The 230,686-nt window shown below is 44.2% G+C and carries 207 protein-coding genes and 4 pseudogenes (2 of these 211 running past the window's edge); 168 read left to right on the top strand and 43 right to left on the bottom strand.

Annotated features, from left to right (window positions below; genetic code table 11):
* On the top strand, positions 1–2,086 hold the 3' portion of the coding sequence (locus tag ACH59B_RS17995; protein ID WP_031461980.1) for a carbohydrate binding domain-containing protein. It extends 155 nt beyond the left edge of the window; only the last 2,086 of its 2,241 coding nucleotides appear in the window; the start codon falls outside the window, past its left edge; it ends in the stop codon at positions 2,084–2,086.
* An 804-nt stretch (positions 2,087–2,890) separates the two neighbouring features.
* On the opposite strand, the gene ACH59B_RS17990 is transcribed toward ACH59B_RS17995, so the two are convergent.
* Complete coding sequence (locus ACH59B_RS17990; RefSeq protein WP_123797497.1) at positions 2,891–3,763, bottom strand: copper amine oxidase N-terminal domain-containing protein; 873 nt, start codon at positions 3,761–3,763, stop codon at positions 2,891–2,893.
* A 372-nt stretch (positions 3,764–4,135) separates the two neighbouring features.
* On the opposite strand from ACH59B_RS17990, the gene ACH59B_RS17985 reads away from it, so the two are divergent.
* From ACH59B_RS17985 to ACH59B_RS17950, 8 genes are all read left to right on the top strand, one after another.
* On the top strand, positions 4,136–5,008 hold the full coding sequence (locus tag ACH59B_RS17985; protein WP_031461979.1) for an AraC family transcriptional regulator: 873 nt from the start codon (positions 4,136–4,138) through the stop codon (positions 5,006–5,008).
* A 357-nt stretch (positions 5,009–5,365) separates the two neighbouring features.
* Positions 5,366–5,671 carry a hypothetical protein gene (locus ACH59B_RS17980; protein WP_230681864.1) on the top strand — a complete coding sequence of 102 codons (306 nt, stop codon included), beginning with the start codon at positions 5,366–5,368 and terminating at the stop codon, positions 5,669–5,671.
* Between the two features lie 405 nt (positions 5,672–6,076).
* Positions 6,077–7,471 (top strand): TldD/PmbA family protein, encoded by a 1,395-nt coding sequence (locus tag ACH59B_RS17975; protein ID WP_045244287.1) that lies wholly within the window; start codon positions 6,077–6,079, stop codon positions 7,469–7,471.
* Positions 7,472–7,474: 3 nt separating this feature from the next.
* Complete coding sequence (locus ACH59B_RS17970; protein ID WP_404302281.1) at positions 7,475–8,818, top strand: TldD/PmbA family protein; 1,344 nt, start codon at positions 7,475–7,477, stop codon at positions 8,816–8,818.
* 216 nt (positions 8,819–9,034) lie between these two features.
* Positions 9,035–10,426: a threonine synthase gene (gene thrC, locus ACH59B_RS17965; protein ID WP_045244289.1), complete on the top strand. Its 1,392-nt coding sequence runs from the start codon at positions 9,035–9,037 to the stop codon at positions 10,424–10,426.
* Between the two features lie 418 nt (positions 10,427–10,844).
* Positions 10,845–12,221: an NADP-specific glutamate dehydrogenase gene (gdhA, locus tag ACH59B_RS17960; RefSeq protein WP_019688217.1), complete on the top strand. Its 1,377-nt coding sequence runs from the start codon at positions 10,845–10,847 to the stop codon at positions 12,219–12,221.
* A gap of 283 nt (positions 12,222–12,504) precedes the next feature.
* Positions 12,505–12,897: a MarR family winged helix-turn-helix transcriptional regulator gene (locus ACH59B_RS17955; RefSeq protein WP_026065410.1), complete on the top strand. Its 393-nt coding sequence runs from the start codon at positions 12,505–12,507 to the stop codon at positions 12,895–12,897.
* A gap of 50 nt (positions 12,898–12,947) precedes the next feature.
* Positions 12,948–13,601: a nitroreductase family protein gene (locus tag ACH59B_RS17950; RefSeq protein ID WP_016821829.1), complete on the top strand. Its 654-nt coding sequence runs from the start codon at positions 12,948–12,950 to the stop codon at positions 13,599–13,601.
* A 119-nt stretch (positions 13,602–13,720) separates the two neighbouring features.
* Here the strand turns inward: ACH59B_RS17950 and ACH59B_RS17945 are convergent, their stop codons facing one another.
* Together ACH59B_RS17945 and ACH59B_RS17940 are read right to left on the bottom strand one after the other, a co-directional pair.
* The gene (locus ACH59B_RS17945) at positions 13,721–14,884 is read right to left on the bottom strand and encodes a VanZ family protein (RefSeq protein WP_017426835.1); all 1,164 of its coding nucleotides are present in this window, start codon (positions 14,882–14,884) and stop codon (positions 13,721–13,723) included.
* Between the two features lie 7 nt (positions 14,885–14,891).
* Positions 14,892–16,235 carry an amino acid permease gene (locus tag ACH59B_RS17940; protein ID WP_016821827.1) on the bottom strand — a complete coding sequence of 448 codons (1,344 nt, stop codon included), beginning with the start codon at positions 16,233–16,235 and terminating at the stop codon, positions 14,892–14,894.
* Positions 16,236–16,567: 332 nt separating this feature from the next.
* Between ACH59B_RS17940 and ACH59B_RS17935 the strand changes: the two genes are divergently transcribed.
* Positions 16,568–18,562, top strand: a complete 1,995-nt coding sequence (locus ACH59B_RS17935; protein ID WP_017426836.1) for an AraC family transcriptional regulator — start codon at positions 16,568–16,570, stop codon at positions 18,560–18,562.
* Between the two features lie 169 nt (positions 18,563–18,731).
* On the opposite strand, the gene ACH59B_RS17930 is transcribed toward ACH59B_RS17935, so the two are convergent.
* Complete coding sequence (locus ACH59B_RS17930) at positions 18,732–19,784, bottom strand: 2,3-butanediol dehydrogenase (protein ID WP_016821825.1); 1,053 nt, start codon at positions 19,782–19,784, stop codon at positions 18,732–18,734.
* Positions 19,785–20,125: 341 nt separating this feature from the next.
* Here ACH59B_RS17930 and ACH59B_RS17925 point away from each other — a divergent pair, with 341 nt between their 5' ends.
* Positions 20,126–21,163, top strand: a complete 1,038-nt coding sequence (locus ACH59B_RS17925) for a LacI family DNA-binding transcriptional regulator (protein WP_016821824.1) — start codon at positions 20,126–20,128, stop codon at positions 21,161–21,163.
* Positions 21,164–21,248: 85 nt separating this feature from the next.
* Positions 21,249–21,893 (top strand): hypothetical protein, encoded by a 645-nt coding sequence (locus ACH59B_RS17920; RefSeq protein ID WP_016821823.1) that lies wholly within the window; start codon positions 21,249–21,251, stop codon positions 21,891–21,893.
* A 97-nt stretch (positions 21,894–21,990) separates the two neighbouring features.
* On the opposite strand, the pseudogene ACH59B_RS17915 reads toward ACH59B_RS17920, so the two are convergent.
* A pseudogene (locus tag ACH59B_RS17915) lies at positions 21,991–22,924 on the bottom strand (AraC family transcriptional regulator N-terminal domain-containing protein).
* Positions 22,925–23,102: 178 nt separating this feature from the next.
* Between ACH59B_RS17915 and ACH59B_RS17910 the strand changes: the two are divergent.
* From ACH59B_RS17910 to ACH59B_RS17900, 3 genes are all read left to right on the top strand, one after another.
* Positions 23,103–23,840 carry an SDR family oxidoreductase gene (locus ACH59B_RS17910; protein ID WP_102998956.1) on the top strand — a complete coding sequence of 246 codons (738 nt, stop codon included), beginning with the start codon at positions 23,103–23,105 and terminating at the stop codon, positions 23,838–23,840.
* Between the two features lie 235 nt (positions 23,841–24,075).
* Positions 24,076–24,354, top strand: a complete 279-nt coding sequence (locus tag ACH59B_RS17905) for a helix-turn-helix transcriptional regulator (protein ID WP_016821820.1) — start codon at positions 24,076–24,078, stop codon at positions 24,352–24,354.
* Between the two features lie 77 nt (positions 24,355–24,431).
* A complete protein-coding gene (locus tag ACH59B_RS17900) occupies positions 24,432–25,604 on the top strand; it encodes an MFS transporter (RefSeq protein WP_045244290.1) in 1,173 nt (390 codons plus the stop codon).
* A 93-nt stretch (positions 25,605–25,697) separates the two neighbouring features.
* Here the strand turns inward: ACH59B_RS17900 and ACH59B_RS17895 are convergent, their stop codons facing one another.
* Together ACH59B_RS17895 and ACH59B_RS17890 are read right to left on the bottom strand one after the other, a co-directional pair.
* Positions 25,698–26,507, bottom strand: a complete 810-nt coding sequence (locus ACH59B_RS17895; RefSeq protein WP_016821818.1) for a GNAT family N-acetyltransferase — start codon at positions 26,505–26,507, stop codon at positions 25,698–25,700.
* 90 nt (positions 26,508–26,597) lie between these two features.
* Positions 26,598–26,777, bottom strand: coding sequence for a hypothetical protein (locus ACH59B_RS17890; RefSeq protein ID WP_013311365.1), 180 nt, complete (start codon positions 26,775–26,777; stop codon positions 26,598–26,600).
* A gap of 183 nt (positions 26,778–26,960) precedes the next feature.
* Here ACH59B_RS17890 and ACH59B_RS17885 point away from each other — a divergent pair, with 183 nt between their 5' ends.
* From ACH59B_RS17885 to ACH59B_RS17865, 5 genes are all read left to right on the top strand, one after another.
* The gene (locus ACH59B_RS17885) at positions 26,961–27,332 is read left to right on the top strand and encodes a hypothetical protein (RefSeq protein WP_016821817.1); all 372 of its coding nucleotides are present in this window, start codon (positions 26,961–26,963) and stop codon (positions 27,330–27,332) included.
* A gap of 428 nt (positions 27,333–27,760) precedes the next feature.
* Positions 27,761–28,546 carry an isocitrate lyase/phosphoenolpyruvate mutase family protein gene (locus tag ACH59B_RS17880; protein WP_017426842.1) on the top strand — a complete coding sequence of 262 codons (786 nt, stop codon included), beginning with the start codon at positions 27,761–27,763 and terminating at the stop codon, positions 28,544–28,546.
* Between the two features lie 137 nt (positions 28,547–28,683).
* Positions 28,684–29,244 carry a bifunctional transcriptional activator/DNA repair enzyme AdaA gene (locus tag ACH59B_RS17875; RefSeq protein WP_016821814.1) on the top strand — a complete coding sequence of 187 codons (561 nt, stop codon included), beginning with the start codon at positions 28,684–28,686 and terminating at the stop codon, positions 29,242–29,244.
* A gap of 22 nt (positions 29,245–29,266) precedes the next feature.
* On the top strand, positions 29,267–29,752 hold the full coding sequence (locus tag ACH59B_RS17870; RefSeq protein ID WP_016821813.1) for a methylated-DNA--[protein]-cysteine S-methyltransferase: 486 nt from the start codon (positions 29,267–29,269) through the stop codon (positions 29,750–29,752).
* Between the two features lie 13 nt (positions 29,753–29,765).
* Positions 29,766–30,053, top strand: coding sequence for an antitoxin Xre/MbcA/ParS toxin-binding domain-containing protein (locus ACH59B_RS17865; RefSeq protein WP_045244291.1), 288 nt, complete (start codon positions 29,766–29,768; stop codon positions 30,051–30,053).
* 147 nt (positions 30,054–30,200) lie between these two features.
* Here ACH59B_RS17865 and ACH59B_RS17860 read toward each other — a convergent pair whose 3' ends face one another.
* Positions 30,201–30,758 carry a YdhK family protein gene (locus ACH59B_RS17860; protein WP_045244292.1) on the bottom strand — a complete coding sequence of 186 codons (558 nt, stop codon included), beginning with the start codon at positions 30,756–30,758 and terminating at the stop codon, positions 30,201–30,203.
* Between the two features lie 289 nt (positions 30,759–31,047).
* Between ACH59B_RS17860 and ACH59B_RS17855 the strand changes: the two genes are divergently transcribed.
* Both ACH59B_RS17855 and ACH59B_RS17850 read left to right on the top strand, forming a co-directional pair.
* Entirely contained in the window at positions 31,048–31,887 is an 840-nt protein-coding gene (locus ACH59B_RS17855; RefSeq protein ID WP_031461962.1) for a MetQ/NlpA family ABC transporter substrate-binding protein, read from the top strand.
* Between the two features lie 68 nt (positions 31,888–31,955).
* On the top strand, positions 31,956–33,131 hold the full coding sequence (locus ACH59B_RS17850) for an aminotransferase class I/II-fold pyridoxal phosphate-dependent enzyme (protein WP_045244293.1): 1,176 nt from the start codon (positions 31,956–31,958) through the stop codon (positions 33,129–33,131).
* Between the two features lie 44 nt (positions 33,132–33,175).
* On the opposite strand, the gene ACH59B_RS17845 is transcribed toward ACH59B_RS17850, so the two are convergent.
* From ACH59B_RS17845 to ACH59B_RS17830, 4 genes are all read right to left on the bottom strand, one after another.
* The gene (locus tag ACH59B_RS17845; protein WP_045244294.1) at positions 33,176–33,661 is read right to left on the bottom strand and encodes a DUF5381 family protein; all 486 of its coding nucleotides are present in this window, start codon (positions 33,659–33,661) and stop codon (positions 33,176–33,178) included.
* A complete protein-coding gene (locus tag ACH59B_RS17840) occupies positions 33,654–34,490 on the bottom strand; it encodes a hypothetical protein (protein ID WP_045244295.1) in 837 nt (278 codons plus the stop codon). Before ACH59B_RS17840 ends, ACH59B_RS17845 begins: the two co-directional genes overlap by 8 nt.
* A 33-nt stretch (positions 34,491–34,523) precedes the next feature.
* Complete coding sequence (locus ACH59B_RS17835; protein WP_044787725.1) at positions 34,524–35,609, bottom strand: WXG100 family type VII secretion target; 1,086 nt, start codon at positions 35,607–35,609, stop codon at positions 34,524–34,526.
* A 275-nt stretch (positions 35,610–35,884) separates the two neighbouring features.
* Positions 35,885–36,631: a hypothetical protein gene (locus tag ACH59B_RS17830; RefSeq protein WP_151255846.1), complete on the bottom strand. Its 747-nt coding sequence runs from the start codon at positions 36,629–36,631 to the stop codon at positions 35,885–35,887.
* A 159-nt stretch (positions 36,632–36,790) separates the two neighbouring features.
* Here ACH59B_RS17830 and ACH59B_RS17825 point away from each other — a divergent pair, with 159 nt between their 5' ends.
* Positions 36,791–37,717 carry a cell division protein ZipA C-terminal FtsZ-binding domain-containing protein gene (locus ACH59B_RS17825; RefSeq protein ID WP_045244296.1) on the top strand — a complete coding sequence of 309 codons (927 nt, stop codon included), beginning with the start codon at positions 36,791–36,793 and terminating at the stop codon, positions 37,715–37,717.
* Positions 37,718–37,737: 20 nt separating this feature from the next.
* The gene (locus ACH59B_RS17820; RefSeq protein ID WP_031461955.1) at positions 37,738–38,439 is read left to right on the top strand and encodes a DUF1963 domain-containing protein; all 702 of its coding nucleotides are present in this window, start codon (positions 37,738–37,740) and stop codon (positions 38,437–38,439) included.
* 5 nt (positions 38,440–38,444) lie between these two features.
* Here the strand turns inward: ACH59B_RS17820 and ACH59B_RS17815 are convergent, their stop codons facing one another.
* A complete protein-coding gene (locus ACH59B_RS17815) occupies positions 38,445–39,176 on the bottom strand; it encodes a hypothetical protein (protein WP_045244297.1) in 732 nt (243 codons plus the stop codon).
* A gap of 132 nt (positions 39,177–39,308) precedes the next feature.
* On the opposite strand from ACH59B_RS17815, the gene ACH59B_RS17810 reads away from it, so the two are divergent.
* The 30 genes from ACH59B_RS17810 (at position 39,309) to ACH59B_RS17665 (ending at position 69,954) form a co-directional block, all read left to right on the top strand.
* Complete coding sequence (locus ACH59B_RS17810; RefSeq protein WP_016821801.1) at positions 39,309–39,785, top strand: DUF6097 family protein; 477 nt, start codon at positions 39,309–39,311, stop codon at positions 39,783–39,785.
* 46 nt (positions 39,786–39,831) lie between these two features.
* Positions 39,832–40,299, top strand: a complete 468-nt coding sequence (locus ACH59B_RS17805; protein WP_017426854.1) for a hypothetical protein — start codon at positions 39,832–39,834, stop codon at positions 40,297–40,299.
* A gap of 44 nt (positions 40,300–40,343) precedes the next feature.
* A complete protein-coding gene (locus ACH59B_RS17800) occupies positions 40,344–41,138 on the top strand; it encodes a hypothetical protein (RefSeq protein ID WP_031461951.1) in 795 nt (264 codons plus the stop codon).
* Between the two features lie 123 nt (positions 41,139–41,261).
* Positions 41,262–42,050 (top strand): YwiC-like family protein, encoded by a 789-nt coding sequence (locus tag ACH59B_RS17795; protein ID WP_045244591.1) that lies wholly within the window; start codon positions 41,262–41,264, stop codon positions 42,048–42,050.
* 15 nt (positions 42,051–42,065) lie between these two features.
* On the top strand, positions 42,066–43,172 hold the full coding sequence (locus tag ACH59B_RS17790; RefSeq protein WP_016821798.1) for a TIGR04053 family radical SAM/SPASM domain-containing protein: 1,107 nt from the start codon (positions 42,066–42,068) through the stop codon (positions 43,170–43,172).
* The gene (hemY, locus tag ACH59B_RS17785) at positions 43,165–44,586 is read left to right on the top strand and encodes a protoporphyrinogen oxidase (RefSeq protein ID WP_045244298.1); all 1,422 of its coding nucleotides are present in this window, start codon (positions 43,165–43,167) and stop codon (positions 44,584–44,586) included. The genes ACH59B_RS17790 and hemY overlap by 8 nt, the downstream gene beginning before the upstream one ends.
* 108 nt (positions 44,587–44,694) lie before the next feature.
* Complete coding sequence (locus tag ACH59B_RS17780) at positions 44,695–45,402, top strand: DUF542 domain-containing protein (RefSeq protein ID WP_016821796.1); 708 nt, start codon at positions 44,695–44,697, stop codon at positions 45,400–45,402.
* Between the two features lie 47 nt (positions 45,403–45,449).
* The gene (gene modA / locus ACH59B_RS17775; RefSeq protein ID WP_045244299.1) at positions 45,450–46,301 is read left to right on the top strand and encodes a molybdate ABC transporter substrate-binding protein; all 852 of its coding nucleotides are present in this window, start codon (positions 45,450–45,452) and stop codon (positions 46,299–46,301) included.
* On the top strand, positions 46,298–46,975 hold the full coding sequence (gene modB / locus ACH59B_RS17770) for a molybdate ABC transporter permease subunit (RefSeq protein ID WP_016821794.1): 678 nt from the start codon (positions 46,298–46,300) through the stop codon (positions 46,973–46,975). Before modA (ACH59B_RS17775) ends, modB (ACH59B_RS17770) begins: the two co-directional genes overlap by 4 nt.
* A gap of 199 nt (positions 46,976–47,174) precedes the next feature.
* Entirely contained in the window at positions 47,175–50,849 is a 3,675-nt protein-coding gene (locus tag ACH59B_RS17765; protein WP_103042544.1) for a nitrate reductase subunit alpha, read from the top strand.
* Positions 50,839–52,428, top strand: coding sequence for a nitrate reductase subunit beta (gene narH / locus ACH59B_RS17760; RefSeq protein ID WP_016821792.1), 1,590 nt, complete (start codon positions 50,839–50,841; stop codon positions 52,426–52,428). Before ACH59B_RS17765 ends, narH begins: the two co-directional genes overlap by 11 nt.
* A complete protein-coding gene (gene narJ / locus ACH59B_RS17755) occupies positions 52,421–52,987 on the top strand; it encodes a nitrate reductase molybdenum cofactor assembly chaperone (RefSeq protein WP_016821791.1) in 567 nt (188 codons plus the stop codon). Before narH ends, narJ begins: the two co-directional genes overlap by 8 nt.
* Positions 52,984–53,667, top strand: coding sequence for a respiratory nitrate reductase subunit gamma (narI, locus tag ACH59B_RS17750; protein ID WP_013372381.1), 684 nt, complete (start codon positions 52,984–52,986; stop codon positions 53,665–53,667). Before narJ ends, narI begins: the two co-directional genes overlap by 4 nt.
* Before the next feature lie 45 nt (positions 53,668–53,712).
* Positions 53,713–54,165, top strand: coding sequence for a GAF domain-containing protein (locus tag ACH59B_RS17745; RefSeq protein WP_016821790.1), 453 nt, complete (start codon positions 53,713–53,715; stop codon positions 54,163–54,165).
* A gap of 1 nt (position 54,166) precedes the next feature.
* Positions 54,167–55,231 (top strand): sensor histidine kinase, encoded by a 1,065-nt coding sequence (locus ACH59B_RS17740; RefSeq protein ID WP_017426863.1) that lies wholly within the window; start codon positions 54,167–54,169, stop codon positions 55,229–55,231.
* A 7-nt stretch (positions 55,232–55,238) separates the two neighbouring features.
* Positions 55,239–55,886 (top strand): response regulator transcription factor, encoded by a 648-nt coding sequence (locus ACH59B_RS17735; protein WP_038978085.1) that lies wholly within the window; start codon positions 55,239–55,241, stop codon positions 55,884–55,886.
* A gap of 207 nt (positions 55,887–56,093) precedes the next feature.
* Entirely contained in the window at positions 56,094–57,290 is a 1,197-nt protein-coding gene (locus ACH59B_RS17730; protein WP_017426864.1) for a NarK/NasA family nitrate transporter, read from the top strand.
* 108 nt (positions 57,291–57,398) lie between these two features.
* Complete coding sequence (locus ACH59B_RS17725) at positions 57,399–58,418, top strand: ThiF family adenylyltransferase (protein WP_017426865.1); 1,020 nt, start codon at positions 57,399–57,401, stop codon at positions 58,416–58,418.
* Positions 58,419–58,504: 86 nt separating this feature from the next.
* The gene (locus ACH59B_RS17720) at positions 58,505–58,948 is read left to right on the top strand and encodes a molybdenum cofactor biosynthesis protein MoaE (protein ID WP_026065414.1); all 444 of its coding nucleotides are present in this window, start codon (positions 58,505–58,507) and stop codon (positions 58,946–58,948) included.
* The gene (locus ACH59B_RS17715; protein ID WP_016821782.1) at positions 58,941–59,174 is read left to right on the top strand and encodes a MoaD/ThiS family protein; all 234 of its coding nucleotides are present in this window, start codon (positions 58,941–58,943) and stop codon (positions 59,172–59,174) included. The genes ACH59B_RS17720 and ACH59B_RS17715 overlap by 8 nt, the downstream gene beginning before the upstream one ends.
* A 69-nt stretch (positions 59,175–59,243) precedes the next feature.
* The gene (moaA, locus tag ACH59B_RS17710; RefSeq protein ID WP_017426866.1) at positions 59,244–60,260 is read left to right on the top strand and encodes a GTP 3',8-cyclase MoaA; all 1,017 of its coding nucleotides are present in this window, start codon (positions 59,244–59,246) and stop codon (positions 60,258–60,260) included.
* A 397-nt stretch (positions 60,261–60,657) separates the two neighbouring features.
* On the top strand, positions 60,658–61,485 hold the full coding sequence (gene licT, locus ACH59B_RS17705; RefSeq protein ID WP_016821780.1) for a BglG family transcription antiterminator LicT: 828 nt from the start codon (positions 60,658–60,660) through the stop codon (positions 61,483–61,485).
* Between the two features lie 116 nt (positions 61,486–61,601).
* Positions 61,602–63,518, top strand: a complete 1,917-nt coding sequence (locus tag ACH59B_RS17700) for a beta-glucoside-specific PTS transporter subunit IIABC (RefSeq protein WP_017426867.1) — start codon at positions 61,602–61,604, stop codon at positions 63,516–63,518.
* Positions 63,519–63,546: 28 nt separating this feature from the next.
* Complete coding sequence (locus tag ACH59B_RS17695) at positions 63,547–65,004, top strand: glycoside hydrolase family 1 protein (protein ID WP_017426868.1); 1,458 nt, start codon at positions 63,547–63,549, stop codon at positions 65,002–65,004.
* A gap of 227 nt (positions 65,005–65,231) precedes the next feature.
* Positions 65,232–66,068: a methyl-accepting chemotaxis protein gene (locus tag ACH59B_RS17690; protein ID WP_017426869.1), complete on the top strand. Its 837-nt coding sequence runs from the start codon at positions 65,232–65,234 to the stop codon at positions 66,066–66,068.
* 106 nt (positions 66,069–66,174) lie between these two features.
* Positions 66,175–66,525, top strand: coding sequence for a hypothetical protein (locus ACH59B_RS17685; RefSeq protein ID WP_206704146.1), 351 nt, complete (start codon positions 66,175–66,177; stop codon positions 66,523–66,525).
* Between the two features lie 86 nt (positions 66,526–66,611).
* Positions 66,612–67,418 (top strand): alpha/beta fold hydrolase, encoded by an 807-nt coding sequence (locus tag ACH59B_RS17680; RefSeq protein ID WP_017426871.1) that lies wholly within the window; start codon positions 66,612–66,614, stop codon positions 67,416–67,418.
* Positions 67,419–67,442: 24 nt separating this feature from the next.
* A complete protein-coding gene (locus ACH59B_RS17675) occupies positions 67,443–68,426 on the top strand; it encodes a sensor domain-containing diguanylate cyclase (RefSeq protein ID WP_017426872.1) in 984 nt (327 codons plus the stop codon).
* Positions 68,427–68,465: 39 nt separating this feature from the next.
* On the top strand, positions 68,466–68,861 hold the full coding sequence (locus ACH59B_RS17670) for a hypothetical protein (protein WP_017426873.1): 396 nt from the start codon (positions 68,466–68,468) through the stop codon (positions 68,859–68,861).
* 130 nt (positions 68,862–68,991) lie between these two features.
* Positions 68,992–69,954 carry an AraC family transcriptional regulator gene (locus ACH59B_RS17665; protein ID WP_017426874.1) on the top strand — a complete coding sequence of 321 codons (963 nt, stop codon included), beginning with the start codon at positions 68,992–68,994 and terminating at the stop codon, positions 69,952–69,954.
* Positions 69,955–70,042: 88 nt separating this feature from the next.
* On the opposite strand, the gene ACH59B_RS17660 is transcribed toward ACH59B_RS17665, so the two are convergent.
* Together ACH59B_RS17660 and ACH59B_RS17655 are read right to left on the bottom strand one after the other, a co-directional pair.
* On the bottom strand, positions 70,043–71,620 hold the full coding sequence (locus ACH59B_RS17660) for an S-layer homology domain-containing protein (protein ID WP_090889651.1): 1,578 nt from the start codon (positions 71,618–71,620) through the stop codon (positions 70,043–70,045).
* Positions 71,621–71,922: 302 nt separating this feature from the next.
* Complete coding sequence (locus ACH59B_RS17655; protein WP_017428315.1) at positions 71,923–73,683, bottom strand: methyl-accepting chemotaxis protein; 1,761 nt, start codon at positions 73,681–73,683, stop codon at positions 71,923–71,925.
* Between the two features lie 251 nt (positions 73,684–73,934).
* Here ACH59B_RS17655 and ACH59B_RS17650 point away from each other — a divergent pair, with 251 nt between their 5' ends.
* The 3 genes from ACH59B_RS17650 (at position 73,935) to ACH59B_RS17640 (ending at position 76,105) form a co-directional block, all read left to right on the top strand.
* Entirely contained in the window at positions 73,935–75,134 is a 1,200-nt protein-coding gene (locus tag ACH59B_RS17650) for an MFS transporter (protein ID WP_017428314.1), read from the top strand.
* Between the two features lie 220 nt (positions 75,135–75,354).
* Complete coding sequence (locus tag ACH59B_RS17645) at positions 75,355–75,681, top strand: hypothetical protein (protein WP_017428313.1); 327 nt, start codon at positions 75,355–75,357, stop codon at positions 75,679–75,681.
* A gap of 22 nt (positions 75,682–75,703) precedes the next feature.
* A complete protein-coding gene (locus ACH59B_RS17640; protein WP_017428312.1) occupies positions 75,704–76,105 on the top strand; it encodes a hypothetical protein in 402 nt (133 codons plus the stop codon).
* A 130-nt stretch (positions 76,106–76,235) separates the two neighbouring features.
* Here the strand turns inward: ACH59B_RS17640 and ACH59B_RS17635 are convergent, their stop codons facing one another.
* Positions 76,236–77,237 carry a hypothetical protein gene (locus tag ACH59B_RS17635; protein ID WP_017428311.1) on the bottom strand — a complete coding sequence of 334 codons (1,002 nt, stop codon included), beginning with the start codon at positions 77,235–77,237 and terminating at the stop codon, positions 76,236–76,238.
* Between the two features lie 278 nt (positions 77,238–77,515).
* Between ACH59B_RS17635 and ACH59B_RS17630 the strand changes: the two genes are divergently transcribed.
* The 9 genes from ACH59B_RS17630 to ACH59B_RS17590 all read left to right on the top strand — a co-directional run bounded on the left by ACH59B_RS17630 (position 77,516) and on the right by ACH59B_RS17590 (position 87,153).
* Positions 77,516–80,278: a family 78 glycoside hydrolase catalytic domain gene (locus ACH59B_RS17630; protein ID WP_404302257.1), complete on the top strand. Its 2,763-nt coding sequence runs from the start codon at positions 77,516–77,518 to the stop codon at positions 80,276–80,278.
* A 14-nt stretch (positions 80,279–80,292) separates the two neighbouring features.
* Entirely contained in the window at positions 80,293–81,486 is a 1,194-nt protein-coding gene (locus ACH59B_RS17625) for an MFS transporter (RefSeq protein ID WP_123797479.1), read from the top strand.
* Between the two features lie 28 nt (positions 81,487–81,514).
* Positions 81,515–82,513 (top strand): AraC family transcriptional regulator, encoded by a 999-nt coding sequence (locus tag ACH59B_RS17620; protein WP_123797478.1) that lies wholly within the window; start codon positions 81,515–81,517, stop codon positions 82,511–82,513.
* A 90-nt stretch (positions 82,514–82,603) separates the two neighbouring features.
* Complete coding sequence (locus ACH59B_RS17615) at positions 82,604–83,638, top strand: phosphotransferase (RefSeq protein WP_263560656.1); 1,035 nt, start codon at positions 82,604–82,606, stop codon at positions 83,636–83,638.
* A gap of 56 nt (positions 83,639–83,694) precedes the next feature.
* The gene (locus tag ACH59B_RS17610) at positions 83,695–84,855 is read left to right on the top strand and encodes an immunity 26/phosphotriesterase HocA family protein (RefSeq protein ID WP_263560655.1); all 1,161 of its coding nucleotides are present in this window, start codon (positions 83,695–83,697) and stop codon (positions 84,853–84,855) included.
* A gap of 30 nt (positions 84,856–84,885) precedes the next feature.
* Positions 84,886–85,404: a hypothetical protein gene (locus tag ACH59B_RS17605; RefSeq protein ID WP_193189836.1), complete on the top strand. Its 519-nt coding sequence runs from the start codon at positions 84,886–84,888 to the stop codon at positions 85,402–85,404.
* A 35-nt stretch (positions 85,405–85,439) separates the two neighbouring features.
* On the top strand, positions 85,440–86,099 hold the full coding sequence (locus ACH59B_RS17600) for a DUF2625 domain-containing protein (RefSeq protein ID WP_263560654.1): 660 nt from the start codon (positions 85,440–85,442) through the stop codon (positions 86,097–86,099).
* 29 nt (positions 86,100–86,128) lie between these two features.
* Positions 86,129–86,563 (top strand): hypothetical protein, encoded by a 435-nt coding sequence (locus ACH59B_RS17595; RefSeq protein WP_404302253.1) that lies wholly within the window; start codon positions 86,129–86,131, stop codon positions 86,561–86,563.
* A gap of 53 nt (positions 86,564–86,616) precedes the next feature.
* Positions 86,617–87,153, top strand: a complete 537-nt coding sequence (locus ACH59B_RS17590) for an SMI1/KNR4 family protein (RefSeq protein ID WP_404302251.1) — start codon at positions 86,617–86,619, stop codon at positions 87,151–87,153.
* Between the two features lie 153 nt (positions 87,154–87,306).
* Here the strand turns inward: ACH59B_RS17590 and ACH59B_RS17585 are convergent, their stop codons facing one another.
* Positions 87,307–90,054 (bottom strand): endo-beta-N-acetylglucosaminidase, encoded by a 2,748-nt coding sequence (locus ACH59B_RS17585; protein ID WP_404302249.1) that lies wholly within the window; start codon positions 90,052–90,054, stop codon positions 87,307–87,309.
* A gap of 189 nt (positions 90,055–90,243) precedes the next feature.
* On the opposite strand from ACH59B_RS17585, the gene ACH59B_RS17580 reads away from it, so the two are divergent.
* From ACH59B_RS17580 to ACH59B_RS17535, 10 genes are all read left to right on the top strand, one after another.
* Positions 90,244–92,088 (top strand): sensor histidine kinase, encoded by a 1,845-nt coding sequence (locus ACH59B_RS17580; RefSeq protein WP_404302247.1) that lies wholly within the window; start codon positions 90,244–90,246, stop codon positions 92,086–92,088.
* Complete coding sequence (locus tag ACH59B_RS17575) at positions 92,081–93,604, top strand: response regulator (RefSeq protein WP_404302245.1); 1,524 nt, start codon at positions 92,081–92,083, stop codon at positions 93,602–93,604. Before ACH59B_RS17580 ends, ACH59B_RS17575 begins: the two co-directional genes overlap by 8 nt.
* 185 nt (positions 93,605–93,789) lie before the next feature.
* The gene (locus ACH59B_RS17570) at positions 93,790–95,268 is read left to right on the top strand and encodes an ABC transporter substrate-binding protein (protein WP_404302243.1); all 1,479 of its coding nucleotides are present in this window, start codon (positions 93,790–93,792) and stop codon (positions 95,266–95,268) included.
* Between the two features lie 111 nt (positions 95,269–95,379).
* On the top strand, positions 95,380–96,309 hold the full coding sequence (locus ACH59B_RS17565) for an ABC transporter permease (protein WP_404302241.1): 930 nt from the start codon (positions 95,380–95,382) through the stop codon (positions 96,307–96,309).
* Between the two features lie 23 nt (positions 96,310–96,332).
* On the top strand, positions 96,333–97,253 hold the full coding sequence (locus tag ACH59B_RS17560) for a carbohydrate ABC transporter permease (protein WP_016821751.1): 921 nt from the start codon (positions 96,333–96,335) through the stop codon (positions 97,251–97,253).
* A 21-nt stretch (positions 97,254–97,274) separates the two neighbouring features.
* Positions 97,275–99,578: a glycoside hydrolase family 3 N-terminal domain-containing protein gene (locus tag ACH59B_RS17555; RefSeq protein ID WP_404302238.1), complete on the top strand. Its 2,304-nt coding sequence runs from the start codon at positions 97,275–97,277 to the stop codon at positions 99,576–99,578.
* Positions 99,578–102,691 carry an alpha-mannosidase gene (locus tag ACH59B_RS17550; RefSeq protein ID WP_404302236.1) on the top strand — a complete coding sequence of 1,038 codons (3,114 nt, stop codon included), beginning with the start codon at positions 99,578–99,580 and terminating at the stop codon, positions 102,689–102,691. The genes ACH59B_RS17555 and ACH59B_RS17550 overlap by 1 nt, the downstream gene beginning before the upstream one ends.
* Before the next feature lie 67 nt (positions 102,692–102,758).
* Positions 102,759–104,078 carry a glycoside hydrolase family 125 protein gene (locus ACH59B_RS17545; RefSeq protein ID WP_404302234.1) on the top strand — a complete coding sequence of 440 codons (1,320 nt, stop codon included), beginning with the start codon at positions 102,759–102,761 and terminating at the stop codon, positions 104,076–104,078.
* Positions 104,075–107,230: a beta-galactosidase gene (locus ACH59B_RS17540; protein ID WP_193189825.1), complete on the top strand. Its 3,156-nt coding sequence runs from the start codon at positions 104,075–104,077 to the stop codon at positions 107,228–107,230. Before ACH59B_RS17545 ends, ACH59B_RS17540 begins: the two co-directional genes overlap by 4 nt.
* 38 nt (positions 107,231–107,268) lie before the next feature.
* Entirely contained in the window at positions 107,269–110,061 is a 2,793-nt protein-coding gene (locus tag ACH59B_RS17535; RefSeq protein ID WP_193189823.1) for an alpha-mannosidase, read from the top strand.
* A gap of 149 nt (positions 110,062–110,210) precedes the next feature.
* Here the strand turns inward: ACH59B_RS17535 and ACH59B_RS17530 are convergent, their stop codons facing one another.
* The gene (locus tag ACH59B_RS17530) at positions 110,211–110,795 is read right to left on the bottom strand and encodes an alpha/beta hydrolase (RefSeq protein WP_017428292.1); all 585 of its coding nucleotides are present in this window, start codon (positions 110,793–110,795) and stop codon (positions 110,211–110,213) included.
* Positions 110,796–111,143: 348 nt separating this feature from the next.
* On the opposite strand from ACH59B_RS17530, the gene ACH59B_RS17525 reads away from it, so the two are divergent.
* Positions 111,144–112,889, top strand: a complete 1,746-nt coding sequence (locus tag ACH59B_RS17525) for a methyl-accepting chemotaxis protein (protein WP_193189821.1) — start codon at positions 111,144–111,146, stop codon at positions 112,887–112,889.
* Positions 112,890–113,000: 111 nt separating this feature from the next.
* On the opposite strand, the gene ACH59B_RS17520 is transcribed toward ACH59B_RS17525, so the two are convergent.
* A complete protein-coding gene (locus ACH59B_RS17520; protein WP_017428290.1) occupies positions 113,001–113,570 on the bottom strand; it encodes a DUF1697 domain-containing protein in 570 nt (189 codons plus the stop codon).
* Positions 113,571–113,604: 34 nt separating this feature from the next.
* On the bottom strand, positions 113,605–114,255 hold the full coding sequence (locus ACH59B_RS17515; RefSeq protein WP_193189819.1) for a hypothetical protein: 651 nt from the start codon (positions 114,253–114,255) through the stop codon (positions 113,605–113,607).
* A 181-nt stretch (positions 114,256–114,436) separates the two neighbouring features.
* Here ACH59B_RS17515 and ACH59B_RS17510 point away from each other — a divergent pair, with 181 nt between their 5' ends.
* The 4 genes from ACH59B_RS17510 (at position 114,437) to ACH59B_RS17495 (ending at position 118,678) form a co-directional block, all read left to right on the top strand.
* Positions 114,437–115,432: a hypothetical protein gene (locus ACH59B_RS17510; protein WP_017428288.1), complete on the top strand. Its 996-nt coding sequence runs from the start codon at positions 114,437–114,439 to the stop codon at positions 115,430–115,432.
* A complete protein-coding gene (locus tag ACH59B_RS17505; protein ID WP_404302230.1) occupies positions 115,429–116,520 on the top strand; it encodes a hypothetical protein in 1,092 nt (363 codons plus the stop codon). Before ACH59B_RS17510 ends, ACH59B_RS17505 begins: the two co-directional genes overlap by 4 nt.
* An 83-nt stretch (positions 116,521–116,603) precedes the next feature.
* The gene (locus ACH59B_RS17500; protein WP_123797461.1) at positions 116,604–117,545 is read left to right on the top strand and encodes an ADP-ribosylglycohydrolase family protein; all 942 of its coding nucleotides are present in this window, start codon (positions 116,604–116,606) and stop codon (positions 117,543–117,545) included.
* A 212-nt stretch (positions 117,546–117,757) separates the two neighbouring features.
* Positions 117,758–118,678, top strand: coding sequence for a hypothetical protein (locus tag ACH59B_RS17495; protein WP_123797460.1), 921 nt, complete (start codon positions 117,758–117,760; stop codon positions 118,676–118,678).
* A 43-nt stretch (positions 118,679–118,721) separates the two neighbouring features.
* On the opposite strand, the gene ACH59B_RS17490 is transcribed toward ACH59B_RS17495, so the two are convergent.
* Entirely contained in the window at positions 118,722–119,291 is a 570-nt protein-coding gene (locus ACH59B_RS17490) for a TerD family protein (RefSeq protein WP_123797459.1), read from the bottom strand.
* A 178-nt stretch (positions 119,292–119,469) separates the two neighbouring features.
* On the opposite strand from ACH59B_RS17490, the gene ACH59B_RS17485 reads away from it, so the two are divergent.
* The 10 genes and pseudogenes from ACH59B_RS17485 (at position 119,470) to ACH59B_RS17440 (ending at position 128,316) form a co-directional block, all read left to right on the top strand.
* Entirely contained in the window at positions 119,470–121,857 is a 2,388-nt protein-coding gene (locus ACH59B_RS17485) for a polyprenyl synthetase family protein (protein ID WP_193189815.1), read from the top strand.
* Positions 121,858–121,992: 135 nt separating this feature from the next.
* Positions 121,993–122,532 (top strand): CueP family metal-binding protein, encoded by a 540-nt coding sequence (locus ACH59B_RS17480; protein WP_013372333.1) that lies wholly within the window; start codon positions 121,993–121,995, stop codon positions 122,530–122,532.
* 353 nt (positions 122,533–122,885) lie between these two features.
* Positions 122,886–124,949: a methyl-accepting chemotaxis protein gene (locus ACH59B_RS17475; RefSeq protein ID WP_123797457.1), complete on the top strand. Its 2,064-nt coding sequence runs from the start codon at positions 122,886–122,888 to the stop codon at positions 124,947–124,949.
* A 218-nt stretch (positions 124,950–125,167) separates the two neighbouring features.
* Positions 125,168–125,323 carry a hypothetical protein gene (locus tag ACH59B_RS17470; protein WP_167440810.1) on the top strand — a complete coding sequence of 52 codons (156 nt, stop codon included), beginning with the start codon at positions 125,168–125,170 and terminating at the stop codon, positions 125,321–125,323.
* A 5-nt stretch (positions 125,324–125,328) separates the two neighbouring features.
* Positions 125,329–125,508, top strand: coding sequence for a hypothetical protein (locus ACH59B_RS17465; protein ID WP_404304023.1), 180 nt, complete (start codon positions 125,329–125,331; stop codon positions 125,506–125,508).
* Entirely contained in the window at positions 125,442–125,672 is a 231-nt protein-coding gene (locus ACH59B_RS17460) for a phage integrase N-terminal SAM-like domain-containing protein (protein WP_404303992.1), read from the top strand. The genes ACH59B_RS17465 and ACH59B_RS17460 overlap by 67 nt, the downstream gene beginning before the upstream one ends.
* Before the next feature lie 23 nt (positions 125,673–125,695).
* Positions 125,696–126,198: pseudogene (locus ACH59B_RS17455) on the top strand (tyrosine-type recombinase/integrase).
* A gap of 169 nt (positions 126,199–126,367) precedes the next feature.
* A complete protein-coding gene (locus tag ACH59B_RS17450) occupies positions 126,368–126,784 on the top strand; it encodes a DUF2569 family protein (protein ID WP_058829979.1) in 417 nt (138 codons plus the stop codon).
* A 219-nt stretch (positions 126,785–127,003) separates the two neighbouring features.
* Positions 127,004–127,570, top strand: coding sequence for a hypothetical protein (locus ACH59B_RS17445; RefSeq protein ID WP_107733216.1), 567 nt, complete (start codon positions 127,004–127,006; stop codon positions 127,568–127,570).
* A 152-nt stretch (positions 127,571–127,722) separates the two neighbouring features.
* Positions 127,723–128,316, top strand: a complete 594-nt coding sequence (locus ACH59B_RS17440) for a hypothetical protein (RefSeq protein ID WP_107733217.1) — start codon at positions 127,723–127,725, stop codon at positions 128,314–128,316.
* A 132-nt stretch (positions 128,317–128,448) separates the two neighbouring features.
* Here ACH59B_RS17440 and ACH59B_RS17435 read toward each other — a convergent pair whose 3' ends face one another.
* Positions 128,449–128,736: a hypothetical protein gene (locus ACH59B_RS17435; protein ID WP_107733218.1), complete on the bottom strand. Its 288-nt coding sequence runs from the start codon at positions 128,734–128,736 to the stop codon at positions 128,449–128,451.
* A gap of 170 nt (positions 128,737–128,906) precedes the next feature.
* Between ACH59B_RS17435 and ACH59B_RS17430 the strand changes: the two genes are divergently transcribed.
* The 8 genes from ACH59B_RS17430 to ACH59B_RS17395 all read left to right on the top strand — a co-directional run bounded on the left by ACH59B_RS17430 (position 128,907) and on the right by ACH59B_RS17395 (position 137,047).
* Positions 128,907–129,110, top strand: a complete 204-nt coding sequence (locus tag ACH59B_RS17430) for a helix-turn-helix transcriptional regulator (RefSeq protein ID WP_010345194.1) — start codon at positions 128,907–128,909, stop codon at positions 129,108–129,110.
* Positions 129,111–129,440: 330 nt separating this feature from the next.
* A complete protein-coding gene (locus ACH59B_RS17425; RefSeq protein ID WP_107733219.1) occupies positions 129,441–129,773 on the top strand; it encodes a hypothetical protein in 333 nt (110 codons plus the stop codon).
* 640 nt (positions 129,774–130,413) lie between these two features.
* The gene (locus ACH59B_RS17420; RefSeq protein ID WP_107733220.1) at positions 130,414–130,842 is read left to right on the top strand and encodes a hypothetical protein; all 429 of its coding nucleotides are present in this window, start codon (positions 130,414–130,416) and stop codon (positions 130,840–130,842) included.
* A gap of 225 nt (positions 130,843–131,067) precedes the next feature.
* The gene (locus ACH59B_RS17415) at positions 131,068–131,568 is read left to right on the top strand and encodes a hypothetical protein (RefSeq protein ID WP_016821718.1); all 501 of its coding nucleotides are present in this window, start codon (positions 131,068–131,070) and stop codon (positions 131,566–131,568) included.
* A gap of 699 nt (positions 131,569–132,267) precedes the next feature.
* Positions 132,268–133,311: an ABC transporter substrate-binding protein gene (locus ACH59B_RS17410; protein ID WP_193189813.1), complete on the top strand. Its 1,044-nt coding sequence runs from the start codon at positions 132,268–132,270 to the stop codon at positions 133,309–133,311.
* A 1-nt stretch (position 133,312) separates the two neighbouring features.
* Positions 133,313–134,089, top strand: coding sequence for a (2Fe-2S)-binding protein (locus ACH59B_RS17405; protein WP_017428270.1), 777 nt, complete (start codon positions 133,313–133,315; stop codon positions 134,087–134,089).
* 109 nt (positions 134,090–134,198) lie between these two features.
* Positions 134,199–135,920 (top strand): helix-turn-helix domain-containing protein, encoded by a 1,722-nt coding sequence (locus ACH59B_RS17400; RefSeq protein ID WP_193189811.1) that lies wholly within the window; start codon positions 134,199–134,201, stop codon positions 135,918–135,920.
* Positions 135,921–136,696: 776 nt separating this feature from the next.
* On the top strand, positions 136,697–137,047 hold the full coding sequence (locus ACH59B_RS17395) for a hypothetical protein (protein WP_123797452.1): 351 nt from the start codon (positions 136,697–136,699) through the stop codon (positions 137,045–137,047).
* Between the two features lie 378 nt (positions 137,048–137,425).
* Here the strand turns inward: ACH59B_RS17395 and ACH59B_RS17390 are convergent, their stop codons facing one another.
* Positions 137,426–138,175 (bottom strand): SDR family oxidoreductase, encoded by a 750-nt coding sequence (locus ACH59B_RS17390; protein ID WP_123797451.1) that lies wholly within the window; start codon positions 138,173–138,175, stop codon positions 137,426–137,428.
* A 241-nt stretch (positions 138,176–138,416) separates the two neighbouring features.
* Between ACH59B_RS17390 and ACH59B_RS17385 the strand changes: the two genes are divergently transcribed.
* A complete protein-coding gene (locus ACH59B_RS17385; RefSeq protein WP_113049945.1) occupies positions 138,417–138,986 on the top strand; it encodes a TetR/AcrR family transcriptional regulator in 570 nt (189 codons plus the stop codon).
* 94 nt (positions 138,987–139,080) lie between these two features.
* Here ACH59B_RS17385 and ACH59B_RS17380 read toward each other — a convergent pair whose 3' ends face one another.
* Positions 139,081–139,488, bottom strand: a complete 408-nt coding sequence (locus tag ACH59B_RS17380; protein ID WP_017428266.1) for a hypothetical protein — start codon at positions 139,486–139,488, stop codon at positions 139,081–139,083.
* Positions 139,489–139,999: 511 nt separating this feature from the next.
* Between ACH59B_RS17380 and ACH59B_RS17375 the strand changes: the two genes are divergently transcribed.
* The 15 genes and pseudogenes from ACH59B_RS17375 to ACH59B_RS17305 all read left to right on the top strand — a co-directional run bounded on the left by ACH59B_RS17375 (position 140,000) and on the right by ACH59B_RS17305 (position 149,434).
* Complete coding sequence (locus tag ACH59B_RS17375; RefSeq protein WP_113049944.1) at positions 140,000–140,449, top strand: GNAT family N-acetyltransferase; 450 nt, start codon at positions 140,000–140,002, stop codon at positions 140,447–140,449.
* Between the two features lie 89 nt (positions 140,450–140,538).
* Positions 140,539–140,991 carry an N-acetyltransferase gene (locus ACH59B_RS17370; protein ID WP_153795390.1) on the top strand — a complete coding sequence of 151 codons (453 nt, stop codon included), beginning with the start codon at positions 140,539–140,541 and terminating at the stop codon, positions 140,989–140,991.
* A 145-nt stretch (positions 140,992–141,136) separates the two neighbouring features.
* Complete coding sequence (locus ACH59B_RS17365) at positions 141,137–141,676, top strand: DUF4375 domain-containing protein (protein WP_243537404.1); 540 nt, start codon at positions 141,137–141,139, stop codon at positions 141,674–141,676.
* Between the two features lie 203 nt (positions 141,677–141,879).
* Positions 141,880–142,326, top strand: coding sequence for an oxidoreductase (locus tag ACH59B_RS17360; protein ID WP_153795406.1), 447 nt, complete (start codon positions 141,880–141,882; stop codon positions 142,324–142,326).
* 174 nt (positions 142,327–142,500) lie between these two features.
* The gene (locus ACH59B_RS17355; protein ID WP_243537414.1) at positions 142,501–143,079 is read left to right on the top strand and encodes a hypothetical protein; all 579 of its coding nucleotides are present in this window, start codon (positions 142,501–142,503) and stop codon (positions 143,077–143,079) included.
* A gap of 19 nt (positions 143,080–143,098) precedes the next feature.
* Entirely contained in the window at positions 143,099–143,722 is a 624-nt protein-coding gene (locus ACH59B_RS17350; RefSeq protein ID WP_017428253.1) for a hypothetical protein, read from the top strand.
* Between the two features lie 71 nt (positions 143,723–143,793).
* Positions 143,794–144,234, top strand: coding sequence for a hypothetical protein (locus tag ACH59B_RS17345; RefSeq protein ID WP_017428252.1), 441 nt, complete (start codon positions 143,794–143,796; stop codon positions 144,232–144,234).
* 87 nt (positions 144,235–144,321) lie between these two features.
* On the top strand, positions 144,322–144,819 hold the full coding sequence (locus ACH59B_RS17340; RefSeq protein WP_017428251.1) for a hypothetical protein: 498 nt from the start codon (positions 144,322–144,324) through the stop codon (positions 144,817–144,819).
* 48 nt (positions 144,820–144,867) lie between these two features.
* Positions 144,868–145,743, top strand: a pseudogene (locus ACH59B_RS17335) (class I SAM-dependent methyltransferase).
* 48 nt (positions 145,744–145,791) lie between these two features.
* Positions 145,792–146,010, top strand: a complete 219-nt coding sequence (locus ACH59B_RS17330; protein ID WP_017428248.1) for a GNAT family N-acetyltransferase — start codon at positions 145,792–145,794, stop codon at positions 146,008–146,010.
* A gap of 79 nt (positions 146,011–146,089) precedes the next feature.
* Entirely contained in the window at positions 146,090–146,545 is a 456-nt protein-coding gene (locus tag ACH59B_RS17325; protein ID WP_017428247.1) for a DinB family protein, read from the top strand.
* A 21-nt stretch (positions 146,546–146,566) separates the two neighbouring features.
* Positions 146,567–147,190: a bifunctional 2-polyprenyl-6-hydroxyphenol methylase/3-demethylubiquinol 3-O-methyltransferase UbiG gene (locus tag ACH59B_RS17320; protein ID WP_017428246.1), complete on the top strand. Its 624-nt coding sequence runs from the start codon at positions 146,567–146,569 to the stop codon at positions 147,188–147,190.
* A 139-nt stretch (positions 147,191–147,329) separates the two neighbouring features.
* Positions 147,330–147,590, top strand: coding sequence for a hypothetical protein (locus tag ACH59B_RS17315; protein ID WP_017428245.1), 261 nt, complete (start codon positions 147,330–147,332; stop codon positions 147,588–147,590).
* 203 nt (positions 147,591–147,793) lie between these two features.
* A complete protein-coding gene (locus ACH59B_RS17310; RefSeq protein ID WP_044788059.1) occupies positions 147,794–148,393 on the top strand; it encodes a YdeI family protein in 600 nt (199 codons plus the stop codon).
* 18 nt (positions 148,394–148,411) lie between these two features.
* The gene (locus ACH59B_RS17305) at positions 148,412–149,434 is read left to right on the top strand and encodes a phosphotransferase enzyme family protein (RefSeq protein ID WP_231124941.1); all 1,023 of its coding nucleotides are present in this window, start codon (positions 148,412–148,414) and stop codon (positions 149,432–149,434) included.
* A 142-nt stretch (positions 149,435–149,576) separates the two neighbouring features.
* On the opposite strand, the gene ACH59B_RS17300 is transcribed toward ACH59B_RS17305, so the two are convergent.
* Both ACH59B_RS17300 and ACH59B_RS17295 read right to left on the bottom strand, forming a co-directional pair.
* On the bottom strand, positions 149,577–150,440 hold the full coding sequence (locus tag ACH59B_RS17300; protein ID WP_017428242.1) for a sulfurtransferase: 864 nt from the start codon (positions 150,438–150,440) through the stop codon (positions 149,577–149,579).
* 74 nt (positions 150,441–150,514) lie between these two features.
* Positions 150,515–151,459, bottom strand: coding sequence for a DMT family transporter (locus tag ACH59B_RS17295; protein WP_017428241.1), 945 nt, complete (start codon positions 151,457–151,459; stop codon positions 150,515–150,517).
* A gap of 232 nt (positions 151,460–151,691) precedes the next feature.
* On the opposite strand from ACH59B_RS17295, the gene ACH59B_RS17290 reads away from it, so the two are divergent.
* From ACH59B_RS17290 to ACH59B_RS17260, 7 genes are all read left to right on the top strand, one after another.
* A complete protein-coding gene (locus ACH59B_RS17290; protein ID WP_404302217.1) occupies positions 151,692–152,597 on the top strand; it encodes a hypothetical protein in 906 nt (301 codons plus the stop codon).
* A gap of 212 nt (positions 152,598–152,809) precedes the next feature.
* Positions 152,810–153,523, top strand: a complete 714-nt coding sequence (gene dapD / locus ACH59B_RS17285; RefSeq protein WP_013372273.1) for a 2,3,4,5-tetrahydropyridine-2,6-dicarboxylate N-acetyltransferase — start codon at positions 152,810–152,812, stop codon at positions 153,521–153,523.
* 182 nt (positions 153,524–153,705) lie between these two features.
* Positions 153,706–154,842 carry an N-acetyldiaminopimelate deacetylase gene (locus ACH59B_RS17280; RefSeq protein ID WP_016821694.1) on the top strand — a complete coding sequence of 379 codons (1,137 nt, stop codon included), beginning with the start codon at positions 153,706–153,708 and terminating at the stop codon, positions 154,840–154,842.
* A 75-nt stretch (positions 154,843–154,917) separates the two neighbouring features.
* Positions 154,918–156,027 (top strand): ABC transporter ATP-binding protein, encoded by a 1,110-nt coding sequence (locus tag ACH59B_RS17275; RefSeq protein ID WP_016821693.1) that lies wholly within the window; start codon positions 154,918–154,920, stop codon positions 156,025–156,027.
* A complete protein-coding gene (locus ACH59B_RS17270) occupies positions 156,017–156,829 on the top strand; it encodes an ABC transporter permease (RefSeq protein WP_016821692.1) in 813 nt (270 codons plus the stop codon). The genes ACH59B_RS17275 and ACH59B_RS17270 overlap by 11 nt, the downstream gene beginning before the upstream one ends.
* A complete protein-coding gene (locus ACH59B_RS17265; RefSeq protein WP_016821691.1) occupies positions 156,819–157,640 on the top strand; it encodes an ABC transporter permease in 822 nt (273 codons plus the stop codon). The genes ACH59B_RS17270 and ACH59B_RS17265 overlap by 11 nt, the downstream gene beginning before the upstream one ends.
* Positions 157,637–158,710, top strand: coding sequence for a PotD/PotF family extracellular solute-binding protein (locus ACH59B_RS17260; RefSeq protein WP_016821690.1), 1,074 nt, complete (start codon positions 157,637–157,639; stop codon positions 158,708–158,710). The genes ACH59B_RS17265 and ACH59B_RS17260 overlap by 4 nt, the downstream gene beginning before the upstream one ends.
* 514 nt (positions 158,711–159,224) lie before the next feature.
* Here ACH59B_RS17260 and ACH59B_RS17255 read toward each other — a convergent pair.
* Entirely contained in the window at positions 159,225–160,388 is a 1,164-nt protein-coding gene (locus ACH59B_RS17255) for an aminotransferase A (RefSeq protein WP_016821689.1), read from the bottom strand.
* Between the two features lie 307 nt (positions 160,389–160,695).
* Between ACH59B_RS17255 and ACH59B_RS17250 the strand changes: the two genes are divergently transcribed.
* From ACH59B_RS17250 to ACH59B_RS17235, 4 genes are all read left to right on the top strand, one after another.
* A complete protein-coding gene (locus ACH59B_RS17250) occupies positions 160,696–161,100 on the top strand; it encodes a VOC family protein (protein ID WP_016821688.1) in 405 nt (134 codons plus the stop codon).
* A 106-nt stretch (positions 161,101–161,206) separates the two neighbouring features.
* A complete protein-coding gene (locus ACH59B_RS17245) occupies positions 161,207–161,737 on the top strand; it encodes a GNAT family N-acetyltransferase (RefSeq protein ID WP_016821687.1) in 531 nt (176 codons plus the stop codon).
* A 199-nt stretch (positions 161,738–161,936) separates the two neighbouring features.
* Positions 161,937–163,346, top strand: coding sequence for an aspartate ammonia-lyase (gene aspA, locus ACH59B_RS17240; protein WP_016821686.1), 1,410 nt, complete (start codon positions 161,937–161,939; stop codon positions 163,344–163,346).
* 167 nt (positions 163,347–163,513) lie between these two features.
* A complete protein-coding gene (locus tag ACH59B_RS17235) occupies positions 163,514–164,110 on the top strand; it encodes a restriction endonuclease (protein ID WP_016821685.1) in 597 nt (198 codons plus the stop codon).
* Positions 164,111–164,199: 89 nt separating this feature from the next.
* Here the strand turns inward: ACH59B_RS17235 and ACH59B_RS17230 are convergent, their stop codons facing one another.
* Entirely contained in the window at positions 164,200–167,376 is a 3,177-nt protein-coding gene (locus tag ACH59B_RS17230) for a bifunctional cytochrome P450/NADPH--P450 reductase (RefSeq protein ID WP_044788050.1), read from the bottom strand.
* 289 nt (positions 167,377–167,665) lie between these two features.
* Here ACH59B_RS17230 and ACH59B_RS17225 point away from each other — a divergent pair, with 289 nt between their 5' ends.
* The 6 genes from ACH59B_RS17225 (at position 167,666) to ACH59B_RS17200 (ending at position 175,719) form a co-directional block, all read left to right on the top strand.
* A complete protein-coding gene (locus tag ACH59B_RS17225; RefSeq protein ID WP_025365418.1) occupies positions 167,666–168,670 on the top strand; it encodes a BMP family protein in 1,005 nt (334 codons plus the stop codon).
* Between the two features lie 27 nt (positions 168,671–168,697).
* Positions 168,698–170,371, top strand: a complete 1,674-nt coding sequence (locus ACH59B_RS17220) for a methyl-accepting chemotaxis protein (protein ID WP_016821682.1) — start codon at positions 168,698–168,700, stop codon at positions 170,369–170,371.
* Between the two features lie 198 nt (positions 170,372–170,569).
* A complete protein-coding gene (locus tag ACH59B_RS17215) occupies positions 170,570–173,011 on the top strand; it encodes an AraC family transcriptional regulator (protein ID WP_151256074.1) in 2,442 nt (813 codons plus the stop codon).
* 126 nt (positions 173,012–173,137) lie between these two features.
* On the top strand, positions 173,138–174,145 hold the full coding sequence (locus ACH59B_RS17210) for a tripartite tricarboxylate transporter substrate binding protein (protein WP_153794767.1): 1,008 nt from the start codon (positions 173,138–173,140) through the stop codon (positions 174,143–174,145).
* 48 nt (positions 174,146–174,193) lie between these two features.
* On the top strand, positions 174,194–175,195 hold the full coding sequence (gene kdgT / locus ACH59B_RS17205) for a 2-keto-3-deoxygluconate transporter (protein ID WP_017428226.1): 1,002 nt from the start codon (positions 174,194–174,196) through the stop codon (positions 175,193–175,195).
* Between the two features lie 170 nt (positions 175,196–175,365).
* Complete coding sequence (locus tag ACH59B_RS17200; RefSeq protein ID WP_151256075.1) at positions 175,366–175,719, top strand: hypothetical protein; 354 nt, start codon at positions 175,366–175,368, stop codon at positions 175,717–175,719.
* A gap of 84 nt (positions 175,720–175,803) precedes the next feature.
* Here ACH59B_RS17200 and ACH59B_RS17195 read toward each other — a convergent pair whose 3' ends face one another.
* Both ACH59B_RS17195 and fdhF read right to left on the bottom strand, forming a co-directional pair.
* Entirely contained in the window at positions 175,804–176,286 is a 483-nt protein-coding gene (locus ACH59B_RS17195) for a DUF1641 domain-containing protein (RefSeq protein ID WP_151256076.1), read from the bottom strand.
* A gap of 12 nt (positions 176,287–176,298) precedes the next feature.
* Positions 176,299–179,241 (bottom strand): formate dehydrogenase subunit alpha, encoded by a 2,943-nt coding sequence (fdhF, locus tag ACH59B_RS17190; RefSeq protein WP_404302209.1) that lies wholly within the window; start codon positions 179,239–179,241, stop codon positions 176,299–176,301.
* A 601-nt stretch (positions 179,242–179,842) separates the two neighbouring features.
* On the opposite strand from fdhF, the gene moaA (ACH59B_RS17185) reads away from it, so the two are divergent.
* The 11 genes from moaA (ACH59B_RS17185) (at position 179,843) to ACH59B_RS17135 (ending at position 188,283) form a co-directional block, all read left to right on the top strand.
* Entirely contained in the window at positions 179,843–180,856 is a 1,014-nt protein-coding gene (gene moaA, locus ACH59B_RS17185; protein ID WP_026065494.1) for a GTP 3',8-cyclase MoaA, read from the top strand.
* Positions 180,857–180,895: 39 nt separating this feature from the next.
* Complete coding sequence (gene fdhD, locus ACH59B_RS17180) at positions 180,896–181,708, top strand: formate dehydrogenase accessory sulfurtransferase FdhD (protein ID WP_016821674.1); 813 nt, start codon at positions 180,896–180,898, stop codon at positions 181,706–181,708.
* Between the two features lie 133 nt (positions 181,709–181,841).
* Positions 181,842–182,090 (top strand): MoaD/ThiS family protein, encoded by a 249-nt coding sequence (locus ACH59B_RS17175; protein WP_016821673.1) that lies wholly within the window; start codon positions 181,842–181,844, stop codon positions 182,088–182,090.
* A gap of 59 nt (positions 182,091–182,149) precedes the next feature.
* Complete coding sequence (locus ACH59B_RS17170; protein WP_153795030.1) at positions 182,150–182,854, top strand: molybdenum cofactor biosynthesis protein MoaE; 705 nt, start codon at positions 182,150–182,152, stop codon at positions 182,852–182,854.
* 90 nt (positions 182,855–182,944) lie between these two features.
* Positions 182,945–184,024 carry a thiazole biosynthesis adenylyltransferase ThiF gene (locus ACH59B_RS17165; protein ID WP_017428221.1) on the top strand — a complete coding sequence of 360 codons (1,080 nt, stop codon included), beginning with the start codon at positions 182,945–182,947 and terminating at the stop codon, positions 184,022–184,024.
* 75 nt (positions 184,025–184,099) lie between these two features.
* Positions 184,100–184,921 (top strand): molybdate ABC transporter substrate-binding protein, encoded by an 822-nt coding sequence (modA, locus tag ACH59B_RS17160; RefSeq protein WP_017428220.1) that lies wholly within the window; start codon positions 184,100–184,102, stop codon positions 184,919–184,921.
* A 27-nt stretch (positions 184,922–184,948) separates the two neighbouring features.
* On the top strand, positions 184,949–185,614 hold the full coding sequence (modB, locus tag ACH59B_RS17155) for a molybdate ABC transporter permease subunit (RefSeq protein ID WP_016821669.1): 666 nt from the start codon (positions 184,949–184,951) through the stop codon (positions 185,612–185,614).
* Between the two features lie 185 nt (positions 185,615–185,799).
* On the top strand, positions 185,800–186,147 hold the full coding sequence (locus ACH59B_RS17150) for a DUF2294 domain-containing protein (RefSeq protein ID WP_016821668.1): 348 nt from the start codon (positions 185,800–185,802) through the stop codon (positions 186,145–186,147).
* Positions 186,148–186,247: 100 nt separating this feature from the next.
* The gene (locus ACH59B_RS17145; protein WP_017428219.1) at positions 186,248–186,985 is read left to right on the top strand and encodes a tRNA(His) guanylyltransferase Thg1 family protein; all 738 of its coding nucleotides are present in this window, start codon (positions 186,248–186,250) and stop codon (positions 186,983–186,985) included.
* Between the two features lie 3 nt (positions 186,986–186,988).
* Positions 186,989–187,426, top strand: a complete 438-nt coding sequence (locus ACH59B_RS17140; RefSeq protein ID WP_017428218.1) for an AAA family ATPase — start codon at positions 186,989–186,991, stop codon at positions 187,424–187,426.
* Between the two features lie 26 nt (positions 187,427–187,452).
* The gene (locus ACH59B_RS17135; protein WP_404302205.1) at positions 187,453–188,283 is read left to right on the top strand and encodes a siderophore biosynthesis protein; all 831 of its coding nucleotides are present in this window, start codon (positions 187,453–187,455) and stop codon (positions 188,281–188,283) included.
* A gap of 37 nt (positions 188,284–188,320) precedes the next feature.
* On the opposite strand, the gene ACH59B_RS17130 is transcribed toward ACH59B_RS17135, so the two are convergent.
* The gene (locus tag ACH59B_RS17130) at positions 188,321–188,809 is read right to left on the bottom strand and encodes a hypothetical protein (protein WP_404302203.1); all 489 of its coding nucleotides are present in this window, start codon (positions 188,807–188,809) and stop codon (positions 188,321–188,323) included.
* Between the two features lie 337 nt (positions 188,810–189,146).
* On the opposite strand from ACH59B_RS17130, the gene ACH59B_RS17125 reads away from it, so the two are divergent.
* From ACH59B_RS17125 to ACH59B_RS17115, 3 genes are all read left to right on the top strand, one after another.
* A complete protein-coding gene (locus tag ACH59B_RS17125) occupies positions 189,147–190,613 on the top strand; it encodes an Ig-like domain-containing protein (RefSeq protein WP_240753019.1) in 1,467 nt (488 codons plus the stop codon).
* 211 nt (positions 190,614–190,824) lie between these two features.
* Positions 190,825–191,703 (top strand): hypothetical protein, encoded by an 879-nt coding sequence (locus tag ACH59B_RS17120; protein ID WP_044785397.1) that lies wholly within the window; start codon positions 190,825–190,827, stop codon positions 191,701–191,703.
* 231 nt (positions 191,704–191,934) lie between these two features.
* Positions 191,935–196,524, top strand: a complete 4,590-nt coding sequence (locus ACH59B_RS17115; protein ID WP_167440807.1) for a fibronectin type III domain-containing protein — start codon at positions 191,935–191,937, stop codon at positions 196,522–196,524.
* Positions 196,525–198,012: 1,488 nt separating this feature from the next.
* Here the strand turns inward: ACH59B_RS17115 and ACH59B_RS17110 are convergent.
* The 5 genes from ACH59B_RS17110 to aiiA form a co-directional block, all read right to left on the bottom strand.
* Positions 198,013–198,624, bottom strand: coding sequence for a TetR/AcrR family transcriptional regulator (locus ACH59B_RS17110; RefSeq protein WP_013372237.1), 612 nt, complete (start codon positions 198,622–198,624; stop codon positions 198,013–198,015).
* Between the two features lie 132 nt (positions 198,625–198,756).
* Positions 198,757–198,975 carry a hypothetical protein gene (locus tag ACH59B_RS17105; protein ID WP_039276151.1) on the bottom strand — a complete coding sequence of 73 codons (219 nt, stop codon included), beginning with the start codon at positions 198,973–198,975 and terminating at the stop codon, positions 198,757–198,759.
* Positions 198,976–199,004: 29 nt separating this feature from the next.
* Positions 199,005–200,393 (bottom strand): amidase, encoded by a 1,389-nt coding sequence (locus ACH59B_RS17100; RefSeq protein ID WP_123797425.1) that lies wholly within the window; start codon positions 200,391–200,393, stop codon positions 199,005–199,007.
* Positions 200,394–200,438: 45 nt separating this feature from the next.
* A complete protein-coding gene (locus ACH59B_RS17095) occupies positions 200,439–201,761 on the bottom strand; it encodes an MFS transporter (protein WP_123797424.1) in 1,323 nt (440 codons plus the stop codon).
* Between the two features lie 14 nt (positions 201,762–201,775).
* Positions 201,776–202,534, bottom strand: a complete 759-nt coding sequence (aiiA, locus tag ACH59B_RS17090; RefSeq protein WP_123797423.1) for an N-acyl homoserine lactonase AiiA — start codon at positions 202,532–202,534, stop codon at positions 201,776–201,778.
* A 208-nt stretch (positions 202,535–202,742) separates the two neighbouring features.
* On the opposite strand from aiiA, the gene ACH59B_RS17085 reads away from it, so the two are divergent.
* The 3 genes from ACH59B_RS17085 to ACH59B_RS17075 all read left to right on the top strand — a co-directional run bounded on the left by ACH59B_RS17085 (position 202,743) and on the right by ACH59B_RS17075 (position 203,706).
* Positions 202,743–202,946 carry a hypothetical protein gene (locus ACH59B_RS17085; RefSeq protein ID WP_031461836.1) on the top strand — a complete coding sequence of 68 codons (204 nt, stop codon included), beginning with the start codon at positions 202,743–202,745 and terminating at the stop codon, positions 202,944–202,946.
* 143 nt (positions 202,947–203,089) lie between these two features.
* Positions 203,090–203,407: a hypothetical protein gene (locus ACH59B_RS17080; RefSeq protein WP_225164786.1), complete on the top strand. Its 318-nt coding sequence runs from the start codon at positions 203,090–203,092 to the stop codon at positions 203,405–203,407.
* Positions 203,408–203,463: 56 nt separating this feature from the next.
* Positions 203,464–203,706: a hypothetical protein gene (locus tag ACH59B_RS17075; RefSeq protein WP_167440709.1), complete on the top strand. Its 243-nt coding sequence runs from the start codon at positions 203,464–203,466 to the stop codon at positions 203,704–203,706.
* A gap of 881 nt (positions 203,707–204,587) precedes the next feature.
* Here ACH59B_RS17075 and ACH59B_RS17070 read toward each other — a convergent pair.
* Positions 204,588–205,055 (bottom strand): discoidin domain-containing protein, encoded by a 468-nt coding sequence (locus ACH59B_RS17070; protein WP_225164785.1) that lies wholly within the window; start codon positions 205,053–205,055, stop codon positions 204,588–204,590.
* Between the two features lie 313 nt (positions 205,056–205,368).
* Between ACH59B_RS17070 and ACH59B_RS17065 the strand changes: the two genes are divergently transcribed.
* Both ACH59B_RS17065 and sigK read left to right on the top strand, forming a co-directional pair.
* Positions 205,369–205,740, top strand: coding sequence for a hypothetical protein (locus tag ACH59B_RS17065; protein WP_123797422.1), 372 nt, complete (start codon positions 205,369–205,371; stop codon positions 205,738–205,740).
* 278 nt (positions 205,741–206,018) lie between these two features.
* Positions 206,019–206,720, top strand: coding sequence for an RNA polymerase sporulation sigma factor SigK (gene sigK, locus ACH59B_RS17060; RefSeq protein ID WP_025365394.1), 702 nt, complete (start codon positions 206,019–206,021; stop codon positions 206,718–206,720).
* 343 nt (positions 206,721–207,063) lie between these two features.
* Here sigK and ACH59B_RS17055 read toward each other — a convergent pair whose 3' ends face one another.
* Together ACH59B_RS17055 and ACH59B_RS17050 are read right to left on the bottom strand one after the other, a co-directional pair.
* A complete protein-coding gene (locus ACH59B_RS17055; RefSeq protein WP_025365393.1) occupies positions 207,064–208,038 on the bottom strand; it encodes an alpha/beta hydrolase in 975 nt (324 codons plus the stop codon).
* Positions 208,035–208,664 carry a TetR/AcrR family transcriptional regulator gene (locus tag ACH59B_RS17050; RefSeq protein WP_025365392.1) on the bottom strand — a complete coding sequence of 210 codons (630 nt, stop codon included), beginning with the start codon at positions 208,662–208,664 and terminating at the stop codon, positions 208,035–208,037. The genes ACH59B_RS17055 and ACH59B_RS17050 overlap by 4 nt, the downstream gene beginning before the upstream one ends.
* A 221-nt stretch (positions 208,665–208,885) precedes the next feature.
* Here ACH59B_RS17050 and ACH59B_RS17045 point away from each other — a divergent pair.
* Together ACH59B_RS17045 and ACH59B_RS17040 are read left to right on the top strand one after the other, a co-directional pair.
* Positions 208,886–209,112 (top strand): annotated as a pseudogene (locus tag ACH59B_RS17045) (sigma factor); the annotation flags it as partial.
* Positions 209,113–209,267: 155 nt separating this feature from the next.
* Entirely contained in the window at positions 209,268–209,738 is a 471-nt protein-coding gene (locus ACH59B_RS17040) for a DUF523 domain-containing protein (RefSeq protein ID WP_123797421.1), read from the top strand.
* Positions 209,739–209,831: 93 nt separating this feature from the next.
* Here ACH59B_RS17040 and ACH59B_RS17035 read toward each other — a convergent pair whose 3' ends face one another.
* Entirely contained in the window at positions 209,832–210,581 is a 750-nt protein-coding gene (locus tag ACH59B_RS17035) for a YdcF family protein (protein WP_277506855.1), read from the bottom strand.
* A 211-nt stretch (positions 210,582–210,792) separates the two neighbouring features.
* On the opposite strand from ACH59B_RS17035, the gene ACH59B_RS17030 reads away from it, so the two are divergent.
* The 5 genes from ACH59B_RS17030 (at position 210,793) to ACH59B_RS17010 (ending at position 216,413) form a co-directional block, all read left to right on the top strand.
* Positions 210,793–211,680, top strand: coding sequence for a DMT family transporter (locus tag ACH59B_RS17030; RefSeq protein ID WP_277506856.1), 888 nt, complete (start codon positions 210,793–210,795; stop codon positions 211,678–211,680).
* Positions 211,681–211,848: 168 nt separating this feature from the next.
* Positions 211,849–212,625: an NAD(P)-dependent oxidoreductase gene (locus ACH59B_RS17025; RefSeq protein ID WP_031461828.1), complete on the top strand. Its 777-nt coding sequence runs from the start codon at positions 211,849–211,851 to the stop codon at positions 212,623–212,625.
* Positions 212,626–212,857: 232 nt separating this feature from the next.
* Positions 212,858–213,850 carry a sugar ABC transporter permease gene (locus tag ACH59B_RS17020; RefSeq protein WP_016821653.1) on the top strand — a complete coding sequence of 331 codons (993 nt, stop codon included), beginning with the start codon at positions 212,858–212,860 and terminating at the stop codon, positions 213,848–213,850.
* Between the two features lie 18 nt (positions 213,851–213,868).
* Positions 213,869–214,762 (top strand): carbohydrate ABC transporter permease, encoded by an 894-nt coding sequence (locus ACH59B_RS17015; protein WP_016821652.1) that lies wholly within the window; start codon positions 213,869–213,871, stop codon positions 214,760–214,762.
* A gap of 109 nt (positions 214,763–214,871) precedes the next feature.
* Positions 214,872–216,413: an extracellular solute-binding protein gene (locus ACH59B_RS17010; RefSeq protein ID WP_404302194.1), complete on the top strand. Its 1,542-nt coding sequence runs from the start codon at positions 214,872–214,874 to the stop codon at positions 216,411–216,413.
* 71 nt (positions 216,414–216,484) lie between these two features.
* Here ACH59B_RS17010 and ACH59B_RS17005 read toward each other — a convergent pair whose 3' ends face one another.
* Together ACH59B_RS17005 and ACH59B_RS17000 are read right to left on the bottom strand one after the other, a co-directional pair.
* The gene (locus tag ACH59B_RS17005; protein WP_016821650.1) at positions 216,485–218,746 is read right to left on the bottom strand and encodes an AraC family transcriptional regulator; all 2,262 of its coding nucleotides are present in this window, start codon (positions 218,744–218,746) and stop codon (positions 216,485–216,487) included.
* Positions 218,747–218,975: 229 nt separating this feature from the next.
* Positions 218,976–219,689, bottom strand: a complete 714-nt coding sequence (locus ACH59B_RS17000) for an expansin EXLX1 family cellulose-binding protein (RefSeq protein WP_016821649.1) — start codon at positions 219,687–219,689, stop codon at positions 218,976–218,978.
* A 350-nt stretch (positions 219,690–220,039) separates the two neighbouring features.
* On the opposite strand from ACH59B_RS17000, the gene ACH59B_RS16995 reads away from it, so the two are divergent.
* Complete coding sequence (locus tag ACH59B_RS16995; RefSeq protein ID WP_016821648.1) at positions 220,040–220,756, top strand: metal-dependent hydrolase; 717 nt, start codon at positions 220,040–220,042, stop codon at positions 220,754–220,756.
* A 97-nt stretch (positions 220,757–220,853) separates the two neighbouring features.
* Here the strand turns inward: ACH59B_RS16995 and ACH59B_RS16990 are convergent, their stop codons facing one another.
* The gene (locus tag ACH59B_RS16990) at positions 220,854–221,933 is read right to left on the bottom strand and encodes a M42 family metallopeptidase (RefSeq protein WP_016821647.1); all 1,080 of its coding nucleotides are present in this window, start codon (positions 221,931–221,933) and stop codon (positions 220,854–220,856) included.
* A 184-nt stretch (positions 221,934–222,117) separates the two neighbouring features.
* On the opposite strand from ACH59B_RS16990, the gene spoVAC reads away from it, so the two are divergent.
* From spoVAC to aroE, 9 genes are all read left to right on the top strand, one after another.
* The gene (gene spoVAC / locus ACH59B_RS16985) at positions 222,118–222,624 is read left to right on the top strand and encodes a stage V sporulation protein AC (RefSeq protein ID WP_016821646.1); all 507 of its coding nucleotides are present in this window, start codon (positions 222,118–222,120) and stop codon (positions 222,622–222,624) included.
* Positions 222,621–223,643 carry a stage V sporulation protein AD gene (gene spoVAD, locus ACH59B_RS16980; protein ID WP_016821645.1) on the top strand — a complete coding sequence of 341 codons (1,023 nt, stop codon included), beginning with the start codon at positions 222,621–222,623 and terminating at the stop codon, positions 223,641–223,643. The genes spoVAC and spoVAD overlap by 4 nt, the downstream gene beginning before the upstream one ends.
* Complete coding sequence (gene spoVAE, locus ACH59B_RS16975) at positions 223,640–223,996, top strand: stage V sporulation protein AE (RefSeq protein WP_016821644.1); 357 nt, start codon at positions 223,640–223,642, stop codon at positions 223,994–223,996. The genes spoVAD and spoVAE overlap by 4 nt, the downstream gene beginning before the upstream one ends.
* Before the next feature lie 215 nt (positions 223,997–224,211).
* A complete protein-coding gene (locus tag ACH59B_RS16970) occupies positions 224,212–225,171 on the top strand; it encodes a MoxR family ATPase (RefSeq protein ID WP_016821643.1) in 960 nt (319 codons plus the stop codon).
* A gap of 2 nt (positions 225,172–225,173) precedes the next feature.
* The gene (locus ACH59B_RS16965; RefSeq protein WP_016821642.1) at positions 225,174–226,421 is read left to right on the top strand and encodes a DUF58 domain-containing protein; all 1,248 of its coding nucleotides are present in this window, start codon (positions 225,174–225,176) and stop codon (positions 226,419–226,421) included.
* The gene (locus ACH59B_RS16960; RefSeq protein WP_123797416.1) at positions 226,418–228,664 is read left to right on the top strand and encodes a transglutaminase domain-containing protein; all 2,247 of its coding nucleotides are present in this window, start codon (positions 226,418–226,420) and stop codon (positions 228,662–228,664) included. Before ACH59B_RS16965 ends, ACH59B_RS16960 begins: the two co-directional genes overlap by 4 nt.
* A gap of 141 nt (positions 228,665–228,805) precedes the next feature.
* Positions 228,806–229,336, top strand: a complete 531-nt coding sequence (locus ACH59B_RS16955; RefSeq protein ID WP_013372205.1) for a YqeG family HAD IIIA-type phosphatase — start codon at positions 228,806–228,808, stop codon at positions 229,334–229,336.
* The gene (gene yqeH / locus ACH59B_RS16950; RefSeq protein ID WP_019688083.1) at positions 229,329–230,456 is read left to right on the top strand and encodes a ribosome biogenesis GTPase YqeH; all 1,128 of its coding nucleotides are present in this window, start codon (positions 229,329–229,331) and stop codon (positions 230,454–230,456) included. Before ACH59B_RS16955 ends, yqeH begins: the two co-directional genes overlap by 8 nt.
* Positions 230,457–230,561: 105 nt before the next feature.
* On the top strand, positions 230,562–230,686 hold the 5' portion of the coding sequence (aroE, locus tag ACH59B_RS16945; RefSeq protein WP_016821639.1) for a shikimate dehydrogenase. Its footprint extends 745 nt past the window's final position; 125 of the gene's 870 nt are visible here — the first part of the coding sequence; its start codon is at positions 230,562–230,564; its stop codon lies beyond the right edge, outside the window.

The raw sequence follows: 230,686 nt of genomic DNA, 5'->3' as shown, positions 1-230,686 counted from the left end.
ATGGAAAACCATACAAAAGGCAGCAGATACCATGAAAGCCGGAGATACCTGCATCATACGAGGTGGTACATACCGGGAAACAGTAACACTTCATACTTCCGGAACTTCTGCAAAACCCATAAACTTTGAGGCTTATACAGGAGAGAACGTAACGGTATCCGGTGCCGATCCGGTTACTGGCTGGAAAAATTACTCCGGATCCATCTATTATGCGGAAATGAGGGGTTCCCTTGGAACAAAAAATCAGATATTTGTTAATAAGCAAATGCAATTTGAAGCTAGATGGCCCAATTCATCAACACTTGATCCCTTAAATTCAACATATGCAACAGTTGATTCCGGTTCCACTACAACCATCAAGGATGGGGACTTAACTCAGCCACCTGGATACTGGGTTGGCAAAACGGTTTGGAGTGTTCCGGGAACAGGCTACAAATCTTATAAAAGTACCATTACCAGCTCAAGTGACGGCTCCATTACCTTTGATCAAATAGATACTTCAGCGACAGGCGGTAACAGCTATTATATTACTGGTAATCTTAAAGATCTTGACAGTGCGGGAGAATGGTATTATGACAGCATTACTGGCAGACTTTATTTATGGGCACCTGGTGGAGTTGATCCGAATACTTTGACAGTAGAAGCAAAGAAGCGGACTTATGCATTTGATTTAAGTTCCCGCTCTTACATAAATATTACCGGAATTAATATCTTTGCCTCCAGCATTAAAATGTCTAATTCTAATTACTGTACAGTTTCTAATATGATTGCGGAATATGTCAGTCATGATTCGGATGTTACCAGACAATACAGTACAGGGATATTTATGTCCGGTACCAATAATGAGCTTAGAGACAGTACTTTGACCTACAGTTCCGGTAATCTGGTGAGTATAGAGGGAACAGGAAATAAGGTAATTAATAATCTTATTCATGAAGCAAATTATTCGGCAGCGGATATTCCGGCAATCTATCTATTGGGGGCAAACCATCTAATCAGTCATAATACGGTATATAACGCTGGGCGTTATCTGATATTTATGCCTACCCAAAACAGCCAGATACAATATAATAATCTGTACAATGCAGGAAAGCTGACAAAAGACTGCGGAATACTCTATGAATTTGCCTGGGATGGGCAAGGGACGGTAATTCATCATAACTACATCCATGATAATCTGGCAAAGAATTATTCCGGCACTGGTATCTATCTGGATAACGGTAGCAAGGGCTATACTGTGCATCATAATGTTGTATGGGGAAACTATACAGGGATAAGATTGAATACACCCAGTAATTTTAACCTGATTTATAACAATACCACCTACAGTAACGGAAATGTAGGATATTGGGGAAGTAATTTTCAGTCAGATATGTACGGCGACAGAATTTTCAACAATATCTTTACTACAGCCTTTACACTGCCTGGTGCTCATATAGAGGGAAATAATATTACCTCAGAAACCAATCCGTTATTTGTGAATCCCACAGCATATGATTTCAGGTTGCAGTCTACTTCTCCAGCTATTAATGCAGGGGTTGTAATATCTGGAATCACGAATGATTATGTTGGTTCGGCACCGGATATTGGAGCATATGAGTTCGGTGGAACTGACTGGACTGCCGGGCATGATTTTTCTTCACCTCCGGACCCGGTTTTTGAGAGTGTCAGCTTACTTTATGTTAATAACGTAAGTCAATCTGATTTCGAGAAAGGGATAATCTCACCATGGGCGGCAACATATTCAGATACTGCTGCAAGTGTATCGGTACCAAGAAGCGGCTCTAAGAGTGTTAGATTGGGACCCGGAGAAGATGGTATCGAGCAGGTACTTACGGGGCTAAGTCCTAATACCAGCTATATGTGTACCGCCTGGGTTAAGGCAGACATAGGAGAGCGGATTCAGATTGGCGTTAATGGCTTTGAAGGAACGGATGCATCCGCAACATCTGACAGTACATCCTGGACAATGGTAAACATTCCTTTTACAACCGGAGAAGGCGCTACCAGGGCAACAGTGTATGCTTACAAGAATCCTGGTACAGCATATGTTTATGTGGATGATTTTGGGGTAGTTGAGCAATAAATTATTTTACTGGTTTTATGTTTGAGAGGATTGTCAGAAAGTCAGAAAAACCAAGACTGCCTTGGGGCAGATGGATCAGGAGGGACACTTTCAGTAGAAAATAAAAAAGAAAGACATAAGACTCTGATCTAAAAACGATAGATTTTCCGCCAAGGGGCGACCAGGCCTTAGGGTCATCATTTTTGTACACTCAAGGCACGTGGAGTGCGTGGTAGTATTATATCGAGATGAGATGAGTGGCTAGACCATAACATTACATGTTGACATTAAGAAATAATGCTTGATAGTTTAATGGGTAATAAATCAATTGCTCTTGAAGTCTTGTTGTAGGGTTTGAGGAACATTTAATGTCTGGTAAAAAAGTTTGGAACAGAGGGGAAACTCCCCACGCCTCTATACTGAAACCCGCTCATTGAGCGGGTTTTTGTTTTTAATCACTTTTATTGTAGACCAAATGTAGACATGAAATATTTAAGACATTGAGTTAAGTGAGAGCTTTTAGTTGTAGAATTCTGCTACGTTAGTACAACTGCTGTAATCCTTCGAGAAACCAATCTGGCCAATTGGCGTGGGATTTTGCCCTTCCGCGATTTAAGTGTGTATGTTAACTCTGATAGGAGGATGGAAAGTCATAGTTATTTATAGTGTTAAAAATGGAGATACGTTTTATAATTTCTTTATAGGCATAAGAAAAGCCATGGTGCAAGACATAATCTTATCAGTTAAACGATTTTATCCAGTAGATATTAAAACAAGCTTCCTTGGTCCTGGCAAAACTAAAAGGCTCAGTCCAACGGGATATTACTATTTTCGTTCATTCTTCGATTGTAATGTTCTTCCGGCAGCTAGTAAATACTGTAAAGGGTCATTTATTTTAAGATACGACAGACTTTGAGACACGTGACCTTCCTGATTAACTTTTAGACGTTTTCGATCCGGGATATCTACAGACGCGAAATCTGCATCCATTTCTACCGTTTGATTAAAGAAGCCAATGATGTGCAAATCTTCTTTCCCTTCACTAATCGTAGAGCCTGTCCCATTTAACCCACTCACCGTGATACTCCCTCTGGTTTCGCTTGCTGAGTTTTTCTCTTCCACAAGTTTGAAATTTTGAATACTCAGTGCAGAAGGATTGTCAACAATGGATCTTCCTCGATCCAGTTCTATTACTCTTTGAAAAATCTTGCTTTGGTCAAAAGCTGGATCTTTTACAATCACTTTGTTGTTCATGTACTCAAACGGGATATTCATACTTCTCAGCAATACCCCAAGCGGAATGACAAAGGCATCCTGAATCACTTCGGGCTGAGTGTCCATCTGTGCTGAAGTATCGTTCAGTTTATATGTTTTTGCTCCCTTTTGAAACACAATTTCGTTTGATCTCCACCTGATTTTTGCTTCCTGAAGTTTACCGTTGTAATTAACTTTTGCGCCAAGAAGCTCGGTAACGGAACGAAGCGGAACCATGAGACGTTTTTCTTCATTAACGTAGGGACCAATCGGTGTGCAGTACAAAACGTCATAATCATTCACTTTGAGCAAAGAGGTTCCATTGATATGAATAGAGTGATTAATCGGTGCTACATTAGCGTTAAAAGAAGAGGTTCCAAATATAGCACTCACAAAAACCACAAGAGATAATACGGCCGTTCTATAAAAATATTTTCGTTTCATTTTTCAACCCCCGTGAATTGAGATAGGTTGTGTTAGGTCGCATGTTTGCTTCGGAGCAGTGATAGTTTGTCCTTCTTTAGTTTTAAATAAATTTTCTCCAACTTGCTCTGCATTAGACCACTGCTCCAATAATTCGGACTTGTTTGCAAGAATCTCTCCATCATCTCGAATGTATACGACTTTAAAATTCCATGACAGTCAAACGCTTGCTGGAGCTTGTACCATCTATTCCTGATAAGTACCTCAAACGCGCTCTATTATAATGTATTCGCACTAAATTTATGAATAAGAATAGACCCTACATAATTGCGCAGGAATTGTCGGATGGATACATTCAACTACTGTTATTCTATTGATGAAGGAGGTCATATAGTGGATTTGCTTAAGAGCATGAATGAAGCGATAAGGTATATTGAAGAGAACCTGATTAACGAAATTGATTTTAAAGAGGTAGCAAGGTTGGCTTACTGCTCTGAATTTCATTTTAAAAGAATGTTTTCTTTTCTTGCAGGTGTTACGTTATCAGAATACATCCGCCGCAGACGCCTCACTCTTGCAGCATTCGAGCTTAAAGACAACAAACTAAAGGTTATTGATATCGCGATTAAATACGGGTACAATTCACCAGATTCTTTTACAAGAGCTTTTCAAAATTTACATGGATTAACGCCGTCTGAAGCCAGAATTAATGGCCGTTCACTTAAAGCATATCCACGAATGACCTTCCAGTTATCCATTAAAGGGGGAAGTGAAATGAACTATCGAATTGAAGAAAAAGGGGCATTTTGCATCGTTGGTATCAAGAAAAGAGTTCCCATTATTTTCAACGGAGTCAATCCAGAGATTGCTGCGATGTGGGAAAGTTTAGAGAGTGAAACGATCAATAATCTTAAAAGTATTTCTAATGTCGAGCCTATGGGGTTGCTTAGCGCATCCACAAACTTTTCTGAAGGTAGAATGGAGGAAAAAGGGGAGCTTGATCACTATATTGGCGTTGCAACAACAAAGGAGTGTCCAGATAACCTAACACAACTTGAAGTTGCAGCCTCAACATGGGCAGTATTTGAAGCAATCGGATCATTTCCTGATACTTTACAAGATGTGTGGGGGCGTATTTATTCCGAATGGTTCCCATCCTCAAACTATGAACAAATAGAAGGTCCGGAAATCTTGTGGAATGAGAGTAAAGATATAACCTCACCGACTTTCAAAAGTGAAATATGGATACCCATCTTGAAAAAGTAAAATAATGCGTGTGATCATGAGGTATTTCTTGAGCTGTTTCGGCAGCTCTTTTTACAATTGAGCTCATTTTGTGAAGAAGGTATTTCTTTTAAGGTACAGCCATTTGGCGTGAAAGAAAGGATAATTTATTTCACGAGACTAATGATTTGAATAGAAATAATATCTACTTATTTAGTTGTACTTTTAAAACTTCTAAGTTTGATATAATCCTTATCTTGGAATGTCAAAGAGTCTTATTTTATCTTGCACACTAAATTGTCATAATAACCTTATCTATTATTCTCTCATTGTTACGTATCTACGTACCACATCCGTTATCATCCTTTGCTACACTTTGAATAAAAAGGAGATGATAACTTGGATACCCTACCTAAGATACTAAAGAGCATGGAACATACAAACTCATCTGAAAATACGGCTAAAGAATACGAGAGCTTGGTACAGCAAGAAGATGAACACATAGAGAGACTTAAAACCTGCACAAAGCTCATTTGGGATGCGCTAGCTATCATTTCTCAAAAGGCAAGCGTACTGCACATGGAAACCGTCAAAGAAGCAGCAGAGCATCTTCATATCATGGAACTAGATTTACGAAGAGAACTGTTTAAAGTTCGCTTGAAAAAAAGTATTTTGGCAAACAAAATGAAGCAAACCCAAGCATAGCAGCGGAGGGGACGGAATTGTTCTGAAGAAGCGGAGCGTTCGCCTTTGAACCCGGATTTTAACCGCTAAAATATAATCAAAAAAATCTGAGGGCAACAGCGATCGGAAGAATGATCCGTCCACGTAGCGTCCTTAGTTGCACGTACTGGCTCAATTCACCCAGTAATCAAGCAACTCAAGCTAACCCGACATGACCCTTCACGGTCTGATCGGGTTTTCTCATTTCAATCCCTTCATCCCCGCGCATAAATCTTCACTCTCCCCGCAATCACCCTACGCCCAGATAGTTACACCCACTCCCGACATCATGTATAGTAAAGTTATGGGAAATAAGCATGAACCCGCATATGTTCTTGATCGCTTAGACGTACAATATGAAACATGGCAAAAAAGAGGAGGAACGTGATGATACATCCAACACAGATTCAGGATATGCTGCAAGCCGCGCTGGAGACGGGCGGAGATTTTGCAGAGGTGTTCGTCGAGGACCGCACCAATGGACAATTGGGCATGACTGGGGGCGTCGTGGATACGGCGCTGTCGGGCCGGGATTTTGGGATTGGCATTCGGATCATGAAGGAGCATTTCTCGGTGTATGCCTACACCAGTGATATGAGCGAACAGAGCCTGATCAGACTGGCCAAATCGGCTGCCAAGGCTATTCGTGGAGGTGGAGCACCAGGTGCACACACGATTACACTCCATCCTCATGCCATCCCTAACCAACATCCGATTGCGATCATACCTGATGGTTCACAGAAACGTGCCAAGATTGACATGATGAGACGGGCGCATGAGGCGGCAAGCCAATATAATCCTTCCATCACGCAAACCTCTGTTGGGATCAGCAACTCGATCCAGAACATCTTAATCGCCAATAGCAACGGGCTGCTGGTGGAGGATACCCGTACGTATACACGCATGAGAATAAGCGCGATTGCGACTGATGGGGAGCATAGACAATCCGGGTTCCGTGGACCGGGAGCGTATGCTGGGACTGAATTCCTGGAGAACCTGAACATCGAAGAAAATGCCAGACACGCCGCTCGCATTGCGTCCACGATGGTCAAAGCAGGATATGCGCCTAGCGGCAGGCTGCCTGTTGTAATTGAGAATGGCTTCGGCGGCGTCCTTTTTCACGAGGCGTGTGGACACGGGCTGGAATCTACGGCGGTGGCGCATGGAACTTCCGTGTTTGCCAATAAAATCGGGCAGCAGGTGGCTTCACCGCTCGTCACAGCTATAGATGATGGAACGATTCCAAATGCATGGGGCTCGCTCAATATCGATGATGAAGGAGCGCCGACACAGCGCAACGTACTGATCGAGAACGGTATTTTAAAAGGATATCTAATCGACCGCATGGGCTCGCGCCAGATGGGTGTACCTGCGACGGGATCAGGACGAAGACAATCCTATAAATTCGCGCCTGCATCCCGTATGAACAATACGTTCATTGCGAATGGCGCGTCTACCCGTGAAGAGATCATTGCCAATACGGAGTACGGGATCTATGCCAAATCGCTGGGCGGTGGTTCGGTGAATACCTCGACGAGCGAGTTTAATTTTGCAGTGGAAGAGGCGTACATGATTCGCAACGGTAAAATTGGCGAGCCGGTCAAAGGCGCGACGTTGATCGGCAAAGGGATTGAAACCCTGCAAAATATTGATATGGTCGGCAACAATCTGGATCATGGTCAGGGGATGTGCGGCTCGGTCAGTGGAAGTCTTCCGGTCAACTGCGGACAACCGACGATTCGTGTATCCGAAATGACCGTCGGCGGACGAAAGGGGGAATAGGCGATGAATATTCAGCAATTTCAGGAAGCGTTGTTCGCCAAAGGTCGGGAAATGGGCTATGCGGATATGGAAATCTACTATGTAAATGGACGTTCTACCTCGGTGAAGGTACTGAAGGGAGAAATTGACCAATATACCATCGTTGAAAATGGCGGACTTTCCTTCCGTGGCGTCATTAACGGAAAAATGGGCTATGCCTCTACGGAGAAGCTGGAACCAGATGTGATCGACTTTTTATTGGAAGAAGCACGTAGCAACGCGGATATATTGGAGAGCGAGGAGCAGGATGAGCTGTTTGAAGGCTCTGAGAGCTATCCTGAGCAGCCTGCCTATGCCGTAGCGTTGGCTGACACAGTTCCTGAAATTCTGATCGAAGCGGCGCTGGAAATGGAACGTACAGCGCTTGCCGCAGATCCACGTATCGTGATGGCTCGGCATTGCTCGGTCAGCATTCGTGAAAATGAGGTCCTGATTGTGAATACTAAAGGACTGAGCTGTCATCGTCGCAAAAGTCTGGCGACCGCTTATGTGTATGTGATTGCAGCCGACCATGGCGAAACCGTTACCGGGGGCTGGCATGATTATTCGCTGCGGAGCGTGGAAGAGATCGATATTGTAGATGTGGCGCATAAAGCTGTGAAAGAGGCTGTTTCCAAGCTGGGGGCGCACACGATCCAATCGGATAACTATCCGGTCATTTTCCGTCATGATGCAGCAGCGCAATTGCTGGCTGCGTATACGTCGGTATTTTCAGCAGAATCGGTGGATAAAGGCTTTTCACGCTTGGCTGGGAAGCTGGGTCAGAAGGTGGCAAGCGAACATATCACGCTGATTGATGATCCGCTAATGAAAAACGTTCCGGCAGGCAGCACGTTTGATGCGGAAGGCAGTGCGACACGCCGCAACGAGATCATTAAGGATGGCGAACTGCGGACGTATTTCCATAACCGCAAGACGGCCCGCAAGGCTGGGGTACAGAGTACCTCTCATGCTTCCAAAGGCAGCTATAACGGTAAAATTGGGGTGTCGTATCATAATCTGTACGTGGCTCCAGGCACGTGTACATTGGAGGACATGATTCGCAAGACGGATCGTGGGCTGATGATCGTCGAGCTGCAAGGGCTGCATGCGGGTACCAATACGGCGTCCGGTAATTTTTCGCTGGCTTGTCTGGGATACTGGATTGAGCAGGGGCAGGTGGTCAGAGCGGTCAATCAGATTACCGTATCAGGCAACTTCTTTGACGTCCTACAGCAGGTAGAGGAAGTTGGCAACGATTTGCGTTTTACGGGAAGCTGCACATCTCCTTCGCTCAAGTTGGCTGCACTTTCGATTTCAGGCTCCTAATGACTGGAGTAGCCTGCTTTTTTTCACACTTACGGCCTGTTCCTGACGTTCTGATTGTCTAGCAATGACAGATGCTTGACGCATCGGGGTATGGTAAAGTAGGAGAAAGTCTTTAAAATATGAAAAAAAGGCTTGGTTACAGCACCGCGACAGGGTATTATAGACAATAATATATTCGAAAAAAGGTTCGAATTGAATTTTTATTGGGGGATGTATATGAGATATATAAGCACTAGAGGTCGCGTAGAAGCCAAGGGATTTATTGATACTGTGCTCATGGGGTTAGCTGACGATGGAGGACTAATGGTGCCGGAGCAGATTCCGACCGTGTCGGCAGCTACGCTGGAGCAGTGGGCTACATTGAGCTACAGAGAGCTGCTGCTGGAAGTTTTTGCGCTGTATATCAATGATGAGATTCCTCGTGAGGATTTGGAGCAGCTGGTGAAGCGCAGTTATGCAAGCTTCCGTCATCCGGAAGTTACGCCAGTGAAGAAGATCAACGATTCCCTGTCTATTTTGGAGCTGTTCCATGGGCCTACGTTCGCGTTCAAGGATGTGGCGCTGCAATTTATGGGTGAATTTTATTCCTACGTGTCCAAAAAGCAGAATGAGATCATTCATATTTTGGGTGCAACCTCGGGCGATACGGGAGCAGCAGCCATTCAAGGCGTGCGTGGCAAGGAAGGCATCAAAATCTGTATTTTGCATCCGCATCAAAAGGTGAGCAAGGTACAAGAGCTGCAAATGACGACAGTAGACGATGAGAACGTGCTGAATCTATCAGTAAAAGGGAACTTTGACGATTGTCAAAAAGTAATTAAGGACCTGTTTGCAGATCTGGACTTCAAAGCCAAACATCATCTGCGGGCGATTAATTCGATTAACTTTGTGCGTATTTTGGCGCAGACCGTTTATTACTTCTATGCTTATTTCCGGGCGCAGGAGTCTGCGGGTACGAAGAAGATCAATGTCAGCGTGCCATCCGGCAACTTTGGCAATATCTTTTCCGGCTTTCTTGCGAAGAAAATGGGTCTGCCCATCCACAAGCTGATCATTGCCACGAACGAAAATAACATTTTGGAGCGCTTCGTGAAGACTGGCGAATACCAGCCGGGCGATTTCAAAAGCACATACAGTCCTTCCATGGACATTCAGGTGGCAAGTAATTTCGAAAGATACCTGTACTACTTCCTCGGAGAGGATGCAGCCAAGGTATCTGAATACATGAATAACCTCAAAACAGAGGGACGGATTGTGATCGGTGCAGAGGATTTGAAACGTGTCCAGCAGGATTTTGAAGCGCTGGGTGCTTCGAATGAGCAGTGTCTGGAGCTGATCAAAAAGTACAAAGCTGAATACGATTATTTGCTTGATCCGCATACGGCTTGCGGTATTGCCGCGTATGAGGCGTATAATGGCGCGGACGAAGTCTGTGTGACCTTTGCGACAGCACATCCGGCCAAATTCGATGAGGCGATCCGTCTGGTGGACATTAAGCAAGAGTTCCCGGCGCAAATTGAACAATTGTTCTCCAAGCCGCAACACCAGCAGGTGGTAGAGCATGACGAGGCCGAAATTGTGCGTCAGCTTGAAGCCTTTTATGTGTAACAGAATATTTCCGTAATGGTGAGTTGTTACCTTCTTACGGATGGGAAAGAGGCTGCGTCCTGGGCGCTAGCCTCCTTTTTTATATCCATATTTTCCAGATATGATGTATGTTTTAGTTTCAATTTGTTCACATTATAATGCCACATAGAGTAAGGTGTTAGGGCCTTAGAAATCGTGAAAAAAGCCCGTAAATCAAGGGATTTGGCTTTAGGAATATAACAGGCAGTGGTAGGTTCATAGAGTTATTTAATGAAGGATACAAAAATCTTTTATAGGGAAATTGGATGTATTTATATAAAAAATCATGTATAGTTAACTAAATTTTATGAATACATAAAGTTCCACTCTCGAAGGTGCAGAATAAAAGTCATTCCGTCATTTAACAGAGGGGCTAATTATAAAAGGGGTGTATTAAATAATGACCATGATCCGTCCAGAGCAGAGTCAACAAGCAGCAGCCGAATATGTGCAGTCCGTTTTTGAGAAGGTTATCGCGCGCAATCCTCATGAGAATGAATTCCATCAGGCCGTCAAAGAAATTTTGGATTCGCTAATTCCGGTATTGGCTAAGCATCCTAAGTATATGCAGCAGGGGCTTTTGGAACGGCTGGTGGAGCCAGAACGTGTCATTACCTTCCGTGTACCTTGGGTAGACGATGCAGGCAATGTACAGGTCAACCGTGGCTTCCGCGTACAGTTTAACAGTGCGATTGGTCCTTATAAAGGTGGACTTCGCTTCCATCCATCTGTGTACCTGGGTATCGTCAAATTTTTGGGCTTTGAGCAAATTTTCAAAAATGCGTTGACGGGTCTTCCAATCGGTGGTGGCAAAGGCGGTTCGGATTTTGACCCCAAAGGTAAATCAGATAACGAAGTGATGCGTTTTACACAAAGCTTCATGACGGAGCTGTATAAATATATCGGCCCAGATGCCGACGTTCCGGCAGGGGATATTGGTGTAGGCGGCCGTGAGATCGGATACATGTTCGGGCAATACAAGCGTATTCGCGGAGGACATGAAGGCGGCGTCCTGACAGGTAAAGGGATTCATTACGGAGGCAGTCTCACACGAACAGAAGCGACTGGATACGGTTGTGTGTATTTTGTAAACGAGATGCTGCAAGCTCAAGGTTTGTCCTTTGAAGGACAACGTGTTGTTGTGTCGGGCTCGGGGAACGTATCCATTTATGCGATTGAAAAAGCACAGCAGCTCGGTGCTACAGTCGTGGCATGTAGTGACTCGAATGGTTATATCTATGATCCAGACGGTATTGATCTCAAGCTGGTGAAGCAGCTTAAAGAAGTGAATCGTCTGCGGATTAGCGAGTATACGAAAGAGCGTCCAGGCGCAATCTATACAGAAGGCTGCTCGGGAATCTGGTCAATCCCATGCGACATCGCACTGCCATGTGCGACACAGAATGAAATCGACGAGCAAGCAGCACAGTTGCTGGTAAGTAATGGCGTAAAAGCTATCGGTGAAGGTGCCAATATGCCGTCCTCGCTACAGGCGATTGAAGTATTTTTGGAGAACGGGGTTCTGTTTGGACCAGCCAAAGCTGCCAATGCAGGTGGAGTAGCGGTTTCGGCGCTCGAAATGTCGCAGAACAGCATGCGCCTGTCATGGACCTTTGAGGAAGTGGATGCCAAGCTGCATGATATTATGAAAAATATCTATGCTAACAGCGTGAAGGCGGCTGAGGAATACGGCGTGCCAGGCAATCTGGTGGTCGGAGCGAACATCGCCGGATTTGTGCGTGTGGCTGATGCTATGCTGTCTCACGGAATTATCTAACTCAACGTCACAATTCCTTTTCTCCATTGTACAATGATTGAATAACCTAGCTAATAAAAGCAAAATTGAAGCTGAGCGGCTCCGTGTGAGTCGCTCAGCTTTTATTTGGCATGAGGCACTTTATTTTTCTCAGGGACTTGATTTATTGCTAAAGAGGATGTATATTACTTGATAGATCAATAATTGATGGATCAAAGGTTGGATCACGAGGCCCAGCGATATGCTAAAGGGAGGAGAGATTGATATCACCCAGACACCATCCGAGGCTGATTATATTTTTGATATGCTGCTGCTACTGAACAAGCAGATTAGCTCCAAGTTCGAGCGGTGTGCAGGAGTCAGCGCATCCAGATTGCAGCTATTATGCAAGCTGTATCAAGTGGAGGAGATTAGTCAAACGCTGCTGCAAAAAGAGGTTGGCATTGACGCTGCAGCCGTTACGCGTCATTTGAAGCAACTGGAAGCGACAGGAATGGTCACACGACGCACGAAGCCAGAGGACAACAGGGTTACCTTGGTAAGCCTAACCGATTATGGGCGTGCGCGTATTGTCATCTTTAAGCAGGAGCGCTCGCAGTTTGTAGCTCAGCTGCTACAGAGCTTCGACGAGACCCAGCGGCAGCAGCTAGCTGATATGCTGCAAGTGATGAATAGTCATATATCCAGTATGGACTGACAACATTGTAATTTTACATTTACCCACAGAGGAACAAAGGAGAGATTGGAATGAGTAATACGAATACATCCAATATTGTAAAAACGAATGATTTTAAAGAAATCGCATTGGGACGCCGTTCGGTAAAAGTATACGATCCGTCCGTGAAGATCAGCCGCGAGGAAATGACTGAGATTTTGACGGAAGCTACACGTGCACCATCATCCATTAATCTGCAACCTTGGCGTTTCCTTGTGATTGACAGCCCGGAAGGTAAAGCAACCCTGGCACCATTGGCTCGTTTCAACCAACGTCAAGTGGAGACCTCTTCGGCCGTGATCGCTGTGTTTGGGGATCTGAACAACTTTGATAATTTCGAACAAATCTTCGGAGAAGCTGTAGAACTGGGCTATATGCCACAAGACATTAAAGAAATGCAACAGGAAAAAGTAACAGCCCATTTTGCTGCCCTTGATCCCGTTGTGAACAGAGAAACGGTCCTGATCGACGGTGGTTTGGTATCTATGCAGCTTATGCTGGTGGCACGCGCTCATGGCTACGATACCAACGCTATCGGTGGTTATGAAAAGGATCAAATTGCCGAGGCCTTTGGTATGGACAAAGATCGTTATGTTCCTGTTATGCTCATTTCGATGGGTAAAGGAATCAACGAGGGGCACCCGTCCACACGTTTGCCGATTGATCAAATTGCACAGTGGAAATAAGTTAAGTTATATCTATACGCGACATAAAAAAACAGGCGGAGCAAAGGACATCCTTTGCTCCGCCTGTTTTTATTTGCACGATGTAACGCTGATTCGGAAATTGATGACGTCCTTTAGTCTTAGGGTGATCCTTGACCTATATTCGCTCCCGACGTCTGTCCATAGTCAGCAGTGTCATTCTGAGGTGGATGATCGCGCTTGGGCCATATAATCTGGTGAGAAGTATGGCTAAGCTCCTCATAAAATAACGGTGCTTTCTTGAACAGGCGTATGACCAGATGGAGAAAGAACCATCCGTTCAACACCAATAGCACAAGACCGATCAGCACACTTACCCAAGGGGACACTTGAGACCGCAGCACAGGTCCACCCAGTACGTAATTCAGTCCAAAATACAACCAGTACAAGAGACTGTAGCGCTTGATGAGCTCCCACAGGGAAACTCGTTTTCCTCTCCCTGTAAGATGAATACGTACCAGCCATTTCCCTGGAGTCCGTCCATTCGTCAGGTAAGGAACCACCATAAAGTATATCCCGCTGGAAATCCAGAAAGCAGCAGATACATGCAGGGACTCCATCATGCCGAGTAACCCTGTCCAAAGGATAGAATCCACTAAGAAGGCTACTCCTCGTCTCGTATAGGACACCCGTTTGGTTGTAATGTCCACATGCTTGTCCAGATGCTCCAAGCGGGGAAGAAAGCGTGAAAACCATTCGCCGAGCAGAAAGCCCAGCATACCGCCCAAAGTATTGGCCATCAGATCGTCCACGTCAAATACACGATACGCATGGTCAAAAAATCCATACAATCCTGTCAGCTGTGTCACCTCAAAGAAGAGAGACAAGGCGAAGGACAGAATCAGACACCAGCCCCATCGTGCACGGAAGTAATAACGTAAGAACATACCGAAAGGCATGGTCATCATTACGTTAAAAACCACTTGCAGAAAAGCACGCTCCTTCAGCAGATGCAAATAACTGGAAGGATGAGCAGGTGAAACGGATGTTTCTCTTATGATGTCTTGCACGAACTGCAAGGGCATCCACTGCAAAGCTCCCCCGGCCAAAGCAGCATTATGACGCGATGCCGGAAGCGGTAGTATGACTAAAAAGAAGGTGTTCATCAAGTATAAAAGCATCAAGTAAAGCAGCCACGCTCTAGCCTTGTGAATATAGCCATGTCTGCGATATTGCACGATAAGGAACGGAAGTGTAAACAATAACGCAGCAACAGGGAAGGCCAGAAAAGCATATGAAACGGGAAACAGATAAGATTGAATCATGAGCTGTTTAAGCCTGCTTTCTCCGGAACTTCACCAAAGACCAGATGACCAAAAATGCCATGAAAGCCACGCATACGCTGATGCTAATCCGATTTTGCGGGTCAATCAAGAACAGGAAGGCAATGACCCATAGGCATCCGACCGTAACCGCCGTCACATAAGGGAATCCCCATATCTTGAAGGTAGGCTCCACTGGATAAGATTTGCGCAGTTTCAATTGGGACAGGCAGATGCAGCTCCAGACGAGCAGCACGACAAAGCCAGGTACAGCCATTAAAATACGGAACAGCCCGTCCTGAGCGACGTATGCGACCATGGAGCCAACAATCAGGATGACCGCGCACAGTTTGAGACTGTTCACCGGAACTCCATTTGAAGACAGGCGAGCGAGTGACTTGGGACCTTCTCCATTAATCGCCAGCGAATGGAGCATGCGTGTAGCCCCGTAAATTCCCGAATTGGCGGCTGACAGTACAGCAGTGATCAGAATAAAGTTCATGACATGAGCTGAGCCTTGAAGCCCTACAGAAGACAATACCTGTACAAACGGGCTGGTACTTGCATCCAGTTGGTTCCAGGGAATCAAGCCACAAATAATGAGAATAGGCAGCGTATAGAACAAAACAACGCGAAGAATAAAGCTTTTAACCACTTTAGGCAGTACCTTTTCTGGATTTTCAGTCTCCGTCAACGTCAATCCGATCAGCTCAGAACCTCCGTAAGAAAAGGTAACGACCAGCAATGCCGAAAAGATTGCCAGCCAGCCATTGGGGAAAAACCCGCCGTGCTGAGCGTAGTTGCTTAAATAAGGTGGAGTTTCAGTGGGGATAATCCCAAACAGTATACAGCCACCCAAGGCAATGAAGATAATAATCATGGCAATTTTAATGCCTGCCAGCCAAAACTCCAGCTCCCCTAAACCGCCGACACTCAGCATGTTGACGACAATAATGAAAGCCGCACTCGCTAAACTGAGGAGCCATAGAGGGACATCTGGCAGCCAATATTGCAGGAAGCTTCCCGCGGCAATGACCTCAATGACACAAACAGCCAGCCACATGAAGCAATACAACCAGCCGATAATAAAAGAAAGTCGTTCTCCAAAAGCCTTGCGAATAAAATCCTTCATATTCATGTTGGGGTAGACGGTAGCCATCTCGGCAATCGCACCCATAACGACCAAGAGCAGCAGTCCTGCGAAGACATAGGATAAAATAACTCCAGGTCCTGCCAAGCTAATCGTTTCGGTGCTACCCTTAAAAATACCCGTCCCGATGACTCCACCCATAGCCATAAAGGTAATATGCCGTGGTCGAAGCTTTTTGTGTAAAGTTGCTTCATTTGATTTCAATATGAAATCCTCCTTCATCATAGTGTACAGCTTCAGCATAGCCCAAGCAGGGTTACTTCAATTAGACTTATACTACATGAAAATATCCAATTAGGAAATGAAAGAAATAGGATCTGGTAGGGAGATTAAAATAGATAGAGGAAAAAATGTAGAAACAGAGGCAGAATGATATTGTTGACGATTGTTGTAATATCGATATCATTCTGTCTTTATGTTATATTCACCTTGTTTCGCGCGGGAATAATTGTTTCATGGTAGCCAAAGTAAAGGATGATATATAATGAGGTTGGTTTGGAAAAAAGTATGAATTTATGAAGCGGAGGCTTTGATACGTGAAGCAGGATCGGCAAAAGCAGACAGGTTCTCAATCCGGGATGAGCAAGGGGCATGAAGCTGATGAACTGAACAAGCTGCTGTCCGTATGGCTTCATTCGTCGATCCGTGTCATGGATGTCCGGCACATTCGATTGGAAGCGGAAGAGCTGGTTCAATTATATCGTCTTCCAGCGCACGCTTTTGTGTTCATGCTACAGGGTAGCGTGCACTTGGATGATGATTGGAAGGATGCATCCCATTCAGGCTATGTACTACATGGTGGCAAGGGCTTTGAACTGAATATAAAGCCTTCATCATGCGGGATCGAATATATTCTTGTACTATATAAAGCAACTTCTTTATCAGGACGCACAGTTTATCATCAACCTTCGGCAGCTTATGGTTTCATACCGCCCTATCCGGCTATACTATATCAAAAGCTGCAGCTACTGGCGAACACATGGCAGGATCAAGAGGCGTTATCCAAAGTTCAGGCGCAGGGTCGGTTCTATGATTTTGCATATGAATGTATGCGCCAATCGCAGGAACCGCAGACTCGGACTTCTACGCGAGATGTGGTGGCACAGGCGATTCGGTTTATACAGGCTCATTATGCGGAGTCCATCACGCTGGAACGTTTGGCCGGATTATTGGAATGTAGTCCGCGACACCTGACCCGGTTATTTAAAAAACAAACGGATAGTAGCCCGATTACGTACTTGATTCAATTACGGATGGACAAGGCGAAGGAGCTTTTGCGGAAGACGGATGCTACTTTGCAGGATATTGCTGCGAGTGTGGGGTATTCAGATGTCTATTTCTTTAGCCGGGCATTCAAAAAATATACTGGCGTATCCCCGGTTCATTATCGGGACAGCTTATATTCATCTGCTTTTGTTAGTGATATGCGTCTGGATAATCCATCAAGCCTGTCTGAATGTTCCATTGATTCAACAGGTGGTGCCCTGCATACTGGTATTGAGGATAATAATCATTATCAAAACCATGACGAAGGGATTTTACAAATGAATAGAAACACAAAGCATTCCATGGCATTTATTGTATTGCTTAGTTTTACCCTGCTGCTGAGCGCGTGCTCAGGCACATCCAGTCCTACGGCAACCGATGGCGCTTCGCAAGGGAACAATAATACATCAGCAGAACCAGCATCACAGGAAAGGGTACTGAAGGATGCACTTGGGCATGAGGTGAAGGTTCCGGCTCAGCCTCAGCGTGTGCTCGCTTCTTATCTGGAGGATCATCTGGTGGCGTTGGGTGTTAAACCGGTAGCCCAATGGTCGGTGGGTAAAAATTCAGTTCAAGCTTACCTGCAAAAAGAACTGAAAGATGTTCCTGCCATCGCTTCAGATCTTCCGTTCGAGGCGGTTCTGAATTTCAAGCCTGACTTGATCATGATGGACAGTGCGAGCATGGTGGAAGGCGACAAATATGATCAATACTCCAAAATTGCTCCAACCTACGTTGTGGGCAGTAATATGAATAATGATTGGCGCCAAGAGCTGCTGACCGTGGGTGAGGTGCTGAATAAGAGCAGTGAAGCGAAGCAGGCATTAAGCAATTACGACAAAAAAGCAGCAGAGGCGAAAGCCAAGCTCAGTCAGACGGTAGGACAAAAAACGGCTGCGGCATTGTGGGTAACGGATAAAAATGTATATGTGGTGAACCAGAATTTATCCAGCGGTGATGTATTGTACAAGGATTTGGGATTCAAGATTCCACAGGTCGTACAGGAAATTTCCAAAACGGCCAAGGCGAACTGGAGCAATTTATCCCTGGAAAAATTGGCTGAGCTGAACGCTGATTATATCTTTATCGTGAACAGCAAAATTGTGAGCAAGGATAAGATTATTAAAGATCCAGTCTGGGCAGGAATTCCGGCAGTCAAAGAAGGCCATGTATACGACTTTGGCAAGGATTCCAGCTGGCTGTATACAGGTACAATTGCAAACAGTCAAATGATTGATGATGTTCTGAAAAATGTAATGAAATAATGTAACTCAATCATCTAGATTATAATAAAACAGCGCTATTCTTACTTCACGGCAGAGACCATAGTAGGAGAGCGCTGTTTTGTCTTTTCATTTACATGGACGCTTGCCGTGCAACCTGGTTTTATAATAAAAGATGCCTGCACAGGGCAGACATCTGTTTTTTTCGATATTAGGCTTTCGGAGATACCAGGATTTTAACCTGATTTTTTTCTTTCAGGAGACCTTCAAAACCTTGTTCGATTACTTCTTCGAGCTTAATACGTTTGGTCACAAGCTTGTCAGCAGGGAAATACCCTTTTTCCATCAAGCTGATGACAGCCGGGAATACATCACGGTAGCCGATAATACCAGTCAGATTGCGTTCCTTCATAACGATATTGTTCGGTTTGATTGGAGCTTCTTTTTCAAAAATGCTGACGATCATGATTTGTCCGCTAATTTTAGTGGATTCAATAGCTTGAGTCAGCACAGGAGGTACTCCAGTGACTTCATAGGCTACATCTACGCCACCGTTAGTCCGTTTGTGCAGCTCTTCCACAACATCGTAAGTCTTAGGATCAAGCACAATAGCACCCAGCTCTTCAGCTTTAGCTTTACGCTCTTCGGAAAGTTCTACTGCATAAATCTCAGAGGCGCCCGAAGCTTTCAACGCTTCAATAACCAGCAATCCGATAGGACCAGCGCCAAATACGACAGCTTTGTCGCCGACTTTCAGTTGGCTTTGACGTACAGCATACAAAGCAACGGCCGAAGGCTCTACCAAAGCGCCTTGCTCGAAGGATACGCTTTCTGGAATTTTGTGAACCATGTGCTCGTCAGCTGCGACATATTCAGAAAATCCACCGCCGCCGCCTGCCAAACCGAGGAAGCCCATTTTATCGCAAAGGTTATATTTGCCTTGTCTACATGCATCACATTCTCCACATGCAAAAACCGGTTCTACGACTACACGGTCGCCAACCTGAATTTTAGTTACACCTTCACCGATTTCAACGACTTGTCCAGAAAATTCATGTCCCATCACAATCGGAGCTTTTTCGCCAGTCAGTGGATGCTGAGCGTTTTCAGGAATGAAGATCGGTCCTGCTACATATTCGTGAAGATCACTTCCGCAAATGCCACACCATTCTACTTTGATTTTTACTTTTCCTGGAAGAGCAGCGGGTTGCTCAATGTTTTCCAAACGTAAATCTTTTACTCCATGCCATCTCAATGCTTGCATGTCTTGTCATCTCCTTGATGAATATATGATCATTGCTGCTATAAAAGTGAATGAATAAGGAAACGTTTCCGAAAAATAATATGTCACAATTTTTACACATTGTCAAACCAAATTAATGCAAAAAGCACTTGATTTTTTTGTGAATATAATCACTTGTGACTATGGCGCTATATTTGACTTGTTGCTCTGTACAAAAGAGTTTTTATGAATTATTCAGGTGAGGAAGAGACTAGAAGAAAACGAATTCAATTTTTAGAGACTCATTCTGTGGTATAATATCTATATTAGAGAGTTTATGTGCATAGAGAGAAAACGATTCCGAGCGTGAAAGGATTTTGGGTGTGTCAGAGCAAAAGAAAGTAACCATAGAGGATGTAGCCAAGCGGGCAGGGGTCGGTATTGCGACTGTCTCCAGGGCTATTAACGATAGCGAGGGTATCAGCCCCAAGACGAAGGCATTTATTTTGCAAGTGATTGAAGAAATGGGCTTTACGCCTAACACTTCAGCTCAGAGTCTAAAGGTGCGGCAGACACGCCAAATTGCGCTGGCTGTACCAGATATCCGGAACGCCATCATTCCAGAGATTGCTTGGTCCGTAGAACAGGCTGCCAAGCAGCACGGTTATCGTGTCGTGCAGATCAATACGGCCGGGAATGCCAGAATGGAGCTTGAAACGGTGCGTGAGGTTAAGAAGCTGCATGTAGACGGGCTCATCATTATGCCGCTGGCGTATCCCAAAATGTTGGTTGATCTGATTAACAAAGCGAACGTTCCCGTGTCTATTATTAACTATGGCAAGAAGCTGGGTGAAGACGTCAAAGCGGATATCGTCAGTCTGGCCCGGCAAGAGGGAAGACTTGTGATGGAGCATTTGCTTAAAATCGGAAGAACGAGAATTGCTTATGCAGGTGCGGCGAAGGACAAAATCGAAGAGAGATACTTTGCTTATGAGCAGTCTCTCCAGCATGTGGACCCTTCACTGGTGTATTTTGGCGATGACTTTTCCTTCGAGACCGGGCTACGGGCAGCCGATTATTTTTACAGCTTGAAAAATATGCCGGATGCGATTTATGCAGTTAATGATATGGTGGCCATAGGAATCGTAAACCGCTTTAAGGATTTGGGTGTAAAAGTACCGCAAGAGGTTGCAGTGGTCGGTATTGATAACAATTTGTGGGCTACGGTAACGACCCCGCAGATCAGCTCAGTTTCTATCATGGGGGAAGAGGTGGCACGCCTGGCTGCGGAACTGCTGCTTAAGCGAATTCAGGAACAGACCGTGGGGGATTATGAGCGTATACAGTTTGAGCCTCGCCTGATTGTCAGGGAATCCAGCGTCTCCGTGATCCGTAAGCCTACGGTTGGACATGACGAGTAAAGTAAGTCTAGCTCTGAACCCTATTCCGTTATAACCATGGATGAATGGCTGCAGGCGTAATAGATATGGATAGGAGAGTGGATTCATGTCAAAAGGTAGCGTGTTCGTTTCTGGAGCTTGTACTACATTATTGCTGGCTGTAATCCTAGGATGTACTCCCCATGCTGACCCTGCGTCGCCGTCTGGAGCAAGCAATGAGGAGCCCAAGCAAAGTGCGGCCAGTGCAACCAGTACGCAGCATACCCAGCAAAGTAAAGAGGAACTTGTACTGTCCTTTTATAAGGATTCATCCCTCAGTGATGAAGCAAAAGTACGTCATATTACGGACCATTTGGCAGGTATCCATTGGGGGAAGATGAACGAAATTAGTGAACATCAAAGCATGGAAATCATTGATTATCTCTATAAACAGCGCGCTTTGGTTCCTTCGGAAAGTTTCCCGAATGTGATCAAGGGCACTGCTGGCTTGGATGGAGCGCTAACTGAAGAATACGATAATCTTATGGAAGATTTGTTTACAAGGGACAAAACTACGATGATCCGAGCATTGGCAGATATGGACAAAACCAACCGCGTACAAGGTATAGGGGGCATCGGGTATGCTCTCAGCTATAGAGACCCGAAGGAAGTCAAGAAAGAGATTCAACAATGGCAGGCAGGACAACAGCTTACTACGGCAGAGAAGGATGTTATTCGTGCTCTGTTCGCCAAGCTGGATAATCCGTACTGATGCTGAATGAGCGATGAGCTTTGCCTAGAAGTATATAAAATGAAAAGCTGCTTCTCTACCCGAGGCAGCTTTTTTGTGCTGTTTGTACATCCTGCGATTATGATTGGAGGTGATCCTGATCTACACGCAAGCGCTTGATGTCACGAATTGGAGGGAGGCCGAACAAGCGAGCGTATTCACGACTGAATTGAGAGGGACTTTCGTAGCCTACCTGAAAACCGACATCTGCCGCATCTGCTGATTCAGATAACAACAGGCGACGGGCCTCTTGCAGACGTAATTGTTTTTGATATTGCATTGGGCTCATAGCTGTAACCTCTTTAAAATGACGATGTAGCGACGAAGGACTCATATTAGCCAGTTGGGACAATTCCTCAATTCGCAACGGCTTATCATAATCTTGTTTAATTCGCTTTATGACTTCTGCGATCCGGTTTGAATGGCTACCAGTCATGACCAGTTGTTTTAAGGACTCTCCCTGCTTCCCCTGTAAAATCCTATACATACAATATCTCACGTATAACTAATGGAGCCAACACCGGAATATCCTGCGGTCTTTCCAAAAGACGTACGAGCCTTACCACGGCATCCAGCAGTAGGGAGTTGGTCTGGCTTACATACAAGCCTCGTCTGGAATCAGGTATTGAGGTAGTAGGAAAAGTAGACTCCTTGATGAGATCCAAAACCTGATACGGATCAAAATTGAGCCGGAAGCACAAATACGGGGCTTCTGCTGAGGCTTGTATCACCTGCCCGGAAATTGGTAAATCCACCGAAACCACAAGGTAGTCGGATGTGCCGTAATAGTAACTTTCCTCTGCGAGTATCACGACTTTTTTTCCCTGAGCCACAATGCATAAGGCGGGTTCATGGACCTGATAAATTGGAACGGTGGTAGTCGAACTTCGGACGAAGTGAAGTGAAGGGATATCTGTAGCGTGAACTCCGTCGTGACTTGTAAATTGTTCTATGAGAATGGGCAATTCGGCTTGTTTTTTCATCGTGAAATCCTCTATATTAGTTGCCTCCATCATGACACATCCCTTCTAATGAACCTCTGGAGGATTAGGCAATAATTTGCTCTGATTCTTCTACCATCTCCAATCACCATCGTCTCATAATAAAGATGTAGAAACAATGCTCAATAAACATGTGAAAAGGAAAACAGCATTCTACTTCAATAATTTCTTAACTAAAGGAGGAATAAGCATGTTAGATATTAAAGGGAAAGTTGCAGCTATTACAGGAGCAAGCAGTGGAATCGGTGAAGCTACTGCTCGTTTACTTGCTCAACATGGGGCTCATGTTGTATTAGGAGCCAGACGCACAGAACGACTGGAGGCTCTTACCTCCGAAATTCGTTCAAAAGGGGGATCGGCTGATTATATGCAACTGGATGTGACCCAAAGGGAGCAGATGGAAGCGTTCATTAAGTACGCTGAAAAACGGTTTGGACGTGTGGATGTCATTGTGAACAATGCAGGAGTGATGCCTCTTTCAAAATTGGAAGCCCTGAAAGTAGAAGAATGGGACCGCATGATTGATGTTAATATACGAGGCGTTCTGCATGGGATCGCGGCAGGGCTTCCCATCATGAAAAAACAAGGATTTGGTCAGTTTATCAATATTGCTTCTATTGGCGCGTATAGTGTAACGCCGACTGCAGCAGTATACTGCGCAACGAAGTATGCAGTTCGGGCGATTTCTGAGGGGTTGCGTATGGAGGTTGGTAGGGATATTCGTGTAACGCTGGTATCACCGGGAGTAACCGAATCTGAGCTTGCCGACAGTATTTCAGATGAAGAGGCTCGGCAGGGAATGAAAGAATACCGCCGTATTTCGATTTCGCCGGATGCCATTGCTCGTTCCATTGTGTATGCCATGGAGCAGCCTGCGGATGTAGATGTGAATGAAATCATTGTCAGACCCACGGCAAGCACAAATTAACTCCATGCAATAAAATCCGTGGTTCCATCTCTGCATTCAGATTGTTTTGTCCCCTATCCTTCTTTGCCGATGGGGGATTATTTTTATTATAAGATGAGGAAGACCATTATTCACACTATAGAGTCCAAAAAAGATGCGACTTTAACATAATCGGGTTTACTTTTACCAATGTTTGTGTTAAGTTAATTTCGACAAACATCGAAATTAAGACTGGAACCGAAGGGAGACGAACAGGGTGAAAGAGACAACAGAGATGCAGCAAGCTGTAAAAATATATAAAGCACTTGGAGAACCGACTCGTCTCAAGATAGCACTTCTGCTAAAAGAGGAAAGTGATCAATGCTGCTCTGTACTGGGCGAGAAGCTGAACAGTGTAGCGATTTCAACGCTATCACACCATTTGAAGCAAATGGCAGAATCGGGACTGCTCACATACCGCAAAGAGGGGACGTTTATTTATTACAGCTTGGATGTGGAAGCAGCACAGAAATATGCCCCGTTCCTGTTGACATAATTTTTTTTAGTCTTAATTTCGATATTTGTAAAAATACAAAAATATAAAAAAACTAAAGAAAAGAGGCGTTTTTTAAAATGCAGAGCACGTGGAAGGTGTACATTTTGGCCATTGTCAGTTTTTTGGTAGGTACATCTGAGTACATTATCTCAGGTATTTTGGATCAGATTGCGACAACCATGGGGATTACGGTGTCCGCAGCGGGCCAGTTGATTACCGTCTTTTCTCTTGCTTACGCGATAGGCACGCCGATTCTGATGGCAGTAACCGCTAAATGGGACAGACGCAACCTGCTCTTGAGTTCCTTAGGATTATTTGCAGTAGCCAATATGCTCTCCTTTGTCTTGCCAGGTTTTGGGATGTTTATTGCCGCACGTATTCTGATGGCCCTCGGGGCGGGGATGGTCGTGGTTACTGCACTGAGCATTGCTGCAAAAATAGCCCCAGTTGGCAAGCAGGCCAGTTCTATTGCTACAGTCACTATGGGTTTTACAGCCTCGCTGATTATAGGGGTGCCGCTTGGGAGAATGATCTCTTCTGCATATGGCTGGAAAACCGTATTTCTCGGCATCGCTTTATCGGGGATTATTGCCTTGATCGTTATCGCTATGACAATCCCTCGCTTGAAAGGAGATCAACCGATCCCTTTACTGCAGCAGTTTGCACTTCTGAAAAAGCCTGAAGTTGCCTTGGGATTAGGCATTACCTTTTTTTGGCTAGGAGGTTATTCACTCGCGTATACTTACATCTCACCGTACTTGCTGAATGTATCAGGTGTAGGAGAGGATATGCTAAGCTCAGTATTACTCGCCTTCGGAATTGCCAGTCTAATCGGGTCAAAAATTGGTGGATACAGTGCGGATAAAAAGGGTATACCCTTTACATTATTAGGGGGCATGATGTTGCACGGTATTTCCTTACTCTTACTTCCTTTTGCCGCTCATTCTTTGATGGCAGTATTTGCTTTATTGATTCTATGGTCGTTCGCAGCCTGGACAACCGGACCTACTCAACAATATAACTTGGTCACTCTCGTACCGGAATCTTCCGGTGTGATGCTGAGTCTCAACCAGTCTACCATGCAGCTTGCTATGGCAGCGGGAGCCGGAATTGGCGGTGTAGTTGTTGGTCAGGTTTCGCTGGCCTCCATCCCTTGGTTTGGAGCAGCTGGTGTCGCTATCGCCATGGTAGCTGTATATCTACTTTCACGAAGATCTTCGGTTCACACGGAATTGGGTGTGACAGAATAAAGAATTATAGAAAAACGAGCTCAGCGGTAGATGGCATCGCTGGGCTTGTTTGTTTTGAGTGAGCACTCATATGCTCTCTGACAGCAGGAGGGTCTATTCAAACGCAATATCAGTAATTTTGCCGCCTTCTTTAAAACCGATATTTTTATAAACTTGATTGGAAACTGAATTTTTTACATCTGCGTAAAGCATGGGGGTTAGCTGCTCATTTTTCAAAATGGAACATAACCCCGATACTATTGCGCTGGCAAAACCGTTTTTTCGCCAGGTAGGGGGAGTATAAACAGCATTAATACGGCCATGCCTCGGAGAACGATGAGCAATGTTAGCCATGGACACGGGCATACTATTTACAATCCAAAGATATAAATTCCCTGTCTCAATCGCTGCCTTCGCAGCTGATATTTGACTAGTCGGATCAACTGAACGGTCTAAAGCATCTTTTGAAAAACCAGCTAGAAGCTGGGCAACTACCTGTACGTCCTCTGAAGTGGCTTGTCGTATGATCCCCTCAACGCCAGAAGGTTTGTTGTACTCAGGACAGAAATAAGATTCCATAACCATATGAGTATGTACCTGAGCAGTATGCCGCTCGGCGTAAGCATGTGCGAAATTCTCGGCTGTTTCGACATCACCACATACACCTGATAGGTTGGTTCCTTCTAAATAATGTAAGAGTTCTTCGATATAGGTTAACTTATGGTTGCCGATGATTTGCTGCGAAATCCATAGCCAAGCCTTATGTCCGGGTGATTGAGCGAAAATCATATTTCCATCAGACGTTTTAAGGCATGTTGATTCTTCTGACTCACATATTCGATGAAGCAAATTATATCGAACCTCATCAATCAAAAATGGATTGTGATTTAATAGATCATCGAATGGGACTAGCTGCTCAATCATGGCTTTGCCTCCCTAAAAAATGAGGTTTGATCTAATGTACTTGTATATGCTATGAAAATAAACTGCTACGAAGAGCTGTTGTTATATCTACTAGGATTTAAACTTCCGCGCTATAAGCTTCTTATTCTTTTGTCGCCAAATCCATCTTTCGATAAAGTTTTTTTCTTTTCTTTCCTGAAGCGTTTCCTTCATCCCTTTAATGAGAAATTCGGATCTTCGCTTGTCGTTCCTGCTAATTTCACGTAGTTCCTCAATAAATTTATCGTCCATGTCTGCATCTCCGTTAGTTCAGGATTTTCCAAATTACTAAGATAAATTATACAGAACGTATGTTCCTTTTTCAAGTCTGCGTCTACTCTATTCAACACATAACCATTTTTAGATGAATGCTGTGAGGCCCGCGCCAATTGAATAGGGAAGCATATGCTAAAGTTGAAAGGAGGAATTTACAACATGACTAATAAAGCATACGTATCTCAAACGTATCCACGCCTTACAGTCTACAATGAAGAAAATTTTCGGGGTTCTAGCAGAGTATTCAGAGGAAACCTAGGTATCCGCAACACCGATAATATTCTCGACGGCATCGAAAGTCTGCGTTTCTTTTCTACCAGCAGCAATGCTACACTTGTACTCTTTACTGGCACGCGGTTTAGAGGTAACTTCCGTGTGTATAGAGGCAATCGCAGCATCGCCGACCTGGATGATCTGATTCGCGGGAATGATGTGGAATCTATTATCTCTACCAATCAACGTTTGACGTTGCAGCAAATCCGTAATATCCGCAGTACTGGCAGACTGCCATCCGGCTATCGGATCATCTAACGGTCTTTAGTTTATAAATACGCTATTTTACTAGACTGTTTCAGAAGCTTGCAGGTTTGGGGCTTCTGGAACGGTTTTTGTATGATGGAACTGGAAAATATGAGTAATACTTTAAAAGTAAAACAAAATCATGGACAAGTCAACGATGTACACTCATGTCGGCGATGAAAACAATCGCATTTTACTTATAATGTGAAATAATACATTTTAAGCGTATGGCATACTTCTTTAAAATGAAATTTAAATTTTAAATATAGTATGGAATGAAGGGAAGGCTTGTCTATGAATTGGTTTAAAAAGTTTCCTGTTTTTCAATAGCTTCGTTAACATAAAAAGCAATTTCACAGACCATATGTGCAAGAATGAGGACGAAACAAATACAGCCTCTTGATAGAATGAGAAACATCACCTATTAGGAGGCTATATTTATGAACAAAATCCAGCAATTTCATGCACTTCATACTTCAAAGGAACCTTTATTTTTGGGGAATGCTTGGGATTTGCTATCTGCCGTGGCTCTGGAGAAGGCAGGCTTTAAGGCGATAGGTACAACGAGTTGGGGGATTGCCAATACACTTGGGTTTGCAGATGGAGAGCTTATTGATTTTGACCAGCATATAAGCATCATTCGCACTATTGCAGAGCATGTTCAAGTTCCTGTGTCGGCAGATATTGAAGCAGGATATGGGGAGGATGCGGCAACGATTGTCGAGCATGTATTAAGGACAGCCGATGTCGGAGTGGCGGGGATTAATATTGAGGATTCATTAAAACAGCAAAAGGGACTTCGAGAAGTGAGGGCGCACAGTGACCTGCTGTCCAAAATAAGAGCTGCCTTGGATGTTCATGGGTTTAAAGAGTTTTTTATAAATGCAAGAACAGATACATTTTTGCAGATGGAGACTCCACTTTCGGAGACCATAGAAAGGGCCAAAGCGTATGTGGATAGTGGTGCGGATGGAATTTTTGTTCCAGGTTTAAAGAGTGATGAAGAGATCAGAGAGGTTGTATTTCATATACATGCTCCGCTTAATGTTTTATCTTTGCCAGGTCTGACGAATGTCCGCCAGCTTCAGCAGTTAGGAGTCAAACGGTTTAGCTTTGGAAATGCGTTTTCTGATAAGATAATAGTTGCTTTGCAAAAGAATGCGGAACAGTTGATCAACCTTCAAGATACTTCAGATTTATATGAGGATTTTGCAAAAATCCCATAAGTGACTTCCAATGAACAATATATAGATCGAAATGGTTTAGTTCGTCTATATATTGCACTTCGGAGCGACTGGAATCGAATTTTACAAAATCCTGAACTATATGAGTATGAACTAGAGAAAGGACGGATTCTTTGATCATGGCTAAACCTAGTCTTTCTTTTGAAGAAATGTGGGAGAAAATTATAGCATGTGATCGTAAATATGACGGGGTGTTTTTTACCGCTGTGAAAACAACCCGTATATATTGCCGACCTTCCTGTCGATCCCGAAAGCCGAAAAAAATCAATGTCGAGTTTTACTTTGATGTGGACACCGTGGAAAAAGCGGGTTTTCGCGCTTGCAAAAGATGCCAGCCTCATACAGATCATTCGCCGTATATCAGGCTTGTCCAGAATGTGATAGCTTTTTTAATCAATCATTATAAAGAAAAACTAGTATTGCAGGATATTGCGGATCATGTTGGAATAAGCACTTTTTATTTGGATCGGATCTTTAAACAAGAAACCTCGGAATCCCCGCGTATGTATTTGGAAAAAATAAGAGTAGATAAGGCAGCTTATCTTCTTAAAAATACAGATCTTACGAATCTTGAAATTTGCTATGAGACAGGCTTCCAAAGTCCCTCCAATTTCTATAAGTCGTTTCGCAGCTTGAACCAATGTTCTCCTAGTGAGTATAGAAATTTGAATAAGGATTAGAAAAGGAAGGTGGATATCCTTAATGAGCAAGTTATACGTATTAAATTATGTATCGCCGATTGGAAAGATAGAGATACGGGGCACCAATGAGGCTGTCTATTCCATTATGTTCTCTAATCGGAATGAGCCTTTAACGATGCTTACAGAAGAAGCTCCAATCCAAGTATTAGAGGAATGCGCCAGCCAGCTTGACGAGTATTTTAAAGGTGAGCGCTTTGAATTTTCGTTTCCTTATGCTTTTGAAGGTACGGACTTCCAGCAAAAAGTATGGAATGCGCTGGTGACCGTGGGTTACGGTACAACGACAGCTTATAAAGATATTGCTCTCGCTATTGGAAACGAAAAAGCAATCCGAGCCGTTGGCAGTGCGAACGGCAAAAATAAGCTGAGCATTGTGATTCCATGTCACCGAATTGTCGGATCAAATCAGAAACTAACTGGTTATGCAGGGGGCCTATGGAGAAAAGAATGGTTGCTCCAGCATGAGAAGCGTTGTCTGAGATCATAAGGAGGGTTCATGGATGAGAGAGACATATTTAAAAGAGTTTAAGCCGGAAAGCTGGGCTAACATGGTTCAGATCTATCAGGAGCGATATGATCAGGTAGATCCGGTGATAAGGGCAAAGGTGGCCAAAAGTAAAATTCCAAGGGAAATTCAGATCGTGCTGCTGCCCGACATGGGCGAGTATTTGCTGACTTGGATGGATCGAAAGGTTCCCGCACTTGGTCACGAAACACCGTCAGATTATTTAAAAAGCGAAGAAGGGATCAAGGCACTGAAGGCAGCCATTCTGCGTATGCCGCGTTAAACCAACTGACTCAAGGAAATACATATGACATTGAACATTGACTAGAGGTAAAGCCAACAAGGTTTGTCCAAATCCCATAAAGCCGTTCAAAGGGAGCCGTTGCCCGGCTCCCTTTGGCGATCACAAGCAACCTATGATAAAAGAGTTCTAATTGGCTGAAAGCTCACTCTCCGTCACCCATTTATGATTTTTGACAGGCTCTCCTCCAGTAGTCGGCGTATAGTCTACCATATATACGGTCGTTGGCTCAGCGGAATCTATGATAGCCTTAGCCCCATCCATCCCCTTCATATGATCTGCCGCCAGAATAACTTCTGTGCCAGCTGCATAGGGCTCGCTGCCCGCATCCTTAATCTCTTCATGAATAACCCACTTATGATTATTCACTTTTTCTCCTCCAGTGGTTGGTGTATAGGAGACTGTATAAGCAGTAGTCGTATAAGCACCTACAACCGTGGCCGTAGCGCCCTTCATGCCTGCCATATGATCGGCTTGAATGGTCGCTTGGCTGCCAATTTTGAAGGCTGGGTTTTCAGCTTCTTTTAGTCCAGCAGGAAGCTCACTGGATGTGGAATGGTTCATATCTGATGCGTCATGCTGTTGACTGCTGCTTGTCGTATGCTCCTGGGCTGGCGTGTTACTGTTCCCGCACCCACTCAAAATAATCATGACTGCACCAGCAAGTAAAGTCCATTGTATTCTCATATTCAATAGCTCCTTTAGGGTTATATTCTCACACTCAAATATACCCATAGGGGGTATGTTTGAAACGGAATTATTTTACAAACTTGTGAAGTGCTTTGTTTTCAAGTGGAGCGCCCGAAGCGACCCCCTTTTTAGTTTTGCGGAAGATACGTAATTTAAATGTTGTTGACAGTGAATAAAAAATCATTGTAATATCTACAAAACATATCAAATTACTATGTTTTAAAAGCTTTAAATATTTTAACTCACCAAAACTAGACCATATCAAGGAGCAGGGGGAGACATCAAAATGAAGAAACAATGGATTTCATTTATAGTGCTGCTGGGAGTAGTTATGCTTTTTATTTCAGGCTGTGGCAGCAAGAATACGTCGGGCAGCGCTGCGGACGAAGAAAAGAAAACACTGCATATCGGCTTTAATCCCGGTCCATATAGCGATCAGTTTAAGAATGGTGTGGCTCCATATTTGGAGAAGAAGGGATATAAGATTACATATAAAGAGTTTACAGACGGGGTTCAGCCTAATGTAGCCGTAGCTAATGGAGATATTGATGCCAATGTGTTCCAGCATTCGCTCTATCTGGACTCTATCAATAAGCGGGAGAAGATTGATCTGGTTGGTGCTGTGCAGGTCCCGACACCTCCAATGGGATTATACTCCAGCAAGCATACCAGCCTTGAGGAAGTCAGCGCTGGAGCCCAAATCAACCTGCCCAACGAGCCAGTCAATATGCTGCGGGCGCTGAACATTTTGAAGGAAGTAGGTTGGATTACGTTAAAGGACAATATTGATCCATTGCAAACCTCGGTGAACGACATCACCTCTAATCCGCATCATCTACAATTTGTTGCTACCGACCCGGCACAAGGGCCACGTGCATTGGAGGATGTTGATTTTGCGGCTATACAAGGGAATTTTGCTGTATCGAATGGAATGAAGTTAACCTCGGCATTAAAGCTTGAAAAACTGACAGATCCATTCACAAATGTGGTAGCTGTGGACAGCAAGAATAAGGACAAGCCCTTCGTCAAAGACATTATTGAGGGATATCATTCCGATGAATTCCAAAAGTACATCCAATCGAATCCTGTGTATGAAGGCTACAAGCTGCCAAGCTATTTTAAATAACTGAGGTATTATCTTATGTGGACTGACTTACCTAGTCTGTATCTTATGGATAGAAGGTGGAGATAAACGTGATTTTTTCATCCTCTGATCTCGTCAAGGCTCTGCCTGACAACTATTTTAGCGCAATTGATGACAAAGTGAATCTGTATAAAAGCAAAGGAATAGATGTAATTAATTTGGCAGCCGGCAACCCAGATCAGCCAACACCACCGCATATCATCAACGCTTTGAAGGAAGCGGTCGATCAACCGATCAATCAGGGCTACCCGCCTTTTCATGGGAAAAGAAGCACGCTGGAGGCTGTCGCTGCGTTCTATCAACGGGAGTATCAGGTGGAGCTAGACCCTGACCGGGAAGTTGCTGTATTCAATGGCTCAGCCATAGGTGTAATGGGGATTCCGCAGGCGTTGCTGAATCCCGGTGATTGGTTGTTGACCACCGATCCGGCATATCCCCAATATTATTCCGCTGCTGCGCTGGCAAGAGCTCGTATTCATACGATTCCTCTGGATGAGAAACATGGATTCTTGCCGGACTATACAACCGTACCTGAAGAAATCGCAAAGCAGGTCAAACTGCTCATGATTAATTATCCGAACAATCCGACAGGAGTGGTAGCTTCCGTAGATTTCCTGACGAACACACTGGATTATGCTGCTCGGCACCAGTTTCCGGTTATGAATGACTTTGCATATGGTGCTCTTGGATTTGGCGGGCATAAGCCAATTAGTCTATTGCAAATCCCTGGCGGCAAGGAATATGGTGTCGAGACGTATACAGCTTCCAAAACGTATAACATGGCTGGATGGCGCTTTGGCTTTGCGGTTGGAAATGCGTCCGTTATTGGTGCGCTTAAGCATTATCATACGCATGCCTACAGTACTGTTTTTGGCGCGGTACAAGATGCGGGAGCTGTCGCATTGCTGGGCACCCAGGAGCCAGTACGGAAGCTCGCGGCGTTATATGAGCGGCGACGTGATGTTCTCATTGCAGCGTTACGAAATATTGGCTGGGATGTTGCCGCTCCCCAAGGGTCTTTTTTTGCCTGGTTCAAGGTGCCGGAGGGGTATACATCGGCTTCCTTTGCAAACTTTTTATTGGACGAGGCGCATGTTGCGGTTGCCCCTGGAGAAGGGTTTGGTCGTGCAGGAGCTTCTTATGTGAGGGTCAGCCTGGTGAACAGTGAAGAAAGACTGCTAGAGGCGGTACAGCGCATCGCAGCAACGGGTGTCTTTCAAGCATAAAGAATAAGCTGGAATAAAAGAAATTCATGGAATGAGAGCGCAAATCAAAAACGTTTTTTCTTCAGCTTGCCATACTGGTTAATGAGAGTTCGCAGTTGTTTCCCGGCTTGATTCAGTTCCATATCGTTCAGCACATAATCGGTGCTGACTTCCCAGGTGCTGCGGTCATTCAGATGAAAAATAAAGGTGGGGAAACGAGGGCGCAACCATTTGCGGATGGAGGCTCCCTCGAATTCAACTTTAGTGATTGCAGACCACGGGACAGTTCGAATACCGTCGGAAATACTGTGTTCATCAAAGATGAACAGGAAGGTATCCTTACGAAGCGTTCTGTTCAAACAGACCACCAAATAACTACCAAAAAAAGGAATTCCAATCATAGCAGACGTAATAAAGAAGAAGATTTGCAGAGCAGAGATATCTTCGTCGATAAAAATGAGCAACAGTAAAAACAGACAAATCAGCACAAACATCAAGCTACCAAGGGCTTTCCAAAATGCTAGAGATCTGCGATATACAATTTTATCCACGGAATACCGCCTCGTCGGGTACAAACGCCTGAATGAACTGAGTGATCCGTTCTCTCCAGTCTGATTCAGTCACACTTTCAATGCGCAGACATGGGGTGGCCTGCATATCCAGTGCTGTATTTCTTACGATCCACACATCATTCGTTCCTTTAAGAACAAATAGCAGATTTGTAACGGAAGGCCCCTCTTCATCCGTGTCCGTGTATACCATCTGGCTCAAATTATCGAGGTTGCAGTGATTACGATTAAAATCCTCTCGCCAGTCTTGTATCATTTGCTCAGCCGACTCTTGAAGCTTCCACGTTGCCATTTGCTGCATCGTGAAGTTAGATGAGGTTAACTCATTCCACTGTTCTTCTGTCAGATCGACGTATCGGCAGTGTGCATTGAAGTTTGGGGAAAACAGGTCGAATAATTGATCAATGTCGTGATGCCAGTCTTCTGGGGAAGACCAGCGAAAGAAATGGAGTTCATTGTGGCTGGAGAGGTGATACAAAAAACGGCCATTTCCATGGTGTATCGTTAATGTATTTTGCTTGTCCTGTTGCTCCTTGTATCCACGCAGCATTTGGCGGCTTTGTACCAGATGAGCCAGCATGTCAACAATGAACGTATCAAATTCAAGCTGCTGTTGCCCGTCATCCTGCTGTTCCAACAAGCCCTTGGATACCAGGCTATGTGTTGCAGCATGAAAAAGCAGTTCCCAGCGATCCTCCGTTAGTTCCCCGTAATAGGATTGGAGCAGACCCGAAGCCATATCCTCTGCACCCAGTGCAGTCAAGGCAAAGCCTAGTTCCTCAAGCGTTAAAATTACCGTTTGTTTGTCCATAGTCAGGCTCCTTCTCTCTCTGTTAAGTGTATGTTATTTAAATAGTTTGCTGGCCCAGCGTATCCCTTTTTCGGCGAACTTGGCGACTTTTCCACCTGCCCAGCTTCCCACTGTACCGCCAACGTATGCACCGACGGCTGCACCAACCGGACCGCCGATAGCACCGCCTACGGACCCCAAAACGACAGCACCGCCATAAGTTGCGGCAGTTTTGATCGCTACGTTAGAAGCAGATACAGCCACATCCGTTCCGGTAAGCTTCCCACTTTTCCATTTTCCAGCCAGACTGATGCCCTCGCCCACAATATTCATGGTGGCATTAATAGGGTACAGCTTTTTGGCGATCATGCCGGGAATTTGGCGGGTGGCTATGCCATAACGTCCTTTTTCCACCCCGGCGATGACGTTGCGCGTCCACTGAGGAAAGCTATTGGCTTTGTTGAATCCAAGGCCGAGCTTACCCATTTGCAGCTTTCCGGCTAAACGGTCAAAGCCCTTCAAGCCTTTCATGACAATACCTGGTTTAGCGAATTGGCGGTTTATGCTTTTGCCCAAATTACGCATAAAAGCATTGTTACCTTTGCCTTTCACCCATGCCGCATTATGTATAACCGCCCGAGTGGGATTTTTCAGACTTTTTTTGAATTCTACTGTTTTGGTGAGCACAAGTGTGGAAGCCAGACCACTATAGATCGCTGTCCCGGCAAAGCCCAATTGTCCCCGCCATTTATTGGCTTCTGACAGGCTGTTAATGGCTATATCTGCTGGGTCGTTCCCTTTTTTCCCAGAAGTTGCTCCTTCATTGCTCTTAATCTGTCCGCTCTGATCTCCTTGGTTAATCCCTGTGTCTGCTTGGGTATCTGTTTCCTTGAATTTTACTGCAATGGAACGCAGCTCTGTGCTGACAGAACCGACCGTTTGAGTAAAAGCATCCATTTGTCCACGTGCTTTATGAAAATCCTGATAAAAGCGCTGCTGTGTCGTTCCTGCCCAGCTATTCTCTAGCATTTGGATTTGCTGTGACAGTTGTCCGCAAATTTGTGCTCCCAGTTCACGTGCCTGTGCGAACTGCCTGGAAACCGCCTCTAGTTTCTCAGGAGGAACCATAATTTTAGCCATGATGTCCACCTCGGATGATTAAAATAATTACTTAATATTTTAGTGATTCTAGTTGTGGTTAGCAAAAAAAGGAGGGGGTTTTTGTTAAAAATAAGTCATTTGTATGAGTTCATGAGGGGGTATAAGGGAAAATAGTAGGAGTTGTTATGATTCGAAATTCTTACATGTTACTCATAAAGAAGATGAAAAAAAGCCTCTCTGTTCAAATGGAGCTTTCCATAAGAATGAGAGGCCATCATGCATAGAAGCTACTATATAATGTGCGACACTCTAGCTTATTTTAAAGGAACCTGCTTGGACAGCTTTTCAAACTGCTGCAAGTGAGGGGTGATCTTGGCGGTAATCCCTTTGAGATATTTGATGGCCGCTTGTCTTTGACGTTCTTTGGTTGCGACCTCTTCAGGGAACATGGAGTATTCCTTTTGAACGGAGCCATTTTTATAATTTACGGAGAAAAGCTCTCCTTGCTGCCACCTTTGGATCAGATCCTGATTACTGTGCAAAATATTTAGCACTTCTTTACCATTTTTATAAGTAAAGCTGTAGTCTGGATCGGCTACAGCATGGATCACTTGGTAGCCGTTCTGTAATCCATTGTTCTGAAAAGTACCGACTTGGATTTCATTCGAACGTATCGTTCCGTCCGTTTGCGTCACTTTATCAGTCTGCGTACCCTTGCCACTTATGGTGTCATTGCTCCACGTTCCGCTATATACGACTTTATGATGTTGTCCATCTGCATCCGTGTATTGATTTATATATTTCCCAGTACCTGATCGCTTGCCATTCACAAAATCACCCGAATACTGCTTATATTCGCTCCATTTGATCGTACCGCGCCCGTGTGGCTGACCATTCTCAACCTCTCCATAGTAAGTAGCCTGCCCGGATAACTGAAGCAATTCCTTGGTTGCAGCTGCATTCGCTGCAGGTATATTTACCAACAGCGCTCCAGAAATCAGCGATGCAGACACCATAATAGGCAGGGACAAAGCCTTTCCTTTTTGCCAAAGTTTTTGCATCATGAGTTCTCCCCTTTCGAAGCTTTGAGTTTCTACGAATCATGTTCAACGACCCAGCACCGTTTTTATACTATTTTGTGCTTGGTGATTTATAGTTTAATATAGATTGAGAATTATAGGAAACTGTTAAGTGAAAACAGGTAATAAGGAGGGGAATTCTTGAATTTACCAGAACATGGGAGTGAGGATGTATCTAGCATTCTTGCCGTAGAGTTGGTACAGAAGCCTGTGAAGACCATAAAAGGAATCCATCAAGTGGAGCCAGATGCTAATATCTATTGGCTGATTGATGTGGAATTCAGTGGTTTTACGTTGTCAGATGAAGATATTTTGCAATTGCTTAAGGGGTATATTGTGTATGGGCACGTCCATGATTTGCAGATATGGACTAGTGTGGGACGCAGACCGGCAGGTGAATGCCATTATGATAAAATCTGTATTTGTATGGATATATTCGATAATGTAGAGATGCAGATTCGATTGGAAGAAGCCAAAGTTACTGACTTTATGAACACACTGCCAGCGCGATTTCAGGAGAAGGGTACCGTTCGTGTGCTTCCTCGGGAGGACGCTGCTCATGCACGTGCAAAAGCGGAAAAACTTCAAGCATTTGTAGATCAGGAAGGTGAGAGGGAACACACTGTCATGCTTAGGCTGGTAGCAGATCAAGGTCAATCTTACCGTGGAGTGGACATCTGGGATGTCATGCTCAGCCTTGGAATGGAGTGGGGAGATATGGATATTTTCCATGCACACCATCACGGTCCGGGAGGCTATGATGAACTATTTAGCGTACATACGGGAACCGATCCCGGCTTCTTTTGGTTGAGTACACTCGCAGAGGATCGCTTTGCAGATTTGATTTTCAGTATGGATGCGGTACGAACGGTGCAGCCGCAAGCTGTGTTTGAGGCGATGTGGAAAGGTGCCGAATATGCGCGCGCCAGACTCGGTGGGACATTAGTGAATGAACAGGAGCTGCCAGCTGTACAGGAAGACTATCTGCGCCAGATTCAAGAGATGGAAGACCGCTTAAGTGAGTTTGGTTGTAGAGCAGGCGAGGATGTTGTGATGTTTCTATTCTAGGTTAGAAAGGAGTGATTTCGTTGTCCAGCAACTCCATTGAGAAGCTAAGAACGATTTTAAGACGTAAAGCTACTATTTTTCATACAGGGGGACGCAGACCGTCGGGTTCCCTTGATCAGAGCTGGATCGGTAGAGTCACAGTAGCTTTACCGACAGAGGAACAGCCGATTGACGTACAGGGAAATGTTATGGCTCCGATCATGCAATTGTATCTGCCTGCTATGCCTTTTGTTCCTCAGGCTATACGTGATATCAAGCTGTTGACAGTCTTCCTGTCTCCCGATGTACTGGATCATGAGGATATGGAAGGATATATGTGTATTCGTGAGTATACGTCGGTAGAGGATTTGGTTGAAAAAGATTTTGGTCCGGCATTTATGCAAATCAAAGCATTTCCGCTGTTCCCCGAGCTCATAGAGAATGATTATCCGGTCTGGGACGGTGAAGATATTCCTGAGGAATACGGCAATGCCCTCAAAGATATGGACGAGGAGGAGCCCGACTATTTCGAGGACATCGTAGAGGACATATATGCGGTTCACAAAATGGGCGGCTATCCCAGCTTTATTCAACCAGGCATCGACTTTGGCGAAGGCTGTGAATTTGTGTTTCAGATTGCGTCAGATGCCAAAGCCGAATTGAATATTGTCGATGGGGGTAGCTTTTATTTTGCCAAGCATCAGAATGAAGGAACCTGGCGAGGTTACTTTGATTTCTATTAATAAGCTCATGTAGGGAAGAGCCTGGAAGCGATCGTTTTGTACAGCATGGTTCGAATACTTTTGAGTCTATCGAAGTTTTCCTGAAAAGTAACTCCGGCATGTTGTTGCAAGCCTTCTTCGAAATCTTTTTTATAATGGAGCATAGCTTCTGGGTAAAGGCCAATGATATGAATTTGATTCCATGTCGGAAAGGCGTCATGATGGTACCACACTTCCAATGTTTCAAGGGCAATCATCATGTAGCACCACTTTTTATGCTCAAGAATGTTTCGCATGGCAGGGCCGTTATTGTGAATCATAATGTGCCGAAATTCATCCAAATATGGGGCTTGCACATCTACATATTCAACAGCAAAAAAGGGTTTGAATGCACGTCGCTGTACATGTTGCGGTGGTGTGGGGTAATTCGATTGGGGCGTGCTGATCATCAATTCGCTGCGTACCTCTATTTCTTTTGGGAAGCCTGTCAGCTGTTGCTTTAACTTCACATATTGCTCGGCGACCGATTTGCTTTCAACTTGTAGAAGCAGCAGGAAGTTCCATGAATCGAATTCTCCGCGCTTTTCTGCCGTCAATCTGAATCTGTAGACTTCATAGCCTTGGCTCGTATGCTCAACCATACATTGTTCCAAAAATGGTTTGACATTTATATTAAAATATTGAATGTACCGTGACATGGATAATTTAGGAATACGATGGCTTTCAGCCAGATAGAGTTGGTGATCAACAGACTGCATGACCAATCTCCCTTCTGTTTTATATTAGACTATCCTATCTTATCATTTGTTTATAATTTTCCATACATTGTCATGTTCAGTGTGAAACGATATACTCGTAATTTAGAAACTATTGAAATGAGGTAAAAAGATATGAATGTTTTAGGTCAGTTAGGATCTGCTATCCAGAGCAGCCTATTTATTCAATCCGAACTGAAGAAAGCACATGCATTGATTCAAAAGCACGACCTGCCTGTAGAGCAGGTGGAAGATGATTTTCACAAGCAAATTATCTTGCTGGAGCAATATGCTGGCACTCGCATTTTTCAGCAAGGGCTTGCCAGATACAAAGTAATCAATGCAATGCTTATGATCCTATCTGTGATTATATTGCTGGCAGCAGTTATCGTTGCAGTGGTGGAATATTTGCAGCCGGAGCGGCATCTGCTGCAAGTGTTGGCGAATGCCATGTTTGACCACTGGGTTCCCTCTATTACGATACTTAGTGTTGTATTTGTGGGTGTGATCGTTCTTGCCATCGTGAGAAATGTTTATGCCAGACGATTACATACGCGTGTGCTGGATCGGTCCTGGCAGGCCATTTTCCATCATGTGGACAAACGAGGATAAAGAGTAGCTGTAGAAGATTGGCATATCAGTTTAAGGAGTGGCAGCAATGAATGACTGGGAATCGGGCATCATTCAAGTTGATAATGAGCACGCGATTTATTCTTCTTTAACAGAAGAGCAGTTGTTAGAGACCGATTTGTACACGAAATATTTTCATTCTGTAAGAAAGCTAGGGAATGATTACATTTGGTATCATTTTGATCAAGTTCCTCTGCTGCACCGGTATTTTTTTGTGTCTGTATGCTTTAAGGATACGAGTCTAGTGGTTGTGGAGATTTCGCTCCAAGGCAATGAATTTCCAACTTCATGGGATAATTGGTCTGAAGAAGGGGAAAGAAAGCGTCAAAGGGAGCATGATCGTTTGTTACAACGACATTTGTCCGTAAAGCCAAGCTATCGTCAAACCAAGCCTTACCCCTATATGGAATATGAACTTGACTGGGGGAAAATCTCTTCTTATTTTGACCCGCGGTCGGGAAATACGGCCGTTGCTTTTAAGTATAAAGGTGAATAGCGATCTTGTAGGTGAGACTGTTGGGATAAGTAAGGAGAAGTGTGATGGATAAAAAAGCAAAGAAAATACTCATGAACACTTTCTGGTCCAGCGGCTGGAAGCAGGAGCGAGGACCCTTTTCGGGTGAGGATTTTGAATATGCCAAAAGTAAGGGCTTGATGTTCGATCCGATCACCATTACACATGATGAGATGATAAAAAGGTTATATGAGCTGCATCAGCAAAAGGCTACAAAAGAGCGAGTGGCAGCGGCGTTTCTGCACAGTCTTTCCACGAAAAAGGTTCATTTGCGAAGCGCCTTATCGAGCTGGGCATTAACCGCAAAACTGCCTATGCATACCTATGGGGAGCGACCTGTCGTCCTGACCAATTACAGCAGCTGTGGGGATTGTAATTTTCATAAACTAATGTCCGATAAGGAATACGTCAATAAGGATTTGAATGTGCTGAATTTTGAACGGATCAAATGGGGCGGTATTCGGCTGAATCACCTTCTTTACTGCTGGATGGACCTTGAATTGTTTAGTCAAGAAGAGGAGTTCCAGGTTTCTGATGAGGATCTGGCTATCCTTCATAACATGCTGGAAGCGGTTCAGGACTGTGAGGCTCAGAATGGTGCGCGGCAATTGGAGAAGCGCTGGAAAGATGTGTTCCCATCCAGCAAAAATGAACGCGACGTGGTTATGGAGGTATGGGGATATGCTGGCTTGCTGGCACCACGGGACACACCTCGTAGACGCCGCGGCGGCAATGATGATTTTTATTCGGTAGCAGCCTGGCAAGGAGATGACGGATACTCCCAGGAAGCGCTGGACTATTATTTTGGTACGTTTTTATAAAGAAAGTGAAGGTTTATCTTCAGGTTAGGCTATTCCCCCAAACAAAAAAGGGAACTCCCTGATTGGTTCAATTGGACAGAATACTTAGAATTAAAGTAGGGTGAAAAATTGAATTTTGGGGGAATGGATGATGAGTCGATTAACCGAAGCTATAAAGATGTTACACATTGTGAAAAAAGGATCAAGACTTTGAAAGGGATCGATAGATACATCCCCAATCAGCATGGAGCCTGGGCAATGCTCATTCTTCCATTTTTGTTTGGCTTAGCTGCTTCTCCAAAACAATTCATTCATATACCTCTATTCGTATGCTGGTTTTTTATCTATTTATTTAGTTTTCCTGTTCTCCAATGGATCAAAACGGGAAACAGTAAAAGATACCGTAAACCTGTTGTTATATACGGAGCAATACTCCTTCCTCTTTTGGCTTCTCTAGTATGGGTTAAACCTGCGTTGATCTGGTACGGAGTTCTGCTCCTGTTCTTTTTTATGGCTAATATGTATTACGCCAAAATGAAGAATGAGCGTGCTTTGTTAAATGACATTACCGCGATTCTGCTTTTCTGTTCTTTTATATACCCTGTTGTTCATATTGGAGAAGGTGGAGATTGGACATTAACCACAGAGCTATTTTTGCTGTTGGTATGTTATTTCATAGGAACGGCTCTTTATGTTAAAACGATCATCCGTGAAAGAAAAAATCCACGTTACTATTATGCGTCTATTACCTATCATCTGATCATTGTGCTGTTGGCCGCCTGGCTCAAGGTGTTTTTGGTTATTCCATTTTTAATTTTGTTCATACGAGCTATATGGCTTCCTAAATTCGAGTTAAAGGCAAAGCATGTAGGCATGGCTGAAATTGGATTTTCATTGATGCTCTATGTATCTGTGCTGTTTTTATATTTTTAAAAAGGAGAGACATCAATGATATCTTTGCAAACGCCACGAGATTATCGCGTAGACCCGTTTATCGTCATTTGGGAGGTAACGAGAGCTTGCGCATTAAAATGCCTTCACTGTAGAGCGGAAGCCCAATATAAGCCTGACCCTCGTCAGCTGACATTTGAAGAGGGCAAAAAGCTGCTCGATCAAATCGCTGAAATGAATCAACCACTGGTGGTTTTCACAGGTGGAGATCCGTTATCGCGTCCTGATTTATTTGAGTTGGCTCAATATGCAATTGAGGAGAAAAAGCTATCGGTTTCCATGACTCCCAGTGCTACCCCAAAAGTGACAAGAGCAGCGGTCGAAAAAGCAAAGCAGGTTGGCTTATCACGATGGGCTTTTAGCCTGGACGGTTCATGCGCGGACATTCATGATCATTTTCGCGGGACTGTGGGTTCTTACAATACGACCATGCGGGGAATTGGATATTTGAAGGAATTGAACATCCCTATCCAAGTGAACACCACCGTGTCCCGATACAATCTTCACGATCTGGAGCGAATTGCAGAAAAGGTAAAGGAAATGCAGGCGGTGTTATGGAGCTTGTTTTTTCTGGTTCCAACCGGGCGTGGGATGGAAAAAGATATGATTACTCCTGATGAGCATGAGGCTGTAATGAAGTGGTTGTATCAGATACAGCAACAGATGCCCTACGGTGTAAAGGCTACCGAAGCACCTCATTATCGAAGGGTTGTCCTACAGGAAAAGCACAAAGCAGGACAGCATAACACAACGTCCGAACAAAAAAGGGCAGATGTCTTGGGACGCGCCCCGAAAGGCGTAAATGATGGAGATGGATTTGTTTTTATCAGTCATATCGGCGAAGTGTACCCGAGTGGTTTCCTACCTCTAACTTGCGGGAATGTACGAAAGGATAGTTTGGCCCATATTTATCGGCACTCTCCGATTATGAACCATCTTCGGGATAAATCTCTGCTTAAAGGCAAATGTGGAGTTTGCGAATTCAATACAGTCTGTGGAGGCTCCAGAGCAAGGGCTTTTGCCATCACAGGAGACTATTTGGAGAGTGACCCTTATTGTGCATATATGCCTGGAGTGGGGAAGGAAACGTGTGCTCATGAATAAAAATGCTAAAAGAGTTGTTATCCTTGGTGGAGGAATAAGCGGTTTAAGTGCTGCCTTTTATGTGAAAAAGCTGGCGGAGGACAGGCAGCTTGAAGTGGAGATTACACTGGTGGAGAAAAGCGACCGTCTGGGAGGAAAGCTGCAAACGGTTCGCCAAAACCATTTTATGATCGAAAAAGGACCGGATGCTTTTCTGGCCAGAAAAACAGCTATATTGGATCTGACTATGGAATTGGGGCTGGAAGCCGATTTGGTGTCAACAAACCCGAAGGCCAAGTCGGCCTCCATTTTGCATAAAGGCAAGCTACATACTATGCCAATGGGCTTTATTTTAGGCATTCCAACAAAGTTAACTCCCTTCATTCGGACAGGGCTAATCTCTCCACTGGGAAAAGCGCGCGCAGCCCTGGATCTAATCATTCCAGCCAAGCAAGGCGATACGGATGAATCTCTGGGGGATTTTATCAAGCGACGTCTAGGTAAAGAGGTGTTGGAGCAGATTACTGAGCCTTTGCTATCTGGTATTTACGCTGGCGATACGTATTCTCTTAGCCTCAAGTCAACCTTCCCTCAATTTAAGCAGATGGAACAAAAGCATCGAAGTCTGATTATAGGTATGGCTAAAGGGGCAGGGAGAAGATCGGGTGCACCTAACAAATACCCAGAAATCGCCAAGAAGAGCATGTTTCTTTCCTATCAACATGGATTATCGACCATCGTGGAGCGGTTAAAGGAAAAGCTCGACACCGTCCATTTTGTGATGGGACAGCGTGTGGCTGAGGTGAGAAAAGAGGACGGTTATCAAGTAGTACTAGACCATGGGCAAATCATAGATGCAGATGCAGTGATCTGCGCTGTTCCAGCCTTTGAAGCGGCCACATTATTTTCCGATATCGCAAGTGTGAGCTGGCTCCATAAGATTAACTACGTTTCGGTAGCGAATATTTCCCTGGCGTATAAAAATTCAGACCTTGATCTTGCCTATGAGGGAACTGGATTTTTAGTTCCCCGCAAAGAAGGAAAAATGATTACGGCCTGTACTTGGTCATCGACAAAGTGGAGCCATACCGCACCTGAAGGATATACACTCTTACGGACTTACATTGGGCATGCAGGCGCACAGGGATGGGTTCAGATGACAGACGATGAACTTGTAGCTGCGGCGCGCAAAGACCTGAAGGATTTAATGGGAATCGATGCTGAACCTGAATTAACTGAAGTCAGTCGGTGTAATCAATCCATGCCACAATATCCGATAGGACACAAAGAGCAGATGGCGAAGGTGAGACATGATTTGTCACAGGATTTTCCGCGTGTATTTTTATGTGGTGCTGGTTATGGAGGGGTTGGCATTCCGGATTGTATCGCTCAAGGCAAAGAAGCAGCTGAACAGCTGGTCTCAGTTTTTTTATAAGCAGGCGCTTTCCATGAGTGAAAAAGGGATCGCCCTAATTGGTTCAGCCTTGAGAGAGACATAAAATGAGAGTTAAGTATAAAACTGAAGTAAGATGGGGGAATGAAAATGAGCCAGTTAACGGAAGAAACATGGGTAGCGGACATTGTAAAAGAAGTACCCAAAACAAGTGACTTGTTCCGTAAACTACGGATTGACTTCTGCTGTGGCGGAAAAATATCGCTCCGTGAAGCGGCTGCCAGCCGGGGGCTGCACGCTGGTGAACTGCTGGCGCGGGTGCATGAAGTGGAGGAAAATCAGGCACAGCATAAGCAAATGCAACCCTCCTCACTAGAACCCAAAGAACTGATCGCCTATATTCAGGATGAGTATCATACAAAGTTGTGTGAAGAACTAGCGGCGCTCACACCGTATATTACCAAGCTAACACGGGTTCATGGCGAACGCTATTCGCACCTGAAGCGAGTGAATGAACTTTATACCTTGCTTAAACAGAAGTTAACGGTACATATTCAATTCAAGGAAAGTCTTCTGTTTCCGTTGATTCAGGCGTTTTTTCAGGACTCGACGTTTGAGCGTGTGGACGCACTTCTTTTTCACTTATCCGAGTTGCAAGACGAGCACCAAGCGGTTGTGGATTTACTGCAGGAGCTGCGTTTGATTACCAATGGCTTTGAGCCGTTACAGGAAGCTTGTGGCACACATCGACTTGTATTGAAGCGTTTGGAGGATCTGGAAGCGGACATTTATAATCATATTCTTCTTGAGAATTGTACACTAGTTGAACGTACCAGACAGGCACAACCCCATTCATAATGAAACCTATCACTTCATGACAGGCTAGACGTAAGGAGTCAAACAAAATGAAAAAAATTATTAAACATAGCCAGGCACTCTTTTTTGCTTTTTGTGTTGTGTTATTACTAGCAGGGTGCGGTGCGGGGCAACAATCAGCTTCAAGTGGTAGCAGCGCGGTCCAGAACGAGGTCTCCGGCCAGGATTCATCGAAAAAGACTGAAACTTTAGAACTGACCATTTCCGCGGCTGCGAGCTTAACAGATGCACTTAAAGAAATCCAGACATTGTACGAATCATCCCATAAAGGTATTCAATTGAATTTCAACTTTGGTGGTTCTGGTGCACTGGAAAAGCAGATTGAGCAAGGAGCTCCATCGGACTTGTTTTTGTCTGCTTCGAAGAAAAACATGAAGTCTCTCGTAGATCAGCATTTAATAGAGAGCAATAAACAAAAAACATGGCTGACGAACGAGTTGGTAGCGGTGATCCCTGCTGACGGGACGACGAGCATCACGAGTGTAAAGGATTTAATGCAAAAAGAAGTGAAAAAGGTAGCAATCGGTATTCCTGAGAGTGTTCCTGCAGGCAAATATGCACAGGAAGCACTGACGAACGTTAAGCTTTGGGATGTGTTACAAGACAAGCTTGTTCAGGCAAAAGATGTTAGACAAGTGCTGCAATATGTAGAAACGGGTAACGCAGATGTCGGATTTGTGTATAAGACAGATGCGTTAACTTCGCAAAAGGCGAAAATTGCTTTTGAGGTGGACTCTAAAACTTATTCAACGGTTGAGTACCCTATCGGGATCATCAAAGCTTCCAAACACATCCAAGAAGCCGAAAGCTTCTATGAATACCTTCAATCGCAAGAATCTCTGAACATTATGGCTAAGTATGGATTTACCATACCGAAGTGAGCATGCAGGCTATAGATTGGAGCGAATATTGGCCTCCGATTCGATTATCGTTACAGATTGCACTGTTATCCAGCGTTTTGGTGATCCTATTAGGCTTGTTTGCGGCATGGTCCATGTCGCGGTTAGGATTATTTAAAGGGAAAACACTCGTTGAAACCGTGCTTATGCTGCCTTTGGTGCTCCCGCCGACGGTAGTTGGATTTTTACTGCTAATCTTACTCGGACGAAAAAGTGGGTTTGGACGTTTGGTGGAGCATTGGTTTGGCGAGCCTATTGTATTCTCATGGTGGGCTGGGGTCGTGGCCGCGGTGGTTGTGGCTTTTCCCCTAGTCTATCGGACACTGAGAATGGGATTCGCTGCAGTGGATCGTGACTTGGAAAACGCGGGGCGCTCGATGGGGGCAAATGAATGGCAGGTCTTCCGATATATCACCTTTCCTTTGATTTTCCCTTCTTTTAAAGCGGCCTTTATACTTGGTTTTGCCCGTGGGCTGGGAGAATTCGGTGCTACGCTGATGATTGCCGGAAATATTCCGGGTAAAACACAAACGATCCCTACAGCCATCTATATTGCAGTGGATTCTGGCCATCTTCCTATGGCCTGGGCTTGGACATGCTCTATCATATTCATTTCCTTTATAATGCTCCTGTTAACAGGCCAAAAGAACAATTAATCTATTCATACAAGCTTCCCTCTGGTAGAGGGGGGCTTTTTTTGTATCTTTCCTTAGAACGAGGGATTTTCTATAGCGCTATAGGACATTCCCTAATGGGAACGGAGAGGAATGAATTACATAATGAGAGTAAGCGAATGAATCCTCTCCGCGGGTTTGCAACGGGCTGATTTATTCTGAAAAGGAGCGTTGATCACCGATGAAAAAAAAATATAGTCTCAACTTCTTCAAGCCAATCGAGAGCTATTCTGGAAATTGGTCAATCCTTGAAGAAAAAAATAGAGAATGGGAAAACGTGTACCGCCAGCGTTGGTCTCATGACAAAGTGATTCGCACGACGCATGGTGTTAACTGTACCGGCTCCTGTAGCTGGAAGGTTTTTGTTAAGAACGGCATCATCACTTGGGAAAATCAGCAAATCGATTATCCCTCCTGCGGTCCAGACATGCCAGAATTTGAGCCGCGTGGATGCCCGCGTGGTGCTTCATTTTCCTGGTATGAATACAGCCCGTTACGTGTGAAATATCCATATATGCGCGGTAAGCTATTGCGACTATGGCAAGCTGCCCTCAAGGAGCATAGCAATCCGGTAGACGCATGGGCCAGCATTGTGGAAGACCCAGAGAAAGCCAAGCTCTACAAATCGGCTCGCGGCAAAGGCGGGCATGTTCGTGTGGCTTGGGATGATGTTCTACACCTGATTTCGGCGCAATTAATTTATACCATTCGTAAGTACGGTCCTGACCGGATCGCAGGCTTCACACCCATTCCAGCGATGTCAATGATAAGCTACGCCTCGGGAGCGCGGTTCATTTCATTGCTTGGTGGGGAAATGTTGAGCTTTTACGACTGGTATGCTGATCTTCCGCCTGCTTCTCCCCAAATTTGGGGTGAGCAAACGGACGTACCTGAATCCTCAGATTGGTACAACGCGGGCTACCTGATCATGTGGGGCTCGAATGTGCCGCTTACCCGGACGCCGGATGCCCACTTTATGACGGAAGTACGCTATAAAGGAACCAAGGTCGTATCCGTGGCTCCGGATTTGGCGGAAAATGTGAAGTTCGCTGACAACTGGCTTGCACCCAATCCGGGTACAGACGCCGCTGTGGCACAGGCGATGACACATGTCATTCTGGATGAGTTCTACCAGGAACGTCAGGAACCCATGTTCATTAACTATGCCAAGCAATATACAGATATGCCATTCATGATTCTGCTTGACCCCCACGAAGGAGCCTGGAAAGGTGGGCGTTTTCTGCGGGCGAGTGATCTGGGGGATGCTTCACAGCATGCAGATTGGAAACCAGTCATTTTCGATGAAGTAGCAGGGGAAATGATGGTCCCGAACGGTACAATGGGACAGCGCTGGGAGCAGGATAAGAAATGGAACCTGATCCTGGAACGGGAAGATGGAACCAAGGTTGAGCCTGCGCTCACGGTGGAAGGTCATGACGAGCAATGGGAAGAAATCGTATTCCCTTATTTTGATAATACAGGTAACGGAACATTCAAACGTGTCATTCCGGCGAAAAAAGTACGTCTGGCTGATGGCTCAGAGCGCTTCGTAGCCACCGTATATGACTTGATGATGAGTCAGTATGGTGTCGCTCGCAATGATAGCCCTCATAATGCAAAGGATTATTACGATGCAGCTTCTCATTACACTCCTGCCTGGCAGGAGAAGATCACGGGAGTCAAGGCATCGGTCGTAGTGCAAGTTGCTCGCGAATTTGCTCAGAACGCCATCGACACTCAAGGACGTTCCATGATCATTATGGGGGCGGGGATCAATCACTGGTTTAACAGTGACACCATTTATCGCTCCATCTTGAACCTGGTCGTGCTGACGGCTTCCCAAGGTGTTAACGGTGGAGGCTGGGCGCATTATGTAGGTCAAGAGAAGTGCCGTCCTATTGAAGGCTGGTCAACGATTGCCTTTGCAAAAGACTGGCAGGGACCGGCTCGGTTGCAAAATGCTACTTCGTTTTTCTATTTTGCAACAGAACAGTGGCGGTATGAAGAAAGCGGCACCGACACATTGAAATCGCCGACTGGGGGAGAGGTCAGTTACCAACATCCGGCGGACTACAATGTACTTGCTGCACGGTTGGGCTGGATGCCTTCTTACCCGCAGTTTAATAAAAACAGCCTGCTATTCGCCGAAGAGGCGGCGCAATTAGGCAAGAAGTCAAACGAGGAAATCATTAACCACACTGTGGAAGAGATTAAATCGCGTAAGACCCGTTTTGCTATTGAAGATCCAGGGGCAGCGGAGAACTTCCCGCGTTCGCTCTTTATTTGGCGGTCCAACCTCATTTCCAGCTCGGCCAAGGGACAGGAATATTTCATGAAGCATTTGCTTGGAGCCTCCGACGCGCTGCTTGCCCGGCCGAACGAAGATCAGAAACCTGAGGAAATCGTCTGGCGGGAAGATGTGGAAGGAAAGCTTGATTTGATGGTCGCACTTGATTTCCGGATGACCACAACGCCATTGTACGCGGATGTCGTACTTCCGGCGGCAACCTGGTATGAGAAGACGGATTTGTCCTCGACAGACATGCATCCGTTCGTGCATCCATTTAATCCTGCGGTGAATCCGCTTTGGGAATCACGTTCGGACTGGGATATTTACCGTCAGTTGTCTGAAACCTTCTCGAACATGGCCAAAGAGCATCTACCGGGAATATATAAAGACCTTGTAACTGCACCGCTTGGGCATGACTCCATAGGCGAAATTGCGCAACCGATGGGTCTTATAAAGGACTGGACGAAAGGCGAGGCCGAAGCTGTGCCGGGTAAAACCATGCCTAATTTCAGCATCGTAGAACGCGATTATACCAAAATACATGATAAATACGTCTCGCTCGGTCCAAATTTGGCTACTGGAAAAACGGGCGCGCACGGCGTTAGCTTCTCGGTAGCGGATGAATATGAGGAATTGAAGAAGCTGAACGGGGTTTATTACGATGAGTCCATTAAAGATGGACTGCCGAAGATCCAGACAGCCCGTCAAGTGGCTGATACGATTCTTCATCTTTCGTCCGCAACGAATGGTCGTGTCTCCCAAAAAGCCTACGCAGAGGCGGAAAAGGATCACGGTGTGAAGCTAATGGACATCTCAGCCGACCGCGCCGCCGAGAAGATCACGTTCCAAAGCATTACAGCGCAGCCGCGTGAAGTTATACCGACACCGGTATTCAGTGGCTCTAACAAACAGGGACGTCGCTACTCGCCATTTACCACGAATATTGAGCGTCTCGTTCCGTTCCGGACTTTGACAGGAAGACAGCATTTCTATATCGATCATGAAATCTTCCAGCAGTTTGGGGAGTCGCTGCCTATCTATAAACCGACTTTGCCACCGATGGTATTCGGCACGCGTGATCGGGAAATCAAGGGTGGTCAGGATTCACTTGTGCTTCGTTATCTGACTCCACACGGGAAATGGAATATTCACTCCACCTACCAGGATAATCAGCATATGCTTACGCTATTCCGCGGAGGTCCTACAGTATGGATCAATAACGAAGATGCAGCAACTCATGCTATTGCCGACAATGACTGGCTGGAGGTGTACAACCGTAACGGTGTCGTAACCGCCCGAGCAGTTGTCAGTCACCGGATGCCAAGAGGAACGATGTTTATGTACCATGCACAAGATAAGCACATTCAAGTGCCAGGCTCCGAAATCACGGATACACGCGGGGGCAGTCATAATGCGCCAACAAGAATTCATCTCAAACCGACCCAGATGGTTGGTGGATACGCTCAGCTTAGCTACGGATTCAACTATTACGGTCCGATCGGCAACCAGCGCGATGTGTACGTAGCGGTACGTAAAATGAAGGAGGTTAACTGGCTTGAAGATTAAAGCTCAAATTGCCATGGTCATGAACCTGGATAAATGTATTGGCTGCCATACGTGCAGCGTGACGTGCAAAACAACTTGGACAAACCGCAAAGGTGCGGAATATATGTGGTTCAACAACGTGGAAACGAAGCCTGGTATTGGTTATCCGAAACGCTGGGAAGACCAGGAGCAGTATAAGGGCGGCTGGCAGCTTCGCAAAGGGAAGCTTGAACTGAAGTCAGGGAACAAGCTATCCAAAATAGCGCTCGGCAAGATTTTCTACAATCCCGATATGCCTGAAATGAAGGATTATTATGAGCCCTGGACCTACAATTATGAACATTTGACCAACGCCAAAGAGCAGAAGCATTCTCCGGTCGCGCGTGCACAATCTGCTGTAACAGGTGAAAAAATGGATCTGAATTGGGGACCAAACTGGGAGGATGATTTGGCAGGTACGCATGTGACAGGCCCTCTCGATCCCAATATTCAGAAAATCGAAGAAGAGATTAAATTCAATTTCGAGAAGTCGTTCATGCTGTATCTTCCTCGGCTTTGCGAACACTGTCTGAATCCAAGCTGTGTCGCATCCTGCCCTTCAGGTGCCATGTACAAACGGGACGAGGATGGCATCGTGCTTGTGGATCAGGAAGCATGTCGCGGCTGGAGATATTGCATGACGGGTTGTCCTTATAAGAAAGTGTACTTCAACTGGCAGACGAACAAAGCAGAGAAATGTACCTTCTGCTTCCCGCGCGTAGAAGCCGGGTTGCCGACCGTCTGCTCCGAGACGTGTACCGGACGAATTCGTTACCTTGGCGTTCTATTGTATGACGCGGATAAGGTGCAGGAGGCTGCTTCTAAAGAGGATGAGAAAGATCTGTATAAAGCACAGTGTGATTTGTTCTTGGACCCAAGTGATCCAGCGGTAATTGCGCAGGCAAAAAAAGATGGGATCTCGCAAGATTGGATTGAGGCTGCGCAGAACTCACCGGTCTACAAGCTTGCTATTGAGTATAAGCTGGCATTCCCGCTTCATCCGGAATACCGCACGCTGCCGATGGTCTGGTATGTACCACCACTTAGTCCGATCATGAATTACTTTGAAGGGAAAGACTCCATCGAGAATCCAGATATGATCTTTCCAGCTATCGAAGAAATGCGCACGCCTATTCAGTATCTTGCCAATATGTTGACGGCGGGCGACACCCAGACGGTGAAAGAATCGCTGCAGCGGATGGCTATGATGCGCTCCTATATGCGTGCCCAGTCCACAGGACAATCTTTCGATGAAAGCCGTCTGGAACGCACCGGCATGACAGCACGTCAGGCCGAGCAGATGTACCGGCTTCTGGCCATTGCCAAATACGAGGACCGTTTCGTTATTCCAACATCGCATAAAGAGGGTTATTCTAATCCATATCGCGCCCAAGGAGCTGCTGGTTACGGTGATACCTTAGGGAATATGGAAGGTTGTGGAGTTGGAGGAGCTGGCTGTAGCGGTTGTAGCCTGGCAAGCTCCACGGGAATGGAAGAGCCTTCGAAATCAGGCAAGCAAATGTATGAAGAAAACTTCTACGGGGGTATTTGGCGTGATTAATGTAGCGAAACTGTATGAATTCAAGCCTTCATTCGGGTTTTTCGCCCAACAACTCATGTACCCGGAAAAGCTGGATTTTCATCCGGCTTTTCTGGAAGCATCATTTGATCCGGATCATCCTGCGTATACGCATGCTCATAAGTACTGGTCTTTGATGCAAGAGTTTAGTATGGAAGAGATCCAGGAACTGTATACAGAAACCTTCGATTTTCAAAAAAATTGCGCACTATATATGACTTACTTCAAGTTCGAAGATGCAAAAGAAAGAGGACAAATGCTGGTTAAGTTAAAGGTTCTCTATGAAATGTATGGTCTTGAAATGCCAGATGGAGAGCTGCCTGATTATCTGCCGCTCATGTGTGAATTTCTGTATGCCGCCGAATGGGTGCAGGATGCAAAGACGACAGAAAACTTCCGCATGCCCATCGCGATTTTGGAAGATGGCACTTATCATTTGCTTAAAGCGCTGGAAAAAATGGAAAGCCCGTATTTTCATCTGGTCAAGGGACTGCGCGAAACGCTTAAAGCTTGCGTAGAACAGGAGGCAGCCACGTTATGATGATGGAGCAGTTTTTATGGGTCATTTTCCCTTATATGTGCGTGGTTATCTTTATCGTAGGTCATATCTTCCGCTATAGAACGGACCAGTTCAATTGGACGGCAAAATCAAGTGAATTTATTGAAAAGAAACAATTGATGATCGGAAGTCTCTTATTCCACTTGGGGATCATTCCTGTTATATTTGGTCATGTGTCTGGTCTGGGTATACCCAAAACCTGGATGCATGCACTGGGGGTAAACGATCATCTATATCACATTGGAGCGGTCTATATTGGTGGAATATTTGGAGCCATGACGTTCCTTGGGATGTTGATACTTACCTCTCGACGTTTTACAATTCGTAATGTGCGCCGTTTAAGTACAGCTTCTGATTTGATCGTAAACGTATTGCTGTTGGCGCTTGTGTGCATGGGGATGTTTGCCACACTCGTAACGAATGCGGTTCAGCCGGAATTTGATTATCGGGAGACAATCTCGATCTGGTTCCGCGGTTTGTTCATATTCCGTGTTGACCCTACACTGATGAGAGATGTACCGATTTCTTTCAAGCTTCATGTACTTATGGGTTTTGCGATTTTTGCATTCTGGCCGTTTACCCGGCTTGTACATGTGTGGAGTGTTCCGTTGAATTATGTGCGCAGAAGTTATATCCTTTACAGAAGACATAAATCAAACTAGGAAAGCGGGCTCTGCCTTCTTTCCTAGTTTTATTAGGAGAGAGTGATGAATAATAAGATGGATTATCAAAGGGAGCTTGAGCGAATACGCGAACATTTCGGTTATGATTTTATGGCACTTGCTCTGGTTGAACCGGCCGAATATCAATACGTCATTAAATGGAAAAACGCCGCTGGCAATTTGAATGATCGATTTAAGCGGATTGTACTGCAATCTGGAAAGGGTATAGCAGGAGTCGTGTTTAAAACCGGGAAATCTATCTTTATTCCATCTGTTCATCAATTTGTTGGGGCAGACAACCTGTTTAACTATCCAATCGTTCAATCCGAGAAGCTCAAGAGTCTCGGCGCTGTACCCCTGTGGAATGATGCTCGCGTCGCGGGTGTACTGCTGGGTGGATTTCGAGAAGAACAGCTGATGACCGAAGCTATGATGCGTGATTTGGAAACCTTGGCACATAGGGGAATTGGAGAGTTGAACGGGAAGGAAGTGATCTGAATTGACATTGTCTATAGGGACAGACTCTTTGAGTGCGCTAATGGTGAAGATGTTTGAGAACAGTACAGAAGCTATCTTCTTTTTTGATAGGGAAGGGAAAACCCTAGCCATGAACCCGGCGGCTGAGGAGATTGTAGACGATGACGTTCTCATTCAACTCTATGAAGGACAGGACAGGGCCTTATGTGGAACATGCAGAGGCTATACAAGCGACACAGAGCCCCGTACCTGCCTTGACTGTTATTTCAATGTGCCTGAATCCAACAATTTTGCTTCTTTTCAGGTTTATCTGGAGACGAAAAGCAACGGAATGGTTCCCTATGCAGCTTCTTTTCATACGATTGATTCTACAAATGGAATCCGGGTGCTGATGCTGAGAGATTTGACCCCGCAATTTCAGACGCAGGAGAAATTGTATCAGAACAAAATGATGAAACATGTTATTGAAGCACAGGAAAACGAGCGTAAACGGCTTTCCAGAGAGCTGCACGACAGCGTCGCCCAGGAATTGATGAGCGCGGTTGTTGAACTACGGGTATTAAAATACATGACGAATGATGAGCAGCTCATTAAAAACATGAAACAAACAGAAGCATCCATGACACGCTTGCTGGATGATATCCGCAACCTGTCTGTGGATCTTCGTCCTGCTACCCTTGATGATTTTGGACTTGAGGCGGCATTCCGTTCCCACTTTAAGCGGGTCGAGCAAAGTTTTGGTCTAGTGGTTGAGTTCGTATCTGATCTTCCCCAGAAGCGGTATGGAAGCGAAAAAGAAACAGTCATTTATCGCGTCTGTCAGGAGGCTGTGCTCAATGCGTTGAAGTATGCCCAGGTGGATACCGTTAAAGTTACTTTGTCGGAGCACGAACACGCGCTTCGTTTGACTGTAGAGGATAATGGGATTGGCTTTGATAAGGGGGGCAAGCCTATTGGGACAGGACTAGGCTTGTATGGTATGCAGGAGCGAGCAGAACTGGTAGGTGGAAGTTTTGGCGTCCTTTCGAATGTTGGCCAAGGAACCAAAGTCTTTTTACAAATTCCGATTGGACACGAGGAGGAATAGAAACTTGATCAAAATTGTATTAGCGGATGATCATGCCATTGTACGAAGCGGATTTTCCATGATTCTCAACTTCCAATCGGATATGGAGGTTGTCGGAACGGCTGCGGACGGGATTGAAGCGTATACTATGGTAGCCAAACATCAGCCGGATATTCTAATTATGGACCTCAGCATGCCTCCAGGCGAAAGTGGATTGATCGCCACAGGCAAGATTAAAGAGGACCATCCTGATACTAAAATTCTGATTTTGACCATGCATGACGACGAAGAATATCTATTTCATATTTTGAAGAATGGTGCTTCAGGGTACGTTTTGAAAAATGCACCAGATGAGGAGCTATTGCTTGCCATACGAACCATTCATGGGGGCGGGACTTATATCCATCCTAAAATGGCCACTTCTCTCGTGCGTGAGTTCATTAAGAAAGACACAACATCACAAACCGAAGATCCGTATGAGATTCTGTCCAAGCGCGAGCTGGAGATTCTCCCTCTGGTCGCGAAGGGGTACGGTAATAAGGAAGTTGCCGAAAAGCTGTTCATCTCTGTCAAAACCGTGGAAGCGAACAAAGCTAAAATCATGGAGAAATTGAATTTAAAAAGCCGGCCTGAGCTGGTCCAATATGCTTTAAAGAAAAAAATGCTGGATTTCTAGTTTATGAAGAAGATTATTTTTAATCCAATAATATATCTACAATGAATCAAGCAGCTTCTTACGAGAAGCGGCTTTTTTATTTTCAGGGACTCCCCTGACCGGGAAAGGGGAGTCCCCTATATTCGAAAGGAACGGCTAGCGGCTACAATGGGAACAGAAAAATACAAATCAAACATTCGACAGAATAAAGTTGAAAAGGTGAGTTAAATGATTAGAAAAATGCAGTTGCCGCTACAAACATTGAACCTGATTCTTGGATTCATGGTGTGGGTCATCATTTCTTCCCTCATGCCGTTCATTACGGAGGATATTGCGATTCCACCCGGAAAACTGGCCATGGTTACGGCGATTCCGGTCGTGCTTGGATCGATTCTGCGCATTCCGCTTGGTTATTATGCCAATATCTTCGGGGCAAGAATCGTTTTCCTCGTTAGCTTTGTTTTGCTTTTGTTTCCGGTCTACTATATCAGTGAAGCTTCGACGATGACGGATTTAATTATCGGTGGCTTGTTCCTTGGAATCGGGGGAGCGGTGTTCTCGGTTGGAGTGACTTCACTGCCCAAGTATTATCCGAAAGAAAGACATGGCTTTGTCAACGGGATGTATGGTGTGGGCAACCTGGGGACAGCGGTAACGACTTTCTCCGCTCCGATTGTAGCGACACAGGTAGGATGGGCACTTACAGTCAAACTGTACCTTATCCTATTGCTTGTTTTTATCGTTTTGAATTTCTTCTTTGGGGACCGTCATGAAGCTAAAGTCAAGACGCCCATTATGGAGCAAATCAAAGGGGTTTACAAAAATGAAAAGCTTTGGTTTTTCTCGCTCTTTTATTTTATTACGTTTGGCTCATTTGTAGCGTTTACGGTGTATCTACCGAATTTTCTCGTATCGAATTTCGAACTGGATAAAGTGGATGCAGGGATGCGTACAGCAGGCTTTATCGCGATTGCTACATTCTTCCGCCCGATCGGTGGCTGGCTGGCGGATCGTTTTCAGCCCTTGTTCCTGCTGGTAGGTACGTTTGCTGTATATACGGTCGCTGCGATTCTTTTGGCTTTTTCCCCAGACATCACCCTGTATACCGTAGGGTGCTTGGCTATCGCTGTGAGTGCGGGAATCGGGAACGGTGTCATTTTCAAGCTAGTTCCATTTTATTTTAATAAACAGGCAGGCATAGTGAACGGAATTGTATCCATGATGGGTGGCCTGGGTGGCTTTTTCCCTCCGATCTTGTTATCGACGATTCATGCGGCTACTGGCCAATATTCCATTGGGTTCATGTTACTCTCCCAAGTGGCACTGGCTAGCCTGATTCTCGTCATATGGCTATATTATCAAGGACGTTTCCCCGTAACTGCCGAGCAGAACCGCTTTGAGAAACAAAAGGAACTTCAGCAGTAAAGCATTAAGAGTGGAGAAATTATAAAGACACCTTTAACGTTTCTAGCGAGAGCCACAGGAAAAAGCACAAAGTTAACGATCGCTCTTCAACGTTAGGGGGACATTGTGATGAAGGAACGTTATTCAAGACAGATCTTATTTAGACCCATCGGCAGTGAAGGACAACGTAATCTGTCTGAAGCTGTTGTTACCATTATCGGCTGCGGGGCACTAGGCTCCGCCATCGCTGAAACATTAGTAAGAGCGGGCGTCGGAGAGATTCACCTGGTTGACCGTGATTATGTGGAGACGTCGAATCTGCAACGCCAGCAGTTATTCACGGAGCAGGATGCTGCACAAATGCTCCCCAAGGTAACGGCTGCTGAAAAAAGGTTAAAGGCGATACGAGAAGACGTACGCTTGTATACCTATCTCGACAGCTTGGATACCGGGCTTGCTCAAGAGCTTGCTGGTAAAAGCACATTGCTGATGGATGCAACGGATAATTTTGAAACCCGGCTGCTTATAAACGATGCTGCACGAAAGGCTGAAATTCCATGGATTTACGGCGCCTGTGTTGGAAGCACAGGCGTTGTTTTTCCGTTCGTGCCGGGCAAGTCAGCTTGTTTTCGTTGCCTACTGCCATCGCTGCCGGCAATCAATCAGACCTGCGATACGGCTGGAATCATCTCGCCCGCAGTTCAAGTGACGGCTGCTCTCCAAAGTGCAGAAGCCATGAAATGGCTGAGCGGTAAACGTGATAAAATGCGCAGCAAGGTTCATTTATTTGATCTATGGGAAAATACGCAGATGGACATAGGGATTTCCCGCATCCGCAATCAGAATTGTCCGACCTGTGGAGAACATCCTGTGTTTCCTGCACTGACCGCATCCCGTCGCTCGGCGTATGCTTCGCTGTGCGGACGGGATGTAGTGCAGGTTCTTCCAGACCCTCATCGTCCGATTACGTTGGACGATGCAGAGAAAATGGGCAGGCTTATGGCGGAACGTGTAAAAAGGACCCCTTATTTCGTTGAATTTTATGCCTTTGAGCACCGAATGATTTTATTTAAAAACGGAAGGCTCCTCATTCACGGTATTGGAAGTATTGCCAGAGGTCAAAAGCTATACCATCAGTTGTTCGGTTAAACAAGGGATATAGATCCAGGAAATATAAATAGTGAGCAGAGTTTTCATAGCAGAGTAGCTTGCCAGGTGGCTGGAAGGTGGAAAAGATGAGTGTATTTGAAATCGTGACGGAGCCCATTCTTCCGCAGATTTATGCAGATTATGTCTTAAGACCAGAAGCGGGAGCGGTGACCGTGTTTACAGGGCACGTAAGAGAGTGGACCCAAGGCGTACGGACATTATATCTTGCTTACGAGGCCTATGTGCCTATGGCTGAGAAAAAGCTTGCAGAGATTGGCCACGAAATTGAACAGAAATGGGAAGGGACAAGAGTAGCAATTGCACATCGGATTGGTGAGCTTCAGATCGGTGATATTGCCGTTGTCATCGCTGTTTCTTCACCACACCGCTCGGATGCGTATAAGGCGAATGAATACGCAATCGAACGAATCAAGGAAATCGTTCCGATCTGGAAGCGAGAGATATGGGAAAACGGAACACAATGGATCGGACAACAAAAGAAAAAGCCGGAGGAAATCAGTCATGATTAAGCTGTACTATTTTGCGGGACTCCGTGAAGTAACAGGAAAATTCGAAGAAATGGCAGATTTGGCAGGCCAAACTGTAGGGGAATTATACAGTTGGATCACAGATAAATACCCGGATATGCCGATCAATTCTACACGAATTGCAGTAAACGAGGAGTACGCGTTGCTTACAGATGTACTGCAGGATGGAGATATCGCAGCTTTTATTCCGCCTGTCAGCGGCGGCTAGTGAAAGTGCTTGTCATGTGTCCATGTCCGCAACGTCAAATACAGCTAATGAAAAAAAGAAGGTGGTCACATGAGTTCACATCCGCTGAAGGACCCATTGCGGCGTCCGATTCGTGATTTACGTATATCTGTTACGGATCGCTGCAATTTTCGCTGTTCCTACTGTATGCCAAAAGAAATTTTCGGCGACGATTTTGCCTTTCTTCCCAAAAGCGAATGCCTATCGTTTGAAGAGATTCATCGGCTTACGGAGCTCTTTGTAGGCCTTGGGGTCAAAAAAATACGACTCACAGGTGGTGAGCCGTTAATGCGACCGAACCTTCCCGACCTTGTCTCTAGTATTTTGTCTATCAGTGGAGTTGAGGATATAGGGTTGACCACAAATGGTTTGCTACTAGGGCAACAGGCGCAACGCCTCTATGACGCGGGACTGCGACGGCTTAATGTCAGTGTAGACGCTCTGAACCCCGAGCTATTTGGGCAGATGAATGGACGGGGCATTAAGCCTGCGTTTATTTTGAAGCAGATCGATTTTGCAAGAGAAATCGGTTTTGAGATTAAGGTCAATATGGTGGTTCAAAAAGGTGTAAATGATTCTGAGATTTTGCCGATGGCTGCTTATTTTAAGGACCAGAGAATAACTCTTCGTTTTATTGAATTTATGGATGTAGGTAACGATACCGGATGGAGCTTCAAAAAGGTAGTAACAAAAGAAGAAATTATGGAGCGACTTAAGAATGAGTACGAGTTGGAGCCGGTAGATCAGAATTACTTTGGAGAAGTGGCAAAACGTTACCGTTATAAAGACAGCGACGCGCAAGTTGGCTTTATTACTTCGGTTTCGGATTCGTTTTGCTCATCCTGCACGCGTGCCCGTTTATCTTCTGATGGTAAGTTTTATACGTGTTTGTTTGCTTCAGACGGATTTGATTTGCGCCAGATGCTTCGTAACGGGGCGAATGATCAGGAATTACTTGATGCGATTACTTCAGTATGGGAACAACGCATAGATCGGTATTCCGATGAACGTACAGAACAGACTGCAAACAACAGAAAAAAAATTAACATGTCCTACATTGGCGGCTGACATTTTTATACGGGTAATGTGCCGTATTCGATGTGGATATTCCCAAAAAGAAAGCGCAAACATTTTTGTTGGCAAAACTTAAATTCGATGTTATTATGATCTTGGGATTGTTACTGAAAAGGCAAAACCCGGGACATGGAACTGGACTTCCATGTGTTGGGTTTTGCCTTTTCTTTTTGTATACAGATTTGAAATAACGTAGAAAGGTGAGTGATAGTGTAGGGCTTATTCCTCTTTATGAATGCGCTTTCATTTTAATGAGTTTATAAATCTACACATTATAGTTTGGTTTACAGCGAAAGCTTGATCGGCTATTACCGTCTTGTGACCTATCTGAAATATCGCCCAGCATCTAAATCCTTTTTTAGATTATTGCGGGATCAGGGGGGCAGCCAGAATGATCATAACAAAGATATTTAATAATAACGCCATAATAGCCAAAGATTCAAAAAGGCATGAATTTGTTGTTATGGGTCGTGGAATTGCATTCAAAAAGAATGCAGGAGAACAAGTAGAAGAGCATTTAATTGAAAAGGTGTTTGTACTTAAACAAAAAGATGCTTCAGAGAAATTTAAATTACTGTTAGAGGATGTCCCTACAGAATATGTTTCGTTATGCTATGACATCATTGAATATGGAAAGAGCATATTGGAAGCACAGCTGAGCGACTATGTATATGTTTCGCTTACAGATCACATGAACAATGCATTTAAAATGTTTGATGAAGGATTTAAAAATGCAAATCCGCTCATCTGGGAAATTAAAAAATTTTATCCTAAAGAGTTTGGAGTTGGCTTAAAAGCGCTGGAGTTTATTGAAGACGAAACAGGTAAACGATTGTCTGAAGATGAAGCAGGTAATATAGCTCTTCATTTAATCAATGCTCAAGTCAACAGCTCCTACCATAAAGTAGCGGATGTCGCTCAGCAAACTCAAAAAATACAGGATATCCTAAATATTATTAAGTACTCTTACAATATTACCCTGGATGAACACTCGACCAGCTATGAACGATTTATTACACATTTAAGGTTTTTCTTTCAGCGATTAATTCAAAAAGAAAAAAAATTAGCACTGGAAGATGATTTTCTATTAAGGCAAGTAAAAGCAAAGTACAAAAAAGCTTACAACTGTATGCTAAAGATTGAGAAATACTTGGACACGGTATTGTCAGATGAAGAAAAACTGTATATAACGATTCATATTCAGCGCGTAACTCAATGACCAATTGAATAACTCCTTGGATTGTTACTGGTAATGCAGGCGAAACCAACCTAGATCGAATTTGATCTATTTTGGTTTTGCCTTTTTTTATAAATACAAATAAAGGGGCAGTTACAATGAAGTATGAGACATTAGCAAAAGACATCATCAGAAATGTCGGCGGCAAAGAAAATGTAAATAGTCTAACTCATTGTATTACACGCTTGCGCTTCAAGCTAAAGGATGAAAATAAGGCCAATACAGAGGTTCTGAAAAATATGGATGGTGTCGTCACGGTGGTAAAAAGCGGGGGACAATACCAAGTTGTGATCGGTAATCATGTGCCCGAGGTTTATGCGGATGTTGCTGCGATAGGCGGCTTCCAGGCAGGTGATTCAGAAGAAACATCAGGTGAAAAAGTCAGTTTGTTCAATAGGTTTATTGATACCATTTCAGGTGTATTTACACCCACGCTGGGTGTCTTGAGTGCCACGGGTATGATTAAGGGTTTTACGGCCTTGTTTGTAGCTATAGGCTGGCTGACTGTTACATCGGGTACCTATCAAATTCTCAATGCTTTAGGAGACTGCTTGTTCTACTTCTTCCCTATTTTCCTGGGGTATACGTCAGCTAAAAAATTCAATGCCAACATTTTTATAGGTATGGCGATCGGGGCGTCACTTGTTTATCCAACCTTTAGCACGATAACAGCCTCGGGTAAACCGCTATACACTTTATTTAGCGGCACTATATTTGAGTCACCGGTATATATCACCTTCTTAGGTATTCCGGTCATTCTGATGAGCTATGCATCAACGGTTCTTCCGATTATTGTATCCACCTATGTAGGCTCAAAAATAGAAAATTTCTTTAAAAAGGTCATCCCTAGCGTAGTGAGAACATTCTTGGTTCCGTTTTTCACTTTGTTAGTTATTGTACCCTTAGCGCTGATTGTGATTGGACCACTCTCGACTTGGGCAGGTCAACTGCTTGGCGCAGCCACCCTCTTTGTGTATAACTTAAGCCCGATGATTGAAGGTATTATCATGGGGGCTTTCTGGCAGGTATTTGTTATTTTTGGACTGCACTGGGGTCTTGTTCCTATCGCTATGAACAACTTGGCGGTGCTCAAATTCGATCCGATCCTTGCTGCAACGCTGGGAGCCTCCTTTGCTCAAACAGGTGTCGTACTGGCGATTTTGTTCAAAACCAAAAATGTAAAGCTGAGATCCCTTTCCATTCCAGCTGTCATCTCCGGGATCTTTGGTGTAACAGAACCCGCGATTTACGGGATTACATTACCACGTAAGAAACCATTCATTTTAAGCTGTATAGCGTCTGCAGTAGGTGGCGGTATTATCGGAATGATGGGAACGAAAGGCTATATCATTGGCGGCTTAGGCATTTTCGCGATTCCGAGCTATATTAATCCGTCAGGAATAGACAGCGGATTTTATGGGGCTGTTATTGGTATCCTGGTAAGTTTCGTATTAGGCTTCTTGCTTATGTTTTTTGGCGGATTTAAAGATGATGAGGTGAAAGAAACGAAAAAAGAAGTTAGTTCAACGGGAGCAGCAAAAGGAGGAGAAGTATTAATAAGACAGGAGACGGTAATTAGTCCGTTAAAGGGTGATGTAAAACCTTTATCTGAGGTAACTGATGAAGCCTTTTCGACAGGTGCTCTGGGTAAAGGGATTGCCATTGAGCCTTCCGAAGGCAAGGTCGTTTCACCTGTTGATGGTGTCTTAACATCCTTATTTTCGTCAGGTCATGCGATCGGAATTACCAGTGATCAGGGCGTGGAAATTCTCATCCATGTAGGTAAGGATACAGTCAAATTAAAAGGTAAACATTTTTATCCCAAAGTAAAACAAGGGGAAGCCGTCAAAAAGGGACAATTGCTCATGGAGTTTGATCTGGAGGCTATCCAAGAGGCTGGTTATGTTCTGACTACTCCTGTAATTGTTGCCAACACTGCTAGTTACTTGGATGTTATTGAAACGGAGAAGAAGACGATTGGTTATAAAGAGGATTTGTTGACGGTCATGGTCTAAGATACCTATATTTTAGGAGGAATAAACAATGAACAATAATATAACCAAGGAGTTTCCACAAGGATTTTTATGGGGAGGGGCCACGGCTGCTAACCAATTTGAAGGTGGGTATAACGTGGATGGTAAGGGACTAAGCACTGCTGATGTAATAACAGCCGGGACGCATACTATTTCCCGAAGAATTACGCCTGTATTGGAAGAAGGAATGAACTATCCAAGTCATGAGGCTATTGATTTCTACCATCATTATAAAGAGGATATCCGATTATTTGCTGAAATGGGTTTCAAGGTTTTTAGAATGTCCATCGCTTGGTCCAGAATATTTCCTAACGGAGATGATATCGAGCCGAATGAGCAAGGCTTGCAGTTCTATGATCGTGTGTTCGCAGAATTAAAAAAGTACAACATTGAGCCGTTGGTTACGATCTCACATTATGAAGCACCGTTTCATTTAACCCAAAAATATAACGGCTGGTCAGATCGCAGAGTGGTAGATTTTTATGTAAGATATTGTGAAGTTCTTTTTAACAGATACAAAGATGTCGTAAAATACTGGCTCACCTTTAATGAAATCAATATCTTAACCTTGTCTTTTGGGGCGTTCATGGCTGGAGCGATGATGCCAGAGGGGAATGGAGAGCTTGCCCATGCTACAGTGAAGGATGAGCAGGTCCTGTATCAAGCTTTGCATCATCAATTTGTAGCCAGTGCAAAGGCAGTAAAGCTGGGGCATGAAATCAATAAGGATTTTAAAATTGGCTGTATGATTGCTTATATGTGTTCATACCCACTTACCTGTAACCCCGATGATGTTTTGCTCGCTCAACAAAAGGATAACTTGAGTAATTTCCTATGTTCAGATGTTCAAGTAAGAGGTGCTTATCCCGGATTTGCCAAACGATATTTTAAAGAACATAATATCCAAATTACGATGCAGGACAATGATGAGGACGTCTTAAAAGAAGGATGCGTAGATTTTTATACTTTCAGTTATTATTCATCCACTTGTGTCAGTGCAGACCCCAATCAGGAGAAGGTGGGTGGGAATTTATCCATGGGATTAAAGAATCCCTATTTAAAAGCAAGCGCCTGGGACTGGCAAATCGATCCGCAGGGATTGAGATGGTCCCTCAATAACATTTATAATCGATATGAAATCCCGTTAATGGTTGTGGAAAATGGTCTGGGCGCTGTGGATATAGTGGAAGAAGACGGCTCCATTCAAGATGCTTATCGAATTGATTATCTAAAGCAGCATATTGAGCAAATGAAAGAAGCCATTGCTGATGGAGTAGATTTAATAGGTTATACACCTTGGGGATGTATTGATCTAGTAAGTGCGGGAACCGGTGAAATGAAAAAACGCTATGGATTCATATACGTCGATAAGGATAATGAAGGTAAAGGAACACTTGCCAGATCCAGAAAGAAGAGCTTCTATTGGTATAAGAGTGTGATCGAAACTAATGGGGAACAGCTGGACTAAATATTAGTGTGTGTCTTCAAAAAGTGATGCAGTCAGCGCATGCCTATTCAGTAGGTATGCGCTGTTTGGATTTAAAACCAGCTTCCCTTCAGGAAACTACGGTGAATGTATACAGATTAGGAGATCACCATAGTCAATAGTATGTTAATTTTACTAAACACATGGGTTGAAAATGTCGAAATAAAGGGTAGGGTGGATAACAAAATATAAGGAAGTGGATACATATTATGAATCAAGTAGAAGCTGTTTTGTCTGCCATGCCGTTTATTAGAGAAGCTGCACGACATGATGTTTTAATATCTGTAATGGATAAAGAAAAATTTCTATTCTTTCAGTCGGGGAAAAGTTTAGTCTATGATTTCAAGGCAGGCGACCCTCTCCCTGATGTACACAAGAACTTCAAAATGCTAGTAGACGGAGAAAAGACCCGAGTTCGCTATGATGCCGAAGTTTTCGGGTTTGCTGCTGATTCATACTTTCATCCGATAAAGAATGAACAGAATGAGATTGAGGCAGTAATGTGCATCACCTATAGTATGGATAATCAGGATCAACTGAAGAAGTTGATGAGCCAAGCAGAGGATGTTACAAGCAAGCTAGTGGAAGGGATTCAGCATGTAGCAGCCCATTCGGAGGAGCTTAGTGCGACAGCCGAGGAAATTTTAAGCAATACGAAAAAGGCGGTTGAGGACTCTGGTAATGTGACTGAGGTGGCTGGCTACATCAAGGAAATTTCAGAGCAGACAAACTTGCTTGGACTAAATGCAGCCATTGAAGCTGCTCGGGTGGGTGAGGCAGGAGCAGGATTTGGGGTTGTTGCCGCAGAAATCCGCAAGATGTCTACGGGCACCAAGGAAGCCACTGGGCGAATCGAGCAATCCTTGCAAGCTGTCAGACAATCGGTTTATAGTATGGAACAAGAGATTACGCAGATTACTGTATCTTCCCAAGAGCAGGCCAAGCTTGTGTCGGAGTTCATGAATATTATTGATCAATTAAATGATACCAACCAAGGCTTGAGAGGTTTAATAGAGAAAATCACGAATGATGTGGATGTAAAATAAAGATTGGAAGAAGTCTCGGTCTGTGAATTGTGCATTCCGTCATGGAAATGTGATCACAGGGCGAGGCTTTTTTAAGTTTATTAAATCATTTGGAGTGGATACATATATGAATTTGAATGGGTTGAATGAACAGAGTTACACAGAACTAGAGGATTATTGGGTGCGTGTATTTCTAAATTTAGTACAAGATCAGGATAAAGAGAACTGGGTGATTCCTTATTACAACACATCCTTTTCTAATGGTCAGAAAGTTATGGATATGAACCCCATTTTTTCGGCTAAATCGAAAATAAGTCATAAATCCATCAGAATCATTCATGAAACGGTTAATGAGGGGGATGACGTTCACTATTGGTTAGATACGAATGGGAAAAACGAATTAGTTATTATTTGTTCCCCATCACAGCAACATGTGCACAAGGTAAAGGGGATCATTAAACGCTGGATTTATGAATGAGATCCATTATCCATAATCAAATCTTTTCCGATATAATAGGGAAGAGAAGCCATAGAACAGATACTACCTCAGAGAGGTGATTTACAATGACCGTTGATATTCTCCGACGTAATAATGTAAAAGTGTTGGGTACAGGCAGCCAGACGATTGTATTTGCTCACGGCTTTGGATGCGATCAGGATATGTGGCGTTATATCGTCCCTAGCTTTATCGACAACTACCAAATCGTCTTATTTGATTACGTTGGTTCTGGAGATTCCCAAATAAAATACTATGATTCCCAAAAATACAGTGACTTGCAAGGATATGCCCAAGATGTGCTGGATATTATGGAAGCGTTAGAGTTACGGAATATCATATTCGTCGGACACTCCGTTAGCAGCATGATCGGAATGCTCGCATCCATCCGAAGCCCTCAATATTTTGAACGCATTGTCATGCTCGGTCCTTCTCCACGCTATGTGAATGACCTGCCTTTTTATTATGGAGGTTTCGATAAGAGTGATATTGATGAATTACTGGATATGATGCAAATGAACTTTATTGGCTGGGCTAGTTACATGGCGCCCATTGCTATGCAAAATCCCGAGCGAGGGGACTTAACCGAAGAGTTGGAAAAGGCATTTTGCTCCAGAGATCCTCATATTGCACGGCAATTCGCAGAGGTTACATTTTTTTCAGATTGCCGTGTCGATCTTCCGCATGCTTCGGTTCCTACGCTTATTCTCCAGTGCTCAGACGATAGTATTGCTCCAATTGAGGTAGGGGATTATTTGCATACCCATCTTAGAAATAGCAGACTTCAGCAGATGAGAGCAAAGGGGCATTATCCTCATTTAAGCCAACCAGGAGAAACGAGCGATTTAATCAAAGAATATTTAGCCAGTGTGTAATATCGAAAGAAAGGCAGTCATGCAATGGATATTCAATTAGATAAAGCTCCCTGTGGATACTTTTCAATTTCGGACGCTGGGATCATTCAATCGGTAAATCAAACTTTATTGGACATGCTTCTTTATGAACGTGATCAATTGCTCGGGCGGCCGATTGAAACGACAATGTCTGTTACGAACAAGCTATTTTTTCATACTTATTTTTATCCCTACATCCAGTTGTACGGGCATGTTGATGAGATGTACTTCTCGTTTCGCACAAGTGATCGACAGGATGTGCCTGTACTTCTAAACGGAGTTCGGCAGGAACGCAATGGAGAAGCTGTTATTGATTGTGTAGTGCTTATGATGCGTAAGCGGATTGAACATGAGAAAGATATACTACAGACCAAAACCAAGCTTCAGGAATTATATCAGGCGACGAATGAAGCAAACCAGAAGCTTGAACGGTTGCACGAAGAATATGAAATCAAACAGCAGGAACTAGTGCGGATTAATCACCAGCTAGAAACGATGGCGTCAACCGACCCGTTAACTGGGCTTAAAAATAGAAGATATTTTCAAGATCAATTACAAATCAGCCTAGCCTCCTTTCAAGAGACCGGAATACCTTTCTCGTTGCTGATCATTGATATTGATCGTTTCAAAAACATTAACGACACTTATGGTCATCCGGTGGGCGACCTGGTGCTCACTAATCTGGCTGAGTTACTACAATCCATGTCACAGGAGATGGATATTGTCGCTCGTTATGGTGGCGAGGAGTTTGTCATTATTCTTCCGGGCAACGACGCAGAGGAAGCCATTCGTGCAGCAGAAAGATATCGCTCCACGACGGCCTCAAGGGATTGGGGAGATTACAGCATTACTGTGAGTATTGGCGTGGCAACGGTTACGCAAGCGGATACGGAACAATCGATAGTTCATCAAGCAGATTTGGCACTGTATGCTTCCAAGAGTGGCGGGAGAAACCGGGTCACGCATGCAGCAAGTCTTATAAAGAGATAGATAGAGGCTTCATAACTATATGAAGAGCTGGAGGATAAAATGGGCGAAGCGTACAAGCTGGACTGTGATATCTGTGCTTATACTGAGAACATATTTGTGGGGTTTGGTTTATTGTATATGCGTTTGGAATCCATTGCTTCGTTTGTACAGGATGCTGCCCTTAAACGGCGTATTGAGGAATTCATAGGCAACCCTTCGGCGAGATATGATGCTTATGACGCTCTGTATGTGTGCCCGGTCTGTCAGGCCATCCGCAATGAATTGTTTATTGAGATGGAATCGGACTCATCACAGTATAAAATTTCTCATGCTTGTCCTAGATGCGCGAGTGTTATGCAGCAGGAACACATTGAAAACAATGTGCCGGTTCATTTGAGCTGCCCAGCATGTGAGAAGGGTAAATTGAAGGCAACGTTTTATATGGATTGGGATTAATAGATTCCCCGAATATCTCCACAGCATACTCCAATAAGCCTGGTCAAACCAGTCAAATTCAGCTAATATTAATGATAACGATTCTCATTTGTGGTATCAGAATGAATGAAAACCTTTGAGGTGAACGCCTGTGAATTCAAATTCGTTATCATTAATATATCAGCATTATTTAGAAAAAACTCCGTTTAGAAAACAAAACGAGCATACGTATATGATGTTACCGGAAGCGGGCGACGGACATATTTACCGAGTTACGACTTACAGCGGAATCGAGATTGTGTATTCGCATATTCAATATCACGAGCCTTATCCGACGAACTTTGCCTCCAGAGGACAAATGATTGAACTTCAATTTGCACTTTCGGGTCAACGTCATGTAAATATAGCTGGTCTGGACTATACGCTCCCGATAGGGCGGGGTGCTCTTATTTTTTTACAGGATTTCAAAGCATATTTCCATCCTCCCGTTAACGAACAATACCAATCCTTTGCGCTTGGCATTCCTGTCTCGTTGTTTAATTATGCAGCTTCACAGTTGGCAGCTCGTCGACAGGTAGCTATTGAATTTAATCAAATTCTGAAGGGTGCTGCGTTCCATCATCTTAGTTTTGAACTGGATCACAGAAGTATAGTGATGATTGAACATTTGATCAAAGACTTGAAAAGTGTGCATAAATCGCCTTTATTAATGGAAGCAGCGGCACTAGAGATTTTGAATAGGTTTATGATTCAATTATTTGATTTAACTCCCATGCCCGAAGGCTTATCTAAAGAAGATGTCAGAAAGTTGCATATGGCTCGGCAAATCCTTGAATCCAGCATGATTGATCCTCCTTCACTGATCGCATTATCAAAAAAGGTTGGATTAAATGATTTTAAATTAAAAAAAGGATTCAAAGCATGTTTTGGAACAACTGTATTTGAACATTTGCGCCAAATTCGTCTTGAATATGCGATGAAGCTGCTTCGAAGCCAGGAAAGCAATGTAACAGAAGCTGCGATGGCTGTAGGATACAGTAATGTGAGTGCATTTTCAGAGCAATTTTTCCGGGAATACGGAGTGAAGCCATCATCTTTAAAGAAAGTATTTTAAAAATTCTGTTTTGACCATGTTAAAAAATATTAAGTAAACAAAAAGCTGGAACCCGTATAGATAGGATTCCAGCCTTTTTATTTGGTGCTTATTTCACGAAAGTTTCAATGCCATCTGTATCGATGGTTGAAGTATGGGTACGAGACGCTTCTTCAATATTTTTGAATGCCCAGTAATCTGTTGGTACATCCTTCCATGTAGCCTGAATGGTTCCTTCCAGGGGTCCTCGTTTTAAGATTGTGTTCAAAATTGTAACGGTTTCTACGCGTGTTATATATTTATTGGGTTGGAAGCTTCCATCATTATAGCCGGTAATCCATCCTGCATTAGCTAACGCTACAATGGAATCTCTTGCCCAATGTTTTTCGATATCGGTATAAGGAGAAGCTGTGGTTTGTGTTCCTTTAAGCTGCTTCCAGGATGCGAGTATTGCTGCCATTTCTGCACGGGTAATGGGTTGCTCTGGTCGAAATGTTCCATCTGCATACCCATTCATGAGGTGCTGTGTCGTAAGTGCTATAATCGAATCCTTTGCCCAATACGTGCTAGGTACATCTTTGTATGTCGTTGAGCCTTCTTTTGTCTCCAACTTCATAATCCTAGCCATCATCGCAGCGGTTTCAGCCCGTGTAATCGACTGGTCCGGTCGGAAAGTACCATCCTGATAACCCGTTATATATTTTTCATGCGCAACCTCGGATTGCTCTACTGGCATGATTTCTGGAGTCGGTAAAACCGTTGAAGAAACCGATGGTGATGAAGGTGTGGTTGTTTCACTGGAAGAAGATGAATCACTGCTATCCGTGTTATCCTTCTTATCTTTTTTATTGCTACTGCTGCTGTCGTTATTGCTAGTATCACCAGTTCCGCCAGTGCTTGCATTTCCATTTACAACCTGTATATACGCTTCAGATGTACTCGGGGCAAATCGAGCATCCCCGCTGTATATAGCAGTGATCGCGTGGCTTCCCACACTTAAGTCTCTTGTAGTGTAGTACCCATTGGCATAGCCGTTCGAAATGCCCACCGGCTCCATCGTCAGCGTATCTAATACATTCGTGCCGTCCATAAGAATGACCGTTCCAGTTAAATCGCCCGAAGTTTGTGGGTTTGAAGTTGTCCTCACGCTAAACCTTACTTCTTGACCTTGACTAGACGGATTCGTCGAACTCAATACTGTAGTTACTGTAGGTCTCAGTGAAGGTGTAGGCGCAGGTGCAGATGCATTTACGACCTGAATGTATGGCTCAGATGTACTGGGAATAAAACGAGCATCCCCACTATATAAAGCCGTAATCGGGTGACTTCCCACACTTAGATTACTTGTGGTGTAAGTGGCAGTGGCATATCCATTCGCAATGCCATTTGGCCTCATCGTCAGCGTATCTAATATATCCGTACCATCCATAAGGACCACCGTGCCGGTTAAATCCTTCGTAATTTGTGGAGTTGAGATGGTTTTGATGCTAAACGTTACGGATTGACCTTGTTTAGAAGGATTTGTCCAACTCGTTACTGTGGTTTCAGTAGCATACACAGCATCCGTTACACTAGGTACTGGTGAGGAGGTTGCATACACAGCACTCTCGGAAAAACTCCATGTCCAGGTTCCAAATAAAACGATAATAGCAAGATAAGATAAACAAAAAGACTTGATTTTACGCATAAATTTCCTCCATAAAATTCCGGTGTCACGATGAACTTACTAGGATCCTCCATGATGACTAACCTACTAATATAATTTTTCTTTCTTACACTACTGATTTACTATACTAAATGCCTCTGAACCAATTCTGAACCAAATCGACAAAAACCGTGCCCAATTCACATCGCTAGAAGGGGATCACGATTTGCGAGCCTTTTCCGTAATTTCTCAGAGCAAATGCAAAAAGGGTCAACCAGAAAGAAATGGTTGACCTCATAATATGAATGACAGTTTAGCGTGATATTTTGGAAAGACTTATTCCGTTAGTATTTAAATTTGACCGTTAGATCCTGTAATTTCTGTGACATATCCGACAAGGTCGTTGCCAGGCTGGTGATCTGCTGCATCGAAGCTAGCTGTTCTTCTGCAGACGCTGCAATATTCTGCGAGTTGTCCGCCGCTTGGAGCGCCAGACTCGAAACGTTTTCTCCACTTGCTGAAATTTCCTGGACACTTGCGGTTATTTGCTCCGTGATGCTTGCAAGCTCTTCCGTTTGCTGTGCGATATGATTGGTGGACGCCACAATTTTGTTAAACTGCTGCTCCGTCTCATTGGCAATTTTAATGCCGGAGTCGACATCCTGTTTTACGCGTTCCATGGTCTGAAGCGAATGCTCCATATCTTTGCGCATATTCTGAATCAACTCAGAAATCTGCCCGGAAGACTGATTCGATTGTTCGGCCAGCTTTCTTACCTCTGAAGCAACTACGGAGAAACCGCGGCCTTCTTCGCCTGCACGGGCAGCCTCAATCGAAGCATTTAAGGCAAGCAGATTGGTCTGCTGTGCGATATCCGTAATGGCATGTAGCATCGTGTCGATCTGTTGAGTGCGTTCATCCAACATTCTCATAACCGCATCGGTTTCATTGACGGAATGGTTAATCAAGTCCATTTGCTTCACTGTATGTTGTACAGCAGTACCGCCAAGGCTCGCCATTTCCATCGCGTCTGCAGACGATTCAGCAATAGTCAAGGAGCTATCCGTGATCCGTTGCATACCTATTGAAATTTCCTCAAGCGAGCTGGTTGTCTTCTGAAGCATCAGTTGCTGCTCCTTCGCACCGGCCGCCGATTCCTGAATCGCAATGGTGATATGCTCGGTTGCCTGTCCAGTGTGCTCTGCTCCAAGGGTCAATTCTTTTGAGGAAGCAGCGACCTGCTTGGTGGACAGGTTTACCTCACCGATCAGAAATCGAATATTTTTAATCATATAATTGAAGTCCTGTGCAAGCTCACCGATCTCATCTTTTGAATTCATTTTGACTTCTTGGACTGTTAAATCACCGTCCGCAACTGAGTTAAGCCGCTTTGCAATCGTGATAATAGGTTTCGTAAAACGTCCCGAAACAAAGCTTACGATAACTGCTCCCAGAATAACCGCAACAGCCGTAATAATCAGGACAATATAAAGGACTTTGGTCGCTCCGCTGTTAAATTCGTTAAAATATGCTCCAGAACCGATGATCCACCCCCAATAAGGATCCTTTTCAACGTACGAGATTTTCGTCTCTACTTGATCTGTACCAGGTAAAGCCCATTTATAAGTGACGAATCCCCCGCCGTTTGTGCCGGCTTCTACAAACTCTTTTCCCACATGCACACCGTCTTCGGATACGGCATTTATTAAATCCTGGCCTTCATTTGAAGGGTTCATCACTGAAACCGCATCTTGGTTGACTGCCCACGGATAACCTGTTTTACCTACAGTATATTTAATCTTTACCGGTCTTTTGTTATTAGCATCTTTTACACCGAGCAGTTCGATGCGCAGTTTTTCCTGTGCTTCCTCCAATGTTAAATTACCGGCTTCGACTTGCCCATTGAGGAAACTAATCATACCAATTACCATTTGCACACTATTCTTAAGTGCCACTTTGCCTGATTCATTCATTTCATTCTTGGAAACAACATAAGAACTGCTTCCAATCACAAAAGTAGGTACAATTAAAATAATCAAGCACATTATGGTTAACTTCGCCCTTAACGATCTCACCTTCATGATTGATCCTATCTTTGTTTTCACTGTGATTTCCCCCTTAGAGATCGATATACAGACTCAACCCACAACTGCATTTTGTTACTAAAGGTAAAAAGACTGTACATCATATATCGTAAAAACTCGTCAGGAAATTAAGCCCTTTCAGCCTGGCTGCTATTTTATAGGCTAAATTAAATCCGTTTAACCGCAAATTTATCCGTCTATAGGCAGTAGCTTTTTGGTATGCTCCGTATACTTCTGCATAGAGAGAATCTATAACAGAGGAGTGTGCGAGGATGAATAGAATAAAAGGGAGCATCTTTTTCAGTGTTTTTGTGGCTATGCTAGGGCTCATGCTCATTGCTCCAATTATGCCGCCCCTTATTCGTGAATTAGGCTTAAGAGAAAGCCATTCCGGAATAATTATATCGCTTGGTTCTATAACGATGGCCTTAATGGCTCCAGTATGGGGAAATCTGAGTGATGCAAAGGGCCGCAAGCCTGTGATTTTGCTTGGGTTTATAGGGATGTGTGTAAGCTGTCTGTTGTTTACGCTTACTCTTTTTGCAGGATTAAAGGGTTGGCTCAGTGGGGGACTGCTGTTAGTCCTGCTGATTGTTACACGCGGCTTAATTGGCGGCTTTATCCCGGCGGTGTTGTCATCTTCCCAAGCTTATATGGGGGATGTAACGGAGGGTGAAGAGCGTGGAAGTGGTATGGCTATTATTAGTGCGGCGAATGGGCTTGGGCTGGTATTTGGCCCCGCGATTGCAGGTGCCTTTACTTTAATAGGACTGTTATGGCCCTTATATTTTGGAATTGTCATTGCCGCTGTTGCATTCGTGGTGTCTCTACTGGCGATTCCGGCCGCCCAGCCTGTTATTCAGCAAAAACCTGCTCGAATTAATCCCCTCCAGCCAGGTCTAAGAATGTATTTGTTTGCAGGCTTGGTTACGATGATTAGTATTGTGACTATTCAGGTTATAGGTGGTTTTTATTTTCAAGATCAGTTAGGTCTTACATCCGAAGAAACAGCAAGAGTTGTTTCCTTTGGACTTATGTTCTCCGGAGCAGCGATGCTGATCGTGCAGATCATCCAAATGAAATGGCTTAAATGGCAGCCTAAGCCGATGATTTTGCTCGGTTCTCTATTCCTGATTGCTGGAATGGCATTTTTTCTGATTTCAGCCAGCTTGGTCCTTTACTATGCAGCGTTCTTTATGTTTGGCATAGGCACGGGCTTACTGATGCCCGGATTTATGGCAGGTGCTTCGCTTTCGGTCAGTCAAGAACAGCAAGGGGGAGCAGCAGGGCTGGTAGCTGCGATACAGGGAATTTCCGCGATCATTGCTCCTATTTTGACGACCACTTTATATCGAGTAGACAAATATATTCCCTTTATTCTTATAGCGGTTCTGGTTGCTTGTATGGCTATCGTTATGCTGGGGGTAAAAAAGGGAGACGGGAATAGTAAGCCTGTGCCTGACAAGGCATGATAAATAAAAGAGTGGTTAGATGAATCCATAGGCTTCCGGAGTATACTCATCGGAAGCCTATATCTATTATAATAAGTTATAAGAAATTTCAGGAAAATCAGAAGGGAGTGAAGAGCTTATGGAAATCCGGCCAAAATGGGCGGCATTAAACAAAAAATATAGCTTGTACGCACTCAGGTCTTTAAGTCAGGTTTTTTGAAAACGTGTTGGAGGAATGCAGATGGGTTGGGAGTATGGAATTAAGGTCGCAAATGTTAAGGATATTAAAGCGCTAATGGAACGCTTAGCTGAAGCATTGCCTAGGATTGACGGATATCGGATGCAAAGGGATGAGGATGGTTTTGTCCTGCTTCAGAATAATTCTGATTGGCCTGAAGCGCTCCAGATTTCATTGGAAGAGGCAAGAAATATTGAATATTTAGAAGATGATGAACCTTATATCTATTGTCTATTTCATATCGGCGGCGGAGATGCGATGAGGTTGAGGGAAGGAATGTGCAGGGTGCTGGAAGAAGAGAAATGCGCTGCGGATTGGTTCGAGTTATAGCCGAAGAAAGGAGTGGGTGAGATTGAGTAAGAAGGACAAAAAAGAGATTCAGACACTAATCTATCGCTATAGCGGTCCACGAGCCAATATTGGATATACTTTTGAACCGTTGCGTTATGGGGATGCTGATGAACCGAAGCTGGAGGAGATGATATTCATCTACGCAGATGACTTTGATATCGTGCTGTCTGCGTTAAAGTCCAAATATCCACTTGTCGATCCTGATACGGGAGAAACGTATGAGGCTTTTGACCCCTGCTGGGATAATCCGATTCAGGCGTCGGTATGGCATGAAATATTAACACAATTGGATACTTGGCCTACCAAGGAGTCAGAATTACGCCTATTTATCGATTCCTTTACAGCATGGGTCAGAGCGCATCTGAAGCAAGCAGATGGTATTATCGTGACCGGAAATCTGTAGAGAAGGCCATGCACTGCAATCCGTATTTTTGCTGCCCCTCGCTTCGAGGGGCGACCGGACGGCGAGCCACTGAGTCGAGTGCCTGGTTCTTTGCAGTACACGCGACAGTCTCCTTGTTGCAACTGGATTATTAACGGTGCTTTTGGTTTCTGATTAACGTTTGCTCCAATTCGGTATCTGCCATAAATTTGCTGGCAGATACAGCAAGCTGATATTGATTGGTGCCCATATTGTTAGCGGCAGGTTGAAGAATCCCTTTTATTGTTTGCCATAATGAAGAGGCCTGCAGGCTTTCTGCCCCAAAATGCAAGATGATATGGATACAGGAGGTAATAATATTGCGACCAAGTCCGTACAGGAACCATTCTTTTTCCTTCGTAATAAGCGGAATAATGGTGACCATCGTTTCCCACGCTTCATCCAATCGACCTGTTTCAATGAACTTCTCTGCCAAGTTAGATGCAGTAGAACAGTAATTATGATGATTTCCTTCTGTTTTTTCCATTTCGGCCAGCTTTTTAAGGGCTTCAATTTCACCTTCTGGATGGTTGCGCCATCTCTCATGATAAACGAGTGCCTGTAAATTTTCTTTGTTCCAATCCGTCTGCTCTCTGATCCACAAATCGATAAATAATGATAGATACATATCTTCTCCGAGCTCACTCGCGATATTGATGCAATCCTCAAGATCAGCTGTATCTTTGCTGAACAAATATGTTTCCAAAATCAACTCAGGGTCAAACCCGGCATATGTATCGAAATTGGCCTTCTTGGCCTGCTGGAACAAAATTTGGTCCTGCTCACGCTCATACTTTTGCAGTAAAAAAATGGCGTAATACAGAGCATCGCCAATCCCCTGAAAACTGTTCGTTTCCCTGTCTATAATCTCATTCACGAGCAGCCTTCTCACAATCGGTTCGTAATGCGGGGCATCTCGATCCTCACGATTATACATAGCCAAAAGCACCTTCAGGCGATTGGTATAATTGGCATCACTTTTTCCATATTCCTCATTGTGTTGCTCCAAATAGTCAACCTTCGAAAAATCGGCGTGATCACTTACTAGACTCTGCAGCATTTCATCATAGGGTGCCATCATCTGATCCAGCAGCCTTTTGTAGTTCGTTTCCAATACTGTGATTCTCCTTTCTTGATCGGCTTAATACTACAATCCATATGTATATAAAACAAGCGATTTCCTTTTGAGACGGGATCGCTTAGTGTAGCAGCGATGTATACACGTACATATTTTTCTAATAGACCCATTTTAAGATTCAATATAAGGGTTGGACATTCAACACCTGTAAATCAAGCATACAACATGCAGGGATACAACATTGCGCACAACTATTGGAAGCGTTTTAATTTGAGTATAGAAACACAAAAGAAGACCTCAGGGAGGACATACGAATGCTAAAAGTGAAAGCGCTTAGATGTGAACATTTAAACAATCCGATTGGACTGGGCTGCCTAAAGCCGCGACTAAGCTGGCAAATTGAATCTGACAACATATACGTTTTCCAAAAACGCTTCCAATTGCAAGTATCCATACATCCTACTTTTGAACCGCTGTTTTGGAATCATTTTTGCTATTCGGAGCAATCCATTTTGTTTCCCTATGGAGGTCCTCCACTGGAATCCGGACAACGATACTATTACCGGGTAAAAGTATGGGCTCAGGGAGCAGGTGACATCGAACCGGAGGAATCGGAATGGAGTGAGTTTGGCTTTTGGGAAATGGGGCTGCTTTCTGAGCAGGACTGGAAGGCAGAATGGATTACAGTGAAGGAGCGAAGCCTCCATGAACAGTTTCAGACGAGAGCCCCTTTTGCCGCTTCCAAGTGTTTTTCAGTTGAGGGAAAAGTGAAAAAAGCAGTCATTTATGCCACAAGCCTTGGTTTGTATGAGTTGGAGCTAAATGGACAAAGAGTAGGCGATGCCTATTTTACCCCGGGATGGACAGATTATAACGATCGTGTCCAGGTGCAAGCCTATGATGTGACTTCTACCATTCGAGAACAACATAATCGCATCACAGCCACGGTAGGAGAAGGCTGGTACAGCGGCTATCTAGGCTGGCAAAAGCGCAAGGATACCTATGGGAACACGAATGCTTTGTTATTTCAAATGAAGATTAGCTATGAAGATGGCCGTTCAGAACTCATTTGCTCAGATTCTTCCTGGGAGGAAACGAGCTGTGCCATTTTGATGTCGGACATTTATAACGGCGAAATCTATGATGCCCGATTGGAGCAGCAGGCAGGCGAGCATCGCTCCTTGAATGAACGGAAAATGATGCAGGTCGTCCCGTTTCCGTTAAGTCATCTGGTTGCTCAGGAGAACGAGCCTGTCCGTGTAATGAACCGATTAAAGCCTGTTGAACTGATTCAAACGCCTAAAGGCGAGCTGGTCCTTAACTTGGGTCAAAATATGGTAGGCTGGCTGGAATTTAAAGTTGAAGCTCCTGAGGGTACGGTTCTGAATTTGATACATGGTGAAGTGCTGGATCAGCAAGGGAATTTTTACCGAGATAACATTCGGGATGCAGCGCAGCAGATTACGTACATTTGCAGCGGCAAGGGGACGGAGATATTTAGGCCGCATTTCACTTTTCAAGGCTTCCAATATGTGAAACTTGAGGGCTTTCCGGCTGGCGTAGACATTGAAGATTTTACGGGCGTTGTTTTGCATTCAGATATGGAGACAATTGGCTTGTTCGAGACATCCGATCCAAAGCTCAATCAACTCCAGCACAATATTGTATGGGGGCAAAAGGGGAACTTCCTGGATGTGCCGACCGATTGCCCGCAGCGTGATGAGCGATTAGGCTGGACCGGCGATGCACAGATTTTTGCCAGAACGGCCAGCTTCAATATGAATAGTGCTTCCTTCTTCCGAAAGTGGCTGAAAGATTTGGCTTACAACCAGTTGGAGAATGGGGCTGTGCCTTTTGTCGTGCCGGATGTCCTCAAAGGAACCTTTGCTGACAATATGGACAAAACGACGGCAGCATGGGGAGACGCGGCGGTCATATGTCCGTGGACGATCTATCAATGTTATGGGGATAAGCAAATTTTAGCCCAGCAGTATGACAGTATGAAAGCATGGGTCGATTATATCCGTGCACAGGGGACTGAGGAGCATCTGTGGGATAGTGGTTTGCAACTGGGAGACTGGTTGGCGCTGGACAGCGAGGAAGGAAGCTATTTTGGAGCGACCGATGGAACGCTGGTAGCGACTGCATACTTTGCGTATTCGACTCATATTTTGGCGCAGACGGCCAAACTGCTGAATCGCTATACCGATTACAACACCTATCAAAGCTTGCATGAAGGGATTAAAGCCGCTTTTGCGGACCGTTATTTTGATGACGCTGGCAAGCTGACTTCGAATACCCAAACTGCACAGGTTGTGGCTTTGCACTTCGGATTGGTACCGGAAAGGTATAAAAAGCAAGTGATCCAGGAGCTCGTACGGCTGATAGAAAAAAATGATATGCATCTGGATACCGGCTTTGTGGGCACACCCTATCTATGCCTAGTTTTATCCGACAACGGCTATACAGATGTAGCTTATAAAATTTTATTCCAGAAAGATTATCCTTCCTGGCTCTATCAGGTTGAACGTGGGGCCACGACCATGTGGGAGCATTGGGACAGCATCAAAGTGGACGGCTCCTTCTGGAGCACTGATATGAATTCGTTCAATCACTATTCGTACGGTTCAGTTGGAGACTTTATGTACCAAAATATTGCCGGTATCGATGTGCTTGAAGCGGGCTACAAAAAGTCACGGTTAGCACCCAAACCGCCTATTAATCTTACTTCGGCCCATGGCAAGCTGGAGACACCATATGGTGCGCTTGCTGTCCATTGGAAAATCGTGAATGAAGAAATGCAGATGACGGTTCACGTACCACATAATACGACGGCTGAGATTACGCTTCCAGGCGTTATGGAGCTGGATACGCTACAACAGACCATTACCACACAATACCCGTCCATTCAGTATCCGCCTGGTAATGTGCCACAAGAGCTGGCCGGGGAATTAGGTTCTACCGGAGAACAGGCGACTTTCCAAAAAAGTGGAGACCATGAATTGACGTTTACCGCCGGGTCTGGACAGTATACGTTCCAATACAAATACAACCAGAGACTAAATAACATAGACTAGAGGTGAGAAGCTTGATGAATATTAAAAACAAAATATGGTTTAAAACGGCGTTGCTGTCCATTTCCTTAGTCCTGACATCAGCGAGTGCTATTTCGGCTGTCATCCCGATGATGCTGAACCAATTACCGGGAGTCTCCAGTTCGCTGATTGAAAGCGTAGTTACGATCCCGTCCTTCTCGATGATGCTGTTTGTGCTGCTGAGTGGTCCGATCTCTTCTCGCCTGGGTAAAAAAAATACAGTCCTGCTAGGACTTTTGCTCGTGGTCATCGGCGGAATACTTCCTATGCTCACTACGAACATTACATGGATTCTCGCGTTGCGTTTGGTGCTAGGAGCAGGTCTGGGGATGTTCAATTCACTGGCTGTCAGTTTAATTAGTGATTTTTTTGAAGGGGACGAACGTGCTCAATTGGTAGGCTTTCAAAGCGCTGTACAAGGGCTCGGAAGTAGCCTGGCTACCTTTGTGGCAGGACAGCTTGCCCTAATCGACTGGCCGTTTGCCTTTTTATGCTATGCGATCACGATTCCGATCGCACTGTTATTCTTTTTTATCATCCCTGAACCAGAGCGCGAGGAGCCTACAGTGAGCTCCATAGGAACGGGTCACAGAGGTGGGGGAATATCTCTATCTGTACTTGGATTAGGAGCTGCACTTTTTCTGTTTATGACCTTTATTATGATTGTGTATACCAAAACAGGCATTATGATTGCTGAGAAGAGTATGCCTAATGCAGGATTTTTAGGGACCGCTTTGACGCTGTTCTCCTTGTCGACTATGATTGCAGGCTTCTTGTTTGGTAGAATATATAAATGGTTCAGAAATTACGCTCCTTTTATCTCCAGTTTATTAACAGCAACAGGTTTTGTCTTGCTCTGGTTTGCTCAGAGTGTGACGATGGTTACGGTTGCCATGCTGATCATTGGCTTTAGCTTTGCACTGTTTATTCCCTATATTTTTACCATACTAACTAAAATCGTACCTAAGGGCAGTGAGACGATATCTATTTCAATTGCAATGGTGGGCTCCAATTTGGGAGCGTTTGCTTCGCCTTATATCATCAAGTTAGTTGGGGTGTTGTTTGGGAATGAAACTGCCTCGTTTGCCTTTCTCGTTTCAGCGATTGTATTTATGATTGCTGCGCTCCTCTGTCTGGGAATCACTATTAGAGGAAAGGAAAGCAAAACACAGACGGCAGTTCACAGTTAATGGGAGTCTGAAGGAGGAGTCTGTGTTTATGAACCTGCATGAGTTGGATCAGTTGCTGAGAAGTAAAACTGAAATTGAGCTTCTGCAACAACAAAGCAATCAGGTGATTAATGATCTCTCCAAAGAATCGGAGAATGAGCGATTTTTTGATATGAATCTGAATATGTATCGAATGCCCGCTTTATTCTTTTTCGGAGAACATGATATTTATATTAGCAAGCACAACAGGTTTGCTCCGATGCTAGAGCACATGCATGAATTTATTGAATTAAACTATGTTTACTCAGGTAAATGCAACCAAATTATAGCGGGCAAAGAGATTCAGCTTTGTGAAGGTCAAGTGTGTGTTCTGGATAAGGATGTGCCGCACAGCATCTCTCCTTTGGGAGAAAACGATATACTGATTAATATCCTGCTGCAAAAAGAAACGATCTCGTCCCTCTTTCTACAGCGGCTATCCAAGAAAAAAAGTTTGATCGGCGAGTTTCTCGCCAACTCTGTCCTCCAGCATCAGCATCATAATCACTTTATTATTTTTGAGTCGCAGCATAATGAGAACCTTCAGTATATATTGCGTAGAATCTTAATCGAATATTTTTCCAGGCAAGAGGACTCTATGGAGTTGGTCAAGGCTTATTTGCCAATTGTATTTGGAGAATTGGTTCGTGTATTGGAAAGCGAGCATAATATTCATGTAAACCAACAGGAAAATCATATTACCTCTATTCTGAATTATATGGAAGAGCATTATCAGCATTTAAGCCTTCAGCAATTATCTAACCATTTTAATTACAATAGCACGTATTTAAGTAACAAGTTAAAAAAAGTAACGGGTCTTACTTACACTCAGCTCATTGCCAACATTAAGCTTAATGCCGCCTATTCTTTGGTTGTGAATACCAACCTGCCGTTTGAAATGATATTTAAGCAGGTTGGATATAACAGCATGAGTTTTTTCTATAAAAAATTTAAGACCGCGTATGGTGCCACCCCGCAAAATATCCGAAACAAACAAATGAGAAAATGAAGAATACACAAGGACGTCCAATTTGAATTGGGCGTCTATATGTTATAATATCGGCAAATTCATAAGCTAGTAATGTAAAGGGGGATATCCTTGGAAGCGGTACTAAGACGGAACTGGCCAGAGTGGAATGGAACATTGCAAAGACGAACCGGGGGCTGGAATAATACGACGTATTTTGTTAAGAGCGGTGGGCGAAGCGGGGTGCTGCGCGTCTACGATACACACAGGGATCGGGACAAAATTGAATTTGAGCATGCGGTTTTGCAGGCGCTGAGCAAGCAATCTCTATCCTTCAGGGTTCCAATGCCAATTCGAACGATTACAAGAGAGACACTTGCACAGGTTGACAAGGATAGTGGCAAATATGTGTGTCTATTCGAATACATAGAAGGTATATCACCCTTGGAGCAGGACCCTAGCTTTGCCCATTCTTTTGGCGAGGCTGCTGGTGAACTATCTGCTGTACTTGCAACACTTAATCTTGATATGACCCCAGTCTATCGGCCGTATTATGCTTTGCAGCAATCCTATCCATTATGTAGCCCGGAAGTAATCCAAGGCTTTTGTTTAAACCCGCCGGAGCCTCTCAAGAATTTACATGAAGAGCTGCGCCTGATAGGAAAAGTATATGAAGAGATTACAGATTCACTTCAAGCATTGGAAGAGTTGCCGCATCAGCTTGTACATGGAGATTTGAACGCTTCTAATTTATTAGTAAAGGATTCTGATCATAGCCAGGTGGCTGCACTGCTTGATTTTGAATTTTGCACGTTAGACGTTCGGGTGATGGAACCGGCGGTCATCTTATCAGGATTTTTGGGGCAACCGGAGGAGACAACGGCTGTTCGTGATTTTTGTCGGGGCTTCAGCCGCCAGATCCGTTTAAGCCAACCCGAGATCGACGCTTTGCCTGTGTTGATGCTGCTTAGAAAGGTAGACGTATTTCTTCATTTTGTGAGTCGCTTTCTGGAAGGAACAGATCAGCCACACGTATTGCAAGAACAGGCCAAACAGATCACAGCCGACTTGCTCCAACTGTCTACCAGCAGTAGCTGGATTCAGGAGGAGTTGGCCCAAGCGGAACAATGTATGAATAAACGAGCTACATGCCGTGTTATGTTATAATTTCTGGAATAACAGAAATGAAGTCTATTGAATTAAACTCGGAACAGGAGGAGCATATGAATAGTTGGTTAACCAACGCGTTACGACCCTATTTTGGGCTGGAGACGCTGGAAGAACATTGGGACGTGGTAGAAATTAAAGAAGGATATTTTATTTGTATGGATGGAGATGTTATTCGCAAGCGAATTTCTTCTAAAGAGGATGCTTATGGAGAAGCTGATGTAGAGATTTTTACCCGTGATCGGGCAGTTGTTCTGCCTAAAACGGCTCGTGGCAAAGAGAAAAAACTGAACTATACAAGTGTTTCGAGCATCTCAGCAGAAGGTGTGACCTTTTCAGCAGGCATTCGAAGAGATCGTCCTATTAGTTATGTTACTGCTGTGAATAGCAAAACTGGCGTGAGATTGCCCATCACTGGATGTGAGCATTTACATAGTAAAGAAGAGATCATGGATTGGCTTCAACGTTACCCGTCACTTGTGCCTAACGATTATGATCGAAAGCTGGATCGATTAAAGCATATGAAAAACCAGCGTTATAAAACCATCCCGGGAGACATCTTTCGTGTGGAAATAGACCTTTTTACAGATGGGTATGTATTGGTCGTCGGTGATTTGCGCCAAATGCAAAAGGATCAGTTGTTTGCAAAGGAGAGCATATGGAACAGTGTCATGACGATGCCTTTATTCGTACGTCCGTATTTGTGTACAAGTCGTGACCGTTCAATAACTTTGGAATCCATCACAGCCGCCCCGTTATCGGATACAACCTGGATTGTTATGGATGATTCCTTTATGCGAGGGTCCTACGAGTGGGTAGGGCATAAAGCATTGGTAGAAGAGGATATTGTGTTTCCGATGGGTTACGGCATTAGCACGGATAGCAGTAAAGAAAGAATATATAGGCTGTCCTGGGGAACGGGCACGATTTCCAAACCGGAAGGGGAGACAGTGTTCAAGTCTTCGCGGGAATTTTTAAATAACGGTGTGTATTCAGGTATTATTACGGACTGTTTTGGTCCTTGGGAAGAGCGGGAGTGGCACAAAACGCTGGATAATCCATTGTATCGAGAGGAGCGTCGAAAAGCACTGGCCGAATTCGGATTCCCGAAAGACATTTCGTACGATGAGTTCAACCGCCAAACGGGAGGCCTGACGCGTTCGGAATATCTCGCATACTTGACAAGAATCTATAGCGGAAAAAGAAAGAAGAAATGACACGGTTATACATCCTTTTAGGAGGGGCCAATGAAATATCTTAAAGATTGTCCGGAACCAGGCATGGGAACCTGGTATTTTGAAATAGACTCAGACGGCGTAGCCTATCGGCAAATTGTGATCCAAGATGACGGTACTTTTATTGCTTCTAATCGTAAGCACGAGCAATATCATTTCTTGTTAGCAGAGAAAGCGATTGATGATACAGAGCCCTATTATACGAAAATTACAAAAAAAGAGTTTGAAGAAATCTGGTCTAGCAATCTTCACACCTTTAACAAGGAATGGCATCAAGTCAAAACCGTACTGCCGGTTGGGACTAAGGTAAGCGGATATATTGAAGCCTTTTTTCCACACGGAATACTTATTCATATTTTCCAGCACAATGCAGTCGGATTGGCAGACACCCATTCATATGCGGAAAAGACCCCATCTGAGTGGATGTATCCGAGGCATGAGATCACGGCGATTGTCCAGGGCTACGACGAGCTGAATCAGTGGGTAATTTTAGAGCAAACGCAGGTTTTCGAAAATCAGTTCAAAGGTTGAAAGATAGATATCGGAATACAGGAAGGAGAATGGATATGCATACGTTAACGGTTGATGAGCTGGTGGATCAGGACAACCATGCATGGGAAGAGGTCAGAAACATTCTGCAAGAAGGGAATAATCCATTTCGCATTGTACCGGCAGAATCGGAATCTGCTAGGGGAGATTCGCTCTACCGTTTGCAAGTGAGCACAAAATCGTACTTGGGAACGGTTGCCTATGAAACAGGAGGGATCATATTTGACCACGGATGGATCACCTTACTGGGTGCAGGTGGGCCTGAAATTTACGGTAGTTTGGCTTCGTGGAACGGGCTGCAAGAGCCAGTGAGCGTCCCTGCACTTGGGGGAATGCTGATTGTGGCCTATGATGCAGCAGGTGGCTTCTTTGGATTGGATACAGGGAAGTTTGGACGTAGCGGCCACATCTACTATTTTGCACCGGATGCATTGGAGTGGGAATCCACTGAGATGGCTTATTCCGGTTTCTTGAGCTGGTTGGCTGAGGGAGATCTGGGCTTGTTCTACCAGACATTCCGTTGGAATGGTTGGCAGTCGGATATGGAGCAACTTCAGCCAGGAGAGGTATTTGCTTATTATCCGCCGCTATGGACTCAGGAAGGTGGCGGAGAGACCAGCCACAAATCACCTATAGCAATAACAGAAGCGTGGCAGGCGGTGACGGATCGGGAATAGCCGCGAGTGGGGAGGGGGGACATAGGATCATGAATCATTCCATTCAATCCAAACTGATGCAGCTGAATGAAATACTTTCTCAAAATAACATTTACCATTACTACATTTATGATTATACAAGTCGCCCCAAGCTGGTACTAGCAGGGAGCTTTGACTTTAGCTATTATCACAACATAGAGATCACTTTTTACGAGGTCTCATTTCTTTCCTGTCCGGGTGGTGTATTTTCAATTGAGTGCTTTAGACTGGCTACTGACAAGGAATTGGAAATGTTAAAAACCGTCTCTTACGGATTTCATGAGGGGCCTGTGATTTGTATGGAGGATAAAACGTTCGGCACTCGATTTTTTATTGCTGCTGAAAGCTTGGATTACGAGCTCAAGACCGTTTTTTACTATAAACGTGAGGACCTTCAACCTCATGAAAGTGTGGCTGAATGGGTTGAAAAAGATGGAGAAGGTTGAAAAAGGTAGCAACAACAACTTTTAGAGACGTCAAGGCAGGGAGGTTGGTTATTATGTGGAGTATTCATTTTGAGCAACAGTTTGTAAAATGCCCGGAAGCAACAGGTGAACAAATCGGGGATTTTTTGAGCACATGGAACATCAAGCTATCGGAGCACGAAATTCACGAAATCCAACAAAGACAAGTGAACCCTTTCCCGAAATCGTCTCCATTTTATGATCAATATAAACCGCTGGATCCTGTGGGCTGGCATCTGCCCCAAGAACAATTTCCTGATAGTTACATAGAATTGCTGAAATACTCTAATGGCGGGGAATTTCAAAATGGAGAACGTTATTTTCAATTTTTCAATACCGAGGATTTGAGAGAAATGAACCTCGCCTACGAGTTGCCAGAGTATATGCCGGGTGCCGTGTCGTTTGCGATGGATGGGTGCGGAAACCACTATATGTTTGATATGAGAGAGGAAAAAAGAAACAACGAATACCCCATTCTTTTTGCTCATTCTGGTAGCTTGGGGTATGACGAATGTGAACAGGTTGCCCATTCATTTATAGAGCTGTGTACAGAAAAATGGGCATTATATTGATATCTGCATGATTCTGCCCAATATATAGCAATAGCGAGAAGTCCATTGAATTGGAGACTTCTCGCTATTGTGCCGTATGGGTATGTCCCTATAGCTGAATTTGAGCTAGTTGTTTGAACAACGAATCGGCGGTCTCGGAATTCTTGCACCAAGCTATCTTACATATGTGGTGGCCTGATTGCCAGCGTAATCTTCAAGCACGATCTTTAGCGAGCTGGTACGAGAAGTAGGGGTAAAAGTGAGTTCACTTAATTTTGTTCTTCCCCGGACAATGTAAGGAAACTTTTTTGATACATAAGTTACACCAAATAGTTTGGGCACATCGTTTTCGTATACATATAAATAATGCCAGTCCTTCAAGGTGGGTAGAGCAAGCGTATAGGTTGATCCGGTGACTGTCACATTCTCTTTTGCATAAGGCTCTATCATCGTGTCTGCGAGCTGCCCAGTATAGGCTACAGGTTCATGATTGCCGATGGCGATAAGTAGTGTGTAGTGATCACCATTTGTGGGCAGATCGGTAAACGTAGCCGCCTCAGCGCCATTGTCCGCCGTAATGGTTTTCTGGAATACGGTGTCCGTATAGTCGGTGATTAAGGTCAATTTAACTGTTCCGTCTGCTTTAGATGGATTTTTCCACGTTACTGTGGCCTCCCCGTTTTCTTTCGTCTCCACCTTAATATGACTGACGGCAGCATTCAGATCGTAGCTTAATGGAGCCGGTTCGCTTTCCGTTCCATCAGCCCCAACTGCGGTAAGCATTAATTCACCGGATTTATGGTTTAGGGATTTAATATAATAGGTTGAGTCATAAATTCCGCCGATATAGGAGCCGTTCTCATACAGATTGTATTGTTTAACTTTGGAGTAATCCTCAAGGTCCCAGGCTACGAGCATTTCGTTCGTATCGGTCAGGGCCTTGGTGATTTTAAATCCTGTCGGCGCGGCTGGTTTCCGGGCAGAACCGTCTGTTATCTTGATTTGGCCGATATTCATCTGATAGTTTTTGATTGTTTTATTCGTATTTTCAAAAGATAAACCGAAAGCTGCAATTGTTTTTCCTTGATAGGGACTCAAGTCCAAATTGCGGCTAACCCAGCCCGTGGTTTGTTTACCAGAGTTAGGGATGCTGACTTTTACGACTTGGCCGGGGTTATCCTTGAACATAAGTCCGATGCTCAGTACTGAGCTGTCATCAGAGGAAGGCTTATTGTACGTGATGGACAAGTTTGAATTCTGATTAACCGACAGATCCGTTTTATACAGTCGTAAAAAGTTATCTGAATTCAGCTCTCCGTTCACGACGAGGGAACTGCCGCCCTGATAAGCACCGATAGGCTGATAGGTAAACCGAGTGCCTTTGGTATAATTCGGGCCATAGTCGTAGTCAACCGAGAGCGGTTTACCTTTGGTATCGAGCCACCATTGCCAGGTCACCGGGATATCCTGAATATTAATGTTGGACCATTCCTTGGGATTGGAAACAATTCCATTCACTACATACTGCAAGCCATGGCCGGTATTGAAGCTGGTGTTAAAATGGGAGCCACGGATGACAGAACGTTCGGCGATATATGCCGCGATACCGTCCCAGTTTGCACCTGAAGCTTTTACATCAGACAAATCTACACTTGGGTTTCTTTGTGCACGAACGGGATTCTGATTCGGACCGGACCACCAGACACAGTCGCGGATAAAGGTCATCCATTGATAGGCATTGTCAGCTCTACGATTGGTGTCCTGCCCGCCAAGCTCTTCATCCAGCGCATTATGTGTGAAATCGGCTCCCAACGTTGCGATACTGTTCATCGGCTGCCCGTTATCACCAATGTTCAGACGAAGGTCGTATTTTTGCTTCCATCTGCCAAAGTCACCATTCCCGCCCTCAATCCCGGCAAAAACAGTTTTAAGAGGGTTCAGACCCAATTGCTTGGCATGGTCGCGGGAGCTTTTCAGCTTCGATTTGTCCCACCAATAATTCAGAAAAATAGAATCGGACACCTGTCCATATTGCTTGTCTTTGACAAACGGGCTGTTCACGGTATTGAACTCATTTTGATAAGCAATTTTACCGGTTTCGTTTACAGTGGAGTCGTACCATTGCACATACATACCCTGATCCCGTAAGTATTTCATAAACTGTTTGTACCGGGGGATATCCTCTGTAGCTACGCCTTTTGAAGCTTCCTCCTGGTTGATGAAGTAGCCGTCATAGCCATAATATTTCGCCATTTCGATTAATTTTTTGGCTACCGGAAATTCTCCCTGAGCATCCTGTAGGAGCATTTGCTTATACGTTTGCGGTCCACGGTCATTATCCGAGAAAAAGATACAGGCGATGGAGAGAACGCCGTTTTTGTGCGCCGCATTCGTATAACCCGGATTTGGAATGTTCAGAATGCCGAACTCAAACCACTTTTCCGTCCAATCCTTTTGGGGATCGTATAGCTCTTCAGGGACATGGGCGGTAGGCATGCCATGCCAGTAACCGTAATAGTCGGTATACTGCCAGTAATTGAACAAATATTGGCTGAATTTATTGGTATAGGGATAGCTATCGAAGAAAGCGTTGCCATAATCGCCGCTGAGTGTAAACATTTGCGTGTCAGGGCTTAAAGCAGGCTGAGCCTGTGTGGCTGCAAAGGGGCTGTTTCGTTGTTGCAGTGGGACACGGGCTCGAAGCATATCTCCATAGACATCTTGGGTGGGAGTCCAGTCCAAAATATGTGAGCTGGCGTATCCATGCTGATAAGGCTGATTCGGCCCTTTGGCGCTTTCCCCTTTATACGGGAGGGTATCGCCTGCATACACGGATGGAGAGAGGGTTTGACTGAACAGGACAGAAGTCAAAACCAGAGCAGTCCATTTTAAAGCGAACTTGTGAACCTTGTTACGTTTCATAGCTCATCCCCCTAACGAGTATTTATCCCCCTAAAGATAATCAATAAAACGGTTTTTACATAGAGGATAAATTAAAGATATAGCGTTTAAATTAAAGAAAATCGCGTTTTTCATGAATGCGCTTACTTATCTCCTGCGAAGGACATGGTATACTTTATTTACGCATCACGATTCTGGAGGGCTTATACCATGAAAAGGGGTACTAGATACACTGCTTATTTTAAAAACAACATGTTCCTGAGGATACTAGTGTTGTTCTCCTGTATTGCGATTTTGTCCATCATTACAATTGCATATGTCACGTATGTTTCCATTTCGCAATCCATTGTTCGGCGGGAACTGGATACCCAGAAAGCAGCTATGGAAAGTGTTGACCGTTATATCCATCTCCGGCATGAATCCGTCCAGAACATGGTGCGAGATATGTACCGGAATGAGGTTCTCTCAATGAATGTTTCCTTTTTTATGGACCACGCGTATTCCGAATATGTACAGCACCGCATGGACGAAATGTACATGGAGAGTCATGATTACTCAACAGATGTACTCACCTATTTTAAAAATTGGTTGGATGAAAATAGCGATATCAGCAATTTGATTTTGTACAGTGCCGACCAGCAATATCTGTCTACTTTCAATGAGAACAAGCAATTCAAGCAATTCCCGGTGCATGCGGCGCGTTCCTTTGTACCGGATGTGATGGCTGCAGAAAGCAAAAGCGTCTCTACTCCGAATTACTGGATTCGGAAGGCGGTCGATCAGTGGAGCCCCTCGTTATATTCGTTACAAGTCCCCATTAACAATAAGCAAACACTCAAAAATACCGGTCAGCTTCTAGTATTTCTAAATTCCAAAAGTATCTCCAATGCACTTGCCAGCTACGGGAACAACCTGAAGGGAGAAATTATCGTTCTGTCCAGCAATGGAACCGTTCTGTTCGATTCAAGGAATAACTATTACGGAAAAACGTACCCTTATGTCGAAGTGACCCGATCATTATATGACGATGTGGATTCCGGTGCCGGGATCATTCAGACGAAGAAAAATATGTATATTAACAAGCTGATTTCTCCGGACGAAGGATATGTCGTGATTGGGGCAGCCCCCCATGAGGAAATGGCTCAATCGTACCGGGGCATTCGTAATACGATTTTGACCATCAGTGTCATCTGTATTCTGTTTGCTGTGCTGTTCCCTGCATTCTTCGTCATTAACTTTGCTAAACGAACGAATCGGATTATTAAATTCACTCGTCAGGTAAAAAATGGTGACCTCACAGCTCGCATCCAGGACCTTCGAGAGGATGAGCTGGGACAAATCTCTCGAAGCTTCAACGATATGCTGGACGAACTTAATCTATATATTGAACGGGTGTATAAAGCAGAGATCAAACAAAAGCAAACGGAGCTTGTGGCGTTGCAGGCACGTATTCATCCACATTTTTTGTATAACACGCTTGAAGTCATACGTATGAGGGCCATTTCCCAGGGAGCCAAGGATGTAGGAGAAATGATCTATAGCTTATCGGTGTTGTTCAAAAGCCTGGTTCAGCAGAAAAAAATATACACGCTTAAAGATGAATTGGAGGCTTGCAGATTATATCTTGAGTTGTTCAGAATACGCTACAAGGAAAGGTTCAATTACACGATTACGGTCGACCCCGAGTTGTATACCCGCTCTGTCATGAAGCTGATGCTTCAACCCATCATTGAGAATTATATTGTTCATGGTATCCAAAGCGACCGGAATGATAATGTGCTGACCATTGATGTGCGGGAAACGGGGGAAGTTCTGCTGGTTGAGATCCGTGACAATGGGAAGGGCATTAAAGAGGAGCGTTTGAAAGAGATTTTGGAGGAACTGGAACGCCAGGAGGAAAACGGACAAATGTTTGGACTACGCAGTGTGCACACCCGACTTCGGTTTCTACACGGAGCCGATTACGGGATTGAACTGGAAAGCCGCAGCGGTGAGGGAACGACGATTCGGGTACGTTGCCCCAACAGTGAAGGGATGGATGCCATATATGTATAAAGTATTTATTGTAGACGATGAGCCTTTTATCATTGAGGGATTATACGATATTGTGAATTGGACCTCTTTTGGGCTAGAAATTGTCGGACATGCGGAAAATGGATCTTTGGCGCTGGAAGCGCTGGCCTCCAGACCCGTGGACGTACTCATTACGGACATTTCCATGCCAACGATGAATGGTCTCAGGCTGATTCATGAGGCGAGAAAGCTGCATGCTGACTTGAAGGTGATTATTTTGAGCGGATTTAATGAATTTGATTACTTGAAGGAAGGCATGAAGCTGGGCATCGAAAATTATCTTCTGAAGCCGATTAATGTGGAGGAACTGGAATCCACTTTATGCAATACAACGGAGAAGCTGGACAGGTTCTGGATGGATCAACGATATGAGACGTTCGGGGTGCAGGTGCTTAAGGAAAATACGTTGTACCGTTGGCTGACAGGGCAGATTGCGCCTACCGAATTTCAGGAACGTGCTGAATTGATAGGTTTTTCGTTAAATATCCCCTTCATGGCGGTAGCCGTGTTACGGACGGAGGGGGATTCGGTAGGAATGCATCAACAGTTAAGGCAGTACATTCAGCATCAGCCCAACTTAACATTGTTTCTCGATGTTGATGCGGATAGTGTGCTCATTGCCGCACTGCCGAATTATGATGAGGGCAGACAGGACTTGATTATGCAGTTGGAGGATTTTTCTGTTCAGTGGTCAACGGACGGGGAAGAAACAGTTTATATCGGGATAGGCAGCGCCGGTTCGCTTGTTGCTACTCCACGCAGCTATAATGAAGCTAAAAAATCACTGGAATATTTTATGCTATATGATGACCGCCGGATCATTGACTATACGTTGCTGAAGGAGGGCGGGGGAAATGCTGGCGAGACTTGTTCCATCGAATGGAAGGATTATGCGAAGCTGATTATAGCAAGAGACCTAGATGCGCTTACCGCACGGATTCAGAGTGATTTTGAGCAAATCCAGCATCTTGAAAGGGTTACCCCGGATGAATTGCGGAATATGGCGCTGGAACTGGTGATCCGGTTCAAGATGGAACTGGAGAGCATCAAGCATTCCAATGAGTCGGACCGGTTTCAGCAGGGGCTCCACCAGATAAAATGCTGTACGACATGGGCAGAGCTGGTGAGCGCGCTTCAGCATGTGGCGACAGAGACGGTGAATTCACTACTGCAAGATATGAAGAACCCTATTGTAAGCCAGGTGCTGTCCTATATCCATGTTCATTATGCCAAGGAGTTATCATTAAAAATATTAGGATACCAGTACCACCTTCATCCCGTTTATCTCGGTCAGTTGTTTCATAAGGAAACGGGCGAAACCTTTGCTGAATATATCAATCAATACCGGATTAAAAAAGCCAAGGAGCAGCTTAAAAGCACAAATCTCAAGGTAAACGAAATTGCGCGGAACGTAGGGTATTGGGAGACGGGATATTTTTATAAGCAGTTCAGAAAATATGTGGGCATTTCCCCGACAGACTATAAAGGATTGGGATAAATACCAGGTGTACATGGATTTCTTTAATTTGTACCTTGGTTTATTAAGTTTATCTTCTTTATGAAAGTGCTTACATTAGTTAAGGTTAACGTAGTTGCTTCATCAATGAGGATTTCGCAAAAATCCTGAAACAGAAATGAATGAAACGACAGGGTCAGATTCCATTTCATAAGGGAGGATCATACATGGGTAAAAGCAAAAGAAGCTACTCGTTTGTTCTAGTGATGTGTATGGTTTTGACGCTCATTCTCAGTGCATGTGGAGGAAGCAGCGGTGGCGGGGAAACGACGAATGAGGGAGCGGAAAAGCCGGTAGAGCTGATCTGGTATACCATTGGTACACCTCAAAAAGATGTAGATCGGGTGATGGAAGAGGTTAGCAAGTACACCCAAAAGAAAATCAACGCCACGATCAAAATGAAAATGGTCGATTGGGGCGACTACCCGCAAAAAATGCAGGTGAATGTGGCTTCGGGAGAGCCCATGGATATTGTATTTACGGCTTCCGGTGGCTTTGATTATGTGCAAAATGCCAGAAAGGGCGCATTCATGGAGCTGGACGACTTGCTTGACAAGTACGGTCAGGATCTTAAAAAGACGATTGATCCTGCGTTTCTGGAAGGCTCCAAGGTGGATGGTCATCATTATGGCATTCCTGCCAACAAGGAGCTTCCACAGCAAGAGGTATGGCGGTTCAATAAAAAATTGCTAACCCAATACAAGCTGGACCTTTCCAATGTCCGCTCGCTGGATAGCCTGGAGCCACTGCTCAAAACGATTAAAGAAAACGAGCCCGGCGTAACGGCATTCGGTATGGACAAAAACTATGTTCCCTATGTTCCATACGACTATATCATTCAAAACCTGCCGATGGCTGTCAAACTGGATACTACGGACTATAAAATCGTAAACATCTTGGAAACACCTGAAATGAAGCAGGCGCTGACGACGATGCATAAGTATTACAAGGCCGGATATGTATCACCGGAAGCTGCAACTACAGGCTCGACTAATGATTTAACTACGTCCGGAAACTGGTTTCTGGATCGTGCGCAAACTCAACCACTAGCCGATAATCTATGGTCTGCCAGCTACGGCTATCCGGTGATATCGACCCCTGCCAGTGATCCAATTGTGACCAATACGTCTGTACAGGGCTCTATTATGGCGATCTCTGCTAACTCGGCAAACCCTGAAAAGGCGATGCAGTTCCTGAACCTGCTGAATACAGATCCAGTATTACGTAATATGGTTGACTCTGGTATTGAAGGAGTGCATTACAAAAAAACAAATGGCCAATATATCGAAAATCTGGCTGATTCCAAAAACTATGATATGCCTTCGTATTCACTCGGTAACAATATGCTGCTGTATCTGAATCCGAATGATCCTGCTGACAAATGGGAGCAATTCAAGAAGTTCAACTCGGAAGGAAAAAACTCTCCCATCCTGAGCTTCAACTTTGACAGCAGTAAAGTATCCACGGAGATGGCAGCGGTGCAGAACGTCAAAGAGCAATTTTGGGCTTCGCTGATGACAGGCACGCTGGAACCGGAAACGAATCTCCCTAAAGTAATTGAGAAATTCAAGCAGGCTGGGCTGGATAAGGTGATGGCGGAAGCGCAATCCCAGCTTGATGCCTGGAAGGCACAAAACAGCAAATAATCCTTTAGGTTGTGAAATATAAGCGAGATCGGGCGGGTGTAAGTTACGCCCGGTCTTTTTCCAATAGCTATTTTAGCTGATTTTCTCATTACAGATTGGGAGGGGATACCTATGGCCGCATTTTTCAGAAATGTGATTCGAAACAAAGTTATGCTGTTCATGGTGCTGCCTGGCGCTATCTGGTTCTTTTTCTTTTCATATCTGCCGTTGGTTGGTACTGTGGCTGCCTTCAAGCAATATCGTTTTAACAGGGAAGGATTCTGGGCCAGTATTTATACGAGCAAATGGGTGGGCTGGGATAACTTCAAGTTTCTGTTCAATAACAATGATGCCTATGTCATCACGCGAAATACCCTTTTGTATAACCTGGTCTTTATTATTCTTGGACTTGTGTTTTCAGTCGCTATGGCTATTCTGCTCTCCGAGCTGATTAATAAACGGTTGGCGAAGCTGTACCAGACAGGCATGTTTCTCCCATATTTTCTATCGTGGGTCATCGTGGGCTACTTTGCCTTCAGCTTTCTGAGCATGGATCGGGGGATGCTGAATCAAATTATCGCAGGGTTTGGCATCGAGCCCATTCAGTGGTATTCGGAGGCCGCCTATTGGCCTTATATCTTGATTCTAGTCAGTCTATGGAAGGCGATCGGTTATAACAGTGTCGTATATCTGGCTTCAATTTTGGGGATCGACAAATCATTGTATGAAGCAGCCATGATAGATGGAGCCAGCAAGTGGCAGCAAATTCGTAATGTGACGCTCCCTTTGCTCTCGCCGATCATTATTATTATGACGCTGCTTGCGGTCGGACGGATTTTTTATGCGGATTTTGGTTTGTTCTATCAGGTTCCGAGGGATTCGGGCACCTTATATTCAGTAACGAACGTCATCGACACTTATGTATATCGCGGTTTGAAAACGACAGGCGAAATCGGGATGAGCACGGCGGCAGGTTTGTATCAGTCGGTGGTTGGCTTCGTTCTCGTCATCCTATCCAATTATGTTGTGCGAAAAATAGATAAAGACAGCGCTTTGTTCTAAAAAAGAGGAGAGGGGTGTGGACTATGGCTTCTGGAAAAAAAAGAAAAAAACGAGATTTCCATCATATTTCACGGGGCTGGAATGTTGTTCTGAATGGGATAGCAGGGATGTTCGCGTTCCTATGTGTGTTTCCGTTTTTGTTTGTCGTCATTATTTCCCTAACCGATGAGAAAACGCTGGCGCGGGACGGATATCGTTTGCTCCCGGCTCAATGGAGTCTGGAAGCCTACCGCTTCATATTTCGTACCAGTGATACGCTACTGCGCTCCTATGGGGTGACGATTGCCGTAACGGTCATCGGTACGGTGATCAGTCTCATTCTGATTTCGTTATATGCGTACGCCATTTCACGAAAGAGCTTCCGTTACCGGAGATTCTTTTCCATTTTTGCGATTTTAACCATGCTCTTTAATGGCGGAATGATCCCGACCTATATGGTCGTTTCCCAATTGCTCGGGCTTAAGGATACGATTTGGGCTTTGATTTTGCCGCTTGCCATGAATGCCTTTTATATTATGATCCTGCGCACATTTTATAGCACCAGTGTGCCTGATGCCATTGTCGAATCAGCCAAAATAGATGGGGCAGGCGAGTTTTACACCTTTTTAAAAATCGTGCTTCCACTCTCTCTGCCTGGACTTGCCACCATTGGCTTATTCAGCACGCTTGGTTACTGGAATGACTGGTTTAATGCCCTGTTGTATATTGACAATCCCAATCTGGTGCCGCTTCAGTCTATGTTGATGCGGATTGAATCCAGCATTCAGTTCATCCAGCAAAATTCGCAAAACAGCTCTATGAGTCTGGCTGCACTTCAATCCATTCCGCAAGATACCTCGCGGATGGCGATGGTGGTGCTGGCGACGCTGCCTATTATATTCGCTTATCCTTTTTTCCAGCGTTACTTTGTGCAGGGACTTACGGTTGGGGCTGTGAAGGAATAACAGGGAAGGAGAGACATGAACATGTTGATTTATAAAGACAAAAGCAAACCGATCGAAGAACGGGTTAAGCACTTAATCGGTTTGATGACGTTAGAAGAAAAGGTGGGGCAGCTTGTGCAGCCCTTTGGCTGGCAAGTGTATGAGCACATAGACGGGGAATTGTCCCTACATCATGATTTCAAGCAGCAGGTACAAAATGGAGGAGTCGGCTCCTTATACGGGGTACTTCGCGCTGATCCGTGGACCGGAGTGACCTTGGAGAATGGCTTATCTGCCAAACAAGGGGCGGAGGCTGTGAATATGATCCAACGCTATGCGATAGAGCATTCCCGGCTGGGTATCCCGATACTGATCGGTGAGGAATGCTCTCATGGGCATATGGCGATTGACGGCACTGTGTTTCCGGTTCCGCTGTCCATCGGCAGCACATGGAATGTCGATCTGTACCGCGATATGTGCCGTGCGGTTGCGAGTGAAACCCGCGCTCAGGGCGGGGCGGTCACGTATTCGCCCGTGCTTGATGTTGTGCGTGATCCACGCTGGGGGCGCACGGAGGAATGCTTTGGCGAAGACCCTTATCTCATCGGCGAATTTGCTGTTGCCGCAGTGGAGGGACTTCAGGGGGAAAGCTTACTCAGCGAACATAGCGTAGCTGCCACACTAAAGCATTTTGCAGGCTATGGCAGCTCGGAAGGCGGACGTAATGCCGGACCTGTGCATATGGGCTGGCGCGAGCTTTTGGAGGTCGATCTGTATCCATTCCAAAAAGCGGTGGAAGCAGGGGCCCAATCTGTTATGCCAGCCTATAACGAAATCGACGGGGTTCCGTGTACAGTGAATACTGAGCTATTGGACGATACTCTTCGTCAGGCGTGGGGATTTGACGGTCTGATCATCACAGATTGTGGCGCGATTGAAATGTTAGCGAGCGGACATGATGTGGCCGAAAATGGATTGGATGCCGCTGTGCAGGCAATTCGCGCAGGAATTGATATGGAAATGTCCGGGGAAATGTTCGGCAGTCATCTGGTCGAGGCGGTTCATGCTGGCAAGCTGAAGACGAGCGTGCTGGATCGGGCGGTTCGCAGGGTGCTCACGTTAAAATTCAGGCTCGGTCTGTTTGACAAACCGTATGTGAATGCAGAACGAGCGGAGCAGGTAATTGGTCAGGTGGAGCATATTCGCTTAGCTCGTCAGCTTGCGACCGAAGGGATTGTGCTGCTTAAAAACGTCAATAGCACGCTCCCCCTGCCGAAAACCTCCAAGCGTATTGCAGTCATTGGCCCAAATGCAGATCAGATCTACAACCAACTGGGCGATTATACATCACCGCAGCAGAGATCCCGTGTGGTAACTGTACTTGATGGTATCCGTGGCAAGCTGGGCAAGGATCATTCAGGCGTTCTGTATGCACCTGGCTGCCGGATCAAGGGAGAGTCCCGGGAAGGCTTTGATAACGCACTGGCATGTGCGGCTGAGGCCGATACCGTGGTGATGGTGGTTGGAGGGTCCAGTGCCCGCGATTTCGGGGAAGGGACGATTGACCTGAAAACCGGCGCCTCGAAGGTATCGGATCACGATTGGAACGACATGGAATGCGGCGAAGGCATTGACCGGATGACGTTGGGGCTTGCAGGCGTACAGCTTCAACTCATGCAGGAAGTCTACAGGCTGGGGAAGGAGCTTGTCGTCGTTTATATGAACGGGCGACCGATTGCTGAGCCATGGGTGGAGGAGCACGCACATGCCATTGTGGAAGCATGGTATCCCGGTCAGGAGGGAGGGCATGCAATCGCGGATATTTTATTTGGGGATGTGAACCCTTCGGGACGTTTGACTCTCTCCATCCCTAAACATGTGGGGCAGTTGCCGGTATATTACAACGGCAAGCGTTCCCGGGGCAAGCGGTATCTGGAAGACGATGCCGCGCCGCGCTATCCGTTTGGCTATGGTCTTAGCTACACGACGTTTAGCTATGAAAGGCTTACATTAAGCGCCAATTCGATCCGAGCGGGCGAATCCGTTACGGTTACAGTCGATGTAACCAACACGGGCGACCGGGAAGGGGCTGAAGTAGTTCAGTTATATATCTCGGACACGGTGAGTTCGGTGACCCGTCCAATCAGGGAACTTAAGGGCTTTTGCAAGCTTGTATTACAGCCGGGAGAAACACGGACGGTGGTGTTTGTAGTAGGCTCCGACAAGCTGCAATATATAGGGCATGATCTACAGCCAATCGTTGAGACTGGGCGATTTTCTATTCAAGTAGGCAGGCACTCCAAAGATACCCTGTGTGCCGAGCTGATCGTACGGGAGGATGAATAATGGAGCGTATCAAACGCCTGATTCGGGAATTGTCGGAATGCCAATGGCTGGAGAAGCTGGATTTGCGGAGCTGGAACATTACACGCTCCACTTACCTGGCACCAGGTCAATACGAAGGCGCCGAGCCTTTAACGGAAGGACTGGACCTCAAGCGATTCCCCAGCAGTCAGGGGACGACTTATTTTTTTCGAATGCGGCTGAATGTACCAACAGCGTGGTTGAGAGAGCCTTTTGGATTGGTGTTTGAGTCCGGGGGAGAAGGTTTGCTGCGAGTCAATGGTGCTTCCTATCACGGGCTTGATCGCAATCATACCTATGTCACGCTAAATCCAGAGCTCATCGGGTCTTCCCCTGAGCTGGAGATTGAGCTGTTTGATCCGGTACCTGAGCCCGTAGATCCGCTCAATCGGCAGGCTGTCATTCAACCTCCGATTTCTTCTATTACAAGCTATCTTGTACGGCCCAATAAGCCTGTGCAAAGCCTGATGTATACCGTTACCGTTGTTAGCGAAGCCGCTCTATTACTGCCTGAGGGCGATATCCGCAAAATACGCCTGCTGAAGGCTCTGTATGGGGTGATGGATCGTTTTGCGAATCTGGAGGAAGACGCCATTCGAGCAGGGGGGGCGATATCAGCCACAGAAAATGAGCTCATTCAGCAGGTTCAGGAGATCGGCGGAAATGCGCAAGCTTTGGAGCACATGGTAGGACAGTCGCACATCGACATTGCTTGGCTGTGGCCGATGCGCGAGACCGTACGGAAAACAAGCCGAACCTTCTCAACGGTGGATGCGCTGATGGATGAATACCCGGCCTATCAATATGCACAGAGCCAGCCGCTGCTGTTCTCTTTTGTAAAGGAAAATGATCCAGAGCTGTATGAACGAGTCAAAGCGAGAGTCGCTGAAGGACGGTGGGAGCTGGTCGGGGGTATGTGGGTAGAGCCTGATTTGAACCTGCCCAGTGGCGAATCACTCATCCGCCAAATGCTGTATGGTCAGCGTTTTTACCAACAGGAATTTGGCCAAACCTCTCATATCGAGTGGCTGCCGGATACGTTCGGCTACTGTGCGTCCCTGCCGCAGATTTTAAAGCATGGGAAGATAGACTATTTTATGACGACCAAGCTCGGCTGGAATGATACGAATGTGTTTCCTTACGATTTGTTCCACTGGGTGGGCATCGATGGGACTTCGATGTTGTCCTACCTCAATCATGGCGTGAATGAAAATACACGGCCACAGGACATTCATGACCATTGGCAGTCTTATCGTGAAAAATCAGCGCATCCTGAGCACATGTTGCTCTATGGACATGGAGACGGCGGGGGCGGAGTTACGCGTGAAATGCTGGAATATATAGAGCGTTCTTCGCTAATGGTGGGATTGCCTACGAGTCAGTTCAGCACGGGGGGACAGTTTTTCGCAGGCATAGATCAGGCACATCCGAAGCTTCCCAAATGGCATGGTGATTTGTACCTTGAGTTGCACCGAGGAACCTACACGACCCACGCCCGCAACAAACGCAATAACCGGAAAGCGGAGGGAGTCTACCGCGAGGCAGAACTGTGGAGCACGCTGGCATTACCACAGCTGGAGCCGGAGCAGGTGGAGGATATCTGTTCGGCATTGCATGAGGGCTGGAAGCTGATTTTGTTGAATCAGTTCCACGATATTATCCCTGGCTCGGCGATTACCGAGGTGTACGGCACTTCGGATAAGGAGTATCAGCAAATTTTCGAATGGGGACATGTCGGGCTTCAACAGGGGATTACGACGCTGGCGGCTCAAGTGAACACGGAAGGATCGAGGGCAGGAACACCGTATCTGGTGTTTAACAGCCTGGGCTGGATCCGTAATGCTGTGATTCATATTGCTACGGAATCGGCACAGGGATGGTATGCCTACCACTACGCTAATGATGAAGCCGAGCGGCTGGACACCGATGTGGAGGAAGGCGGCATTTCAGTGCGTATTCCGGATATTCCTGCACTAGGCTACAAAACGATTTGGTTGGAGCGAGAACAGGCTCAAGCAGGTGAGGAGCCCGAGATCGCTGTGATATCTGGATCGCTGGGGGATATGTGGGAGACGGCCTTTTATAAGGTGCAATTTAACGAGCGGGGCGAAATGATTCGTTTGCTGGATAAAGCGGCAAATCGTGAAATTTTGAAGCAAGGGGAACGGGCAAACCGTTTTTATTTTTTCCATGACCGTCCGACGCTGTGGGATGCCTGGGATTTGGATGACCGCTATGAGGAACAGGTAGCAGGAGAAGCCGAGTTGCTGGAAAAACAAGTAGTGCTTCAGGGAAAAACGAAGGATGTGCTGCGCTTCCGATGGCGAATCCATCAATCTGAAATGACACAGGATGTAATCTTTTATCATCATGAGCGGCGAATTGATTTCAAAACGCATGTGAGCTGGAATGAAGCGCACAAGCTGCTAAAGGTAGGCTTTCCTATAGATGTGGTTACGGACAAGGCGACTTATGAAATTCCGTTCGGTGCCTTGGAACGGCCGACCCATCGGAATACGAGTTGGGAGCAGGCGCAGTATGAAGTATGTGGACACCGATTTGCGGATGTTTCCGAGCACGGGTATGGCGTGAGTCTGCTCAATGATTGCAAATATGGCTACGACATTCAAGACAGTACCATCCGTCTGTCTCTGCTACGAGCACCCAAATGGCCGGATAAAGATGCCGATCTGGGCGAGCACGATTTTACGTATTCGCTTTATCCGCATGTTGGAGATTGGCGCAGCGCCCATACTTTGCGTCATGCGGCTGAGCTGAATCAAGATATGCCTGTTGTACAGCAGCAAAAGCACAATAGCGGAGTGCTGCCGAGCAGTGGATCGTTCATTAACTTTGATAGCCGTCACGTTGTGCTGGATACGATCAAGCCGGCCGAAGATGGGCTGGGGTCGATTCTTCGTTTGTATGAATCCTCTGGGGGACGGGAAACGATCAGGCTGACCTGGCCTTATACGTTCAACGCAGCCTACATGTCGAATGCGCTGGAGGAACAAGTGCATCCTCTTGAGCTGGAAGGTGGATGTCTTACGCTGTCTTTTACACCTTATGAAATTAAAACGATACGTTTGCAATAGATATGCTGGATTGGAATGACTATAAGCGCACGGGTGTTTCCCGACAGATAAAGGAGCGAAAAAGCTATTGGAACAATTCAGACTTCCCAAAATACCAATGCCCGACTTTGACTTGCCGCAGGCTGTTCAGGACGTACTTAAGGAAGCAGAGCAAGCACTGGCTCACAGGCCGAAGCTGCTGAAGCTGTTTAAAAACTGTTTTCCAAATTCACTGGAGACGACGACCAAGCTAATGGATGATGGGACAACGTTTCTGTTTACAGGGGATATTCCAGCTCTTTGGTTGCGGGATTCTGTAGAGCAGGTCATTCATTATGCGCCGTTAGCCAGGGAGGATGCTGATTTACAGCGCATCATTGGGGGGCTGATCAAGCGCCATATTCATTATGTCCTCATAGACCCGTATGCGAATGCGTTCAATGAGACAGCGAATGACTGGCACTGGAATGCGACTGATGAGACGGAGATGTCACCATGGGTGTGGGAAAGAAAATTTGAAATCGACTCGCTGTGCTTTGTCATTCGGCTAGCTTATATGTACTGGAAGGAAACGGAGCTTACCGATATTTTTGATTCAAAATTCAAGTCGGCTCTGCGCAAAATAGTGGATGTGTTCAAAACGGAGCAGCGTCACCAAGAGCAATCTGCGTATCGGTTTACGCGTAATAACGGCATTCCCACAGATTCCTTGCGCAATCATGGACTCGGTATGCCTGTAAATTATACAGGGATGATTTGGTCGGGCTTCCGTTCCAGTGATGATGCTTGCGATTTTCACTACAATATACCCGGCAATATGTTTGCAGTGGTCGCTTTGCGGCAGATGCAGGAGATTGCGGAGTGGGTATTCCGTGATATGGACTTTCTGAACGAGCTGAAGGAGCTGAAGGCTGAGGTGGAGCACGGTATCCGCTTGTACGGCATTTACCGCCATCCGGTATTTGGGCCTATATATGCTTATGAAACGGACGGATTTGGCAACTACTGCCTGATGGATGATGCGGGTACACCTGGATTGATGTCCATTCCGTATTTGGGCTATACGACGGCGGACGATCCTATCTATCAAAATACGAGACGCTTCGCTTTAAGTCAGGAGAATCCGTTTTACTTTGAGGGCAAGGCGGCTAAAGGCATCGGAAGTCCGCACACGCTGCCAGGTTACATCTGGCATATGGCCCTGTCTATGCAAGGATTAACGGCCCGGACCGCAGAAGAAAAGCTGGAGATGATCCAGATGCTGGAAGCAACAGATGGGGACACTGGCTACATGCATGAAGGTTTTCATGCAGATGATCCTACGGTTTATACGCGAAAATGGTTCGCTTGGTCTAACAGTCTGTTTGCCCAGCTTGTGTATAAGGCTATGAAGGATGGCTTGTTATGAATGGAATCATAGTAAACCCATCCATCGTTGTTTTCAGTGAGCAAGGCTTTCCCACTATAGGGAACCTGTTGCCGGATGAGGCGTTTCATGGAGTTGCAGAGGTGGTGGTCGTAGGAGCCGATGAACTGGCTGAAACGCTAAAGCATATGGACAACGGCTGTTTTGTCAATCTGCATGCACCGTACTTCCCCAAATCCGCTTGGACTGAAATCGTGGCATTTCTCCATAGGGGAGGGGGGCTGCTTAACGTTGGGGGAGCACCCTTTAAGCATCCAGTCCGCGATCCTGCTGATGAGCATGGAGATTGGAGGATTGAGAATGAACAGACTGCGTATCATCAGGAGTTGCATATTCATGAGGTGCTGCGAGTGGATGCGTCGAAGGTAGCTTCGCTGGTTGCATCAGAGGATATTCCTGTACTGTGTGGTCAGGAGTCTCTATTTCAGGTGGCGGATACGTGGAATCTCGTTCCACATACGACCAAAAGCAGCGATCTGCCACACCAGATGGGCTCTGCCGGGCCAATGAATACGCAAATTTATCCTTTGCTCAAGGGAGTAAGTAAGGACGGACGGGATATCGCTGCCCCGGTGGTGCTATGGGAGCATGCCCGGGGTCTGTTTGCTGGCGCACGCTGGATGTTTATCCATGTGCCGTTGATAGCTTCCTTTTGGGAACAGGATGGTGAGCAACTGCTTGCCCAATGGGCACGTTTTTGCGCCAAGGGGATGACGGAGCTATCTATCAAGCCGAACTATGCTGCTTATGAGTCCGGGGAACGAGCCATACTGACACTTCAAACCCAGAGATTGCAGCGAGAAGGAGCCACGCCCAGAAATCACGAGGTATGGAGCTTTGACCTGACGGTGGAGCAAATATTGGATGAGTACAATCAGCAGGTATGGAGCAATCGCTTGCAGATTGAGGTTAGCAAAGAACAGAACTTTGTACGTATTCCCCTTGGCTTTTCCATTCTAAGCGGTTTATATCGGGTCATTTGCCGAGCTGAATCATCGGATGGTGAAGTACGTATATTGCGACAGGGCTTTTGGGGGCAGGATGCCGAACTGCTGGCTGAAGGACAGATCATCATGTGTAGTCGGGATTATTTTATAAAGGACGGGCGTCCGTTACCTGTTGTTGGCATGACCTATATGACCTCAGATGTGGCACGGAAATTTTTATTTTTGCCCAATGCAGCAATTTGGGATCGGGATATGGCCCAGATGGCCAAAGCGGGCATCAACTGGATTCGTACAGGGGTATGGACGGCTTATCGCAACATGATGCAGATAGACGGGCACGCCTCGGAAGAGGTACTTCGCGCGATTGATGCTTTTCTGCTGACAGCCAAAAGGCATGGCTTGCAGGTGACGTTCACGTTCTTTTCTTTTACGCCGGAAACGTGGGAAGGGGTTAACCCTTATCTTGATCCGCAAAGCGTGGAAGCACAAAAGCGATTCATTCGCAGTATTGTCAGTCGGCACACGGCTACAACCCATGTGGATTGGGATCTAATTAACGAGCCTTCGATGTTTGATCCGTCGCGTATTTTCGCAGACGGTCCACGTTCTGCGAGGGACTCATGGGAACAGGCGGCGTTCAGCACATGGCTGGAGCAACGCCATGGCAGCATTGAAGCTTTGCAGGAAGCCTGGAATATGACGCCACAGCAGCTTTCCTGTTTTGCTTCTGCCACAATCCCCGAGCCGGAGGAGATCAACTTCGACGTTCAGGATATGCATCTGGCCAAAAAGGGAGCCAAATGGCTGGATTACTGTCTATTTTCGATGGAAATGCACAATCTGTGGGCCGAGCAATTGGCGACTACGATTCGGGAGCTTTGTCCCGGACATTTGGTAACTGTAGGTCAGGACGAGGCACTGGGCGCGCAACGGCCATCCCCGTTTTTTTATGAGGCTGTGGTGGATTATACGACGGTGCATTCATGGTGGCTGAATGATCATTTGGTGTGGGACGGTATTTTTGCCAAAACACCAGACAAACCGAATCTCGTGCAGGAAACCGGGATCATGTATGTTGAGACACCGGATGGTCGAGCCAAGCGTTCGGAGGAGGAGCTGCGCGACATGCTGGAGCGCAAGTATGCGTATGCCTTTTCGACTGGCGGAGCGGGTGCGATTCATTGGATCTGGAATACGAACTTTTATATGGATAATGCCAATGAATCGCACATCGGTGCATTACGTGCGGATGAGACCGAGAAGCCGGAAGCAGAGGTATCTTACGATTTTGGGCTTTTTATGAATGAAATTCGCGATCTGTTTACAGACCGGAAGCTGGAAGAAACGGCTGTTGTATTCCCGTATTCCAATGATTTCTCTAACCGATCACTTGCCTTCGATGCCACGACAAGGCTTACCCGGGTGATGTCCTATAATCTCAAACAGCCGTTCCGTGCCGTCTCCGAGTATCATCTGGACTCGCTCAAGCGGCAGTTACCGAAACTGATTATGATCCCCAGCGCGCACAATTTCGATAGTACATCGTTGGAGCATCTTCTGGAAATGGTGCGAGTCTTCGGTGTGACGCTACTAGTCACCGGACCACTGGGGCTTGATCCTTACTGGAAAATGACCGAACGGGTTGATGCCATTATTGGTCAGCGTACGCTGGGGAACGTCCAACGGGAGGAAGTACTGAGTCTGGAGGGTCAAACCTACTCTGTCTCATTCGGACAGCGGCGAATTGCTGAGGTCGCTAAGGAGGAACAACTGTCACCGGAAGCGGATGGAGCGATGGGTGATGAAGTCGTGAACCTGCCGCTTGGCAAGGGGCGCTTGATCTGGAGTCCGCTTCCACTGGAGTTGAATGGCAGAGATGAGCCGATTGCCGAATTGTATCGTTACGCCTTCGCTGCTGCCGGGGTGGAGCGAGAGCTGGAATGGATAGACGGTGGCGATCAGCCGGGGCTATATGGACGTAAGCTGAATTTCAAGAATGGGGGCCTATATATTTTCGTATCGGAGTTTTCCCGGGATACCCAAGTGCGTGTTCGGGATAAGGAGACTGGATTATCCTACGCTTTTCTGTTGCCAAGGAGCCGCTCTATCTTGTTTGCTGTGGGTCGAGAAGGTCTGTTGCTAGCAGTATATCGTCCCGAGGACGTGACGATTGAAGTGATACAGTGAACAATGGCAGGTCAAGACATACGGTGAGGAGATATGCGATGAGCGAGCAAAGGGATGAATCAATCAACAATCAAGCGATAAGCAGGGAAGTAGACACATACACGGGCAGCAAGACGACAGCACATATTATTTCGCATACCCACTGGGATCGGGAGTGGTATTTGCCTTATGAGAAGCACCATATGCGCCTGATTAGCCTGATGGATTCTCTGCTGGATAAGCTGGAGCAGGACCCGGATTATAAAAACTTTTATCTGGACGGGCAGACGATCATTCTGGAGGATTATCTACAGGTTCGGCCCGAGCATAAGGAACGTTTGGAGCAGCATATTCGCAATGGTCGTATTTTTATCGGACCCTGGTACATTTTGCAAGATGCTTTTCTGACCAGCGGCGAAGCCAATGTACGCAATATGCAGATTGGTCACCGCGATGCCGAACGTTACGGCACTCCGTCCAAGATCGGATACTTCCCCGATACGTTTGGCCTGGTTGGGCAGACTCCGCAGTTCATGCAACAGTCGGGGATTACGAATGTTTTCTTCGGAAGGGGCGTAAAGCCGACAGGGTTTAACAATACAGTGTCGGATAGAGGCTACGAGTCCTCCTTTTCGGAACTGTTATGGACGGGGCCAGACGGATCAGAGGTACTCGGTATTTTATTTGCCAACTGGTATTCCAACGGCAATGAGGTTTCTGTAGATGAGGCGGAAGCCAAGATTTATTGGAAGCGTAAACTGGATGATGCGCAAAAATATGCTTCAACGGGCGAGCTGCTGTTCATGAACGGTTGCGATCATCAGCCTTTACAGCTTGATTTACCGGAAGCAATCCGTACGGCACAGAAGCTTTATCCGGATATCGAGTTTGTTCATTCCAATTTCAACGATTATCTGACTTCTCTGAAACGGACTTCCCAAAGGCAACTCTCGTCAGTGAAGGGAGAGCTTCGCAGTCAGCGCACGGACGGCTGGGGAACGCTGGTGAATACGGCTTCTGCTCGGGTGTATTTGAAACAAATGAACCAGTTGGGACAAGTGATGCTGGAAAAAGTGGCAGAGCCGCTTGCGACCGTCGCGCATCTGCTGGGGCAGGCTTATCCTCACCATTTGTTCACCTATGCCTGGAAAACACTGATGCAGAACCATCCGCATGACAGTATTTGCGGTTGTAGTGTGGACGAGGTGCACCGTGAGATGGTGACCCGGTTTGATAAGAGCCGTCATGTAGCCGAGAGCATTGTGGATGAAAGCATAGAGGTCATTGTGCAAGCAGTGGATACGACGGGCTTTAGCCGCTTTGGAGAAGATGCATTGCCACTCGTGATTTTTAATACGTCAGGCTGGGAGCGCAGTGGTATAGTGTCGGCAGAACTGGAAGTGGTACGTCTGTACTTCCGTGAAGGATACACGACTGAGGAGGCTGCTCATCAAGCAAAGAACGTTGATCTTTCCGGGCGTATACTGGTGGACAGTGAAGGGAGTCCGGTGGCATGCAAGATGGAGGACCTCGGGCTACAGTTCGGTTATGATTTGCCAGATGACCGATTCCGCCAGCCTTACATGTCTCGTCGGGTTCGCCTTACCTTTGAGGTTGAACGTGTGCCCCTGCTAGGCTTAAAAACCTATGCTTGGCTGAGAAGTAGTGTCGAGACGGACTCCTCTTCCCTTTTTCATGGCAGTCGCAGTATGGAAAATGATCTGCTCCACGTCGAAATTGCGGATAACGGATCTTTTACCCTGACAGATAAGCGTACAGCCCGTAGCTACAAAGACCTTGGCGTATATGAAAATGTGGGTGATATCGGCAACGAGTATATGTTCAGACAGCCCGAGGGAGAGCAGGCGCTGACCACCGAAGATTTGATCGCTGACATTCGCGTGCTTGAAGATACACCTTTTCTGGCATCCATGGAGATTATTCATCATTGGGAAATACCGGCTTCCGCTGATGAAACGCTGGAGCAGGAGCAGCGAGAACTAGTTTATTATCCGTACCGCAAGGCTCAGCGCTCCTGGCAGACCGTTCCGCTGACGATACGGACCGTCATTTCTTTATCTAGGAACAGCAGAGTGGTTTCCATGGAAACCACCTTTAACAACCAGGCCAAGGATCACCGTCTTCGTGCTCTGTTTCCGACAGATATAGTTTCTGGTGAGCATCGGGTGGACTCGATGTTTGAAATTGCAATCCGGGACAATGAACCTGCACCTGAGTGGGAAAACCCAAGCAACACACAGCATCAGCAGGCGTTTGTGGATGTAAGCGGGGAACAGGCGGGTCTAACCGTAGCCAATCTCGGGTTGAATGAATATGAAATCATGCGTGATGGTCGTAACACGATTGCAATAACGCTGCTTCGCTCAGTTGGCGAGCTGGGGGATTGGGGATGGTTCCCGACGCCGGAAGCGCAGTGCCCAGGTGAGCACACCGCTCGTCTGGAAATCATTCCACATGATGGCGACGGTATTCAGTCCGGCGCGTATACAGAAGCCTATCAATACCAAATTCCTTGGATTGTAAAACAAACGGGGATTCATGCGGGTACAGTTGCTTCAGATTATGCGCCGTTTGATTGGCAAAGCACGGAGCTTGCCTTTTCCTCTATGAAAATGAATGAGCTGTCGGGGGATGTGCTGCTACGCTGGTACAATATGAGCAATAGTATAGCCGAATTAATTATCAAGCCCGGGCCGCAGCAGTACGATTTCTATAAAAGTAATATCCTCGAAGAACCAGGAGAAGACATCGTAATGGATTACTCTAATGAGTTACTTCAGTCTGTAAAGCCGCATGAAATTATTACACTAGGTTTTAAAATGAAGACTTAACAATAAAGAGAAGAAGGCCATAGCAAATTAACAAGCCCCGATGGAATAGCTTATCATCGGGGCTTGTTATCGTTTGCTAAAAGTAAATAGTAGCTAGGTTTACGGATTCAATCCGCGTTGCTTTTTTGACACAAGGCTCTCCTGACATGCTATTCATTTGCATTCATCATCTCAAGTAACACTTGATATACCATCGGTAAGGTGGTAAAACCGTCACTTTGCAAAAAGTGCCCCCCATGATCTACTTCGTGAAAATCAGCCTGCATATCTTCCGCTAGTTTCTTGCTAAGTGCAAAGGGGACAATCGTATCGTCCTTTGAAGCTATAGCTGCACGTGCCTTTAGTGAATCCATAATTTGCTGATCATCCAAATGGTCAATTGTAAACTCATCTAATGATGGTAGGCTTGGCACTGGGTCAGTAAAACCGGAAACGAACACGGCGCCCCCCAGCGGTTCCGAGATATTTACTTGCTGCAGGTACCTTAATATGGATACACATCCCAAGCTATGACCAATAAAATAGGTGTCTTTATGTAGAACTTTAATATTTTGCAATAGATACTCAATCCACTCATTAAGCTTGGGCGCTTGCGAGTTGGGCATTTCTAGTATATCTACCGAAACCCCGTCTTCTTGCAATTTGTCTTGTAACCAAGGAAACCAATGATCTGCTGGCGAAGCGGTGTATCCATGGATTATATATACTTGCTTTGGATTTTGTATGTTTGTCACAATACGTTCTCTCCCATCATCCAGTGTTTAGAACTTAATTTGCATATGTGCCTCACTTCATGCAGGCATTCCCCTCTAGTTTACCAAACTCCCCATGCTTATAAGTACTAAAATTGTGGATTTACGTAGCAAGTCCATGTATAAATTTGCCTGTTATAATATTCATTATTTTTGCAGTACTGTAATTTGACTTATAAATTTAAGCGCTTTCTACCGATATATATAGCATCACGTTTTGTAATCTACTTCATATTGTTGTTTGGAGGGCAGCCTCAAGGGGGATCGGAGTACTCGTGAAAGTTGAGAGCAGCGTGAACTATTATCCATAGACGAGCTGGAGGGGTTTGGATGAGTAACAAGCTATCGGACAGGACGAAAAAAGGAAAAGGGCTTAGAGATTTAAAGGTCACAACAACGATGATCTCCATGATTGTGATCAGCTTGGTGGGTTTGCTCATTGTATCGTTGGTAGGGGTTATCGGTATGTATCAAGCTAAAGAGGGTCAAGGTATTTTGTATGTGGATCGCTTTCAACACCAAACCAATATTCTTGAAGTCAAAAGTGATTTCTACAATATGCGGGCCAATTATACAAAAATACTCGACAATAAAGAGTATACAGATAAACAATATAAGCAGGTACAGAAAGGAAAGGATAGTGTTACAACCGGGCTAAATGAATTTTCACAAAGGACATTGGATGCAAAGGAACAGAAATTGTATGAGGAACTAAGAGGCAGTATAGACACGTATTTTCAGGATATTGAACAGATCATGGCCGTCAAAAAAAATACTGGAACCTATGACACAGAAGAGAGAGGTCGGATTAATAAATCTAGTACGGCCATAGTTACGATGCTGACTACCATTTCAGATTATAACAATGAGCAATCCGCCAACCTATATCAAAATACGCAAAATGAGATAAAAATGCGCACAATTGTGTTGATCACGGTTCTGGCTCTCGTACTGGCTGTTCTGATCACAATCTCCTTTGTGGCCATTCAAAACATTCGTTCTCGGATGAGCACCATTACGAAATACTGTGAAGAAATTACCCAAGGCAATTTAACGGCAGCCCTTGATCCTGCCTTGCTCAAAGGAAATAATGAGATCGCTGTCATTGCTCGTGCTATTCAGCAAATTACAGATTCAACCTCAATGGTCATTACGGGCGTGATCAATGAGTCGCGCCAAATTAACCAGCTTAGCGATCAGACGAATCTGAATATGACAGATCTCAATGAACGGATTCGCGATGTATCCGCCACGGTCGAACAGCTGTCAGCAGCTATGGAGGAGACTTCAGCATACACCGAAAATATGAATCATTCTGCGGATGAAATGCAGCGGGCAGCAGAGTACATCTCGGTCAAAACTCAAGAAAGAGCTCAGTCTGCCTATGATACAAGTGTAAAGGCCGAAACGTTGAAGCAGGCGGCTAGTCAATCCAATAAAGCGGCCAAGGAAATTTACCAGAAGGCTAATGCAAAGATGACAGAAGCATTAGAACGAGCCAAGGCAGTAGATCAAATTCGTATACTTTCTCAGTCTATCTTGGAAATTACGGCACAAACCAATTTGCTGGCCCTAAATGCATCTATTGAAGCGGCTCGAGCCGGTGAGTCAGGTCGAGGGTTTGCGGTTGTAGCTAACGAGATTCGTAAGTTGGCAGACGGCTCCAAACACGCGGTAGACCAAATTCAGAGTGTTACTCAAGAGGTTGTGCAGTCTGTAGAAAATCTGACTACCAATGCCGAAGAATTACTGCACTTCCTGCAAACCCAGGTGGGCAAGGATTATCAGCTGCTTGAGGACACAGCGGGACAATATTACACTGATGCTGTTGAGCATACGAACACAGTCAATGATTTGAACGCCACCTCTAAGCAGGTAAATGAAACCATCCAAACTATGGTGAGAGCGATCCATGAGATTGCAACCGCCAGCGAACAGTCTGCTATATCTACCCAGCACATTGCTGAGAATATGGTGTCATCAACGGAAAAATCTCGTGAAGTGGCACACCAGTCTGATCAGGTGAAGGAAAGCGCAGCTCGACTGAATGAGCTGGTCGAAGGCTTTAAAATTTAACGAGGACCATACGGTGATGGGTATTTAAATGAAGGACGAAGAAAAACAGTTGGGAGCCGTAAGAAGGCTCCCTTTTTGAGCAGACTCTACTAGATTGCTTTCGTCATCCAGTCAGGAGTCCAAATCTCGTAACTCTTCCTGCTCAGCCATTTGCATCAGCTTATAAATCTGCCGGGTTGTGTTCACATTCCGCACCGTCATTTGCTGATACAGCTTGGTGCCGACTAATTTCGTTAACCCGCTTTTTGTGACTTGTTCCTTGCTGACAGAAAACAAAATCGCCCCGGGCGTATACATGACGTGCCCAATTCCCGGTTTCAAAGGAAGCTTGTCCAGAACGGTAATATCGTTAATTTCATCCCACAGAAACATTACGTCACTTTTCATCTGTGTATCATTAGCCCATTCATCCGGCAGTGCCTCCATAATGCTCTGAATCTCCTTCATATTACGGACGATGACACGGATGGGTAAGCTAAAATCCTCCAGAATCGCCTGTTCCAGTACGAGCGATAGCTCCTGGTTGGACCGCTCCTGACTGGAAAATATGATATTTCCAGAATTGATGTAAGTCGTCACATGCCCCATACCTGCATGTTCAAACGTTTGCTTGAGCTTCTTCATCTCGATCTTGTTGTTGCCGCCGACATTGATGCCCCGCAGTAATGCGATATAGATCATAAAAAGCCCCACCTCTCTTTAACAAATAGGATTTCTAACAGAAGGATAGGTATTTCAGCAAGTACGTGGTTTGGTTTTCGCCCAACAAATGATGCAGCAATGGTTTTACGTGCTCGATATATGCTGCTTTGGTTTCGTATGTATCTTCATCTATCAATTCTCCCTTAAAGGTACAGGCACCTTCAATCAGGATGGAAAGAGCCGTAAAGAAGTTAGCTAAAGAGTCAGCAACCTGCTGCGCTGCCCCACCTTCAATTGCAGCATATACAGGCGAACCGGGTGCGCTAGTATCGACAATGACTGGATCGTCATTAAACGTGGCAATTACAACATGATGGGATGGCCATGAAGATGACTCATGAACAAGCTCATCAGACGTAATAAAGCGATAACCCAACTGTTGGCGATATAAATGTTCTGGTGCGACAAAAAAGAGAACTGCGGCATCCCCAACTTCAACTGCCGCGTTTTTCAATTTGTGTGTTCCCGCTGCCTTGGCATCGATCATTTCATAGTGGCTATACATGTACGCAAGCTCAGGAGATAGAGGAATCCGACTGTCCCAGCAATCTGTTATACTCTCTGAACGGGGCTGGATATCGTGGTCTTGGAACAGCCCGTAGGCTTCATTATACAAGTTTTGCTGGTGTACAAACCGGGTAAGCGCTTCGTTTAACTGTTTCATAGGTGTGTATTCCTTTCTAGTCGTAGGCTATGACCTGCGACATCACGTTTTACTTTTAGCATTAAGATATCATAATATAGAAATGAAGAACATATGTTTCTGTAATTATGCTACCTTGCCAGTCGATCCTGATTAATTTTACAATATAGGAGTTCGAAGATAAGGTGCAAGGAGGAGAGAAATGTCTTTTTCTGAAATATACGATTACAAATTAAGAGCCTACTTTAATGAGCGCATTTCTGATTTAAGTCATGAATATCTATTTTATTCCTATCCTGATCAAGAGCAAAATTTAAGAATATTAACTCTGAATATAAATGAGCAGGATCATATTTCTTTAGTGCGATGGCATGATTTATTTGACAGGTCGCTATTTACCAAAATGGATCATCCCATTCTAAGCGTAACGGATGCTGAACGTCTGATTCGATTGCTCGCGCTTATTTTTAACATGTTTGATATACATAAAGATGTTGCTTATTGCAGAAAAAACTTATGTTGTGTTTATTATCAATATCAAGTTTCACATCTAGCAGAGAGAGGGAATGAATTCTCACTTACTCAGGATAGGCTATTTTTTCTTCACCTTCTCTTATTTGAATTGGGTTTAGGAGATGACATTTATGATCGTCTAACGATTGAAAATAATAAGATACTGTACAGTATGGAAGACGGACAGCAGTATGATTTGCACATTCTAATTGATATTTTGCATGAGCATATTAACAAAAATAAGATGGATATGGATACCCGAGCAACGCTGGGAAAAATAAAAATTTTGCAAGGCCAGTTGGTCAACTTCATCTTGGGCAGTCATGATGTATATGATTTTCCATATGATGATTTCAACAAGTCGTTTGCAGAAGCAACGAGGTTTATACAAGCCTATAACTCTAATAAAAATAGGTTATTAGAAGTGCTGATCGACTGTATCAATGAACATCAATCTCCAACAGAGCAGTTCATCTCCAATATGATCATGATGAATTACTCCTATTTTATTCTCAAAAGTAATCCTAGCGAAATTACATATTTTAAATGTTTCTGCAAGAAAAAACCGGGTGTTTTTATGAAAGTATTGTCTGCATTGCTTGAACTCAGATTTTTTATCGATAAATCCAGCTTCACAAATACGGGTATAAATTATTATTTATCCAGATTAAAAGGGGTTAAATGATGCCATTTCATCACGTTTCTTTACCCGATTTACCACAGACGATCGGACGTCTTACAGCCATTTATCCACTAAAGGGTGGCTCTCAGGGAAGCATAACCTTGCTGGCATTGAACACACAAGCAGAACTGTGGAGGCTAGAGCTTTGCTCTGGTAATGCCGAATTGTGTACACGTATTTGTATTCCTGATTTTAATCCCCTGCAACCTGTCCAAATGGTGACCAGCCCTGACGGCAAGTACGTAGCCATATCCAATCGTTTTGGCCGGCATGCGGCAGTGTATGATTTAGTCCATGCTCAAGAAAAAATGCAATTATCGCGGGACGAATACCACTATGATAAAAGTATGTTTCCCCTGGCATTTGTACATCAAGACGGTGCATGTATTCTTGTTCATGGAACGGAATGGAACCGGCTGGATTTGACAGATGTAGAAACAGGGCTGCCTTTGACAGCAAGACCTACCCCGGTTTATAACAGCGAAAGCAAAGATGAGCATTATCTAGATTATTTTCATGGAAGGCTGCTGGCTTCTCCAGAGGGAAAGTGGATTGCGGATACGGGATGGGTATGGGCTCCCTTAGGAGTGGTCCGAACTTGGTCATTATCCGATTGGCTACTGAACCCATGGGAATCGGAAAACGGTCCGTCAGTTCGCCATCTTTGGCAAACCATAGATTGGGATGGGCCAATATGCTGGACAGGACCTGATACATTGGCGGTATGGGGACAGATGGATGCCGATTTACTGGAGGAGGAAGATTGGGGAGAGGAGGGAGTGGAACCGGCGGTTGTCCTATTCGATATGACTCAGCCTGGGTATCGACGAGTGCTTCCTGCGATCCCGCCACTAAACTGTAAGCCTGAAGAAGACGGGATTTATCCATATCCCCAAGCGGATATGGCCGTTTCCGGTGACCGATTATTCTTGTGGGGAAAAGGAGTTCCGCTTCAGGTATGGCGGCTTTCAAGCGGTGTGCGTGAATATGTAGATACGGAGCGATTTCCACTCATTTATCATCAAGAGGCAGGAATTTTCGTTGAATTAAATCCAGATAGCGGTTGTACAGCCTTGAGCTACGACGAATAAATGGCGTACCAGATATTCTTCCTTCCTAGTGATATGGAAATATATGCATTAGTTATAACAATTACAAAGGAGTGTACATCAAAATGGCACTTAACAAGGATTGTTTTTATGGATGTCTCGCTGGACTGGCCGTAGGGGATGCTTTGGGAACCACAGTAGAATTTAGCAGTCCAGGCACATTTGAACCTGTAACGGATATTGTAGGCGGTGGTGTATTTGGGTTGAAGGCAGGGCAGTGGACAGACGATACGTCTATGGCGCTCTGTTTGGCCGAGAGCATGGTGCGAAAAGATAGCTTTGATCCAGCGGACCAGATGCGTCGCTACACCAATTGGTACCACCTGGGATATATGAGCAGCACGGGAACGTGCTTTGATATCGGTGGTGCGACGAGAACAGCACTGCATCGCTTCGAAGCCACTGGAGATCCGTATAGCGGGTCCGTTGACCCCATGACTGCCGGTAATGGCTCGATTATGAGGCTTGCACCTGTCGCCATGGCCTATGCGAACCGCCCGGAAGAGGCCGTGATGTACGCTGAGCTGAGCTCGCGCACCACCCATGGAGCAGTCGAAAGTGTGGAGGCCTGTGCCGCGCTTGCTTCAATTCTTGTGGCAGGTCTGCGGGGAGCGGACAAAGAATCCATGTTATCACCCGATGTCTGCTATAAGTGGCGGCGGCAGGACCAGTCAGCTTATTCGGCAGCCATTGAAGAAATCATTCAGGGATCTTACAAGCATAAGGAGCCGCCTGAAATCCAAGGAAGCGGTTATGTTATTCGTTCCCTTGAGGCTGCGCTGTGGGCCTTTCACCATTCGGCTTCATTTGAAGAGGGGGCACTGCTGGCGGTAAATCTGGGGGATGATGCAGATACGACCGGGGCAGTGTACGGCCAGATTGCAGGGGCTTATTACGGGCTAAGCGGTATCCCGAGTCACTGGCGCGAGAAGCTGGCAATGAAAGAGACGATTGATGAGCTGACTGAAGCTTTATGGCAGAAGGCCGACAAGGGCCAGACACTCTAAGGGGAACATCTATAAAGATCAAGCTGGGTTGCTTTTCTTATGAAGCAGAACCTAGCTTTTTTGGTTTACTATATTTTGCCGATGACTCATCTCTTGGGACTACTACTCATATCGCCATACTTCCGCCCTCCTCAGCTACATGTCGTTATGACAAAATGAAGTCAAGTACAAATCATACTTCACTTTACTGATCTTTTAGAGGAGGAACTACATTGTCACATCTAGATAAACAGCTTCATTCATTTGTCGATATTTCCAATAATATAGAAGGGTTTGAGATCGTTTCGACCCAATTTGGTCCTGATGGACGCGTGTATATTTTGCTCATTGATAAAGTCCCAGAACGAGTGCGGGGGATGTTCACGCCTGCCTCTCTTAAAGAGAGACGTACTTACAAGGTACTCATTCTAGACGATCACATTCAAGAGGTGTGTTTGGAGGGGCAGCAGTTCAACTATCATTATGTACAGCCTCTACAAGATTATTTGTTACTCGTCGGAGCACGATGCCATTATTACGGACCTGATCAATACGATCTAAATGGTAAAATTATTGATTATGAAGGTCGTACTGTGAATGAACTACTGCTTGGAGACGGTATCCAGAGTGTTCAGGTTACAAAAGAAGGTACGATCTGGACCAGTTATTTTGATGAAGGTATATTCGGGAATTATGGTTGGAATGAGCCTGTGGGGTCCTCCGGCCTTGTCGCCTGGAATAAAGAGGGACACAAAATATATGAGAACCAAGCGGCAGATATTCATGATTGCTATGCTTTGAACGTGATCAGCGAACAGGAAATCTGGTTTTATTACTATTCAGACTTTTCATTAGGGTATATTTCCGGTAGCGACCGTACGAATATTACGTTTGTGAATCCGAGGATTTCCGGCTGCTCCGGGGTGGCTACAGATGGGTATCACTTTTTGTTCGACGGCGGGTATGGCAAGAATGGACAATATGTCTTGAAAAAGAATGTGAAGCCAGGCAACTTGAGCAAAGGACAACACATTCGCTTTTTAAATGACGATCAAAAGTTCCTTCAACCGCATGAACAGGATTTCAGAAAAGACCGCCTGCTGCTCCGTGAAGGTTCTCTGCTGTATCAGGCGGCTGTTGAAGAGATAGTATAAAAACCCACGTCAGACGTGGGTTTTTCCTTAACACCAAAAATACTTATTCATACGTTTTGACAAGATCATTCAGGGAGGTAATGGTACTTCCTTCCCCAATAGCACCGAATTTCCATTCCCCTCCATAGCGGTATACTTCACCTACACGGATGCTACACATCCCTTTATAGTCCTCTGTCAAATTGTATCGGAGAATCTCTTCATCTTGCGACGCATCCAATACTCGAATATAAGCATTGTTCACCATACTGAAATCCTTACGTCTACCAAAGCTGAAAAAACGGAATATATTCACAATAAATACGACTCTATGCACTTCAGGTGGTAGTTGTTGAAGGGATACAGTAATGACTTCATCATCACCGGCACCATGTCCTGTCAAGTTGTCACCACTATGTACGACGGCCCCGCAAGGGCTATTTTTGTTTCCGAAATATACTAGATTTTTCGTCTGGGTTAGCTTGCCGTTCTCATTAAGAAGCAGCGCTGACGCATCAATATCCATGCTTCTACCCCTCATAGGGTCCCATCCAAGCCCTACTTTCAGCACGGATAAGTGTGGATTATTTTTGGTTAGGTCTACCTTCTGTCCTTTAACTAGACTAATACTCAACGTTATGCCTCCCTATCATTATTTTTGTTCTACTCTGAAATTGTAGCATATATATAGAAGGATATAATCTATTCGTAACTTCACAGACTTTTTTCCGTATAAAGATAAAAACATGATCCAAACTCGTTCCCTCAGGGAGAAATGCAACCATGTTTAAACAAAATGAGAAGTTGAGGTAATGCATCATATGAATGAAAAATTTCGAGCCGATACAGGATACCAACTGGCTGAGCAGAAGGCGCTTCAGTATTTTGCATCACTCTATAATCAAGTCAAGGATAAGACTTATGTGACTTCTCTTACAGAAGATATCCATATATGGAAAAGGAATCATATCCGTCCTTCTTCATGGTTATCCTTCTTTTCGCGGAATAAGAGAAAGCCGGATACTCGGGATTATGACAGATACATTCAATGGCTGAGTTACACAGGCAAATTGGATGATTATCTGAAGCGAAGTGTCTCTTATATTTACATGAGGGATCTAGGCAAGGCTCTAGATTCTGCGGACACACAGACCCGGATTCAGCGCGTCATTGCTGACGTGAAAAGATATTTGCTTCAACCTACCCGTGCTAATAGAAGAAATCAACCGGAGTTTATGAATATAGCCGGGGTGTATCGGTGGTCTCAAAAGGAAGGGATCGAAACGACTGTAATCTGGCTAATCAACAAGCTTAACTCTGTATCTTCTTATATTCCTGAGGAAATGGATGCAGAGCATGCCCAGCGCAAACTGATTAAAATCATCATTGGGGTTATTCTGCATGTGATGGAAGAAATGGACGAAGCCGTGTCACCTGTTGAACGTTCGCGCAGACTGGATGAAGCCATCAGGCTTGGGTATTCCTATGGGTTGACTTATCCTTTTATTGATGATCTGCTCGATTCTCAGCTGTTGACCGTTCAAGAGAAAGAACAATATTCCCATATGATACGTACCGCGCTTCTTACCGGATCTGTGCCAGAACTGGGCGACTGGACCGGCGATCATATGAAGTTCATTCGCTATATCCATTCGGAGCTCTCGGATGCTTTTGAGTATATTAAGGCACATCAGCGGCCAGACACACAGCAAACCTTTTTCGAGCAGTCCTATGTTTTTTTTCATTCTCAAGATATCGACCGGGATAAGGATCTAACACGAGCTAATTACACCAATGAAGAACTTTATATACCCGTTATTTTAAAATCTGCTTCTTCCCGCTTGATTGTCCGTTCCGTCATTAGTGCTCCTGAGGATGAAGGGTTTGAGCAACGAACATTCTATTATGGTATCTATAACCAGCTTGCTGATGATTTTGCAGATATGGCTGACGATATGAGAGACGGTGCGGTAACACCCTATACCTATTATTTAAAATATCATCGTCAGAGATCGGATTTGATCAATCCCTTCGAACTATACTGGGCGGTCATTTCTAATTTGATCCATAACGTATATGACTCGGATGCTATGGCTCGCGAGGTGATACTGGACCGTGCAATAAATGGACTCAAACGTTATAAAGAACGGGTAGGTGCAGAAAAGTACAATGAAATAATGGAGATTTTGGCATCCGGAAATCCTGAATTTAATCGTCTCATTCAGAAGATGGTGGGCAAAGCAGAGGATGTAGAATTCTTCGATAAGCTGCTTCGGGACCAGATGATTACCCATCTGAAAAACGATTCGAGGGAAAAGGAAGACTTTATGAATACGGTCAAAACAGTCCGTGACCAGATTAACAACCAATTGAAAATTACCAAGCCTTCTGGGATCGAGGCCATGAAAGAACAGCTTATTGATGCTGCAAATTATAGTCTCGAGGGGGATGGGAAAAGGATACGACCTATTTTGACTTGGGTCATGGGTGTGAACGAATATGGCTTAGACGCATTGGCAATCGTGCCTCTTCTAAGATCATTGGAATATATGCATACAGCCTCCCTGATTTTTGATGATTTGCCTTCCCAGGATAACGCTTCTACCCGTAGAGGGCGTCAGACATTACATCAGGTGCACAATAGCGCTACTGCGGAATTAACCGGACTATATCTGATCCAGAAGGCCATCGGGGAGCAAGCATCACTGAGTCAGTTCAATGCTGAGACTGTGCTTGCCTTGATCCAATACTCGGCCCGTAAGGCAGAGGATATGTGTATGGGTCAGGCGATGGATCTGGATTCCAAAGGAAAGGCTTTGACATTGGAGCAGCTGAATATGATGTGCTTTTACAAAACAGGAGTGGCGTTCGAGGCTTGTCTCGTTATGCCAGCCATGCTTGCACAGGCCGAGGAGTCGGAGATTGCCGCTTTGCAGAAATTCGCCTATCATATGGGGATTGCTTTTCAGATCAAAGATGATTTGCTTGATGTGGAAGGAGATACGCTCTTACTTGGAAAACCTGTGGGTCAGGATTCAGATAACAATAATTCGAATTTTGTGTCCATCCTTGGCTACGAAGGTGCCAGTAAAGAGATGTGGGAGCACTACTGCCTTGCCATGGAAGCATTAAAAGAGGTGCCACGCAATATCGCTTTTCTGAAGCATCTAATGAATTATATTGTGAACCGGGATCGTTAAAAAGAATTGTGCCCCAGATATGTCTGAATAAACAAGCAAAGATGTGAATATCTGGTGACTTCAGTGCTGTATTTTGTCCGTTACGATGCGTTCTACATTATAATGTTTAAAAACGGACAAGGAGATGAACTCCAGATGAAAAAAGGAATCTTGGTCGCTTCAGGGTTGGTTGTTGCGGCATTAGGCACGTACCTGATTGCAGGAAATTTTCAGAAAGAAGGAGCGGACAAGCTCGGGACAACAGATATCAAGCAATTGGTGCATGATATCAGTGCAGGCAAGGCAACAGCCCAATCCGCTTCTATTAATTCCAGTCAGTTGATAGTCACCGGGAACAATACACAACCCATAACTTATAATTTGCCTGACAACGAGTTTTTTGTTTCGATTGCGCCATATGTAGACCAGACCCACCCTTGTGCAACTCATAGTCTAACCGGTTGCCAAGGCGAAATAAAAAATGGGGCGTTCAATGTGACTGTTCACGACTCCGAAGGGAATATCATCATGGAGAATGCTGCCATGAAATCACAACCCAATGGTTTTATTGATCTATGGCTGCCAAGAGATAAAACCTACCGCATTAGTGTGAACCATGAAGGTAAAACGGCCCAAACGGAATTCTCTACATATGAGAAAAACGATACATGTATCACAACGATGCAGTTGGGTTAACGACGGAGGATGAGGGTTGAGCTTATGGATCGCTGAAACGCTCTAAGTCCGCAAAACCCTGCGTTCTCATACATAGCTTTTAGTAAAGAGCCTGCGTCTGACGGAGGCTCTTTGTGCTGCTTTTGTTAGGTTGTAGAACAAATTTTGAGGGAGTCTATGAGGGGTCAACTGGCAACTAAAGTTGTTAAGCCAAGCTTTTCTTTGGAGCAATAGCTTAAGACTAAGATACGAAACTTTAAATTGCGTTTATTAAAAATTAATTAAAATTCAATGGAAAGTATATTAATACAACTGTAAACTTCCGACATATTATTTAAGAGCTTTTCGCTCACTATTCTTTGGGAGATGAAACCATGTTACAAAGTATTAAGAATCGCCTATTCAAATCATTGAGCATGGCCAACACATTGGCCATGGTCTTGTTAGTCATTATCGTTCTCGTTTTTGCAACCTTGGGGACGTTCATGTATTCAAGCACGCAAAGCATGCTTGTCAAGCAGCAAGAGGCCATGCTTCAGGCCAAGACGCAAGCGGTCGTCAGTCAATTTGATGCGTTATTTAAGGAAAAGGGCTCGCTTGTCCAACAAATGTCAACCAATAATCTCTTTAAGAAATATATAGAGACTACTGAATCGGCTGAGATGGTGAAAACTTCTCCATATGCTGCGGAAACCGAAGCGACCCTAGCAGCGATTGTAAAGGCAGAGCCATCTTTTGCCGATGCTTGGATTGCGGGAATAGCTGGCAAAGGTTTCTATTTACAGAATGATGGTATTACTTCCAAGCCCGACTTCGATATTCATACACGCCCATACTTCAAGCCAGCTGTTGAAGCAGACGGTTTATACTACTCAGAACCCTATAAGGACGTCAATTCGGGTAATATGATAATGGGCATTTTCTATCCAATCAAGGATAACAGTAACCAATTAATCGGATTTGCAGTTGTTGATATTGCCTTAAAAGACATCCCTGCCATTATGCAAAGCTATTCGCTTGGAAGCACAGGCTATTCGATTCTTGCATCCAAAACAGGTGATATTTTGTATCACCCTGATCAAAATAAAGTGCTGAAAGAAAAGATTAACGAAAACACAGGAGATCTTGGCGAGATTGGCAAGAAAATGATTGCCGGTGAGTCCGGAGTACAGTTGATTTATGATAATGGGGAACCTCGTTATATCGGGTATGGAACCAGTAAAGATACAGGGTGGTCTGTAGGCTTAACCATTTCTCAACAAGAGGCGCTCGCAGAATTAAAAGCGTTTACCCAAATTATTATCGGCGGTTTTTCGGCAGCCACCATTATGCTCGTTGTGATTTGTTATATAACGCTCCGCTATCAGTTAAGAGCAATCCCGAAATTGCTCGCCAAAATCAAGATGATTGAGAATGGAGATATGACCGTTCAGTTTGATACGCATTCCAACAACGAAATCGGGCAAATTCATCAAGGAGTTTACAATATGATTCAAAAAATTCAAGGTATGCTCCAAATGGTTGGTGGATCAGCCCAAGTCTTGAATCAGTCTTCTCATGATTTGCAATCCATTTCTTCCAGAACTGCAATCACGATGAACGATACGGCGACAGCAATCAATGAAATTGCCAATGCGACGAACTACCAGTCCACTGAAACAGATAACATTTTGCAGAAAACTGGAGCATTATCTGGACAAATTGACGAAATTGCCAATGATACAAAAGCCATCGAATCTATGGTGCAAACCTCGGTCGAACAAAGCGGACAAGGGCTTGCGGTAGTAGACCAGCTATCCAAATGGGCGGAAGAAAATCATAATTCCACACAAGCGATGTCGGCCATCATTCAGGATATCGATCTGAGCCGTCATGAGATTTCGAGCATCGTGGATACGGTTAACCAAATTGCAACGCAGACCAACCTGCTGGCGCTCAATGCTTCTATTGAAGCTGCGCGTGCAGGCGAACAGGGCAAAGGGTTTGCCGTGGTTGCCGGGGAGGTTCGCAAGCTGGCTGAGCAGACGGCGCTGGCGACACAGGAAATCTACAAGAAGGTCCGTGTCATCGAAGAAAAAACCAGTGTATCGGTTGAGCATACCGTTCACGGTCTTAAAATCGCAGAAGAAAATGCCAGATCGGTGGAGGACACGAAGCAAGTGTTCTTTAGTATTAACAAGGATTTGGAAGATTTGAAATTGCGAATGATCCAGATCAGCACGAACACCTCCAAAGTCCACAAGCACAAAGATGAGATTTTGCAGGCGCTGGAAATCATCTCTTCCACCACAGAAGAGAATTCCGCTTCAACCGAAGAGGTCAGCGCCAGCACGCAGGAACAATTGGAGAGCTTCGAACAGGTTGCTGAACTATCCAAACAATTAAACCAATTGTCCACTAAGCTTCAAGACGAATTAAAACAGTTTAAGGTTGAGTAACATGGTAGGTGGCGGCGATGCTATGGGATGATGTGACGGAGGAACTGGACAAGTAAAGACAAGACACTTTATGATGATGAAAATTGAACTTTAAGGATCAATAATTTACTCTGAAAGAATCAGGTTCTTAAGATGAATACCCGTCTTAAGTCCCTTTTTTTGTGTAAAATTAGATTTCCAATTTTTTGAACGGCTGATATACTAAGGAGGCAAGTGAGATGAAGATAAACCTACTTTATCGGGATGAAAAAACGATCGGCGTACGGTTGGAGCGATACGGAGTCAAGGAGCGAGAAGGGATTCGATCCATACCGAGCAGGAAATGGGTTCCAGACGAAAAAATATGGACCATTCCTTATAGATCTCAGCTGTAGAAAGCATGTTGGAAGCGTATCGGAGCTGCAAGTTCGAGTGCGACGAGCGCTTGGATAAAGAGCTGCCGTTCATCCGGGAATGGCTGGATCGGCGGCAAGGGGCTACAGCAGCAAGACGATTAAAGCATACATATCGCAAACGGAACGTTTTTTTGCCGGATTGCAAGGGAACGAAGCAAGCATAAATGATGCGACGGTGCAAAAATACGCGTTGGCGCTGCTCGAAAAAGGCCTTTCGCACGCTTATGTTAACCAAGCGATCAGCGCGCTGAAATTTTACTTTCGCGATGTGCTAAAGCAGCCCAAATCCGCCGCCTATGTTCGTCCGAAAAAGGAGAGTAACTGCTAGATGTGCTGTCCCTGAATGAGGTTATGCGTCTGTTGAAAGCAGTGAAAAATCCAAAGCATAAGGCTATTCTGTACCTGACGTATACATCCGGGCTACGGGTAAGCGAAGTGGTGAGGTTGCGTCTTGAAGACTGCGACCGTAAACGGAAAGTACTGAAAGTTCGTCAGGGAAAGGGCAGGAAGGATCGGCAAACGCTGCTATCCGAAGCGGCTTTTGCGGTGGTCGAGCAGTATATAGGGGGGAGCAGCCAGCAGACTGGCTGTTTCCAGGGCAGAGGGAAGGCCGCCACCTGACTGAACGTTCAGCGCAGAAAGTGTTTGAAAAAGTGCTGGCTGAAGCGGGCATTCGCAAACAGGTGAGTATCCATTCGCTAAGGCATTCCTTTGCGACCCACTTGCTGGAGAATGGGGTTGATCTTCGCTATATTCAGGAACTGCTAGGGCATCAGAGTGTGCGAACGACGGAGCGGTATACACATGTGAGTAGGCGGGACATTGGCAGATTTAAAGTCCGTTGGATCGGATGAGCGGGCTGGAGGATTGAAACGCAGAAAGTGCGGGAATAAGGAGAAAAGTGCAGGATTCACGAAGTTCGTGAATATGACGAAGAGAGTATTCTTTCGGAAGTTCGTAAATAAGACGTTATCTGAAACCAATGCTCAATGCAAATAAAAGACAAAGATTAAGGAGCCAATAATGCAATTATCTCAGAATAGTATGAGTGGAATTAAAGGCTGGCTGCTTTTCTTTGTGATCTATTCTTTTTATCTACTTATAAGTAATTTAATAGGTCTTTATTTCGAATTTTATATTTATATGTTAGTTGGAACAATTGGTTGGAATCTTGCTAGAACTATTTCTGTCGGAATCTATTTATTTTCTGAAGTCTTAATTATTGTTTCTCTAGTGCTTATATTGAAGAAGAAAAGGAAAGGACCAAATATAATAATTCAAATTGAAATAATCACTATAATATTTGGATTTTTAAACTTCATTCTCACAATTAACAAAATAGATGAACTCCCAAGTTTAATCTCTACAATTATTTTTGGATCAATATGGATTTTGTATTTTAAAAACTCAAAACGAGTCAAAGCAACATTTGAAAGTTAATCAAGAAGGCATTGGCACCAGATAACAAAATATTCACGCATCGGGCCATTCGGCCCTCGGTCCGGCAGAGACATTTTGGGGGAGTGGAAGCAGCCGGACAACCCTGCACTGGCTAAGTCCGTCGGACCCGGCGCGTTCGCTCCTTAAGCCAGTGAGGGTTCGTGAATACAAGAACGTTAAGTGAAATTACTAAACTCTTATTTATGGAGGTAAATAATCATGTTTATTTCAAAAGACCAACAAGAAAAAATAAAGCAACTGAATCATATACTTGGAATGAAGCATCGAAGTTATCCTTTTGATTTTAATAAGAAGGAAGATTGGATAGAGGCAATTGAAATGGTCACCGCCGAGTATATTGATTTTTGCGAATATTGGGGCAGGCTTTCGGATTTGAATTCAAACTTAGATGAAAGTCTTGAGTGTTTTTATCCAGCTAGTTGGATGGAGATAACACAAGAAGGGCATATCAATGATGATGAATTAGATGAAGCAATTGACTCAGTGAATCATGCTGAAAATGCTTTACGTATATTGATGGATAGAGCAGAAGAGAAATGTAAAGAGATATGGCAATTAACTTTTGACACTCAGCAAGAAGCTGTCATTACATACTTTCTAGGAGAAGAAGTTACTTGCAGTGGAGATGAATTAAAAGAAATTTTAGAGGATTATATTTTTGAATTGGCAACTGAGATAGAGTACACAGGAAATGTCCAAAATTCTGCACAAGAATTTTCAAGAAATTTGAAACACAAAGTTGAAGCCAAGAGATCAAACCCGTAACTTCACTTAACATAATATTCAAGCAGCGGCTCCTCACAGAGCCTTGGTCTGCTGGATGCATTTCGGGAAGGTATTTCAGCAGACACATCCGACTTCGTCGGACGCCATGAATACAGGAACGTTATCGGAAATTCCATAAAGGAGTGAAATTCATGGAAAACCTAGTGAAAAATATAATCTATTCGTCTATCCAAAACTTTTTTGAGAATGAGCATGACTTCTTTGATTATACAAGTCAAACAGGCATGACAGAATGGAACTTAACTTATCATTTGTGTAACGAACTTAGTAAGTATATTTTTTGGTTGAATAAAGAAGTTGATGTAACAAAACGAAATTATGAAAATAAAAGACCCGATATTATTTTTCATAAAAGAAGAACAAATAAATTTAATTTTTTAGTTGTTGAGGTTAAGAAAAATCCTCATGATAAGCGACTAGATATAATTAAGCTCAAAGAGGATTGGATGAAGGAACCACTTGAATATCGGTTTGGAGTATATATTAATATTTGGAATAAGTATAAATTTGAGGCGATCTTAATCACAAGAGATGGGGAAGAAATACAGATCAATGAAACCACTAGTAAGTATATACCATTTACAACTATACAAGAACAATTTAAAGATATTATTAAAATAATTATAGATGAAATATGTATAGAACCTAGAGACAAACCTCTTAATAAACTCTTAGAAGAAAAATTAGACAATGAAATTCTGAGAGGGTTTTCGCTGGAAAAATAGAACATCCGATAACAATATATTCACGCTACGGGCGCCCTTGGTCCGGCAGAAGCCGTACACCCAGCATACGCTGGGTCGTAAATACAGGAACGTTATACGACAGAATCAAAATGAAAAAGAGCCAGAAGGCTCTCAATCTAAAGATATATGTAATTCGTTATGCAGGTGAAGAGCGTCCTTAAAACCTTGCAAATAAATTTCACGTTCTAAAATAGCTTGAACAGAAAGCTCAGCATCATCGTAAAGGAATAGGGTCTTCTGTATATTCTCCGGTACTCCTTCATGTAACTGCTTGAAGTAAAGATTCCGTTCGGATGAGATTTGGTTGTAGCTGGAGTTGTTTTTGATAAGCTCGCCATATAAAGATTCAATTCGAGTATGAATCAGTGAATCAAGTAAGAGTTCTAAAGAATTATGCATTTTGAACACCATTCAATGTATTTGATTTTATGAATAAAACTTCAACTTATTAAATATAATTTTATTATATTAAATAATTAAGTCAATACATGTTGAAGATGTTTTTGATAAAGAAAATATACTTTCATATAATTAAAGAAAATTCACTTGATGTGTGAAAGGAATATCAGATGATTAGTTATAAACCTTTTCAAAAATTATTGATCGACAGGGAGATTAAGAAGCAGGATTTATTGAAAATGACAGGTATTTCGTCTGCTACAATGGCGAAACTCAATACGAACGAATATGTGTCGTTAGAAGTGATTGATAAATTATGTGCGGCTTTAGGTTGTCAGCCAGGAGATTTATTGGAACATATAGCAGAACAATGAAAGATTAGAATCAAGAATGGATGCTGGTTAATCGAAGAAGTGATTCCATCGTATAACATAATATTCAAGCAGCGGCTCCAGATGGAGCCTTGGTCTGCTGGATGGGTTTCAGGGAGGCATTTCAGCAGACAACCCTACGGGTTCATGAATACAGGAACGTTAAGCGCAACTTCTAGAAGAGCGCATTTAAGAACGATTCAAAGTCGAGGAATTACCAAGATCGACGAAGCGGATTCGAACAAGAGGTGTAATCTACAAAGCAAACACTTTACAGGTTTTAAGCCTGTTAAACGTTAAAGTGGACTTAAAGATTTATCACGGAGGGAATATATGGATTTCGGAAATAATTCTAAAGAGAATCGTGAAATAAAGATCTCAAAAGATTCAAAGACATTTTTAGAACTAAGAGAAATCGTTAACAGATTTGATCCTGTGAATTTAGTTGAAGGTGGTGCTCCTGATGACGAACATGATCGTTTAACTACGGAAATATTAATGTTGCTTTTTCAGGAGTCGATGGATGGGATTCGGGATCTTTTGATCAATTGTGAGATATGGTATGGATATGATCCCAACGATATTAAAGAAGAGCACAAAGAACGATTTAACAGAAAGATTGAAAGAACGCATAAAGAGATTTTAAATTGGTATGCCAAGAATTAGAACCAAGAAATTAGATTTATGTCAGTAAAGGATCAAAATGAAGTCAACTCAGGAAGACAGAAGCAACGCTTAACATAAGTCCTGTAAAATTACATTGAAAAAACTATTAAAGTATGCGATTCATAATCTTTTAGATGATATTGATATCCCAATAATTTTTGAAGGTAAAACTACAAAGATCCTTTTGATTTAATTATAGATTTTAAAAGTGCAGATCATTCACTCAAAGGAGAAAAAAGAATATTTTGGGGCGAAGTTAATTCAATCTCATCGAATAAACAATTTTTAAACTGTGGCGCATGGGATGGAAAAGGATATGAATTTTCTGTTTTATTAAGCGAGAGCATCTCTAATAGTTCCAAATTGAAAAAGATACTCTGGAATAAAGGCGTTTATTGTATTTTTATAGCAACATTATACTTTAATAAAAATGATAAGCCTTATATTCGGTTGAATGATATTAACTTAATGGCTTTAGAAACTAAACAATAATTCAAGAACGAATACCATCGCCTAACATAATATTCACGCTGCGGACTTTCGTCCTAGGTCCGGCATTCGCCGGACACCCAGCATGTGCTGGGTCGTGAATACAGGAACGTTATGTGAAATCGACGATATTATTTAAGAGGTAAGCACAATGAAGATAATAAGAAATAAAGAAGAACTTGAAGGCACTTGTTATATTGAAATTTTGCCGGGTAGATATCTTGGTCAATGTTGGAATGATACTTCAATCTTTTTGACCGAAGAAGTATTTGGTTTTATAGAGAAATCAATTGAAAGTGAATATACTACTTATGATCACTATGCTTTTAATGAGATTCAAAAGGAAATTTGGTGGAGAATCCTAGGGAGATTAGAAAGAGTAATAAATCTTCTTGAAGGACAACCCGAAATGAATACACTTAAAGAGCATATTGGCTTTTTCTTTGGATGTAGTGAAGATGAATTTATAAAAGACTATGAAAATAACATTGAAAAACTGAGGAAATTAATTAACGAATTTCAAACATGGATTAAAGAGCGATTGAAATCCCAAAATTATATTTCAGTACTAGGCATTTAGCTAATTTGAGGAAGTTGTCGACATCACATAACATCTTATTCACGCTGCGGAACCTGACGGCTCCTTGATCCTCCCGAGGAATTTTCAATGGAGTGGATCTAGGCGGACAAAACCTGCGAACCTAACCGCGTCGCGGCCGCCCCGTTGGGGCTTAAGGTTCTCGGGTTCATGAATACAGAAACGTTATGTGAAATCACATAAGATTTTAAAGGATGGATGATTCAATTGGATAATTTAGCGCTAGAGAGCTGGATTGATACACATAAAATTATGGATAGGACCTTAGAAGGTTTTTGGGTAACATTCAATAACTACATGAAAGAATGTCCAGAAGAAATTAGTTTGTTTTTTGATGAATTGAATCTAGAAGATATTAAGCCTTCAATAGATACAATTGAGTATAAAACTATTTTTCATTCCGATTATCAGATTGCAGACAGTCACTATTCCCAGCAGGTTATATCTACGTTAGACATTTACTACAAAAAAAAGAGAATAGGTTATTATAGAATGTTCTTTTATACCGATGGCGAATGCTTTGACGATAGCCTAGTTACGGAATGGACAGGCTGGTATATAACATTGAAACTTAAAGCGTTAATTGAACTTCAACAAGAAATTAAAAATGAATTGGTAAAAAATAAGATCAAAGAAGATGAAATCGAAAAAATCTATAATTTAATAGATAAACAAATATCTAAAATCAAAGTTCAAATCCATAAATAATTGTAGGTAGAAAGTTCGAAGAAGATGTGGCATCACATAACATAATATTCAAGCTACGGCTCCTTTGGAGCCTGGGTCTGATAGAAGGGTGTCGGAGAGAAATTTCAGCAGACACCCCCTAACGGGTTCATAAATACAAGAACGTTATAGGAAATACTTGATAAAAGGAGAAAGCAAAATGTTTTAGAAATATCTGCGGATGAAAGGGTATTAAAGATAGATGTTTCACCGAAAATGGCTTATGAATCCAAAGGAACATTTTATGAGTTTCCACATTCAGAATTTAATGAAGAGTACCCACAAATTTATCATACAAACCTCTGTTGTAGTTTCAATGGAACAAATGGATATGGAATGTACATTGATGCAAGAGGTAGAAACCAATGAAAAGAAAAATATTCTTTTGAAGAAAATAAAGATCAAATAGTTGTTGCTAGATTAGAAATAACGGAACTCCCAAATGAATGGAAAGAAAAAATGGGAGATTCTTGGTTTTGTTGGCTTGATACGTTAGACGATGATTATGCAGTAATTAGTAAAAGAGCTGATAGAATTGTAAATGAAGATATAGCGGTTTACATGTCGCATTAGTCCGGCTGAAATGTCGCAAAAGTACATGGTAACGCGATGTGGAGATATATTATACTCGCCTTATATTTCGATAATGAAAATCATTATCATACATAAGGAGGATTCAGCATGAATAAAGGAACAAAGAGGCAAGCTGCCGGAAGCATGGCACATGCTAACCATAAATCACGATTTTTAATGGGCTGGATGCTGGCCCTTGTTCTTGTACTGACGGCTTGCGGGGCCGGAGCAGGTACAAATGGCGGCAATGAGTCGTCTGCTACAACTCCAACGGAAACGCCTTCAAATGAAGCGTCTCAGACTGCCGGAGCTTTCCCGGTTACGATCTCGCATAAGAAGGGTGAGTATACGCTTAACGAGAAACCAAAGAAAATTGCTGTGCTTGATGTCAAATTTCTGGATCAATTGCTAGCCGTTGGCGAGCAGCCGGCAGGCAGTGTTATCGCTGAAGGCAATACCACATTTCCAGAATATTTAGGCGATAAGCCGGGTGACGTACAGGTTTTAGGTACAAGGGACAAGCCCAATCTGGAAGCGATTGTAGCATTGGACCCGGATCTTATTTTAATGACTGATTTTCAAGAGAAAGAGTATGAGAGAGTAAGCAAAATAGCGCCCACAATCGTACTTGACTTCTACGAGGACTGGCGAGATACGTTAGCTACGGTGGCTGCGATCACAGGTAAGCAGGCAGAGGCAGAAACTGTGCGTAAGGCTTATGAGGACAAAATTGCAGGACTGAAGGAGAAGCTGTCGGAAAAATTGGGAGAGGAAACGGTAGCACTTATTCGTCCGAGAAAAGAAGGCATTCGTGTTCATGGTCTTGAGCATCGAACAGGCGGCATTCTGTATGAGGATTTGGGCTTAAAAATGCCTGCATTAGTCCAGAAGATCAAAGATGATACCTCCGTTGAAATCTCGATGGAGAAAGTTCCTGAGATTGGTGCAGATCATTATTTTGTTCTGTCTGATGAGTTGTTTGCGGCAGAGGCAGAGGCTTTGGATAGCAGCTCAGTATGGAAATCCCTTGATGCAGTCAAAAATAACCGTGCATATGATGTTAATTCTACACTTTGGATCGCTTATTATGGCCCACTTGCAATTAATATTATTGTAGATCAGGCATCGGAAGCACTGTTGGGATCGAATTAAAATGGACCATTATCTATCGACTGACTTATGGCAGCAAACGGTGGAAGAACACTCGATTCGGCTTGGTGAGCCGTCTGAAGATAATGTCCGTATTATTGCTTTGAGTCAACTACATGAAGAAGCTGCATGCCGAGAGTATTTAAGCTGGCTTCAAGAGTATATTGGTGCGCCTGACATAAGGGTAGCTGCTTCGATGTTAGCTAAGCGAATCGGCTACCTGTGGATTGCTCCGTTACTGACCGCGATGAGCGTTCATCATCAGCATGTTTCTTTTCGGCTAGACAACAGCTTTCTCTATCATCCGACGCTCACAGCTAATGAGGGGGAGACGCGTTTTCCTTTTCTGGCTATGAACGGGCTTCGGGCAGAAGCACTAACGGGAGACAGGGAAGTATGGCGGGAAAAGGTGGTAAAGGAGATGTTTTCGTTACACCTTGCACCGCTGTTAAAGACGCTTGCTGCGATTGCTCCTCTTTCGATGAGTATCCTTTGGGAGAATATCATGATACGCATTGTCCCATTATATACTCCTGAAGTAGACAATGCTGAGCAAGAAAGTCAGCACATCCAGGCAGATTTTTCATATCTGACGCAAGGAGCGCCCGGGCATTTGTTCGGTGTAAAAAGAAATCCGTTCACTCGGTTCACAAAAAATAAGGACAGCATTCCAGTCGTGAAAAGCAAGCGTACCACCTGTTGTTTTTATTACCAGATGTCAGGGGAATATTGCAGAAAATGTCCGAAAATTGACAATGAGAATAAATCTCAATTAAAATGACAACAGCAACAATTTTACTTTTGCTAACAGGCCTGGTTGTAGTTAATTGGTTAAGCCTAGTCATGTGAGTCACTCTAGCAAAGGATGCTATTGTCAGGAGATGAGAGAAATGCCGCTACAAGAACAGACAAGTCTATGGAGTGATACAACGATCAAGATGCTTGACGAGTATAGCGGTACTTTGCAGACAGGCAGTGTTCTTCGCGAAACGGAATTAACCTCGAATGTGTTGTTGCTGGCATACGGAGGGGAAGGAGAGCTTGCAATGAATGGTGAGGTTTGCCACATTGGAGCTTTTTTTGCTGGTCATATTGTTAAGGGGACATCCTTAACGCTGACGGCCAGATCAGACGACATTTATTATATCGTGATCATGTACAAGGCTTCTTCTATGGAGGGAGCCTCTCTTGTTTTGCCTTCATATCGAAAACATCCGTTGCGCACTTCATTTGTGCAAAATTCGGTAACCCAAGCAGAATGGATCGAGAATGCAGAAAAAATCGTTGCCAAATGGCGTCGTGGCGAAGGGATGGAACGTTTTCATGCCAATGCGTTGCTTCAGGGTATGATCTACGAACTGATCATGGATTACGAACGTGGTCAGGGAGGAGAAGCGTCTGACATGGTGGATGTTGTCGCTTCATATATAGCGTCGCATTATCGCCAGAATCTGGAGCTTAAAGAGCTGGCAGCCCTTGCTGGATGCAGCTTAAGACAGCTGCAGCGACGATTCAAACAAGAGAAGCAGCTCGGACTGATTGAGTATGTCATTCAGTTGCGCATGGAGAGTGCATCGCGGATGCTGCGTCACACGGATGCTCCCATCGGTGAAATTGCTGACAGAATGGGCTATCGCGACATGTATTATTTTAGTAGGGCGTTTAAGAAATATTATGGCGTCCCTCCGCTACGTTATAGGCTTGATGCCGCTTCGAAAACAGATATAGACTATGCCCATTCCTTGCAGCGGAACCGCACAGCTTCTTCATATGAGTCGGCCCAAGGCTCGGTGATATGTCATATGCGAGGGGAATACTATGTTATCGGATCTCCGAAGCGTATCGCTGTACTCGATGTGCAATATGCCGATCATTTGCTTGCGCTGGGGCTCTCTCCAGCAGGTAGTGTAGGACTAGGCAATGCAGTGTTACATTTCCCTCAAACGATCAGGGCAGGACTTCAGAATACTGAATTACTCGGAACATATGAGTACCCCGACCTGCTTGCAGTGGAACGACTGTCTCCGGATCTAATTATTTGCACCGAGGTACATGAGCCGCACTATGAACAGTTAAGCCGGATCGCTCCAGTTCTCATGTTTAAGCGCAATGAAAACTGGCAGATTATTCTGACTCTGTTCGGTGAACTGACAGGCAAACGAGAAGAGGCAAAGCGTATTATAGCGGATTATCACCGACGAACCACATTGCTGTCCGAAGAACTTGCTCCCGTTCTGGCAGGCAAGAGCGTGGCACTGATCCGTCCGCTGGATTCTCTGGTTCGCGTGCATTCTGCCTCTCATCGTACAGGGGCTGTGCTGTACCATGATCTAGGTCTGCCTGTTCCGTTATTTGTGGCAGATACCTCCGACACGGCCTATCACATCACAGTTGACAGACTACCGGCTGTACATGCCAGCCATTACTTCTTGCTTAGCCATGAACTCATGCAGGAGGGAATATCTGCGACAGAGCAACGTGTCTGGGGAATGCTTGATACCGTTGAGCGCCAGCACATACACTCGGTCGATGCCGCGACATGGATCGGCTGTTATGGACCCACAGGCATCAATGGCATTGTGGATCAGATCGCTCAGGCTTTGTTGGCTTGATGGGGGAAGAAGTTGCTACTTGTGCTCATAGAGATTTTAACAGGAACTAAAGACAGTTCATCTTTGCCTTATGTCATAGAGGGAAAGTTGAACTGTTTTCTTTTGGCCAATTCATCAGATAACATCATATCCACGCATCGGAGCCTGCGGTTCCTTGGTCCGGCAAAAAGGAATGCCAGGGAGTGGGGGCAGGCGGACACATACGCACCGCGGCCGCTCATTTCGTTCGCATAAGTCAGAGGGACATCGTGAACACAGAAGCGTTATATGCTAGAAATGATGGATAACAAATAGAATAAAAGAAAAATACAAGTAAATAAATGAGAACACTTGTTTGCGAATGTGAATACAGGTAAAATATAGATACAATTGACTCTTGGGTGGGCATGGTTTTCCTTCGAAAAGTGAGACCATGGAAGTAAAAGATGCGATGACTCTAATGTTACTATTTTGGACATCTATTCTTGCATTTTTAACATGCCTCAATAACAACAAGAGAAGGTAAAAAATCACCTAAAGGTTAAGAGCCGAAGGTGGGTTTTTATTATCTGAGACTTAGAAGGGAATAAACCCTCCAAGCCAATTGTACTGACCAGATGTTGACCGTACTTGATCTTTCATTAAGGGTGTACTAACAGATGAAAAAAGAGGAATCAAAGAAAAAATTAGATAAGTGAAGTGAAAAGCAAGTTAGTAAGCAAACTCATATGCGAAATACTATGCAACAATTTTAAAAATCTATTAAAACAAAAACAAGAAAATGAGGGATATGCCCAATGACATTACAGGACCTATTTAATGAAAAACCAACTCAATTGTGGAACAAAAGAATGGTTGAATACGGAGATGATCTTTTTACGGAAGAGAGATTATTAATGTCTGATAAAGTCCTGGATAACTATCTAAACCAATTAATATTATTACAAGAAACTAAATATCCTGAAAGTATTATGAAGGCTGTAGAAGAAATTGTAATTTCTTTTAATGAATTGAATGAATCGAACGATTATTTTATTGAAACGATGGAACGTGAAGAATTGGCTGAATTTATAGACAAGGCAGCAAGATTAGCTGGATTAGAAATTGAGGAGGATCAAGATATTACAGAAGAATGGAGAGAATGGTGATCGTGAATTAAACAGGATTTCTAAGTAGATTCAATGAATTCATGGTACCTTTGCATAACATTACATTCAAGCATCGGGCCGAGACAAGCCCGACCCTTGGTCCAGAAAAGGCATTTCGGAAGAGCAAATTCACCGGACAAATTCAACCAGCTAAGTGGCAGAGCCACCCGGCATTACGTGCCTTAAGCTGTTTGAACTTCGGGAATACCCAACGTTATGTGAAATCAACAAAATTATTTAAGAAATAAACATGGGTGTGACCGCTTGGCACTTTTTCTTATTCCACGTACAAGTTGCAGTAAAATGAACATGAAGTAGACGGAGATGAGTGTTTACTTCATGTTCGCTTAAATTTTTGAAAATTAAATTACAGATGGATCAATGGATCTTTGGAGGTTCAGAATTCATCGTATCGTTAAGCTGGGTCACAAAAACATTTTCGTTCGGGCCAGGGTTATTTCGAAACATTTTCGCTTCATCCACCAAAATTTCGTCTGTATCCGTGCCGAGTATCTTTATTGTTGCATCAATGAATGAAGCAAGCGGCATCGCCCGTGGTTCATCGTTGTTGCTTTGAACCCATGGGGGTACAATTTCTATTACTTTTACCGATGTGTCTTTAAGCATGTACCTTTGGGACAGCGTATAGGTATGAAGTGCTGCCTTCGTCGCGGAATATACAGCAGTTGTCGCTAATGGTACAAATCCAAGTATTGAAGTCGTGTTGATGACAACCGCTTCTTCTTTGGACTTCAAATGTTCGATGAATGCAGAAGTTAACCGAATGGGACCTAGCAAGTTTGTCGTGACAGTCGAAATCAAAACATCCTCATCAATCACGCCCGCCGAGTCATCGGACTGTATGATGCCGGCGTTGTTAATCAAGACATTAACATCCGGGTATTCTTCGATTAACTGCTTGGCGACCGCCTTTATGCTGGCAGGATCTTGTACATTCAATTCCACTGCAGACATGCCGGGATTCGCTTTGATCGTCTCCTCCAGACGCTCTTTACGTCGACCGGAGATAATAACTTTGTTTCCAAGCTTGTGGAGAGCTATTGCTAACGCACGTCCAATCCCTGAACCACCGCCTGTAATAAAAATCGTGTTTCCTGTAAGTTTCAATTTTTAAAACCCTCCTAATTCTTGTGGATAAATTCATCTCAAAGATTGTTAAAACAATAGCTTTCATGATTATGGCTTCTTTAAAATTGAACATATGTTGAATCATCAACATAAATTTTATAAAATGAATGTATCAGAGCGGTATATGGGGTTCAATGGTTAAAACAAGCGTGGTTGTTGATTTTTCAACATAGGACTTCCAAATGTTCATTTTTTCGGATGGTACAAAGGGGAGAAGGATATGGACAGGCGTATTCAAAAATCGAGGCAAGCCATTATTGATGCTTTTATGAGGCTGATGTCAGAAAAGGAATTCGAGAGAATTACGATCAATCAAATTGCGGAGGAAGCGAATGTCAATCGTGGAACGGTTTATTTGCATTTCACTGACAAGTACGATCTGCGCGATCAATGTATGGAAGCTCAAATTAACGAGTTACTACGCAATTGTATGTCTGAAGATAATTTCTTTCATGTCCCTTCCAAAACCGCACTACTGCGCACGTTTGAATATTTGGAGCAGCATGCTTCATTCTATTCAAGAATGCTGACGAACAAGGGAAGTACGGTTTTTCGGAACCAAATGGAGACAATGTTTCGGCAAAGTCTGAGCGCGCATCTGGATTCGATCAACCTTGATCAGGAAATGAACAGGGACATTACGGTGCAATTTTTAATTTCAGCAGCAGTGGGGGTATTGGAATGGTGGATTACCCGTTCAATGCCATATCCGTCAGCGGTCATGGTTGAACAATTTTGGAATTTGCTGAACCGTGGTGTCGAGGGGCACGAACGAAAATCGTCCAGATGAGCCTCTAATGTAGAGGTTTGTTTGAGACTGACACCCATAATGAAGATAATAAAAAATAAGGTTTTCATTTTATACTAATATTAGGAAAATAGTATCAAATATAATGTAACCATCTAATCGAATATTGAGCTACAGCAGATTTACTAACATCTTGATTAGGAAAAATAACCCTATAATATTGAGTAGCTGCAGAATAAACATAGTCTATATCTATATACTTAGGACTTCCGATGCTTAAGAAACCACCAAGTCTTATATACCTAGCAAATATTGTGGGTTGATCATGAGAAATAGCAATTCTCACCGCTGTACCAATTCTATACATCTCTCCAACGCCTATTGTCACAGGTGTATTTGTAGAAAACATAACAAAAGATTCTTTTTCCGTCTGGTTTTGATTTATTGTTTTCACATAAAGATCACCGGATATTTCTAAAGATCCTCCATCCAAGTTGTGCCCATAAGAAATTCCGATTAATGTTACTTCAAGCATCACAGCCATTTCTACATCTCCTTATGACTAATTTCCTGTCAAAAAATCGACCATGGACTAAATTATTTTGTTACCGAAAGGCTTCTGTTTCAAAGAAATAATCTCCAAGAATAATTATATATGCCAAAATTATACTCTTTTGATTGTTCTAATCGATACGATTATATTCTTGAGATAATTCCAATATGTAAAAGTTTTAAAATAAAAAATAAAAAAGCTCGACTTAAAAGTTAGTGTTTGACGAAGTTATTCCATTTTCATCCTTATCCTTTACGTTAAGCACTGATGTCAGTTTGGAGTCAAAAAATTGCAGATTGATTTTGAATACATAATGAAGAAGTTCGGTAACTTCTGATAACATAATATTCAAGCTTAAGAATTCTCACAGAGCTTTGACCTGCTGGGAGAGTTCGAGGAGGGTTTCAGCAGACAACCCCTTTGGAATTCATGAATACGGGAAGGTTAGACGAAACCTGTGCAAGAAAAAAATAAAAAACAAAAAATAATGGAGGTATGTTGGGTGCTGACATTAGAAAAAGCTAGAAAAAATGATGCACAAAAACTTGCTGAAATACAAAAGGCCAGTTTTGAGGATGAATCAAAGCATTTTAATATTAACGGAACCGTTGGGCCCATAGGATATGATTCCATAAGTTGGCAAGAAGAAATGATGCAAAATTGCGAATATTTCAAGGTACTCTTTAATGGAGAAATAATCGGGGGAGCTATGATATTTGTAGAATGTAATCGAGTGCATAATCTAGGAAGGATCTTTATTGATCCAAATTTTAAAAATCAAGGAATCGGAACGAAGGTGATGGAGAAAATTGAAAGTGAATTTCCAGATAGCACTGAATGGTGGCTGGATACTCCTAGCTGGAGTGTGAAGAATCATCACTTTTATTCAAAGTGTGGGTTTACTAAGGTTAGAGAAGAAGGTGACTTATACATTTTTAAAAAGACTTTATAAACTTATGTAATGTACAAACGTTATGATACATCAGTGCTAAGTGTTACCAAGAAGATATTTAATGAAAAGCATGAAAGGGAGGATTTACAATGCAGATTGATTTTGCAATTGAATCAGATTATGAGTATATCTCGTTAAGAGACAAGCACATACATAAAACACTGATAAGACCAAAAATAAAAGAAAATGAAATTCTAATAATTAGAGAATCCAATCAAGAAATAGGTTGGATGAGATACGGATTTTTTTGGGACAACACACCATTTATGAATATGATATGGATAGATGAGGAGTACAGAGGAACAGGTATTGGTAAAGAAGTTGTCCACTATTGGGAAGAATTAATGAAACAAAAGGGATTTGAGATGGTCATGACCTCAACACAGTCGAATGAAGGAGCTCAACATTTTTATAGGAAGCTTGGATATAGAGATGCTGGATGTTTAATGCTTGAGAATGAACCTCTGGAAATAATACTGACAAAGGATTTGAACCAAATTAACGTTGAGGAAATCATGAAGGAAGTGACCTTTAAAATATAATATTCAAGCTGCGTCTCCAATGGGGCCTAGGTCTGCGAGTTGGATTACGAAGAGGAATTTCGCAGACAAACCCTTTGGGGTTCATGAATACAGAAACGTTACATGAACCATGTAAAACCAAAACTATGAAATCAAGGTGAATATGATGAGCACCCTAAATCATGTTATAAAGCTATTAATTCCGCGCCATAATAACTTTTCGGCTGCAGATCTTGTGGAACACATGGGTAGTGTTATCTACGGAGAAGAGGCTAGCTCAATACGAGACATAATTTATGAGGTACCAGAATCTTTGCGGACTATTATTTTGCTAATAGATTTTGATACAGAATTATCAATGAATGGGGTTTTCGGATTTCTGGAAAATGCCACTGGAAAGTACTTGAATGAAACAATTGCTGCTTTAAAGCTAATTAGAGCGGAAGAAGATTCGTCTATTATGAAGGAGATAAGGGATATTATTGAAGGTATTAATTTTAATGGAAAAATAAAATTGGAACAATATCAAGTTACACCATTTGAAGAGAGACATGACATTAATAAGAGGCTGCTTGAAAGAATTAAAGAATTGGCCGATGGACTGTACATATATTCAATCGATAGAGATATTTTTGAGTACTTAATTGGTTATCTCTCTGATAACTGGATTGTATTGTTGCAAGAGCTTAAGGATGTTCGTAAGTAATTCGCAGAAGTGCGTTGGTATCGTCTGACCCGGGATCGCTGGGCGCTGATTCCCTGGTCCGGTCGAGGCCTTGATAAAGTGCATCAGAACAATCCTGCACTGATTAAGCGCATCACGCCAGTCCTTTGGTCCTTAAGCCAGTGAGGGTTCGTGAATACAAGAACGTTATGTGAAATCTAGATAATCAACAAGGAGAGAAACCAATGACAACGATAAACACTCTACAAACTAAACTTTCCAGCCGATATGATGAATTTGACCCAGAACAAGATGGAAATAAAAACACAAAGTTTGCAGATTTAATTATTGATGGAAGATCACTTTACCAAATGCTCAAGAAACACGATCTTGTTCCATCCTTAGGATGGGGAAGCGAAGATCAACAAAAAGAAATGATTCAATATTTTTTACTAAAGAAACCACATGAGGATATGTACTATAGATATCCAATACTTGTATGTCCTTGGTGTGGAGATGAAGAGTGTGGTTATATTTCAGTGAAAATTGACAGGGAAGAAGAAATTGTAATATGGAAGGATTTCAAATTGGAGCATGAGAACAAACCAATAAATATAGGTCCCTTTTATTTTGAATGGGCAAACTATGAAAGAGTCATTCATGATACTTTTGGAATAATAGAAAAACAATAATGTACACTGCTTCGAAGAAGCTAAGACATCACTTAACATCATATTCAAGCAGCATCTCCTATGGGGCCTTGGTCTGCGGGATGGCTTTCGAGGAGGTATTTTAGCAAACAACCCCTAGCAAGATTCATGAATACAAGAACGTTATAGGAAAAGGACGCAAACCATAAAAAGAAGGTGTTCAAGCTGTTTGGTTTATTTAGGAAAAAGAAGACAATATTTGAAAAACAACTAAACCAACTTTCTGAATTGGGTATTTTTATGAGGGCAGGTTTAAAGAAAGAATTACTTTTAGAAGAAACTTCAAAAAGTGAATATGAAGAAGATCCCTACAACTTGCTACTACTTACTTTAGGTGGAGAAGTTGTAGTAAATGATGAATTTATAAATGTATCTGATAAAATTTGGTATCTGGATACGGAATGTATTGAGGATCATAGAGATTATGTAAGAGTAATAATGCGATTAGAGAATATGACAAAACTTAATTTAAATAAGATAACGGATTACGTAGATATTCAGAATAGCACAGTATGGGTCTCCTTTGAATATATGAATGAATTTATAAGATGGGAAATGAAAGTAGAGGATGATTGGTTGGATATGGAGATATTCAAGAAATTTAATGAGTTAACAAAGACTGAACAATCCATGAAATTGTATATTTCAAATTTAGATCAGGGCTGCCTAGTGGGCTATTTTAATCAAGAACAAGTGATCGAATTAAATAAATTAACAAAATATAAATTTGTATGACTAAAAAGGAGCCAAAACAATGAGTGAATTGACTTCAGGAAGCTTATCACTATTGAAATATAAAGAGGCAATTCTTGAGCATCATCCTGTATACGCGGAGGATTTAAATGAAAAATGGTTTGTTTTTATAACCAAAGACACAGAAGAAAGTGAAGAAATTCCGGAAAGTCTATTTCAAATTTCAGAAAAAATCCCAGTGTTATATTTTTATAATTTTGAAGATCACTGTTGGGGATACCGTGTAGTTTACAATTCACAAGAGATAGCAAGTCTTCATATATCTTATGTTTTATTAGATACTTCAATTATTAAGCTTGCAGAAGAAAGATATCCAGAGGAAGATCACATTGAATTTTTATATGTCGACCCTAGAGGGGACAAAATCAGAATTGAATTAATTGAAGAAGTTCTGAGATCTAATGAATACAATGAGAAAATAGCAAAACAGTTTACAAATTGCAATTTAGAAACATTTAGATTTTTTGAACTGGATAATAAACAAATAAAACAATTAGAGGATATTTTAAATAATAGTTACTATACACAATTAGAATCTGAGCATGAATTAGTAGAAGAGTTTAAAGAATTATTAAACATTGAGGAAATGAGTTGGATACGAGCAGATAGAATGAACGAAGATTAGAAGCAAATAGATAGTGAGGACTCGTGAAATATAAGCACGTTAGGTGAAACGCGGAGTGTTAGGAGGTTTGCATGAATTACGATGAAGTAGCGAATGAAGTATTCTTTAAAGATGGAAGTCTAAGGGACATTTATATATTGGATACAGACATCCAAATATGGGCTATAATTTTTGAGTATTTGGAAAGTAACGAAATTAATTATCGAGTGACTATAGATGGGCTAATTACAAGAATTAGGGATATTGCTGAATTGTTAAGAATTAAAAAAGAAGCAAGTATTGGGATAACTATTGAATATAGTGAAATTGATATTTGTGGGCATTTTTATGAAGGAAGCGTTATTGAATTTGATATTTCACCAATACAGATAGACTCAGAGAAAAAAATAGATATACTCATGAACTTCCTAAAAAGCCTAAGTCGAAAACTAAACAAAACGATAATTATTACCCCAGAGATGACTATGGAAGAGGTGCTAGTTCGAGTAGAGCCTAAAGGGAAATTGAATTAAGTAATTCACACTGTGGTCGCTTTTGCTTCCTTGGCCACGAAACTTTATCTGAAATACAGCAAAATACTTTATGGAGTGATGGATCTTATGGATGTAAAAAAGCTAAGAGATTGGGTAGACAAACACAATATAAGAAGTCGGGCATTAGAGGCTTTTTGGCTTAATTTAAATAACTATAGGCTCGAGGAGCCTGAGCAATTTGATGAGTTATTTTGGGATTATGATAAAGATTATTTAAAGATCTTAATAGAGGATGTTTCCTTACATATCAAGAGCTTGGAATATTTAGACCCAATTAATAGAGATCTTGAGTATGTTGAAGTGAAAATTAGAATCGAGTATCGAACAAATCATATAGGTTATTACAGGCTGATCTTCAATCTAGATGGTACGGTAGAGGATGATTTTTTTATTTCTGAATGGACTGGATTGAGGTTATATCAGACAAGGGCCTTATTAGAGGATATTAAAGAAGAAATAGAAGCTGAAAGAATAAATGGAGAAATAACAGAAAAAGAGGCTATTAAGTTAAAGGAAATAATAGATGAGAAGAAGGACATGATTAGAAAGGAATTTAGTCATTAGAGCAAGTTATCGGAGAAGCGACGTAATAAAATAACTAGGGGGATTTTTATGTCTGAATACTACTGGGACATTAAAATTGATTACCTAAGAAATACCCGCTGGTTGTACTATAACGATGATTATTTGGAATTTCTTATACAAAAGGTGTGGAAGATAAATAAACCTGTAGAGATCGTAGATTATGGATGCTGATTTGGATATTTGGGACTAAAGCTTCTTCCATTGCTACCAAATGGATCAACATATACTGGCATTGACAAAGGCATGGAATTAATAAAGCAAGCCAATGAAATATTTTCGAAACTCTCTTATAATGCTGAATTTGTAGAGTGTGATATTGAAAAAGTGGAATTAGAAAAGAAGTATGACATAGCAGTCAGTCATGCTTTTTTATTACATATGCCTAATCCAAAGAGTGTTCTACAAAAGATGCTTGATAGTGTCCAGGATAATGGAATGGTTATCTGTTTTGAACCGCATTGGATTGGTAATATGGCGAATTATTATCTAGACGGAATTGAACAAAGCGATGTCATCCGGTTAGGGATTCTACAGGAGTTATATGAGAGAGATCATAAGCGTACGGCTAAGGACGGAAATATAGGCATCCAAATACCGATCATGCTAAGCCAGCTAGGCTTAAGAAATGTAGGGTGTAGGGTTAGCGATAAGGTGAACTTTCTTGATCAGAACATGGACACGGAAAGTAAAAACATGCTTTATAGTTCTTTAAAAGAAGAAGGCTTGGGACAAGAACCTAATGATATTTCAGAGGTATTCAAAAATTTATTGGCCAGAGGATTAAACGAAATGGAAGCTCAAAAACAATATGAAGCAAAAGCAACTTTTTCTGAAGAGTTCAGTGATAAATCTTGGTTAGTATATGCGCCTAATATGAAGATTTCTTTTGGTACAGTTAAATGAAATTAGTGCAAATCATTATAATACCAATACAATCAAAGGTGAAGCGCTATGCACTCTAAAGAGAATTCCACGTATAGCCTGGCTATAGAATGTAAAGACACTCAGTATTTATTTGAAAATACGGAGATTAAAGAGTTAAATGCAATTGCATTACTTGAGAATGGACCATCCAATAGAGTTATTCAAAAAAGTGATTTTAAGTTTGTTGGTGAGATAGAAATAGATGCTGAAAGAAATAATCATTATAGAATTCATAAAAATTTTTAGCAAACCCCACTTTTGGGGTTCATGAATACAAATACGTTATTCTAACTAACGCAAATCTGAAAAGAGGGGTGTGGAAACCATGAATGAAAAGTCGCAGTTACTAGAGGAGTTCAAGGAATGGATATGTTTTGTTTCTGAGATTCGTGAAATGGATTGGCAAATAAAGATTGCCGAAGATAAATGGTCAGTTCACGATATCGTAAGTCATATACTGCTGTGGGATAAATACTTTTATGAAGCAGCCATACATCCGATATTAAACAATACGCCTTTGACATTAACACATATTGATTTTAATCAATTTAATCAGGATACTGTTGAATATGGGAAAACAAAAACGAAGGAAGAATTAATTGAAATGACTATTCAGTACCGTAACATGATATTGCAGAGCATAGAGAGTTTGGAAGATGATAAGTTTACTAAAGAATATACTGACGGGAAGTTTACTGTAATATCTTATCTAAGAGATTTTATCTGGCATGATCAACATCATATAAGACAGATTGATGAGCTTAAAAGAAGAGCTATGTGAGTATATAGGCAGGTGAATAATATGAGAGATTATTGGAACAAAAGGTTTGCTGAAGAAGGAATGATTTGGGGTTGTGAACCAAGTCAAACTGTAACGCAAGCTATAGATTTGTTCAAAAAGAATAATGCACATCATATATTGGTTCCTGGTGCTGGATATGGGAGAAATACTAAGATGCTCTCTTCTTGTTTTCAGGTTGATGGAATTGAGATATCTAGTTCAGCTATAGATCTAGCAAAAGAATGGGATTTAAAAACGAATTTTATTCGAGAATCGGTGTTAGAGTTTCGTACAAGCAAAAGGTATGACGGCATATATTGTTATGATTTATTACATTTATTTTTGTTGGAAGACCGAAAAAAACTGATACAGAATTGTGTGATACATTTGAAGGGACAGGGAGTGATGTATTTTACGTGTTTTTCTGATCGCGATTTTAATAATGGCGTGGGTAGAAAAGTTGAGGAAGGAACATATGAATACAAGAAAGGGAAATATGCTCACTTCTTTACTGAAGAAAATTTAATTGAACATTTTAATGATTTGAATATATTAGAAACTGGTTCCATAAAAGAATATCTGACACATGCAGAAAAACAACAAGAATATGAATTAAGATATATAATTGTTCAAAATATTGGATAGCTATTTCGGGGAAGTAATTCAACAGACACACCCTACCGCTTAACTGCCGCAAGTGGCAGCCGGACTGTTAGTCCTAAAACGCTAGGACATCGTGAATACAGCATCGTTATATGTAATTGGAACCGAAGGGAATAAAAAAATGAGAATGCAAGACAAACCAATAGTAAGTATTATAGGCTTGGGATTATTTAGTCTGACACTAGTGGTGCACATTTGTTTTAAATCAATAAGAACAATGGATGATGTAGGGATGGGTATATTATTGTCTTTGGTAAATGCCATATTTCTATTCTTTCCATTGCTATGGGGAGTATTGGGTGCGGTAGAATTCTCAAGAATAATGAGTTGGAGTGAGAAAATAAAGACAAGAGAAGTGAACGAAGAAGTTTGGGTTATGTAATTTATAGATGGGATGAGGTGAACATATAATAAATATAGCAATGTGACGGCTATTCTTCGATTGACTGAATTCGTATAATAAAAAATATACGTTTCGGCTTTGCCCTTGATATCGTGATTTCTTCTGTATTCGTATCGAAAATCGATTTTCTGTAAATATTTATACATAAACATGATGAGCAAAAACATAAGGGGGGAGCTAACATGACAAATAGAGAGGAAATGAATCCTAAGGTTGATGTGTATTTAGGAAAAGTGAACAAATGGAAGGCGGAAATGGAGAAGTTGAGAGCAATCATGCTTGACTGCCAGCTCACTGAAGAACTGAAGTGGGGTAAACCTTGTTACATGTTTCAGAATAGTAACATAGCTATAATACAAGGCTTTAAAGAACACTGTGCGCTTATGTTTTTCAAAGGTGCTTTGTTAAAAGACCCCAATGGTATTCTAATCAAACCTGGGGAGGATACGCAGGCAGGGCGGCAGATTCGGTTCACGAATGTTGAAGAAATTGTTGAGATGGAAACCATCTTGAAAGCCTATATTATTGAAGCCGTTGAAGTGGAAAAAGCCGGTTTGAAAGTGGATTTTAAAAAGAATACAGAACTCATTTTTCCAGAAGAATTTCAAGCTAAATTAGATGAAAATCCTGCTTTGAAAACTGCTTTTGCTGCATTGACGCCGGGACGACAAAGAGCATACATTATGCATTTTGCTGCGCCCAAACAATCTAAAACTCGGGAATCGAGGATTGAAAAATGTATGCAGGACATTCTCGCAGGAAAGGGATTAAATGATCGATAAATTCGATGAGAAATAAAATTGAAGGGAGATATTTATTTGGATTTTTTTCCGTTGGAGATATCTGTACTATCTGCCGATGCACTTCGTGAGTACATTTCAAGAGAATATTTTTCTTATGGCTTACTTAAATGCCGGTTATTTTATAGAGGCATACATGACATATATAGAGTTAATGCAGACGAAAAAGAGTATTTCTTTAAGGTATACCGTCAAGGGATCAGAAGCATGGAAGAAATACAAGCAGAGGTAGATTTGCTCAATCACCTAAGATCATCAGACATTGAAATCACTACACCAGTTACAAGACATGATGGAAAATTTATTTCACAGTTCAACACTGCAAATGGGATAAGGTATGGAGTGCTATATACGTCTGTTGGAAAACTTGAGTTTAATCAAATTGCGGAAACGGCTGAATTAAACGAGAGATTAGGTAGTTATATCGCTACAATTCATAATGCTTGGGACAAATGTGAGCTTGGAAAAAAACGATGGAATCTAGATGCTGCCTCATTTATAGATAATTCTATGGATGCTATCAGACAGTTCTCAACCATTCATGATTTTGACCTGCATTTTTTAGAGGAAGTTGCAAAGAATGTGAGCGATAAACTAGAGTATTTAACTGTTGAAAGACCGCAATATGGTATATGTCACGGCGACATATATAGTGGGAATATCCGAGTTGACGCTAACAGCAATCCTATCCTTTTTGATTTTGATTTCTGTGGAAATGGATGGAGAGCATATGACATATCTATGTATGCTTTCCCATTTGGCATGGGATGTGACGAAACGAAATTAAAAAAGAGAGAAGAACGAAAATATCAATTCTTAAATGGATATAACAAGGTTAGAGCTATGAGCCAAAGTGAAGTAGATTCTATTGCCCTCTTTATTCCCTTCAGAAGAATTTTTAATATTGGCACTCTATACATTTCTTATCTTCCAAATACTTGGGGAGACTCTGCTGTCATCAGGAATGTAGATGAAGATATTAAACTGCTTCAAAAGTGGTTGGAATTAAACCCTATATTTTAATTAGTATGAAAAGCTAATGATAACTATATTCCGAAATCAACCTAGAGATCCTTTACATAAATAAAGCAAACCCACTGCCATGAGTCTAACCGCTTAAGGCAGTGGGTTTGTCTTTAAAACCTTTATATCCGTTAAAAACGGATTATTCCTCCCCGGTCGCCACCGGATTTTCCTCATAGCTGATCCAATCGCTCCAGCTTCCTGGATAGAGTCTCACATTACTAAATCCTGCCTCATTCAAGGCCAGAACATTCGGGCAGGCGGATACGCCTGATCCGCAATATACGATGATCTCAGCGTCCTGATCAAGATCAGAGAAATGCTGTTTCAACTGCTCTGCATTTTTAAATGCACCCTTTTCGTCCAAGACCTCTTTCCAGAAGAAATTCACTGCACCGGGGATATGCCCCGCTGCTTGATCTATAGGCTCTTCCAGTCCCAGGTAGCGTGGCCGCTCTCTGGAGTCGATCAATATAGGTGAAAACCCGATATAGGAGCCAACAGGAACAGAAGCTTCGGATATACGTTGTACTTCTTTCATACTTGTGAGCATTTGCGGCTGAATATTTGCCACAAAGGTCGAGGGAATGCGAATCGGCTGGTCTGCCGTAACGGGGAATTTTGCTTCCTTCCAAGCGCTGTAGCTTTCTTCCAGCACGTATACCTGCTCATGACCAAGGTAGCGCAGCAGCCACCAGAAGCGGGAGGCCATCATCCCCCCTTGGTCATCATAAGCGACGATGCGTGAACCTGCATTGATCCCGGCACGGCTCAGACGTGCAGCGAGTGTATCTACATCAGGTAGTGGATGGCGACCACCATGCTCGCCTAGAGGAGCGGTAAGGTCTTCTTCCAAATCGAAGTGAATCGCCCCAGGAATGTGGTCTTCATTAAATTCGGTCCGTCCAGCCCCGGCTTGTCCGAGCACGGAACGGCAGTCGGCAATGATTATGTCGGGTTCATACAATCGGGCCAACAGCCAGCGCTTAGATACGATGGATTTCATAGAGGATTCCGCCTTCCTTTTTTTAACAGTAAATTTAATCCATTGAGTATGGTTTATGAAAATGGGGTAATAAGCTAAGAGCTAACCTTCAGGGGGGGCTCATTGTCAGGCATTTCACTTTGGTGGACAACTTGCTTTTTAAAATCCGTTCCGTATCGGATGAAAACCCATACTCCAAACAGAATGAAAAAGCCTGCACCAAACTGCAAGGCAGACAGCCTTTCCCCGAGCAGCACCCACGCCAGCAGGGAAGAAATAACAGGCTCACCGAGTACCGCCATCGACACAGCGGTGGCGTTAATGTATTTGAGCAGCCAGTTAAACAGGTAATGTCCGAACAGCGTAGGCACAATGGCAAGCAGCAGGAACAGTCCCCATTCCCGTGGCGCATATCCAGTAAAAGGTATAGCATTGACCACATTATACAGCGCAAGCGATGTGGCTGCGATGATAAAAACCCAAAAATTATAGACAAAAGCGCTCAAATGCTCGCGCAGATGCTTGCCCATCAGCATATGGATGGACACGGCGACCATACCCAAAAAGGACAGTGCATCTCCGAGCAGGGCTTGTCCTGAGACATGAAAATCCCCTGCACCGATGGCCAGTGAGCCGACAAAGGCCATACCCATTCCGAAGAGCATAGCGCGATTCGTGCCTGTCCGGAAAAACAAAAAAGAACCGAGCATGACAAGGATCGGTTCCAATGTCATAATAACAGTAGAGCTTGCAACGGTGGTCAGTCGCAGCGAGCCCATCCACAGCAAGAAATGCAGCCCTAGCGCGATTCCGGACCAGAGGATCAGCATCCATTGCTTGCGAGTGAGGCTGAATAGCTCGGTGCGGTATTTCCAGACCAATGGCAGCATCAGCAGATTGGTCAGGTACAAACGGTACATAGCGATGACGGACACCTCGGCTTCAGACCATCTAACGAAGATCGAGGAGAACGAAATAGCGATAATACCTATGATGTACAATAATTCAAAGGAAAACGACGGTTTGTGTGCTTGATTCATGTGGCAGCTCCATCCGTATGAAAGAAAATAAATACGTTAAAATTCTTTCTAACAGTATCTCGAAAATGAGGTTTAATATAGCTCATTATACCGTACCTGGCATTCCCATGGTATTAGGATTTTGCAAAATACTGAGAATATAATCAACGGGAGCGAGAGGGAGGATTTTAAGTGAGATGCTGCATAGAAATTTTGCTGCACAAGCTCGTCAAACATAGTGGAGGTGGATTTTATGAAAAAACATAACACATTTTCAATCATACTACTGACTGTCGTGGCAGTGCTGGCTCTATCAGCCTGTGGTACGAAACCGCAAACCAATAACAATGCACCTTCAGGGGCAGACCAACCGCAAACGCAACAGCCGCAAGTCGCACCAGAGCCGGTTGCTGAACCGCAGGTTAAAAAAGGCACAGGCGTATATAACGGAGCTGCTGACCCACATACGGTAGAGATTGAAACCAACGGCGAAGCCCAATCCTTCCAATTAGGGGAGGGGATGGATACGGTAATAGCTGGACTTAAAGAAGGTGATCCAGTAGCGTTTGAATATAACGAACAAGCAGTAGAGGGCGACGCGACAGCGAAGCAACTGACTTTAACGAAAATTCAAAAGACAGAGGCTGCAACAGATGGCAATCAAAACGGAAGTTCTGGTCAACAAGTAGGCGGGGAACGTGCGAAAACTCAAACTTTTGACCTTACCCTTGAAGGGAAAAAGGAAAAGCAGACAGCAACCTTGGCAAAGGGAGAGGGCTATTCGCTGTATGTGTTTGACCCGATGTCCCTGTTCCCAGATCAAAACCGTGTCGCTTTGGCGGTAGATGATAACTACTACGCCGAAATTACGAAGTTGCCCTCCAACTTTAATTTAGATGAGCTTCAAAAAGAAGGCAAGAAGGACTTGGCTTCCATTGGCAAGGTGCAAAAGCTGGACAAAGCAGACGTGCCTAAAGTGCTGACCAGCAGCCGTCTGTTCTTGCAAGCGAACGGCTCGAAGATTACACAACAGTATATTGTTGTGGAAAATACTACAGGGGCTTTCAGCGTGAAAGTGAATATTCCACAAGGGGAGCCTGCTGAAGGATTTGAATCCTTCATTTATACATCGCTGGAGAGCCTGCAAGCTAATAAATAATCCTAATATAAAGTCAGATGGACGCTGGCCTATAATTATGAATTTAAGGCAGTTAAACTGCTGAAATTTGTTGTTTCAGGTACTAGCTTAGCGCTTCGAGGGTCTAATCTGTAATTGCGAGACCTGCACTTTTGTGCTATAAAGGATGAGAGAATAAGATCATTCCGGCTTGCGAAGTCGTATGAAGCGATGAAGGAGTTGTTAGATTTAATATGTCCATCGAAATGAATACACAAGAAGTCATCAACGTGATTAAAAACAGCAAGAAAAAGACGCCTGTTAAAGTATATGTAAAAGGGGCTTTGGCTTCCGCATCTTTTGGCGAGAACGTTCAAGCTTTTATTTCTGGAGACAGCGGTGTGGTATTTGGTGATTGGGCCGATATCAAGCCGGTACTGGATAGCGCAAATGCTAAAGAAGAAGATTATGTGGTGGAAAATGACCGCCGTAACTCCGCTGTTCCTATGCTGGATTTGAAAGGCATTAATGCACGCATTGAGCCAGGCGCCTATATCCGTGACATGGTAGGCATCGGTAACAACGCAGTCATTATGATGGGTGCAGTAATTAACATTGGCGTTACGATTGGTGAAGGCACTATGATTGATATGAATGCTGTACTTGGCGGTCGTGTTAAAGTAGGCAACATGTGCCACATCGGTGCAGGCGTTGTCCTTGCAGGTGTCATTGAGCCACCTTCCGCACAGCCCGTTATCGTAGAAGACGAAGTATTGATCGGTGCGAACTCGGTTGTACTGGAAGGCGTACGCATTGGTAAAGGTGCAGTTGTCGCAGCCGGAGCGGTTGTAACTGAAGATGTGCCTCCATACTCTGTAGTAGCGGGTACACCTGCACGTGTAATCAAACAAGTCGATGACAAGACCAAATCCAAAACTGAGATTTTGAAAGAACTGCGCGTTTTGTAAGAAGGCAAAGTTCTTTATGTACCAAAGGTGAACGATTCCTTGTCAGGAGCATGATACACTGACAGCATAACATAGGGACGAAGCACAACGGACAAGGCTCGGCGGCTGCGCCGGGCTTTTGTCCTTTTGTTCTTTTGCCAGGTAAGAGCTGATGAGCTATAAAGAGGAGGCGTAGCAGCAAAATGAGTACAGCCGATTATCGTTCTTTTGTTCAAATACGAAGGGATCTGCATCAAATTCCCGAACCAGGGTTTGAGGAATATAAAACACAACGATACTTGCTGAACTACTTGGAAACGCTCCCTCAGGAGCGGCTGGAGATTCGTACATGGCGTACGGGCGTGTTAGTATTCATTCATGGAACGGCTCCTAAGCGCCGCTATGGATATCGTTGTGATATGGATGGTTTACCCATCGAGGAAGAGACGGGTTACGATTTCCGTTCGACTCATCCTGGCTACATGCATGCTTGTGGACACGACTTACATATGACGATTGGATTGGGAATTGTGACTCACTTTGCGAGTCATCCGATTAAGGATGATCTGGTCGTGTTGTTTCAACCTGCGGAGGAAGGACCTGGTGGAGCCTTGCCTATGCGGGACAGCACGGAGCTGGCCGACTGGATGCCGGATGAAATTGTCGCATTGCATGTTGCACCAGAATATCCTGTAGGCACAATTGCTACTCGCCCGGGTATCCTGTTTGCCAATACATCAGAGCTTTTCATCGATCTCAAGGGTACGGGCGGACATGCTGCTTATCCACACAAGGCGAATGATATGGTAGTAGCTGCTTGCCAGCTGGTAGGGCAATTACAGACGGTGGTAGCCCGTAACGTGAACCCACTGGATGCAGCAGTCATTACTGTTGGCAAGGTTAGTGGAGGTACGAAGCAGAACATTATTGCGGAAACCGCTCGTTTGGAAGGTACAATCCGTACGCTGTCTGCCGATACGATGATGCTGGTTAAATCGCGGATTGAGGCGCTGGTGCGCGGTGTGGAAGCTGGGTTTGAATGTCAAGCGGAGATTCATTATGGCTCCAATTATTTGCAAGTGTACAATGAAGCCAAGGTGACTGAGGAATTCATGAACTGGGTCAGTAATCGGAAGGATGTGCAGCTCGTTGAATGCGGAGAAGCGATGACGGGAGAGGACTTCGGATATTTTTTGGAGCGAATTCCCGGTCTGATGTTCTGGCTTGGCGTAGATACGCCTTATGGCTTGCATCATGCCAAGCTGGAGCCTGCAGAGGAAGCCATTGAGGTAGCCATCCGCGTGCTGACAGACTATTTTATATGGAAGTCTCAAGGGTGAATGATACAGCCTGAATAATTATGTTTAATGAAGAGAATGTAATGGAATGAAGTCGAATTTTTGAAGGAGGGTGTTATGGGAGAGCAAACCATCATCCGATTTGAGCGGGTGACCAAACAATATGACAACGATCCCCCGGTGCTGGCGGATGTCAGCTTTGAGATTGAGCGTGGTAAGTTTTATACACTGCTGGGCCCTTCCGGTTGTGGTAAAACGACAATTTTGCGTATGATTGCAGGTTTTGCAGAGCCGACAGAAGGCTCTATTTATTTGAATGATAAACTCATTAATCGTGTTCCGGCCAATGAGCGGCAGGTCAATACGGTTTTTCAGGATTATGCGCTATTTCCACATCTGAACGTATTTGAAAATGTAGCCTTTGGTCTGCGAATCAAAAAGATGAACAAAAAGGACATTCAGGAAAAGGTGACACAGGCGTTGTCCTTTGTCAATCTGGAAGGCTACGGTGAACGGGAAATTTCCGAGATGTCCGGGGGGCAGCGTCAGCGTGTAGCGATTGCACGGGCTATCGTCAATGAGCCTGATGTTCTTTTACTGGATGAACCTTTGTCGGCACTGGATTTAAAGCTGCGGACAGAAATGCAGTATATTTTGCGTGAAATGCAGCAGCGCCTGGGAATCACTTTTATATTCGTTACGCATGATCAGGAGGAAGCGCTGGCCATGTCAGACGAAATATTTGTCATGAACAAAGGCAAGATTGAGCAGAGCGGCACGCCAAATGATATCTATGATGAGCCGATTAATCGATTTGTGGCTGACTTTATTGGCGAATCGAATATTGTTCCTGGACGTATGATCGCGGATTATCAAGTGGAATTTAACGGTCGACAGTTTGAATGTGTTGACGGAGGATTGCGTCCGAACGAACCGATTGAAATTGTGATCCGGCCCGAGGATTTGGAGATTACGAGTGTTGCTGAAGGCAAGCTGCGGGTAAAGGTGGATACTCAATTGTTCCGTGGGGTTCACTATGAAATAAGCTGCTATGATGATTCAGGACAGGAATGGCTCGTGCATTCTACCAAAAAGGCGGAGCTGGGAAGTGAAATCGGCCTGAAATTTGACCCGGAAGCCATTCATGTCATGCGCTTTGGGGAGACAGAGGAAGAATTCGATCGGCGTCTGGAAGCCTATGAAGAGGTAGATCAGCATGTCCGGTAATACAAGAGCAGCGTATCTGCTGCCTTACTATTTATGGATTGTGCTGTTCGTGGCGGCGCCAGTTGTCCTTGTATTTTACTATTCACTATTTGATGTGGATGGTCATCTCACATTCAGCAACTACGCTCAGTTTCTGACACCTGTTTACTTAAGCATGACGCTTAGCTCGTTTTGGTATGCATTTCTGATTACGGTATGTTCACTGCTCGTGGCGTATCCGGCGGCCTATTTACTTACTCGCACCAAGCATAAGCAGCTGTGGCTGTTGCTCATTATTTTGCCAACCTGGATTAACTTGTTGCTCAAAACGTATGCTTTTATCGGGATTTTCGGAACCTATGGTCCGGTGAATGCGGTGCTAGGAATGGTTGGGTTGGGTGGTCAGCAAATATTGTTTACCAGCTCCAGCTTTGTGTTTGTATCTGTGTATATTTTTGTGCCTTTTATGATTTTGCCCATCTATAACGCGTTGGAAGGCTTGAATCCTTCACTGCTGGACGCAGCCCGTGATTTGGGAGCCTCCAAATGGACCGCGTTTCGCAGGGTTATTTTCCCGTTAACACTTTCGGGTGTGCGATCCGGCTGTATGGCTGTGTTTATTCCAGCGCTGTCGCTGTTTATGATTACCCGTCTGATTGCGGGTAACCGTGTGATTACGCTGGGAACGGCGATAGAGCAGCATTTTCTGGTTACTCAGGACTGGGGTATGGGCTCTACAGTTGCTGTGTTCCTGATTTTGGCGATGGCGATCATTATGCTGCTCACCTCGCGAACGAAACGGAGGGTGCGGCATGGCAAATAAAAACCGATTCGGAAATATTTATTTGGTGATTGTTTTTCTCGTGTTGTATGCACCTATCTTGTATTTGATGTACTATTCCTTCAACAGCGGCGGGACCATGCACGAGTTTGAAGGCTTTACACTTCAATATTACAAAGAGGTGTTCGCAGACACCCGTTTGATCATTATTGTCATTAACACTTTGGTGATTGCTTTGCTGTCGTCTGCATTGGCTACGATAATTGGGATCATGGGTGCGCTGGCTATTCATCAGATGCAGAACCGTCGAGTCAAAAATACGCTGCTGTCGCTCAACAATGTACTAATCGTGAACCCGGACGTTATTATTGGCGCTTCCTTCCTCATTTTGTTCACGATGGTTGGGATTAAGCTGGGTTTTTACTCTGTTTTGTTATCCCATATTGCGTTTAGTGTGCCGATTGCGGTCATTATGATTTTGCCACGCCTTCAGGAAATGAGTCCATCTCTGGTCGATGCCGCGCGTGATTTGGGTGCCAGCCGGCTGGATGTGCTAACCAAGGTGATTTTGCCCTTTATCAAGCCAGGAATTTATGCAGGCTTTTTTATGGCGTTAACGTACTCGCTGGATGATTTTGCGGTGACCTTTTTTGTGACTGGCAGTGGCTATTCGACCTTATCAGTGGAAATATACTCACGTGCCCGTCAAGGGGTTTCCTTGTCCATCAATGCGCTGTCCACGCTCATATTCCTGTTTACTGTGCTGCTGGTGGTGGGCTACTACTTTATCATGCGCAAGGCGAATCGTAATGGTAAAAAAGAGCCTGCGGCGGAAATGGGGGTGCCTAGATGAAGTCGCTTGTGCGCGTGTTTCTGTCCATTTTCATTATCTCGTTTGGCCTGATGGGCGTGGCAGCCTGGCTGAACTCCAGCCAAGGCTACTCCGGTGGTAACACACTGACGGTGTACAACTGGGGAGACTACATTGATCCTGAGCTGCTGGAACGGTTTCAGAAGGAGACGGGCATTACCGTCATTTATCAAACATTTGATTCCAATGAAGCGATGCTGACGAAAATCGAGCAGGGGGGAACTTCATTTGATGTAGCGGTTCCCTCGGAATACGCTTTAGCTAAAATGAAGCAGGAGCATCTGTTGCTCCCATTGGACCACAGCAAACTGCCGAATTTGAAGCATGTAGATGCTCATTATCTAAACCTTTCGTTTGATCCGAATAACCAATATTCGGTTCCGTATTTTTGGGGTACAGTCGGGATTGTCTTTAACCCGGAGCTAACGAAGGGCATTGATTTTCATAGCTGGGATGGCCTATGGGACCCGAAGCTGCGTAATAATCTGTTGCTAGTTGATGGAGCTAGGGAGATTATGGGCATGTCGTTGAACAGTCTCCACTATTCCTTGAATGATACGAACCAGGCGCATTTGCAGCAAGCTTTGACGAAGCTGGAGAAGCTAGCACCCAATGTCAAGGCAGTGGTTGGCGATGAGATTAAAATGCTGCTGGCCAACGAGGAAGCTGCTGCTGGAGTTGTATGGTCCGGTGATGCTTCCGAAATCATGGATCAGAATGATAAGCTGGATTACGTCGTGCCAGATGAAGGGTCCAACCTGTGGTTCGATAATATAGTTATTCCAAAAACGGCCACCCATGTGGACGCGGCTCATAAATTTATCAATTTTATGATGCAGCCCGATGTAGCCGCTCAAAATGCCGAGTTTGTAGGTTACTCCACGCCAAACAAGGATGCAAAGAAATTGCTGCCTGAGGATATTTCTGGCGATGAGCGTTTCTATCCTCCATCTGAAATTACAGATAAGCTGGAAGTATACAACAATCTGGGTAAGCGAATGCTCGCTCACTATAATGAATTGTTCCTGCAATTCAAAATGCATTTAAAGTAGGGGAGTGGCGTTGTGGATCAGGGAATGGTGCTTTAGAAGCCGCTGCGGAGGCGGATGGTGCTTACCATCGCTGTTAAATTCCGATTTTTATGATTGAATATGTAAAGGTGAAAATCGGAATTTTAAGGCGACCGCTTCGCTTGTCCAGCACCATTCCGCCCCCTCCGCTGCGCCGTGCTTAAAGCAACGTACCTGTTAATCCCACGCCGACGGTGAGGGAGTAGTGAGAACAAAAAGGCCCTTGAACCACCAACGTAGGTGGTTCAAGGGCCTTTTTTGTGTACTCACCGCGCGAAGCGGTAAGTAATGTCTTTAACCCTACCACTTCACATACCTTAGAAAATTGTGGGACTTTAAGGCGGGCAGCGAGCGAAGCGGGCCAATTGAATCTGGAGAAGCGGCAGCGTTCGCCTTTGCTGAGGGATTCTTACCTATAAATGTTTTATACAATTAAAGAATCCCCCAGCAACAGCGATTGGAAGATCAAATGGACTGCGTAGCGCCCCTAACCACCTTAACCTCTCACAATTCCTTTAACAAACCTCTCTATTTTATCCAACCCTTGCTCCAGCACATCCTGTCCGTAGGCGTAAGATAAGCGAATGTAACCTTCGCCATAGGAAGAAAAGGCATCTCCCGGCACGACAGCCACTCCTTGCTCTTCCAGCAGCTTTAAGGTGAAGTCCATCGAGCTTAATCCAAAATGGGCGATGGAAGGGAAGAGATAGAAGGCTCCTTCGGGCTTCTCCAGTGGAATTCCCATATCAGCCAGTCTTCCGTGTACATAGTCACGACGTTTGCGGTACTCATCGCGCATCGGAAGTGCATCATCCACCCCAGCGGTCAGGGCTTCTAGTGCTGCATATTGGCTAATTGAGCTAGCACAGGTCACGTTGTATTGATGCACTTTGACCATGTGCTGTGTGATTTCAGCAGGTGCAAGTGTAAAACCAATGCGCCATCCTGTCATGGAATGTGATTTGGACAGTCCGTTAATGACGATGGTGCGCTCCCGCAAACCTGGAAGAGTCGCAATAGATACGTGCGATGTATCATAAATCAGTTCGCTGTATATTTCATCCGAAATGATAAACAGATCGCGTTCCTTGAGCAAATCTGCGACTGCTTCCAGCTCTTCGCGGCTCATTACTCGTCCGGTTGGATTCGAAGGATACCCGAGAATGACTGCTTTTGTCCGCTCAGTCAGATAAGGCTCTAGTACCTCGGCCGTTAGCTTGAAGCCGCTGTTGCGGGTGTCAGCCAACACTGGAATGCCACCTGACAAACGGATCAATGGTTCATATCCTGGGTAGATCGGCACAGGTAGAATGACTTCGTCTCCGGGTGACAAAATCGTGCGCAGGGTAATATCCAGCGCTTCACTGGCTCCGTTCGTCACGATAACCTCATCCTGTCCTCGGTAATTCAGGCCGTATTTGCGATCTACAAACGCTGCTGCGGCTTCGCGTAATTCCGGTAGTCCCGGATTAGGTGTATACGTGGTCCGACCTTCATCAATCGCCCGATGGGCAGCTTCCATAATGTGTACAGGGGTGGGGAAATCTGGCTGCCCAATCGTTAATGACAGAGTTCCGGGTAATGCGGCAACTTTATTGGCGATTTTGCGGATGCCGCTGATTTGAATATTTTTAACCTGATCGTTAAGCAAATGCTCCATAGTGTGTAATGCCACCTTTTTCTGTATTAGAACAAGTTTACAATAATATGATCTGATTATGCTACGGCAAGAAGAATTCATTTTACATAATTCAGGTACTAAATTGGCTAATTTGTGGTATCTTAAATATAGGGTATGTTTGTAAGCGTAATCATAAGGAAAATGGGGAGTGATCAAAGCCAATTGACTTAACCATCACAGAACTAGATAAATGTCAGATTGATTGACTTTATACGATAGTTAAGTTATCTTTTGTGGAGAAGTAGTATGATAAAGTAGAATGAATAGAATGCAGAGGTGAAATGTCGTGGGAGTAACAGCTAAACAAATTTTTGTGAATTTACCAGTTAAAAACCTGCAACACTCCATTGATTTTTTCACTACCATCGGATTTGAATTCAACGCTCAGTTCACGGATGAACATGCAACCTGCATGGTTGTTAGTGAACATATTTTTGTCATGCTGTTGGTTGAAGAACGTTTTAAAGCATTCACTTCAAAGGAAATTTCAGATGCCACGAAAAGCACAGAAGCGATTGTTGCCCTATCGGTGGAGAGCCGAGAAAAGGTGGATGAGATCGTTCACAAAGCTTTGAAAGCAGGCGGCAAACCCTCCAATGAGCCTCAAGATCATGGTTTTATGTTTGGCTGGAGTTTTCAGGATTTGGATGGTCATCTATGGGAGTTCTTTTATATGGCAGAGCAGTCATAGAAGTAAGGGTGATTAAGCAAACGAAGTATCATGGAAAGTAATCTATCCTAAAAAGATAGTTTACTTTCTTTCTTGCATGTGATTGAACTCATCAGGAGGAATTACAATGTCTAACGAAGTGAGAATATACTCTGTTCAAGTGCTCAGCGAAGTATTGTCAGATTCACTAAGCCGGCTGTTGATCGACGTGGTTGCTGATGGTGCATCTATAGGTTTCTTACCGCCACTGGGGTATCAGGAGGCAGCAGCTTATTGGAACAGTGTGCTTGAGGACGATGTAGTTCTGTGGATTGCCGAGAAGGACGGAATACCTGTTGGGACGGTTCAGCTTCAGTTGGCTCAAAAAGCGAACGCTACACATCGTGCAGAAATTGCAAAGCTTATGGTGCATCCGTCCGGACGCAGGCTTGGGATCGCACGACAGTTAATGAAGGCAGCCGAAGAAGAGGCAGTGCGTCATAACAGAACCCTACTGGTGCTGGATACGCGGGTGGGAGATCCTTCTAATAGATTATATGAGTCGATCGGGTTTGTGGAAGCTGGTGTTATTCCGAACTACGCTCAATCAGCCGATGGTCAGCTGCACGCCACTCGATATTATTATAAGCCATTAAATCCGTATTCCAGTCATAGCTGAGCATTTGCCGAATAACCGTGGTATTTGCGGGAAATCATAACTTGTCATAGGATTACATAACCTTTTTCCGCGTTTATTCGACTGGTAAAGCACGGGAATCGGAACATATAATGAAGAGGAAATCAGAAAAGGTCTTTTTATGTCATTTGACTGTACTGAATTGAAGAACGTAGCAAACACAGCGGAGGAATCAAAGAATATGAGGCTGGAGCATGATTTTTTAGGAACCAAGGAAGTGCCGTCAGATGCTTATTACGGTGTACAAACTCTAAGAGCAAAAGAAAATTTTCCAATTACAGGCCAACGATTGCATCCTGAGTTGATTAAAGCCATGGCGATCGTAAAAAAGGGAGCAGCGACGGTAAACATGGAACTAACCCGTTTACATCGCCCCAAAGCAGAGGCCATTATTCAGGCTGCTGACGAGATTATTCAAGGACAGTTGCATGATCATTTTATCGTCGATCCGATTCAGGGCGGCGCAGGCACGTCCATTAATATGAATACAAATGAAGTGATTGCAAACAGGGCGCTGGAGCTGATCGGTAAGCAGCGAGGAGACTATCAGGAGATCAGTCCTAATAATCACGTTAATATGGCGCAATCGACGAACGATGCTTTTCCTACGGCTGTACATTTGGCTGTATTAAGTATGATTGATAAGCTGTTAGTCACCATGAGTGAGCTTCAGGAAGCTTTTTCCCGCAAGGCCACTGAGTTTGATAGTGTGATTAAAATGGGTAGAACCCACTTGCAGGATGCAGTGCCGATCCGATTAGGGCAGGAGTTTCAGGCTTATGCTCGTGTGCTGGGCCGTGATATCGGACGCGTTCGTGCAACCAAAGATCACCTGCTAACCATTAATATGGGTGCAACTGCAGTGGGTACCGGCCTGAATGCAGACCGTCGTTATATTCAGCGTGTCGCTGAGGTACTGGCTGAGGTTAGTGGCTTTCCTGTGGAAGCAGACGAAAACCTCGTAGATGCCACACAAAATACGGATGCCTATACCGAAGTGTCCGCTGCCTTGAAAATTTGTATGATGAATATGTCCAAGGTGGCCAATGACATCCGTTTGATGGCTTCTGGACCACGCGCTGGTCTGGGAGAACTGAGTCTGCCTGCTCGTCAGCCAGGATCATCCATTATGCCGGGCAAGGTAAATCCAGTGATGTGTGAAGTCATTAATCAAATTGCCTTTCAGGTCATTGGTAATGATCATACAATCTGCTTGGCTTCGGAGGCAGGCCAACTGGAGCTGAACGTGATGGAGCCTGTACTTGTCTACAATTTGCTGCAATCACTGGAAATTATGAAGCAGGGCTTCCACGTTTTCCGTGTTCACTGTGTGGAAGGAATTGAAGCAAATGTGGAGCGGTGCCGTGAATATGTGGAGAACAGTGTAGGTATTATTACAGCGCTCAATCCGCACCTCGGTTATGAGGTCGTATCACGCATTGCCCGCGAAGCAATTACGACTGGCAAATCGGTACGTGAGCTGTGTCTGCTATATAATGTACTGACTGAGGAAGAATTGGACATTATATTGGACCCGTACCAAATGACTCAGCCTGGTATTGCCGGAGAATCTTTGCTGAATCGTGAATAATATTGCGGAGTTTAGAATGTAGGCAACTTTGAGATAAAATGAAGGCAGCCCCGTCGAATTCGGCGGGGTTGCTTTTGTGTGAAGTTGTGTCAGTGTGATAGGTAGTAACGGTAACTCTACTAAGGAATATACCGCTTGCATGCCTGCTGTAGAAAAGGGGAAGAGGAATGCTGCTGGAGCAATTATCGGCATATAAGGAATTAGGAATAGGACTTATTGTATTACTATTACTGCTTGTGCTCATCATCAGGGGAATGATACGTGGTCGTCGGAATCGGATTTTACGTGATCTGGACCCGCGTAAAATCGGAATTCAGGATATAGATCGTATGGAGGATGGCTCGGAATTTGAGCTTTATTTGCAGCGGCTATTATCCGCACTTGGCTATAAGGACATTTATAAAACAACCAGCAGCCGGGATTTTGGAGCAGATCTGGTATTTACAGACCGTGAAGGCGCCAGAGTCGTAATTCAGGCCAAGCGTTATGCTGTACAACATCCGGTCGGCTTGGGCGCAGTGCAGGAAATTTACACCTCTATGCGTTATTACGCGGCCGACAAGTCCATCGTTATCACCTCCGGACGTTACACGGAATCCTGTAAAACACTTGCTGCTGTCAACGGGGTTAAATTATTGGATCGCAATGATTTGATAGATATGATCGACCTGTTCAAAGCCAAACGTCGTGAAGAGGTCATGGAACTTATAGAAAGTAAAACAGACGTGGTTGCCTCTAAATGGTGGAACAAAAGCAAATCATAAAAGGGACTGAACTACTAGCCGACGAGATCGATGCCTGGTAGTCAGTCCCTCATATTTTTAACATGATCTATCTTTATATACCGTTATCATCAGATGCCTGTCCAGACATCCTTGGCATAGCGTTTATCCTGTTGGAGCTGCTCCAACCATTGCTGCGCTTCTTCTTTACTTGTATGGTGTACATCCGCATAGGCCGCACAGAGCGTGTCTTCAACGTCGGGGGCCATCCGGCTACCGTCGCCGCATACATACAAATGCGCTCCTTCATCAAGCAAGTGAATCAGAGTGTCTGCATCTTCATTCATGACATGCTGTACATACCTTTTGGGTTGACCAGGCAGACGTGAAAAGGCTGTATGAACCGTAACGATTCCTTCCTGCTCCCAGGCCTCCAGCTCTTGCTTGTATAGATAATCGAGCTTTGGATCACGGCAGCCATAGTATAGATGCGCCTCGCCGAGCTGTTCTCCTCTCTCCTTAAGCACATGGCGTGTTTGGAGAAATCCGCGGAATGGAGCAATACCAGTCCCTGGACCGACCATGATCACAGGCACGGTCGGGTCTTCCGGCAAACGGAAGCCAGACTGAGGCTTTCGCACAAAAATGACAACCGGATCATCTGGTTGGAGCTGTGCCAAATAATTGGAGGCGATACCGAGATATTCGCCCTTTCCGCTACGGGCTGGTCCACGCACGACGCTCACGGTTATACTCGCTGAATTCTCCGACTCAAGCGGAGAACTGGAGATGGAGTAGTATCTAGGCTTGAGTGGTGGTAACAGCGAGATGAAGTTTTCAAATGGCAGCTCGCAGGCTGGATACTTCTCCAGAATATCCAGCATCGTGACGCGCTTCTTTCGTATCTCTTGATCGAAAGTAGTATCCTCGAGCAAAGCTTCGATTTCTTTCTTATGCGGTGGACACACTGTAAAGGATGCCAGTTGCCTTAGCTGGGCTCTGGTTGCCGATTCTTGCAGTTCCACACTGAGAGTGAGCAAATCTCCTACGCTGACAGGCCGATCCAAGGGGAGATGCGCCGCATCCCGGTCACTGCCTTTTAATACGATGTAGTCCTGATCCTGTAACTTAAAGCGTTGCATCACCCTATTAACCAGCGAAGCAGGATTACGCGGCAAAACACCAAGATGATCACCCTCGCGATAGGACAATCCGGTTGGTAATTGGATCTCCAGATGTCGTGTACTGCGTTCACTTTCAGCAGCGTGCAGTTCACGATTCGCGGTAACAATGGCAGTAGCTGCCTCATAGTTGGCCGCCAGCGGAGCGCTTAGTACGTCGCTTACAAACTCTATGCTCAGACTGCTGGTGTCCTGAGGTTCTGTATCACTGTGCTCTATCCCGAAAGCATTCAGCAATTCCGGCCATAAGCCGTGGTTCCAGACTTCCCAATCCTTCTCGAAATCACCACTGGCGTCGCCCTCACCCCGATCATACAGTCGCTCTGCCCCTTTGGCAGCCATCAGTTCATCAATCATCCTTGGAATGCGCTGATACGTGCTGGCCCAATTCCGGTCACCGCAACCAAAGACAGCATACCTTATGCCTGCCAATTGTCCCTCGTCTACCTGCTTCAACCATTCTACGAAGGCATCTGCATTATCTGGCGGATGCCCATTATAAGATGCGGTCGTAATAAGTACCACGCCTTCTTTAGGCAAATGGTCCACACGATCATTTAGAGTTGCAATGCTACTGTTGAAACCCCAATTCCGGCCTAAATCGGCTAGTTCACCTGCAAGTCCCTCAGCTGTACCCAGATTCGAGCCGTACAAAGATAGCAAAGATGTATCATGCTTTTCGGCATGGGGGGCTGCAACTTTTTGTTCCTCTTTTTCATGAAGTTCTTGAGCGGCACCTGGCAGCATGACGGCAGTCTGTGTACTGCGTGGCCGTACTTGAATGGTGAAGCCTTCCGGCTTGAGCGTGAGCGTTTCTTTGACTTTCAACTCATAATGAGTATGGTCAATCAGCTCAAAATGTTTCAGTACCATACCCAGCACAAGAGTGGCCTCCTGTAAGGCAAACTGTTGTCCGATACAAGCACGTTGACCGTTGCCAAACGGTTTGTAGGCATCTTGCGGAATGGCGGATGGGTCCTCAAAGCGTTCGGGTCTAAATTCCTCAACATCTTCACCCCAAGCCTCGGTATCACGGTGCAATTTCGGGATGAGTACATTGACACTGTCGCCTTTTTTAAGCGGATAGGTTCCGTTGAGCAGCGTATCTTCTTTGGCAAAGAGAGAGAAGGCGGGCGCTGTCGGCCATAGCCGCAGGGCTTCATTCAGTATCATCCTTATGTACTTGAGTTCACGCACCTGAGTATAGGAAGGCAGCGAATCGGTGAGCACGCGATCTACTTCTTCATAGGCTTTGGTTAGTGTTCGTGGATTTTTAAGCAAATAGTAAATGGCAAAGGATAAAAGCCCACTGGTCGTTTCATGACCGGCGATGAGAAAGGTAATGATCTGATAGCGGATATTTTCATCATCCAGCGTTTCACCTGTTTCCGGGTCCTTGCCTTCCAGCATACGTGCCAGTAAATCCTCTTCACCTTGGTTGCCCGTGGTTTTGCGTTCTTGAATAATGCTGTCCACCAGAGAGAACATCGTTTCGATGTCGTGTTTAAACTGTTTTTTCTTCGATAACATCAGCTTGTTTTGCAAATTGAGACGTTGCAACTGACCCATTGCTTCATCCAGAGCGCGTGTCATACTGGTCACGAACGGATGGGGCTGGTCGCGGTAAAAGCTGTTAAAACGATAATTAAAGCCGCATAACCCGATAGTATCCAAAGTCAGGCGGGTCATATCCTCCGGTACCTCTACACTTTCATCTGGATTGAGCCGAGACCATTTTTGCACCAGCTGAACAGCAAGATCAAGCATCATATTGTGGTAACCCTTCATGGCCCGCTGACTAAAGCTAGGCAGCAATATTTGATGGGCCTTGCGCCAGTTCGGTTCCTCAGTCCAGCTTGTGAATAGTCCGTCTCCGGCAAAAGCTCGTACTTTTTGTAAGGGAGCCCATACCTGTTTATCGAAACGAGTTTCATCACAAGCATCTGCCACCAGCTTATGACCCGAAATATAAATGTTCGTTCCTTCAGGCAGATCCATGCGAAAGATGGGACCGTACTCATTGGCAAGCTTAACCAGCGACTGGACAGGGGCATGGGTATCGATCAAGGGCAGATTTCCTAAGGGACCGTATGTTTTAGGCTGGGGAATTGAATTTGTTGAAGTCATTCTAAATGTAGCTCCTTTCAGTTTCAACATAGAGTGATGGTTGAAGGGGGTTCCTACGTTTACCATAAAAATTACACTTTATTCTTTCCGGATAAACGAAATAAATAATTTTAGACAGTTCGTACAATAAAAGCAGTACGAAAAGAGACGCTTATTACATGTAGAAGAAGATGAACCCATTGTCATTATCCATTTACAATGAATTTACAGAAAAATTTATGAACAAATTCACCTCTATAACCGATATAAAGATGTTGGGGATTTGCATTTTATGTTGAGGTGATATGTCATGAAGAAACGAGCTGTATTATTAACTTTTAGGTGGATTCCCATTGTCACGATCTTTGCATTATTGCTAAGTGCATGTGGGCAATCAGACGTACAAACCAAGGCCGAACCCATTAAGGTGGGAATCGTGCTGTCAGATATTGGTCTGGGTGATCAATCTTACAGCGACGCGGCTTTTCGAGGTTTGGTCAAGGCACGGGATGAGGGGAAGATTGTTTTTGAATACCGGGAAATAACTGAGACCAAGACGTATGATGCTGCTTTTAATCAGCTTGTTCAAGAAAAAGCGGATTTAATCATTGGATTGGGTTACATGGTGAAGGACAGTTTGGAGGCCGTTGCCAAAAAGAATCCAGACCGTAAATTTTTAATCGTGGATGAAACATCAGAATTGCCGAATGTGGCCTCCATTACCTTCAAAGCAGAAGAGGGCAGTTTTATGGCCGGGGTTGTTGCCGGTTTGACGAGTCGTACGGAACAGGTGGGTTTTCTCGGAGGTGCGGAATCTCCTCTGTTGAAAAAGTTTGAAATTGGGTATCGTGCAGGGGTGCAATCAGTCAAGCCTAATGCCAAAGTTACGGCAACGTATGCAGGAGATTTTGGCAAACCGGAGCTGGGTACGAAAATTGCGGATGACATGATCAATCAGGACCAGATTGATGTCATTTTTGCAGCAGCAGGGCTAACCGGTGTAGGTGCGCTACAGGAAGCGCAGAAGCAGCACAAATTCGCCATCGGGGTCGATAGCGACCAGTTTTTTATTGCAGAAAAAGCGGTGGTGACCTCAATGATTAAAAACGTAGACAGTGCAATTTATACAGTAGTCAAAGGCTTTGCAGACCATCAAAGAAAATTTACGGAGAAGGATATGGTGTTTGGACTTGCGGAAGAAGGTATAGGTTTGGCGCCTATTCGTGTCGTGACACTGAATCCGGATCAGCAAAAGGTAATGGATGATTTAATGGAAAAAATCAAATCCGGCACACTTACTGTACCCACCCAATAAATTTTCGCAAACGGAGGATGAATGCTGATGAAACTGCAAGGTAAACTGGTGCTTAACGCGATGATTTCCCTGATCGCTTGCCTGGCTTTAGTAGCTTATATCATTTTTGAATTGTTACGTATTAACGCTCAAAGTAGTAATCTTGTTCCAGCTATGTTGAATGTACAGCAGCTTAATGCCTATTTGATTCAGTCGGGGCAGGCACTGCAAAATTATTCTACTTCCATGACGGAGAGCAACAAAGCCGATGTGCAAAATCAGCTAACTCAGTCTGAAAAAACGATTACTTTGCTTTCACAGGGCATGATGCAGACCGAAGCACAGCAAAAGCGACTGGATTCGATTAAAATAAAATTCAGCCAATTGAAAGTAGCAACGGAAAAAGCGATGAGTGCTCAGAACAGCCCAGAATCCAAACGAGAGGCCATGCGTGCCCAGGGGATTCAGAACGATGTATTTATGCTGGATCTGCTGACCAAGGCGCGCTACGACCAATACACAGAAGACCTGACCAAAAGTATTCGTTTTACTTGGCAATTAGCCTTGGCAGGTGCAGTTCTACTTCTGGTGGCGGTTGGGCTATATAATACATATACCTCCAGGCAGCTTGCCCTTAGAACCCGCAAGTTAACGGATGCAGCGAAGCAAATTGCCGAGGGGAATTTAACTGTTCAACTTCCTCAAACAAAGGGCCGAGACGAGCTGGACGAGCTCAATGAATCTTTCCGTGTTATGATCGGGAACTTGCGCAGCATTGTACTCTCCATTGATCAGGCGGGTAATCGTGTCGATCTGATGGCTCGGGATATTGATCAGCACAATGAGGCCATGAAGGAAATTGTGACACAAGTCAGCACATCAACAGAGGAACTTGCGATAGGCAGTCAGAAAATTGCTGAGGACCTGTCATCGACAGTTAGCGTGGTGGATGATATGCAGCAGAAGTTTGAATCTAATTTGCTGGAGACTACGCAATCAACCACGTATAGTGAGGATGCTTTGCGTGTCATTGAGCAGGGTGCGCGTGTCATGAGTGATCAAATGCGAATTGTTGCAGAGAACCGTTCGGCAATGTCTGAAGTGGAACAAACCGTTAGAGAGCTGGAATCTAATGCAGCTGAGATCACAACTATGACCGGTTATGTATCTGAAATTGCCAGCCAAACGTCGCTATTGTCCTTGAATGCCTCGATTGAGGCTGCACGTGCGGGTGAAGCGGGAAAAGGCTTTGCTGTTGTTGCCAATGAAGTGAAAAAGCTGGCGAGTCAATCTGAATCTGCTGTAAAGAAAATTTATACCGCTGTTGAGGGGATCACGCAGGCTATGGATAAGGTGAAGACTTCTGTGGCGCAAAGTCAGGAGTTGTTCCGCGAGCAGGAGAAGGCAACCTCCTCCACCGGAGAATCGTTTAGAGAGATTAGTGGCAAAGTGCAGCAAATTGCCGGCCAAGTCAGCAAATTATCCATAGACATGAATGTATCACGAGAACTGAGTGTACAGGTGCAGCAAGCTATTGAGAATATTAGCGCAATCACTCAGCAGTCCGCCGCAGGCAGTGAAGAGATTACGGCTTCCACGGTGGAGCAGAAGCGTTCCTTCGAGGAATCGGCTGAGAAGGTAAAGGAGCTTCGCCAGATTCGCGAGGAGATGCAGCGGGAACTGAATCGTTTTCAGGTGGAAAAGACGAGCCAAACACTTTAATACGAATATCTATGCTGCTGAACAATGGATGCAAGCAGCACGTAAGAAGAAGTTCTACCTTGTACAGGGAGACTTCTTCTTTTTTTATTATTAATGATATGACTCCTGTTAAGTTTGATTTGTAAAGGCAGGAAATTCCACTTCATGTGTCAAATAGATGTAAAGGTAATATGTCATCTAATATTGAGTAAGAGGAAGATGGACAACGTAGTCCGGAAGGATGAAGTTACAGGAATGTTGCGACTTAAGCTTCGATTGATACTGAAAAATAAGCAGACAAGACTGATTCTGCTGCTCACGCTGTGCGTGTCGCTCGTGATCAGCGTGATCGGCTTGCTATCGTATTCAAGATACCGTGAAGGTTTGGATACCGAGCTGAATACACCTAATATAGAATTGTTGCAAATCAATCTGGATGTGACTAATCGGGCTTTTCGTGAGTCGGATAACAAGGCACTGGATGCGGCTTATTATCCGGATGTAGAGTCTTTTATACGTATTTATGCGGATGGAAAATCGGTATCCAACAAAGCCTCCGTTATCGAACGACTTCAGAAATATTTGAAAACCCTTTCTTCACACGAAGAAATTTATTCGATTGAAGTCATTTCTTTGGATAATCATGCTCTCGTGTCCAGCAATTATGGTTATTTGCCCGATTGGAATCAAGCACCGGATACAACCTGGGTTCCCTGGATTCAGGACATTCAAAAAAAGCCGCTATTGATTAAGCGGAGATGGTATGGTACTGATCAACAGCATGGCACGATAGAGCTGCTCTCGCTGGCTAGACCTATAGTAGAGAATGGACAGGTCAGGGGTGCGGTGTTAATCAATCTGGATTACGACCGTTTTTTCTCCAAACTGTATATTCATTTATCCAACTCGCAATACGTCTATGATCTGGAGGGCGAGCTGATCTATCCCAAACTGAGATCGTCCATACCCTTAAATGATATGGGCAGGGTTTTGAAAGAGTTGGATGTGAATCCTTATGCTTATGTAGAAATTGGAGATATGGAATATATGGCGAACCAGACCTTCTCCGATGTTACAGGCTGGCGTCTAGTCTCCCTCGTACCGATGGACAAGCTACTGAAAAATGTAAAACTTGCGCGCAATATGATGTTGTGGCTGGCCTTGATCTCTATCCTGGCTGGGTGCTCGGCGGTATACTATTACAGTTATGCCGCTTTTCGCCCTATGAAAAAAATTAATAGTCTCTTGAATTCAGGCAACAAGGGAACGCGTCAGGGAGGATTGTATGATCTGGAACCCGTGATTAGCAAGTTGGTTGGAGAATTTCACCGCAAATCATTGGTGGTAGAGCGAAGCTTGCCGGAGCTGCGTTCCAAATATATAGAAGATGTCTTCCAGCGTAGAATGGGTGTGCAGGAAATGCGTACGAAATGGGAACAGTATTTTTCCGATTGGGACCATAATTCTTTGGTTGTTATGATCGTGTCGATTGATCGGTATTCTACGTGGAGCGCAAGCTTTCCGGAAGAGGATAAAATGCTACTTAAATATGCGCTGAACAATATTTTGCTGGAGATGCTTGAGCCTCATTGGAAAGCAGTTAGTGCGCCAGAGGAAGAGAGTGGTTTGGTTGTACTGCTGCAGTTTAGGGAAAGCACATATGAAGTTGAAGCGGAGGGGGCTGCTAAAGAGAGAGCATGGCTTCGCAACAGCGTTGACAGGCTAATTCAGGTTGTTGCTGAGCATCTTCCTTTGACGATTTCGGTAGGGATTGGCCATAGGGTCACAGATATTCAAGAGGCACGGGCGTCTTTTATAAAAGGAAAAGAGGCGCTTAATTTACGTTTGTATGAGGGATATGGACGTTCACATATGAATATGAACAGCAGCACAAATGTGAAACGGGATTGCATAGTGGATGTGCAGTCACAGGATCAGGCTCAGGATGCAAGATTACTGGACCATCGGCGTGTGGATCTGATTCGTGCTGTGGAGTCGCAGGAACCTGGTGCAAGTGCAAAGCTAGTCAGCCAGTGGGTAGAAGAACTTCGACTCTTTAGGACATCTCCAAACCAGGTCTACCTATTTGTTCATGAACTACTGGAAGATTTGCTAAAATGGTGTACCACTCAAAGCGTGACTCCGCCAGATCTGCTCGCTGATTATCATTGGAATCAGATTCTGACGCTAGACCTTCAAGACATTGAGGCGCTGCTGGCCATCATGTTGACTGATATAGAAGAGAAATGGCATGGACGCCAACAGTCCAAAGATTTTGTACGTGTACAAGAGATGATCGACTATATGGAACGTCACTTGCATTTGAACATCGGGCTTCAGGAAATTGCGGATCATGTTCACATGAGCGTGTCCTCGGTGAGTAGTATGTTCAAAGAGGAAACGGGGACTACCGTATATGATTATTTGACTGGATTACGTGTCAAAAAGGCATGCATATTGCTGTGTGAAACGCATTTGAAAATTGGTGAAATTGCAGAGCAGGTCGGGTACCGAAACGAGAACAGTTTTATTCGTGTATTCCGCAAGTATAAGCAAGTGACCCCAGGGAAATTCAGACAAATCAACAAATCTTCTAATGAATATGCAAATCGGTCAAAAGATCGGCGCTTTGGTGGAATAGAAGATAAACACGAAGATTAGACGATAGATGTGGGCCTCCACGTTGCGGTACATTGACTTCATGTAAGCGCGAACAAATGACCGAAAACGTTGGAGGTGACGGCGGGCGTAATAGGCCCAGTTTATTTGTGGAGAAGAGGAAGCGTAATGAAGAAAAAGCCATGGCAAAAATATGTGCTGGTTGCGGCAGGAGTGGCTATGCTTTCTGCCTTGAGTATCAGTGAATATGTGGATCACCGCGCCCTGCAGGATCACAGTCGTATATTTCCTGCGAAGCCAGTAACGCTTGTCGTTCCATATGCGGCGGGGGGCGGTACAGATATTACCGCAAGAGCGTTGGCAAAAGCCGCCGAAAAGCATCTCGGGCAGCCGATCATCGTCGTTAATCGAACAGGTGGCGGCGGTTCTGTCGGCCTGATGGAGGGAGCTGAGGCGCAGGCAGACGGTTACACCGTAACGTATCTGGTCGCTGAACTGACTACATTACCACATTTGGGACTGCTACCCATCACCTATGATCGTTTTAAGCCGCTGCTTCAAACCAATATGGACCCTTCTGCCATTACGGTTCGGGCGGATGCGCCGTGGAAGACAGCGGAGGCATTTCTGGAGGATGCTAGGGCCCATCCAGGCAAGCTGAAAATGGGGAACGCAGGCACAGGTAGTATATGGCACCTAGCTGCCGCGATGCTGGAGCAGAAAAGCGGAGTCCGCTTCACCCATATCCCTTATGAGGGAGCAGGCCCAGCAGTTTCTGCTTTAATGAGCGGATTCGTGGACGCTGTACCTGTCAGTCCCGCAGAGGTGAAGAAATACGTGGACGATGGGAAACTTCGCATACTGGCGATCCAGGCAGACATCATTTCGGAAGCGTTTCCAAAAGTGCCAACACTTCAGCAGGCGACAGGGCTACGTGTCCATTTTATAGGCACCTGGAGAGGGCTGGCTGTACCTAAGGATACACCGAATGAGGTGGCTCAAACGTTGGCGGATGCACTGATCAAGGGGACGAAAGACGAGGAATTTAGGGAGGAAATGCGAAAACATGGATTGGGATTGCGTGTCCAGGATGCAGAGGCATTCGCGCGTCTACTGAAGGATAGTCATGATACTTTCGCAAAACTGATTCCTGAGCTCGGCTTAAGCCGCAAGTAAAACGGCCTTGTTTTTGCATTGGCAAAAACGAAAGGGTTGAATGAAGTTATGAAAATCAAACAAAACATCGATAAAATTCCAGGGGGCATTATGCTGGTGCCGCTGTTTATCGGCGCACTTTTTCATACATTTACTCCATGGGCAGGCGACTATTTTGGATCTTTTACCAAGGGATTGATGACCGGTACGGTGCCCATTTTGGCAGTGTGGTTTTTTTGTATGGGTGCTTCCATAGATGTGCGAGCGACAGGCACCGTATTGCGTAAATCAGGAACGCTCGTATTGACTAAAATCGCGGTCGCTTGGGTCGTGGCGATCATTGCGTCTAGATTGCTGCCTGTTGGCGGCGTAGAAAGTGGGCTATTTGCAGGTTTGTCGGTGCTGGCGCTGATCTCGGCTATGGATATGACGAACGGCGGTCTCTACGCCTCCATTATGCAGCAGTATGGCTCCAAGGAAGAGGCAGGAGCATTCGTGCTGATGTCACTGGAATCAGGTCCACTGGTGACTATGCTTATTCTAGGGAGTACCGGGCTGGCCGTTTTTGAACCGCAAACATTTGTCGGGGCCGTATTACCGTTTTTGGTCGGCTTTATGTTGGGCAATCTGGATCATGATTTCCGTAAATATTTTGGAAACGCGACACAAGCTCTTATTCCATTTTTTGGATTTGCGTTGGGGTGTTCCATTGACCTGAGTGTTATTGTCCAGACAGGTGTGTTAGGTATTTTGTTGGGTGTTTTTGTAATTATCTTTACAGGTATTCCATTGATTCTGGCGGACAAATATATTGGGGGTGGCAACGGTACGGCAGGGATTGCAGCCTCCAGCACCGCAGGTGCAGCAGTAGCGAATCCAGTCATTGTTGCCAATATCAAGCCTGAATTTTTACCTGTTGCCCAATCTGCAACGGCATTAGTAGCCGCTTCGGTCATAGTGACCTCCATTTTGGTGCCAATTCTGACGGCATACTGGGCCAATTATATGAAGCGCAAGGGGAAGTCAAAAGGAGCGGGGCCTGTAACTCCAGGGGCGAATGTACCTAAATGAGGATTTTGCAAAAATCCTGAAATAAAATTTAAGTAATGAGGACTCAATTGGCCGACGTTACCATTACCCGGGAAATGCTGTTACAGTTATAATTACACCTTCCATCCTAACATGATAAAACTTGTCCTAAAACGCTTCTGCCAACATACATATGTAAGCAGAGGAGCGTGATGGAATTGGAAGACAAGGTGCGTCGCTATTACCAGTTAAAGCAAAAGCAAAAAGAAATTGAAGGTGAACTGACTGATTTGCGCAATGACATTACCGCCCATTGTGCAGAGCAGGAAGTATCCGATTGGGAAATTGGCAACTACCGAGTCAGGGTTGTACAGCAGCACCGCAAGGAATACGATCATGCGAAATTGTATGATTCATTGCCTGATCCTCAATTATGGCGTTTGTTTTCCAAGCCGGACACTTCAAAAATTTCCAGCTTGCTAAAACTTAAGGTTATCGCGGAGGAGCAAATAAAAGATGCCGTTTCTCTTAAAACAGTGACCTTGTTGCAGGTGGATAAAAAATAAATAAAAAGAGCTGCCCCGTTTTTTTCGGAGCCAGCTCTTTTTATTATCTGTGGTTAGTAGCCTTCCACTTTCATATCTATTAAGCTATTTATCAGACAAACCTTTTCCCACGCCCTTGAGAAAATGAATACCGAACCCCATTGCCCGGTTTACATCTGGATCATTCATTGCCTTCATAAGATCACGCAGCCGCGTCTTTTTATTCCGCTTTAGGTGCTCTTCGGCTTCATTCAGGCCCGTAGTGACGCTGCTTGCCAGTTTTTTCATCAGCTCAGGGTCTACCTCGGACAGCATCCCTGCTGCATCCATCAGATTATTGATGATGTTCGTCACAGGCTTGCGCGTCGCTTGTCCTACAGCGATTTTGGCAATGGTTTCTTTGGCTTTTAGCATAGACTGAGCTGCTTCGAGAAGACCACTGTCATGCAGTTCACGTACAATTTCAAGCGTCTTCTGCAATGCTGCCCTATTGTCTGCCAGGTCGGCAGTAAGTTGATCCAGCGATTGTTTTTGCCGTTCTTCTGCTGTCAATATACGTTTTCTCACAATTGAAATAGGCTTAGCCATGGTTCGACCTCCTTATTTTTGATCTACCAAATCGATATAACCGGGACGATTCCACTTACGGTTCACTTCAACCCCATTTTGCGGATGCCGCTTTTTATAACGTGGATTGATATGTGGGAGTGGATTTTGACCATCGAATTCCAAAACTTGCATCCGTACTTTGGTTTGTTTATAGGCAGGTGTACGGGTGACTACATCAAATGCTCCACCAGTTAATAGATTGACAGCACCCTCATGACTGGTAGAGTGCATCGGTACATAAATTTCTGTTCCTTGTACCCGGTCCGTCACCAGAACATGCAGCTTGACCGCCCCATAGGGAGATTCCAGTCGAACCAGCGATCCGTCTGTAACTCCGCGCTCCTCTGCCAACTCAGGGGACACTTCCACAAATACTTTTGGGAGTTTGAGCTGAAGGCCTGTTGACTTTGTCGTCATATTCCCTTCGTGAAACTGTTCGAGCAGTCGGCCATTATTTAAGGTCAGATCGAATTCAGCGGGATACTCTTTTGGTGGTACATATTCGAAGAGTCCCAAGCGTGCTTTTTTATCTGGAAAGTTAAAGCCGTTGGTATGCAGAAGCGGAGTGTTGCTACCATCCGGCGATCCCCAATGGAAGCTGTTCCAGCCTTCCAATACGTCATAATTACATTGGGAGAAAAATGGAGTGAGCGCCGCCATTTCCTCAAAAATTTCACTCGGATGACTGTAATCCCAATCAAATCCCATGTGCTTGGCAAATTGGCTGAAAATCCACCAATCCGGTTTGCTGTCTCCTACAGGGCGGAGGGCCTCATATAAACGCTGTACACGACGTTCGGTGTTCGTAAAGGTACCGTCCTTTTCGAGTGAAGGTACAGCTGGCAAAATGACATCAGCGAATTCAGCTGTCTTGCTCAGAAATACATCCTGAACGACAAGGAAATCCAAATTCGCCAGCATTTCTTGGGTATGATTGGAGTCTGCATCCACCCATGCCATTTCTTCTCCAGCGATATACATACCTTTGAGCTTACCCGTCTCAATGGCTTCCAGCATTTGAATGTTGTCCAGTCCGCGCTGGCTTGGAATTTGTACGCCGTAGGCCGCTTCGAACTTGGACCGAATGGCATCGTTCGTTACGGGCTGATAGCCAGGAAAAATATCTGGCATGGTACCCATATCGGCAGAACCCTGAACATTGTTATGTCCTCGAAGCGGATATGCGCCTGCACCTGGACGCATAAAGTTGCCAGTCACCAGCAGCAGGTTAGCAATCGCGATCGAAGTGTAAGAGCCTGCGATGTTTTGCGTCACGCCCATGCCCCAGCAAATGGCCGTGCCATCCGCTTCGTGAATCATGGTCGCTACCTGAATGAGCGTCTCTTGGGAAATACCAGTTTCCTGCTCAGCGAATTCCAGGGTGAAGTTCTCCAGCAATTTCAAATATTCAGGATAGAAATTTACATGTTTCTCAATGAATTTAGCATCATGCCAGTTTTGCTCAATGATGTATTTGGCTACAGCGGATAACCATACATAATCAGTACCTTGCTTCGGACGCATGAACAAATCTGCGCGTTCTGCCATTTCATGCTTGCGCAGGTCGACGGAGATCAACTTTTGACCATGCAGCTTATGCGCACGTTTGATGCGGGTAGCCAGCACGGGATGTCCTTCTCCCGGCGCACAGCCGACTAGTATGACCAAACCTGCGGAGGCAATGTCTTTAATCGTGCCACTGTCGCCGCCGATGCCTCCGGTATATTGTAGCCCCCATGATGCAGGAGATTGGCAATACCGTGAGCAGTTATCAACGTTATTCGTTTGGAACACCTGACGAGCCAGCTTTTGCATCAGATAATTTTCTTCGTTGGTAAATTTGGATGAAGAAATAAAACCGAGTGCCTCGCCTCCGTAGGTTTCTTTGATAGCTCCCATTTTGCTGGCCATCAGGCTCAAGGCTTCTTCCCAGGTTGCTTCCACGAATTCGTCTCCTTGACGAATTAAAGGCGAGGTCAAACGTTGATCGCTATTCACAAAATCCCAGCCGAATTTCCCTTTGACGCATGTCGAAATGCCGTTAACAGGCCCCTCAGAGGTAGGCTGTACCTTCAAAATTTTGCGGCCTTTGGTCCAAACCTCAAAGCTGCAACCTACACCGCAAAACGTGCAGACGGTTTTAGTTTTTTTCGTGCGTGTTTCACGCATCGCTGCTTCAGCTTCCGAAATTGCAAAAATACCGCTGTAGCCTGGCTCCACTTCCTTAATTAGATCAACCATTGGATTTAATAAATCCTTATTTATGCCGCTCATGAAGCCGGCCTCTCCCAGCATGGACTTTTCCATCAAGGCGTTACATGGACAGACCGTTACACACTGACCGCAGCTGACGCAGGAGGAATCGTTAATGGCAACTCCATCGTCCCAGATCACGCGAGGGCGTTCAGCCTCCCAGTCGAGGGACAGTGTTTCATTGACCTGCAGGTTCTGACATACCTCTACGCATTGGCCGCATGCAATACATTGATTGGGATCATAGCGGTAAAAAGGGTGGGACATATCTACTTCTGTGGGATCAACCTTCGGTCGATATGGATATTTTTGATGTTCAATTTCCATAAGCTCTGCGGTGTTATGCAGTTTACAATTACCGTTGTTGTTATCGCACACCGTGCAGTAGAGGAGGTGATTCTCCAGCAAACGGTCCATAGCCTCGGTTTGTGCCGCATTTGCGCGATCTGAATGTAAATGAATATCCATTCCATTTGTAGCAAGCGTTGAGCAGGAACGCATAAGCTTTCCGTCCACTTCCACAATACATGTGTCACAGGTGCGGATTGGATCCACTTCGGGAACGTAACACAGTTGGGGGTGGGCAATATTGTTTTCGTTGATCACTTCAAGAATGGTTGCACTGCTATTCGTTTTCAGTTCCTGTCCGTTTAATGTAATTTTGATCGTATTATCCGCCACGGTTCAGGCTCCTTTCAGATTTTGAATTTTAAAATTGGGAACAAAAAAACTCCACCATAAACACAAGTGCTCGTGTTTAAGCACTTGTGTTTATGGTGGAGTAGTGACCAAGCTCTAGGTCCTGGAGGCCAATCCGCCATTGGAGTATGTATTAATACCAGACAGTACGCACCGCCTGTATATCAATAAATTGAATATGTCATTTTCTGCATGTCATCTGGTGTAACTATAGCGTAAAATTTAAGATAGTTCAACGGTGATTTATTAAAATTTTTAATTGATAATGATTATCAATTGAGAAAGCGAAAAATCATTGACAAACGTTCCAGGATTGCTAACAATAGGAATGTATCTATTTGAGAGCATTCGTGAATGGAGTGTACGTGGGAATCGCGTATATTTTATTTGGCGCAGCGCTTGTTAGTTTGATTTTTCTATATCACATGATGTGAGGATTCGTAAAATCCTGATGTAGATAAATTAACCGGCATTTAGCAGATTCTTCGATATTCATAAGCGAAGAAGTTGTTGTGATGCCGGTTTTTTGGTTCAGTTTACAGTTAAAAGAGATTTATTAATGAGACGGATTGAGGTGAACGGGATGGCGAACCGCAGCGACGATCAATGGAATCGTCCGTTACGGGACTTGAGAATATCCGTCATAGACCGATGTAATTTTCGGTGCCGATATTGTATGCCTGAAGAAATATTTGGCCATGACTATCCGTTTTTGCCAAAAGAAAAAATATTGACCTTTGCGGAAATTACCCGCCTCTCTCGTATCTTTGTCTCGCTCGGCGTTACAAAGCTGCGTATTACTGGGGGTGAGCCGTTGCTGAGGAAAGATTTGTCCTCGCTCATTCATTCGTTAACTCAACTCGATGGGGTTGAAGATATTGCTATGACGACGAACGGTGTATTTTTGCCTAAATATGCAGCGTCACTACGGGAGGCGGGGCTGAAGAGAGTGACGGTTAGTCTGGATTCGCTGGATGACGGTCGATTCCGCCGCATGAACGGGGGGAGAAGCAGTGTAAAGGCAGTGCTGGAAGGTATTGAAGCTGCAGCTCAAGCGGGAATGCAGGTGAAAATAAATATGGTCGTGCAAAAGGGCTTTAACGATCAGGATATTGTACCTATGGCCGACTATTTTCAAAAGAAAAAGCATATTTTGCGCTTTGTTGAGTTTATGGATGTAGGTAACACCAATGGCTGGAAATTGGATCAGGTTGTTTCCAAGCAGCAGATCATCGAAACCATCCATGAGCACATGCCGTTAGAACCTGTTCCACCCCAATACAAAGGTGAGGTGGCGACGCGCTACAGGTATCTGGACAGAGACGGGGAAATCGGCATCATTTCATCCGTTACGGACGCTTTCTGCTCCACATGTACACGGGCGAGAATTTCTGCTGAGGGCTCCTTGTACACATGCCTGTTTGCGTCCAAAGGGTACAAGCTTCGCACGATGCTGCGGTCCGAGCAATCCGATGATGAGATTAGATCTTACATTGAGCGTGTTTGGAGAGGACGTACCGACCGCTATTCAGAGGAACGATTGACTCATACGAAGCAAGCATCGTCCAAAATTGAAATGTCACATATCGGCGGGTGACCGAAGAGCCAGCCTGTCAGAAACAAGGGAGTTGAGCACATGGAAAAGCCGGCTGAGGTAAAACGCGAGATCCTACGTTATCGGGACGGTCAGATCAAGCGTTTTGAAGACACAGTGGTGACGGAGTATCCAGTGACCATTAAAATCAATCAGCAGGAATTTGCCACCATGGTTTGTACACCAGAGTATGTAGAGGATATGGTAGTAGGCTTTTTGGCCTCTGAAGGCGTCATTCAACGGTATGATGATATCGAAGATATTTGGGTTCAGGAAAAAGAAGGTTTTGTTCATATTAAAACCCGTCGGATGAATGAGTTTTATCAAAACTTTCATTCCAAACGATACATTACCTCCTGCTGCGGAAAAAGTAGACAGGGATTTTACTTTATAAATGATGCTAAAGTGGCAAAAAGAATGAATGATGCCCATGTTACGGTGTCTTTTGATGACTGTTTCCGCCTGATGAATTTGATGCAAACCTCGGCACATACGTTTCAGGAGACGGGTGGCGTTCACAATGCTGCGCTGTGTGACAAAGACGGAATAATCCTGTCCAGAATGGATATCGGCCGCCACAATGCGCTTGATAAAATCTATGGGCACTGCCTAAAGCATGATATTATATTACAAGATAAAATCATCGTATTCAGTGGGCGCATCTCGTCTGAAATCTTGTTGAAGGTTGCGAAAATTGGTTGTGAGGTTGTTTTGTCCAAGTCAGCTCCCACAGAGCTTGCACTTGAATTAGCAGAGGATCTGGGGATTACTACCATCGGTTTTATACGAAGTCGTTCTTTGAATGTGTATACGCACACGGAGCGGATTGATGAACTGGTTGAATCTAAAATATAATATAAAAATATCAATGTAGACCATCATAGTTAACCAGCATGGAATAAAACCTTTCGAGGTATTAGTTCATGTTGGTTTTTCTTGGTGTATATGCGATGGTTAGTCCTTGTACTGAAAGGGGGGAACCTACTTAATGAACTATCATATTCAAGTATTTGCCGGACTTGCAGAGCTGATGGGAAGGCCTATGATTACGGTGCCTGCTGATCAGGAGACGATGACCGTCAACGCATTAAAAGACTTGTTGTCCCAATATTTCCCTGAAGCAGCGGCCCAGTTGCAGGGAGCTTTTGTTGCCAGAAATCAAGCCTATGTCGCTCCAGAGGATCTGGTTAGTATACATGATGAAATTGCGATTATTCCTCCGGTTTCAGGAGGATAAGCTCCAGTAACAGGCTAGGTGAATTCGATAGATAAGGGAACAAAGGGGGTCAGATGAATATGCAATACCATATTCAATTATTCGCAGGTATGGCGGAGCAATTTGGTGACGTGCTCACTGTGGAACTTTCACAGGAAACGGTGACCATTGCAGACATTCAAACAAGGCTGAATGAGTTGTACCCGGAGATAGCTTCACAACTGTCTAGTTGTTTTTTTACCCATCATCAAAAGTTGGCTTCTCCAGATGAACTTGTGCTTCCAACAGACGCAATTGCTCTTCATCAGTCAGCTCCCGGAATGGAGACGGTCGTTTCTAAATGCGGATTATATGCTATTACCTACGACCCGATTGATGCCAATGAGGTAACCTCAAAGGTACTCGACCCTTCTCATGGGGCTTCATTGACCTTTAATGGCACGACTCGGGAATTTACACAAGGTCAGCGAACGGTGCTGCTTGAATATGAAGCATATGTGCCGATGGCGATGAACACGATGAAGCAAATTGGTGACGAAATTGCTGATCGCTGGCCGTCAACGCGCACTGCCATTACACATCGGCTTGGTACGGTAAGGATTGGAGAGACCAGTGTCGTGATTGCTGTTTCTGCTGCACACCGTGATACTTGCTACGAGGCCAGTCGCCATGCTATTGAACGCTTGAAGCAAATCGTACCAATTTGGAAAAAGGAAGTGTGGGAGGATGGCTCCGAGTGGAAGGGGCACCAGCTGGGTGGCTGGAATCCTCATAACACCCCATAACTTTTGAGTTAGGCGGGACATCTGAACTTTTATCTTGTCTGATCGACTTGCAGCAATTAATGGATTAGAAGTATGGGGGCGTAAATAACGATGTCTGAAATGAAAAAGGACCCAAAAACGGATGCGGATGCAGAAGCACACACGCAGGCGTCCCACGCCAGATATTCAAGACAAGAATTATTCGGAAAGATCGGGCCGACAGGACAACAAAATATCCGCAGCAAGCATGTGTTAATGGTAGGTGCTGGAGCACTAGGAACGGCCAACGCGGACATGCTGGTGCGAGCGGGCATCGGACGATTGACGCTGGTAGATCGAGATTATGTAGACTGGAGTAACCTACAACGCCAGCAGCTCTACGACGAAGCAGATGCTCGTGAACAGATACCCAAGGCAGTGGCCGCCCAGAGGCGATTGCAGCAAATCAATTCGGACGTGGACATCCGTGCGCTAGTCCAAGACGTATCACTAGAGGAAATCGGCGACATTGCAGCAGGAGTGGACCTCATCGTAGATGCCACTGACAATTTCGATACACGTCTGCTTATTAACGATTACGCCGTCAAGCACCAAATCCCCTGGATTTATGGAGCGTGTGTAGGTAGTTACGGAACAACCTTTACGATCGTTCCAGGACAGACACCCTGTCTGCATTGCCTGCTCGGAACCGTACCGCTCGGCGGCGCAACCTGTGATACGGTCGGTGTGATCAGCCCGGCTGTACAGATGGTGGCAGCTTACCAAAGTGCCGAAGCATTGAAGCTGCTCACTGGGGACAATTCAGCCTTGCAGGGCAAGCTGATTTCCTTCGATCTATGGAATAATCAACATCAGGCGATCCAAATCAGCGCCATGAAAAAAACGGATTGCTCGACGTGTGGAGAGCATCCGGTGTATCCATTTCTACAATTGGAGCATCAGGCTAAAACGGCTGTACTGTGCGGACGTGATACGGTTCAGATCCGACCGGTCACGGGCTCTGTACGCAATCTGAACGAAGCGGCCCGTCTGCTATCCCGTCAGGGGGGCCAAGTGGAGCATAATCCATATCTAGTATCCGTTGTCATTGGAATGCATCGGTTGGTTCTTTTTCAGGATGGACGTGTTCTGATCCATGGCACCAAGGATATCGCCGAGGCGAGGTCTATTTATCACAAATATTTGGGTTAACCCAATAGATTCAGACCTTAATGAGCTGCGCACTGTCACCTCATTACGGAATATAGAGGACAGGGGAAGAACAAGTTGAAAAAGAAATTCGGGTACATATTCACATTCGTTGGATTGTTGGCATGGGTTCTGGCTGGATGCTCGTCTCCGGCTGCTGTACAGTCGACAGCGCCTGCAGCCAAAACAGAGTTGATCGTATCTGCCGCTGCGAGTCTTCAAGATAGTCTGAATACGCTCAAGGAACAGTATGAAAAGCAGCACCCAGATATCAAGCTTACCTTTAACTATGCGTCATCCGGTACTTTACAGAAACAAATTGAGCAGGGTGCACCCGCTGACGTATTTATTTCGGCAGGTATGAAGCAAATGAAGGCTTTAACCGATGCATCATTAGTGGAAAAAGATAGCGTACTGCTTCAAAATAAACTGGTTGTGGTTGTTCCGCAAGATAAAGCCAAGAGCACAGACAACAAGGGTATTACACTCAATGATCTGACAAGTCCTTCTTATATGAAGCTTGCCGTTGGGGAGCCTACTACCGTTCCGGCCGGACAGTATTCCAAAGAATCGCTGACAAAGGCCGGATTATGGGACAAGCTGGAACCGAAAATGGTATTCGCCAAAGACGTAAGACAGGTATTAAATTATGTTGAAACAGGCAATGCCGATGCTGGACTCGTTTATTTGACGGATGCCAAATCATCCGATAAAACGGTCGTAGCGCTAGAAGTACCTGAGGAATTGCACGCACCTATCCTGTATCCAGAAGGCATCGTAAAGGCAACCAAGCACAGCAAGGAAGCGGGCGAGTTTGTTGACTTTCTGCGTACAGATGAAGCCATGAGCGTATTTAGTAAAGATGGATTTTCAGCTCCAGCAGAAACAACCGGGAAATAGAATTCACAGATAAAGGAGGGGGTCCCGTTGGATTGGTCGGCTTTTCTTCCTCCGGTTATCGTATCTGTTAAAGTCGCTGTCGTTGCCAGCATCATTGTCTTTTTATTAGCAACTGTGGTAGCTCGGATGATGGCGAACTGCAAGCTGCGGAGAGGAATCAGTGTGATTGAGACCGTTCTACTTCTTCCACTTGTTTTGCCTCCCACTGTTGTCGGCTTTATATTGCTCATCTTGCTGGGAAGGAAAAGTTGGATTGGCGCTGCCTTTGAAAGCCTGTTCCAGCAGACGATTGTATTTACATGGGGAGCCGCAGTGGTGGCGGCGGTAGTTGTTGCTTTTCCACTGGCTTATCGGACGATCAAAGCAGGTTTTGAAGCTGTAGAACCCGAAGTAGAGCAGGCTGCACGTGCGCAAGGTGCCAACGAATGGCAAGTGTTTCGCCATATTACGATGCCCCTTGCCTACCGACCGCTTATTTCAGGGTACATTCTCGGATTTGCCCGAGGGTTAGGGGAATTTGGTGCTACACTGATGCTTGCGGGTAATATTCCTGAACAGACTCAAACCCTGCCTACGGCGATTTACACCGCGTCCGAGGTCGGAAATATGACACTCTCCTGGAGCTGGGTAGCCGTCATTATCCTATTCTCTTTTATCATGTTGATGCTATCGAATCGACTGGTGAAGGACTAGTCCGTTTGGATTCAGTAATATACGCAGTCTGTCCGATCGGGCGGGCTGCGTTTTCTTTTCTATGACGTTCAATGGTAAGCATGTTCCAAGAATCACTTTCGCTTCATCTCTGTTTTATATGATAGGAATCGGTTATGATGGAAATAGTAACAAGGATTTTAGTAGATTTAGGAGAGCGGTGCGATATGAGAAAGGAAACGGGTTTTAACGAAATTATTCGAAAAGTACGTAAAGAGCTATTTGGAAAAGGCCCGGAACGCATACATACAACCTTTGTAGATAATATGGCCATCACAATGCTATACGGTAATTTAACTCCATCCGAAAAGTTTCTTGCGCAAGAGGATGCAGGAAGAGAGATGGTGCATGCAGCTCGAACCAAAATGGTACAAAAAATCTATCCTGTACAGTTCAATAAAGAACTGGAGGATTATATGGATTCCCGCTTACTGCATTTATTTTCAGATATTAAAGTGGAAGAAGATATAGCCATCTCCGTTTTTGTTTTTGAGGATAATATTGCTGTGAAATAAAAAGAGAAGGTGAAACCGACATTGGATTGTATATTGTTGGGGAGTTCAGCAGCACCTTTGATTAATAGATACTATGAAAAGCGAAGGAGCTACATAGTTTATGAAAAAAGATGATTTTGGAAATAGAATGAAGGAATATGAAAATGCTTATAGATTAAGTTTACCCCGCCGTTTACCCGTAATTATCAGAATCGATGGTGCTCATTTTCATACCTTTACACGTGGGATGACGAAACCTTTTGATGAGAAGCTAATCTTTGCGTTATGGGAGACGTGCAAATATCTGGCCTATAATATTATGGGATGTAAACTGGTGTACCATCAGAGTGATGAAATCTCTCTGCTTCTTACGAATTACGACAAATTAACGACACAATCATGGTTTGAAAATAATCTTCAAAAGATGGTGTCTATATCTGCCTCTCTGGCTACTGCCAAATTTAACGAGGAAATCCAGAAAGTTTATCCGGATAAGCCTCTAGCTACTTTTGATGCAAGAGCATGGGTTTTGCCTCACGATGAGGTTGCAAACTACTTTCTATGGAGACAACAAGACGCTACTAAAAACAGCATTTCTATGGTAGCTCAAGCTCATTTCAGGCATTCAGAACTACAAGGATTGAACGGAAATCAGCTTCAAGACAAGCTTTTTGTGGAAAAAGGACTGAACTGGAATGACCTTCCGGTCTGGCAAAAGCGGGGAATCTGCATTACCAAACAACAGTATAACAAAGGAGAAGCCGTCAGAAGCAAGTGGGATGTTGATCATGACACACCAATCTTTTCACAAAATAGAGATTATATTAACCATTATGTATACCTGGACAAGGATGTGTGAGGTTTGGAGTGTGTCATTTTTATAGGAATTCAGGCTTCGGGCAAGTCGGCTTTTTATAAAGAACGATTCTTCAAAACACATATGCGGATAAATCTTGATATGCTTAAAACACGGAATAGGGAAAATATGTACCTTCAGACCTCCATCGAAACGATGCAGCGTTTTGTAGTGGACAATACCAATCCCACAGTCGAAGAACGAAAGAAATATATAGATGCTTGTAAAAACAAGGGATTTAAAATCATTGGCTACTACTTTGAACCTGATTATGCTGAATCTATTAAGCGTAATGAGCAGCGCACAGGCAAAGAGTATATTCCTGAAATCGGTATTAAAAGTGTAATGAGTAAACTAGAGGTCCCAAGTTACGAAGAAGGATTTGATGAAATTTACAGCGTGATTTCGAGTGAAGGGACGTTTCGGATCGAAAAGCAACCATAGAACCGTACAATTTAGGAGGAGCATCCATGAACATACCAGAGAGATTTATCAAACGTTTTCCAGCATACGAGGACGTATTTGCCAGCGATCTTGAACATCACCGCAAGCACTTTCTGCCAATTTGCTCGATTAACCTCCAATTCTTATTTCCAGAGCAGGACGAGTGGCTTCATTTTGTTTCCGTAAAAGAAATCCACGAAGGCTGTGTGGGTGAAAATACTCAGCAATTTCATACCTTATATACCAAGGAAGATATGCTGGGATTCGATGTAATTGACGGCAAATACAAATTTGAAGCAGACTGGAATTATTTTAGTCTTCATCAGAAAGCGCAGTTGGAGGCTACCTATGAAGCGCTGAAATCTACCGGAGATAAAGCGTACCTACGTATGAAGAGAGAAGTCATGGCACTGGACGGACTGGAACAGGTGTACATAGCTAATGAACAAGACTACGAAGCTCGCAAAGCATTTTTCCTGGAAAACCATAAAATTTGTCCATATTCCTCCTTTGGAGAGGCCAAAAAGTCTGTGGAAGAGCTCACTCACGATTTTGAGGAAAAACAATCCAGTGGTTGGGGGCTAAGCTTTCCCGAAGTCAACGGTATTCTGGATGACATCGCATTTCAGTCTGATGAGGCCCAAAGCTACATCAAGGAATATGACGAATCCTTGGAAGAAATGCTCAAGTTCGAGCAAACCAATCTGCTTCATGTGCCTAAACGTGCCAATGGTGAGACATTTACCTATATCGGTTCTTTCACCGGATATTATTTTCAAGCGTTTGGAGCCGATAAGGTTTACTTATTTTATGATAGAGAATTAAGGAAAGCGATAATTTGCTTCGAGTATTCCTAGGATATAGAAAAAGCTCCCGAGATGGGAGCTTTAAAATTTATTTCTTATTGATCTTCACATCGTGCTCTTTAGCCAGTGTGTTAACCTGTTCACCAAAATCTCTGAAGAGCTTTTTACCCTCGCTAAGCTTGGTGTTACTTTCATTAATTAAGTTTAGATCTCCTTTTTCCAACGCATCGATCATCGTAATGAGTGCTTCTTTTTGAGTGCTAACCGCCTTGATGTAGGTTTCGTGGACGGCCCGTACCTCAGGAGTTTCCGTCTTTACTGCTTCAACTTTATCGAGGTATTTGGTGTATTCTGGGATAATATTATCTCGTAACGTATTATATAGTGTTTCATCATCTGTGAAGTTATCCCCGGTCACAGATTCATATTTTTCAGTTACTGCTTTTTCATCTTGTGTTAACGGAAGCATTCCATCATTCACATAGGTAATTAAATCTTTTTTTACCGGATCGGTAGAGCAAGCTGCCAAAATTGAAAAGCAACACAATACTAACATAAATATACTAAGTTTTTTCATCTGTATTCCCCTTTTTCTATGTATGTTTATGGGTAATTAGATATATTAATTAGTCTAAAAGAACTACCCATATCAGTTTATTATATCGTATAAATAAGAGAATGGTAGGGTTTTTATGGTAAAAAAGTGTCTGAAGTAAGTCTATTATCCTAGTATTATCATTTAATCTAAGGATTCTAGAGTTTTCTATTTTAGGAAATGACGACTAAAAATATTTGCTACAATATATTCCATTAGAACCAAGAATGTTTTATGATAGAGACAACAGCCTAGAAGATACCCTGATTCTCCAGGGAATAGCGGGAATTCCTTAAACCATTTGAGAGGGGATTTCAGTATGAAGAGGTTCAGAAAGGCTATTTCAGTTATGCTAAGCTTGATGCTCCTGTTTGCTTTTGGGATGACTGCAAACGCGAGTCAAGGTACAGAGTTGAACAAGGAAAAACAAGCTATTGAAGCTGATTCCAGTTTTCAGCTAACAACGAACAACGAAGATGTTATTGAGCATTTAACCCGGGTGGACAAGCCTGAAGGTATTACATCCTCCGTTTATAACATGCAGGAAAATATCAATTTTAAAGCACCAGAGACATTCTCTTTGAAAAGGGAGACCCTTCCTTCCCTGAAAGCTAGTCCAACGGCAGCCACAGCTTCTTCTGCTACGTATTCAGGTACAATTACAGAAGAGGGAGGCACACAGTTTTTATATCCGATTTATGTGAAGCCAGGTGAATTGTTGCAGGCACAGTTGGATGGTCCATTTTCAGAGCAGCTTGACTATGACTTATACTTGTACGAATTTGATATGACAACAGGGGATATCAACCCCAATGCTATTGACGCCTCCACCTATGGAACCTATTTTAACAAGTATGAACAGGGATCGGCATCAGTTCCTGAAAACGTAGGAAGCCGCAATGCTACCGGATCTGAGAAAGCTTACGCAGTTGCAGTCCATTCCAAAAAGGGATCGAGCATAAATGATCCTTTCTATTTAACCGTGGATGTAAACTCCCAATATGATGCCTATGAACCGGATGAGAGTGCTTTTCATGCCTATAACTTTACATTTAGTACAGGGGGATCTACCCTTAATTCACGCTCCATTCATTCAGGAATTGACAATGATTGGTATCAAATCACAATTCCTGCGAATCGCAATTATGATGGTTTGAATGTCAAACTGGACAGCACTTCGGAAAGCTACGGTTACAAAGCGGAAGTTTATGGGGCTCTTAGTGGCAACCAAATGGCGCTTCTGCCGCAAACCAATCATAATGTCACTTTGAATACGGGAACCTACTATGTGCGAGTGTACACCACAAACCAGTATTCACCCGACCATTTATATGCACTCACACTTAAACCAGTACTTCGGGCTGGAAAAATTGTAATTAACGGTTATGACTCTAAAAACGGTCCGAATGACTATCCATCCTACTCTTACGGTCGCCATTATCGGGTTAATGGAAACACCAGCCTGACTGTAAAGGGTGTTGTTACTACAACGGATAATTATCCAGTAGCAAATGCACCAGTTAATGTGACATGGTTGAACCAGAACTGGACTGAAAGCAGCGGGAATCGAACTCGTACAGGTACTGGTTATACGGATCAAAATGGAGCCTTTAGTGTGACCCTTTCCCTGCCGCATTCTACGGGAAGTATTGCAGAATACTTGTCTGGTCCCATAAGCTTTACACATTACTATGATCTTTCAGGTGTAGCTGCCCAGGTGTCAGGTACTTCACTTACAGCTACAGATATTGTATATCACTTTGCTTATAGCATTTATGGTGGTTGATGTACTGTCTATAAAGCAATGACAACGTCAGATTGTTTATTTTAACAATTTATATTCAGAGTCAGGATCTTGCTTCAAAAATTGTTCATTTTTAGGACAAAGCATATATTCATTCCATATATGCTTTGTCCGATATATATAGCAACAGGGTTACATTACATCGTACATACGCCTTAGATTGCCTGTTACAAACATGACAGGAGGAAGTAGAATGAATTTTGAACCTCTTAAAGCACAACAAGCGGTTCTTAGCTCTGGTAGCTTACGGATCAATCCGACAAGCAAGCAAGTTCCGTCCCCCCAGCTACATGAAGAAAAAGTGTCCAGGTTCGTCGTTCAGGACACCGTGGAGATTAGTGAAGCTGGCAGAAAGCTGGCTGAGGGGGATATCGTGTCACATGCTGCCAAGTATTTTGGCACAACTCAGATCAACGATGCATTAAACCGGGTTTTGGAGGGCCAACCGGAAGAAGTATCGGATGCTGTGTACAATATGATTCAATCCAATTTTATCGTCGATGGAACGGTAACGGATGAGAAGCAGCGCGCGGTATTGCTGGAGATGGGAGTTTCCCAGTCCAAGTATATTGCGGATCATTACATGGAAGGCGATAAAGCCAAGGAATTTATGCAAACCATGAACCAGATAGCTGGTATTGCCTTGACACGAACCATTGATTCAGAGACCGGAGATATTAGCTACACGACTCCTACAGATCGTCCGATAGGTGCCCCTGAGGACTACGTCAAGCTGTCGGAAGTGATGAAACAGGTCGATCCTCAAAAATATACTGCGTTCATGAATGACATTAAGGGTGGAGGAAATGGATTAAGCCAGCTGTTGAGTTTTGCACAAAAGGTTCCTCAAAACCCCGATTGGATTAATAAATACAAGGAACGTACAGAACAGACTGAAGAGCTGTTAAATAAACCACAGTTAACGAATCGGTTTGACAAAGCGGATACATCCTCAGCTTCCGCGTTTATGAATAGTATGCAAAATCTTCTTAAGGAATCTTCTGCTCCTGAGGATTCTTACATGCAGAATATGCGGGGATTTTTTCGGAACTTGGGTGTTCAGGCCAATTAAAGTTTCAAAAGGGTCTCTGGGATGAGTGTTTCGAAAATTTATTTCAGTTCATTTTGCTGTTCTGTTTACATCCTGTTTGAAACGAAGTATAATAACTTCAAAACATACTCGTGAAATTGAGGAAGCACCTCAAACTTAGGCATTACTGCCTTCGTTTGAGGTGCTTTTTCTATTTTAGCCAAAGCGAGTACGTAGAACTCTTTGAAAATAAAATAAAGTAAGGAGAAGTGTATGTATCGAAAAAATAAACGAAAGGTTAGGAAGCACAATAAATGGGTGTATGGAGTACTGGCTTTACTCCTCTTATTAATGACCATTCCCATATTCCCGGAAAGGGTATCAGCTGCTACAGAAGAAATCATCGGAGGTCCTTTTTGCCAAAATAATTTGCCAGGTGGAGGCGATAGTTGGGGCTCTTGGTCAGGAAGTGGAGTAGGAGCAACGGAAGTATACACTGGCATGGGGTCGGCAAGGTATACATGTGATGGAACTAAACAGCCGACAAATCGTTTTATTGATATTGGAAGATCTATTAAGACTTCGGATTACAGGATTTTTGTTTACATTGAGGGATCTTATCATACAGATATATATACATCTAATGCCGCCGCAGGCGACAGCTGGAGACCCAACGGAACGAATTTATATACATGGACCAATGTAACGAAATTCTATGCCGATAGCTATTACCAGGGGAAATGGATAGATATCACTGACTCTATTACATTAAGGGATGTACGATATTTCAGAGCGATGGGAACTAGTCAACAGACAAGTAATGAAATATCCAAGTTTGGAATCCGTATTATTCCCAAATCGGACTTGATGCCTAAACCACCCCAGATACATGCTGGCGCAGAGGGACAGGTGTTTACAGGGTGGACCAAAGAGCCTGTAACCGTGTGGATTGATGGGGATGTGGCTCCTGAAGGATTAAAGTACTATGAATATAGCCTGAATGGAGGAGCATTTCAGCAATATATTGGTCCCTTCACTGTCAATGATCATGGTGTAAATACAATTTATGCCCGAACAGTGGACGTCAATAACCAGTATAGTGGTCTTTTTTCCGCCAATGTCCGAATAGACAGGATGCCACCAACTCCCCCCATTATAGATGCAACAGGAAACAGTAATGAATATACCATTTCATTACAACCGGGCGCAGACGATTATTCTGGACTAGCCCATACTCAATTTCGATTGTCCGGTGTTGTGAATCAGGCTTGGCAGGATTATGGTGGAGTGTTTCATGTGAACCAAGATGGCAAAAGCACGATTTATGCTCGTTCCATTGATAATGTCGGTAATGTGAGCCTGGAGGTAAGCAAAGAGATCACGATTGATAAAAAGGGGCCGACGGCTCCTGTTATACGGGCTAGCGAAACGGGTCCAACGAACCGTGATGTGGACATTGCCATTGAGTCGGGAAGTGACTCTACAAATGGAATTAAGAAGACACAGTATCGTTTGAGTCCAACTGGGGAGTGGCTGACATACAATGGCATTTTTACATTAAATGCAGAAGGGAGTTACGAACTATCAGCGCGGACGATCAATAATCTTGATGTGTCTAGTCCCATTGTGACTCAATCGGTTATGATTGATCGAACCAAACCCACCCCTCCGAAAGTTATATTTTCTGAGGTAACGAATCCTAACCGATATATCAATAAACCAGTACAGTTTACACTCTCGGGTGCAACGGATACTACAGCAGTGCATTATGAATATCAATTGGGTTCTGGCGCTTATGTGCCTGGTTCATCGGGAATATTAAATAGTTCCGGAATTGTAAAAGTAACTGCTCAAGCTGTAGATGCAGCTGGAAATCGAAGCGTTCCGGTGAACGCAATGTCTTATATCGATTTGGAGCCGCCGAGCATTCAACTGACACCCAATATGCGTGAATGGAAAGATACTAATATTCATGTGAACATACAATATACTGACCAGCACTCGGAGATTGATCCATCGACAAGGCAGTATAAAATCACGAACAGCTCCGATTCACCCGAAAACTGGGAGGCTGCCGCCGATCCTATAGTCCAGCTGGATCTCTCAAATGAAGGCGAATGGTATGTCCATGCGAAGGTGAAAGACCAGGCAGGAAACATGTATGAAACGGTCAGCAGTGCACTTCGCATTCAAAAGCAACCGAAGCCGGTTGAGCTTTCGGCAACATCTGTACGCAACACAGAGGTTGATTTGCAATGGACTCTCCCCTCCGGTCTTGATGATGGTTATGTCTATACAGTCCGAAATCTAACAACAAATGAGGTTTGGGATGTTAACCATCCGACAAATTCATTTACAGATACAGGGCTATTAGGAGGACATGAATATGAGTATGAACTGCGTTGCAGTAATCATGTAGGAGGCAATGCATATTCTAATCGAGTCCGTGTATTAACGTTACCTGATGCCCCTGAGCATGTTCAGTTGCGACCGGTCTCTCGTCATTCAGCAGAAATCATGGCCGACTTTACGCCAGTTTTTTCAGCTAATAAATATATTATTACAGCAGCGGACGCAAGCACGGGAGAAATCATATTTAAGGATACGGTTACACAGGATGTGTATAATCCGATTAAGGGGATGGAGCCTGGTAAGTATTATGAAGTTTCTGTATCCGCTATAAACGCCATGGGAGAGGGGGCAGCAAAACATGTATCTTTTTTAAGTCTACCAGACAGCCCAAGCGGATTCCGGAATGTAACCGTAAGAGAAGATGGAATCGACTTGAAGTGGAATTCTGTAATCACTGCCACCTACTATGCTCTAGAGCGAGATAAGGTCTCGGTTTATAACGATGTGTATACAGAATTCACCGATACTGGGCTTCAGGCGGGAACGGAGTATAACTATCGTATATCTGCTGAAAATGAAACAGGATTTGGAGACTATGCTCATCTCGGCGTTATGACATTACCAGAACGGGTAACTACACTTTCAAGTGTAACGAAGGATGTATATTCTGTTGGTGTAGCGTGGCAAGATGTGCAGGGGGCTGAAGGGTACATTTTGAATGTTAACGATGAACCAAAGGTGCAAATTCCGCGTGGTATCCATTCTTATACTTTTGAAGGTTTGCCAGCAGGTAGATCTGCCAATATAAAAATTCGGGCTTACAATCGAAGTGGTACGGGCTTAGATACATCTATCAACGTATTAACGCTACCTGATTTGGCTGTACAACTTGCAGCTGTAGATGTTCGCGAGCACGATGCCACATTGATATGGGCTCCGGTTGATGGGGCAACTCAATATAAGGTAACAATCAACGGTCAAAATTATTATAGTACGGAACCACGGATAGTTGTATCTGGTTTAACAGGTGGGAAAAACTACACTTTTCAAGTGAGTAGTGGGAACAGCAGTGGTTACAGCCCGCCAGCGTTGGGTGAACTGCTGACACTCCCGCCTCAAGTACAAAATGTAAAAGTTACGGAACTTGGGAATGGACAGATTTCGCTGACATGGAATGAAATCAAGAGTGCTTCCCAATATGCAGTAATCCGCAAAGATACAGGGGAAGTTTTTGACACTAGAGAAGCTTGCATCATACTTTCAGATATCCAGCCTGGTATAATTTACTCGTTTGGTATACAGGCGATGAATACTACGGGAGAAGGCGACGTTGCTCCCTTTACGTATCGTACATTGCCAGGTCAAATACCAAATCATAGGTTGGTTGTGAAAAGCGTAACGGATACCGATTTGCTTATTACATGGCCAGAAGCTCCGGGTGCAGATGCTTACAATGTCTACAAAAACGAGATGCTTATCGGCCATACGACTACTCAAGAGTTTAAAGTAGACGGATTAGATAGTTCTACATTGTATCGTATTACTGTTAAGCCAGTGAACACAAGCGGTGAAGGTAAGCAGTCAGAAGGTCAGGTCGAGACGTTACCGTCTTCAGCATTTGCGTTTTCGAAGACAGAAACAACCAATAGTGAATTTATCATCCATTGGGAGTCAGAGCATGAAAATGATATTTTTGTTCTCGCTAGTGAAGGAGTAGTCCTATATCGTGGTAAGGATCGAGCTTTTATCTGGAGACAGCTGAGAGAAAAGCAATTGTATACCGTTCAACTTTGGGCAGAAAATAGTCAAGGAAAACGCACAGAGGCAAAAGAAGCGAGTGGTAAAACTACAGGGAATGCTGTGGACACAGGTGTTGGAGCAGGAGGCGCGGGGGGTGTAAAACCGATTCAGACTGTTGTAGAGGAGCCGATAGAAACAAAAACAGAGTTCTTTCAAGGCTCGACAATCGAGACGAAGCCAAATCATTTTAGTGACATTGATCGGGTATTTAATAGAGAGAAAATAAATGCGCTTGCCGATTTGGGCGTAGTGAAGGGGAGATCCAGCACGCTTTTTGAACCGAATAGACCCGTAACACGTATGGAATTTACTTCGATGCTTGTTCGTTCTCTTAAATTACCGCTCGAAACAGATGTGACTCTAGACTTCGAGGATATTGATCTATCTGCATGGTATGTTGATCTGCTCAAAACAGCAATTAAGGATCAAGTCGCTCGAGGTTTTAGTAACAAAGCCTTCGGTCCAGATCGGGTCATAAATCGGGAGCAGGCCGCTAAAATGGTGAATAACATTATCAAGGCTACACCACAGCAAGAAAGCAGTGTATACTCAGATTCCTCTCAAATTGTAGAGTGGGCCAGAAAGGATGTACTTGGTCTAACTGAGATTAATTTAGTACAAGGATATCCAGACGGCAGCTTTCGTGCCAAACAGGAAGTTACGCGTGCGGAAGCGGCTGAGATGATTTATAATATGCTTCAAATGAAGTAGCCAAAATAAGGGAGGGGGGCTGTGAGTAACGGTAATAATTGAGACTGATATGGTTGATAACTGAGACATTTTTGGGTATATGTTTGAGACATTTTTAAACCAATAGAAACAAAACCCCTTGTTTCTATTGGTTTTTTTGTGTTTCTATTTACTATATATATTCTATATATGCTAACATATGGTACAAGGTCAGAAATATAATAGGCATTCCATCTGTACAGTATGTTGGATGGAATACGGGATTGATACCTCAGATAACATGTGGAAATCAATTAATGACTGGGTTGGTATGATTGAGAGAACACGGGAGATTCTAAAGAATACACAATCGGTGAGTGAAATAGCACGTCGACTAGAAAGGTCCAATAATACTGTGTACAAGATCATGGGATATTTAAATAAAAATAAGCTTTTGTCAAGGGAGTTATCTAAAAAATTCGGTCCAACCAGAACATGTAGTAGTGATTTGGTACAGATTTTTAGAGGGCTTTTAAATTGGAAGGGTAAACTCGGATTACTTCAGAACTCAAGAGCGATTTTAGGTTGGAATATTAACGTTCTACTATTATTTATTTGATCCTGCTGTGCAACGGTATTTTATATTTAATGCCCTATTTGATAAAGAACATTATCAAAGGAAAACAATAGAACGTCAGAATTATAACAGTGCTGAACTTGTAGATCAATTGGAGAAAGCTCTTCAAACATTTGTGTATGAAAATCTTAAAATATCTCATAAGGCAATTGCTCGATATCTAAAAATTCCATTTTCTGCCTTGGGAGCACGGACTGGGTAATAGAATCTCTAAAGCAATTAGAAAGCAAAACCACAACAAGAAAAAGTTAAAGGAAAAATACCTTTGGTCACTTGCAAATGAGTACATCAAAACACACGATCATGAACAAATTACATTAAGGGATGTAGTCACATTTTTAGGGATGTCTTATAGCAATATAATCACGAATTATAACGAATTAAACAATAAAATAACTTCAAAAATAGAAGAAACTAAAGAGAAACTAAGACAGGAAAGAATCAATAAATATAAGGCTGATGTAGACTTCGTGATTTCCGATTTGCTCCAAAAAGCCGGCCGGATAACAGTTTGTACAGTATTAGAATACACGGGGGTATCTTACCATACTTTATATAAATCTATGCACGAAGTATTACTGTATATCCGTAAGGAGAAAGATAGACTAAATTTTAATAAAATCCCCAAGTGCTGTACAAATCTCTTCAACTCGCATAGCAGCCATAGGCAGAAAAAAAGGGTTGTCCCATAAGTCATAAAAATGACTAGGGACGTCCTATTCTCCAATTGTAAAACAATAAGAAACCGTTCCTGGGTAAAATGGAGGTACCACCCGACCATTTGAAAGGATATGGTTTCTTTGTACATTCAATATACCATTATGAGATAAAAAGAGGAGTTACGCAGGACTATCCCTCATCCATGTTATGTGGCTTTGTGGCCAGCCCCTCAATTAATGTCTATTAGCTCTTAAACCTTCAATAAATATGCGGTGTAATCCATCAAGAACTCGTTGGCTTGTAAAGCCTTCATCTTGGAGATGGTAATCGATATTGTGAAGCACGGCCAGCAGGGCTTCAATAGTATATGAAATGTCCACCCCGGATACGTCTCCCTGTTCAACGGCCTCATTTAGCAGATTTCTGCTTATATTGCGCATCCATTGACATAACGGAGATTGTAACGGACGATGCCCGGTTGAGGCCCGGCTGACCTCACAGAGCCAAGGAACTTTCGCCTCTAAAAAAGAGACATATCTTACGATTACATGGTAAAGCCGGTCCAAGGCAGCGGTTTCTGGGGATTGATCAAGAAATGCTTGAACTTCATCAAACAAAGGTTGGTATTCTTCATACGCGATCTCCTGACATATGTCGCCCTTATCCGAGTAGCGGCGGTATAGGCTTGCTTGTCCTACTCCAGCAGTCTTCGCAATCTGATGCATATTGACATTGTAAACACCGTTTTTGATGAAAAGTTCTCTAGCCGCCGCCAAAATTCGTCTTCGGTTTAACTCCTCTCTGGGAATTTTCAGAGAGACAGATTGCGATTCTGAATTTACCATAAATATCTCCCCTCATCATTAATTTAACTGTTATTTAACACGAAAAACGGACAATATGTCCGTTTTTCGTGTATAGGACATGTTGTCCGTCTTCATAATTATAATACATTTCGTGAAAAATTAAAAATACATTCATTTGGGTGACCGATGAGCTTTTTTTAATTTCTTGGTATAGTGCTTTTTGTAAATTGGAGGCAAATGCGGTTCAATGCCCGATAGGTCCAGTTCCTTTAAACTTGCGATCGTATGAATAAACTGCTCGTATGCTTTTTTCTTGTCGCTCGTCGTATCTGTTCCGGTTACGGTTGATGCTTTCCTGCTAACTTCAGAGTTAAGTTGCTTTTGATCCATAGATTACCCTCCATCAAATATAGTCAGGCTTACAAATCCGGATGTCTCTTGTGCCAGTCTGTATTCATTTCATAAGTATTGCCGATACCTAGTACTGTCGCTTCTTCGAAGGGGCGGCCAATCAATTGCATATTAATCGGCAGACCGGAAGGTGAGAAGCCGCAAGGCATGCTCAGGCTAGGCAAGCCAGTCAAATTGGTCGGAAGCGTAAATGAGTTCAATCTGAATACACTAGCATCATCATCTGCACGCGGCGCAGTGATCGGTGTTGCCGGCGTCAACAAGATGTCGATTCCGGACAATGCATTCAAAAAATCATTGACAATTAGTTGCCGGGCCCGCTGAGACTGAAGGTAAATGGAAGCCGGAATATCTCTACTGCTTTCAAGAAACATTCGGACGTCCGGTCCATACTGTTCCAATTCTGTCTCAAGCCACTTCTCGTGGTACGAGTACATTTCCGTCATCATAATGGCCATCGTCGCACTTCTAACATGTTTGATCAGGGGCAGGCTAACTTCGATGATTTCTGCTCCCAGTTCTCGGAATTTATTGATAGCGGCCTTCATCGCAGCTTCCACTTCCGGCATCAAATCCTCATAATAGTAGCTTGTCGGCAATCCGATACGCACACCTCTGAGACCATTCGGATACATCTTGATACCTGGCGCAGGCAGATCGACAGTCGATTCATCCTTTGGATCGAAGCCAGACATCACATCCAAGCACAGGGACGCATCCATGACACAGCGGGTCAACGGACCCGAGTGGTCCAATGACCAGGCCATTGGAATGATACCATAACGACTGACCCGACCGTACGTCGGCTTCATCCCTACGACACCGCACAAAGCAGCGGGTATGCGGATCGAACCTCCGGTATCCGAGCCTGTTCCCAGATAAGTAAGTCCAGCCGCTAAAGCAGAAGCCGAACCGCCGCTTGAACCTCCCGCTACAAGTTCAGTGTTCCACGGATTGAGGCAAGGACCAAAGTGCGGGCTAGTTGTTGTCAATCCCGCAGCGAACTCGTGAGTCTGTACTTTGCCTAGCAGAACTGTTCCAGCCTCATGTAGCTTAGCTGCAACCGTCGAATCGTAATCGGGGACGAAGCTGCTCAATATTTTTGAACCGGCAGTTGTTCGGATCCCTTTAGTGTAATATAGATCCTTATGAACGATGGGAATCCCGTGAAGGGGCCCTTTGTACCGACCATGCATAATATCGCGTTCCGATTGCTTCGCTTGTTCAATCGCCAGTTCGGACGTTTGGGTAACGAAAACGTTCAGTTTCGGATTCAAACGTTCGATGCGGTGAAGCGCATGTTCTGTAATCTCTACGGGGGATATTTTCCTTGTTCGGATCCCCTCGGCCAGCTCATGAATAGCAGCAAAGGACAGTTGGAAATTTAATTTACTCATCTATTCATCCTCCATATCTTTCGGACATGTCGTAAGTCTACCAAACTAATTACCATAGCTTCCGCTAGGATTTGCTTTTCTTGCGAATAAGTATGTCAGGATTGCCAACAGGGAAATGGTAAAATAAACAACAAAAAAAGGCATCTTTAGATCAATCAGTCGGCCGACCAGCGCAGGGCCGAATGCTCCGCCTAGGAGATAGGCCAGTGTGAAAATACCCATCCCCACACCCAGCTCAGCCGAACGGAGTGTCGTCGAAACTAAATTGCTGCTAGAGGTGAGGACACCGTTGAATCCAATCATAAGGATAATGATCAATAAAGCGTCGATCCATGGCGGCAAATGTACAGATACCCCCAGTAGTATAAATCCGCTGATGACGAGACTTTGCGATATGACAAGCACGCGGGAGCTTCCGAAACGATCTGTCCAACCTCTGATCCGGGATCCGAGCAAGGCTGCACAGGCGGCACCGGGAAGCATCAGCAGACCGATTTTACTAGTTGGTAAATGAAAGGAATTCTTCATCATGACAGGAAGAGTAAAGGTTAACCCCGTGTTGCATACGAAGGTAAGGAATCCAATCCCTAGAATTCGTCGGTAAGGAGCATTTTTCATGAAAGATGCATCGATAAATGGATGTTCTTTTTTCTGAATATGAGTACCGAACCATAGAAGAACTGCTGCTCCTGCAATGAGCATAAACCAATAGTTCGTAACCCCTAGCAACACCAACGCCAGTCCCGCGGAGAACAAAACAGCTCCGAGAAAATCGAATGAACCGCGGTCGTGTTTCTTGTCAGGAACATACTTGAATATCAAAGGGATAACAAATAGGCTCAGACTGGACACGATGAACAAAGCACGCCAGCCAAAGTATTGCTCCACGAAACCGCCGAACACAGGCCCGAAGCCGGAAGCAAAGGCAATTGTGGCGGATAAGGTTCCCAGCACCCGTCCCTTGACTGTAGGCTTAAAATACAGGGTTACTGCCGCATAAGACAGGGGAGAGATGGATGAGGCCCCTGCTGCCTGCAGCAGTCTTCCAATGATGACTTGCAAGTATGAAGCTGCAAAAAAGCCGATCATAGAGCCGAAAGCTAAAAGGATTAAACCAATGACATACAGCTGGCGAAAGGAAAAGGACTCCGTTAACTTGCCGTAAGTACCGGCGCCGATAGCCATCAAAATGCTGTAACCGACCATAACCCAGCTCACCTGCGAGGAGGTCAGGGCAAAGTCAGCGGAAATCGAAGGTATAGACAAATTAAACATGGTCATATTGATGTTTCCGAAAATAATGAGCAAGCAAAGTGTCCCCATTAATTTCCGCTCATTGCCGGATAAAGCCATTGATTGAGTATCCATAGCCTGTCCCTCCATTACAGGAAGTCAGGAAAGGTGCGGCATTTTTGCGCCTGATCTCTATCGTGTCCCAAGAAAACATAGGACGGCCTAACATCCTGAATTAACTCCTGCATGCGAGTAATCGATTTGGCAGCCATCTCTTGATCGAATGTCAAGAACGGTACGCTATTCTCAAAGTTCTCCCTAGTATAAGCAACATCAAATGTCAGTAGCACTGGGCCCGACTTTTCCGTTGTGACAAGGACTGATTGATGGCCAGGGGAATGACCCGGAGTGAATAAAATTTGAACCCCCGGAATTAATTCATGGTCACCCTCAATGATTTGATATTGTAAATCGGGCAGCCTGCACTCTAATGGAGAGTAATCCTCATTGTTTATGGCCGCATCATACTCTGCCCTTTGAATAAGGATCGGCGTATTGCGGAAATGCCCGTTTCCCCCAGAATGATCCAAGTGTAAATGGGAGCTAATGACCATTTGAATATCGTCAGGTCGATAACCGACACGCTTTAACACATTTACGATCGAGTCGCCGTCAGACATGCTGGGGACGACGCGCCCTTCACGTCTAGTCCCCTTGTAGTAATCGGGATTGTTGATAAAAGCGTCGGGCATTCCCGTATCGATGAGTATCGGCCCGCTGGTCGTTTCCAATAGAAAAGACCACACAGGCATTCCGACTAATTTCCCGGGGGCAAGGGTTCGATTAACTGCCGATTGATCTAGGAAACATTCACCTACGGGTAAAAAATACAACTTTTTGATATACATCCCAGTTTCACCCTTCAGATTATAGATTCGGACAGTTTGTCCGTTTTGTTTTCATTATATCGGACAAATTGTCCGATATCAATTTGTCATCGGCGGTTGGGCTTCGGCAAAAGCCTTACACCTGCAACAAGTAAAGATTGATTGAACAACTGCTACGGGCTGTGGAGTCGATCAGTTGGACTTAATTAATAAGGAAAGAATGAGTTTTATGAAACTAAGCCTAAGTCGAAAAGCTAATCTTGAAGGTATGCTGATAGGAGATCAAGTTACAATTGGAGGGCCGGCGGTAGAGGAGAACATCCGGTTTGAAGTATTGAGAAATGAATCGGGATTTGAAATTAAGGTTTTTGATCGATTGGAGAAGTGGCTAGCCTGCAGCCGGGTGCAGGTCGATATGTATGCCAATAATTGAGGACTTGAAAAGGGGATTTTTTATATGTATACCAATACCCGGAAAGATTCTTTCGAAACCTGAGACACAGATATGATATCTTTTTGAATGCCGAAAAGAAGCCTGACTGTCTCGTAATGCTCAAGTACCTGGTGGACGAGCTCATGGACAATAAGATAGATATTCATCTATATCATTTTGGTATGTATCTGCTCTACCCTTACGCATCCCGGAAGCAAGAAGAAGATGCAGAGGCAGTTGGCAAAAAGCGATCCGAGTTTATTAGTCATCTGCCACGATTTGAATTGAAAAGCAACGATGAATTTGTATCTGAAATGTGGTCCGATTTAATCTTACGACGGTACCCCGAAGTAGGAGAGGAAATTGTGACAGTGCCCTCTTTTAGTCAGCTTAGAATACTATTTACAGCGGATAACTTCGGAATCACACCGGAACATATTATTAGGATGCGGATTGGATAGAACCGATCCCTGGGCTGGAACTGAAAGTCAGGAAGTGGGTTGGGGAGAAGGACCCGATGACTCCGCAGCCGAAAAAAAATGGAATGATTGAAGATCTGATTACACTTGGACACAAAGGCAGCAGCAATGGCCTGCGGCATTTTGTTGCCGGTAAGCCGATCCAAGCGGGTAGCTACATGGAGGTTAAATTTGGGGGCGGCTGGATACCAGGGAGATACGAGTGGTCATTTGAGAAAGTAGCCCGATTAGAATTCACTCCTCTCGGCACGAATGGATTTCGATCCATGAGGGGCATCTAGTCCGGGTAAAAGCTTGAATGTTGTCATGCTGTACACGTTACTGACTTACAGGATCTTGGGGAGTCAGCGGTTACTGTGATCAAATGGTGGAAAATCCACGGCATGGAGACAACTGCAGAGATTTAAGGATTGGTGGGATGAAATGTTTAAGAGATTCAAATTTTGCTTCAGGCTTTATCAAGGGCGTTCGCTTGAAACTGTTTGCATAAGTTTTATATTTAGTTTTCTCGTTGGATTATTCTTGTATTTAGGTCATGCACCAGGTTTCATGGTTGTCAATCGACATTATGGCATTCTTCTTGGATTGCTTAGCTTTAACACGAATAGTCCGGTGGCTACGAGTTCCTGGTAAAGGGACGAATATTTACGGCTATTTTCGGTGGGATAATACGATAGAAATTCATATCGGAAAGGTTAAATCACCAATGGAGTTTCAGCGTCGGATTAGAAACACAATCAAATATGCTCGTGAAAAAGGATATCTTATTGAATACACTTCCGGCATATTGACGCAGGTATGAGTTACGGTAATACATGAGACGAATTTGGCTATACTTTTTTTGGTATATGTCTGAGACTTTTTTAGCCGGGCAGATCGCCTACAGTTTACTCAAACGGATGTTGTGTCGCTGTTGCGGTTCAGGTAGAACCAGTAGCTAAAAGGAATCTACTGGTTCTCATTTCTCTTCACAGTTATAGAATGACGAGTGATCATATTAGGGTGTGATTATGTTATTGTTGGAGGATAAGTCTCAGTTATAAAGCAAGAAAGTATCACTTATAACTAGAAATTTTAGGAATGTAAGAATAACTTTTGTCTCAAGTATAGCCTTTACTCATAGGGGCGTTGTCCAGCCCCCTTTTTTGTATTTTGTACTGGCTTATTCCGCAATAGCGGGATTTATATTGGACGCTCTGTAGGCAGGAACGCCATTGATTAGCGCGGTTCTTAGTTGAATGTATCGGATACCATAATAGGTGGTTGTATTATTCAATCCAGAGGAAAGTACAGCTATTTTATAATATGAAAAAGGAATTTCATTACTAAACTGATAGGTTATTTTTGCAGTGCTTGGTACAGCCTCGACTTGTCCTAACCTATACCAGTTTTCTCCGTCACTCGAGCCATGAAACGAAAACGAAAGTATAAAAGCGCGAGAAGGTGGCTGGGCTAAGAGGATATCATTGATCGTTTTTCCCGTATCTAATTTGAAGATGATTTCCCCACCTTTACCACTTAAGCTGCTCTCCCAATAAAGATTATTATCGATCAAAACATTTTTCGGAAAAGTATTTTTGGTATCTCCATTCGTTGAAACGTTATCTTCAGCTATAACGACAGGTTCCATGGAAAACGAATAACTATCTGGATTTTGTATGAAACTCTCAATGAATGTATTCCTTAATTAAAAAAGGCATAATCATAAATGAGTGGCCAAGCATTATAATAGCAACCAGTTATTTCATGACTATACTAGCAATGGACGGGATAAGAACCTACGTAATTAAAAAATTCAAACGATATAGGAGGAAATAAGAAAAGGGTGCTATTTTCGGGTCTTTAACAAGCTCATTCTAAAGGCTAGGCTAATTTATATCGAAAAAGATTGAGAGAAACAATATAAATAACTATTTTAGCTGCGAGAAGGAGATGTATAGAATATGAAAATATACACTTATTATTTGGCAAATGGCGTATTCCCTTTGGATTGGGAAGTTTGTTTTAGCACTGTTGAGGAATACAAGACCCAGTTATTTGAGAAGTATACCGCTTCCCAAGAGTCCAATGATTTTGTAATAGGTGGATTTCATGTGCTTACCGATAAAATAGATGCAATTCTGAATTATGCTTTAGAGGATTTTCAAAAAGAATTTCCTCATAATTATGAGTTGCGTTGTCCCGCAATGATCTTCCCGTTGCCAAGAGGCGATGAGAGTAATGGTGCTGAGTTCGCTATTATTTTAAAACGAGATGAAGATGGAGATACGATAGTCTATTCCCCACTTCCGATGTCATATTTAGAAAAAAGTTAATACTCTACTGAAAGAAAATGGGGAAATCAAGTGATGAATAATGTAAAGCTATCCCGTGTTTCCCTCTGGCTATAGGAGTGCGTTGATTTGTCGAAGAGATCTCTAAGTTTCAAATTAAGTATTGGAGATTGCTCCAGAAAGATATCCGGCAAATTGTTACGGAGCAGTTTTCGGAGTACAGGCACGGATGGGCACCTGCCTACATACAATAAACAGACCGCAAGCCCGGTAAGTAACAAAGGCCGGTAAGTTCGCAACTACCTCAGGAGGTGTCATCCGTGCCCGGACTATTTAGTGCTATCGCTCTGTTCATCAAGGAATTGACGCTACTCGTTTCCTATGTGAAAAACAACGCCTTTCCGCAGCCATTGACTGAAAAAGAGGAAGCTCGACACCTAAAGCTGTTTGCCGAAGGCAACGCACATTCCCGTAACACACTTATTGAACATAACCTAAGGCTGGTGGCCCATATTGTAAAAAAATTCGATAACACCGGCGAAGATTTGGAGGATCTTATATCCATCGGCACCATTGGACTGATCAAAGCTATTGAAAGCTTTCAGACCGGAAAAGGAACAAAACTGGCAACATTTGCAGCCCGTTGTATAGAAAATGAGATTCTGATGCATTTAAGGTCCCTGAAAAAGACACGCAAAGACGTATCTCTCCACGATCCTATAGGGACTGACAAGGAAGGAAACGAGATTACTTTAATTGATATCCTTGGTTCCGAGGCGGACGATATTGTAGATAAGGTACAGCTCAAAATCGAGAAGAGCAAAATCTATCGCAATCTGGATATTTTAGATGACCGTGAAAAAGAAGTGGTGATTGGCCGATTTGGTCTGGAAGCTGGAGGAGAAGAACGAACACAGAGGGAAATTGCACGAGAACTGGGAATTTCACGCTCGTATGTGTCACGAATTGAAAAGCGCGCGCTGATGAAGTTGTACCATGAATTTTACAAGCAGAAGGGATAATGGATAAGGAGATATTTGAAGCCGCGTTGCTCTTGTAGAGAACGCGTTGTTTTCTAGTTCATTTATTCAATTCCGAGTCTTTATTCAAATGATCTCCAAAAAGGATCTTCTCCTGACCAGCAAACAGCATACACTTGTCTTTTGTCTTTATCAACATGCTCTGTACTCGTACTACCGTTTTTTTCGCTTAAATAATAGCTATTTTGCTATGTATTTTCATTTAAAACGCAAATAAAAGCCTGTAGTGGTTTTCTGCACTACAGGCTAAAAATGCTTGATATTATTGGGTATTTTTACTTCGTCAGGACAAGCTTTTTCGCTAGTCGGCTCTCTTGGAGTGAATTTATTTTCCTACATACTCATCCAAAAAGCGATCTACTGTTTTGAAATATTCAGTGGGGTAATGGTTGATGGCATCGATGTGCTCCGTATTTTGCGGGTACCATACTTCTGCTTTTGGGTTATCTTTTAAGGACTCGTAAATAATTTCTGTATTTTTATAACTGATTTGCTGATCTCCAGTACCATGAATGAGCATAACTGGCTTGTCTTGCATCTTTTTTACCGCATTCATAGGAGATATGGAATCAAGATCAACCTTAAAGACCCAATTTGCCATCCATGTCGATGTATAACTGAATGGAAATGCAGGTAGACCTGAAAAGTAGGGCAAACCCTCTCTCAGAAATAGACCAGCATTACGAAAAGGACTATCCGCAATTACGGCTTTGATGTCATCACTTTCACTTGCGGCTAGCAGAGAAGTAGCAGCACCCATTGAAAAGCCGATAACTCCAATGTTATCACCCGTATGGTCTCTGGATTTTAAGTAGCTTACAGCTCCTAGCAAATCGTATTTTTCATTGAGGCCCAGTGTAATCAAGTCACCATCGGATTTACCTTGCGAGCTGAGGTCAAATGCCAATACATTGTAGCCTTTCGGAACGAAATGCTCTACTAACTTTTGGGTCCGCCCTTTGACTAAACGATTGCTCGTATATCCATGGACGACAACAATCGTCTTATCACTTGGTTTACCAGAAAGACCATTTGCAGGAAAGAAAGTACCTCTAATCGTATTATCATTTTTCAAACTCTTGAACTCGATCTCTTCGTAGGGTGTTTTATCGATATTCAATTCGTAGCTGACATTAGTGTCTCTAGGATGGTGCAACAGGGTGTCTACTACTTTATAAGATATAAAAAATACAAGAGCCATTACAAGCAGAAGCACGATTCCTAGGCTCCATAAAATTTTCTTCCGTTTTTTCACACGAACGTTAAATGTCAGATCGGGTTGTAATGATGTTTGACTCATTCAGACTCCTCCGGTTTTTCTTTAGGTTGTATGGGTGCGAACAAATAAAAGGCATGCTCCTTCAGATTTTCCCACTCCGGATGCTGAATAATACTTTCTCCAAGAGTTAAGCCCACTCCATTTAAGAAAGAGATATAGGCACGAGAGATCATTGCTGGAGAAAAGCATTTGTTGAATTCTCCCATTAACTGTCCCTTGGCATAGATGCATTCGATCGCATCTGTCATTACCTTTACACTTTCAAGGACCTTCTGTGTAAGTTCAGGGAATCTTATTCGTTGTCCTAAGACAGATTGAACAAGCCGCAATTCATTTATATAGGAGTAGATATGGTTGAATTGTTCTGCCACCATGCTCTTAATCAATACGCCTGGTGTCCCTCCTTTTTTTAGACAAGCAAGCGATTTCACCTGAATATCAGCAAGCGGCTCAAGGACTGCGGCGTAGAATAAAGCTTCTTTGCTAGGAAAATATTGAAAAATGGTTCCAGGAGTCACTCCCACACTCTGAGCAATGATAGCCATTGTGGTATTAGAATATCCACTTTCTGCGAACAGGACAACAGCTTCTTCTAGGATACGTTTACGCCGCTCCAGTCTTTTTTCTTCATTGATGGGTCTTGCCAAATGTATTCCCCTTTCTTTAAACTAAACTTTCATTAATTAAATGATTAATTATTTAATTAATAATATATCTAAAATTACGACTTATAGCAAGAGTGAATTTATTTTATTTACGAGCAGGATGAACCTCAACATATAAAAATAAGCCGGAGTGCTGCCCAATATGCGCCTCAGGCTTGTTTTTATCAGATTATTTTGGATGAGTTAAACGTTCCGCCTTCCTTAAATTCGATAACACCGGCGAAGATTTGAAGGATCTTATATCCATCGGTACCATCGGACTGATCAAGGTCATTAAAAGCTTTCAGAATGGGAAAGGCACCAAGTTAGCAATATTTGCAGCTCGTTGTATAGAAAATGAGATCCTGATGCATTTGCAATCTCTGAAAAAAACACGCAAATACGTATCACTCCATGATCCTATAGGGACTGAAAGGAAGGCAACGAGATTTGAATACAGGATTATGATTATGTCATCAGCTGGACGAATATCCTGACGGAGCGCGGACGTAGTGGCGAGTCTAAATTTTCGCACGATGACTCTTTGAGAAAATTTGTTTATACTTTAATTACTTAATATGAAAGCAATGGATATGAGGTGAACTAATGATTCTGGTAAGTTCATGTTTGGCAGGCATGAAGGTGCGATATAACGGGACGGATAGCCTGGATGTACATATTCAGAAGTTGGTAGAGGAAAAAAAGGCAATGACGATCTGCCCTGAGCTACTTGGGGGCTTTACGACGCCGAGAGACCCTGCTGAGATTGTTGGAGGGACAGGGGAGGATGTGCTGACTGGCACCGCCAAGGTGATCGAGTATTCAGGCAATGATGTCAGTGATATGTACATTAGAGGTGCGCACGAAGCTTTACATATAGCCAGAGAGGTTAACGCGTCACTTATTGTTTTAAAAGAAAACAGTCCGTCCTGCGGATCGGCAGCGATCTATAGTGGGGCATTCGAAAACCGTAAAATTGCAGGCAATGGGGTAACCTCCGCCTTGTTAAAAAGGGAGGGCTTTAAGGTCATATCAGAAGAACAAATATCGGAAATTTTCTTGCATGAGAATATGTAATGATAAAACAAGCGTCTTAATCGCTTACTGGCTTATAGCGGTAAGCGCAAGACGCTTGTTTGTGCTGTGTTCCTTTTACACCTGTGTATCACATTATTTGAGCTTTAATGCCAAAATCCCCAAATACTCCTTGAGGGCTGTCCCGATTGTAGATATGGCTCCAGCAGACGGTGAGAGCTTGGCAGCATATAGTGACAGCTTTTCACTTGCCAGATAGTCGGTTGGATAAGCTGTGGCTTGCATACCTGCACGCTGAAATTCCAGTGCAGCACGGGGCATATGGAATGCTGAGGTCACCAGAATAGGTTTTGTGAGCTGGTGCTGTTTTAAAATTTGGGAGGTATATACGGCATTTTGCTGTGTATTTAAGGAACGGTTTTCGATGAAGATGTCCTTTGCCGGAATACCGAGTCCTATTAGCTGCCTCTGCGCAATATTCGCTTCATTACCACTGTCTCCAAACACTTGTCCACCGGAAAAAAGGATAGGTAGACCTGTTGCTTCATGCAGTCTGGCCGCAGTGAGCAGTCGGTTGGCTGCAGACCCTAGCATATTACCTTGCCCGTTGATGTCGGGAGTTCCCTCTGTAGCTCCGCCCCCAAGTACGATAATAACATCACCTTGAACGGTACGGGGCTGTGGATACTGCTTTTCCAGACTACGGATTAACAAATCTCCAGCCAAATTGGTCGATGAAACATACAGCAGCAATGTAACAAGGAGCAGTACGACAGCAGGTTTACGCGCCCGTTTCCATAGCCAGATTACAAGCCCTGCCATCACGAGGATGAACAAACCGGGAGGAAGCACAAAGCTGTATAGAAATTTGATGAAATAAATCAAGTGCAGACAACCTCCTATCCTAATAAGCTTTATCTATTGGGTACATTGTAACATAGGCCAAAGACTGGATTCCTCTGTTCGAAAACCTATCCTATGAACAAACGCACTGGAGAAGCGGAGCTTTTCCCTATATATTTTTGTTTGATAAAGTTGTCCCATAGGCGTAATATATAAAGTCTAGTGATTTTTTTCATAGAGGAGCGAGTGCATCATGGGAGAGTTAACGACAGCCAAACGGATAATGATGATCGCGCTACTGGTCGTATTGTGGGGCATTTCTTGGCCCATCTATAAAGTTGCACTGGAATTCACACCTCCCCTTTTGTTTGCAGGACTACGCACACTGTTGGGTGGCCTGCTATTGGGAGCGATTTTAGCACCGAGATGGAATCGCATTTGCTGGAAAGAAAATTGGCGGGTGTATGCTATTTCAGGTATTTTTAACGTAGTTCTGTTTTATGGCTTGCAAACCGTGGGGCTCATGTACGTTCCATCAGGTCTGTTCTCTGTGCTGGTATATCTTCAGCCTGTGTTGGTTGGCATTTTTGCATGGATGTGGCTGGGAGAAGCAATGTCCAAGCTCAAAGTGATTGGATTGGTCATTGGATTTCTTGGCGTGGCAGCTGTCAGTGTCGGAGGCTTTTCAGGACATGTGGCTGTTGCAGGTGTAATTATTGCCATTATTACAGCGGTGAGCTGGGCGTTAGGAACCGTGTATGTGAAAAAGGTTAACAAGCGTGTGGATTCGTTGTGGCTGGTCGCATTTCAATGTACACTTGGAGGCATCGTGTTGACAGGGGCTGGATCGGTAACGGAAAGCTGGTCAGACATCGTATGGAATGTTCCATATGTGTCAGGACTGGTGTTCGGGACTGTGCTGGGAATTTCACTATCCTGGCTGCTGTATTTCACGCTGGTCAATTCGGGAGATGCTAGTAAGGTCGCTTCCTATACGTTTTTGGTGCCGGTGATTTCGGTATTTGTCAGTTCTATGCTGCTTCACGAATCGATTACGGCTTTTCTGCTGATCGGTCTGGTATTAATCGGCTTTAGCATTTATCTGGTTAATCGCAGAGTGAGGGTAGTACGGCAAGCTTGAAATTAATAACTTAATAATAGCAACAAGTAAGGACTCTGCTCAGGTAGCAGAGTCCTTTTTTATAGCTGACAGAATGCAGCGAATGATGGTATCAAGGTTCCCTCTTTAGGGAGTTGGTTAAGCTATGGATGACAGCACACTGTCACATAAAGAAGGGAGATGCGGACGATGGCACGGAAATTATTGATAACAGGGGCGGCGGGCACAATTGGAAAAGTACTCTACGAAGGGCTAAAAGCGGAAGGGAAATATGAAATAACCGCCGCCGATGTAATGAGGGATGAAGAAGCAGGGATTGTCGAACTGGATATACATGATGCTGCAAGATTGGCTGAGCTTACACATCGAGTGGATACGGTACTGCATTTTGCATGGATTAAGGATGAAGGGGATTTCCTCGGCAAAGTGCTGTCTGGCAATGTAAGCGGAGCCTATAAGCTATATGAAGCTGCGGTCAAAAATGGGGTGAAGCGCATTATTTTCGCCAGTTCCAATCATGCCACAGGGTTTTATAAAGTAGGCGAAGCCATAGATGTAGAAGATCCCTACCGACCGGATAGCTTTTATGGATTGAGTAAGTGCTATATTGAACTGTTGGGACGGCTGTATGCCGATCAGGGCAAAATATCTTCAATGAATATCCGCATCGGTAATTTTCCTGGGGATGATCGGCCGCATTCGGAGCGTGCTGCTCATATATGGATCTCCGAGCGCGATATGATCCATCTGACCGTCTGCTGTATCGAGGCCCCTTCGGAGATGAGTTATCTTAATTTGTACGGTACGTCAGCCAATACGGATAATTATTATGACATTGGTTACTTGGAAGAACTAATCGGATATAAGCCGCAGGATAATGCCGCTGAGCTGCTGGAGCAGGCCAAGAAAAACGGATTTCGAGTAAAACAGGATGAAACCATTTTTCAGGGTGGGCAAAAGGAATAGAGCAGATCGTCCAAATATGCTTGCGAATGGGCTGAAGGCGTCGATCAGGCGCCTCATATCACATAAAACTTCACAAATATCCGAATTGTTCACTCCTCTGGACACTCCTTTGTTCATGAAGCATGAGAGGCTTCACTTTTCATTTTGAATGCGCTTACATAATATATAGTTATACGGCGGCGATGCTACAAACCTTGCAGTCGGTATGTATATAGAGGGGGAGTGACTCACATTGAATCAGCCTATGCCCAAAAATTCTGCAATGCTTACGACGGATTCCCGCTTGAACGGTAGGCTGGGAACAGGCAAGAAACACGGTTTTTTCTATGAACTGATCCGCAATCGAGTATTATTTCTGATGTTGTTGCCCACTTTAATCTTTTTCTTCATAAATTCGTACATTCCTATGGTCGGCATTTATTATGCATTTACCCAGTTTGACTTTAATACCAGCCTTTTTGAGGCCCAGTTCGTCGGACTCCAGAATTTTCGCTTTCTATGGCAATCTGGTACGCTGACCAAATTGACATTGAACACGGTTGGATATAACGCGGCGTTTATTTTACTCGGCAACGTGTTAGCGATTGTCCTCGCTATTTTACTGAATGAGTTGCGAGGCCGCTACTTTAAAAAGATCACTCAATCTGTGATGTTTCTTCCATATTTTGTTTCCTTCGTCATTCTAAGTGTCATCGTGTATAACATATTTAATTATGATAATGGTTTTCTGAACACGTTGCTTGTGCAATTCGGTGGTGAACGCGTGGATGTGTATAACAAACCATGGGTGTGGATTTTCCTGATTATCCTGTTCTATTTGTGGAAAAATCTCGGCTACAGTATGGTGATCTACCTGGCAGCGATCACAGGGATCAGTGACGAGTATTATGAGGCAGCTAAAATAGACGGAGCCAACATTTTTCAACGAATTTGGTACATTACCGTTCCTATGCTCAAGTCAACATTCGTTGTGCTGCTGTTATTTGCACTGGGTAGTATTATGAAAGGACAATTTGATCTGTTCTATCAGTTAATCGGTAACAACGGTGTGCTGTACAATACGACGGATATTTTGGACACTTATGTATATCGTTCCTTGAAAGTAACTTTTGATGTGGGTATGGCTTCGGCCGCAGGCGTGTATCAATCCCTGTTCGGATTTGTACTGATCATGACCGTGAACTATATCATTCGCAAGCTGAACGACGAATATGCCTTATTCTAGAAAGGAGGACCGAAACGGATGGCGATCAAAGAGGATGTATACACTCGACTTTTTAAAATTATCTCTTATGTGATTATCATTGTGGCATCCATTGCTTGTTTACTCCCGTTCCTACTTATTATTTCGGCTTCACTAACCAGTAATGAATCGATTATCAGGGATGGCTATCACTTCATTCCACAGCAATTCTCGCTGGAAGGATACCGGACGGTGTTCACCTTTCCTGAAGAGGTGTTGCGGGCATATGGGGTGACGATTTTTACCACGGTTGTAGGTACGACGCTGGGCCTGTTCCTGATGACGATGGCCGGATATGTGCTGGCACGCAAAGATTTTAAATACCGCAACGCGTTTTCATTCTATATTTACTTTACGACGTTGTTTGGAGGCGGATTAGTACCTTGGTACATTATGCTCACGAAGTATTTGGGGCTGCTAGATACGTATACAGTGCTTATTTTCCCGGGATTAATGACTCCATTTCTAATCATTTTGATGAAAAACTTCATTCGTTCCTCCATGCCGGAAGAACTGTTCGAGTCCGCTAAAATAGACGGTGCGGGTGATTTTAAAATTTACTACCGAATTGTACTGCCTTTATCTACACCGGGTATTGCCACTGTGGGGCTGTTTCTGGCTTTGGCTTACTGGAATGACTGGTTTTCATCCTCACTCTTTATTAATGACCCGCATAAATACCAGTTGCAATACTATCTGTATAATGTCATTAACTCCATGCAATTTATTGCTCAAATGGGTGCAGGTACCGGCGTGTCCCTGTCCAACGATATGCCGACAGAGTCGACCAAAATGGCAATGGCGATCGTGGTTACGGGTCCCATTTTACTCCTGTACCCGTTCATTCAGCGTTACTTTGTCAAGGGGCTGACGATTGGTGCGGTAAAAGGATAAGCGGCACTAAAGGCTGAGATGGCATAATGTGCTGACATTGTGCCATCCAAGCAGCACTTTTTGTAAGCGTTTTATTTAAACGGACTACCATTTCAAAGGGAGGATTCACATGACATTCACAAAGAAAAGAAAACAACGCATGTCCATCCTGATTGCAGTAATGGTTATCATGGCGCTCTTAGCCGGATGTGGGGGCGGTAGCGGAAACAGCGCACAAAAAGCAAATGGAGAGGATGATAAAGCCCAGAAAGTACAGCTGCAATTTTATATGCTGGGTGATGCTCCTAAGGATCTGTCTACCATTGAGGCAGAGATTAATAAGTTGGCAGAAAAAGATCTGAATGCCACCGTCAAATTTAACTATACGACGTGGACAGACTGGGATCAAAAATATAAGCTGTTATTGTCTTCGGGTCAGCCTATCGACCTGATCTTCACTGCAGATTGGACGCAGTATCAGGCCTATGCCAAGAAGGGGGCATTCCTGCCGCTAGACGATCTGCTGCCTAAGGCCGCACCTGCCTTGCAAAAATTCGTGCCTCAGGACATGTGGGATGGGGTTAAAATCGGAGGCAAAATTTATACCGTGCCTGGCACGTATAAAGAATATGTCACAAACGGTTTTGTATGGCGTGAGGATTTACGCGAAAAGTACAATTTGCCTAAACCGACAGACATCAAAAGTTACGAGGCTTACATGGACGGGATACGTCAGCATGAGCCTAGTATGAAAACGGTATCTTTGAACAGTGATATCAAGGGAAATCTGCATGATCGTTATACCGAATTAGTAACGAAGAGTATAGGTGCTTTGCCTTATGGCATTGGTATCAAATATGAAAAACCAACAGAGGTGTATAAATATTGGGGCTCAGATGAACAAAAAGAAGAGCTGAATACTTATAAACGCTGGGCTGATAAAGGATTCATTCCTAAAAACGTATTAAACGTAAAAGATACGCTTCAGGATCAGGTCACTTCTGGTAAAGCTGCGAGTATTTTTGGCGACAACCCAACCCGGTTTAATGATATGGTCATTAAGCTCAAAGCATCTCATCCCGACTGGAAGCTTGAGTACTATCCATTCCCGCTGACAACAGGCTATGCAACTCCGGTGCATCCGATCCATAATGGCTTTGCAATTCCAAAAAGCAGCCCGAACCCAGCCCGTGCATTGGCCTTTTATGAAAAGCTGGTAACAGACAAACGTTATAATTTGCTTACGCAATATGGTATTGAAGGCAAAAACTACGAAGTCAAAGATGGTTACTATCATATGATAGGTAGCGGCAGTACGAATGGATTTTCACGGGAAGGAATGAACAGCTGGGCTTGGCGTAACCCGGAATACATGCTGTTTGATTCAGGCTTTGACCGTGTGAAGAAGATTTTTGCCGAGCTGGATAAAATCCAGAAGCCTGACCTGTTTACCGGTTTTGCAGAGGACTATACGACCTACCAAGCAGAAAAGGCGGCATTAGAACAGGTCGAGAAGCAGTATCTGTACCCGCTTCAAGCTGGGCTGATCGACAATGTTGATCAAGGTCTTGAGACTTTCATGCAAAAGGCGAACCAAGCTGGTTTGGAGAAGATTCAAACCGAATATACAAAACAATGGGAAGCCTATGTGAAGGAGAAGGGGATCAAGTAAAACGTTAAGAGCTGTGATCTAAAGTAGAAGCAAGTCTCCAGAAAGTTGGAGGCTTGCTTTTTTGATATCGCCTATTGCGCATTCGCTTTAGAACGGCGAAAATCTGTGGGTGTCACGCCTAAACTGCGTTTAAACATACGGTGGAAATAAGAGCTACTCGCAAACCCGGTTTGTTCTGCCACGTCAGCCACCGACCAGTCGGTCTGTTCCAGCAGCTCACAGGCCTTGCGAATACGAAGCTGCTGGATGACGTCTACGATGGTAGACATGGTTTGTTGCTTATAAAGCCTGCTGACATAAATTGGCGACATATCCAGCTCTTCCGCAATCTGATTGAGACAGAAATTAGGGTCCGTATAAGCTTGCTCCATTCGTTCGTTGATTTGTTGTACCAATCGTTCTTGCTTTGTATTTCGTTTTTCCGCCAGATTGGAGCGAATCTGTTCAAAGACCAATTGGTAATGAGCAATAAGATCCTCGGCGGTCTCTAATCGATCTGCGGATGGTAATTCAGGTTTAGATTCGATAGCAAATCCATTGAGCTCACTTATATGCCGAACGGCATTATTCACACTCATGATAAGCCGAGATATTGCCACCCGCACAGAGGAAAACGGATATTGCTCCATATGCATCAACAGATCTTGGAACATCCGGTGTGCATCCTCCGTATGACCAGATAGCAGCGTATCCAGCAATTTTTTTTCTTTATCCGATGGAAATACATAAGTATTTTGGACATCTTCATCTGTAGTGTTTCGCGCATCAATAATACAGCCATGACCCTGAAAAAAACGGTGCATAGATGCGTTCTCTACCTGGCGGTACAGCAAATGCAGCCGTTCTGGTTGACTTGTAATTACGCTGTAGGTTAGTGATACACTTAGCTTCAAATATTCGAGACAGGCTTCGCGTATTTGGCGTAATAGGGTTTCCAGTAGTACCGTGTCTGTATGTTCCGCAGGGTCTAAAATGTTGAGCATCAGCAGGACGCTATCCTCATCCATATCAACGGTCTCCACCCGATATGTTTGCCCGCATATTTCAGAAGCGATATTCATGATGGCAAACTTGTAAGGTAGCAGATCAGGTCCACGCTCGCTTTGCCAGCGGGCATATTCATCTATGCGCAGGAGTACAAGCCGATAGTCTTTGTCGAACTGAAATGTAATCCCAAGCTCGCGCAGTCGTTCCGGTTCTTCACCAGCAGGAAGATTTCGGATTCCCCGAATCACATTCCGTAAAATGTTTTGCCGAATCGTGTACATACTGTTGCGTTTCTCCGATTCCAGTGAATTCATATGCACAACAATTTGACCAATAGGCGTATACAGCATTTTGGACAGCAGCCAGGAAGCTACAAATCCTGCCATTCCGATGATGGCCGCGATCAGTACCATGGCATTACGAATAACACTCGCCATTTTGATAACGCTTTCATAAGGTGTGACACTAATATACTGCCAACCTAGTCCATCCGGGGAAGTATAGGAAATCAGTGATCTTTTACCATGAAAGTCTTCTACAAAATAGCCTGTTTCCTGTTTTTTGACTCTAGTGTGCAGCCATAGCTGTTCTTTTTCGTTCAAAGCTTCGTCTGTCAACGTTGTACCAGATAACAATCTGCCTTGATCGTCTAAAATATAAGCAGTCCCACCTGAGATGGGGGTCGACGCCATTTCCTTGTTCATCCAGGCTGCTGACACGTTCACAATCACAGCCGAATTTATCGCTTCGTTCGAGTTGATTGCGTCATAACATAAATACGTATAGGCTGCGATGTCTGGGCTTGCTTGCTCTACGCCAGCTTCGGGGTCTGAGGCAGACAGCAACGGATACGTGCGTGGAATAGGCGTAAAGGGTTTGTAGTCCTGATAATGATCCAGCACGCGAATGATGTCTGTATCAGCCAGTTCATGCTTGCTGAATAACCCGTTTTGGCCTTGTGAGGACGCAATGTAGAAGGTGTCACTTTTAGGGTTATACACGTAGATGGATTCAATATAAGGCATGGAGTTAAGATAATTATTTAATTCGGTCATGGCAGCGGTTACATCATATACATTGGGCTTGGGATAATACAACAGCTTGGATAGGGTACTGCTGCGATACATTTGAAATGCCAACGATTGAGCAATAGATGTCATGTTGATGACCTCTTTGCTTCTCAACGTTAAGCTATTGTGATTGGCTTCGAACGCCTGCTCCTTTTCCACGCGAATATAGTAGAAATAATATACAGTGGTGGATACCAGCAACGTTAGTGTTATACATAACGTAATGCTGACCAGCAATTTGCTGTGTAGCTTGTGATGCTTTTTGAAATTGCTCATATGAACAGGCCTCCTGTCTGTGTGAACGTAGCTGTAAAGTACACCCTATTTATGTATTCATTATACGTATGATTTTATGAACAGGACAGTGAACAAACCGATTCTTTGTGAAAAATAATGATTTTTTCGTAAAAAGACCGGGAACACGGATACGCAAACTAGATTGCGTCGGTTCCCGGCCTGTTTTATTGGTTCAAATGAAAGAAGCAAAGATGAGGCGGCATTTCAATTAGTCAGGAAATTGAACATTACCTTTAACAATATAGGCTTGGCCTGTGCCATTTTCCGCTAGAGCTGGGATGGTATCATTCAGTACGACACCGCGAATGTCCGTAATCCGTATTTTCAGAGGCTGTTTTCCTAAGTTAGTACCCAGAAAGTGGTTGTAATCCTGTTTTTCGAGATTGAGCCATTGCCCGTTTTGTTGGACCTCCATTTTTAAGACTGGATATTTATGATTGCGTACTTGAATGGCTGCCCACCATTGGCTGCTGCCTTCTTTAATGCGGTAGGAGACATTACCACTAACCGGAGCTTTGACAACTTTCCATGAAATATTGATTTTTCCATCCTTTTGATTGCCAATCAGGTTGAAGGCATTCGGAGACAGATCAAGTGCGCCACTCGGACCCTCAGGGTATAAATCTGTTACATAGACGGTTGTTTTTCCTTTGGGGCCTTGAACTTCTAAATAGGCTCCAGCTAATGCGGCTTTAATTCCGTTATAATTCAATTGTGTGGGGTTAAGCGCTGTAATTTTGGCATCAGAAGGGATAGGATCAAGCAGTAATGCTCCTCCAGAGTAACCTGATCCTGTATATGTGGCGTACCCCGTGTATGTATCATTCCAAGCAGCTGAAGCGGGAAGTGCGAACAATACGACACTTAGCAACGACGTCAGACCAATCGTTTTGAACTTTCGGAACAGAGATTTTTCTTGCATAATCATTTCCTCCTTGTTCATTTAATAGATTTATATAGTAAATATAAACACTATATTAACTAATATTCCAAATTGTACAATAGGACTTTTAGGCAAAAAGAAAATGTTGAAGATATTTGTCAACATACCCATAGGTCATATGGCGTGTTTTTTGAGAAATGGCTGTACAGATAAAGAATAAGGGGAGGGTCAAGTAATGGAGGGCGAAACTAGGACTTTTGGATGAAGTCTTTTAAATAGAATAAGCGAACTATTGTTCTCGTTTTGATTGTCGTATACAATCGAATCATGCTGATTCAAATAGAGTAATGTCGACTCTGTGTATACTGCAAGAAAGGATGTTATGCATCATGATGGGAAGAGCCCATTTAATTATTGGAACCGGGGTCTCCCTATCGGTATTAGCCTTAAGTGGATTCGAAGTGACTCCGGCTGCCGTGGCAGCCGCTGTGGTTGGTTCATTGCTGCCGGATATTGACGAGCCTAACTCCATGCTTGTGAGCCGTGCGTTACCGAACAAAATGCTTAGGCTCATACAGCTTCTAATGATTGGGGCTGCGGGTTGGGTGTTTTTCACCCGTTTGGCTCCGCCACCCTGGAATCTTGTTTTGGCTTTGCTGATGATCAGCGCTTCTTTTATGCCGTCACGGTCTATGCGTAAAGTTATCATTTTTCTAATTGGTATCGGCCTTGCCTGGTATGGGGAATCATATGCACCGTGGAATTATATCGCCGGGTGTCTGCTGATCATATGTACGCTTGTTCCGCACCGAGGATTGACGCATACGGTATATGGGACAGTAGCATGGACCGCGCTGCTTTACGGCACGACACGTTTGCATGGCGACAGTATATGGCTGGCTGGAGGTATAGCGTACTTGCTACATTTATTGGCAGATTCCTTGACGAATAACGGAATTAAGCCTTTGCCGCCATTCAAATGGAAGCTAAGATTTAGATTAATGAGCACCGGAACCCGGAAGGGAGCAAAGGTAGAAAATATCTGTATCACCTTAACAGCTGTACTTGTAGTGATTGCTTTGCTTCGGTACAAGCATTTAATTTGAGAACTCTTCTATTTTTTCTTCTATTAAATTAAAAAACAGTCAAGCACACGTATGTGTCTTGACTGTTTTTTTATAGATTCTTATTCTCTGTTACTTCTTAAGCTCGTTCAATAATGGTATTCAGTGTTGTGCGATCCAGATTTTGAACCAACTTAATGATCAGTTCCTTGGCCGCATCATAATCATCGGTGTGAATAATGGACGAGGAAGTGTGGATGTATCGTCCACATATGCCGATGACGGTAGATGGCACACCAATTCCGCTCAAGTGCACTTGACCAGCATCCGTTCCCCCAGTGGAGATAAAATATTGGTACTTGATTTTGTGAGTTTCCGCCATGTCCTGCACATACTCCACAATTCCGCGGTGTGTAATCATACCTGGATCAAAAACCCGCAACAGTGCGCCTTTACCAAGCTGTCCGTATGCGTTCGGATCCCCACCCATATCGTTGGCAGCACTGCAATCCAGTGCAAAGAAAATATCCGGCTGAATCAGATTGGCAGCTGTGCGTGCACCGCGCAGTCCCACTTCCTCCTGAACCGTAGCTCCTGCATACAATGTATTTGGAAGCTGGTCCTTTTCCTTATGTAATGCCTCCAACAGCTCAATGGCCAGGCCAACACCATATCGATTGTCCCATGCTTTAGCCATGATTTTTTTTGGATTCGCAAGTGGAGTGAAATCACAGATCGGAGCGATCGCCGTTCCGGGTACAATCCCCAGATTTTGCGCCTCCTGTTTGCTGTCTACGCCGATATCCAGGTACATATGCTTGATGTCCATCGGTTTGCTGCGTTGCGCTTCATCAAGCAAATGTGGTGAGACAGATCCAACTACACCAATGATTGGGCCATTTGGGGTCAATACTTGAAGACGTTGTGACATGATGGCTTGGCTCCACCAGCCTCCAACCGGCTGAAAACGAATCATTCCATTTTCCGTAATGCCATTTACAATAAAACCAACTTCATCCAGATGTCCTGCCACCATTACACGTGGGCCACTTTCTTGCCCGCGCAGTACACCAAAAAGACTGCCCAAACGGTCCTGCACGATTTCATCCGTATAACCGGATATTCGTTCTTTAACCCATGCCCGCAGCTCACGCTCATGTCCAGGAATGGAAGGGAACTCTGTTAAGGTTTTAAACAATTCCAATGTTTTTGCTTCCATGATGTATACCTCACTCCTTATTAATTAACCAGTGGTCGTCATGTATTCAGTATGAATGGATTTGTACGGAATGTCCACGATATCATTTTCCTGACATAACATTTCCCCAAAAAGCTCATAATGTTAAGGAGCCAAGCAATCTGAACCGCCAAGCGCGGAACTTTTGAATAAGGGGTGGTGAATGATGCCAGCTAAGTCAGGACAGCGCGGTTTTCGTACCAATTCGTCGCCGTTGTCCATAAATGAGAAAGACTATCAAAGTGTTTCCCAAAAGCATGAACCTTCCAGAAAAGTATTTGCCAATTGTGTGCGTGCTTTTCTGGTTGGTGGCGTCATCTGTGTGATTGGGCAGGCGATTCAGGAAGCCTTTATGGCAGGGATGCATATTCCAGCCAAAGAAGCTGCGGCACCAACTGCATCCATGATGATCCTCTTGTCTGTTATATTAACCTGCATCGGGGTCTACGATAAGATTGCCCAATGGGCAGGAGCGGGAACCGCTGTACCCATCACAGGTTTTGCGAACTCAATGTGTTCAGCTGCATTGGAGTATCGTTCCGAGGGATTGGTACTTGGAGTGGGTGCAAATATGTTCAAGCTGGCAGGCTCCGTTGTTGTATTTGGTGTTGTGGCCGCATTTATCGTGGGCGTTATATACGCAATCCTCGGTGTGGGGGGCAATCACTTATGAGAAGACAGGGAGGACAAACCTGGAAGTTCGAGTCGAGACCGCGCATCATTGGGAGTGCAACTGTTGTAGGCCCGGATGAAGGAGAGGGGCCGTTGTCCACAGATTTCGATTATATTTATGACAATATCGAAATAAACGAGAAAACATGGGAAAAAGCGGAACGAAGGTTAATTGAGCATTCTACAGAGCTTGCGTTAATTAATTCCAATTTAAACAAAGAGGAAGTGCAATTTTTCATAAGTGGTGATCTGATGAATCAGATTATCAGCAGCTCATTTTCGGCTAGCAAGCTTGCTATTCCCTATTTAGGTGTTTTCGGAGCCTGCTCAACGTCGATGGAAAGCTTGGCTTTAGCAGCACTTATTGTGGATTCAGAGGCGGGCGACTACGTGATGGCGGGTACAACCAGCCATAACTGTACTGTGGAAAAACAATTCCGCTATCCTAATGAATACGGAGCACAGAAGCCCCCCACAGCTCAGTATACTGTTACCGGTTCCGGGGCGGCCATTGTGGGACATGCGAAGTCAGGTACGGTGGTAGATTGTGCCACTATTGGGCGTGTAATGGATATGGGCATTAAAGATCCCTTTAATATGGGCGGGGCCATGGCTCCAGCGGCGGCGGATACGCTTTTATCTCATTTCCGAGATACAGGCAGGGACCCAGGCTACTATGATCTTATTGTAACAGGGGATTTAGCTTCCGTAGGGCTGCCGATTGCCAAGGAGCTGCTCAAAAAAGATGGATTCGATATGAATCAAACGGAATTTAATGATTGCGGTTTACTGATTTACGACATCAATAAGCAAAAGAAGGTCATTGCAGGTGGAAGTGGTTGCGGATGCTCAGCTGTTGTAACCTATGGACATCTGTTAAAGCGGATCGAAAAGGGAGAACTACAAAAGGTGCTGGTCGTGGCGACCGGAGCGTTATTGTCTCCTTTGACTACACAGCAGGGTGAAAGCATTCCATGTGTTGCACATGCTGTAGCTTTTGAAGCGGGAGGAAAAGTATGATATTTCTATGGGCTTTTTTAGTGGGCGGTGCCATTTGTGTCGTGGGTCAGTTGATGATGGATGTAATCAAATTGACCCCGGCACACACAATGAGTACGTTGGTGGTAGCAGGTGCAATTGCCGACGCTGTCGGAATATATGATCCCCTTATCAAATTTGCTGGAGCGGGTGCGACGATTCCAATTACCAGCTTTGGTAACTCACTCGTACATGGGGCACTAACCGAATTGGAAAAGGACGGATGGCTTGGTGTTATTACAGGGATCTTTAGTCTGACAAGCGCAGGGATTTCCTCGGCGATTATTTTCTCTTTTCTGGCATGCTTGTTTGTTCGTCCAAAAGGAAGCATATAAAGCAGGGTGCTTTAAATAGGATAAAAAGTAAAATAAATTGTATACGTGAACCCTTCGGATTTGATAACCGAAGGGTTTTTGACTGTTCCAAAAAATATGTACCTATAAGAGAAGATGGAGCTTGAATAATATGGGCAAGGAGTTAAGTGTACTCTATGTCCACCTTCATGTACAATAATAGGAAACATGTTGCTATCTAGGAGGTTTACAGAGTTATGCCCGTGCGTCAAGAATCTGTGCAGATTGTATCTGCAATCCGTTCTAATCTGGAATCATGCATATTAGGGAAATCCTTTGAAATAAAATTATTGCTTACGGCTATGCTGGCGGGTGGACACATTCTGATCGAAGACGTTCCGGGTACGGGGAAAACGCAAATGATCAAGGCTCTTGCAAAATCCATGCGTGGTGATTATCGCCGTGTTCAATGTAATCCTGATATTCTACCGAGTGATATTACAGGGGTATCTATATTTCATCCACGGGACGAGCGTTTTTATTTCCGTCCGGGTCCGGTTATGACTAACATTTTGCTGGCAGACGAAATTAACCGAGCGACGACGAAAACCCAGTCAGCTCTGCTGGAGGTTATGGAGGAACGAAGTGTGACGGTGGATGGGGACACTCATATGTTGCCTCATCCTTTTATGTTGTGTGCCACTCAAAATCCAATTGATTTTGAAGGCACTTATATGCTGCCGGAAGCACAATTAGATCGTTTTATGCTCAAAATCAGCCTGGGCTATCCTGATTTGGAGACAGAGCGCAACATGCTGCTTCATCATCAGACGGGCCAGCCAGCAGATCGTCTGGAGGCTGTAGCGCATATGGAACAGATTGCTGACATCCAGCAGGAAATCAGAGATATCTATATGGACGAAGCGGTGACGTCCTATTTACTCGATATCGTGCGTGCGACGAGAGAACATCCATCAGTGCTACTGGGAGCTAGTCCACGGGCCGCACTTGCTTTTGTCATGGCTGCCAAGGCATTCGCTTTTCAGGATAACCGTGACTATGTGTTGCCTGATGATGTGAAGGCGCTGGCACCTTATGTGCTGACGCACCGTTTGTTGCTGCGTCCCGAAGCACGCCTCGATAGCTCCAACGCCCAGTCCGTGCTGCAGTCCGTGCTCCGACAGGTTCATGTACCCGTACGAATGGAGCGTCCTTAGGAATGAACATGGTCAAAAGGAAGCGCAGGCTTCCCCGGCTATCAAGTCGCATCTGGCTTATGCTATGTATATGGGTAGTGTGCCTGCTTTATTTGTTGTTTCAGGGTGGAAAGACATCGGTCATGCTGTTTTCTATGGTTACGTTGTTAATCGTTTATTTATGGATGGTTGGTCTGAGTGGAGTTCGTCGCGTCCAGGGCCATCGTCAGCTTTCGCAAGGCTCGGAGTTTGGCGAGCTGCTGCATGCGGGAGATCAGGTACACGTAAAGCTCAGTCTGAGCATTCCTGGCTTTCTTCCGTTACCCTATGTCATTGTTCGCGAGGTGCTCAAGCGACATACGGGGGAATCCTGGTCGTTTGAAGACAGTGTTATCCCTAGTATGAAAGGTGGCGGCCAGCTTACATTTCAAACCCCTGCTTTAGAACGAGGAAGCTACTATTTTGAGGAAACCGAATGTGTGAGTGAGGACATCTTTGGCCTGTTGGAGCACAAGGGCAGGTTGAATGCACGCGGTGAATTTCGGGTGCTTCCTCGCACGGCATTCATTCCATATTGGCAGATCAATGATCGCCGCTCAAGGATGTCTGGACCGCAGACCGTTCAAACTCGAACGCGTCGTGAAACGACGCAAATTAACGGTGTACGGGATTATGTATATGGAGATCGGTTTTCACGCATCCACTGGAATGCGACGGCTCGTACAGGTAGCTGGAAATCCAAGGAATTTGAACATGAAACGGTTCCCAAAACGATGCTTGTGCTGGACGTGCAAACAAAGCATTATGTAAACCCCGATCAGTTTGAGCTAGCTGTATCTTCTACCGCTTCATTACTGGAATACGGTGGACGGGAGCGGATGGGGGTCGGACTGTGTACAGCTGGAGAGAAGGGGAGTGTTTTTCAGCCAAGTGAGCAGATGATGGAACGACAACGAATGATGCATCACTTGGTAGACATCCACACCACTTCGCAAGGCAGCTTGATGACTGCTGTAGAAAGCTGTGTGCGCCAGTTTCCGCAAGGCTGTTATTTTATACTGATTAGTCCGCTGAAGGATCATCAGGCGCTGGAACTTCTTCGCTGGGCCGATACCCGGGGGATGACTCCGTGCCATGTCTATATCGGCGAAGGCTCTGCCGAGGGAGAAGCTGAAAAGTGGATGAGTATGCTTCGTGCAAGGGGAATTAAGGGCTACGATGTTGAGAGCCTCGAAGAGCTCCCGGCTGTAATGGGGGGAGGGACACAATGAAAAGCTGGTTACAATCGTTAAAGAGCTCCTGGGCTCCCGCCTTTACGTTCTTGTGGATTATTATTATTGCTATGCAATGGGTGTCTTTTGCTTCTGAATTATGGCTGGAAGAGACGAGGGCACTTGTACTGATGACCATTACAATGCTGGCGCTGGTGAAGATTTTACTACCATTCCGTCCATGGATTGAATTTGTCGTTAAGGCGGTAACGCTGTTCTTTATTTTGTATCGGACATTAGTGTCTTACTCCATCATTATCCCCTTTGGCGGGGCAGCCAATCGTCTGGATCAGTTTATATCTAATATGTCTCCTTATGTTTGGTTTTCCCTCATTGCTTGGCTAGTCATTGAAATGGTGCCGCTCATCGTTACCACGAAGCAGCGGATTCTAGTTTTTGTGGGCATCAACGTTGCAGCTCTGGCGGTGCTTGATTCCTTCACACCAACTGTGCTGTGGGAGGAGGTTGCCTGGATCGTCTTTGCTGGTATGGGATGGCTAGTGACACAGCATCTGCAGTATTTTCGTCAGCATTATCCTCAAGGATGGAAGCATATTCGGCGTTATCCGTATAAAATTGCGGCCAATATTGCTGTCATTTTTGCGCTTATAATTATGGCGGGTGTGAATATGCCCGAGGTACAGCCAGCTTTGACGGACCCCTATACAGCGTGGACCCAGCGCATTAGCTCAACCACCGCAGGAACCACCAATGGATCTGGGGCACTGAATCAGCGCATGAACACCGCATCTGGTTATAGTCGCCAGGATAATCGATTGGGTGGAGGTTTTAATTTTGATTATTCGCCTGTCATGACTATCACAACTAATCAGCGAAGCTATTGGCGAGGAGAAACGAAACGAACCTATTCCGGTACAGGTTGGGTCGACGTGGGCAACGATGATCCAGCACCAAATGAGGTGTCGATGACCGCAGAGCTTGAAAACGCACAAGAAACGAGACACTCTACTGAGCAGGTCGTGCAGACCGTTACCATGCAAAATGATCAGAGCTATCCCGTTCTGTTTGGCGCCTATTCGGTGCATCGTGTTCAATCGGTGGACAGAGATTCACGGGCAAACGGGTTGCGTTGGAATCCGGAACAGGCAGAACTGCTTTGGAATCCAGCCTCTCGAAGAACTGCTTATCCTAAAACGTATACTTTGGTATCGCATGTCCCAGTGATCCCTGAGAAAGAACTGCGTAGAAAAAGTTTTAATGAGTTGTATGGAAAAAATAAACAGGAGGCCTACTTACAAATTCCAGAGGAATTGCCGCAGCGGGTTCGCGATTTGGCTCGCAATGTTACGGCGACGGCCAAAACGCCGTATGAAAAAGTCGGATTGCTACAGCAGTATCTACAGCAAAATTATGCATATACGAACAATCCGGATCTCTCACGGAAAAGAAGCAGGGATTTCGTGGATGCCTTTCTGTTTGAGATTCGGGAGGGCTATTGCGATTATTATTCCACTTCATTAGTCATGATGGCTCGCTCCGTTGGGGTTCCAGCCCGTTGGGTCAAAGGGTATGCTCCTGGCCAGCAGACGTTTTCAGATGATGCAACCACGGGCGATGGTGACGAAAACATGTCCTCTTATTCCGTGACAAACGCGGACGCTCATTCCTGGGCAGAGGTATATTTAGGCGAATATGGCTGGGTTCCGGTAGAAGCTACGCCTGGCTTTGATATGCCGTTACTTACAGAGCAGGAGGATTCAAAGACTCCAGCCGCCCCAGAGGTCAAGGATCAGCCAGAATCAGAGCAGCCTGAGCAGACTCCGCAGACGGATCCAGGGGAAGGCTTAGAGATTCATCCTGTAATCATAGGCTCTGCTGTTGCCATTCTTCTGCTGTGGGCTGCTTATATCATTTGGCGTAATCGGGCAGACATTCACTTTTACCTGCTGCGTTTACGCACAGGTAAACCGCTGACCCCAGATGAAAAGGTGATCGTCGAAACGGAACACTGGTTACGGTACATGCGAAGGAAAGGCTATGTCCGCGCAAGCCATGAGACACTGAGGGAATCAGTCGACAGATGGTCACAAGAAGCACCGGAACGCGCTGTGATTTTACATCAGTTACTAGGACGCTTTGAACAAGCGCGTTATAGTCCTTCGTCGGTAACCGCCGAGGATTGGCGCAGTGTTCGCCAGCAAGCTACCCTGTTGCAAAAGGAACCATGGATAAAACGATGGGCTGGGCGAAGAGCCAAGTCTGACCAGAAGGATGAAGGCTAGTCATTTTTACTAGGTTTGGTGTCGCAATTTTTAATCTTAATCTATATGTTTAGTAAAAAGCTGTCCGTTTGTTGCGGATAGCTTTTTACTAAGCCATAGTAATATGGTATAGTTTGTCGTATGAAACTGAGGTGACCGACGTTGTTTGAAATGCTGATGCCCAAATTACGGGTGAATACCGTCTTTGATATTGATCTTGAAGGCTTGTATGCTCAAGGATATCGCGGCATTATTACGGATCTGGATAACACGCTGGTCGGTGCAAAAGCGCCGAACGCAACTCCCGAGCTGGTGGCCTGGTTTGAAAAGGTCAAACAGGCGGGTTTTAAGCTTGTCATCGTGTCTAATAACAATATGGACCGTGTATCCGTGTTTGCTACGCCTTTGGACATTGAATTTATACATGCCGCCCGGAAGCCATCCAACTCGTCCTTTCGTAGAGCCATTCGTATGATGGGGCTTACTCCGGAAGAGACTATTATGGTCGGGGATCAAATGTTGACGGACGTATTGGGAGGCAACCGAATGGGTTTGCATACCGTTTTGGTGCTGCCGATATCCATTCATGATGAAGGAGTCATGACCCGATTTAATCGACGGTTGGAGCGAATCGCGCTCACAAGGTTACGTAAGAAAGGCTTATGGCTTGAGGAGGAAAAGAAGAATGACTGAAAGACCTGACGGTGGAACTGCCGTCAAATGTAGTGGTTGCGGTATCGCCATGCAGACCACTAGCCCGGACCTTCCGGGATATATTCCGGAAAAATTATTAACTCGTGAACCGGTCATCTGTCAGCGTTGCTTCCGGATCAAAAACTATAATGAAACCTCTTCGGTGACGGTAGATCAAGATGAATTCTTGAAGCTGCTTAGTCAGATTGGGGACAAGGATGCGCTCGTCATCCACATTGTAGATATTTTTGATTTTGAAGGTAGCTTGATTTCCGGCCTACAGCGTTTTGTAGGTTCGAATCCGGTTGTACTGGCAGTCAATAAGACTGATTTGTTGCCTAAGGTCACAAACTGGAACAAGGTACGTAACTGGGTACAAAAGCAAGCGAAGGAGCAAGGGCTACGCACGGAAGAAATCGTACTGTGCTCTGCTAAAAAAAATCAGGGCTTTGACCGTCTGCTGGATGTGGTATCTGAACTGCGTGGTAACCGTGATGTATATGTAGTCGGAGCCACAAATGTGGGTAAATCCACGCTCATTAACCGCTTGATTCGTGATTATAGCGATATGGAGCAGGAACTCACAACATCCCGTTACCCAGGAACTACACTCGATATGGTGAATATTCCGCTCGACGACGGCAAGCACATTATTGATACTCCGGGTATTGTGTACCCTTGGCGGTTCAGTGAAATTGTCTCCCGTCAGGACTTGAGTGCTATTATGCCGGACAAGCCGCTGAAGCCTGCTGCATATCAGCTTGATGCAGGACAAACATTGTTTTTCGGCGGTATGGCCCGATTTGATTTTGTAGACGGTCAGCACCAATCTTTTACCTGCTACATTAACGGTGGTCTTAAAATACATCGCACGAAGCTGGAGCGAGCTGATCAGTTGTTCGCTGATCATGCCGGGGAGCTATTGTCTCCACCAACACGCGATCAATTGGCAGAGATGCCAGAATGGACCAGACATGAGTTCCGCGTTCCACGCAAATCTCCATCGGACATCTATATATCCGGTTTGGGATGGATTAGGGTGAATAGTGAGAACGGAGCTCTGGTAGCGGTTCATGCTCCTCGGGGAGTCCGTGTGCTTTTGCGGCCTGCGTTGATTTAACAATGCTGTAACCAAGCTATAGGGCGGCAAGGAACACATACGGGTTCCTGCCGCCATTCATGTATTTGAGCGGCCTAATATTTTGCAATATGGGGGAGAGCAACGATGAACAGCGGGGAGTCTGGAGCGACCGAACGAGATCTTGTACTATTGGGCGTATTGGGTGATCCGATCAAGCATTCCAAATCGCCTCTTATGCATAAAATAGCTTTACAGGCAGCGGGGATTGA

The organism is Paenibacillus sp. DP01, from assembly GCF_044784315.1.
GTDB lineage: Bacteria > Bacillota > Bacilli > Paenibacillales > Paenibacillaceae > Paenibacillus > Paenibacillus polymyxa.
Note: the sequence above shows the minus strand (reverse complement) of the source record. Positions and strands in the feature narration are given on the sequence as shown.

Bases quoted from the DNA above. Each gene is read 5' to 3' on its own strand.
- ACH59B_RS17990 (WP_123797497.1), bottom strand. From the start codon at position 3,763: ATGAAACGAAAATATTTTTATAGAACGGCCGTATTATCTCTTGTGGTT.
- ACH59B_RS17975 (WP_045244287.1), top strand. From the start codon at position 6,077: ATGATACATCCAACACAGATTCAGGATATGCTGCAAGCCGCGCTGGAG.
- ACH59B_RS17970 (WP_404302281.1), top strand. From the start codon at position 7,475: ATGAATATTCAGCAATTTCAGGAAGCGTTGTTCGCCAAAGGTCGGGAA.
- thrC (WP_045244289.1), top strand. From the start codon at position 9,035: ATGAGATATATAAGCACTAGAGGTCGCGTAGAAGCCAAGGGATTTATT.
- gdhA (WP_019688217.1), top strand. From the start codon at position 10,845: ATGACCATGATCCGTCCAGAGCAGAGTCAACAAGCAGCAGCCGAATAT.
- ACH59B_RS17955 (WP_026065410.1), top strand. From the start codon at position 12,505: ATGCTGCTGCTACTGAACAAGCAGATTAGCTCCAAGTTCGAGCGGTGT.
- ACH59B_RS17950 (WP_016821829.1), top strand. From the start codon at position 12,948: ATGAGTAATACGAATACATCCAATATTGTAAAAACGAATGATTTTAAA.
- ACH59B_RS17945 (WP_017426835.1), bottom strand. From the start codon at position 14,884: ATGATTCAATCTTATCTGTTTCCCGTTTCATATGCTTTTCTGGCCTTC.
- ACH59B_RS17930 (WP_016821825.1), bottom strand. From the start codon at position 19,784: ATGCAAGCATTGAGATGGCATGGAGTAAAAGATTTACGTTTGGAAAAC.
- ACH59B_RS17920 (WP_016821823.1), top strand. From the start codon at position 21,249: ATGTCAAAAGGTAGCGTGTTCGTTTCTGGAGCTTGTACTACATTATTG.
- ACH59B_RS17910 (WP_102998956.1), top strand. From the start codon at position 23,103: ATGTTAGATATTAAAGGGAAAGTTGCAGCTATTACAGGAGCAAGCAGT.
- ACH59B_RS17900 (WP_045244290.1), top strand. From the start codon at position 24,432: ATGCAGAGCACGTGGAAGGTGTACATTTTGGCCATTGTCAGTTTTTTG.
- ACH59B_RS17895 (WP_016821818.1), bottom strand. From the start codon at position 26,507: ATGATTGAGCAGCTAGTCCCATTCGATGATCTATTAAATCACAATCCA.
- ACH59B_RS17890 (WP_013311365.1), bottom strand. From the start codon at position 26,777: ATGGACGATAAATTTATTGAGGAACTACGTGAAATTAGCAGGAACGAC.
- ACH59B_RS17885 (WP_016821817.1), top strand. From the start codon at position 26,961: ATGACTAATAAAGCATACGTATCTCAAACGTATCCACGCCTTACAGTC.
- ACH59B_RS17880 (WP_017426842.1), top strand. From the start codon at position 27,761: ATGAACAAAATCCAGCAATTTCATGCACTTCATACTTCAAAGGAACCT.
- ACH59B_RS17875 (WP_016821814.1), top strand. From the start codon at position 28,684: ATGGCTAAACCTAGTCTTTCTTTTGAAGAAATGTGGGAGAAAATTATA.
- ACH59B_RS17870 (WP_016821813.1), top strand. From the start codon at position 29,267: ATGAGCAAGTTATACGTATTAAATTATGTATCGCCGATTGGAAAGATA.
- ACH59B_RS17865 (WP_045244291.1), top strand. From the start codon at position 29,766: ATGAGAGAGACATATTTAAAAGAGTTTAAGCCGGAAAGCTGGGCTAAC.
- ACH59B_RS17860 (WP_045244292.1), bottom strand. From the start codon at position 30,758: ATGAGAATACAATGGACTTTACTTGCTGGTGCAGTCATGATTATTTTG.
- ACH59B_RS17855 (WP_031461962.1), top strand. From the start codon at position 31,048: ATGAAGAAACAATGGATTTCATTTATAGTGCTGCTGGGAGTAGTTATG.
- ACH59B_RS17840 (WP_045244295.1), bottom strand. From the start codon at position 34,490: ATGGACAAACAAACGGTAATTTTAACGCTTGAGGAACTAGGCTTTGCC.
- ACH59B_RS17835 (WP_044787725.1), bottom strand. From the start codon at position 35,609: ATGGCTAAAATTATGGTTCCTCCTGAGAAACTAGAGGCGGTTTCCAGG.
- ACH59B_RS17830 (WP_151255846.1), bottom strand. From the start codon at position 36,631: ATGCAAAAACTTTGGCAAAAAGGAAAGGCTTTGTCCCTGCCTATTATG.
- ACH59B_RS17815 (WP_045244297.1), bottom strand. From the start codon at position 39,176: ATGCAGTCTGTTGATCACCAACTCTATCTGGCTGAAAGCCATCGTATT.
- ACH59B_RS17810 (WP_016821801.1), top strand. From the start codon at position 39,309: ATGAATGTTTTAGGTCAGTTAGGATCTGCTATCCAGAGCAGCCTATTT.
- ACH59B_RS17805 (WP_017426854.1), top strand. From the start codon at position 39,832: ATGAATGACTGGGAATCGGGCATCATTCAAGTTGATAATGAGCACGCG.
- ACH59B_RS17800 (WP_031461951.1), top strand. From the start codon at position 40,344: ATGGATAAAAAAGCAAAGAAAATACTCATGAACACTTTCTGGTCCAGC.
- ACH59B_RS17795 (WP_045244591.1), top strand. From the start codon at position 41,262: ATGGATGATGAGTCGATTAACCGAAGCTATAAAGATGTTACACATTGT.
- ACH59B_RS17790 (WP_016821798.1), top strand. From the start codon at position 42,066: ATGATATCTTTGCAAACGCCACGAGATTATCGCGTAGACCCGTTTATC.
- hemY (WP_045244298.1), top strand. From the start codon at position 43,165: ATGAATAAAAATGCTAAAAGAGTTGTTATCCTTGGTGGAGGAATAAGC.
- ACH59B_RS17780 (WP_016821796.1), top strand. From the start codon at position 44,695: ATGAGCCAGTTAACGGAAGAAACATGGGTAGCGGACATTGTAAAAGAA.
- modA (WP_045244299.1), top strand. From the start codon at position 45,450: ATGAAAAAAATTATTAAACATAGCCAGGCACTCTTTTTTGCTTTTTGT.
- ACH59B_RS17765 (WP_103042544.1), top strand. From the start codon at position 47,175: ATGAAAAAAAAATATAGTCTCAACTTCTTCAAGCCAATCGAGAGCTAT.
- narI (WP_013372381.1), top strand. From the start codon at position 52,984: ATGATGATGGAGCAGTTTTTATGGGTCATTTTCCCTTATATGTGCGTG.
- ACH59B_RS17745 (WP_016821790.1), top strand. From the start codon at position 53,713: ATGAATAATAAGATGGATTATCAAAGGGAGCTTGAGCGAATACGCGAA.
- ACH59B_RS17730 (WP_017426864.1), top strand. From the start codon at position 56,094: ATGATTAGAAAAATGCAGTTGCCGCTACAAACATTGAACCTGATTCTT.
- ACH59B_RS17725 (WP_017426865.1), top strand. From the start codon at position 57,399: ATGAAGGAACGTTATTCAAGACAGATCTTATTTAGACCCATCGGCAGT.
- ACH59B_RS17720 (WP_026065414.1), top strand. From the start codon at position 58,505: ATGAGTGTATTTGAAATCGTGACGGAGCCCATTCTTCCGCAGATTTAT.
- ACH59B_RS17715 (WP_016821782.1), top strand. From the start codon at position 58,941: ATGATTAAGCTGTACTATTTTGCGGGACTCCGTGAAGTAACAGGAAAA.
- moaA (WP_017426866.1), top strand. From the start codon at position 59,244: ATGAGTTCACATCCGCTGAAGGACCCATTGCGGCGTCCGATTCGTGAT.
- licT (WP_016821780.1), top strand. From the start codon at position 60,658: ATGATCATAACAAAGATATTTAATAATAACGCCATAATAGCCAAAGAT.
- ACH59B_RS17700 (WP_017426867.1), top strand. From the start codon at position 61,602: ATGAAGTATGAGACATTAGCAAAAGACATCATCAGAAATGTCGGCGGC.
- ACH59B_RS17695 (WP_017426868.1), top strand. From the start codon at position 63,547: ATGAACAATAATATAACCAAGGAGTTTCCACAAGGATTTTTATGGGGA.
- ACH59B_RS17690 (WP_017426869.1), top strand. From the start codon at position 65,232: ATGAATCAAGTAGAAGCTGTTTTGTCTGCCATGCCGTTTATTAGAGAA.
- ACH59B_RS17685 (WP_206704146.1), top strand. From the start codon at position 66,175: ATGAATTTGAATGGGTTGAATGAACAGAGTTACACAGAACTAGAGGAT.
- ACH59B_RS17680 (WP_017426871.1), top strand. From the start codon at position 66,612: ATGACCGTTGATATTCTCCGACGTAATAATGTAAAAGTGTTGGGTACA.
- ACH59B_RS17675 (WP_017426872.1), top strand. From the start codon at position 67,443: ATGGATATTCAATTAGATAAAGCTCCCTGTGGATACTTTTCAATTTCG.
- ACH59B_RS17670 (WP_017426873.1), top strand. From the start codon at position 68,466: ATGGGCGAAGCGTACAAGCTGGACTGTGATATCTGTGCTTATACTGAG.
- ACH59B_RS17660 (WP_090889651.1), bottom strand. From the start codon at position 71,620: ATGCGTAAAATCAAGTCTTTTTGTTTATCTTATCTTGCTATTATCGTT.
- ACH59B_RS17650 (WP_017428314.1), top strand. From the start codon at position 73,935: ATGAATAGAATAAAAGGGAGCATCTTTTTCAGTGTTTTTGTGGCTATG.
- ACH59B_RS17645 (WP_017428313.1), top strand. From the start codon at position 75,355: ATGGGTTGGGAGTATGGAATTAAGGTCGCAAATGTTAAGGATATTAAA.
- ACH59B_RS17630 (WP_404302257.1), top strand. From the start codon at position 77,516: ATGCTAAAAGTGAAAGCGCTTAGATGTGAACATTTAAACAATCCGATT.
- ACH59B_RS17625 (WP_123797479.1), top strand. From the start codon at position 80,293: ATGAATATTAAAAACAAAATATGGTTTAAAACGGCGTTGCTGTCCATT.
- ACH59B_RS17620 (WP_123797478.1), top strand. From the start codon at position 81,515: ATGAACCTGCATGAGTTGGATCAGTTGCTGAGAAGTAAAACTGAAATT.
- ACH59B_RS17610 (WP_263560655.1), top strand. From the start codon at position 83,695: ATGAATAGTTGGTTAACCAACGCGTTACGACCCTATTTTGGGCTGGAG.
- ACH59B_RS17605 (WP_193189836.1), top strand. From the start codon at position 84,886: ATGAAATATCTTAAAGATTGTCCGGAACCAGGCATGGGAACCTGGTAT.
- ACH59B_RS17600 (WP_263560654.1), top strand. From the start codon at position 85,440: ATGCATACGTTAACGGTTGATGAGCTGGTGGATCAGGACAACCATGCA.
- ACH59B_RS17595 (WP_404302253.1), top strand. From the start codon at position 86,129: ATGAATCATTCCATTCAATCCAAACTGATGCAGCTGAATGAAATACTT.
- ACH59B_RS17590 (WP_404302251.1), top strand. From the start codon at position 86,617: ATGTGGAGTATTCATTTTGAGCAACAGTTTGTAAAATGCCCGGAAGCA.
- ACH59B_RS17585 (WP_404302249.1), bottom strand. From the start codon at position 90,054: ATGAAACGTAACAAGGTTCACAAGTTCGCTTTAAAATGGACTGCTCTG.
- ACH59B_RS17580 (WP_404302247.1), top strand. From the start codon at position 90,244: ATGAAAAGGGGTACTAGATACACTGCTTATTTTAAAAACAACATGTTC.
- ACH59B_RS17575 (WP_404302245.1), top strand. From the start codon at position 92,081: ATGTATAAAGTATTTATTGTAGACGATGAGCCTTTTATCATTGAGGGA.
- ACH59B_RS17570 (WP_404302243.1), top strand. From the start codon at position 93,790: ATGGGTAAAAGCAAAAGAAGCTACTCGTTTGTTCTAGTGATGTGTATG.
- ACH59B_RS17565 (WP_404302241.1), top strand. From the start codon at position 95,380: ATGGCCGCATTTTTCAGAAATGTGATTCGAAACAAAGTTATGCTGTTC.
- ACH59B_RS17560 (WP_016821751.1), top strand. From the start codon at position 96,333: ATGGCTTCTGGAAAAAAAAGAAAAAAACGAGATTTCCATCATATTTCA.
- ACH59B_RS17555 (WP_404302238.1), top strand. From the start codon at position 97,275: ATGTTGATTTATAAAGACAAAAGCAAACCGATCGAAGAACGGGTTAAG.
- ACH59B_RS17550 (WP_404302236.1), top strand. From the start codon at position 99,578: ATGGAGCGTATCAAACGCCTGATTCGGGAATTGTCGGAATGCCAATGG.
- ACH59B_RS17540 (WP_193189825.1), top strand. From the start codon at position 104,075: ATGAATGGAATCATAGTAAACCCATCCATCGTTGTTTTCAGTGAGCAA.
- ACH59B_RS17535 (WP_193189823.1), top strand. From the start codon at position 107,269: ATGAGCGAGCAAAGGGATGAATCAATCAACAATCAAGCGATAAGCAGG.
- ACH59B_RS17525 (WP_193189821.1), top strand. From the start codon at position 111,144: ATGAGTAACAAGCTATCGGACAGGACGAAAAAAGGAAAAGGGCTTAGA.
- ACH59B_RS17520 (WP_017428290.1), bottom strand. From the start codon at position 113,570: ATGATCTATATCGCATTACTGCGGGGCATCAATGTCGGCGGCAACAAC.
- ACH59B_RS17515 (WP_193189819.1), bottom strand. From the start codon at position 114,255: ATGAAACAGTTAAACGAAGCGCTTACCCGGTTTGTACACCAGCAAAAC.
- ACH59B_RS17510 (WP_017428288.1), top strand. From the start codon at position 114,437: ATGTCTTTTTCTGAAATATACGATTACAAATTAAGAGCCTACTTTAAT.
- ACH59B_RS17505 (WP_404302230.1), top strand. From the start codon at position 115,429: ATGATGCCATTTCATCACGTTTCTTTACCCGATTTACCACAGACGATC.
- ACH59B_RS17500 (WP_123797461.1), top strand. From the start codon at position 116,604: ATGGCACTTAACAAGGATTGTTTTTATGGATGTCTCGCTGGACTGGCC.
- ACH59B_RS17485 (WP_193189815.1), top strand. From the start codon at position 119,470: ATGCATCATATGAATGAAAAATTTCGAGCCGATACAGGATACCAACTG.
- ACH59B_RS17480 (WP_013372333.1), top strand. From the start codon at position 121,993: ATGAAAAAAGGAATCTTGGTCGCTTCAGGGTTGGTTGTTGCGGCATTA.
- ACH59B_RS17475 (WP_123797457.1), top strand. From the start codon at position 122,886: ATGTTACAAAGTATTAAGAATCGCCTATTCAAATCATTGAGCATGGCC.
- ACH59B_RS17470 (WP_167440810.1), top strand. From the start codon at position 125,168: ATGAAGATAAACCTACTTTATCGGGATGAAAAAACGATCGGCGTACGG.
- ACH59B_RS17465 (WP_404304023.1), top strand. From the start codon at position 125,329: ATGTTGGAAGCGTATCGGAGCTGCAAGTTCGAGTGCGACGAGCGCTTG.
- ACH59B_RS17450 (WP_058829979.1), top strand. From the start codon at position 126,368: ATGCAATTATCTCAGAATAGTATGAGTGGAATTAAAGGCTGGCTGCTT.
- ACH59B_RS17445 (WP_107733216.1), top strand. From the start codon at position 127,004: ATGTTTATTTCAAAAGACCAACAAGAAAAAATAAAGCAACTGAATCAT.
- ACH59B_RS17440 (WP_107733217.1), top strand. From the start codon at position 127,723: ATGGAAAACCTAGTGAAAAATATAATCTATTCGTCTATCCAAAACTTT.
- ACH59B_RS17435 (WP_107733218.1), bottom strand. From the start codon at position 128,736: ATGCATAATTCTTTAGAACTCTTACTTGATTCACTGATTCATACTCGA.
- ACH59B_RS17430 (WP_010345194.1), top strand. From the start codon at position 128,907: ATGATTAGTTATAAACCTTTTCAAAAATTATTGATCGACAGGGAGATT.
- ACH59B_RS17425 (WP_107733219.1), top strand. From the start codon at position 129,441: ATGGATTTCGGAAATAATTCTAAAGAGAATCGTGAAATAAAGATCTCA.
- ACH59B_RS17420 (WP_107733220.1), top strand. From the start codon at position 130,414: ATGAAGATAATAAGAAATAAAGAAGAACTTGAAGGCACTTGTTATATT.
- ACH59B_RS17410 (WP_193189813.1), top strand. From the start codon at position 132,268: ATGAATAAAGGAACAAAGAGGCAAGCTGCCGGAAGCATGGCACATGCT.
- ACH59B_RS17405 (WP_017428270.1), top strand. From the start codon at position 133,313: ATGGACCATTATCTATCGACTGACTTATGGCAGCAAACGGTGGAAGAA.
- ACH59B_RS17400 (WP_193189811.1), top strand. From the start codon at position 134,199: ATGCCGCTACAAGAACAGACAAGTCTATGGAGTGATACAACGATCAAG.
- ACH59B_RS17395 (WP_123797452.1), top strand. From the start codon at position 136,697: ATGACATTACAGGACCTATTTAATGAAAAACCAACTCAATTGTGGAAC.
- ACH59B_RS17385 (WP_113049945.1), top strand. From the start codon at position 138,417: ATGGACAGGCGTATTCAAAAATCGAGGCAAGCCATTATTGATGCTTTT.
- ACH59B_RS17380 (WP_017428266.1), bottom strand. From the start codon at position 139,488: ATGGCTGTGATGCTTGAAGTAACATTAATCGGAATTTCTTATGGGCAC.
- ACH59B_RS17370 (WP_153795390.1), top strand. From the start codon at position 140,539: ATGCAGATTGATTTTGCAATTGAATCAGATTATGAGTATATCTCGTTA.
- ACH59B_RS17365 (WP_243537404.1), top strand. From the start codon at position 141,137: ATGAGCACCCTAAATCATGTTATAAAGCTATTAATTCCGCGCCATAAT.
- ACH59B_RS17360 (WP_153795406.1), top strand. From the start codon at position 141,880: ATGACAACGATAAACACTCTACAAACTAAACTTTCCAGCCGATATGAT.
- ACH59B_RS17350 (WP_017428253.1), top strand. From the start codon at position 143,099: ATGAGTGAATTGACTTCAGGAAGCTTATCACTATTGAAATATAAAGAG.
- ACH59B_RS17345 (WP_017428252.1), top strand. From the start codon at position 143,794: ATGAATTACGATGAAGTAGCGAATGAAGTATTCTTTAAAGATGGAAGT.
- ACH59B_RS17340 (WP_017428251.1), top strand. From the start codon at position 144,322: ATGGATGTAAAAAAGCTAAGAGATTGGGTAGACAAACACAATATAAGA.
- ACH59B_RS17330 (WP_017428248.1), top strand. From the start codon at position 145,792: ATGCACTCTAAAGAGAATTCCACGTATAGCCTGGCTATAGAATGTAAA.
- ACH59B_RS17325 (WP_017428247.1), top strand. From the start codon at position 146,090: ATGAATGAAAAGTCGCAGTTACTAGAGGAGTTCAAGGAATGGATATGT.
- ACH59B_RS17320 (WP_017428246.1), top strand. From the start codon at position 146,567: ATGAGAGATTATTGGAACAAAAGGTTTGCTGAAGAAGGAATGATTTGG.
- ACH59B_RS17315 (WP_017428245.1), top strand. From the start codon at position 147,330: ATGAGAATGCAAGACAAACCAATAGTAAGTATTATAGGCTTGGGATTA.
- ACH59B_RS17310 (WP_044788059.1), top strand. From the start codon at position 147,794: ATGACAAATAGAGAGGAAATGAATCCTAAGGTTGATGTGTATTTAGGA.
- ACH59B_RS17300 (WP_017428242.1), bottom strand. From the start codon at position 150,440: ATGAAATCCATCGTATCTAAGCGCTGGCTGTTGGCCCGATTGTATGAA.
- ACH59B_RS17295 (WP_017428241.1), bottom strand. From the start codon at position 151,459: ATGAATCAAGCACACAAACCGTCGTTTTCCTTTGAATTATTGTACATC.
- ACH59B_RS17290 (WP_404302217.1), top strand. From the start codon at position 151,692: ATGAAAAAACATAACACATTTTCAATCATACTACTGACTGTCGTGGCA.
- dapD (WP_013372273.1), top strand. From the start codon at position 152,810: ATGTCCATCGAAATGAATACACAAGAAGTCATCAACGTGATTAAAAAC.
- ACH59B_RS17280 (WP_016821694.1), top strand. From the start codon at position 153,706: ATGAGTACAGCCGATTATCGTTCTTTTGTTCAAATACGAAGGGATCTG.
- ACH59B_RS17275 (WP_016821693.1), top strand. From the start codon at position 154,918: ATGGGAGAGCAAACCATCATCCGATTTGAGCGGGTGACCAAACAATAT.
- ACH59B_RS17270 (WP_016821692.1), top strand. From the start codon at position 156,017: ATGTCCGGTAATACAAGAGCAGCGTATCTGCTGCCTTACTATTTATGG.
- ACH59B_RS17265 (WP_016821691.1), top strand. From the start codon at position 156,819: ATGGCAAATAAAAACCGATTCGGAAATATTTATTTGGTGATTGTTTTT.
- ACH59B_RS17260 (WP_016821690.1), top strand. From the start codon at position 157,637: ATGAAGTCGCTTGTGCGCGTGTTTCTGTCCATTTTCATTATCTCGTTT.
- ACH59B_RS17255 (WP_016821689.1), bottom strand. From the start codon at position 160,388: ATGGAGCATTTGCTTAACGATCAGGTTAAAAATATTCAAATCAGCGGC.
- ACH59B_RS17245 (WP_016821687.1), top strand. From the start codon at position 161,207: ATGTCTAACGAAGTGAGAATATACTCTGTTCAAGTGCTCAGCGAAGTA.
- aspA (WP_016821686.1), top strand. From the start codon at position 161,937: ATGAGGCTGGAGCATGATTTTTTAGGAACCAAGGAAGTGCCGTCAGAT.
- ACH59B_RS17235 (WP_016821685.1), top strand. From the start codon at position 163,514: ATGCTGCTGGAGCAATTATCGGCATATAAGGAATTAGGAATAGGACTT.
- ACH59B_RS17230 (WP_044788050.1), bottom strand. From the start codon at position 167,376: ATGACTTCAACAAATTCAATTCCCCAGCCTAAAACATACGGTCCCTTA.
- ACH59B_RS17225 (WP_025365418.1), top strand. From the start codon at position 167,666: ATGAAGAAACGAGCTGTATTATTAACTTTTAGGTGGATTCCCATTGTC.
- ACH59B_RS17220 (WP_016821682.1), top strand. From the start codon at position 168,698: ATGAAACTGCAAGGTAAACTGGTGCTTAACGCGATGATTTCCCTGATC.
- ACH59B_RS17215 (WP_151256074.1), top strand. From the start codon at position 170,570: ATGGACAACGTAGTCCGGAAGGATGAAGTTACAGGAATGTTGCGACTT.
- ACH59B_RS17210 (WP_153794767.1), top strand. From the start codon at position 173,138: ATGAAGAAAAAGCCATGGCAAAAATATGTGCTGGTTGCGGCAGGAGTG.
- kdgT (WP_017428226.1), top strand. From the start codon at position 174,194: ATGAAAATCAAACAAAACATCGATAAAATTCCAGGGGGCATTATGCTG.
- ACH59B_RS17200 (WP_151256075.1), top strand. From the start codon at position 175,366: ATGGAATTGGAAGACAAGGTGCGTCGCTATTACCAGTTAAAGCAAAAG.
- ACH59B_RS17195 (WP_151256076.1), bottom strand. From the start codon at position 176,286: ATGGCTAAGCCTATTTCAATTGTGAGAAAACGTATATTGACAGCAGAA.
- moaA (WP_026065494.1), top strand. From the start codon at position 179,843: ATGGCGAACCGCAGCGACGATCAATGGAATCGTCCGTTACGGGACTTG.
- fdhD (WP_016821674.1), top strand. From the start codon at position 180,896: ATGGAAAAGCCGGCTGAGGTAAAACGCGAGATCCTACGTTATCGGGAC.
- ACH59B_RS17175 (WP_016821673.1), top strand. From the start codon at position 181,842: ATGAACTATCATATTCAAGTATTTGCCGGACTTGCAGAGCTGATGGGA.
- ACH59B_RS17170 (WP_153795030.1), top strand. From the start codon at position 182,150: ATGCAATACCATATTCAATTATTCGCAGGTATGGCGGAGCAATTTGGT.
- ACH59B_RS17165 (WP_017428221.1), top strand. From the start codon at position 182,945: ATGTCTGAAATGAAAAAGGACCCAAAAACGGATGCGGATGCAGAAGCA.
- ACH59B_RS17150 (WP_016821668.1), top strand. From the start codon at position 185,800: ATGAGAAAGGAAACGGGTTTTAACGAAATTATTCGAAAAGTACGTAAA.
- ACH59B_RS17145 (WP_017428219.1), top strand. From the start codon at position 186,248: ATGAAAAAAGATGATTTTGGAAATAGAATGAAGGAATATGAAAATGCT.
- ACH59B_RS17135 (WP_404302205.1), top strand. From the start codon at position 187,453: ATGAACATACCAGAGAGATTTATCAAACGTTTTCCAGCATACGAGGAC.
- ACH59B_RS17130 (WP_404302203.1), bottom strand. From the start codon at position 188,809: ATGAAAAAACTTAGTATATTTATGTTAGTATTGTGTTGCTTTTCAATT.
- ACH59B_RS17125 (WP_240753019.1), top strand. From the start codon at position 189,147: ATGAAGAGGTTCAGAAAGGCTATTTCAGTTATGCTAAGCTTGATGCTC.
- ACH59B_RS17120 (WP_044785397.1), top strand. From the start codon at position 190,825: ATGAATTTTGAACCTCTTAAAGCACAACAAGCGGTTCTTAGCTCTGGT.
- ACH59B_RS17115 (WP_167440807.1), top strand. From the start codon at position 191,935: ATGTATCGAAAAAATAAACGAAAGGTTAGGAAGCACAATAAATGGGTG.
- ACH59B_RS17110 (WP_013372237.1), bottom strand. From the start codon at position 198,624: ATGGTAAATTCAGAATCGCAATCTGTCTCTCTGAAAATTCCCAGAGAG.
- ACH59B_RS17105 (WP_039276151.1), bottom strand. From the start codon at position 198,975: ATGGATCAAAAGCAACTTAACTCTGAAGTTAGCAGGAAAGCATCAACC.
- ACH59B_RS17100 (WP_123797425.1), bottom strand. From the start codon at position 200,393: ATGAGTAAATTAAATTTCCAACTGTCCTTTGCTGCTATTCATGAGCTG.
- ACH59B_RS17095 (WP_123797424.1), bottom strand. From the start codon at position 201,761: ATGGATACTCAATCAATGGCTTTATCCGGCAATGAGCGGAAATTAATG.
- aiiA (WP_123797423.1), bottom strand. From the start codon at position 202,534: ATGTATATCAAAAAGTTGTATTTTTTACCCGTAGGTGAATGTTTCCTA.
- ACH59B_RS17085 (WP_031461836.1), top strand. From the start codon at position 202,743: ATGAAACTAAGCCTAAGTCGAAAAGCTAATCTTGAAGGTATGCTGATA.
- ACH59B_RS17080 (WP_225164786.1), top strand. From the start codon at position 203,090: ATGGACAATAAGATAGATATTCATCTATATCATTTTGGTATGTATCTG.
- ACH59B_RS17075 (WP_167440709.1), top strand. From the start codon at position 203,464: ATGACTCCGCAGCCGAAAAAAAATGGAATGATTGAAGATCTGATTACA.
- ACH59B_RS17070 (WP_225164785.1), bottom strand. From the start codon at position 205,055: ATGGAACCTGTCGTTATAGCTGAAGATAACGTTTCAACGAATGGAGAT.
- ACH59B_RS17065 (WP_123797422.1), top strand. From the start codon at position 205,369: ATGAAAATATACACTTATTATTTGGCAAATGGCGTATTCCCTTTGGAT.
- ACH59B_RS17055 (WP_025365393.1), bottom strand. From the start codon at position 208,038: ATGAGTCAAACATCATTACAACCCGATCTGACATTTAACGTTCGTGTG.
- ACH59B_RS17040 (WP_123797421.1), top strand. From the start codon at position 209,268: ATGATTCTGGTAAGTTCATGTTTGGCAGGCATGAAGGTGCGATATAAC.
- ACH59B_RS17030 (WP_277506856.1), top strand. From the start codon at position 210,793: ATGGGAGAGTTAACGACAGCCAAACGGATAATGATGATCGCGCTACTG.
- ACH59B_RS17025 (WP_031461828.1), top strand. From the start codon at position 211,849: ATGGCACGGAAATTATTGATAACAGGGGCGGCGGGCACAATTGGAAAA.
- ACH59B_RS17015 (WP_016821652.1), top strand. From the start codon at position 213,869: ATGGCGATCAAAGAGGATGTATACACTCGACTTTTTAAAATTATCTCT.
- ACH59B_RS17010 (WP_404302194.1), top strand. From the start codon at position 214,872: ATGACATTCACAAAGAAAAGAAAACAACGCATGTCCATCCTGATTGCA.
- ACH59B_RS17005 (WP_016821650.1), bottom strand. From the start codon at position 218,746: ATGAGCAATTTCAAAAAGCATCACAAGCTACACAGCAAATTGCTGGTC.
- ACH59B_RS17000 (WP_016821649.1), bottom strand. From the start codon at position 219,689: ATGCAAGAAAAATCTCTGTTCCGAAAGTTCAAAACGATTGGTCTGACG.
- ACH59B_RS16995 (WP_016821648.1), top strand. From the start codon at position 220,040: ATGATGGGAAGAGCCCATTTAATTATTGGAACCGGGGTCTCCCTATCG.
- ACH59B_RS16990 (WP_016821647.1), bottom strand. From the start codon at position 221,933: ATGGAAGCAAAAACATTGGAATTGTTTAAAACCTTAACAGAGTTCCCT.
- spoVAC (WP_016821646.1), top strand. From the start codon at position 222,118: ATGCCAGCTAAGTCAGGACAGCGCGGTTTTCGTACCAATTCGTCGCCG.
- spoVAD (WP_016821645.1), top strand. From the start codon at position 222,621: ATGAGAAGACAGGGAGGACAAACCTGGAAGTTCGAGTCGAGACCGCGC.
- spoVAE (WP_016821644.1), top strand. From the start codon at position 223,640: ATGATATTTCTATGGGCTTTTTTAGTGGGCGGTGCCATTTGTGTCGTG.
- ACH59B_RS16970 (WP_016821643.1), top strand. From the start codon at position 224,212: ATGCCCGTGCGTCAAGAATCTGTGCAGATTGTATCTGCAATCCGTTCT.
- ACH59B_RS16965 (WP_016821642.1), top strand. From the start codon at position 225,174: ATGAACATGGTCAAAAGGAAGCGCAGGCTTCCCCGGCTATCAAGTCGC.
- ACH59B_RS16960 (WP_123797416.1), top strand. From the start codon at position 226,418: ATGAAAAGCTGGTTACAATCGTTAAAGAGCTCCTGGGCTCCCGCCTTT.
- yqeH (WP_019688083.1), top strand. From the start codon at position 229,329: ATGACTGAAAGACCTGACGGTGGAACTGCCGTCAAATGTAGTGGTTGC.